The following is a 227,920-nucleotide window of genomic DNA, read 5'->3' as shown; positions in this document are numbered from 1 at the left end:
TTGTCGTCGTTCGGTGGTGCGAGGTAGGCGAGCTGCAGGCCGGCCCAGGACCATTCGGCGACGACGCGAAAGTCGAGCTTCTCCGTGTACCAGCGCTTGGCCTCGGCGTAGTCGGGGACGCGGACGGCGACGTGGTCGCCGCGGGCCGAGGCGAACGGGCTGGACGGGTTCTTCGCGGGTGCAGCCTGGTCGGTCATGGCTCTCCCTCCGGCGGCTCCAGTCGTCACGTTAGTGCGGGCGTGCGGACCGTTTCGTGGAAACCGGGTTTGCCGGCGTTGACAGATCCGGCAGGCAACCCGCGCAACCGCTGAATCGTCAGACCCACCGTTCAACATTGACCCCGACGACACATTCGACTCACGGGGGTGGTGGGAATGCCGACGTTAGGTGGTCGACTCCGCGAGCTGCGGCTGGCGCGGGGCTTCAGCCTCGCCGACCTGGCCGCGCTGGTGCCGTGCGACAAGAGCCATCTGTCCAGAGTGGAAAACGGCCTCCGGCGCGCGACGCCACGCCTGCTCGACCGGGTGGAGCAGGCACTCGGCGTGCCGGGCCAGTTGGCGTCAGCAGTTGCCGACGCCGTGGGTGAAGAGCCGTTGCACGTCGTCGGTGTAGCCGACGACGGCCTTCCGCACGGTCTGCCCGTCGTGCATGAAGAGATAGGCGCGATCGCCGCTGGTCACCATCAGCCCGTCGAACTGATAGCTGCCGGCCGGCGCGTTCATGGTCGTCGCCTGCGGATACGCCGCCTTGGTGGCCGCGACCGACGTGCCGACGCCGACGCCCTCGGGCGTGGTGAGCGGCGGGTTGACCCACATCAGCACGAGCTCACCATTGGCGAAGACGGGGCTCGCCTCGTGCACGCCGGTGAGCACCGGGCCGCAGGCGGCCTGAGGTCTGGCCACCGCACCCTGCTGGGCGAGCTCGGTGTCGCTCTGGCCGAGCCGCACGCCGCGGACGCCGTCGAAGTCGACCACGTCGGAGCGGGTCGCCGTCGTGGTCGCGCTGGCATAGGCGGGAGAACTGCCTCGCTGGGTCGAATAGCCGGCAAGGAGCGCGAAGAGCGCAAGCGCAACGACGACCAGAGGGATGAACCGTGGCTTCATGTGACCTCCCAAGCACACAACGTAGTCGTTATCCACAGGTTTATCCACAGCGTGTGGATAGAACGTGTGTACGAGCGGGTGTGCGCTGACCTGGCCTTATGCGCTGGGGTTTGTTCCAACGGTCAGTCGGGGCGCCTCGAAGTCGCGGTTGTCTACAACAAGCTGTGCACGGTCTCGCGGCCGCACCTCGTCGAGATAGCGGCTCTCACCGGCGATGTACTTCGTCCGATATCTCCGCTCGGCCTCGGCAGCCGACGACATCCACGTCTGGTCGCGGGCGATGCCCCGGCGCAGCACCTCGTCGAGCGGGATGTCGATGAAGATCCGCAGATCCCAGTGCGCGTCGAGCTCCGGGCGCTGCAGGAAACAGCCGTCCGCGATCAGGACGGCGTCGGCCGTCGCGGTGCGGTCCTGCCCGTCGACCGCCGTGAGCCCGGCGAAGTCCATCAGCTCGTGGCGATAGCTCCGGCTGCCGCCCGGGCCCAGCGGCGCCAGGAGCTTGTCGCGGATCGCGTCGTTGTCCCAGGAGTCCAGGTAGTAGCTCTCGGGGGAGTCCTGTGGAAAACGGGTCCGAAGCGCGACGGCCCGCTTGAAATGGTCGATGCTGACCCGGATCACCTCGCGCGTGGTCCGTTCGCGGAGCGTCGCCGCGAGCTCGTCCGACAGCGTCGTCTTGCCGGCGGCCGAGCAGCCGTCGATCGCGACCCGCACCGGGTGCGGGCGCTCGACCGCGAGCGCGGCGTCTGCCAGCGCCACCAGCACCTCTTGCCGTCGACTCACGCTCACAAAGTGATCTCCCCACGGGGTGCCCTAAATAGCAATCAGGGCCGGTCGCGAGACCAGCCCCGAGGTGCATCAACAGATGGTGAGAGTGAGCGGAGGATACGAGATTCGAACTCGTGAGGGTGTAAACCCAACACGCTTTCCAAGCGTGCGCCCTAGGCCTCTAGGCGAATCCTCCGTCGCACAGGATACAGGTCCGCTGCGGGCGATCCAGGCCACCCCGAGCCCGGCGACGGGTCGGCCCGGGTACGCTAGGGGCACCCCTCGTGCGGCGTACAACCTGTGAACCTCCCCAGGGCCGGAAGGCAGCAAGGATAAGCGGGCTCTGACGGGTGCACGAGGGGCCTTTCTGTCTCCGGCCTAGGTCCACTCCGACTGTGCGGCGTACCAGCCGAGTTGCATGCGGGTGCGCACGCCGGCGAGCTCCATCATTCGCTGGACGCGGCGCTGCACTGTCCGCATCGACATGCCGAGCTGCGAGGCGATGGCGCGGTCGGTCAGCCCGGTCAGCAGGAGAGCGAGCACCTGGCGGTCCAGAGGGAAGAGCCGGCCTTCTTCGGATTGCTCGTCCAGCCCGCCGTCGGGGCCGAGCGAGAGTGGCCACGCGCGGTCCCACACCGCGTCGAAGAGTGCCTGCAACGCGTCGAGCAGGCCGCTGCGATGCACCACGATCGCCGTGGGGAGATTGGTCTCGTCGGCCATGGGCAAAACGCCGATCGCCCGGTCCGCGATCACGAGCTTGATCGGCACGTGGTCGGCGACGCGTACCTCTTCTCCGGCCGCCAGCGCGGTCACCGCGTCGGCGGCGCCGCCGTCCTCTTCCAGCACCGCCCGCTCCACGACGACGCGATAGCGGACACCGCGGCGCAGGCCGTCGGTCTCGGCCGCGTTGTCGGCCCGGCTCACCGCGAGCGTGGTGGTGGTGACCAGCGCCTGCACCTCGTCGGTCGCCGTCGCCTGTAGTTGCTCGAACCGCTGGCTGATCACGTCGATCCCGCTGACCACCTCGACCAGGTCTCCGGCGGCGCGGTCGGCGGCCGTCGCGCGGTAGCGGGCGGCCAGGTTGGCGAGCTCGAGTTCCGCCCGCCGGAGCTGGTCGCGACGCGCGGTGACCAGCGGGCCAAGGGCGAAGGCTGGAGAGCTGGCGATATATCGGCCGCCGGAGCGGGCTGCCAGGCCCAGGCCGTGCAGGCTGGCCAGAGCGGCATCCGCCTCGGGCAGGCTCGTGTCGAGCGCCGCGGCGAGCTCTTCGGTGGTCGCGGCGGGGCGGGCGACCAATTCGCGGTAGGTCGCTTCTTCGATGGGTCGCAGGCCGAGTGCGGCGAGCGGTGAGCTGTCGGTCACGTGTTACTTCCCCCAGGTCAAGCGCTGGCGAGTATGCGCCATGACCTAAATACGACGCAACCGGAGCGTCCCGTCCATGTCGTGCGTGTGCCAGTGTGTGCGAAGTCGGCGCAGGCCCCTCACCCCCCAACTGCGCCGGCTACCTCGTGCGATGTTCCGGGCGTTGCCAACCCAGTTGGTGGCGCCCGGATCACCGTTATGGGGCGGGCGACCTGTCGGTACGGCGTGAGAGGCTAGACGCCGTTGGGAGGGACTGTGGCGCTCGCGCTCTACCGCAAGTACCGGCCGCGGACATTCGCCGAGGTGATCGGCCAGGAACATGTGACCGAGCCGTTGTCGCAGGCCTTGCGCAGCGGTCGGCTTCACCATGCCTACCTGTTCTCCGGCCCACGGGGCTGCGGCAAGACCTCCAGCGCGCGCATCCTCGCCCGCTCACTCAACTGCGAGCGCGGTCCCACGCCTGAGCCCTGTGGGGTTTGTGAGTCGTGCCGTGCGCTCGCGCCCGACGGCTCCGGCTCGATCGACGTGATCGAGATCGACGCGGCCAGCCACGGCGGCGTCGACGACGCCCGTGAGCTGCGCGAGCGCGCCTTCTTCGCCCCGGCCTCCAGCCGCTTCAAGATCTACGTGATCGACGAGGCGCACATGGTGTCGACGCAGGGCTTCAACGCGCTGCTCAAGTTGGTCGAAGAGCCGCCCGACTACGTCAAGTTCATCTTCGCGACGACCGAGCCCGACAAGGTCCTCGGCACGATCAAGTCGCGCACGCACCATTACCCCTTCCGGCTGATTCCGCCAGGAATTTTGCGGCCCTATCTCGAGCAGCTCGCCGAGGCCGAAAAGGTGAAGGTCGAGCCTCCGGTGTTCCCGCTGGTGGTCCGGGCCGGCGGCGGCAGTGCCCGCGACACCCTGTCGGTGCTCGACCAGCTCATCGCCGGTGCGGGTCCGGAGGGCGTCAGCTACGCGCGGGCGGTGGCCCTGCTCGGCGTGACCGACGCTGCGCTGATCGACGAGATGTGCGACGCGCTGGCCGCCAGCGACGGCGCGGCCGCCTACGCCACGATCGACCGGGTCGCCGAGGCCGGCCACGATCCGCGCCGGTTCGCGTCCGACCTGCTGGAGCGGCTGCGCGACCTGATCGTCATGCAGCAGGTCCCGGAGGCCGCGGCCAAGGGCCTGATCGACGGCCCGGTCGACCAGCTCGAACGGATGAACGCCCAGGCCCAACGGCTCGGCCCGGCGACACTGTCCCGGTGCGCCGACATCGTGCACAACGGCCTGATCGAAATGCGCGGCACCACCGCGCCCCGCCTGCTGCTCGAACTGATCACGGCGCGGATGCTGCTGCCGACCGCGGACCGGTCCGAGAGCAACCTGCTTCAGCGACTCGAGCGCATGGAGCACCGGCTGGCCATGGCGGGCGACCAGGGCTTCGCGTCCGAAGAGCCCCGCGACGACTATTCGGGTCCGGCTGCGCTCGCCGGCCGGGGCGCGACCCGGCAGCCGGGCGGTGCGGGCGATGCGGCACCGGCCACCCGGAACGGAGCTCCCGCGACCAACCGTGACGACGCTGGTCAGGCTTCCGCGGGCGGCGACCTGCCCGCGGGCGGAGGCGTCGCCGCGGCCCGCGCGGCCGCGAGCCGTGGAGCGGCCGCGGCTCGCGCTGCGGCAAGTGGCGCTGCGGCTGCCGCTCGCGCCGCGGTTGCCGATGCCGCGGACGCCGCGCGGTCGGGCGCGGGTGGTGCTGCTGCGGCTCGCGCCGCGACAGGCGGTGGCGCGGTTGCCGGCGGTGGCTCTGCTCGGGTCGCCGGCGGTGACGCGGATACGGCGTGGCCTGACGCTCATGGTGCTGCGGCGGGCGGTGCCCCTTTGCCGGCTGCGGGCGATGACGCCGTTGCCGGAGCTGACGCCGTTGCCGGCGGTGGCGCGGACGCGGCGCGGTCGGGCGCGGATGCTGCCCGTGCGGCGGTGAACCGCGTCGACGGTGAGCCGCGCCGCACCGAGATCGTGGCCGACGACGAGACGGTGCCCGGTGACGGCGACTCGCCGGCTCCCGATTCCCGGGTAGCGGGCAACCGCCCCGCACAGTCATCGGTCCAGGGGACCGACGGTGCCGCTGCCGATGCCTGGGCCGACGAACCCACGAGCAACGGCCACGACGAGCCCCCGCGCCGGGTGCCGCCGCAGGCGGTGATGGCCGACCCCGCTACGCCGGAGCCGGTGATTCCGGAGGTCGCCGCGCCCGGTGCGCTCGACGCGGCCGGTGTGCGCCGGGTCTGGGACGAGATCGTCACCATGGTTCGGATCGACAACAAGAGGATCGCGGCGCTGGCCAGCGAGGCGACCGTCCGCGACATCGACGGCGACACGCTGGTGCTGACCTTCCGCCACGCCTTCCACGCCCGCACGCTGGCCGAAAATCCCGAGCCGGTGTCGGACGCGATCTACGAGGTGCTCGGCAGTCGCTGGCAGATCCGCTGCGAGTTGGCTGGCGACGAGCGTGCCGGTGGCCAGGGCGCGGGTCCGGCGCCTGCCCGCCCGGCCGGCGGGCGCGACTCGACCGGCAGCTCTTCGGCAGCCGGTGGCCGTGCGCCTGGCCAGGAACGCGGAGCGCGCGAGCGTTCGTCGAGCGGTCGGAGCGAGAGCGGCGCCTCCGGCGACCGCTCATCCGACGAAGACCACCCGGCCGACCTAGCTACCAGGCCCACCCCTGTCGCGACAGTCCACCGTGATGGCGTCGACCGGGGACCTAACTCGGCCGAGCCCGGCCAAGACGACGGCGGACAGGACCGGATCGCGAGCGCTGCTCCGCAGGCCGCGAGCGATGGCGATGGCACGCGCGCGTCGATGAGCGCCGCAGCCCAAGCCGAACCGGCGTCCGTGGACTCCACCATGGCGACGCCGAACCGCGGCGAAGGCGGCGACCAGGCGAGCGCCGACCGACGTGACTCCGGCCGGCCAGCACCCGCGAGCCCGGCACCCGACCGCGACCGGGCAGGTGGGCAACCGAACGCCGACCGGCGTGGACAAGGGCGGCCGACAGCAGCCACCCCGCCACCGGCCGCGGACGAGGAAGAGGACTGGCCGGAAACCGCCCTACCAGGCGGCCTGCAGTCCGACGGCGACAGTGACTCCGCCGATTCCGACTGGCCCGAGGCGGCGGTTCCCGCCTTCAGCGCGGCTATCGCCCCACAGACCGCACCGGTCGCGGTAGCCACTCCGGTCGCCGTCGCGACCGCAGCCGCCCCGGCACAGGCCCGCCCCGCCCCAGCCGGCGGTGGCGGTATCGCCGCGGCCGCCGCCCGGGCAGCGGCCCGAGCAGCGGCGGGCCGAGGCAAGACGGCAACGGCACCCCCGACGCCGCAGACCAAGGCAGCGGAAGCCGACTGGGCGGGCGAACCACCCTTCGACCCGGACTACGACAACCCGGGCAAGGCGGCCTCAGCCAAGACCTCCCCAGGCAAGGCAAGTTTCGAGGGCTTCGACCCCGGAGACGAGCCGACCGACGAGGTGATCGACGAGAAGATCGCGCGGCAGAGCAGTGAGCAACAGGCATTTGCCCTTCTCCACGAGGCTCTGGGCGTCGAGCGGATCGGCGAGATCGATCTCAAGTAGGCGCGACTCGATGGGGAACGCACCTCGCCAGCGGCGGACCCGATCGCCCCACTAGTCTCTAAAGGGACCGACGGTCTCGACGAAGGAGTCTCCCGTGCGCCCCGGTGGACAGCCCAACCTGCAGCAGCTCATGAAGCAAGCGCAGAAGATGCAGCAGCAGATCGCCGACGCGCAGGCCGAACTCGCTGAGGCGGAGGTGACCGGCACCGCCGGCGGTGGCCTGGTCACGGCGACCCTGAGCGGCACCGGCGAGGTGCTGAGCGTCAAGATCGACCCCAAGGCGGTCGACGCGGACGATGTCGAGACGCTCGAGGACCTGGTGGTCGCGGCGCTGCGCAACGGCAGCGAGGCCGTGCGTGCTCTGACCGAGGAGAAGATGGGCCCGGTCAGCGGCGGCATGGGCGGCCTCGGCCTGCCCGGGTTTTAAGAGACCAAGGCTAAGGAAGCCGAGCAGTGTATGAAGGCGCGATCCAGGATCTGATCGACGAGTTGGGCCGCCTACCCGGTGTCGGGCCGAAGAGCGCCCAGCGGATCGCGTTCCACATTCTCTCGGCCGACCCGGCCGACGTCACCCGGCTGGCCACGGTGCTCAACCGGGTCAAGGACCAGGTGCGCTTCTGCACCACCTGTTTCAACGTGGCCGAGTCGGAGCAGTGCCGGATCTGTCGCGATCCGCGGCGCTCCAACGAATACCTGTGCGTCGTCGAAGAGCCGAAAGACGTCGTCGCGGTCGAGCGGACGGGTGAGTTCCGCGGCAGGTACCACGTGCTCGGCGGCGCGATCAACCCGCTCGAGGGCATCGGCCCGGACAACCTGCGGGTTCGTGAGCTGATGAGCCGGCTCGGGTCGGGGGAGGTCAAGGAGTTGATCCTGGCGACCGATCCGAATACCGAGGGTGAAGCAACGGCGACCTACATCGCCCTCCTGGTCAAGCCGATGGGCATTGCCGTAACGCGGCTGGCCAGCGGGCTTCCGGTCGGTGGCGACCTGGAGTACGCCGACGAGATCACATTGGGCCGCGCTTTCGAGGGCAGGCGTGCGGTCTGAGTCACTTCCCACCAGCGGGAAGCCGCAAATTACTGCAACTTAGACACATCGAATGCCCACGCATCGGGCATATCGGGGCAAGCTGTCCGGTTCGAGACCAGGGGTCAATATGACACTGGCCGAACCGTGTGCCAGCATGACCGTCACACCGAAGACGTTTTCACGTCCGGGCACAGCGTCATCCCCCGATTACCCGAGGTTCCGAGTTGGCAGGTCACATTGTCATTACGGGCAGGCCTGAAGTTGGTTACGCCCCTCCCCCGCCCTTGACGCTGAGCGACGACGCGAGAAATTGTTCGGTACGCAGCGGCACGACGTCGCTGTCGTTCGCGCGCCCGTTCGGCTCACCCCAGTCGGGCGGTCATCACGAACTCTCCACGTACGCGCCAACCGATCGGTTGTCGACGCGGCGGGGGCCGGTCCGTCCTGCGGGTCGCACGGTCACCTGCGCGCGGCGGCCGGGGAAAGGACCGGGCAGCTGATGGTCGTTGGCCCCGACGCGTCCATTTCCGATCAGGTCCCTGTCGGAGAGCCGCCGGCTGAAGCCGAGGGCTCCCAGAAGGCCATCGAAGGACGTTCCCTAGGCCAGATCGCCTGGCGCCGGCTCAAGCGGGACAAAGCCGCTATGGCCGGCGGCATCGTGATCATCCTTCTGATCCTCGTCGCCATCTTCGCGCCACTCATCGTGAACGCGTGGGGCTATGACCCCAACTCGTTCCACCAGGACGCGATGGACCCGGCGACCCAGGCGCCCCTGTCGAAGTTCCCGTGGGGAGCGTTCGACTCCAAGCACCTGATGGGTGTCGAGCCGCCCTTCGGCCGCGACATCTTCAGCCGGGTCCTCTACGGCGCCCGCATCTCGTTGCTGATCGCGTTCCTGGCGACCCTGCTCTCGGTGGTCATCGGCGCGACGCTCGGCCTCATCGCCGGTTACCTCGGCGGGTGGGTCGACTGGCTGATCAGTCGCGCGATGGACCTGTTCCTGGCGTTCCCGATCCTGGTGTTCGCGATCGCGCTGGCCGGTGTCATCCCGGACAAGGCGTTCGGGCTCTCCGGCGACACGCTGCGAATAGTGCTGCTGATCTTCATCATCGGCTTCTTCAACTGGGGCTACATGGCCCGCATCGTGCGGGGCCAGACGCTCTCGTTGCGTGAGCGTGAGTTCGTCGACGCGTCCCGCAGTCTCGGTGCGCGCAGCGGCTACATCCTGCGCAAGGAGCTGCTGCCGAACCTGGTGGCGCCGATCCTGATCTACGCGACGCTGCTCATCCCGACGAACATCCTGTTCGAGGCCGGCCTGTCCTACCTGGGCGTCGGCATCCGGCCGCCGACGGCGACCTGGGGCGGCATGCTCAGCGACGCCGTGCACTACTACACGATCCCGCACTACATGTTCTGGCCGGGCCTGGCGATCTTCATTACCGTGCTCGCCTTCAACCTCTTCGGCGACGGACTCCGCGACGCGCTTGACCCAAAGACGCGATGAGCTCAAAACGGTTCCACCCGAAGCCCCACCACCTCTCAAACAAAGGGGAGCACTGAATGAAGAGAAGGATGGTGACTGGCGTCGCCGTTGGCGTCGCAGCCGCCCTCGCTCTCGCCGCCTGTGGCGGCGGGGGCACTGATTCCAACACCGACAGCAGCACCGGCGGCACCGCCACTGCTGCGTTCGACGCCGCCAACGGCAAGGTGTTCAACCCTTCTGACAAGAAGGGCGGAACGCTGAAGATGGCGATCTCGTCGGACTGGGACTCGGTCGACCCCGGCGACACCTACTACGGCCTGTCCTGGAACCTCGCGCGGCTCTACACCCGTTCGCTGACCATGTTCAAGGTCGGCCCGGGCAAGACCAGCAGCGAGCTCACCGGTGACCTCGCCGAGGGCCTGGGCGTGCCCACCGACGGTGGGAAGACCTGGACGTACAAGCTGCGTCAGGGTCTGAAGTTCGAGGACGGCACCCCGATCACGTCGAAGGACGTGGAATACGGTGTGTCGCGCTCGCTGGAGAAGCCGACCCTGGTCAACGGGCCGACGTACTTCAACGACTTCCTCGACCTCAAGGGCTACAAGGGCCCTTACTCGAGCAAGGGTCAGGACAACCCGGCGATCGACACGCCGGACGACCAGACCATCGTCTTCCACCTGAACAAGCCGTTCGGTGGCTTCGACTACTTCGCCCAGATCCCGGCGACCGCCCCGGTTCCGGCCGGCAAGGACACCGGTGCGAAGTACAAGGAGCACGTGGTCTCCTCGGGCCCGTACAAGTTCGAGAGCTACTCGGCCGGTAAGGGCTTCACCCTGGTCCGCAACGACCAGTGGGACCAGTCGACCGACCCGAACCGCAAGGCTCTGCCGGACAAGTACGAGGTCCAGATCGGCCTGCAGGCTGACGACATCGACAACCAGATCATCGATGGTTCGCTCGACGTCGACATCGCCGGCACCGGTGTGCAGCCCGCGGCCCTCAGCCGCGTGCTCGGTGACCCGACCATCAAGGAGCGCGCGGACAACCCGCTCAGCGCGCGCCTGAACTACGTCTCGATCAACCCGAAGGTCCCGGCCCTCGAGAACATCGAGTGCCGCAAGGCCGTCGAGTACGCCGCGGACCGCACCACCTACCAGACGGCGTACGGCGGCCCCCAGTCCGGCGGCGAGATCGCCACTGGTCTGCTCCCGCCGCAGCTCCCGGGCTTCCAGAAGCTCGACGTGTGGTCGGCCGGCGCGGACAACAAGGGTGACGTCGACAAGGCCAAGGCCGCTCTTCAGGCCTGTGGCTCGCCGAACGGCTTCGAGACGAACATCGCCTACCGGGCCGAGCGTCCGAAGGAGAAGGCGACCGCCGAGGCGCTGCAGCAGTCCCTCGCCCGGGTCGGCATCAAGCTCACGCTGAAGCCGTTCCCGACCGGTGACTACTTCGCGCTGTACGCGGGCAAGCCGAGCTACCGCAACCAGAACAACCTTGGCCTGATGGTCAACAGCTGGGCGGCGGACTGGAACGACGGCTTCGGCTTCCTGTCGCAGATCGTCGACGGCCGGGTCATCCGGGAGACCGGTGGCTCGTCCAACCTGAGCGTCAACATCCCCGAGGTCAACAGCATGATTGACCAGGCGGTTACGGAGACCGACACCGCCAAGCGGGACGCTCTCTGGGGCGCCGTCGACAAGCGGGTCATGGAGGAGGCGGTGATCCTGCCGGGCGTTTGGGCCAAGCAGGTCACGGTGCGTAGCAAGAACACCACCAACGTCTTCGTGAACGACGCCTACGGCCAGTACGACTACCTGTCGATGGGCGTTCAGTAATCCGTCCCGCTACACCTCTTGGTTAGCAAGCACCCCAAGTGAGGTAGGTGAAGGCGAGCGGTGGTCGGCCCGACCCGGGCAACCGGGTCGGGCCGACCACCGGAGCCGAACCCCGTGATCGCGTACATCATCCGGCGCCTGTTCGGCGCCGTGCTGACGTTGCTCATCGTCAGCATGATCACCTTCGGCATCTTCTACCTGGTGCCGCGTTGGGCCGGCGGCACCGCCGAAGACCTGGCGTCCCGGTACGTGGGCCGGACCGCCAGCCCGGAAGCTGTCGCCGAGGCCGCCAAGGCGCTGGGCCTCACTGACAACTTCTTCAAGCAGTACTGGGACTGGCTGCATGCCATCTTCGCCGGCCGAGACTTCATCTTCGGCGGCTCCACGTACCACTGCCCGGCACCGTGCCTCGGCTACTCGTTCATCGGCCGCAACCCGGTGCTGCCGGACATCCTCGACCGGCTCCCGGTCACCGCGTCCCTCGCCTTCGGCGCGGCGATCATCTGGGTCATCCTCGGTGTCTCGACGGGTGTCCTGTCGGCGCTGAAGCGCGGCAGCATCTTCGACCGGGCCGCGATGGGCTTCGCCCTCGGCGGCGTGTCGCTCCCGATCTTCTGGACCGGCCTCGTCTCGCTGGTCATCTTCAGCTACGGACTGGGCTGGACCGCACGCGGCGGCTCGTACACGCCGATCGAACAAAATCCGCTGGACTGGGCGTACGACCTGTTGTTGCCCTGGATCACGCTGGCTCTGCTGTTCTCCGCGGCCTACGCCCGGCTCACCCGGGCCGGCATGCTCGAGACCATGGGTGAGGACTACATACGCACCGCGCGGGCCAAGGGCCTGCGCGAGCGGACGGTGGTCACCAAACACGGCCTGCGCGCGGCGCTCACTCCGATCGCCACGATCTTCGGCCTCGATGTCGGCCTGCTGCTGGGCGGCGCGGTGCTCACCGAGAGCACGTTCTCGCTGCCGGGCATCGGCAAGTACGCCATCGACGCCATTACGGCCAGCGACATGCCCAAGGTGATGGGTTTCGTCATCTTCTCCGCGGGCTTCGTCGTCATCGCAAACCTGATCGTGGACGTGGTGTACGCGGTCATCGACCCGAGGGTGAGGCTGGCCTGATGCCTGCTCCAGATGCCTTCCTCGATGTGCGGGACCTGCGCATCCACTTCCCGACCGACGACGGCCTGGTCAAGTCCGTCGACGGCCTGAACTTCTCGCTGCAGCGCGGCAAGACGCTGGGCATCGTCGGCGAGTCGGGCTCCGGCAAGTCGGTGACCAGCCTCGGCATCCTGGGCTTGCACAACAAGCGCAACGCCCGGGTGTCCGGCCAGATCCTGCTCGACGGCACCGACATCGTCGGCGCCGACCCGGAGCACGTGCGCAAGATGCGCGGCCGCCGGATGGCGATGATCTTCCAGGACCCGCTGTCCGCGATGCACCCGTACTACACGGTCGGCCATCAGATCGTTGAGGCCTACCGGGTGCACAACAACGTGTCGAAGTCGGTCGCCAAGAAGCACGCGATCGACCTGCTCGGCCGCGTCGGCATCCCGCAGCCGGACCGCCGGGTCGACGACTACCCGCACCAGTTCTCGGGCGGCATGCGGCAGCGCGCGATGATCGCGATGGCGCTGTCCTGCGACCCGGAGCTGCTGATCGCCGACGAGCCGACCACGGCCCTCGACGTGACCGTGCAGGCGCAGATCCTCGACCTGATGCGTGACCTGCAGCAGGAGTTCAACTCCGCGCTGATCATCATCACTCACGACCTGGGTGTGGTCGCCGAGCTCGCCGACGACGTGCTGGTCATGTACGGCGGCAAGTGCATCGAGTACGGCTCGGCCGTGACCATCTTCGAAGAGCCGGAGCACCCGTACACCTGGGGTCTGCTCGGCTCGATGCCGCGGCTCGACCGGGGCGTCACGAACCGGCTCATGCCGATCAAGGGCACCCCGCCCTCGCTGATCAACGTGCCGTCGGGCTGCGCGTTCCATCCGCGCTGCACCTACGAGCCGCAGACCGGCGGTCGGGGTACGACGGAGGTCCCGGAGCTGGTCGAGTCCGGCCGGGGCCACCTGGTGCGCTGCCACCTGCCGGTGGCGGAGCGCAAGCGGATCTGGCAGGAGCAGGTCCGCCCGAAGTTGGAGGCAGGATCATGACGGAGAGCATCGCCCGGGAAGGCGTCGCCGCGCAGACTCCCAGCGCCGCGCAGACTCCGAACAAAGAGGCGCTGCTCTCGGTGACCGGGCTGCAGAAGCACTTCCCGATCACCAAGGGCCTCTTGAAGCGTCAGGTCGCGGCGGTCAAGGCCGTCGACGGCATCGACTTCGAGGTCTACAAGGGCGAGACCCTGGGCCTGGTCGGCGAGTCCGGTTGTGGCAAGAGCACGACCGGCCGGCTGATCACCCGGCTGGCCGAGCCGACCGCCGGAAAGATCACCTTCGACGGCTCCGACATCACGCACCTGAAGACCGGCGCCATGCGGCCCTTCCGCCGCGACATGCAGATGATCTTCCAGGACCCGTTCTCGTCCTTGAACCCGCGGCACACGGTCGGCGCGATCGTCGGTGCGCCGTTCCACATCCAGGGCGTCAAGACCGAGCACGGCGTCAAGCGCGCGGTGCAGGACCTGCTCAAGCTGGTGGGCCTCAACCCGGAGCACTACAACCGCTACCCGCACGAGTTCTCCGGCGGTCAGCGGCAGCGCATCGGCATCGCCCGCACGCTCGCGCTCAAGCCGAAGCTGATTGTGGCGGACGAGCCGGTCTCCGCGCTCGACGTGTCGATCCAGGCCCAGGTCGTCAACCTGCTCGAAGACCTGCAGGAAGAGCTCGGCCTGACCTACGTGGTCATCGCGCACGACCTGTCCGTGGTGCGGCACATCTCGGACCGGGTCGCGGTCATGTACCTCGGCAAGATCGTCGAGGTCGCCGACCGCGAGTCGCTCTACGCCAACCCGCGCCACCCGTACACCGTGGCGCTGATGTCGGCGGTGCCGGTGCCCAACCCGCGCCGGCGCGAGTCCAACCAGCGCGAGCGCGTGCTGCTCACCGGCGACGTGCCGAGCCCGATCGACCCGCCGTCCGGCTGCCGGTTCCGCACCCGCTGCTGGAAGGCGCAGGAGATCTGCGCGACGACCGAGCCGCCGCTGGTCGTCCGCGAGGGTGACTCACCGGACCACGCCACCGCGTGCCACTTCCCCGTCGCTGACAACGAGGAAGTCGCCGGTCGCGGCCAGGCCGCTTAAAGGTCAAGAGCGGACGCGGTCCCGGGCTCGTCGGCGGCACGACCGTCGCTCCCGCCGGGGACCGCTCCGCTTCGCTGCGCTGCCAGGTACGCGGCGGGTTGCGGCAACAGCCTCAACCCGCCGGACGGTTGAGCAGGGCGAGGGCGATCGTGTGGACGGCGTCCAGGTCGGCCGGGTCTTTCAGACCGGCCTTGCCGCCCGTGACGGCGTACCACTCGTCGGCGTCCTTGTACTGGACCTTTAGCACGACGTTGCCGCCGGCGAACTCCGTGCGCAGGGTGAGGTCGCCGGTTACTACGCCGACCTCTTCGGTCATTACGCCGCCGGGGCCGGCGGTCAGGTCGGATTGCTTCGCTGTCGGTTCCGTCATGGGCAGGTCTCCAGCATGTCGGCTAGCGCGGCCTTTTCCGCGGTGGTCACCGTCAGCTTCCAGTAGTGCTTGACGGCGATCCAGTCTTGCGCGTATTCGCACCAGAAGTCGCGGTTGCTGGGCTTCCACTGCGACGGATCCTGGTCACCCTTTGCCCGATTGCTGTTGAGCGAAACCGCCAGCAGTTGAGGGCGGGTCAGGTCGTTGGCGAAATCGCCCCGCGCCTTGTCCTCCCACTCGTCGGCGCCTGAGCGCCAGGCGTTCGCCAGCGGCACCATATGGTCGATGTCGATGTCGGACGGGTCCGTCAGCGTGCGGTTGTCGTAGACGCTGTCCCAGCGCCCGCCGACCACATTGCATCCGCTCACCTCGACGCCCGTGCCGTCGCGACTCAGCACCGTGTCGCGGACGTCACAGTTCTTGCCGGCCTTTCGCCAGTGCGGGAACCGGTCACGGCTGTAGCCCTTCATCGAGGCCGCCCGCGCCACGGTCAACTGGTCGAGCAACCGGGTGGATTCGGTGGCCGCTGGACCGGTTTCGGTGGCTCGTGGACCGGCCGAACCGGGTTCAACCGGGACGCAACCGGCGGCAAAGGTGAGGACGACGGCGGCGGTCAGGACATTGAGGAGGATGCGGGGGGTACGCACGTGCTAATCGTGCGCCCCGACCGCCACCCAGGCCAGAACCCCCGGTTCCTTCGGCGAGTCAGTGGTGGTCCGTGACCGCGCGGGGCAGATTGGGCACATGACCGCGCCCTCACCCCTGGAACTGAAGTCGGCAGCCGGTCGGGGCGTGCTCTTCTCCACCATCCTCGCGTCCGGCATGGCGTTTCTCGACGGCACGATCGTCAACGTGGCCCTGCCGCACATCGGTGCCGACCTGCACTCGAGCATCGCGGGTCTGCAATGGACCATCAATGGCTACCTGCTCACCCTGGCCGCGTTCGTGCTGCTCGGCGGCTCGTTGGGAGACCGCCTCGGCCGCCGCAAGATCTACCTGATCGGCGTCGTCTGGTTCACCGTGGCGTCGGTGCTGTGCGCGCTGTCGCCGACCATCGGCATGCTGATCGGCGCCCGGTTCCTCCAGGGCGCCGGCGCGGCCCTGCTGACACCGGGCTCGCTGGCGATCATCCAGGCGTCGTTCCGCTCCGAGGACCGGGGCCGGGCGATCGGCTTGTGGTCGGGCTTCTCCGGCATCTCCACCGCGCTCGGCCCGTTCGTCGGCGGCTACCTGATCGACGCGCTCTCCTGGCGCTGGGCGTTCCTGATCAACGTGCCGCTCGGCATCCTGGCGATCCTCGCCTCGGCCAAATGGGTGCCGGAGAGCCGCGCGCCCAAGGAGAACACCAGGTTCGACGTGACCGGCGCCGTGCTGGCCGCGCTCGCTCTCGCCGGCATCACGTTCGCGCTGATCGAGGCGCCGGACGACGGGTGGGGCGCGCCCCTGGTGGTCGGTGCGATCGCCATCGGGGTCGTGAGCGCGGTGGCCTTCGTGCTGGTCGAGCGGCGGAAAGGCGACGCGGCCATGACCCCGCCGTCGCTGTTCCGCAGCCGGGTCTTCACGGTGCTCAACCTCTACACGGTGGCGGTCTACGGCGCGCTGAGCGGGGAGGGCTTCTTCCTCGCCGTCATGTTGCAGAACGTCGCCGGGTACGACGCGTTCCAGACCGGCGTGGCCACGCTGCCCGCGACGGTGCTGATGTTGCTGTTGTCGGCGCGTTCCGGAGAGCTCGCGACGCGGATCAGCCCGCGCTGGCAGCTCACCATCGGTCCGGTGGTCGCCGCGGTCGGGATAATCCTGCTGCGCCGGATCGGGCCGGACACCAACTACCTCACCGACGTGCTGCCCGGCGTGCTGCTCTTCGGCCTCGGCCTGGTCACCCTGGTGGCTCCGTTGACCACCGCCGTGCTCGGCGCGGTCAGCATGGAACATTCGGGGATCGCCAGCGGGGTCAACAACGCCGCCGCCCGGGCTGGGGCGCTGATCGCCATCGCCGCGTTGCCGTTGCTGGTCGGCCTGACCGGCGAGTCGTACCAGGTGCCGGCCGACCTGACCTCCTCGTTCCGCTCCGCGATGCTCTGGTGCGCCGGGCTGATGGTGGTCGGCGCCGCCCTGGCCCTGGTGTTCTGCGGTGGCGTGGTCGCGGCCATGTGGCACCGCGCGGTGACCGTCATGACGACCGCCAACCACTCGGTGCACCCGGTGCGCACCGACGAAACCCCCTAAGCCCGGAGCCCGGCACCCATGTTCGGGTGCCGGGCTCCGGTCTTTCCGGGATCGCCGGTTACTTGCGGGCGCGGTTGACCGCGCTGGTGATGGCTCGCATCGAGGCGTTGACGATGTTGGGGTCGAGGCCGACGCCCCACACGGTCTCGCCGTCGACGTCGCACTCCACATAGGCGGCGGCTCGCGCGTCTCCACCGGAGGACATGGCGTGCTCGGCATAGTCGAGTACGCGTACGCGGATGCCCATGCTCTGGATCGCGTTGACGTAGGCGTCGATCGGGCCGTTGCCGACCGCGGTCAACACCCGCTGCGCGTCGGAGTACTCGACGGTCGCCTCGACCTCGACCTTGTCGTCGACCGTGGCCGTCGCGTACCCGTGCAACGTGATGTCGCTGGTCCGCGCGGTCAGGTATTCCGCCGCGAAGATCTCCCACATCCGCTCGGGCTCGACCTCGCCGCCCTCGTTCTCGGTGTGCGCCTGGACCACGCCGGAGAACTCGATCTGCAGCCGACGCGGCAGGTCGAGGTTGTGCTCCTCCTTCATGATGTACGCGACGCCACCCTTGCCGGACTGCGAGTTGACCCGGATGACCGCCTCGTAGGTGCGGCCCACGTCACGCGGGTCGATCGGCAGGTAGGGCACGCCCCAGGTGAAGTCGTCGATCGGCACGCCGGCTTCCTTGGCGTCTTTGCCGAGGGCGTCCAGGCCCTTCTTGATCGCGTCCTGGTGCGAGCCGGAGAAGGCGGTGTAGACCAGGTCGCCGGCGTACGGGTGGCGCTCGTGCACCGGGAGCTGGTTGCAGTACTCGACGGTGCGCTTGATCTCGTCGATGCGGCCGAAGTCGATCTGCGGGTCGACGCCCTGCGAGAACACGTTCAGGCCGAGCGTGACCAGGTCGACGTTGCCGGTGCGCTCGCCGTTTCCGAACAGGCAACCCTCGACGCGGTCGGCGCCGGCCAGCACGCCGAGCTCGGCGGCGGCGACAGCGGTGCCGCGGTCGTTGTGCGGGTGCAGGCTCAGCACGACGCTGTCCCGGCGGGGCAGGTGGCGGTGCATCCACTCGATCGAGTCGGCGTAGACGTTGGGCGTGGCCATCTCGACGGTCGCCGGCAGGTTGATGATCAGCGGGCGGTCCGGCGTCGGGTCGATCACGTCGATGACGGCGGAGCAGACCTCGAGCGCGTACTCCAGCTCGGTGCCCGTGTAGGACTCCGGCGAGTACTCGTAGAAGATCTCGGTGTCCGGGGTGTGGATCTCCGCGTACTTCTGGCAGAGCCGCGCACCGCTCGTGGCGATGTCGGTGATGCCGTCCTTGTCGAGGCCGAACACCACCCGGCGTTGCAGGGTCGAGGTCGAGTTGTAGAAGTGCACGATCGCGCGCTTGGCACCGCGCAGCGACTCGAACGTGCGGTCGATCAGGTGCTCGCGACACTGGGTCAGCACCTGGATCGTCACGTCGTCGGGGATCATGTCGTCTTCGATGAGCTGCCGGACGAAGTCGAAGTCCGTCTGACTGGCCGACGGGAAGCCGACCTCGATCTCCTTGTAGCCCATCTCGACCAGCAGGTGGAACATTCGGCGCTTACGCTCGGGCGACATCGGGTCGATCAGCGCCTGGTTGCCGTCACGCAGGTCGACGGCGCACCAGCGGGGCGCGGTCTCGATGCGGCGGGTGGGCCAGGTGCGGTCGGGGAGATCCAGGCCGAACTGCTCGTGGTACGACGCGTACCGCTGGAACGGCATTTGGCTGGCGCGTTGGCGGGCGATGGGATTTTCGGACGTTACGTCAGACATCGCGAAAAAGCTCCTGAGGCTGGAGAAAGAGTCATGGGCGCCGTCGGGCGGCTAAAAGAACCTGTTCGGTGCAGCGAACGGACGGCGCGACTCAGCTCCGCGACGGGGTGCCGGCCTGGGGGGCCCCGTCGCGGCAAGGAAGCAGGAGCTGCCGATGCCACATGACAACGATCACCCTACGTGACCCTGCGGCGCTTTTGCCAAGGACCGTCCGGACTCTGAGACGAAGGTCTCGTTAAGTGCCTGGTTGCGCACTGCCGGTGACCGTCGGCGTGGGGCTCGGCGGTGCCTCCATGCCCAGCGGCTTGCCGTCGGTGACCGGGCCCGGCATGGCGACGCTCGCCGGTGCGGGGCCGGTCGGCCCGGCCAGCACCAGCTCGCCGTAGCCGAGCCGGGCCGCGGTCAGGGTGCCGTCGGCGTCGTAGCAGTAGAAACCGACGTCCAGGGCGGCGCTGACCGAGGCCGTGGTGGTCTCCACCGCGAAGCAGGTGCCCTTAGCGCCGGCCACGGGCGGCGCCGCCGACACCGACAGCGGGGCGCCCGGGTCGGTCAGCACGTGGCGGACGGTGACCAGCGCGCGCTGCACCTTGGGGTCGATCGAGTTGGGCACGTCGGCGTCCGGGCCGCCCACCTTCACGCAGTTGGGCGTCAGCGACTCGTCGGCCGAGGGCAACGCGCACTGGAACAGGCCGATCTCGTTGCGCACGATCGAGATGTCGACCGTGCCGCCGAGCGCCAGGTCCGGCACGTCGACCCGCCAGCTCCCGTCGGGCGAGATCGTCAGCGAGACGCTGCGCTCCCGGCCGTCGGCGCGGTAGGTGTAGATCGCGGTCAGGGTGCGGTCCTGCGCGGCGGCGGCGAGGGCGGCGAGTTGGTCCCGCGCCTCGGCTTTCGGCGGCTGGGTCCCGGTGGGTGCCGGGTCGGTGGGCTTCGGGGCCGGATCGCCGCCACAGCCCGTGAGCACGAGCACGGCGGCCAGCGCGCCGGCGAACCACCGGCGCGGGCTCACCCCGTACGCCCACACGGGGTTCATTGTGGTGGTCTTGGCATGTAGAGCCGTCCATGTGTGTCGGCGTGTCTTCGCCCGGGTGGAACTTCTGATCGTGAACGGTGCGTGACGGTCCGTCAGATGGTGGGATCGCGACTCCCCTCACACCCTGGCCGCCGGTACCCTGACGGGGGATAATCGCGCCGCCGGCGGCCAACCCGGCGGCGCTGGCACGTTTGCCCCGTGCGGCGCCACCCTGGTGCTGCGGGGCGCGGGCATGTGAGACGGGAGCATTCCGCGGTGGCGCTTGTAGTGCAGAAGTACGGCGGCTCGTCGGTCGCCGACGCGGAGCGGATCAAGCGGGTGGCCGAGCGCATCGTCGACGCGCGCAAGGCGGGCAACGACGTGGTCGTCGTGGTGTCCGCGATGGGCGACACGACCGACGAGCTGCTCGACCTGGCCCACCAGGTCAGCCCGCTGCCGGCCGGACGCGAGCTCGACATGCTGTTGACCGCCGGCGAGCGCATCTCGATGGCGCTGCTCGCGATGGCGATCCAGAACCTGGGCTACGAGGCGCGGTCCTACACCGGGTCGCAGGCCGGCGTGCTGACCACGTCGGTGCACGGCCGGGCGCGCATCATCGACGTCACGCCGGGTCGGTTGCGCGGCGCGCTCGACGAGGGCGCGATCGCGATCGTGGCCGGTTTCCAAGGTGTCTCGCAGGACACGAAGGACATCACGACGCTGGGCCGGGGCGGGTCCGACACGACCGCCGTCGCGCTGGCCGCCGCGCTGTCCGCCGACGTGTGCGAGATCTACACCGACGTTGACGGCGTCTTTACGGCCGACCCGCGTATCGTGCCTCGGGCGCGGCTCATCAAGCAGATCACGTACGAGGAGATGCTGGACCTGGCCGCCTGTGGCGCCAAGGTGCTGATGCTGCGCTGTGTCGAATACGCCAGGCGGTTCAAGGTGCCGATCCACGTCCGCTCGTCCTACGGCCAGAACACCGGCACTATCGTCACCGGATCGATGGAGGATCTTCCCGTGGAGCAGGCACTGATCACCGGCGTCGCCCATGACCGGAGCGAGGCCAAGATCACGATTGTCTCGGTCCCGGACGAACCCGGCGCGGCCGCCAAGATCTTCGAAACCGTGGCCGGTGCTGAGATCAACATCGACATGATCGTGCAGAACATCTCGACGGGCCAGGCCGGCGCGCACCAGAGCGGCCGCACCGACATCTCGTTCACGCTGCCGCGGGCCGACGGCCCGGTGGCGATGGGCGCCCTCAACCGGGTGCAGGCCGAGATCGGCTTCGAGACGCTGCTCTTCGACGACCACGTCGGCAAGGTGTCGCTGATCGGCGCCGGCATGCGCTCGCACCCGGGAGTCGCGGCCAAGTTCTTCGCCGCGCTCGCCGAGGCCGGCGTCAACATCGAAATGATCTCCACCTCGGAGATCCGGGTCTCGGTGGTCTGCCGCGACACCGATCTCGACGAAGCCGTCCGTGCTGTGCACGACGCGTTCGATCTGGGCGGCACCGAAGAGGCCGTCGTCTACGCGGGGACCGGAAGGTGAGCCCGGTGTCGCGCTCCGGCCTGCCATCCCTGGCGGTCGTCGGCGCGACCGGAGCCGTCGGCACGGTGATGTGCGAGCTGTTGTCGGCGCGCAAGAACGTCTGGGGCGAGATCCGCCTGCTGTCCTCGCCCCGGTCGGCCGGCAAGAAGGTCTACTGCCGAGGCGAAGAGCTGACCGTCCAGGAGCTTTCCGAGGACACGTTGGCCGGCGTCGATGTGGCGATGTTCGATGTGCCCGACGAGGTGTCGGCGGAGTGGGCGCCGCGGGCGGCCGCCCTGGGCGCCGTCGCGGTCGACAACTCGGCCGCGTTCCGGATGGACCGCGACGTGCCGCTGGTGGTCCCGGAGATCAACCCCGAACAGATCCGCAACCGGCCGAAGGGCATCATCGCCAACGCCAACTGCACGACCCTGACGATGATCGTGGCGATCGCTCCGCTGCACCGTGAATACGGCCTGCGCGAGCTCGTGCTGGCCTCCTACCAGGCGGTGTCCGGCGCCGGGCAGGTCGGCGTCGACACGCTGCACGACCAACTCACGAAGATCGCGGGGGACCGGGTGCTGGGCTCCCGCTCCGGCAACGTACGCCAGGCGATCGGCGACGACCTCGGCCCGTTCCCGGCACCGCTGGCGCTCAACGTGGTGCCGTGGGCGGGCTCGCTGAAGGACGCGGGTTGGTCGTCCGAGGAGCTGAAGCTCCGCAACGAGTCACGCAAGATCCTGGGTCTGCCCGACCTGAAGGTCTCGGCGACCTGCGTCCGCGTGCCGGTCGTGACCGGCCACTCGGTCGCGGTGCACGCGGTCTTCGGCAGCGAGGTGACGGCGGACGGCGCCCGCGAGGCGCTGCGCAACGCACCCAGCGTGATCCTGGTCGACGACCCGGCAGCGGGCGAGTTCCCGATGCCGATCGACGCGGTGGGCACCGACCCGGCGTGGGTCGGCCGCATCCGGCGCGCGATGGACGACCCGCGTGCGCTGGACCTGTTCGTCACCGGCGACAACCTGCGTAAGGGTGCGGCCCTGAACACGGCCCAGATCGCGGAACTGGTCGCGGCGGAGCTGACTGCGAAGTAGTCGTAGGCGCGGGGCCGCTGCTGGGCCGCGAGCCCAGGCGGTGCCGCGCGCTGGTTGATGCGGCGGCGGCCGCCGGCCGTTGCCAACTATGACGTTGGCTCCGGTCGTTGCGGCAACCGCCGGGTTGGCTCCGGTCGTTGCGGCAACCGCCGGGTTGGCTCCGGTCGTTGCGGCAACCGCCGGGTTGGCTCCGGTCGTTGCGGCAACCGCCGCGTGGCTTTGGGGGCGTTGCGGCAACCAGTTAGACGCCGAGTTGGCGGCGGACCTCGGCCGCTACCCGGCCGCCTTCCGCGCGCCCGGCCACGGCCGCCTGGGCGGCCTTCATGGCCGGACCCATCTGGCCCTTGCCGGTGAACGACCCTGACGAGAGCGCCTCGGACACCAACCCCGCGAGATCTTCGTCGGAGAGCTGCTTGGGCAGGTACCGGTCGATGACCTCGCCCTCGGCGGTTTCCTTCGCCGCCTGCTCCGTCCGCCCCGCGTCGGCGAACGCGGTCGCCGCCTCGCGGCGCTTCTTCGCCTCACGGGTGAGTACGGCCAGGACCTCGTCGTCGCTGAGCTCGCGCTTCTCCTTGCCGGCCACCTCGGCAGTGCCGATCGCGGCCAGCGCCATTCGCAGCGTCGACGTGGTCATCTCGTCGCGGGCCTTGAGCGCAGCTCGCATGTCGGTGGTCAGGACGTCCTTCAGCGTGCCCATGAGGCCACAAACTACCCTGGGTCCCATGCGAAAGCGCACGGTATACCGGCTGGCGGCCGGCACGGCGATGGCTGGGGCGGCGACGTTCGCCTACGCCGCGCTGGTGGAGCGGAACCTGTTCACCCTCCGGCGGTACGACGTGCCGGTGCTGGCCACCGACGCCGAGCCGCTGCGGATCCTGCATCTCTCGGACCTGCACATGATGCCGGAGCAGCGGCGCAAGCAGCATTGGGTGGCCGCGCTCGCCGGCACCGACCCCGACCTGGTGGTCGTCACGGGCGACAACATGGCCAACCCGGACGCCGTACCCGGTGTGATGCGTGCCCTTCAGCCCTTGCTCGACGTGCCGGGCGCGTTCGTCTTCGGGTCCAACGACTACCGCGGGCCGGTGTTCAAGAACCCGTTCAGCTACTTCGAGAAGGACCGGGAGTACGTCCAGGGCGTCGAGCTTCCGACCGAGGAGCTGCGGGACGTGCTGGTCGGCGCCGGCTGGGCCGATCTCAACAACGCGCGCACCACGATCAAGGCCGGCGGCCGCCTGATCGAGGCTGTCGGGGTCGACGACCCACACGTGGAGCGCGATGACTACGCCTCGGTGGCCGGGCCGGCCTCGCCCGCCGCCGACCTGCGGCTGGCCCTGACCCACACGCCCGAGCCGCGGGTGCTCGACGACATGGCCCGGGACGGGTTCGACCTGATGCTCGCCGGGCACACCCACGGCGGTCAGGTCTGCGTGCCGTTCGTCGGCGCGTTGGTGACCAACTGCGGCCTGCCCCGCTCGATGGCCAAGGGCCTGCACCACTGGCCCGACAGCAGCGCCTGGCTGCACGTCTCCGCCGGGCTCGGCACGCACCCGACCGCCCCGATTCGGTTCGCCTGCCGCCCCGAGGCGACGCTGCTCACGCTCATCCCTCGCTGAGGCGGCATACCGAATTTGACCCGGGTGGGCGGTGGGCTAGTATTGCCCGGCACGCCTCGGGGTGTGGCGCAGCTTGGTAGCGCGCTTCGTTCGGGACGAAGAGGTCGTCGGTTCGAATCCGGCCACCCCGACCAGGTGTGAGGGCACATTCGATTTTTCGAATGTGCCCTCTTTGCTGTCAGGAGCCGGCCAGCCGGGCGCCGTCACGGCCGTTGCGCTTGACCTCGTACAGCGCCGCGTCCGCCCGCCGCAAAGCCCGCTCCGGCGGCTCGTCTTCCTCGACCAACGCCACCCCGATGCTCACCGTGCGGCCGATCGCCCGGGCCGCCGCCGTCAGCCGGTCGGCGATCATCATCGCCTCGTTGGGGTGGCGCACCTCCAGGACCGCCACGAACTCGTCGCCGCCGAGGCGGAAGAGCTCGTCCGCGTGGCGCAGGGCGTCCTTCAGCGCGCCGGCCACGGCGACCAGGACCGCGTCGCCCTCCTGATGGCCGTACGTGTCGTTGATGACCTTGAACTGGTCGATGTCGATCGCCAGCAGGGCGGTGCGGCCCGGCACGGCACCGCGGATCCGCTCGCCGAACGGGCCCTGGTGCCGCAACCCGGTCAGCGGGTCGGAGCTCGCCAGTTCGCGGAGCTTGCTCAGGGTGCGCAAGCGGTCGAGGCAGGACCAGGCCTGCGCGGCCAGCAGCTCCATCAGGTTGACCATCGACGGGTCCGGCTCGAGGCTGCGCTCGTCGGCGATCAGCATGACGCCGCCAGAGTCGGGCGGGCCGACCGGCACCATGATCAGGGTTGCCACGCCGGCGTCGACCAGCGGGCGGTACGCGTGCGGTACGCAGTGGTCCGCCTCGCCGAGCGTGTACGAAGAGCCGTGCCTGTGCGCGAGGTTGACCAGGTCGAGCAGCGCCGACTCGGGGAGCGCCGTCATCACGTCGCGGAGCTTCGACTCGAACTCGTCCGGGAGCACGGTGGGCATGCCGACCCGCATCCGCTGGCCGTCGTCGACGACGAGCACGGCCGCGGACAGGCCCGACATGTCGCGGGCGGCGTCGTTGGCGGCCGCCATCAGCTCCCACTCGGTGGACGCGGAGGTAAGCGCGCCGGCGTGCCGCAGCAGCTTCTCGGTGCGCTTCTCGGGCGGCGGCCCGCCGAGGCGGGTGATCCGGTCGCCGAGGCAGGCGGCGACCTCGTCGACCAGCTTGCGGGCGACCTCGACGTCGGTGGGGTCCTGCCATTCGACGTTGAGCACGCCGATCGGGGCGCCGTCGGTGTCCAGCAGCGGCGCGCAGACTTCCAGCGCAGTGCCGGGCGCGCCGACCGGGATGTAGTCGGGGTCGTCCTGCACCGCGACGACGGTCTGCGTCTGGCCGGTGCGGAAGGCGCGGCCGGACACACCGCGCCCCGGTTGCACAGCGGTGAAAACCTGCCAGGCGCCGGCAGCGGCGACACACCGCAGATGACGGCGTACGGGTAGCAGGGCAGCCGCCATCGCCCCCGTGTGGGCGTGCAGGGCGTTGACTGACACCCGGCAAGCTTCTTCGGCGGACGAGGCCCGGGTCAGGCGCGCCGTCACGTCGCTGACGATGCGTTCGTGATCCAGTCGCACGGCAACTTTCCGGTGAGTGCTGTTCTCGGCGCTGCGGCGAAGAAGAAGAATCTTCGGCAGCCTACCGACTGTAGCTGGATCATTGCTGCCTGCCCGCAGCGGCTCCAGGACAAACCGGTCGATCCCGGATGGCCGGTGAGCGTTCTCACCACGTGGGCGCCCAGCGCCCATCTCGTGGATCATGCCGACACACCCGCCGGGTCACATGGCGTCCGGCCGCACGCGATGAGCAGCCACGACTCCGGTTCCCGGCCGCTTTCCGCGTCCGAAGACCGGCCACGACACCGATGCTGGGCTGCTTTCTGCACGCGACGGGCGGCCACGACGCCGGTACCTGGCCGCTTTCTGCACGCGATGAGCGGCCCCGGCGCGGGTGCTCGGCCGCTTTCTCATGCGATGAGCAGCCACGACTCCGGTACCCGGCCGCTTTCCGCACGCCAAGAGCGGCCACGGCGCCGGTACCTGGGCACTCTCCGCGCGCACCCGGGCCTGGCCGGCGCGCCACGCTGAGCCACGGGACAGGGCCACGGCAAAGGGCCCGCCGGACAATGCCGGCGGGCCCTTGAGTTTGCGGTGCGGCCTCTTGGGCCGCGTGGTGTCAGCCTCCTGGGCCGCGGCCGGGTGGTCGGCCAGGACCGCCGCCGCCCGGACCGCCGCCGCCGGGGCCACCGGCGCCCTTGCCGTTGCTGATCTGGATGATCACGACGCCGCCCTTGATCGTCTTGCCGTCCGGCGACGTGCCGGCCGCCTGGCCGGCGGCGCAGCGGGAGTCGATCGGGGTGTCGTTGACATCGACGATGAAGCCGGCCCCACGAATCTTCGCCCGGGCGGACTCGACCGAGGTGCACTCGACGTTGGGGATGCTGCGCTGATCACCAAAGATCATCTTGCTGTTGTTCGGCGCGGTGAAGTCCTTGCGGGTCGCCTTCATCGCCTTCATGCCGTCACGCAGCGTCTCGTAGACCGCCGGGTTGACGATGCCGTGCTCCATGTCGTGGTTGGTCTCGGCCCAGTCGGGATCGGCCAGGATGCCCGCCACGGAGAGCTGCTTGGTCATCGTGACCAGGGAGGCCGTCTTCTCGCTGTCGGTCGTGCCGGACTTGCCGGCCACCGGGAAGCCCACGTCGCCGCGCACGTTGGTCGCGGTGCCGCTCGTGCACTTGGACGTGTTCGAGTGGTCGCCGACCGGGCAACGCGCGGCATCGACGGCCGCGCGGGCGACCTGCGTGTCGATCACCTTCTTGCAGCGCGAGGCGGCGACATCGAGCTTGGCGCCGTCCGGGGCGATGATCTCCTGCACCGGGTTGGGCTCGCAGTATTTCCCGTCGGCGGCCAGCGTCGCGTACGAGTTGGCGAGGTCGAGCGGCGTGGTGGAGGAGACGCCGAGGGTGAAGGCGCCCCACTGGTCGGCGCCCTCCTTGTTGTTGGCGATCACCGCGTCGCTCTTGGAGCGGAACTTGATGCCCATCCGCTTGGCGGCGTCGACCACATTGGCCGCGCCGGCCTGCTCCTCCAGCGGGACGAAGAAGGTGTTGACCGACCTGCCGAAACCGGTCCACATGTTCTGCACGCCGGCCATGCTCTTGTTGGCGTTCTCCGGACAGTATTTGTTGGTGCCGGGGCAGGCGCTCGGGCCGTTGTATTCCACGATGTATTTCGACGTGTACTTCTCTTTTGCGTTGATCGTGTAGCTCAGCGGAAAGCCCTTTTCGAGCGCCGCGACCAACGTGAAGATCTTGAACGTCGAGCCTGCCTGGTAACCCGTGATGTCACCGCCGCCGCTGACCAGCGGGTTGGTGGTGTTGGGATAGGTGCCCCGGATCTTGCGCTTCTTCTTGGCCGGGTTCGTGGACATGCCGTTCTGCGGCTTGTCCGTCGGGTCCAGCTTGTAGTTGCGGTTGACCGCCAGCGCCCGCACGTAGCCGGTGCCCGGCTCGATCGCCGCGACCATCAGCGCGTTGGGGTGGTTCTTGGCGGTCTTGTAGTACTGCTCGACGTTTTTCTTGGCGGCGTCCTGCACGCCCGCGTCGAGCGACGTGACGATCTTGTAGCCGCCGCTCTTCAGCCGCCGCTCACGGTCGTACGTCGTCGCGCCGAACGCCTCCTGGTCCATCCACCAGCGGTAGAAGAAGTCGCAGAAGAAGCCCCAGCTGTTCTTGGTGGTGGCCACGCAACCGTTCGGCGCGCGCTTGCCCTTGACGGTCAGCTTGACCGCCTTGGCCTTATCGCGCTGGTCGGCGTTGATCGCGCCGATCTCGAGCATGTTGTCGATGACGTAGTTGCGGCGGGCCACCGCCTGGCCGTAGCCGTCGGAGGTCGTCGGGTCGTAGTCCGACGGCGCCTTGACCATGCCGGCGAGCATGGCGGCCTCGTCGACCGTGAGGTCCTTGGGCAGCTTGGCGAAGTAGACCTGGCTCGCGGCGTAGACCCCGTAGGCGCCGTTGCCGAACGGCGCGGTGTTGAGGTAACGCTCGAGGATCTCGTCCTTGCCCAGTTCCTTGTCGATCTGGATGGCGTAGCGCATCTCGCGGATCTTGCGCTGCGGCGTGTCCTCGGTCGCGGCGACCACGTCCTGCGGGTCGGTCGCGGAGTACGCGATGGCGAGCCGGACGTACTGCATGGTGAGCGTCGAAGCACCCTGCTGGGTCTCGCCCGCCTGGTTGTTGGCGACGAACGCGCGGCCGATGCCCTTGATGTCGACGCCGTTGTGCTTGTAGAAGTCGTGGTCCTCGGCGGCGATCATGGCCTGCTGCATCACCTTGGCGATGTCTTTGAGGTCGACGTCGCGCCGGTTCTCGTCGTACATCGTGGCCAGCGGCGTCTTGCCGTTGCTGGCATAGATGTAACTGATCTGCGGTGGGCGCTTGAGCGTCAGCTCGGTGGGCAGCTTGTCGAAGGTCTCGACACCCGCCTTGGCGGCCAGGCCCGACATGGCGACCGCGGGGAACGCGGCAGCGGCGACCACCACGCCTGCGAGCACGCCACAGATGATCAGCGATGCGGCGTTGGCGAAGATGTTGTGATCACGTCGCCGCATCCAGCTTTTTTTACGGGGCTTCCCAGCCTGCGCACTCGGCTCACTCACGCCGCCAGGGTACGGGAACGCACAACAATCTCGCGTCCCGCGTATGGGGCCTCAACGGCGCAGACCGTCGACAAGGTGAAATCCGACGCGCCAATGAGCACGTCCTTCGGAAGCCGGTGTCGTTGTTGTGTTATGCGCACGCTCCGGCAGCCGGTGCGCTCCGGCATCGAGGATTCTGCCGGACTGCTGTGGTTCGTGTTGGCATTTGACCGAATCCAACCAAGATTTTCCGCGTACGGGGCATCTTCACCCACTCCATATGGGGTAGGCGAAGAGTGTCCCGGTTGTGATGTATTTATCTGACAACGTTGCGTAATCAGACGACTACGGAGCATGATGGTTCGGCGAGGATCGCGCACCATCCGCCGTCTCCCGGGGGGAACGGAACGGTGGGTGACCGGGGGCAACACCTGCCGACTCGAGGTCGGACGTCCGACCGGTGTGGAGAGTTCGGCAGCGGACTGCAAGGGGGGACGTGGACTGATGGGCATGATTACAGACTGGCCGACTTTGGCGGCATGCCAGAACGGGGACCCGGACGCGCTTTTCGTACAGGGCGCCGAGCAGAACGTCGCGAAGCGGATCTGCCGAAGCTGCCCGGTGCGATATGAGTGCCTGGCCGACGCGCTGGACAACCGCATCGAGTTCGGTGTCTGGGGCGGCATGACCGAGCGCGAGCGCCGGGCGCTCCTGCGGCGTCATCCGCAGGTGGCGAGCTGGCGCAAGATGTTCGAGGCCGCGTTGCGCAACAAGGACAAGTCTCTGGTCACGGCTGGCTGATAGCCGAGCCGATCGTCCGCAGCCCGTCGATGTCGTGCACATCGGCGGGCTGTGCCGTCACGGCGACCGTGGGCACGTGCGGAAACTCCTGTGCGAAACCGGCGGTCACGGTCCGTTCGCGGTCGGCCAGCGCGGCCAGCGCGGCGTGGATCCGCAACGCGTCGGCCGTGGGCGCCTGCTCGCCCGCCTCGGTCAGCCCCGCCGCGGCGGCCAGGCTCGTCTCGGCGCCCAGTTGCGGCACCTGGGTCCGGTGCACGCGGTTGACCACCAGGCCGGCCAGCGGCATCCGCTCCTCGCCGAGCCGGCGGGCGAAGTAGGACGCCTCGCGGATCGCGTCCGGCTCGGGCGTCGCGACCACGAGGAACGCGGTCTCGGGAGCCTGAAGGATCTGGAAGGTCTGCTCGGCGCGCTGCCGGAAGCCGCCGAACATCGAGTCGAGTGCGGCGACAAAGCCTGACAAATCAGTCAAAAGCTGCGCCCCGAGCACCTTCTGTACGACTCGGGAGAACACCCCGAACGACGCCGTCACCAGGCCGAACACGCTGCGTCCGCCGGCGCGGGCCGGTGCCAGCAGCAGCCGCAGCATCTTGCCGTCGAGAAACCGGCCCAGCCGGGCCGGCGCGTCGAGGAAGTCCAGCGCGGAGCGCGACGGCGGGGTGTCGACCACGATCAGGTCCCACTCACCCTGCGCGTGCAGATGGGCCAGCTTCTCCATCGCCATGTATTCCTGCGTGCCGGAGAAGGTCGAGCTCATCGCCTGGTAGAAGGGGTTGGCGAAGATCTCCGCCGCCTTCGCCGGGTCGGTGTGCGTGAGCACCACCTCGTCGAAGGTGCGCTTCATGTCGAGCATCATCGCGTGCAGCGAGCCCGCGCTGCCCTCGCCGACGTCCTTGACGGGCCGAGGGGTGTTGTCGAGCTCGGTGAGGCCGAGCGACTGGGCCAGGCGGCGGGCGGGGTCGATGGTCAACACCACGGTGCGCCGGCCGTGCTCCTCGGCGGCCCGCAGAGCGAGCGCCGCGGCCGTCGTGGTCTTGCCGACCCCACCCGAACCGCAGCAGACCACGATGCGGACGCCCGGATCACTCAGGATCCGGTCGACGTCCAGCCGTGGCGGGTGTAGATCCGAAGACACATGACCGAGTTTATGGGGTCGGACCAGCAAGCAGAGCGGCGGCGAGAAGGTCGAGCCCCTCCCGGTCGACTCCGCCGCTCAACAAAGGCAGCTCCAGCACCGGCCGACCGAGCTCGGCGAGGTCGGTGCGGAGCGAGTCTTCCAGCTCCTGGCGGGTCAGGTAATTCTTCACCTCGGTGTACAGGCCGGTGACCGTGGCCCGGTCGGTCGGCAGCCCGGCAGCGCTCAAACCGCGCTTGAGCTCGGCCTGAGTGACCTTGCCGACGGAGGCCAGCGGGACCTGCGCCTCGTTGACGATCACGTGCCCGACCGGGATGCGCAGCCGGGTCAGCTCCTCGATCGCATCGACCGTCTCCTGCACCGGCATCTCTTCCAGGAGTGTGACCACATGCACAGCGGTCATCGGCGAGCGGAGCAGTGCCTGGACGCCGTCGCTCTGCGTCTTGATCGGCCCGACCTTGGCCAGCTTGGCCGTCTCCGCCGTGACGTTGAGGAACCGGCCGATCCGCCCGGTCGGCGGGGCGTCGAGCACGACCGCGTCGTACACCCGATGCCCGCCCGAGGTCCGGGTCGTGGCCTCCTTGACCTTGCCGGTGAGCAGCACGTCACGCACGCCCGGCGCGACGGTGGTGGCGAAGTCGATCGCGCCCAGCCGGCGCAGCGCCCGGCCGGCGGCACCCAGCCGGTAGAACATCTCGAGGTATTCGAGCAGGGCTTCCTCGGCGTCGATGGCCAGCACCCGCACCTCGCCCCCGCCGGCCGCGGCGGTGATCCGGCGCTCCTCGTAGGGCAGCGGCGGGGTGCCGAAAAGCTGCGCGACGCCCTGCCGCCCCTCGACCTCGACCAGCAGCGTCCGGCGCCCGCCGGCGGCCAGCGCCAGGGCGAGCGCGGCGGCCACCGTGGTCTTGCCGGTGCCACCCTTGCCGGTCACGACGTGCAGTCGCGCCGGCCACAGATCGGCACGTCGGCTGGTCGCGGCGGGTCTGGTCACGACCCAAGGGTAGATGTCAGCCGACGTCGCAGACCCACCAGCCGGTCTTGTGGACCAGCGTGAAGCGGAGTTGCTGCTCGGCACTGCGGTCGTCGGCGGTCAACACGGTCAACTTGGTCGAGACGATCGCCTTGTCGGCGTCCTGCTGTTCCACCTTCGGCGGGTCCCAGCGGTAGCGCGGGCTCGGGTACGTCCGGGCGTACCGCTGCACCTCGTCGATCTTGTCCTGGACGGCGCTCTGGTTCCGGGCCTCACCGCAGAGCAGCCCGGTGGTCGCAGCCGCGTTCTGGTCGACGTAGACGGCGTCGAGGAAGCCCTCCACCGCCGCCACCGGTTCGGCCGCGCCCTCGCCGGTCTCCGTGTCCCGGAGCAGCAGGAAGGCGGCCAGGCCTCCGCCACCGCCACAGAGCAGGACGACGGCCAGCACGATCGCCGCCACCAGCGGTCCGCGGCTCCGGCGCTTGGCGGGTGCCGGCGCCGGATGAGGGGGTACGGCGGCCCAACCCACGGTGGAATCCGCCTGGGCAGGGGCCGGAACCGGAGTGGCCCAGGGCGGCGCTTGCGTCGCCCATTCCTGTGTGCCGGGCGGCACGGTGGGCGGCGCAGGGGGCATCCACGGCGGCGGAGTCCACAGCGGGGGCTGCGGCGGCTCGGGCGCCGGCGGCGCGCTGATCGGCCGGGGTGCGACAAGCGGGGCTGGTGGGCCGGGCGGTAGCTCCTGGGTCCGGGCAGGCTCGGGCTCGGTCGTCGACGGCTCGCCGGGCGGCGGCGTTGGCGGGTCCTGGGGTGCCGCTGGCGGGGGAGCGGGGGCCGGGGCCGGGACGGGTGTGGGTGGCCCGGAATGCGGTCCGGAGGGAGGCGGCGGAGCGGGTGTCGCCTGCGGCGGCGGTGGCGGCGGGACGGGTGGGCGTCCGTCGCCTTCGTCGCCTGACGGGGCGGCGTCGGCTGGCCGGCTTTCGGCACCGTCGGGCGGCACGGTCATGGTCTCCCCACAAGCTCTCGTCCGGTTGCGGTCGAGCCGTCGCCGAGCAGGGTAGCCGACCTCGGCCCGCTCTGATCGCCACCGGTAACCTCGGCCGCATGCAGAAATGGGAGTACGCGACCGTGCCGCTGTTGGTCCACGCGACCAAGCAGATTCTGGACAACTGGGGTGACGACGGCTGGGAGCTGGTCTCCGTGATCCCGGGCCCCAACCCGGAGCAGTTGGTCGCCTATCTGAAGCGGCCGAAGGCATGACTCCGCACGAGCGGCTGGCCGAGCTCGGCCTCACGCTGCCCGAGGTTGTTCCGCCGGTCGCCGCGTACGTGCCGGCCGTACAGTCCGGCGCTTATGTCTACGTCTCCGGTCAGCTCCCGATCTCCGGTGGCGAGCTGCTCGCGACCGGCAAGGTCGGCGCCGAGGTCACCGCGGAGCAGGCCCGTGACCTGACCCGGCAGTGCGCCCTCAACGTGCTCGCGGCGATCGACTCCCTGGTCGGCCTCGAATACGTCGTCAAGGTGGTCAAGGTGGTCGGCTTCGTCGCCTCGGCACCCGGCTTCACCGGCCAGCCCACCGTCGTCAACGGCGCGTCGGAGCTGTTCGGCGAGGTCTTCGGTGAGGCCGGTCGGCACGCCCGCAGCGCGGTCGGTGTCGCCGAGCTTCCGCTGAACGCCCCGGTCGAGGTCGAAGCGATCGTCGAGATCGCAACCGCCTGATCTTGGACAGGAAGACATAAATCTTCTGTCACAGCTCAGTCGTACGATCGCACCCATGACGGCCCACGTGACCACTCCGGCGGCGGCCCTGGCGGAACGCCTGCCGGAGTGGACCACCCTCGTCCGGGCGCCCAACCCCGGTCCGATGACGCTCGACGGCACCAACACCTGGGTCCTGCGGGCCACGCCCGGCGCTCCCGCCGTGGTCGTCGATCCGGGCCCGCTCGACGAGGGGCACCTGCGGGCGGTCGCCGAGCACGGTCCGATCGGCACCGTGCTGGCCACCCACGGCCACCCCGACCACGTCGAGGGGCTCGAGAGGTTCGCCCAGCTCACCGGCGCGAAAGTGCTCCGCGACCTGGGCGAGCACGAGCTGGCCGGCGTTGCGATCACCGCGCTGCCCACCCCCGGCCACACGGCCGACTCGGTCTGTTTCGTGGCCGCGGCCGGCGGCGAGCGGGCGGTCTTCACCGGCGACACCATCCTCGGCCGGGGCACCACGGTGGTCGCCCATCCCGACGGAGACCTCGGCGCCTACCTGGCCAGCCTCGAGCTGCTGACGGCCTATCCCGGCCAGCTCGCCCTGCCCGGACACGGCCCGGCGCTGGCCGACTGCGCCGTCGCCGCACGGTTCTATCTGGCCCACCGACGGGCGCGGCTCGACCAGGTGCGGCAGGCCGTTGCAAATGGCGCCAAAACCGCCGACGAGGTCGTTTCCACCGTCTATGCCGACGTCGATCCCAGCCTCTGGCCGGCCGCCGCCTGGTCGGTCCGGGCCCAACTCGCATATCTCGGTGTGCCATCCGGGGAATCGCGACGGGGGTCACAGGGGTTGGATGGACCGTGACATGTCTTGTGTGCGGCACGGTCGCCGTCCCCGGCGCCCGCTTCTGCCACAACTGCGGCGCTGCCCTTCCTGCGGCGGCGGGGCTGCCCGCTGCCGAGCGCCGGGTGGTTACCGTCCTGTTCGGCGACCTGTCTGATTTCACCTCCTGGTCCGAAAATGTCGACCCGGAGCGGGTCGGCGCGGTGACCGACCGCGTGCTGGCGGCGCTCGCCGGCGCGGTGAAGACCTTCGGCGGCCACGTCGACAAGCTCACCGGCGACGGCATCATGGCGGTCTTCGGCGCACCGGTCGCGCACGAAGACGACGCCGAGCGCGCGGTCCGAGCGGCCCTGTCGATGCAGCGCGCGGTCCGCCGGGTGCTCGACGACGAGCGCGGCGGCGGCGCACCCCTCGGCCTGCGGGTCGGGCTCAACACCGGCGCCGTGGTCGCCGGCATCCAGGCCGCGATCGAATACACGGTCATCGGCGACACGGTCAACACCGCCGCCCGCCTCGCCGACGCCGCCGCGGTCGGCGCCGTCTACGCCGGTGCCAGCACCTTCGAGGCCACCCGCCGGGTCGCGTCCTGGCGGCAGTTGCGCCCGCTGCGGCTCAAGGGCAAGCGCGACCCGGTCCAGGCGGTCGAGCTGCTCGGCCTGCACGATGCCCCCGGCACCCGGTCCGGTCTCGGCGACGAGGCGCCGTTCGTCGGCCGCGAGGCCGAGCTCGGCCGGATAGCCGGCCGGCTATCCGAGGTCGTCGACCAGAGCCAGCCCACCGTCATGTTGATGACCGCCGAGGCCGGCATCGGCAAGACCCGGTTCGCCAGCGAGGCCGAGCGGTTGGCCGCCGGCTTCGACGTCGCCGCCGGCCGGTTCGCCACCCGCACCGGCGCCCGGGTGCTCTCGGTGCGCTGCGCCGCGTTCGGCGAGCGCCGCCGGCTGGCGCCCCTGGCCGATCTGGTCCGCGCCGCGATCGGCGCGCCCGCCGACAACGGCACTCCGCCGAGCCGAGCCGTGGTCGAGGAGCGGCTCCGGCGGCTGACCGCCCGGCTCGCCCGGTTGCCCGACACCGCGCCGGTCGCCTCCGAACTGCTGCTCGCCCTGATGGGCTACGGCGAGGTGCCGGCCACCGTCTCCCCGGTGCCCGGCGAGTGGACGGGCGACATCCCGGGCGCTGAGCCCGCCGCCGTGCCCGGCGCGGTCGCGGCGCTGCTGAGCGGCCTCGCCGCCGAGACACCGCTGCTGATCGTCGTCGACGACCTGCACGACGCCACCTCCGAGACGGTCGAGGCCCTCGGGGTCATGCTGTCCCGGCTGAGCGGTCCGGTGCTGGTGCTGCTGCTCGGCCGCCCCGAGCTCGTGCGCACCGCCGGCGCGCTGACCCGGCTGGCCGACGCCGAGGTGGTCAACCTCCCGCCGCTGCGCGGCGCCGACGCCTCCCGCCTGCTCTCGTCCTATCTGAGCGGCGGCAAGCTGCCGCAGCCCGACAACGACGGGCTGCTCGCCACCGCACAGGGCAACCCGTTCTACCTGGCCGAGCTGGTCACGCTGCTGATCGAGCGCGGTGCGCTGACCAAGGTCGGTGTCGACGGCGAGTCCGGCCAGAAGCGCTGGCGGCTGGCGCCCGGCTCGCTGACCAGCCGACTGCTCTCCCGCGACCTGGCCGCGGTGCTCGCCGCCCGCATCGACGCGTTGCCGGGCGACGCACGCGCCGTGCTGCGCGACGCCGCGGTGATCGGCGACCAGGTGCCGCGCGGCACCCTCGAGGCGTTGCGTGAGCACTACGCGGGCCGGGCCGGTCGCCCGGCCGCGGTGGTCGCCGTCGAGCTCGAACGTGCCGTCGACGAGCTGTTGCAGCGCCGCATGCTCCAGCGCACCCGGAGCGGCTACGCGTTCAGCACCCCGCTGATGCACGAGGCCGCCTACTCCGGCATCGGCAAGGCCGACCTCGCCGAGCGGCACGCGTTCCTGGCCGAGTGGGCGGCCCGCAAGACCCCGTCCGACGTGGTGGTCGGGCGGCGTCCGGTGTCGGTCGACGCTCCGGTCGGCGACCCGCGCAGTTGGTCCGACGGCGACCGCGACCTGTTCATCGCGCACCACTCCGAGCGCGCCGTCGTCCTGGCCGACAGTGTCGGGCTGCGACCCGACGCGGCCGCTCGCAGCGTCGTCCCGCTGGGCATCGCGGCGCTGAGCCGATCCGCCCGCCGGGCCGCCGCCGCCGGTGAGCCGACCACCGCCGTGGAATACGCCGAGCGGGAGGCCGTCCTCGCCGGTGATGCCCTGCCGACCGCCGACCGGCTGGTGCACGCGCGAGCGTTGCAGCAGACCGGCCGGGTCAACGACGCACTCGCGTACGCGGAGAAGATCGCCGCCAACTCGGCCGAGCCGAGCGCCCGCGCCGGCGCGCTGCTGCTCGCCGGCCGGGCCCACCGATCGCTCGGTGACTTCCCCCGGGCGCAGGTGATGTGGCGCGACGCGCTCCAGGTCGCCACCGATGCCAACCTGCCCGGCCCGCGCGCCGAGGCGATGCGCCGGCTCGGCATGGCCGACTTCCTCCAGGGCAAGCTGGCCCAGGCGAGCAGCCGGTTCGCGGCCGCCTACCAGGTCAACGTCGCCGCCGGAGACGAGCGCGGGCAGGCCTGGTCACTCCAGAACCTCGCCTGGGTCACCACCACCCGGGGCGACTTCGCCGGCGCCGACGCGGTGCTGGCCCGCGCCGCTCGGCTGTTCGCCCGGCTCGGCGACCCGGTCGGCCGAGCCTGGCTGCGCGGCACCACGGCCTATGCCCGGCTGCTCGCCGGTCGGCTGTCGGAGGCCCGCCGGCTCGCCCGGATCTTCCTGCCGTTCGGCGAGCGAGTCGGCGAGTCGTGGGCGGTCGGCACGCTGCGCGCGGTCGAGGCGTTCGCCGCCGCGGAGCTCGGCGACCTGGCCGAGGCCGACCGTGAGGCCCGCCGGGCCTATCGCGACTTCGCGGCCGCGTCGGACGACTGGGGCCGCGGCTTCGCCCTCGTCGTGCGCGGCGTGGTGGCTCGCGGGCTGGGGGAGCCACAGCACGCCGCGGACCTGCTCACCGACGCCCTCTCCTACGCGAATCGGCTCGGGCATCCGCTCTTGATGGGCATGGCCGGCACGTTGCGCGGCTTCGTCGCGCTGGACCGCGGCGACGTCGACGCGGCCGAGGCCGACGCACGCGCCGTGATCACGGCGGTCGAGCCCCACAACCCGCTGGCGCCGGCTCAGGTCGGCCCCCGGGTGCTGCTCTCGGCGGCCCGCCGCCTGGCCGGCGACACGACCACCGCGGTCGGCCTGCTGGCACCGATCGCCTCGGCCAGCGGTGCACCGTCACTGCTGTTCTCGCGGCAGCAGGCACTGGCCACCTACGCGTCGGCGCTGCTGGCCGCGGGGCGGTGCGAGCAGGCGCTCGACTGGGCACAGCGGGCCGCGGCGGTGCCGGCCGAGGATGTGCGCTCGCGGGTCATCGGGGCCGAGGTGCTGGCCCGGTCGCTGGCCGCGGCGGGCCGGGTCGCCGAGTCGCGGGCTGCCGCCGAGCGGGCCGTCGACCTGTCGTTCTCCACGGAGCAGACGAGCGAGCGGGCGCGGGCTAAGGCGTTGCAGGCCGAGCTCTCCGACTGACGGGGTCCGGCAAGCGTGGCATTCGGTCAGCGGCTGAGGGTCGGGGTTTTCAACGCGTCCGGGCCGCGGCCGGCCAGGCAGCGGTAGGTGCGGTCGCCGCTGGCCAACGCGGCCGCGTCCGGTGGCAGCACGTCCAGCGTCCAGCCCTGGGTGCTCATCAGCAGCGTCACCGAGGCGAAGGTGGACCGACCGCAGACCTCGCGAACCGCCGGTTCCGCACGCAACGACTTCCGGTCCACAGTGGTCACCGACGTCGGCACCTGGCCGACGGCGAACACCTCCCACGTGTGCGGGCCGCCGCACGGCACCCGCTCGACGTCGTCGGCGTAGCACTCCAGGTCGCCGGGGCACTTGCCGCCGGCGGGCAGCGGCACGACACAGCCGCGCAGCGCCTGGCCGTCCAGTCGCACGCTCGACGTGGGCGCGGGCTTGCTCGGGTCGACCGGGTCGTCGTCCGGCAGGCCGGCCGCGTACCAGGTGGTCAGGCCGCCGATCACCAGCAGGGCGACCATCCCGAGACCGCCGAGCCACCAGCGGCGCCGGCTGCGGCGAGGGTTGCCGCTGACCGTCGGGTGGTCGTCGCCGGAGTCGCCGGGCTGCGGCGACGCCGGCGGGGTGTAGGAACGAGAGGTGTAGACGGACGGGCCGCCGGAGACCGGTGCGCCGGAGGCCGGTGCGCCCGACACCGGCCGGGCCGGGCCGAAGCTGTCCATTGACAGGCCGGCCAGCAGGTCACGCAGCTCCTCAGCCGAAGGCCGGGCGGCCGGGTCGTTGGCCATGCCGCGGCGCAGCAGCTCGAGATAGCCCGGCGGCACGCCCGGCAGGTCGGGGATCTGCTCGGTGAACATCTCCATCAGCGTGAGCAGGCTCGGGTCCCGGTCGTCGCGCCAACGTGGCGGCTTCCCGCGCATGATCGCGTAGAGCGTCGCGCAGAGGGCGTAGACGTCGACCGCCGGCGACGGCTCGCTGTGCCGGAACATCTCGGGCGCGGCGTACGCGGGAGTCAGCACCTCTAGCGTCACCGACGAGTCGCGGACCTCGGCCAGCACCGCCAGGCCGAAGTCGGCCAGCGCCGGCTCGTTGAACCGCGAGTAGAGGATGTTGGCCGGCTTCACGTCGCGGTGGAGCACACCGAGTTGGTGCGCGTCGGCCAGCGCGTCCGCGATCTTGACGCCGACGTCGCGGGACTCGGCGGCGGACAGCGGCGAGCTCTTCATCCGTTCGAGGTACGAGCCGTCGCAGAGTTCCATGATCAGGTACGGGTGCCGGGACTCGGTGACGCCCGCGTCGAACAGATCCACGACGTGCGGGTGCGACGACATCCGGCCGGCGGCGCGCGCCTCGCGGAGGAAGCGGCGCTGGTCGCGTTCGGTGTCGAGAGTGCGGTTTTCGACCTTGACGGCCACCTCGCGCCCAACCGACGCCTGTGTCGCCCGGTAGACGGTGGCGTAACCACCTCGGGCGAACACCGACAAGTCGGTCAGGCCAGGCACCACCGGCAGCGGGAGTGCTCCAGGTGATGTGCCGTTCACGGGTTAGAAGGTACCGAAGTCCCCCGCTTTCGTTCGAACCACAATGCGACACCCGTAGCTATTGCTCCGAGTCCCTCCCACGCCGCTACGCCGAAAAAGCGCGCCGGAGCCGCGTCGGTGAGCACCAGGATGGTGAAAACCGTGAAGGTCACGAGCCGGAACCACACCGTGAAGAGGTAGAACGGCCGCCATTCCGTGGCGACGGCGACCAGGTAGTAGACGCCCATGTTGAACGACGCCATGGACGAGGCCGCCATGAACGTCTTCGTGTAGTCGCCCGACGGCCGCGAACCGAGCACCTCGAAACCGAGGCTCTTCAACAGGGTGTCCGGGCTGACCAGGCCGACCACGCCCATGATGATCGCGAGCACGCCGAAGACGGCCATGGTCCAGCCGGCCGGAGAGCGAGGAAGCCTCATATTTGAAGATCCAAGCATTTCTCCGCATGATGATCAACGATCGATCAGTACGACTTCTCCTGACCGAGTACGTGTTGCGAAACGAAGTTGAGGATCATCTCGCGGCTGACCGGCGCGATCCGGCCCGCGCGCACCGCGCCGAGCAGTGTGGCGACGCCGTACTCGGTGGTCATGCCGTTGCCGCCGTGCACCTGGATCGCTGTGTCGACGGCGAGTGCCGCAGCGTCCGCGGTCGCGTACTTGGCCATGTTGGCCGCCACTCCCGCCTCCAGGTCCCGGCCCGCGTCGTAGAGCGCGGCCGCCTTGTAGACCATCAACCGGGCGAGCTCGACCTGGATCGCCGCGTGCGCCAGCGGATGTGCCACACCCTGGTGCGTCCCGATCGGACGGCCCCAGACCTGCCGGGAGGCGGTGTAGCGGGACGCCCGGTCCAACGCGTACCGGCCGGTGCCGGCGCTCATCGCGGCGACCGTGATCCGCTCCGGGTTGAGACCCGAGAACAGCGCCGGTAGGCCCGCGTCGCCGGCACCGACCAGGGCGGAAGCTGGCAGCCGGACGTCGTCGAGGTAGAGCAGCCACTGCTTCTCCGGCGAGACGATCTCCATGTCCAGCTTGGACTTCGTCAGGCCCGCGGCGTCGGTGGGCACCAGGAACAGCGCCGGTACGAGCCGTCCGGTCGCCGCGTCCTCGGTGCGCGCCACGACCATCACGTAGTCGGCGTGGTCGACACCCGAGATGAAGCACTTGCGGCCGTTGAGCACCCACTCGTCGCCGTCGCGGCGGGCCACCGTGCCGAGCCGGTGGAAGTTGGAGCCGGCCTCGGGTTCGGTGATCGCGAACGCGATGAGCAGCGTGCCGTCCGCGAGCCTCGGCAGGAACTCGGTGCGCTGCGCCTCGGTGCCGTGCTTGGCCAGGATCGTGGCGATGATCGCCGGCGACACCACGAGCAGCAGCAGCGGCGAGCCGGTCGCCGACAGCTCCTCGCAGACGATGGTCAGGTCGGTGATGCCGCCGCCACCGCCGCCGTACTCCTCCGGGATGCTGACGCCGAGATAGCCGAGCTTGCCGGCCTCGGCCCACAGCTCGGTGGTGTGCTCGCCGGCCTTGGCCTTGCTGATGAAGTACTCGTGGCCGTAGCGGCGGCCGAGGGCCGACACGGCGTCGCGCAGGTCGCTCTGCTCTGGGGTCAGGTCGAAGTTCATGAGGGGTGGCCTCCGACTCTCTCTCGTTTACTCGGGACTGAGAACCGCCAGTACGGCACCGGTCTCCACCTGCGAGCCGGGGCCGACCGGCAACGCGGAGACGTAGCCGGCGGACGGGGCGTACACGGGGTGCTCGAGCTTCATGGCCTCGAGCGTCATCAGCAGCTCGCCGGGGCGGACCCGCTGGCCGGGCACCACCATGACCCGGCTGACGTGCCCGGGCAGCGGCGCGACCAGCGAGCCCTCGGCTAGCTGGGCCGACGGCAGCGGGAACCGGGGCAGCTCCTGGAGGGCGACCGAGCCCTCCGGACTGTCGACGTAGGACACCTCGCCGATGCGGCGCACGGTGAACATGAGCCGGATTCCGTTGACGTCGAGGGCGACCGCGTCCGCCTCGGCCGAGACGACCTGCGCCGGTGGGTGGTCGTCGGTGGCCGGCGGCTGGCCGAGCCCGCCGAGGTCCGGGTCGTCCGGGTCGACCGCGCGGACCCACCAGTTGACCAGGTCGCCCGCGCGGTCCAATCGGTAGCCGACCTCGACCGGGCCGGCCGGGCCGTCGTACACGGTGGTCTGCGACCTGGACGGGACGTTGCGCCACCCGGACGGGAGGGAGCCGAGCACCGACGCGTCGGCATGCCGGGCGGCGGCGCCGGCCAGGGCCGCGGCCAGGCAGGACACCCGCACCGCGTCGACCGAGGAGAGCAGCGGCGCGAACACCTCGGGGTGCTGCTGCAGGAACGCCGTGTCGATGTCACCGGCCCGGAAGGACGGGTGCCGCAGCGTACGCACGAGCAGGTCGCGGTTGGTCGTCACGCCGTGGATCTCGGCGCGGGCGAGGGCGCCGGAGAGCAGCCGGCCCGCGTCGGCCCGGGTCGGCGCCCACGCCATCAGCTTGGCCAGCATCGAGTCGTAGTGCACGCCGACGACGGAGCCGTCCCGCACACCGGAGTCGAGCCGCAGGCCCGGCGCCTGCAGGGGCTTGAACTCGCCGGCGACCTGCGGGATGTGGAACCGGTGCAGCGTGCCGGTGGACGGCAGCCAGTTCGCGGCCGGGTCCTCGGCGCACAGCCGCACCTCGATCGCGTGGCCGCGCATCGGCGGCGGCGCGTTGAGCGGCAGCGGGTTGCCCTCGGCCACCGCGAGCTGGAGCTGGACCAGGTCGAAGCCCGTGATCAGCTCGGTGACACCGTGCTCGACCTGGAGCCGGGTGTTCATCTCGAGGAAGTAGAAGCCACCGCCCACGGCGTCGACCAGGAACTCGACGGTGCCGGCGCCGACGTAGCCCACCGCCCGGGCGGCGGCGACCGCGGCCGCGCAGAGCTGTTCGCGCAGTTGCGGCGTGACCACCGGCGACGGCGACTCCTCGATGACCTTCTGGTAGCGCCGCTGGATCGAGCACTCCCGCTCGCCGAACGGCACCACGGTGCCCTGGGCGTCGGCGAAGATCTGCACCTCGATGTGCCGGGCACTCTCCACGTAGCGCTCCATGAACACGGTGCCGTCGCCGAACGCCAGCGCCGCCTCGCGCCGGGCCGAGGAGATCGCCTCGGGCAGCGACGCGCGGTCGTGCACGATCCGCATGCCGCGGCCGCCACCTCCGGCCGACGCCTTGACCAGCACCGGGAACTCGCTGACGCGGTCCGCGTCGAACCAGGTCGGCAGCATCGGGATGCCGGCGTCGGCCAGCAGCGTCTTCGCCTCGATCTTCGAGCCCATCGTGGCGATCACCTTGGCCGGCGGACCGACCCAGGTCAGCCCGTTGTCGGTGACCAGGGCGGCGAAGTCGGCGTTCTCCGAGAGAAAGCCGTACCCGGGATGGATCGCGTCGGCACCGGTCTTGCGCGCGGCGCCGATCATCAGGTCGCCGCGCAGGTAGGTCGCGGTCGGGGCGTTGCCGGGCAGGTGTACGGCGTAGTCCGCCTCGGCCACGTGTGGCGAGTCGGCGTCGGCGTCCGAGTAGACGGCTACCGTCTCGATGCCGACCAGTCGGCACGAGGCGAAGACCCGGCGGGCGATCTCACCCCGGTTGGCCACCAGCAGTCTGCGGATCATGCGCGAGCCCTCACATCCGGAAGACGCCGAAGCCTTCGGCGCCCTTGATCGGTGCATTGTGGATAGCCGAGAGGCACAGCCCGAGGACGGTGCGGGTGTCGCGGGGATCGATGATCCCGTCGTCGTAGAGCCGACCCGAGAGGAACAGCGCCGTCGACTGGCTCTCGATCTGCTGCTCCACCATCATTCGCATCGCCTGGTCGGAGTCTTCGTCGTAGTGCTGGCCCTTGGCCTCGGCCGCCTGCCGCGCCACGATCGACAGCACGCCGGCGAGCTGGGTCGGGCCCATCACCGCGGACTTCGCGTTCGGCCAGGTGAACAGGAACCGCGGGTCGTACGCCCGCCCGCACATGCCGTAGTTGCCGGCGCCGTACGAGGCGCCGAGGTTGATCGTGATGTGCGGGACGGTGGAGTTGGACACCGCGTTGATCATCAGAGCGCCGTGCTTGATGATGCCGCGCTGCTCGTATTCCGCGCCGACCATGTAGCCGGTGGTGTTCTGCAGGAAGAGCAGCGGTGTGTCGCTGGCGTTGGCGAGCTGGATGAACTGGGCCGCCTTCTGCGACTCCTCGGAGAACAGCACGCCACGGGCGTTGGCCAGCACGCCGACCGGGTAGCCGTGCAGCTCACCCCAGCCGGTCACCAGCGCGGCGCCGTAACCGGGCTTGAACTCGTCGAACTCGCTGCCGTCGAGCACGCGCAGCAGCACCTCGCGGGGGTCGAACGGGGTCCGCTGGTCGGCGCTGGCGATGGCCAGCAGGTCCTCGACGTCGTGCTTCGGCGGTTGCGGCAACGCGGTGCGCGGCCCTGGTCCCTGCTTGCGCCAGTTGAGCCGGCGGACCACCTGGCGGGCCAGGCGCAGCCCGTCGCGCTCGTCCTCGGCGAGATAGTCGGCCAGACCGGACGTCCCGGCGTGCATCGCGGCGCCGCCGAGCGACTCGTCGTCGGTGATCTCGCCGGTCGCCATCCGGACCAGCGGCGGACCGGCCAGGAAGACCTTCGCCTGGTGCCGCACCATGATCGTGTAGTCGGACATGCCGGGCACGTACGCGCCGCCGGCGGTGGCGTTGCCGAAGACCACCGAGATGGTCGGGATGCCGGCCGCGGAGAGCCGGGTCAGGTCGCGGAAGACGCCACCGCCCGGTATGAAGATCTCCGCCTGGGTCGGCAGGTCGGCACCGCCGGACTCGACCAGGTTGACCAGCGGCAAGCGGTTGGCCAGGGCGATCTGACCGGCCCGCTGGGTCTTCTTCAACGCGTACGGGTTGATCGCGCCGCCGCGGACGGTCGGGTCGTTGGCCACGATCACGCACTCGACGCCCTCGATCACGCCGATGCCGCTGACCACGCTGGCGCCGACCGGGAAGTCGGTGCCCCAGGCGGCGGTCGGGGACAGCTCCAGGAACGGGGCGTCCTGGTCGACCAGCAGCTCGATCCGCTCGCGTGGGAGCAGCTTGCCGCGGGCGTGATGGCGGTTCACGTACTTGTCGCCACCGCCGGAGCGGGCGTCGTCGAGCGCGTCCTCGAACTCGTGGAGGCGCTCCAACATCGCGGAGCGATTCTCCAGGTAGGACGGGTTGCGCGGGTCCACCGCGGTCTCCATGACAGTCACGCGCACCCCTCACCGGCGTCCTTGGCCATTGCCACCTCCGTAACGAGCGTCTCGGCGCAGTCGACACGGTGGTTGTCGTGCATCACGTCGCGGCACCGTCCTCGAGCAGTACCGTCGGCACCTCGGCGACCCGCGCGCGCAGCAGCTCACCCAGTGCCTTGCCCTGCGGGTCGAAGCGGGTCGAGGCGGCGACCCCCTCGCCCAGCAGACCCCGGATGACGAAGTTGACCGCCCGCAGGTTGGGCAGCTCGTGCCGCTCGACGGTCAACGGCGCCGTCTCCGGCAGCAACTCCTTGAGCCGGTCCGTGGTCAGAGCGCTGAGCAGCCAGTCGGCCGCCGCGTCGGTGCGGGCCCAGACCCCAAGGTTGGCGTCGCCGCCCTTGTCGCCGGAGCGGGCGCCGAGCAGCCGGCCGAGCGGGGCCCTCGTGGTCGGGCCGGGTTGACCGGGCGCGTTCGGGTGTTGCGGCACCGGTTGCCAGGTCGCGGTGCGGACCGGCGGACGGATGGTCACCCGTTGGCCGTCGGGCAACACGGCCGTGTGGTTGACACCGTCCTGGGACACCGTGTCGGCGGTGAACACGCCGAACGGGGTGGCGTCACCCGGCGGGGTGGTCAAGGTGCAACCCGGATAGGAGGCCAGCGCCAGCTCCACCGCGGCGGCCGAGAACGCCCGCCCGGCCCGCTTCGGGTCCTGGTCCTTCAGGTGTACGTGCAGCAGGGCGCTGGCCGCCTCGGTGTCGACGGCGTCGGGGTGGTCGGTGCGGGCCAGGGTGAACTCCAGGCCCTCCTTGCCGACCGCGTTCTCGAGCTGGCCGCGGACCAGCGCCGCCTTGGCCTCGATGTCGAGCCCACAGAGGACGAAGGTCATCGTGTTGCGGAAGCCGCCGAGGTTGGCCACCCCAACCTTGAGGGTGGGCGGCGGTGGCGCGCCCCGCACGCCGGTGATGGTGACCCGGTCCGGACCCTGCTGGCGCAGGTTGACCGTGTCCAGCCGGGTGACCACGTCCGGGCCGAGGTAGGCGGGCGAGTCGATCTCGTAGAGCAGCTGTGCGGTGACCGTCTCGACGGTGACCGCGCCGCCGGTGCCGGGATGCTTCGTGATCACCGAGCTGCCGTCCTCGGCGATCTCCGCGATCGGGAAGCCGGGGCGGTGTGCGCCGTCGGGCAGCTCCGTGAAGAAGCTGAAGTTGCCACCCGTCGCCTGCGCGCCGCACTCGATCACGTGGCCGGCCACGGTGGCACCGGCCAGCGCGTCGAAGTCGTCGCGTGCCCAGCCGTAGTGCGCCGCGGCGGGACCGATCACCAGGGCGGCGTCGGTGACCCGGCCGGTGACCACGATGTCGGCCCCGGCGTCCAGGCACGCGGCGATGCCGAAGGCGCCCAGGTAGGCGTTGGCGGTCAGCGCGTCCGGGCGGAGCAGAGCGTCGCCTTCGACGTACCCGATGCGGGGTTTGTGCCCTCGCTCTTCGGCCAGGTTCTTGATGGCCTGGGCCAGGCCGGCGGGATGGAGTCCGCCGGCGTTGGTGACCAGCTTGACGCCCTTGTCCAGGGCGGCGCCGAGGGTGCCGTCGAGCTGGCGCAGGAAGGTCTTGGCGTAGCCGAGGGCCGGGTCGCGGGCCCGGTCCCGGCCGAGGATCAGCATGGTCAGCTCGGCCAGGTAGTCGCCGGTCAGCACGTCGAGGTCGCCGCCGTCGAGCATCTCCCGCCAGGCGGTGAACCGGTCGCCGTAGAAGCCGGACGCGTTGCCGATGCGGATCATGCGACGGGCTCCCGCTTGGCCCCGGGCGGGCCGGCGAACGCCTGCGCCACGCCCAGCCACTCGGTCGCGACCGGGCCGGTGGCGATCAGGGCCAGGTCCTTGGGGTGGCGGCGCTGGGTGACCAGCAGGCAGAAGTCGAGGGCGGGGCCGGTCAAGCGGTCGGTTGCCGCTTCGGGGCCGAAGGCCCACATGGAGCCGTCGGGAGCGATGAGCTCCACCCGGACCGGTGCCGATGGCACGGCCTGACCATGGGCGAGGAACGAGTGGCCGAGCGTACGGAAGCCGAGGAAGGCGACGTGTCGCAGCCGCTGCGTGGGCTGGTGGACGACCCCGAGCGCGTCGGCGATGTCGAGGCCGTGTGCCCAGGTCTCCATCAGCCGGGCGGTGACCATCGACTGCGGAGCGAGCAGGTTGCCGAACCACGGGATCCGCTTGCCGGGCGGCGCGGCCCGCAGCGCCTCGACCAGCTCCCGATGGCCGGCGAGCCAGCGTTGCCGCAACTCGTCGGGCGGCGCCAGGAAGCCCTCGGCTCCCTTGTCGACGATCCGGTCGGGGTCGTCGGCGAGCGGCGCGAGCAGGGCGACGAACTGTGCGTCGTCGGTCGTGGCCAACAGCGCGGCGTGGTCGGTCCAGGCCAGGTGGGCGATCTGGTGCGCCACGGTCCAGCCCGCGCTCGGCGTCGGGCGGTCCCAGTCTTGGCGCGGCCGGTCCTTGACCAGCGCGTCGACCTCGGCGGTCTCGGCGTCGAGATCGGTGAGCAGGGCGGCGAGCTCGACCACTGGTCCTCCTTCAGTCGCGGATCACGGCGGCGAGGTGGCGCTTCCACTCGCGGAGCAGGGCGGCCCGGCGGGCGGTGTCGTCGGAGAGCAGGTTGGCCACGCCCAGGCCGCGCATCAGGTCGAGGGTGGCCTGCACGGACTCGCGGACGCCGGCGCGGCGCTCGTCGGCGCCGAGCAGCTCGACGGTGAGCCGGTGCAGCTCGCGGCCGACCCGGGCCTCGACCGGCACGAGCGCCGTGCGCAACTCCGGGTCGGTGCGGGCGGCGACCCAGACCTCCAGCGCGGCGGCGTAGAGCGGGCCGGTGAACACGGCGGCGAGCATGTCGATCACCCGGTCGACCCGTTGCGTGCCCGCCGGCAGGCTGGCCGCCTCGGCGCGGATCTCGGCGGCGCGGCGGTCGGCGAGGTGCTCGACGGCGGCCATCACCAGGGTGGCCTTGGTGGGGTAGTGGTGCAGTTGGGCGCCGCGGGAGACGCCGGCCCGCTCGGCGATCACGGTCGTCGTGGTGCCCGCCCAGCCCAGGTCGACCAGGCTGTCGACGGCCGCGTCGAGGAGGCGGGCCTGGGTCGCCCGGCTGCGCTCCTGTTGCGGGGTCCGCATTTCCTGAGCATGGCGGGGCCGAAACAAACAGTCAAGCCTGATTGTTTCTGGTTGCCGTTTGTCTTGCTCGTGGTGCTGCGTCTGTTATGCGTCGGGCGGGTTGATCTTGCCGGTCTCGTCGTCGAACTCGGCGCCGCTCCTCGGGAAGTCCTTTTCCGTCAGCTCGGTGATCATCGTCAGGCTGTCGTCGTCGGAGTCGGTGACGGGCTTGCCCGCGCCGTTCATCCGCGTCGAGACCACCTTGCCGTCGACCCACGAGCCGTCCGGGTTGAGCTCGACCTTGAGCACCGCGCCGAGGCCGAGCGGGCCGCTGTTGTTGAGCGTGCCGCCGCCACCGGCGAAGTTGCCCAGGCTGTAGGCGATCAGTCGACCCTTGTAGAACTCCATCGCGCGCAGCACGTGCGGGCCATGACCGACGATCAGGTCGGCGCCCGCGTCGATCATGGCGCGGGAGAACTTGACCGGGTCGCCGCGGTTCTCGCCGAGGAACATCTCGGTGCCGGGCTTCACGCGGGTCTGGCCGGAGCCCTCGGCGCCCATGTGCACCTGCACCACCACGATGTCGGCCGCCTTGGCCGCCTTCGCGATCAGCGCCTTGCCCTTGGCGATGTTGACGAGGCTGTTGTTCCACGGGTACGACGAGAAGCCGACGACCGCGACCTTGACGCCCTTCACCTCGGCGACCGTGATCTGGTCGACGGCGCCGGTGTGCTTGAGCCCCTGCGCCTCCAGCGCTTCCTGGGTGTTCTCGTAGCCGGCCGGCCCGAAGTCGTTGCCGTGGTTGTTGGCCTGGTTGAGCAGCTCGAAGCCCGCGTCCTTGAGGTGCTTGGCATAGCCCGGCGGCGCCCGGAACTGATGGCAGCCGGTCGACTCTGCCCCGCACTTCGAGCGCCCGGTGTCCTCGGTGAGCGGCTCTTCGAGGTTGCCCATCACCAGGTCGGCGACCAGGTCTTTCTTCACACCGTCGAAGAAGCCCTTGCCGCCGTTGGACGGCAGCCGGTTCGGTGCGTTGCCCATGACGATGTCGCCGGTCGCCGAGAGGGAGATCGACTTCTTTTCCTCGGGTGCGTCCCCTTCGGTGGTCGTGCCGCCGCCCGTCGCCGGCGGGCCGGTCGGCGCGAGCCAGACCGCGGCCGGGTTGCCACGGCCCTTGGCCACCGCGGCGACCGCCGCGAAACCAACACCGAGGAGCGCGGCCACGGCGACACCGGCCACGATGGCCGGGCGCAGGCTACGCCGATCGGGTGAGTCGGGGTGAGACACGCGGGCACCATATCGTTCCGGAGCCACCCGTGGGCACCTCCGTCAGTACGATGGGCTACCGCTCCGACCAGGGGATCTTGGGCCGACTGCCGCCCTCCCGGACGGCCCGGTGCGCGGCCCTGGCAAGGCGGGCACCCCAGAGCGAAAGCGGCCCACCGTACGGCTCCGCAGGCCCGTCCGGCGGGCACAGCACGGTGACCGCGTCGGTGGCGGTGCCCGTCGCCGACAGACCCAGTTCCCACAGCGCCTGGGCCTTGGCTTCTGTGATCGTCGCTACAGCGTTGACCAGGGCCGCGTCGCTCAGCCGTACCGGGACGAAGGCGACGATGTTGATCGTTCCCGGCTTGTGCTGCCGGGGCAGGTCGCGCTCGGCGGCGGCCATGATCGGTGCCCCGAGGCCCACGGTCGCCCAGACCTCAGCTTCCCCGTCGACCGCGGCAACCCGTTGCGTCACGTCGACGCCGGTCAACAACCCGACACCAGGCCCGTCGAGGTCGAGGTCGCCGGCCAGCGCGACCAGGTGCTGCTGCGGGTCTTCCCGGGCGTACGACATGGGAACCGTCGCGTTGAGGACCCACCCGCGCAGGCCGATTCCGCCGCCCAGCGGGGCCGAACTGACCGCTCGCATGGGGGTGGGTAAGCGCCAGAACAGCAGGGGGATGCTTTCGCCGTTCTCTAGCCGCGCGGTAAGAATGGGCTTGAACGGCACGCGACGACGATAAGGCAGGTGGCAACCGGGGTCGGTCCAGCGCATGGACTGATCACTATCCGGGGGTTGCCGGGCCGGTCGGGCGATGCGTACGCCTAGACTGACTGCGCGCGGTTTCCGCGCCATTCGTTGAACTGAGGTGCGCGATGGATGAGGTTCTGGCCCGTAGCGGCATCTTCCAGGGTGTAGACCCGGAGGCGGCCGAGGCGCTCGCCAAGGACATGGAGACCATCGAGGCCCGTAAGGGCGAGATTGTCTTCAACGAGGGCGAACCAGGCGACAGCCTTTACATCGTGCTCAGTGGCAAGATCAAGGTTGGGCGCCGGGCCGCCGATGGCCGGCAGAACCTGATCGCGGTGATGGGCCCGTCCGACATGGTGGGCGAGCTGTCGCTCTTCGACCCAGGCCCGCGCACGGCGACCGCCACGGCGGTCACCGACACCCGCCTGGCCCGCCTCCGCAAGCAGGCGCTGCGCCCGTGGCTCAACAACCGCCCGGAGATCGCCGAGCAACTCCTGCGCGTGCTGGCCCGCCGCCTGCGGCGTACCAACGACGCTCTGGCCGACCTGATCTTCACCGACGTCCCCGGGCGCGTGGCGAAGAACCTGCTCCAGATGGCCGGTCGGTTCGGCACCCGCGACGGCGGCGTCCTGCGGGTCACCCACGACCTGACGCAGGAAGAGATCGCCCAGTTGGTCGGCGCCTCGCGCGAGACGGTCAACAAGGCACTGGCGGACTTCGCCAGCCGAGGGTGGCTGCGGCTCGACGGCAAGTCGATCATCATCCTCGACCCTGAGCGGCTGGCCCGGCGCGCTCGCGTCTGACGGCGGTGGTCCGCCCGGTTTCCGGATCGGGCGGATGGCGGCGACGGGTTGTCGTACGCGCGGAATAGTCTTTTGCACGTGACTAGGACAGCCGCCTTCGACGCGGAGACCGAGCTCGGGCGCACGCGGCGGGCTCGCCGGATGGGGCGCATCCTGGCGGAGACGCATCCGGACGCGCACTGCGAGCTGGATTTCCGCAACCCGCTGGAGCTCGCGGTGGCGACGATCCTGTCGGCGCAGGCCACTGACAAGAAGGTCAACGAAGTCACGCCGAAGGTGTTCGCGCAATATCCGACGGCGGCCGACTACGCCGCTGCCGACCGGGCCGAGCTCGAGGTCACACTCAAGCCGACCGGCTTCTTCCGCAACAAGACCGACTCGGTGATGAAGCTCGGCCAGCAGCTCGTCGAGCGGTTCGACGGCCAGGTGCCGGCCAAGCTGACCGACCTGGTGAGCCTGCCGGGCATCGGGCGCAAGACGGCCAACGTGATCCTGGGCAACGCGTTCGACGTTCCGGGCATCACCGTCGACACGCATTTCCAGCGGCTGGTCGGCCGGTGGCGCTGGACCACCGAGACCGACCCGGTCAAGATCGAGTTCGCCATCGGCGCCATGTTCCCGAAGCGCGACTGGACGATGCTCTCCCACCGCGTGATCTTCCACGGCCGGCGGGTCTGCCACGCCCGCAAGCCGGCCTGCGGTGCATGCACCCTGGCCAAGCTCTGCCCGTCCTACGGCACCGGCCCGACCGATCCCGTCGAGGCGGCCAAGCTGCTCAAGGGCCCGCGGGCAGCGGAGCTGGCAGAGGCCGTCGGCATCGACCCGTCGGTCGTCCCGCAGCAGGCGTTCGCGGCGGACGTCCCGTGAAGCGCTACCTACCGCTCGTCGTCCTGCTGGTCCTCGGCCTGCTCGCGGGCATCGGCGTGCGCTCGTGTTCCAACCGCTCGTCGTCCTCGTCGGGCTCCGATGCCGCGCCGGTCGGCTCGGCGGCGCCACCCAAGCTGTCGTTCGCTGACTGCCAGTCGTTGACCGCACCACCGCGGGAGTCCACCGACGCTCGCTCGGGCGCGCCCACCTCGGTCAAACTCCCGACCGCGTCGCTGCCGTGCTTCGGCGGTGGCAACCTTCGGCTGGCCGACGTCCGCGGCCCGGCCGTGGTCAACCTGTGGGGTTCGTGGTGCGAGCCCTGCCGCGCCGAGCTACCGGCGGTCGACGCCGTCGCGAAACGCACGACGGGCCTGGTCCACTTCCTCGGCGTCGACACCCGCGACATCCGCTCCAACGGCGAAGACATGGTCAGCGAGTTCGGGCTGAGCTACCCGAGCGTCTACGACCAGGGCGAGCAGGTCCGCATCGCCCTCAAGCAGGCCGGCATCCCGGTCACCCTGTTCGTCGACAAGGCGGGCAAGGTGGTCCACCTCTACAACGGCACTGCGCTGGACGAAGCGGCTTTGACCGACCTGGTGCAGCAAAAGCTCGGGGTGGCGGTCCCGGTTGGCTGACGGAATCTGGGACAACGGAGGCGCGCCGACCGGCGGCCCAAGGCTGTTCCCAGACGCCCTACCCGACGGGGTAGGTGCCCGACGCCGGCCCTCGGCCGGCGAGCTGGCGCTGCCGGACTGGTTCGCGCCGCTGCTGACCCGCCTCCACCGATCCCGGGCGGAAGACTTCACCCGCCTGCCAACCCCGGACGAGGGCGGCCGCGACAGCGCCGTGCTGGTTCTCCTGGGCGAGGAACCCGACGGCGGCGGTCCCGACATCCTGGTGCTGCAACGAGCGGCAACGCTGCGCAACCACGCCGGCCAGCCCGCCTTCCCGGGCGGCGTAGCCGACCCCGGCGACGCCGACCCGGCGGCCACCGCTTTGCGCGAGGCCGACGAGGAGGTCGGCCTGGACCCGAGCAGCGTCACGCTCCTGGCCGAGCTGCCGACGCTGTGGATCCCGGCAAGCGACTTCCTGGTCACCCCGGTGCTGGCGTGGTGGCACCGCCCACACCCGGTAGCCCCACGCGACCCGGGCGAGGTGGCCCACGTCGCCCGGCTGCCGGTAGCCGAACTGACCGACCCGGCAAACCGCCTACGGCTGCGCCACCCGAGCGGCTGGATAGGTCCGGCCTTCGAGGTACGCGGAATGCTGGTGTGGGGCTTCACCGCGGGCGTGCTGTCGACGCTGCTGGACATGGCGGGCTGGACGCGCCCATGGCCGCAGGACCGAATCGCCGACCTGCCACCCACCACCCCACCCCCGGCCGCGACCGCGGACGCCGACGAGCAGCCCTAGCGCCGTCGTTCTGGTCACCTAGGCGGCGTTCGCTCGGGCTGGCCGCGTTCGCTCGGGCTGGCCGCGTTCGCTCGGGCTGGCCGCGTTCGCTCGGGCTGGCCGCGTTCGCTCGGGCTGGCCGCGTTCGCTCGGGCTGGCGGCGGTCCGATGGCCGGCCCAGCCGTCGAGCCGCATTTTGCGGATCGCCTACCCCACCCGCTCTGCCCTTCCCGCCGCCTTGCGGTCGGGCCATCGGATGATCCGGCCAAGCAGCCATGGGTCCGACTTATCCGTCTGATGGTTGAGTGTCCCTATTCGACGGTGTCGCAACCACTGACGGGGTCGCCGAGTCGCGCAGGGCGGGGGCATGGGTGGCCGGACGCCCGTACCCTGTCAGGGTGTCCGCCGTCGACCTTGTCCTGGTTCTGCTGATGGTTGTCTTCGCCATCAGCGGCTACCGGCAGGGTTTCGTGATCGGGGCCTTGTCCTTCTGCGGGTTCTTCGGCGGTGCCCTGATCGGGCTCCAGGTCGGGCCGCTGGTGGCCCAACGCTTTGCTGACGGCGCGATTCGCGTCGTCATTTCTTTGGTCGCCATTTTCGGGCTCGCCGTGCTTGGCCAGGCGCTCACCGGCTGGGTCGGCGCCCGCCTTCGGCATGCGATCACGAGCCATGTCGGCCGCCGGGTCGACGACGCCGGCGGCGCGGTGGTCTCGACGCTGGCCGTGCTGATCGTCGCCTGGTTGGTGGCCGTGCCGCTCGGGTCCTCGTCGGTGCCCTGGCTGGCGAGCTCCGTACGCAACAGCGCGCTGCTCGACGGTGTCGACAAGGTGTTGCCGGAGCAGGCGCAGGCCCTCTCCGAGTCGCTGCGAGACACCGTCGACACCCGGGGGTTCCCGGACGTGTTCGGTGGGCTGACCGCGACCCGCGCCCGCGAGGTCGCGGCGCCCGACCCGGCGCTCGCCAACTCCCAGGTCGTCATCAACTCGAAGCGATCCGTGGTCAAGGTGCTCGGGTCCGCTCAGAGTTGCGGTCGGCGCATCGAGGGCTCCGGCTTCGTGTACGCCCCGCAGCGCGTGATGACCAACGCCCACGTGGTGGCCGGCACCGACCGGGTGTCGATCGAGGTCAACGGCGATCGGGAGAGCGGCCGGGTGGTCGTCTACGACCCCAACCGGGACCTGGCCGTGATCTACGTGCCCGACCTCGAAGCCCCGGTGATGCCGTTCGCCCGAAACCTGGCTCGCGCCGAAGCCGACGCGATCGTGCTGGGCTACCCGCTGGACGGTCCCTACAACGCCCAGTCGGCCCGCATCCGCGACGTCGGCGACATCACCGGGCCGGACATCTACGAGTCGGGCGAGGTGACCCGAGAGATCTACACAATCCGAGCGCTGGTACGCAGCGGCAACTCGGGCGGCCCCCTGGTCACCCCGGACGGCACCGTGCTGGGCGTGATCTTCGCCGCCGCGGCGGACGACCGGAACACCGGGTTCGCGGTGACCGCCGACGAAGCCTCCAAGGTAGCCACGGCCGGCATCCAACGCACGAAGGCCACCGCCACCGGCGAGTGCGTCTAACCGCAACGGTCGCGGGCCGGTCGAGCGGGTTGTGGATCTCAGGCCGCCCGGGTGCCACCCGGAACTAGTGGACGCGCCGTCACCTTCCCGGATTGATCGGCGTCCAGAATCTCCAGCTGCTGGATGGTCCGCGGCAACCAACTCGCCCGGCGGCTAGATGGCCTGCGGCAACCAAGCCGCGCCGGCGGCTGGTGGAGTGGATCCAGGGATCGGGCGGGGTGTTCGGGCGCGTGCCCAACGAGCCGGCCGCCAACCGGGGGTGGTCTCAGGTGTGGCCGAGAGGCGGTTCCCGGCGTTGAGGCCTCTAGGGAGCTGTTGTGACGACCTGGCCGGGGGCTAAGCGCTCGGGGTCGGCACGCCGCGTTCGACGCGTGCCCAACGAGCCGGCCGCCAACCGGGGGTGGTCTCAGGCGTGGCTCAGAGGCGGTTCCCGGCCTTGAGGCCTCCAGGGAGCTGTTCTGTGACGATCTGGCCCGGCGGAGCTAAGCGGCCGGGGTTCTGCGCCGCCGCGCTGAATGCTCGGCGCGCGTGCCGAACGACCTGATCGCCAACCGGGGTGGTCTCAGACTCAGTTCCCGGCCCTAGAGCCGCGGCGGCGGGAGGGTTCAGCGGCCGTGTTTCGGCTCGCGGGTGCGGGAGCGTGCCCACCGATTCGAGCGCCCCGCCAACAGACCCATCGCCGGATGCCGGGAGAACAGGATGACGAAGACGACGCCGGCGGCCAGGACCAGCAGGGAGACCGCCGCGGCTATCCGCCAGCCGATCGGGCGGGCCGGGTCCGTCGGGGTCGCGGAGCGTTGGGCGGCGGAGCCCGACGCCCCCGATGCGCCCTCGGTCGTGCCGGTCTCGTGGGCGCCGCTGCCGGTGACCGCGTCGGTGCCCTGGCCTGGTGCCCGGCCGAAGCCGGCCACGCCCGGGGACTTGTCGTCGTCGAGGGGGTTGCGCACGACGCCCGGTAGTTGGGTGGTCAGGGCGGCCAGTGGGTCGACCCGGCCGAAGCCGTAGGTGTTGTCGCGGCCGGGGGCGCCTAGGTCGTCGGCCGTGTTGATCAGGCGGTTGACTACGTCGCCGGCCCGCATTGTGGGCCAGCGGGAGCGGACCAGGGCGGCGGAGGCCGACACCAGGGGTGCGGCGAAGCTGGTGCCGCGGACCCGCCAGAAGCCGCCGGTCTTGGCACCGACCAGGTCGGTGGCGGGGGCGGTCAGCACGGTCGCGTTGCCGGTGATCGAACCCGTCCAGAGGACGTCGGTTTCCTTCTCCAGACCGGCGACGGCGATCACGCCGGGCTCGCGGGCCGGGTACCAGACGTTGGTGGTCGCCTCCGGCAGCACGTTGCCGGTGCAGGCGACGACGACCACGTCGCGGGCGAAGGCGTAGTCGAGGGCCGCCGCGAGCGCCGGGCTGGTGCCGGAGCCGCCTAGCGACAGGTTGATCACCTTGGCGCCGCTGTCGACGGCCAGGCGGACCGCGCGGGCCACGATCATCGCGTCGCTGTAGCGGTTGTCGGCGTCGAGGACGCGGATCGGGAGGATCTTGGCGTTGGGGGCCAGGCCCATGACGCCGTCGTCGTCGTCCGAGCGGCCGGCGATCAGGCCGGCGACCGTGGTGCCGTGGCCGACCGGGTCGGTGTGCCCGTCGCCGCCGCCCTCTTTGACCAGGTCTTTGCCCGGCAGGACCTGGCCGGCGAGGTCTTCGTGGCTGGCGTCGACGCCCGAGTCGATCACCGCGACGATCACGCCGCTGCCGGTCGAGTAGCGCCAGGCGTTCTTGGCCCGCAGCTCACCGAGCTGCCACTGCTCGTCGCGGACCGAGTCGGCCGGGATCGGCAGCATCGGCGTGCGGGCAGCGGCCTGCCCGTGGCTGACCGGCCCGAACTGGCCAGATGGGATCGGCAGCGGTGCGGTCGTCAGCGCCAGGGTCGCGGCCATAGCGACCAGAGCCGCCCCACCTAGCCGTGGGACGGCGCTTCGGCGTTGGTGCGTCAGCCTCGTCACCTCACGGCCTTTTCACCCCGGGAAGTTCCTGTGCTGGGAGGTTACCCCGAGGTCCTACCTGTTCGGGACACACAATGTGCGACCAGTTCGCCATTGTCCGAGGTGCAGGCCTGTTGACCTCGGACGTGTGCGTAGCGTGATCCATCGATCGCTGCTCTTTCGGTGGGCTCGACCGGGTCAGGGTGCGGGCAGATGGGCGAGTTGGACGAGCCGGGTGCCGGTCTTGCGGGTGACCAGGCGGCCGCGGCCGGCGGGCAGCGGGCCGGGCCGGACCGAGCCGACCAACGGGCCCTCGTCGGCGTCGCCGGACATCACCAGGCCCGCCGTGGCGAGCTCGCGGAGCCGCTGGACGATCGGGTCGTAGAGCGCCCGGGCCGCGCCGCCGGTGCGTCGGGTCAGCACCAGGTGCAGCCCGATGTCGCGGGCCTGCGGCAGGAACTCCACCAGGGCGAGCAGCGGGTTGGCGGGCGCGGCCGCGACCAGGTCGTAGTCGTCGACCAGCACGAACAGCTCGGGGCCGGTCCACCAGCTCCGAGCGTGCAACTGCGCGGGCGTGACATCGGGCGGCGGCAGCCGGCGCCGCATGTAGCCGGCCACCGACTCGATCAGCTCCGAAGTGTCGCCTGCGGCGGTGCCGTACCCAATCAGATGGTCGGTCTCGACCGCTCCCAGCAGGCTGCGGCGATAGTCGACGACGATCAGGCGCGCCTGCGAAGGCGTGAAGCGGTGCGTGACAGTGGCGGCCAGAGCACGCAGGAACGACGTCTTGCCGCATTCCTGGTCGCCGAAAAGCACGAAGTGTGGGTCGGCCGCGAAGTCGACCGCCACCGGGCCCAGGTCGGCCTCGGCGATGCCGATCGGCAGGGTCAGGCCGGTGGTCGCCGTCTGGTCGAGATCGGCGTACGGGACCGCGGGCGGCAGCAGCCGGACCGGCGGGGCGGGCGGCCCGGCCCACGCGGCCGCCACGGCCTTGGCCAGCGGGACGTCGCCGGTCAGCGCCGGACTGAGGGTCAGCAGGTGGAGCCCCTCGCTGGTGATGCCGCGGCCGGGGGAGTCGGCGGGCACCCCGGCGGCGGCCTGGCGGGAGATGACCGAGTCGCTGGGGTCGCCGAGGCGTAGCTCCAGGCGGGCGGCGAACAGGTCGCGGGTGGCCGGGCGGAGGTCGAGCCAGCGGTTGGCCGAGGCCAGGACGTGGATGCCGTACGCCAGGCCGCGCCCGGCCAGGTCGGTGACCACCGGCTCGAGGTCGTCGAACTCGGAGCGCAGCGTCGACCAGCCGTCGACCACCAGGAAGACGTGCGGCTCGCCGCTCGAAGCACAGCCCTCACGTGACGCGAGCAGGGTGCCCAGCTCGCCGACCGTGCGGCGGACCGCGGCCGGGTCGAGCCGGCCGGCCACCCCGCCGACGTGCGGCAGGTCCCGCAGCGTGGCCAGGGTGCCCCCGCCGAAGTCGAGGCAGTAGAAGCGCGCCTCGGCCGGGGTGTGCGCCAGCGCCAGACCGCAGACCAGCGTGCGCAACGCGGTGGACTTGCCGCTGCGCGGCGCGCCGACGACCGCGACGTGCCCGGCCGCGCCGTCGAGGGCGAACCAGAGCAGGTCGCGGCGCTGGTCGAGCGGGCGGTCGACCACCGCGACCGGGACCTGGAGCGCGCCGTGCAGCTCGGGGTTGGCGAACGTCAGGCCGCGGCCCGGCACCACCACGGGCGGCCCGAGCACCTCGTCAAACGTCGCCGGCGAGGCCAGCGGAGGCAGCCACACCCGGTGGGCCGGCGGACCCTGCCCGGCGATCCGGTCGACCAGCGCGTCGAGCAGGCTGGGGCCGCCGGGCGCCGGCACGGCGGGGGATGACAAAAGCGGCGAGGTCGTGAAAGGGAGGACCAGCGGACCGGTGCTGGGTGCGGGGGCAGGCCGAACCGGACCCGACACGTAGGCGACCCGGAACCGGCGCAGCGGATCGGTCCCGGCCTTGAGATAGGCGTGGCCGGGCGCCCTGGGCAGCTCGTAGGCGTCCGGGACACCGAGCACGGCCCGCGACTCGAACGGCGAGAACGTGCGCAACCCGATCCGGTACGACAAATGGGTGTCCAGGCCACGCAGCCGGCCCTCTTCGAGGCGTTGGGAGGCCAGCAGCAGGTGCACGCCGAGCGACCGACCCAGCCGCCCGATCTGCACGAACAGGTCGATGAAGTCGGGCTTGGCGGACAGCAGCTCGGAGAACTCGTCGCAGACGACCAACAGTGACGGCAGTGGCGCCAGCGGTGCGCCGGCCGCCCGGGCCTGCTCGTAGTCGCGCCGGCTCGCGTAGTTGCCGGCCCGGCGCAGCAGCTCCTGCCGGCGGATCAGCTCGCCGTTGACCGCGTCGACCATCCGGTCGACCAGGTGCAACTCGTCGGCCAGGTTGGTGATCAGCGCGGCGGTGTGCGGCAGCCGGTCGAGGCTCGCGAACGTCGCGCCGCCCTTGAAGTCGACGAGGACGACGTTGAGGTCCTCGGACGAGTGCGTCGCCGCCAGCCCGAGCACCAACGTCCTGAGCAGCTCCGACTTGCCGGATCCCGTGGCGCCGATCAGCAGGCCGTGCGGCCCCATGCCGTCGAGTGCCGACTCCTTGAGGTCGAGCTCGACCGGGCTCCCGTCCCCGGCCGCCCCGATCGGCACCCGGAGCTGGTCGCGCGGCGGCCGCGGCGCCCACCCCTCGGCGACCGTCCACGCGTCGGGCTCGGCCACCCCGAGCAGGCCAACGTCCGCCGCCGGCAACGGGGAGCCGCCGGCCGGGCCGGCCAGCCGCAGCGGCGCGAGTCGTCGAGCCAACGCCGACGCGGAGGCCACGTCGAGCCCATCGGCGACACCCACCACGGCCACGCCGTCGGTCGTGGTCGTCTCCAGCGTGCCGTCGGGCCGACGGGTCAGCACCACGGTCGACGGGTCCACCAGCCGCGGCGGTGTGCCGTCGACCTCGACGACGGTCAGCCCGTCGGTGCCGGAGAACCGGGCCGGCCCGGCGCCGTCGACCACCACGACCAGGTGCGCGGAGATCCCGTCGAGCAGGCGCTCCAGCCCGGCCACCGTGTCGGCGACCAGCCGCACCGGGCCCAGCGCGTCCGACCGGGCGGGATGCCGGGCGTGCGGCAGCCACTTGACCCACTCCCAGTCAGCGCGGCGGCCGGGGCCGGCGGCGACCGCCACGACGAGGTCGTCGGGCGCGTGGAACGTCACCAACTGGGCCAGCAGAGCCCGGACCAGGGCCGGCGAGCCCCGCACGTGCACGCGGGCGAAGCCCCGCATCGACAGCGCCACGGGCAGGTCAGGCACCACGGAGTACGCGTCCAGGAAGCGCCGCAACGCGCCGGCGGTCATCGGCTCTAGGTCGTCGGGCGGCCGGCTCACCGGTGGGACGAGTGCGGTGGCCAGCGACTGGGGCCCGATGCCGACCCGGACCACGGCGAAGTCGCTGTCGGCCGGGCGCCGCTCCCACAACCGATGGCTGTCGACCGTGGACCACAGCCGCGAAGGGTCGGGATGCCGATAGAACAGGCCGGTGCGCTGCCGCGCGACGGTGGCCCGGGCCTGCCCGCGCAGCAACGACAGGTGGCGGAGGTAGTCGCGGCGGGCCGCGACGAGCTCGGCCTTGCGCGGGCCGCCGTAGCCCCACGACGTGGCCAGCATCGCCAGCGACGAGATGCCGAACATGCCGCCGACCACATAGGAGAACGCGCCGCCGCCCCGGCCCATCATCATCGCCATCGCGACGCCGCCGCCGAGCATGGGCAACAGCAGCATCAGTTGCTGCCAGCGCCCGCCGGTCGCCCGGGGCAGCTCCGGCGGGGCCTCGACCCGCAGCTCGCCGCCGGGGATCGAGGGCGCGGGCCGGCGCGGCGGCCGGCGCACGGACACCGTCGACATCGAGCCCTCCCGTCTCGCTGAGCTACGTGGGCGTCGCTCATGGTAGGGAATCGCGGCGGGTGTGGATGGCCGAAAAGGGGTCATGTGGATAACCCGCGAGACCGATAGCGTGCCCTCGTCCCGGCTCCCCCCGTGATGGAGGATGATCGATGCACACCGGACTCGCCCTGGTCACCGTCAACGCACCGCACCGCCGCGTCGACATCGCGCTACCGCAGGACGTACCCCTGGCCGATCTGCTGTCCGAGATCGTGCGGCACGCGGGTGCCGCGCTCGCCGACGACGGCGAGGCGCACGGCGGCTGGGTCCTGCGCCGCACGGACGGCACGGCGCTCGAGAGCGGTGCGAGCCTGGCGGCCCAGGGGGTACGCGACGGCGAGCTGCTGCACCTCGTCCCCGCCCACCAGGAGTGGCCGGAGCTCGAGTTCGACGATGTCGTCGAGGCGATCGCCGACGGAGCCCGCAGCCACGGCACGGCCTGGTCCGGCCAGCACACCGTGGTGGCGGCGCTGGCCGCGGCCGGGGTGGCGCTCGGAGCCGCGCTGGTCGTCCTGCTCCGCGCCGGCCCCGACTCGATCGCCGCGATGCTGACCACCCTCGGCGTGGCCGCCAGCCTCACGGTCGCGGGCATCCTCGCGGCCCGCGCATACGGCCACCGTCCCGCCGGCATCGCCCTGGGCGCCTACTCGCTGCCGTACGCCTTCGCCGCCGGTGCCCTGCTGCTGGCCGGCGGCGACGCCGTAGGCCCGGTGCCGGGCCTGACCTGGATCGGAGCGCCGGAGCTGCTGCTCGGCTCGGCGGCGCTGGCCCTGCACGGCGTGCTCGGCATCATCGGGGTGGGCGCCGGCCGCCGGATCTTCTCGGCCGCGGTGCTGACCGGCCTGCTCGGCGCCGCGACCGCCGGGATCGGCTTCGCGCTGACCGCGCGGGGCGCCGCCGCGATCCTGCTCGCCGTGCTGGTCTGCGGAGTCGGCTTGCTGCCCCTGCTGGCGATCCGGACGGCCCGGTTGCCGATTCCGCCGGTGACCGCCACGGACACCGACCAGGAGGGGGAGCGGGTCCGCACCGCCGTCACCCGCGCGGAGGAGATTCTCGGCGGACTGCTGATCGGCCACGCCGTGCTGGCGTCGGTCGCGGCCGTGCTCCTGGCCGCCACCGGTGGAGGTTGGGGTCGGACGCTCACGGCCGTCTGCGGCGTCGCGCTGCTGCTCCGGGCCAGGGTCTTCCGCACGGTCCGCCAGCGGGTGCCGCTGCTGGCGGCGGGCACCGTCGCGCTGGCCGCCGCGGCGCTCGCCGTCGCCGGCCGTCCCGACCAACTGACCACGGTCCTCGCCGGCGCACTCGGCCTGGCCGTCGCGGTGCTGTTGACCGCGGCCGGGGTGGGCTACGCCCGCCGCCCGGCGGGGCCCTACCTGGGCCGCACCGCGGACCTGCTGGACACCGGCCTGCTGGTCGCGGTCATCCCGGTGGCCTGCGCCGTGCTGGGCCTGTTCGCACAGGCCCAGACACTCGTCGACTAGTACGTGCCGGCGGCCTTGGCCTCTTCCGCGCGGCGGTAGGAGGCCAGGATCTCGGCCTCGGCCTCGGTGCGCCCGACCCAGGTCGCGCCCTCGACCGACTTGCCGGGCTCGAGGTCTTTGTAGACCTCGAAGAAGTGCTGGATCTCCAGGCGGTCGAACTCGCCCACGTGATGAATGTCCCGCAGGTGCTCCTGGCGGGGGTCCTCGAACGGCACGCAAAGGACCTTGTCGTCGCCGCCCTTTTCATCCGTCATGCGGAACATGCCAATGGCGCGGCAGCGGATCAGGCAGCCGGGAAAGGTCGGTTCGGTCACCAGCACCAGCGCGTCCAGCGGGTCGCCGTCCTCGCCGAGGGTCTCCTCGATGAAGCCGTAGTCCGCCGGATACTGCGTCGAGGTGAAGAGCGTGCGGTCGAGGCGGATGCGGCCGGTCTTATGGTCGACCTCATACTTGTTGCGATTCCCCTTGGGAATCTCAACGGTGACGTCGAAATCCATTTTCATGCTCTCCTTGCTGACCGCGTTGGCGCCCTGCATACGCACGGACGCCAGTAGTGTCGCCTAGGCCGGGCTTCGAACGGGAGGAGGGGCGGGTGGGGGAAGACTCACAACCGCGCCCCGCGCGCGGTCGGGCACAGGTGCCCGGAGCCACGCCACCGACGTCCGATTCCGTGCGAAAGTCGCCCCCGCCGACGGATGCCAACCTACACGGTTCCGGCCCCGGACAGCCCGCGCCGCCGCCCGGCCCGTTCCCGCCCGCGGGACCGACTCGCGCCCGCGCCGCCGTGCCCGCGGGCCCACCCGTCCCACCGGCCCCAACCCACCAACCACCGATCTCTCCGGGTCCGATCGGCCCACCGATCTCGCCCGGACCCAGCGGCCCGCCGATCCCGTTAGGACCGGTCGGCCGCCATCCGAACCAGCCGCCGCCCGTCGCGCCGCAGCCGCCGGCACCGGCACCGGCACCCCGCCGCCGCCCCCGGGCCGCGATGCTGGTCGCGTTGACCGGCGTGCTCGTCCTGGTCGTCTTCGCCGCCGGCCTGGTCGTGCTCCGCCCGGGCCCGGTCGCGGCCTGGCTCGGCGACGACGCCGGGTCCCGGCCCACGCCGGTCGTCGACCCGCCCGACGCGCCGCCCGGCCCCGTGCTCGGCTCACTCGACGGCACCGCGCCCGTGCCCAACGAGGCCGGCCTGACCACCGCCATCGGCAAGCTGGTCACCGACAACGACCTCGGCGGCCGCGCCAGCGTGGTGGTCCGCGACGTGGTCACCGGCAACGTGCTCTACGCCAACAAGGGCGACGTGCCGACCGTGCCGGCCTCGACGATGAAGCTGGTCACCGCGGCCGCCGTGCTGGCGACCCGCGGCCCGGCCCACCGGATCCCGACCCGGGTGGTCGCGGGACCCGACCCGGGTGAGGTGATCCTGGTCGGTGGCGGCGACCCGACGCTCGGCGTCAACAGCAAGACCTTCTACCCAGGCGCGGCCCGGCTCGACAAGCTGGCCGCCGCCACCAAGAAGGCGCTCGGCGGCACAGCCCCGACCAAGGTCTACTACGACAGCTCCCTCTTCTCCGGGCCGGTCTACGAGCCGGGCTGGGACTCCGACATCCCGACCGGCGGCTTCGGCGGGCCGTCCACCGCGCTCACCGTCGACGGCGCGCGGACGACACCCAAGCAGCTCGACAACGGATACTCCGAGCGGTTCAGCAAGCCCGACGAGGCCGCCGCGAAAGCGTTCGCCAAGGCCCTCGGCGTCGGAGGCAACCCCGCCCCGGCCCCCAAGGGCTCGGTGCCGCAGGGGCCGAGCGCGGCACCGACCAGCCCGGCCGGCAGCATCGACCCGGGCACGGAGTTGGCCCGGGTGGAGTCGCCGCCGATGGTCCGGCTCGTCGAGTACATGCTCGTCGACAGCGACAACGTGGTGGCCGAGGCGATGGCCCGCCAGGTGGCGCTGGCCAAGGGCAAGCCGGCCTCGTACGCCGGTGCCCGCGCGGCGATGACCGAGGTCGTCGGTGAGCTCGGGCTGCCGGCCGACGGGTTGGTCCTCGCGGACGGCAGCGGCCTGTCCCGCACCGACCGGTTGACCCCCGACCTGCAGACCGCACTGCTCGCGCTCGCCGCGTCCGGCAGGCGCCCCGAGTTGACCGAGATGTTCGCCGGTCTGCCGGTGGCGCAGTGGACTGGCACGCTCGACGAGCGCTTCGGCGAGGCGACCGACCGCAAGGCCGCCGCCGGCGTGGTCCGGGCCAAGACCGGCACGCTGACCGGCAACCACGCGATGGCCGGCGTCGTCACCACGGTCGATGGCCGGCTGCTCGCGTTCTCCATCCTCACCGACGGTGTGACGGCCAGCAGCGACACCACCCGCAGCGCCCTGGACCGGATCGCCGCGACCCTGGCCCGCTGCGGCTGCCGCTGACCGAACCCCGCTAGCTTCGGCTAGCGGATGCCGCGCCGGGGGTGTCCCGCACGGGTACCGTGGGGTGATGGCGCAGTTCGTGGACTGGGATCTGGCCGCCGCGACAGCGGGCGCGCTCGGTAAGTCGGGCCCGCGGGCCTCCTACGAGGAAGCCACCGAGGTGGTGGCCGACCTGCGCCGCCTGACCGAAGAGGCGGCTGGTCACGTCAGTGACTACACGGGCCTGCAGTCGCAGGTCGCACATCCACCGGTACGCGTCGTCGACCGCCGCGACTGGGCCGCCGTCAACGTCGCCGGGCTGCGCGAGGTGATCAGCCCGTTGATCACTCGGCTCTCCGGTGACAAGGAGCCTGGCGCGTTCACCGACGCGATCGGCTCCCGGCTGACCGGTGTCCAGGCCGGCAGCGTGCTGGCATACCTCTCCGGCAGGGTCCTTGGGCAGTATGAGGTGTTTTCTGCCGATCCAGGGCAATTGCTGCTCGTTGCCCCGAACATCGTCGAGGTCGAGCGCAAGCTCGGTGCCGACACCCGCGACTTCCGCCTCTGGGTCTGCCTGCACGAGGTCACCCACCGCACCCAGTTCACCTCGGTGCCCTGGATGCGCGCCTACTTCCTCAGCGAGGTGCAGTCCTTCGTCGACGCCTCGCAGGCCGGCAACGAGCACTTCACCGACCGGCTCCGGCGCGCCGTGGCCACCCTCTCCGACGCGATACGCGAGCCGGACAGCCGCGCCAGCGTCCTCGACCTGGTGCAGACGCCCGGCCAGCGCGCCGTCCTCGACCGGCTGACCGCCCTGATGACGCTGCTGGAGGGGCACGCCGAGTTCGTGATGGACGGCGTCGGCCCCGAGGTCATACCCACCGTCGAGCAGATCCGGGCCCGGTTCAACCGGCGCCGGGAGGCGGGCAACCCGCTGGAGAAGGCGATGCGCAAGCTGCTCGGCATCGACGTGAAGATGCGGCAGTACGCCGAGGGGCGCAAGTTCGTCCACGGTGTCGTGGAGCGGGTCGGCATGGCCGGCTTCAACAAGATCTTCAGCTCGCCGTTGACGCTGCCCCGCCTGGAGGAACTCGGCGACCCGGACGCCTGGGTGGCTCGGGTCCATGGCCCTGGCGGCGGCTCCGGGCCGCTGCTGTCGCAGGACTGACCAGCCACCGTGGTCGGTCCCGCGCCACCGGTCGCCGCGACTCGCGTCGCGGTCCGCCGCATGCTGCACGGGATACGCAAGGACGCGCTGGTGCTGGTCGCCTGCTCCGGCGGTGCCGACTCGCTGGCGCTGGCCGCCGCGACGGCGTTCGTGGCTCCCCGGATGGGCCTGCGCGCGGGATTGATCACCATAGACCACGGCCTCCAGGACGGCTCCGACCGCCGGGCGAGCGCGGTCGCCGCCTGGGGTGAGTCCGTCGACCTGAGCCCGTCCATAGTGGTGTCCGTCGACGTGTCCGGCCGGCCCGGCGGCCCCGAGGCGGCCGCGCGCGAGGCCCGCTACGACGCGCTGCTCGACACCGCCCGCGCCCACGACGCCAACTCGGTGCTGCTCGGCCACACCCGCGACGACCAGGCCGAGACGGTGCTGCTCGCGCTGGCCCGCGGCGCCGGCCCGCGAGGCATGGCGGCGATGCCGGACCGGCGCGACGTCGAGGGCGTGGCGCTGCTGCGGCCGCTGCTCGACATGTCCCGCGACGAGACCCGCAAGGCGTGCGCCGCGATGGGGCTCGAGCCGTGGGAGGACCCGCACAACCTCGACCCGTCGTACGCCCGGTCCCGGGTCCGCAGTTCTGCCCTGCCGGCGCTGGTCGACGCGCTCGGCCCCGGCGTGGTGTCCAACCTGGCTCGCACCGCGCGGCTGCTGGCCCAGGACGCCGAGGCGCTCGACGTGCTCGCCGCCGAGGAGCTGGAGCGGTCCCTGATCGACGAAGGACTGTCGGTCGCGATGCTCGAAGCGCTGCTGCCGGCGTTGCGCGCGCGGGCCCTGCATTCGTGGGCGCTGTCGCTGGGCTGCTCGCCGGCCGCGTTGTCGCACCGGCACGTCACCGCGCTCGAGGCGCTGGTCACCGGCTGGCACGGCCAGGGCGCCGTCCACCTGCCCGGCGGGATCCGGGCGGCCCGGATCGCCGGCGTGCTGCGAGTCGTCACGGACTGACTACTTGCGGAACGTCGACCGGTACGCGTGCGGCGTCGCGCCGACCCGCCGGCTGAAGTGGTGCCGCAACGTCGCCGCGTCGCCGAAGCCGCTCTTGCCCGCGACCGTCTCGACCGCGAGCTCTGTCTCCTCCAGCAGACGCCGGGCGAGCAGGACGCGCTGGCCGGTCACCCAGTCGTGCGGCGTCGTGCCGGTCTCCGCGCGGAACCGGCGGGCGAACGTGCGCGGTGCCATGTGGGCGCGGGCGGCCAGGTCGTCGACGGTGATCGGCCGGTCGAGGTTGGTGATCAGCCAGGTGAGCAGCGGTTCGAGGGTGGGTGCCTCGGGCGTACGCGCGATCGGGGCCTCGATGTACTGCGCCTGACCGCCGTCGCGGTGCGGCGGGACGACCATCCGGCGGGCCAGCTTCGTGGCGATCTCCGAGCCGTGCTGCTGGCGCACCAGGTGCAGGCAGGCGTCGATGCCGGCCGCCGTGCCGGCGCTGGTCAGCAGGTTCCCGTCGTGGACGTAGAGGTTGTTGCAGGCGACCTTGGCGCGCGGGAAGCGGTCCTGTAGCGCGTCGGCGTAGCGCCAGTGGGTGGTGCACTCGCGGTCGTCGAGCAGGCCGGCCTCGCCCAGGACGAACGCGCCCGAGCAGACGCTGAACAGTTGGGCGCCCCGGGCGTCGGCCCTGCGCAGCGCGGCCAGGACCGCCGGTGGCACGGACGCGCCGTCCTTGTGCGCCGGCACGGCGACCAGGTCGGCGTCTTCCAGCGGGCTCAGGTCGGCGGCCGGGAGCAGGGTGAAGCCGTTCTGGGCCTGCACCGGGCCACCGTCCGGCGAGCACACGTGGAACCGGTAGCCGGGGAAGCCGTCGGCCGTGCGATCGGTGCCGAAGACCTCACACAGCACGCCGAGCTCGAAGGCGGCGACGCCGTCCATGACCACCACTGCGACGTTGCGAAGCATGCTCACAGGCTAGCGGAAGGGTGGCAGAAATTCGAGGGACTATGGCATCTCTGCCACTGTCTGTATGTCCGGTGCCGGCGCAGACTTATCTATGTCAAGCCCGGTGCGCACCGGCGGTCCTCACCCAAAGAGCACTACCAAACAGAGGGATACCGCCATGGAACTCGTCCTTTTCGTCGCGTTTCTGCTCCTCCTCGCGGTTGCGTCCGCCGCCGGCCTCACCGCCGACACCCACGACTCGGCCGACTGGAAGCCATCACGCGGTGGTTTCCGAGACCCACAGACTTACTGATCTTGGTAGGTGGCCGCCCGGTAGCGCTGGGTGGCCACCTTTCTTCCTGGTGGGTCGGCCATCGGGGCGTAACCCGCGTGGGGCAGGCTAGGGGCATGACCGACGGCTCCGGCACCTGGTACGACGCCGACATCGATCACGTGATCATCACCGAAGAGGAGATCCGGGAGAAGACCGGAGCCCTCGCCAAGCAGGTGGCCAGCGACTACGCGAACGTCACGGACGGGCTGATGCTCGTCTGCGTACTCAAGGGCGCCGTGATGTTCGTGGCCGACTTCGCCCGGGAGCTAGGCCGCCACGGCCCGCCGGTGGAGCTCGAGTTCATGGCCGTCTCCTCGTACGGGCAGGGCACGACCTCGTCCGGGGTCGTCCGGATCCTCAAGGATCTCGACCGGGACATCGCCGGCCGCCACGTGATCGTGGTCGAGGACATCGTCGACTCCGGGCTGACGCTCTCCTGGCTGCTCAAATACCTGGAGTCCCGGGCTGCCGCGAGCGTCGAGGTGGTCGCCCTCTTCCGCAAGCCGGACGCGATCAAGGTGCACGTGCCGGTGAAGTACGTGGGGTTCGACATCCCGAGCGAGTTCGTGGTCGGATACGGGCTCGACTTCAACGAGCGCTACCGTGAGCTGCCCTACGTCGGCGTCCTCAAGCCTGAGGTATACGCCCGAGTTTGAGGATCTCCTCAACTTCGTACAGCGGACTTACAGCATCCCCGGCTACCGTATGGACTAGCGCGGGGCTCAGTGGTTTGCGCCTCGCGCTCGGGGTGTACCTTCGAATGACCGTGGCGCACCCGGCGGCGCGGGTCGTGGCCGTCCTGAACAGGACTTGTCCTGGGCAGGGGAGCCGCGGCGGGCCGACACCCCGGAGCACCAGTCCGGCACGGTCATAACGTCGATCAGGAGGATGCGGGCGGCTCGCCGCTCGACAACAGTATGGAACGTACGCGTTTCTTCCGCCGACCGGTGGTCTGGATCATCCTTGTGATCGCCGGCGCAATCGCGCTCAGCTCGCTGTTCACGGGTGGACCCAGCTTCCACCGCGTGGATACCAGCGTCGCGCTGCAGCAGCTCAACAGCGGACCCGCCAACAGCATCCAAGAGGTTACGTTCCAGGACAAGGAACAGACCCTCCAGATGACGCTCGCCCAACCGCAGAAGTTCGGCGACACCAATACCAACCGCATCGAGGCGCAGTTCCCGGCCGAGGTCGGCGACGAGATCTGGAACGACGTCCAGAACGCCAAGACCGCCGACCGGATCAGCGGTGACATCGACACCCAGGTCTCCGGCGACAACGTTCTGCTGAGCCTGCTCGTCAACCTGCTCCCGATCGTCCTGCTCGTCGTGCTGCTGCTGTTCTTCATGTCGCAGATGCAGGGCGGCGGCTCCCGCGTCCTCAACTTCGGCAAGTCCAAGGCGAAGATGATCACCAAGGACACGCCGAAGACGACGTTCGCGGACGTCGCGGGCGCCGACGAGGCGGTCGAAGAGCTTCGCGAGATCAAGGACTTCCTGCAGAACCCGGCGAAGTACCAGGCGCTCGGCGCCAAGATCCCGAAGGGCGTGCTGCTCTTCGGCCAGCCGGGCACCGGTAAGACGCTGCTCGCCCGAGCGGTCGCCGGTGAGGCCGGCGTGCCGTTCTACTCGATCTCCGGTTCGGACTTCGTCGAGATGTTCGTCGGTGTCGGCGCGAGCCGGGTCCGCGACCTTTTCGAGCAGGCCAAGGCCAACGCTCCGGCGATCGTGTTCGTCGACGAGATCGACGCCGTCGGCCGCCACCGCGGCGCCGGCATGGGCGGCGGTCACGACGAGCGCGAGCAGACGCTCAACCAGCTCCTCGTCGAGATGGACGGCTTCGACACCAAGGGCGGGGTCATCCTGATCGCGGCCACGAACCGGCCCGACATCCTCGACCCGGCGCTGCTGCGTCCCGGCCGCTTCGACCGGCAGATCGCCGTCGACACCCCCGACATGGACGGCCGCAAGGCGATCCTGCGGGTGCACGCCAAGGGCAAGCCGTTCGCGCCCGACGTCGACCTCGACGCGGTCGCCCGGCGTACCCCCGGCTTCAGCGGTGCCGACCTGGCCAACGTGATCAACGAGTCCGCGCTGCTGACCGCCCGCGTCGACGGCCGGGCGATCACCAACGACAACCTCGAAGAGTCGATCGACCGCGTGGTCGCCGGCCCGCAGCGCAAGACCCGCGTGATGAGCGACCACGAAAAGAAGATCACCGCTTATCACGAGGGCGGCCACGCGCTGGTCGCCTGGGCGCTGCCGCACTCGGCGCCGGTGCACAAGGTGACGATCCTGCCGCGCTCGCGTTCGCTGGGTCACACCCTGGTGCTGCCGACGGAAGACAAGTACACCCAGACCCGGGCCGAAATGATCGACACGCTGGCGTACGCGCTGGGCGGTCGGGCGGCCGAGGAACTGGTCTTCCACGAGCCGACCACCGGCGCGGGCGACGACATCAAGAAGGCCACGTCGCTGGCCCGGGCGATGGTCACCCAATACGGCATGTCGTCGAAGCTCGGCGCGGTCAAGTACGGCACCAGCGGCGACGAGCCGTTCCTGGGACGCACGATGGGCCACGAGCGCGACTACTCGGACGTGGTCGCGGCCGAGATCGACGGCGAGGTCCGCTCGCTGATCGAGCTCGCGCACGACGAGGCCTGGGAGATCCTGGTGGAATACCGGGACGTCCTCGACAGCCTCGTGCTGGAGCTGATCGAGAAGGAGACCATCTCGACCGCCGACATGGCGCGGATCGCCGCGCGAGTCGTCAAGCGGCCGCCGATGGCACCCTTCAACGGCTTCGGCAAGCGTCGCCCGTCGACCGAGCCGCCGGTCCTCACCCCGGCCGAGCGCGACGCGCTCAAGGTCCAGGCCGAGGCCGACGGAGCCGAGGCCCGAGTGGGCGGCAGCTCGCCCAACAACAACTCGGACGGCGCACACTGAGCAACATCGACTACGAGGCGGACGGCGAGGTAGAGCTCGATTACCTCGCCGCCCGGCTCGTGGACGGCAAGCTCGCGGGCCGCCCGGTTGAAGAGGCCGTCGACCTGGGCCGGATCGAGAAGGCCGTCCGCGAGATCCTGATCGCGATCGGCGAAGACCCGGACCGCGACGGCCTGACCAAGACCCCGCTGCGAGTCGCCCGCGCCTACGCGGAACTCTTCGCGGGCCTCCGGGTCGACCCGGCCCAGGTGCTCAACACGACCTTCGACGCGGCGCACCAGGAACTGGTGCTGGTCCGCGACATCGAGGTCATGAGCGTCTGCGAACACCACCTGCTCCCGTTCAAGGGCGTGGCGCACATCGGCTACATCCCGGGCCCGAGCGGCCGGATAACCGGCCTGTCCAAGCTGGCCCGCATCGTCGAGATCTACGCCCGCCGCCCGCAGGTCCAGGAGCGGCTCACGACCCAGATAGCCGACCTGCTGATGCAAAAGCTCGAGCCCCGCGGAGTGATCGCGGTGCTGGAATGCGAACACCTCTGCATGGCGATGCGCGGCATCCAGAAGGACGGCGCCAAGACGGTGACGTCCGCGGTCCGCGGCATCTTCCAGAGCGACGCCAAGAGCCGATCCGAAGCGATGGCCCTGATCATCGGGTGATTTCCCGGGTCCGTGGTGGGCACGACCGTTGCTCCCGCCGGGGACCGCTCGCTTCGCTTCGCTGCCAGGTCCGCAGGGGTTTTCTTCACCGGCGAGCTGTGGTGATCACAATGACCCGGCACCAAGGTCGGAGCGCACGCCGTCAGCTGGGCCCGGCCGTGTGAGCGTCTTGAGGCCGGGGTGGTGCCGGCGGACGTGGATTGCCCCCGTCCGTATCCGCCGGCGCCTCGATTACCTTGAGCTGGTCGTGCTGAGGGTTGGCGTGGGGGTGGGTTCGGTAGCCGTGCGCGCAGCCCGGCGTTCGGTCAGGGTCAGTGCGACCACGGCCACGCCCAGCAGGATCGAGCCGGCCGTTGCTGACACCGTGAGGCGTTCGTCGAGCCAGAGCACTGCGATGACGGCTGCGGCCAGGGGCTCGGCTAGGGCGAGCACCGAGGCGGTGGTCGCGCGCACTACTGCCAGCCCCGCGAAGAACAGGGCGTAGGCCAGGGCGGAGGGTGCCGCGCCCAGGTAGGCGAGCAGGGCCACCGTCTGGCCGGCGTCACCGGTGGTGGGCAGCAGGCCTTCGAACAGGGCCGCCGGGAACAGGCAGATCAGGCCGACCGTGAAGCCGCCCAGGGTCGTGGACAGCGGGTCGGCGGTCGGGCCGGACCTGCGGTTGAGCAGGGTGACGGCCGCATAGCCCGTGGCGGACACGGCGGCGCAGGCCAGGCCCAACGTCGGCGCCGAACCGCCGGTGGCACCTCCGCCGCCGACGAGCAGGAGCAGGCCGAGCAGCGCGAGCCCTACGGTCAGGGCGCCGCCCCGGCCCAGGCGTTCGTCGTCGCTCGTGAGGCGGGCGCCGACGGCGATCAGGATCGGGCCGGAGCCCAACGTCACCACGGTCGCGATGGCGAGGCCGGCGTATTGGACCGCGGCGAAGTACGCCGTCTGGAAGACGACCAGGCCCAACCCGGTGATCACCACGTGGCGCAGCGGTTGCCGGGTGGCCGGCCGGCGGCGGCGTGCCAGTAGTTGGACCGCGCCGAGTAGCAGAACGCCGAAGGCAAAGCGCCAGAACGAGACCGCGATCGGGCCCAGTCCGCTGGTGTTGTAGAGGATCGCCGCGCCGGCGCCGGCCGTGCCCCAGGCCACCGCCGCTACGAGGATGTAAAGGATTCCCCGCCCAACGGGCAGGGTTGTTTTCGAGTGCAACTCAGTTCTCCGTGTCATCGCCGCCCGGGCGCCACTGAAGGACCCGGGCTCAGGAAAGAAGCAAAGAGCCGGGTCAGCTAACGATGATCGTTAGCGAGTGGCGGGCGGCGAAAGCACGAAGCGAGTCACGCGGCGGACCTTATCGCAACGCAAGGGCCCAACGCAGTTGGATTGTGTCCCGCGGACCTGGCAGGGACGGGCCCCCAGGGCACGCACCAGTTTCGGGCGGGACCAACGATCGTCCCTCACCTGACCCGGGAAGCCCGGATCATTGGTTGTGTCCCGCGGACCTGGCAGGGACGGGCCCCCTTGGGCCCGGCCCGGTCCCCGGCGGGAGCAACGGTCGCGCCCTCGACGAACCCGGGACCGCATCTTGCTTTTGATTTAGACCATGCTGCGGAAGTTGTCGGCGGAGCTGAGCGCGTTCGAGGCGAGCGACTGCGCTTCGTCGAGCCGTGACCGAGCCTGCTCCAGGTTCGCGATCGCGTCCATGATGGACGGGTGCGCTGACCCGATCGCGGTGAAGCGGAGGCGGGTCAGGGCCTCGTCGAACGCGTCCGTCACGCCGCGCAGGGTCTGCAGGGCGCGTTGGGTCTGGTCGACCGAGGCGGCGACGTTGAGCTTGACCTCTTCGACGTTCGGCATGCGGACCGCCTAGGTGACGGCCAGGACGGCCTGGCCGATGAGGGTGATCAGGACGGGTGCGAAGCAGGTCACGGCGCCGATCGGGAGGGTGCGGTCGACCTTGCCGCCGGCCGGGGCGGGGAACGCGGCGCCGATCGTGACCCAGGCGAACCCGAGTGCGGCCAGCGGCAGTGCGAGCCCACAGCCGAGTGCGTAGATCGTCATCGGTGTGCCCTGGGCGGTGACCAGCAGCGCGATCTGGACCACCAGGACCGCAGCGGCGAACGGCCCGTATACGAGCATGTTGCGCACCCAACTGCGGACCGGCGTGCGGGGGCCGGTCACGCCGAGCGCGGCTCCGGGCACCCCGAGCAGGGCGGCGTCGGCGCGGTCGGCGGTCGATCGGGCCTGGTGCAACGCGGTCAACACACCCGCCGGATCGCCGCCGATGGTCCGGCCGGCCGCCTCGGCGTCCGCGCGGGTCGGGTGAAGATCGACATCGGGTACGCCGGCCTCGCGCAACCTCGCCTGTTGCGGCACCAGCCGGGCGCGGACCGCGGAGAGCTCCTCGCGCGCCGCCCGGGTCGCCTGGGCCTGCTCGCCGGCCGCGGTGGCCGCACCCCGGCGCACCGCGTCGAGCCGTTGGGCGGCGGCGCAGTAGTCCGACCAGGCCGTGCCCGGGTCGGTGTCGTCCGGCCGGTGCGAGTGGCCGTAGGACGGCTGTTGCGGCACCGGGTTCGGGTGCGCCGGCAACGGGGTGGGTGTCGGCTGGTCGGGCACGCTGTACGGGGTTCCGTTGGTCGGCTGGTCGGTGGTCATCGGTCGGCCTCGGAGCGCACGAACGGCACGATCACGGAGGTGCGGTCGGTGTGCCGGTCGTGCAGCAGCGCCCGGTTGTCTCGCGGCTGCCAGTCGACCGGGCGGTTGAGCAGCAGGCTCACGTCGGCACCGGGAACGTTGAGGAACACCAGGCCGGCGACGTCTTCGCGGGCGGCCGGGCCGACCTCGTCGGTGAACCGTCGCAGGCCGCGCCACCAGGAGAGCAGGTGCACGCCGCGGCCGGGGCCGGTGCGCAACACCAGGCGGAGCCGGTCGGGCGGCAGCGCGCCGCCGGCCATCGCGTCCATTCCGAACACCACCATGTAGCCGGGGCGGTCGATGGTCAGCGTGTCGGCGAGCTCGGCCGCGGTGACCATCTCGACCTCCTGCCGCTCGGCGAGGTCGCGGGCCAGGTCCGCGGCGACGTCGTCGCCCTCGGCGACCAGAGATGCGATCACGAATCGGGCGGTACGCGGCGGGTGGTGCGCGGCGACGCTGCGGGCTGCGGCGTCGAGCACCCCGGCGCCGGCCGCGCTCGGGCCGATCACCGCGAGATGCCGGCCGGGCGCGGTGTCGAGCGGGAAGGCCGCGGTGCTGAGCGACACGTCGATGTGGCGGCCGACCAGCGCGGCGGGACGGGTGATCCGGCCGGCGAGGGCCGCCCGGAAGGTGGGGTCGTCGTTGAGGTGCTGGTGCGCGTACCCGGCGAAGACCTTGGGCGGCGCGGCGTCGGCGGTGCGCCGTTCCCAGAGCGCGTGTCGCAGTTTGACCAGCGCGGACCGGTCGCCGTGCGGGTCCGGGAAACGGATCACCCGCTCGTGCCCGCGGGTCGCGCCGCGCGGACCGCCGAGGCCACCGGCCGTGTTGACGACCGCGGCGCCGAGCGGGAGGCCGGCGGCCGCGTCGTTGGTCGGCTCCAGCACGTCGCCGCCGCCCGGGAGGGCGACCCGCACCGGGAACTGGCCGAAGATCGAGTCGCGCTTGGCGTAGAGCGCTTCGACGCCGAGCACGGTCTGGCTGGCCAGGACCAGATGGATGCCGTACGAGCGACCCTTGCGGGCCAGTGACTCGAGCAGCGTGACCGCCTCGGTGGCCGCCCGGTCGGCGCCCGCCAGCAGTACCTGGAACTCGTCGATCACGCAGACGATCCGCGGCAGCGGCTGGCTCTCGCGCAGGTCGGTGAACCGGGTGACGCCGGCCCGCTTGTAGGCGACCGAGCGGCGACCCATCTCGGCGTCGAGGTCACGCAACACGGCAAGGCCGTACTCCCGGTCGGACTCGACCCCGACGGCGCGGGCGTGCGGCAGCCAGGTGCGGTCGCGCTCGGTCGGCACGAACTCGGCGAACGAGATGCCCTCTTTGAAGTCGAGCAGGTAGAGCGTCATCTCGTCGGGGCCGTAGCGGGTGGCCAACCCGTACAGCACGTTGATCAGGAACGCGGTCTTGCCCGCACCGGACCGACCGCCGATCATCCAGTGTGGAGTCAGATCGTTGAACTGGAGGTTTACGGGCCGGTCGCCGTCGTGGCCGACCACCGTGGCCAGGCCGGACGCGGACTCGTCGGTCCAGGTGTCGCTCTCCTGCTCGGGCAACAGGTCCCGCAGGTTGAGGCGCGAGCTGGCGGCGAACCGAGCACCGAGCTCGGCACAAACCCGCTCGAACAGGTGCGGCGGCGGGTCGTCATCGAGGAACACGGGAGCGTTGAGCCCGACGTGCGGCGACGTCGCGAAGTTGGCGCCGGGCGGGTCGCTGACCAGGGCATGGGGGTTGCGCAACGCGATCCGGGTGGCCAGCGGCATGGGCTGCTGGGTGGTCTCCAGGGTCAGCGGCGGCGGCGGCCAACCGGCGACGATCAGGTGCAGACCAGCGTCCGGCCCCGCCTGAGCCAACGCGGAGATGCGGGTCAGATCGGCGGTCTCGGTGAGTTCGGGCAAACTCGCGATGACCACGAGGAGGGTACGTTCGCGCCGGGTGTGCCGGACGGCGGTAGGGCGGGCGGGGCGCACCCACTGCTCGGCCTCGGCGAGCACGGCCCGCAGAGCGGTGCGATCGGTGGCCGGCGGAGGCATCAACCCGGCGTCGGCGAGCGCGGCGAAGGGTGCGAAAAGCATCCCGCCACCGGCGGCATCGACGGCGCGTACGAGCAAGGACCCGGGCGGCGCGGCGGCGAGCAACCGGAGCAGGGTGGCCCTGATCAGCCCGGCGACCCGGGGGTCGCGAGCATCGGCGTCGATCGTCAGGTGGCCGGTGCCGAGCAGCGGAACGATCGCGGGAAAGCGTGCGTCGTCGAGCGGCTGAGCGGTGCCGATCCGCACGAAGGAAGGCACCCGGGGACCACCGAGCGGAGTGTCTTCGAACCGCGCGTCGAGCTGCCCACCAAGCCAGCCGGGCGTGAGCACACCGGCCGCGGCCCGCAGCCGTTCGGCCAGGTCATGCTGTGCGCGCTCGTCAGCGACAGGCGCCCGAACACCAACAAGCGCCACCTCGGCGGCATCAACGACCGCAGCAGCTTGGCGGTGCAGCGCGGCGGCTTCTAAGGCTCGCGCCTGCGTCCTGGACACACCGCTCACCTCCCGGAGTGACGGTATAGCAGCGCGGCAGAATGTCCCACGCTCCCCTCCGCGTGCCGTACGGCTAACCTCGTCATGTGGCCGCCGCATCCTCCGCACGCACGACCCCGGGCGAGCGAAGCGTCCGCCCGCTGCGCCTCCTCCTGATGGTGATCGGGGGGGTGCTGACCCTGCTCTGCCTGGGCGGAGTAGGAGTAGGAATCAACCTCTACGACGAAGCCACCGCCATCGACCGCGGAGAGCCAGACGTGACGGTCGATAACTACCTGCGGGAGTTCCTCGTGCAACGTAACGACGTTCGTGCCGAGTCGCTCGAATGCAAGGAAGACCGTGGGCTGGAGCCCATCCGGGCCTTCAGGGCAGATGTGGACCATCGGGAAGAGGGCTTTGGAATCACGATCGATGTGTCGTGGGGTCCGCTCGCGGTAACCGAGGCTGGTTCCGATCGAACTGTGGCTACGCAACTCACTCGAACAATCGCGGGTGCCGAAAGGTCCACGCAAGATTGGCAGTTCAGGGTCGTGGACGAAGGCGACGGGTGGAAAGTCTGCGGTGCGCAACTGCTCGGCTAACTATTCGATCCAGAGCAGATGCACAGGGACCTCGACGGTCTTCGGTGCTTGTCCGCTCCACGCCCAGCGATACCATTCGAGCTCTGTCGCCAGCCGAACGCAGATGTCGCCATCTGCATTGGTGTGTACTTCGGTGACCGCACGAAGATCTCGGCGCTCGACCCCGTCGACCACCTGAACGACTCGTCGGCCAGAGAGAGCGTCCACATCGACTGCTGGCACCGCCACGCGGGTGGCCGGGAAGTCGAGCGAGACAAGCCGGGAGATCACGTCCCGATGGCCCCCGGCCTTCCCAGGAGCGCCCAACGTCTCGACCCAGACCCGGTCGATCGGTACCAGCGGGGCGAAGACCTCGATCTGTTCGGACTCGGCGCGGTACCACTCCTGCTCTGGGATCGCCGGGACGTAGGTGCGGCTGCCTTGCACGATCCGATCATCGGCACGTAGATCGCCACGCCAACCGGCGCCCGGAAACCCGACTACCAGACGTCGCCCGCGCAGATCCTCAACGCTCGCAGCCGGTGTGGGCACGATTGAGCGGGGTGGCCGGGGCGCCCAGTCGGGCTGGTCAGCGAACGGGTCTGGCATCGGCTCGCGGCTCATCAGTTATCTCCGCTCCGCGCGCCGAAGGTCCGGCAGTTATGCGCCGGTGCCTAGCGGCGCGCCCTTTTCCCGCATCCACTTCAAAGGCTCAGTCGCACCCGCTGAGCTGCGGTCGCCATTCAGGTGCACCTCGAAGTGTAGGTGGGGCCCCGACGAGTGGCCGCTCGTGCCGACGATGCCGAGCGGCTGGCCGGCGGCCACCGCTTGCCCTACTCGGACCTTGGGGCGGTAAAGCATGTGACAGTAGCGGGTCATGACCTCGTCGGCATGCATTATATCGACATACCAGCCGCAACCGGGCGTCGACGGCGAACCGTCGCGGTCGCAACGGAACGGCGGTGTTTGGTCGTTGTCGCACCGCGACACGATGACCGTGCCGGCGGCTGCGGCGAGGATGTCGTCGCCGCGGGAGGCGCCGAGGTCGACACCCTGATGGCTGGGGCGCGATGAGGTCCGGAACCCTGAGACGACGCCGGCCTTGACGGGGGTGGTCCAACCTGACGCTGCCACGTCGCCCATCGCGGCGCAGGTCAATGTCGAGTTGGCTCCGACCGCTCGCGCCGCACCGTCGGCCAGCATGTTCACGATCTCCGCAGCGTCAGGTTCATGCTTGGCGTAGGCGTCCGGGAACGCGCTGCGCTGCACTGCCTGGGCGGCGTCGGTCAGAGACATCTGCTCCCAGCCGCGGACCTTCACGAGCTTCTGGTAGAACTTCCGGCTGGCGTAGACCGGGTCCTGGACCTGCCTCGGCGTGCCCCAACCTTGGCTCGGACGTTGCTGGAAGAGCCCGAGCGAATCGTGATCATTGCGTGAGCCGAGGTTGCCCAGGTTGTTCAGCGACGATTCCTGCATCGCGGTCGCGATCGCGATGACCCAACCTTTTGGCGGCACCTTGAGGTCCGCGCCGACATTGATGATCGTCGCCGCGTTCCGCAGCTGGGGTTCGCTGTAGCCAGAGACCCGTGGGAGATCACCGTCGTCAGGCAGTGGGCCGGCGGCGCCGCAGCCGTAGGACGAAAGGGCCTGGTTGTTGTCGTTGCTCAGGCCGTCCAAGAAGAAGGCGGCGGTGCCGCCACCGCAGCAGAGCAATGCGAGTGTGGCGGTGACAGCGACCAGGGCAACCACCCGCTTCGGGCGGCGTCGCTGGATCGCCTCGTCCAGTTCGCCGGTCAGCGTCATGCGCGCTCCCAGTCAACGCCGTCCACCAGCCACCGTCCCTCTGCGACGACGACCCGGAGCAGCAGCGTTCCGGAGTCGACCGGATAGGAGACCTCTACCAAACCCGTACCCCGTGGCACCACCGTTGGTGGACCTGTCAGACGCTCCGCCGGTACGACGACCGGGTCCACTCCTTTGAGCTTGGCAGCGAGATCGGCAGTGACGTGCGGAACCAGCGCCGCGTACCAGTCCGCTACCTTCGCCGTGCGGTCCAGCCAGGAGGTCGCGAACGCTTTCGCGATTTCCGCAGGTTCCGGAGCGCCCGGACTCAGGCTGGGCCCGGGATCCACCACGGTGGAGGTGGCCGGTCGCGGTTCGACCACACCGTCGTCGGCCGCCCCCGGATCGGCGGTGGTCGCCGTGCTGGAAATGTCGACTGCGGGGAAAACCCCTGCGGACCGACCGTCAGGACCGGAAACGACTCGGGCGATGCCGACCACACCGAAGACCACGATCGCCAAGACCACGGCGACTCCGAGTCGTGACCGCAGCGCCGAGGAACCGAGGAGTTGGAACACCCGCCGCACGTCTCACCTCGCCTCGGATCGGACCCGTGGCGATGTCGGCGCGGGTGGGGCGTCCTTGGTGGATTCCGGCCGATAGATCGCGTAGCTGGCCGGCGCGGTTTGCGGAACGTCCGGCTCCACCCATCGCTCGGGTTGGCGGCGGCCCGGCCGCACGGCAGGACTTCGCGGCGGGGTCGCGGTTGGGGCGTCGGACCGCTCTTCCGGCCGATTCTGCTCTCCACCGCTGGGTGCGCCGTGGCTCGGATCCTCGTGCCGAGCTTCCGGTCGCATCGATGTTCCTTCGGCAAGGACCCCGCGACGCTTGCCAACGTGTGGTTCGGAGGTGCCACCAGGCTCGACGACGTCCAGTTTCGCGGCCTCACGCATGTCGCGGAAGAATCGCCGATGCCAGGAGCCGGCCGACGTGATCGCGGCAGTGCCATCCTTGCCGCCGAGTTGTGTGATTCGCCGGTATGGGCGGAGCAGTAGCCAGCCCACCACGCCGCAAAGCCACACGAGGACTACCTGGAGCCAGCCCGGTAGCGTCGGAGTATTCATGATCAAGTCGACGGCGAACAGGTAGATCGCGGCCCCGGTGCCGAAGATCGCGATGTTGAAGACCGCGGCGACTACCGCGTTCGCCAACCGCCGAATGCCGGCGCTAGCCGGACGCATCAGACCCACTGTGCCCAAGATCGGTGCAGCGATGACTGCCCAGCGGAAGATTAAGAAGCCGAGCAACACGAGGAGCGACGCGGTGAGGTCGAACAAGGCGAAGAGGAACGCCGCGAGCAGCGCGATGAAGCCAGCGCCGACCCGATCCATGTCGCGTTCGCCCTGGAGGTAGTCGTACGCCTCGGGGTCTTCGGTCTTAATCTGCTCGGCGACCTTCATCCACTGAGTCTTTTTTTCGGCGAGCATCTGGTCGCGAGTGCCAGGATTTTGACGGAGCTTTTCGGCTTCGTCCCAGCGGAACGATTTGGCGTCGTAAAGCGCCTGACCGTATTTTTTGGCAGTCACGCTGTCAGCAGACCCGAGAACACCTCGAAGCCAGTTGCGATAGAGCATGGTCTCGGTGACGGTGTCACTCGCCCGCACGGCCGGCGGCCGGTTGTCCTTGCAGGCGTTGGGATCGCCGAGGCGGCATTGGCCATCATCCGGGCGTGGACCGACGGCGTCGTGCACAACGCCGAGTGCGCTGACGAGCGTGTCATCGGCGATGTTCGCTGATTTCACCGGCCATGCAGCCAGCGCAGTCACAGCGACCATGACGAGGAGCGCCCAGCCAGTGGTGGTCATGGCGTTGCTCATGTCGGACTGACGCGACCGCCAAATGAGGTACAAACCAACGATCGCCAGTGTGATGCCCCCGAAGGCGGTGAACACCTTCGTATAAACCGCCTTCGTTGCCTGGTCTACCAGGGGGTCGGCCCAGCCCCACATCGTCGCCGGATTCCATGCGCGCTCGCGCACGGCGTTGGAAGCGCCTACGACCGCAGTCGCGATCATGAACTCGCCGTTAGCGACCGTCGTCAAGAAACGGTAGTCGGGATGCAGGACAGTTGAGGCGCAGCCGCCTTCAATGTCGTAGGTGGAATAGCTATAACCGGCGTAGCCGTAGTCGCTGTAGATGCCGACGACGCCCGAGCGTGCCGAACCTTCCGGTCGACTCGCGAACCAACCCGCCAGACCCGCGTCAGGGTTGCTTGGATTCGGGGCATTGAGGCAGGTCAGGCGGTCTGCGCTGACTTCCGGCAACTTGCTGACGCAGGCACGGAAGTTCGCCTCCCACTCGTCGACTGTGCAGACGTCAGCGGGTGCCTTAGTTGGCGGGGCGGCGGTTGCGCCCAAGGCCGGCCAGCTGATGGTGGCGACGGCCGCCACCAGCAGGGTGAGGACCAGAGAGACTACCCGTGCTCGCGCCCGAGCCATCTACTCCTCCAGGTCTGCAAGGGCCGGCGGGAGGAGGGACGGCGTCGACGCCGCCACCGCCGGGGTGGTGTCCAGGTGGTCCAGCAGGCCTTCGACGTACGAGACGTCGACTCGGATCTTTTGGACCCGGCCGTCTACGTCGCGCATGACGAACTCGCGGAAACCTAGCCGGGCCGATGATGCCGTGTCCACGTTGGACAGGCTGGCGAGGGTGGCCTCGTAGCCGTCGTTCACCGGGACCCGCAGCAGGCGTAGCGCTTCCGACGCGATTTCCTGGTCTTCCGCGATCCGGCCCACGAACACCGTCGACACGAGGTTCTGGACGTCCAGGCCCAGGATGTCGCGTGGGTTCTGCGACGCCACCAGGGCCGCCAGGTTCCACTTGCGGGAGTCTCGGGCCAGGCGCACCAGGAACGAGCGGCCCGAACGCCAGCCCTCCATGAAGTGCGCTTCGTCCAGGCCGACCATTTTCCGCGATGACATCGAGCCGCCGTAGCAGCGCCGGACCGCCAGGCGGTGGGCCGTGTGCAGCATGGGCAGCGCCAACGATTCCTCGGCTGACCAGTACTCGCGTTCGATCTTCAGGTCCGGTAGGCGCAGGCCGGCCATCGTGATGACCGTCAGGGCCGCGTCCGCGCCGAGCAGGTGCTCTGGGGGGCGGCCGAAGAACAGCAGCGCGAGTGGCATTTCGGCCGTGTCCAGCAGCAGGTTGGCCAGTTCCTTGCCATCGTCGTCGTCCATGCCGGCCAGGCAGGCGACGATGTCGTCCAGCGTCGAGGTCTCCTCGGCCGGGACCTGGCGCACCGCGTGCCGGAACAGCGTCGCCGTGGAAGCCTGGCGGGCCACCTGCGGCGGGACCAGCATCTGACAGATGTCCTGGACCAGCATCCGGCGCTCGGCTCGCGAGTTGGAGACCGCGATCTCGTACTCCCGGTCACCCGGCGCGCCCAGTGAGAACTCCGTGCGCAAGGGCGTGGGAATCAGCGAGTACGGCGCCAGCGTGCCGGCCTCCGAACCCGTCAGGTTGAGCACCCGGGAGAACGGCCGGAGTTCCGGCATCGCGCACAGCCGGGCCAGCGGGCCCGACGGGTCGAGCAGGGTGACCTGGACGCCGCGCCGGGCCGCCAGGTAGCCGAGTGCACCCAGCAGCGTCGACTTGCCACCGCCGGGCTCGGCTACGAAGACCGCCAGGCCGGAGCGCTCGCGTACCTCCATCGGGAAGTGCAGGTCCAGGAAGACCGGCCGGCGGCAGGTGCCCGCGGTGCGGCCGATCAGGTCGCCGCGGCGGTCGCCGACCGTGGACGCCGCCTGCGGCAGCGCGGCCGCCAGCAGCTTGACCGGCATCCGGCGGATGTAGCCCGTGTTGGCGATCGGCTCGCCGGGGATGAACTCGCGGGCCAGCCAGTCCTGGTTCTTCGGGTGCTGCAGCGAGATGCGCAGTTCCCGGGAGTAGAGCTGGATCAGCCGGCGAGCCCGCTCGAGGCACTCGTCGCGGGTGCGGCCGCCGACGGCGATGCGGTGCCAGCCGTGCGCGCGGGCCGACTCGACCGGCAGACCGGTGGTCATCTCGTCGCCGATCACCAGCGCGCGCTTGGCCAGCCGCTCGAGCTCGGGCGGGGCGTCGATGCCGTGCTCGGCGTAGTCGAGTTGCTGCGACCGGATCATCCGGAGCCGGTGCTCGAGGTTGCGGAACGAGTCGCCCGAGCCGAGCACGTCGATCCGCGACGACAGCTCCATCGGCCACGGCAGCCGCTCGTGGAAGTGCATCCACGGCTCGTGCCGCTCGGGGATCTCCAGTGGCTCCATCCGGCCGACGGCCAGCACGGCGACGTGCCGCTCCTCGCCGGTCATCCGGTTGACGAGCTTGACCGTCGACCCGTACGGCGTGCGATAGCGCTCGATCTGCTCGGTGAGCCCAAGCAGGTCACCGCGTTCCCACTGGCCGTTGGTCACCGGCGAGAGCGTGGTCGGGGGCGCCATGCACAGCGCGACCGAGCGGTAGAGCAGCCATTCAAGCTCGTGTGGCGTGACCCGCCGCCCGCGCATGCCGAACGCGCCGAGCACCTCGTCGAACTGCTCGACCGTGCGACTCAGCTTGCGGCGCTCGCCCTCGGCGACGCCGCGGCCGAAGGTGCGCAGCACCCGCTCGGACAGGCTGTTGCCGAGCGACCGGCGCGCGAACGTGACGCCCAGGTAGGTCTGGCCCTCGGCGTGGTTGACCGACAGCAGGTGCCGCTGCGCCGCGACCAGGTGGTCGGACCAGGACGTCGCGCCCGGCACGCTGGACAGCGGCGAGGGCGTGTGGGTGTCGACAGTGCGGGCCCACTCGTCGGCCGGGAACGGCCGGGTGGTGCGGCGCAGGTGCAGGCGGAAGCCGGCGAGACCCGCGTACTGCTCGGAGATCGCGGACAGCAACGCCTCGCGCTCGGCGTCGGGCCGGAACGCCCAGCGCACCTCCGGCAGCCAGTACCAGGCGGTCACCGTGTTGGGAGTGAAGGTCAGGTGCCCGGCGATCTCGGTGATTGCCAGGCCGATACTCGGGTCGCGGTCGCCGAACTTGATCTGCGGCGGCTTGACCGTGGTCGGCTTCTTTGCCGGCTCGCGACCCTTATCCCGGCGGCGCGGCGGCTGCGCCGGCTCGCGCACGATCGGCAACTGCGCGCCAGGCAGGTCGGGCGTGCGCTCCGAGCGCGGCGCGACCTCGGCGGCACGTTCCTGACCAGCGGGCATCGGGGGTACGCCGGAGGCGGGCCCCGTGGCCGGTCGCCGCGGCCGGGACGGGTGCTGCGGAGACGCCAGCCGGCTGGCCGTCGGCGGCTCGCTGCGGCGGCGTGGCTCGGGCCGAGGCTCGGGCAACATCTCGGAGCCAGGGTCGAGATAGGCGTCAGCATGCGGCGCGGGCTCGCCCCGCCGCCCGGCACGGTTGTCGACCCGGCCGGTCTCGCCCGGCGCCCGGTTGGCCCGGCTGACAATGCGCTGCCGGTCAACCGACGGCCCATTCGGCGCCAGCGACTCGACACCCCGCGAAGCCTCGATACCCCGAAGCGGCTCAGCTCCACGCCGGTCCGCTCCACGCGGGTCCGCTCCACGCGGGTCCGCTCCACGCGGGTCGGTTCCACGCGGGTCGGTTCCACGCGGGTCGGGATCGCGCTGGTCGGTTCCACGCTGGTCGCCACCGCGCTGGTCGGTTCCACGCGGGTCGCCACCGCGCTGGTCGGTTCCACGCGGGTCGGTTCCACGCCGATCGGTTCCACGCTGGTCGGCACCGCGCAGGTCGGTTCCACGCGAGTCGCCGCCGCGCGGGTCGGCACCACGCCGCGGTGGCTCGACGGCGTCGAGGTGGCCGGTCAGCGCGGGATCAGCGCCGTAAACAGGCTCGGCGCCGCGCGGCGGGGCGGTCGGCCCCGCGCCATTGCCATTGGTCAGCGCGTGCCGACCGCCAGCGGGTTCGCCGCCCTGCGGCGGCGGGGGACCCTGCGGCGGAGCAGCCTGCGGCGGCGCGGCACCACCGAAGAGGTCGAGGAACGGTGAGTCGATGTCGGCGTCGGGTCGGCGACCGGCTGGCACCGCGCGGCCGCGCTCCTCGGCCGGCCGGGAGCGGGCCGGCCCCGGCGCCTGGAAAACCGCCACCGAACCGTGACCAGGAGTGGTCACGAGTTCGTTGTCCGTCCGCTCCTCGTCAAGCTCAGCGGCATCAAGATCCGTCGCAGGGTAGTCAGTTGATCGCTGACGGTGACCGCTGGTTCCGGACTGCGTGTCGGCCGGACGGGACTCCGGCGGGACGGGTCGATTCATGCGAGGACCTCGCTCCGTTCCGCGAACGCTCCTCGGTTTCGAGGGGGTGACGGCCGGCTGATCTGCTGGACGGGCTCCGGATGCCGGGTCATACCAGCTCCTCGCGGATCCTGATCTTGGTCGCGACCAGACGGGGGTCGCGCTGCTCGACTGCGGGCTCGCGGGTGCGGCGCCAGTCGGTGAGCGCCGTGCGGATCACCACGCGTGCGGGACGGTCGGGGTCGACGTGGCGGAAGATGAACGAGGTCGTCACGATCGCGAGCGCGATCTCCCAGGCCGGGAAGAGCTCGACGCTGAACGTGAACAGGTAGTGGATGAAGATATAGAGCGGCACAAGCAGCATGAACAGCCCATATTGCGCATAGGGCAGATGGATCGGAAGCGTGTATCCCGGCGGGCCCAGGTAAACCAGGCGAGCCCGGTAGATGTCGTCATCGGTGCGCAGCCGCATCTCGTGCTCCGCGGCCTATTCGAAGATCAGCTTGATCAGGTAGTCACCGACGAAGAACAAAGTCGCCGCGCCCGCGATGAACGCGAGGCCGACGATGGCGATGGCCGAGCTGGTCAGGACCTTGGAGACCTCGCCCTTGCTCGCGCGGCCGATGAAGATCACGCCGAGCACCGCAAGCAGAATCGGCGCCACCTTGCTGGCGAAGAAGGTGACGATGCCTGATGTGTCGATGCCCTTCGGGTCTGCCTCACCCGCGATGACGTGGGCGAGCACGCCCGACGCGGCGTGCGCGGACGCACTCCACGCCTGCTGGACGAGCTCAGTGGCGATCATCGGAAAACCTCCCCGGTGCCGACGGCCGGCGGAGCCGCGGCACTGTGATTGTCAGGCCTTCGGGTGACGTTTTGTCGTACGTCTTGTCCGCCGGCCCGGATGTTGTGCGCTCACCGCTAACGGTGTCTCATCCTCGGGTGTTTTGTCCCGGTTTCGGCCTGTCTCCTCCGTCTTGGCGCCGGAATCATTAGCAATTGCAAAGCGTACGGCGGAGCCCTGCTTCGAACAAGCTACGAAGAATGCGCCTGGTGCGCCCCTCGTGGCCGGTGTGGCCGATGTGGCACACGAGTTCGAACGACAGGGCCGGAACGCTGTTCGGTACGGTCTACAGGTGACCGATCTGCTGCGGTCGCCCGACCCGGTCGTGATGGGCGTCCTCAACGTCACGCCCGACTCGTTCTCGGACGGCGGGCGATACTTCTCCTCCGACCCGGGCGGTGGTCTCGCGGCCGCGATCGCGCACGGCATCGCCATGCATCGCGACGGCGCGGACCTGGTCGACGTCGGTGGCGAGTCGACCCGGCCGGGCGCCGAGCGGGTCGACCCGGACACCGAGGCGGCCCGGGTCCTGCCGGTCATCCGCGCGCTGGCCGACCAGGGCGTGACCATGAGCATCGACACCACCCGGGCCAGCGTCGCCGCGGCCGCGCTGGAGGCCGGCGCCACGGTGGTCAACGACGTCTCCGGCGGCCTCGCCGACCCCGACATGGCCAAGGTCGTCGCCGGTGCCGGCTGCCCCTGGGTGCTGATGCACTGGCGTGGCCACTCCCGCCGGATGGCCGACCTGGCCAACTACGACGACGTGGTCAAAGAGGTACGCGACGAGCTGAGCCAGCGGGTCGACGAAGCGCTCGCGGCCGGGGTGGCCGCCGACCGGATCGTCATCGACCCCGGCCTGGGCTTCGCGAAGCGCGCCGAGCACAACTGGACCCTCACCAGGGGCCTGCCGGAGCTGATCGCCCTCGGCTACCCCGTGCTCTTCGGCGCCAGCCGCAAGTCCTACCTCGGCCGCCTGTTGGCCGAGCCGGACGGCACACCTCGCCCCACCGACCAGCGCACAGCGGCAACGGTCGCGACCAGCGTGCTCGCGGTCGCCGCCGGCGCCTGGGGCGTGCGGGTGCACGACGTGCGGGAGACCACCGACGCGATCGCCGTGTGGCAGGCCAGCGGGCGACCCCGCCTGGTGTACGAGGAGGACAGCGCATGACCGAGCCTTGGCGAGGACATCATCAGCAGAGCCCGCCCGGGCAGGGCGGGTCACCACGAAGTGGAGACCCGTCATGACCGAGCCTTGGCGAGGGCATCATCAGCAGAGCCCGCCCGGGCAGGGCGGGTCACCACGAAGTGGAGACCCGTCATGACCGACCGGATCACGCTCAAAGGGTTAAGGGCCCGGGGTTGGCACGGCGTGCTGGCGACCGAACGCGCCGAGGGTCAGGACTTCCTCGTCGACGTGGTGCTCGAGCTCGACCTGAGCGCCGCCGCCCGTGACGACGACCTGACCAAGACGGTCGACTACGGCGTGCTGGCCGGCCGGCTGGTCAAGGTGATCACCGGCGAGCCCGTCGACCTGATCGAGACGCTCGCCGACCGGCTGCTCGACGTCTGCCTCGACGACGAGCGGGTCAGCACCGCGACGGTCACCGTGCACAAGCCCCACGCACCGATTCCCCACGAGTTCGCCGACGTATCGGTCCGCCTGCGCCGGGGGAGGGCGGAGCGCTGACCCGGGCCGTGCTCTCGCTCGGCAGCAACCTCGGTGACCGGCTGGCCCACCTGCGGGCGGCGGTCGCCGCGCTGGAGCCCGTACTCGTAAAGGTCTCCGGTGTCTATGAGACCCCGCCGTGGGGCGATCCGGACCAGCCCAGCTATCTCAACGCGGCGGCCGTGGTCCAGGACGACGCGGCGACCGCGCGGGACTGGCTCCACCGGGCACAGGCGATCGAGACCGCCGAGGGCCGGGTACGCGACCCCGAGCGGCAGTTCGGCCCGCGGACGCTGGACGTCGACGTGATCGCCGTCTTCGATGCGGCGGGCCGCCCGGTGCGCAGCGCCGACCCGGAGCTCACCCTGCCGCACCCGAGGGCCCACCTGCGCGCGTTCGTCCTACGGCCGTGGGCCGACCTGGACCCGGCGGCCGAGCTGCCCGGACACGGGTCGCTGACCGCCCTGTTGCGGACCGAGCCGGCGGCGAGCGACGTCGCGGCGGTGCGTGCCCGACCGGATCTGCGGATACAGTCGGCGGGATGAGCCAGCAGTCTCCCGAACGCGGCCACGGGCCGCACCGGCCACGGATGGGTCCGACCCAGCCGGCCACGCTGGTGCTGGCCGCGCTGGTGGCCGCGGCACTGGCCTGGCTGCTGGTCAGCATGACCTATTCGAGCCTGCCCGACCTGCCCTGGTCGCCGACGGCCGTGCTGGCCGGTCTCGGCGTGCTGGAGGGCTACATCGCGCTCAACACGCGCGCCCGCGTGCAGCGCAAACCGGGCCACGAGCCGGTCGACCCGCTGTCCGTCGCTCGGTTCGCCGTGCTGGCCAAGGCGTCGTCGCTGGTCGGCTCGATCTTCGGCGGGTTCTTCGCCGGCCTGCTGATCTTTTTGATCTTCAAGCACACCGACGCGGCCCGCCACGACCTGCCGGCCGCGATCGGTGGCGTGGTCGGATCCATCATCCTGGTCATCGCCGCGCTGCTGCTCGAACGCGCCTGCCGCGTGCCCAAGCGCCGTGACGACGACGAGAACCACGACGACGACGCAAGATCTACCCGTCGGTAGCCGCATTCACAGGGGGTGACGTCCGGGCGGGAGCGCGGTTAGGGTGCGTGCGAATGGTAGGAAGGCGCACCTCATGGGCTACGACGACTCGATCTACCGGCGACGCGCGGGCGACACCGACCCGGGCCCGGCCGGCGACTACCGCGACGACTATCCGGCCGGCGACTATCCGCCCGGTGAGTTCGGCGTCGGTGAGCTGCGGGCCAACGACCCGAGCGACACCGGGCGGCAGGCCGTTTCCCCAGCGGTCCTCGACGACGTGTTCGACGACCCGGCGGACGGTGAGCCCGGCCGGGACCGGCTGGCCTTCCACATCATCTGGGAGTTCGTCCTCCTGCTCGGCGTCGGCGCGGTCGGCTACCTGCTCCTCCGTGAAGACTCCGGAGCGTTGCGGGGCAACGCCCTGGAGCAACTGCTTGTCGCCGGTGCCGCCCTCGGTCTGATCGCGATGGGCGCGGGGCTGACGCTGCGGGCCGGCGCCGTCAACCTGGCGCTGGGTCCGGTCGCGGTGGCCGCGGCCCTGCACTTCGCCGAGAACGGCGACCGCGGCATCGTGCCCACCATCGCGCAGGCCACGGTTGGGGCGCTGGTGCTGGGCGTGGCCGTCGCCGTCGTCGTGGTGGTCTTCCACGTGCCCGGCTGGGCGGCCAGCCTCGCCGCCGCCCTCGGCACGCTGGTGTTCATCCAGCGCCGGTCCGCGCCGGTCGACGTGCAGGGCGGTTTCGACCCCAGCGACCACGCCCTCTACCTGTTCGTCGGTGTCGCGATCGTGGCCGTGCTCGGCGGGCTGCTCGGCACCGTCAAGTCCGTCCGCCGCGCGATCGGCCGGTTCCGCCCGGTCGCCGACCCGGCCCGGCGCCGCGGCCCGGTGGCCGCCATGCTCACCGCCGGCGCCATCGCCTTGTCGATGCCGCTCGCGGCCGGTGCCGGCGTACTGATCGCGTCCTCCTCCGACGGCCCGGTCGCGCCGGCCAGCGGGCTCGAATGGACCGGGCTCGCGGTCGGCGCCGCTCTGCTCGGCGGCACCAGCGCGTACGGCCGCCGGGGTGGCATCTTCGGCACCGTGCTGGCGGTCGCGCTGCTGATCGTCGGCCAGCGCTATCTCGTCGAGCGCGGCTGGGAAGAGGTCACACCCGCGGCGCTGGGCGCCGGCGCGGTGGTGGCCGGTCTTATGGTGACCCGCCTGGTCGAGACCTTCGGGCGGCCCAAGTCGGCCGGCACCGACGAGACGCCGTGGCAGACCACGCAGCCGCGCGGCGCCACGCTCGGCGAGCGCACCGACTCCTGGTCGTCGCTGCCCGCGCAGCCGACCGAGAGCCGGGCCGACGCCTGGGACACCGAGCGGTGGAACAACGGCGAGCGCTGAGCGCGGGCTACGCTCGGATCATGACCGAATCGCCGGAGTTCGCCGCGCTCGACGCGCAGTCCACTGAGGAGCTGCGGGAGCGGGCGTTCCACGTGGCCCGCGAGCGCCTGGATGTGCGCTTCTTCTGGTCCGTACTGCGCCACCTTCCCGACGCCCAGCCCGCCGCGGGACTGGAGCCCGACCTCAGCGCGACCGGGGGGTACATCGACGAGGCCGTTGCCCTGTTCCGGGAGGCCGAGGGGCACGACTTCGGCGAGCAGGAGCCGCTGCTGCGGGCCAAGTTCATCGACTATCTGCTCAAGCACGACAAATAGCTGTAGATACCCCCGGTAGGTTTCGTCGATGGATCCCGTCGGGAAATACCGGCGGCATGGCTCTCACCAACCGGTACAAGTCAGCGGTTGGATCAGGCACGATCGCCGCCCTGATCCTGGTGCTGGTCTTCGGTAGTCCCTGGTATCGCGACTGGGTCAGCGACAACCACACCGACCAGACGGCCGGCGGCTGGTTCCTCCGGCTGCTCGGTTACCCGGCGTGGCGGTTCGACTCCAGCGACTCTCTCCAGGACGTGTTCGCCGACGACCTGCGCGCGATCCTCGTCGTGGTGCTCACGGCGCTGTTCCTCTATCTGCTGCCCGGCAGCCAGCTCGCCCGGGCCCGCGGCACGCTCAGCCAGTTCTTCGCCGGCTGGGGTGCGTACGTCTTCGCCGGCGCGTTCGCCGGCCTGATCACCGCGCTCTTCCGCAGCAACCCGACGCTGCTGGCCGCGTTCGGCGCCGCCGGCCTGGGTGCGACCTACGGCCTCTTCGTGGGCTGGATCGTCGGCCTGGCCACCCTCGGCGGCTACCGCGGCACCCGAAGCTGAACACGCGGACCCGGCAACCCTCCCCGCCGGGTCCGCACGCTCAGTCGGCTTCGGCCGGGTAGTCGATGCTCAGGATGCGGTGCCGGCTGATCAGGCCCACCGTCCGGTCGCCGTCCTTGACCTCGGCGTAGTCGGCGTTCGCGACCAACATCGCGGCGAGCGCGTCGTAGAGCGAGATGCCCAACTCGACGGCCGGGATGCGGCCCTCGATCGCCACGCCGCCGGCCGGGGTCAGCATGTCCTCGGTGACCGGAAGCACCGCCAGGCGCCGGATGCCGCGGTCCTTGCCGACGAACTCGCGGACGAACGGCGACGCCGGCTCGCCTAAAAGCTGCGCCGGGGTGCCGAACTGCTGAAGGTGGGCGCCCTGCGAGAGCACGACGATCCGGTCGCCCATCCGGACCGCCTCGTCGAGGTCGTGGGTGACCAGCACCACGGTCTTGCGGACCTCGGCCTGGAGCCGCAGGAACTCGCGCTGTAGGCCGGAGCGGGCGATCGGGTCGACCGCCGAGAAGGGCTCGTCCATCAGGAGTACGACCGGGTCGGCGGCCAGGGCACGGGCGAAGCCGACCCGCTGGCGCTGCCCGCCGGAGAGCTCGTGCGGATAGCGCCTGCCGTAACGCGCGGGGTCGAGGCCGACCAGGTCGAGCAGCTCGTCGGCGCGCTCGCGGGTGCGCTGCTTGGGCCAGCCGAGCAGGCGGGGCACCGTACCCACGTTGGTGTGGATCGTCTGGTGGGGAAAGAGACCGACGTTCTGGATGACGTAGCCGATCCGCCGGCGCAGGCGCACCGCGTCGGTGTTGGTGACGTCCTCGCCGTCGATCACGATCTGGCCCGAGGTCGGCTCGATCAACCGGTTGATCATGCGGAGCACGGTCGACTTGCCGCAGCCGGACGGCCCGATCAGCACCACGAGCTCGCCTGCGTTGATGGACAGGCTCAGCTTGTCGACGGCGACCGTGCCGTCGGGGTACTGCTTGCGCACCTCGTGCAGCTCGATCGGCGCCGCCTTGCGATCGGCCGGCGCGCTGTTACCGCCTTCCGGGGTAGCGTCCACTCATGTCCCTCCGCGACCTGGCGTATCAGGATGCCGCCAATCCCTGGTTCTCCTGGGACTACATCCGGACCAACTCCAGCACCATCCTTGACGCTCTTGGCGAGCATGTCACGTTGACAGCCGAAGCCGTGGCGGTCGCCATGGTCGTCGCAGTGCCGCTGGCCGTGGTCGCGTACTGGTTCCGCCCGTTGAGCGGGCCGATCCTGGCGCTGTCCGGTGTGCTCTACACCATTCCTTCCCTGGCGCTGCTGGCGTTCATCGCGCCGGCGGTCGGCCCGACCAAGTCGACGTCGGTGCTGATCGGCCTGGTCCTCTACGCCCTGCTGCTGATCGTCCGCAACACACTCGCGGGCCTCAACCAGGTGCCGAGCGAGGCGAAGGACGCGGCCACCGGCATGGGGTACGGGCGGTGGGGCCGGCTGCTCCGGGTGGACCTGCCGCTCGCGCTGCCGGGCATCCTCACCGGCCTCCGGCTGGCCACGGTGTCGACCGTGGCACTGGTCACCATCGGCGCGCTGATCGGCAAGGGCGGGCTGGGCAACCTGATCCTCGGCGGGTTCCAGAACAACTTCTTCAAGGCCCAGATCACCACCGGCACCATCCTGTGCGTGTTGCTCGCACTGCTGCTGGATCTGATCCTGATCGGTACCGGACGGGTGCTCACCCCGTGGACCAGGAGAGCCCGATGAACATCGTGCAGTCGGCGTGGGTCTACCTCAACGACCCGCTGAACTGGACCAACCCGGGCGGCATCCTGGACCGTCTCGGCGAGCACCTGACCATCTCGGCGGCAGCCGTGGCGATCGGCTGCGTGGTCGCCCTGCCGCTCGGTGTCTGGCTCGGCCACTCGGGACGCGGCGGTGGCCTGGTCGTGCTGGTCTCCGACCTGACGCTGGCGATTCCCACCATCGCGCTGCTGACCATCCTGCCGCTGACGATCCTCGGCTTCGGCAAGCCGCCGATCATCGTGGCGCTGGCCGTGTTCGCCCTACCGCCGTTGCTCTCCAACGCGTACACGGGGATCCGGCAGGTCGACCCCGAGACGCGGGACGCGGCCAAGGGGATGGGCCTGTCCGGCATGCAGTTGCTTCGCCGGGTCGAGTTGCCCCTTGCCATTCCCTACCTGGCGGCCGGGTTCCGCACCGCGGCCGTCCAGGTGGTCGCGACCACCGCGCTGGCGTCGTACGTCAACGGCGGCGGGCTCGGCCAGATCATCGCGTCGGGATTCGGGTTGGGCATCTCGGCGGCGGGCGGGCAGATTCTGGCCGGCGGCGTGCTGGTCGCCGCGCTCGCGCTGGCCGTCGAAGGGATCCTGGCTCTGGTCGAGCGGCTGATCACGCCCGCGCCGCTGCGGCCGCTGCGGCGCAAGACGGACCGGCAGACCATGGCGACCGGTGCCGCCTGACGGATTAGCGGCTTCTTATCGTTTATCGGCGCTAAAGTCCGTGTTTGATGTACCCGACGGTAGGGGCATTACTACGCGACAGTGACAATCCGATGACAACAACCACAGTTTCTTGTCGGTCCCCACTGACAACATGTTGGGTGAGAAATCGCGGACGGGAAGCATGTCCCTCCGTCCGTCGGACACGCGGCCGGCCCAGACGGGGTCGCGCCGGGACACGGAAGGCGGGCATTTATGCGCGCAGTTTCACGGCTCGCGGCGGGGGCGGCAGGCGTCCTCTTCGTGGCTGGACTTCTTGCGGGATGTGGTGACGCCGGTTCGTCCGGCGCCCAGGCACCCGCGGCCACCGGCGGGGGTGCGGGTTGCGCCCCGGTCGCCGGCCAGCAACTGGTCGTCCTTCAGGACGACAAGAACCTGCAGAACAGCGACAACGTGGTCGCCGCGATCAACACCAAGGCGGCGAGCTCGCAGGCCGTCGCGGCCACCAACAAGGTCGCGCAGTCGCTCGACACCCAGAAGCTGATCCAGCTCAACCGGGCGGTCGACGTCGACCGCAAGACGCCGGCGGTGGCGGCACAGGAGTTCGCGACCGCGAACAACCTGACCGCGGGCATTCCGACAGGTGCGAGCGGCAACATCATCGTCGGCGCGGCCAACTTCAGTGAGAACCAGACGCTCGGCGAGCTCTACAAGATCGCGCTGACCGCGGCGGGATACAACGTCACGGTCCAGACGATCGGCAACCGTGAGCTCTACGAGCCGGCGCTGGAGAAGGGCGACATCCAGGTCGTTCCGGAATACGCGGCCTCCGCGCTCGACTTCCTCAACAGCAAGGTCAACGGGGCCAACGCGCAGCCGTTGTCGTCCCCCGACATCAACCAGACGATGTCGCAGCTCCGCCCGCTCGGCGAGAAGGTGGGCATCACCTTCGGCGAGCCCTCGTCCGCGCAGGACCAGAACGCCTTCGCGGTGACCAAGGAGTTCTCCGACAAGTACGGCGTGACCACGCTGTCCCAGTTGGCGGAGAAGTGCTCCGGCGCCGCCACGATCCTGGGTGGGCCTCCGGAGTGCCCGCAGCGCCCGAAGTGCCAGCAGGGTCTAGTCGCTACCTACAAGTTCAACGCCGGCTCGTTCAGCTCGCTGGACGCCGGTGGCCCGCAGACGAAGAACGCGCTGAAGACCGGCGCGATCAGCGTCGGCCTGGTGTTGTCCTCCGACGGTGATCTGGCCGCCTGACCACACCGCAACGCGCCTCGGGGCCGGCCTTCCCACGCGGAAGGCCGGCCCCGAGCCGTTCTTACCCGCGGTGACCGGGCAATCGTCGTTGCGTGCCTCTGGCGCAGGCCATTCCGCTGGTCCGGATGTCTCGGTAGCATCACGACCCATGCCGGACAGCGACGAGAACGAGCAGCCACGGGGCCGCCCGCTGCTCAAGTTGTTGTTCTGGGCCGGTGTCGGACTCGCCCCGATCGCCATGCTCCTGCTGCTCCTCGCCGACGGCAACGGCCCGCTGCGGATCGCCGCCGTGCTGGCCGTGCTCGCGGTCGTCCTGATCGGACTGTCGATCGGCCTGCGGGGCGACGCCGACTCCATCCGGGTCGAGCTGGAGGACATGGTCGCCGACGAGATCGACGGGCTCCAGGGCGACGTGCGCCGGGACATCGAGACCGCGGCGCGGGCCACCCACCGACAGCTCGGCGAGCGGGTCCAGGCGCTGCAGCAGTCCGTCGACGCGATGCGCGCCCAGCTCGACGCCCAACGGGCCGGGCCGCGACCGCCCGCGGTCGGTGTGCCGGCACAGGCTCAGGCGCGTGACCCGGGCACCGCGCAGGGTGGCGGCACCTACGGCGGCGGTGCCGCTCGCGAGGGCGCGACCTACGGGCGTGCCGACGGCGCCACCTACGGTTCAGGACGCGCGAGCACGGGCGCCGCGTACGGCGGCGGGGGTGAGAGCGGCGGCTACGGGCGGGAGAGCGCCGACGACGAACGGGCCGCCAACCCGCAGCCGGCCATGGCTTCCCCGAGTCGGACCTACGGCGCTCCGGCCGAGGGCACCGCAGCCGGTGCGGCCCGGCCACCCCGGGCGCGGGTGCCCGGCGGCGTCGTCCGGCACACCGAGACCGTCCAGGTCACCACCCGGCACACGGTGGTCGACGGGCGCGGAGGCGGCGGCGGCACGTACGGCACCGGCGACGTCTACGGCGAGCGCTACCAGGACGAGAACCGTTACGGCGCCGACAGCCGATATGGCGAGGACAAGCGCTACGGCGACGACAGCCGACAGGGCGAAGGCGAGTACGGCAGCCGGCGAACTCAGGACGACGCCGCCGACTACGACGGCGGCGGCTACGGGCGCCGCCGGCGGGCCGACGAGGAGCCGGCGGCGTCCTGGGGCTCGTCCGGCGAAGAGTCGTTCACCGACCGTCGGTTGCGTGAGCTGCGCGCCGACCAGCCGGCGATCGAGCGCGGCGACGCGCCCGCGTACGACGACCAGTGGTCCTCTTCGCGCGGCGGCGACCGCTGGGCCGCGGTCCGGTCCGACGACCGCGGCCGGGAGCTGCGGATGGGCGAGCGGCGGGCGAGCGTCCGGGCCGACGAGTCCGGCACGGAATACCGGGTCGAGGACCGCTGGGCCGCGGTCCGCCGCGACGACGACCGTCCGGCCGACGGGCCGGGCGCCTGGTACGCCGACGCCTGGCAGGGCGAACAGAACCGGGGCGGTGCGGGCACCTACGGCCGTGGCCAGGACAGTGCCGTGAGCGGCGAGTGGAGCCGCGACCGGGGTGCCGACCGCGAGGCCGAGTGGGGTCGGGGCGGCTACGACGACGACCGTGGTGGTGACGACCGCTGGCGCTGACGCGCTACTTGTCGATGTCGCCGACCACGAAGAACATCGAGCCCAGGATCGCGATCAGGTCCGGCACGAGACAACCCGGCAGCAGCGTGCTCAGCGCCTGCACGTTGGCGTACGACGCGGTGCGCAGCTTCATGCGCCACGGCGTCTTCTCGCCACGGGAGACCAGGTAGTAGCCGTTGATTCCGAGCGGGTTCTCGGTCCACGCGTACGTGTGCCCCTCCGGCGCCTTGACCACCTTGGGCAACCGCACGTTGACCGGCCCGGTCAACTGGTCGACCCGGTCCAGGCACTGCTGTGCGAGGTCCAGCGACACGTACACCTGGTCGAGCAGCACCTCGAACCGCGAGTGGCAGTCACCGGCCGTGCGGGTCACCACCGGCACCGACAGCTCCCCGTACGCCAGATAGGGATCGTCGCGGCGCAGGTCGAAGTCGAGGCCGGAGGCGCGGCCGACCGGACCGGACGCGCCGTAGGCGGCCGCCTGCTCGGCCGTCAGCACCCCGACGCCGACCGTGCGGGCCAGGAAGATCTCGTTGCGCCGGATCAGGTTGTCGAGGTCGGGCAGCCGGCGCCGGACCTCGCCGATCGCCTCCCGGGCTCGCCGGGTCCAGCCGGCCGGCACCTCTTCCTTGAGGCCGCCGACCCGGTTGAACATGTAGTGCATCCGGCCGCCGGAGGCCTCCTCCATCACCGTCTGGAGCGTCTCGCGCTCGCGGAACGCGTAGAAGACGGGCGTGATCGCGCCGATCTCCAGCGGATAGGAGCCGAGGAACATCAGGTGGTTGAGCACCCGGTTGAGCTCGGCCAGCGCCATCCGCAACCACACCGCGCGCTCGGGCACCTCGATGCCCATCAGCCGCTCGACCGCGAGCGCCACGCCGAGCTCGTTGGAGAACGCCGAGAGCCAGTCGTGCCGGTTGGCCAGCACGATGATCTGCCGGTAGTCGCGCACCTCGAACAGCTTCTCCGCGCCCCGGTGCATGTAGCCGATGATCGGCTCGCAGGCGACCACCCGCTCGCCGTCGAGCACCAGCCGCAGCCGGAGAACGCCGTGCGTGGAGGGGTGCTGCGGGCCGATGTTGAGCACCATGTCGGCTGTGTCGAGCCCGGCACCGGTGCCGACAGTCACCTCACGGAGATCCGGCATACGCGCCATCGTCCCACGTCCAGTCGTCGATACCCACCGGCTGGAAGAGCCACCAGTGATCGCCGAGGCCAGCGGGCGCCGTCAGCTCCGCCACGGCCGACGCCGCCGCCAGCGCCCGCACGTAGCCGGCGGGGTCGGTGCTCGCCAGGCTGATCGGTGGTCGCCCGCCGTCGGCACCGAGGGCCCGCAACGCCTGCCGTTGGGTCATCAGCCGGTACGGGCGCCCGGCGACCCCGGAACCGGCCGCCGCGACGGCGTCGACGGCGACGTGCGCCGTCACGTCGCGGCTGCCGTCCGGCACCGGCGGCACCTGCCGCCCGTCGCGATACCCGGTGAGCGTGCCGTCGAACGGGCGCTGGTCGAGCAGGTGCCCGTAGTCGACGGCGACCGCCAACCCGCGCTCGACCGCGCCGACCGCCCCGGCCCACGCCTCGTCCCGGCCGCGCCCGACCTCGCGCCGCGTGCGGGAGGGCCACCAGCGGTCGAGCCACGCGGCGTCGGCCGGGTCGATCGGCGCACCGGGCCGCTCGTCACCCGTCGCCGGGTCGACCTCCACATAGTGGTCACCGTCGACCACGTCGAGCGGCACGTTGTCGAGCCACTCGGTGGCGATCAGCAGACCGGTGATCCGCTCCGGTGGCGCCTCCAGCCAGTCGAGCTCGTCGGGGAGGAACGCGGGCCGCGGCGCGACCTCCACGGCGACCGGGCGGAGCCGATCGCGCAGGTCGGTGGGCGCCACCGCGAGCACACCGGTGAGCAGCTCGCCTCGGCCCGCGCCGACATCGACGAGGTCCAGCCGGCCCGGCCGGCCGAGGGCCTCGTCGACCCGGTGCAGCAGCCGCAGCACGGCCGCCGCCAGGACCGGTGAGGCATTGGCGCTGGTGCGGAAGTGGCCGGCCGGCCCGGCACCGGAGACGAAGAATCCGTGCGGCCCGTAGAGAGCGCGCGACATCGCCGCAGACCAGCGCATCAAAGCAGCTTAGTAGGGGGTAAACCCGCCCGTGAAAGTCTTCACACATGCTGTGTCCGGTCTGTTTCCGGATCGCATACTTGATGTTGACCGGTACCTAACCTACGAGGACTGGATCAATATGAGCGCACTGGAGCGCCAGAGGGTCGGCATCATCGGCACCGGCCGAGTCGGAGCCGTGCTCGGCGCGGCCCTTCGCGCCAGAGGCCATGACGTGGTCGCCGCGTCCGCCGCCTCGGCCGCCGCCAAGGGCCGAATCGCCCGCCTCCTGCCCGGCACCCCGGTGTTGCCGGCCGACGAGGTAGCCGGCGCCGCCACCGACCTGTTGATCATCGCGGTCCCCGACGACGCCTTGGCGGACCTCGTCGCCGGCCTGGCCCGGACGGGCGCGCTGCGCACCGGCCAGGTCGTGCTGCACACCTCGGGCGCGCACGGGCTGGCCGTCCTCGGCCCGGCCGCGATCGCCGGCGCCCGACCGCTCGCCCTGCATCCGGCGATGACTTTCACCGGCACGGCCGCCGATCTCGACCGGCTGGCCGGCATCTCGTACGGGATCACCGCGCCGGCCGACCTCAAGGCATTCGCCGAGGACATCGTGCACGACCTCGGCGGCCACCCCGAGTGGGTGGCCGAGGACGACCGCGCGCTCTACCACGCCGCGCTCGCGCACGGTGCGAACCACCTGGTCACGCTCGTCAACGAGGCGATGGACCGGCTGACCGACGCCGGTGTCGTCTATCCCGAGAAGGTGATCGGTCCGCTGCTGCACGCCGCGCTCGACAACACCCTGCGGATGCGCGACGCGGCGCTGACCGGGCCGGTCTCGCGCGGCGACGCCGGCACCGTCGCCCGGCACGTCGCGGCGATCGAGGCGACCGCGCCGGACTCCGTACCCGCGTATGTCGCCATGGCCCGCCGCACCGCGGACCGGGCCATCGCGGCGGGGCAGTTGCGCCCGCACGACGCCGAAGCGCTGCTCGGCGTGCTGGCCAGCAACCGGCCGGAGCGGGTCGCATGAAGCTGGTGGAGACGAGGGCCGACCTGGCGGTCGCCCGCGCGGCCCTGCCCGGCTCGGTCGCGGTGGTGCTGACCATGGGCGCGCTGCACGCGGGGCACGAGGCGCTGCTGCGCGCCGCCCGGGCCAGCGCAGACTCGGTCGTCGCCACGATCTTCGTCAACCCGCTCCAGTTCGGACCCAACGAGGACTTCGACCGCTATCCGCGCACCATGGAAGCCGATCTGGAGATGTGCCGGCGGACCGGCGTCGACCTGGTCTTCGCGCCGCATCGGGACGAGGTCTACCCCGGCGGTGAACCGCTGGTGCGGGTGAACCCCGGCCCGCTCGGCGAACTGCTCGAAGGCGCCAGCCGGCCCGGCTTCTTCCACGGCGTGCTCACCGTGGTGCTCAAGCTCTTCAACCTGGTCCGACCGGATCTCGCGTTCTTCGGCGAGAAGGACTACCAGCAGCTCACGCTGATCCGCCGGATGGTGCTCGACGTCAACCTGCCGATCGACGTGCGCGGCGTGCCGACCGTGCGGGAGGCCGACGGCCTGGCGTTGTCGAGCCGCAACCGCTACCTGACCGAGTCGGAGCGGCTGGCGGCCCTGCGGCTCTCGGCCGCCCTGCGGGCCGGTGCGTCCGCCGCCGTGAGCGGCGCCGACGCCGACGGTGCGCTGGCCGCGGCACACCGGATCTTCGCCGACGGTACGACCGACGTGCTCCTCGACTATTTGGTGGTGCTCGACCCCGACCTCGGCCCGCCACCCGGCCACGGACCAGCGCGGATGCTGGTCGCCGCCCGCGTCGGCGCGACCCGCCTGATCGACAACGCACCGATCGATCTTGGTTGATTACTAACCTGGCGTGACCGTACGGTTGCGCTCCGCCGTCCAGGTGTGCTCTGGTTAGGACTGCACAGCGCCCGGGGTCCCTGGGGAGGACGCGATGCGTCGATGGACGGCAGCGGTCGTGGTGTTGGTTATGACGAGCGCCGCGTGCGGCACGGACGGCGGTGGGGGAGGCGGCTCAGCGGCCGCGCCGGCACCGCCGGTGGCGGCGAGCCCGTCACCGCCGCGCTGTCACGCGCAGGTGGCCGCGCGCACGGCCGATGCCCTCGAGGGCACTGTCGACTGTGCCGCGTCGCACCAGGCCGAGACCGTCCACTCCGGCACGTTCACCGGTGCCGACGCCGACGCGGCCGAGGCGCCGCCGGCCAGCACCGTCTTCGGTGAGTGCGACAAGCAGGCGGCCGCGACGATCGGCGCCGACTGGCGCGTGGCCCGGCTCCGGCTCGACGTGGTCCTGCCCGCGGCCGGGGCGTGGCAGGCGGGCCAACGCTGGTACCGCTGCGATCTGGTCGAGTTGACCGGCGTCGGTCCTGACGGGAAGGTCGCGGCCCGCTCCGGCAGCCTGGCCGGCGCGCTGATCGACGGCTCGCCGCTGCTGCTGCGGTGCGCGCTGGTCAAGCTCGACAAGCGCAAGAACGTCGAGACGGTCGCCGACAGCGCCTGCGACGTCAAGCACGAGGGCGAGTTCGCCGGGGTCTGGACCGCGCCGCGCAAGGTGCGCTACCCGGTCAAGGACCGCGACTACGTGCCGTTCTACGAGGGCTGCCTGAAGACCATCGCGGCGTACGTGAACATGCCGTTCGAGCCGGGATTCGCGGCGCGCACCGGATACATCCCGGTGATGGCCACCAAGGACGCCTGGACGCTGGGCGACCGTGGTGTCCGCTGCTTCATCTGGATCAGGTTCCGGCCGCTGACGGCATCGACGAAGGGCGTCGGCGAGAAGGGTTTCCCAGCCAACGTCGGCCTGCCGAGTTAGCCTGCGCACGTTTCCGTGCTCCGGGCGGACACCCGCTGATCCGACAGGGTTCACTGAACAGATGGACCCCCGTGTCGCGGAGTTGCCGGAACTGCCTCGACGCCTCGCCGGACCGGAGCCCGGCTGGGCCGAGTCGACCGATGTCGTGGTGGTCGGCTCGGGCATCGCCGGGCTGACCGCCGCGCTGCACCTGCGCGCGGCCGGCCGCCACGTCACAGTGGTCACCAAGGAGAACATCGACGACGGTTCGACCCGCTGGGCACAGGGCGGCATCGCCGCGGTGCTCGACCCGTTCGACACCCCCGAGGCGCATGCCGCCGACACCGAGATCGCCGGCGTCGGCCTGTGTGACCCGGCCGCGGTGCGGGTGCTGGTCGAAGAGGGTCCGACCCGCGTCCGTGAGCTGATGCGGCTGGGCGCCGAGTTCGACCGCAACCAGGACGGGTCGCTGATGCTCACCCGGGAGGGCGGCCACCACGCCAACCGGATCGTGCACGCCGGCGGCGACGCGACCGGCGCCGAGGTGCAGCGCGCGCTGCACGCGGCGGTCCGGCGCGACCCCTGGATCCGGGTGGTCGACCACGCGCTGGTGCTCGACCTGCTCACCGACGCCACCGGCCGGGCCTGCGGGATCACCCTGCACGTGCTGGGCGAGGGCACCGAGGACGGGGTCGGAGCGATCATGGCCCGCGCGGTCGTGTTGGCCACCGGCGGCATGGGCCAGGTCTTCGCGTCGACCACCAACCCCGTGGTGTCCACCGGAGACGGTGTCGCCCTGGCGATCCGGGCCGGCGCCGAGGTGACCGACGTCGAGTTCGTGCAGTTCCACCCGACCGCGCTCTACCTCGGTGGCGGTGACGACCGCCGGGCCCAGCAGCCGCTGGTCAGCGAAGCGCTGCGCGGCGAGGGCGCCCACCTGGTCGACGCCGACGGCAAGCGGTTCATGGTCGGGCAGCACGACCTGGCCGAGCTCGCCCCGCGCGACGTCGTCGCGAAGGGCATCCACCGGGTGATGCTGGCCAACGGCACCGACCACGTCTACCTCGACGCCCGGCACCTGGGCGGCGACTTCCTGGCCCGGCGTTTCCCGACGATCGTGGCGTCCTGCCTGGCCGCGGGCGTCGACCCGGCCACCGAGCCGATCCCGGTCGCACCGGCGGCGCACTACGCCAGCGGCGGCGTCCGCACGGACCTGCACGGTCGCACCTCGATTCCCGGGCTCTACGCCTGCGGCGAGGTGGCCTGCACCGGCGTGCACGGCGCCAACCGGCTGGCCAGCAACTCGTTGCTGGAGGGGCTGGTGTTCGCCCGGCGGATCGCCGACCACATCGCGGGCGACCTGCCCGAGCAGTCCGAGGCGGCGCCGGCGACCGGCGCGGCCTGGGTGCTCGACCCGGGAGTCCGGCCGGCACTGCAACGTGCGATGACCCGGGGCGCCGGGGTGTTGCGCTCGGCCGGCTCGCTGGCCGCCACCACCGGCACGATCGTCGGGCTGGGCGCCACCCGCGGCCGCGCGGCGACCGCGAGCTGGGAGGCGACCAACCTGGTGACCGTGGCCGCGGCGCTGGTCGCCGCCGCCACCGCTCGGGAGGAGACGCGCGGCTGCCACTGGCGCGAGGACTTCCCCGCGGCTCGCGAAGAGTGGCTCGGCCACCTGTTCCCCGCGCTGGACGGCGCCGGGATCCCGACCCTCGCCTGGGAGGCGTGATGTTGCCGCAGTGGATCACCGATGACCTGCGGGCCAAGGGGCTCGACCCGGCCGAGGTCGAGCGGGTGGTGCGCGGCGCCCTGGACGAAGACCTCGGCCCGGCGCACCGCGACGTGACCAGCGAGGCGACCATCCCGGCCGAGCAGGTCGACACGGCCGACGTGGTGGCCCGGGCCAACGGCGTGTTGGCGGGGCTGCCGGTCGCGGCCGCGGTGTTCGCGCTCGCCGGTGCGCGTACACCCGAGATCGTGCTGAAAGCCCGGGACGGCGACGCGGTCTCCGCCGGAGATCTGCTGGCCACCGTGACCGGCCCGACCCGCACCCTGCTCACCGCCGAGCGCACCGCGCTCAACCTGCTCAGCCGCCTCTCCGGGGTGGCGACGCACACCCGCCGGTGGGCGGACGCGCTGGCCGGCACCAAGGCGATGGTGCTGGACACCCGCAAGACCACACCGGGGCTACGGGCGTTGGAGAAGTACGCCGTGCGGGCCGGCGGTGGCACGAACAAGCGGATGGGCCTCTACGACGTCGCCATGATCAAGGACAACCACAAGCTGGCGGCGGGCAGCGTGGCCGAGGCGTACCGCCGGGTCCGGGAGGCCTTCCCGGACGTCCCGGTGCAGGTGGAGGTCACCACGGTCGAGGAGGCCATCGAGGCCGTCGACACCGGCGCCGATTTCCTGCTCTGCGACAACATGTCGACGGCCGTCCTCCGCGAGGTGGTCGCCGCGGTGGGTGACCGGGCGGAGCTCGAGGCCACCGGAGGGCTCACTTTGGAGGTCGCACCGGCGTACGCCGCCACCGGCGTCGACTACCTTTCCGTAGGGGCCTTGACGCATTCGTCACCTATCTTGGACATCGCACTCGATCTTCGCCCGCCGCACCTGAGCCGGAGCTGACCCCACATGCTGCTGTGCATCGACATCGGTAACACCAACACGGTGCTCGCCACGTTCGACGGCGACAAGTTGGTGCACAACTGGCGGATCAAGACCGACGCCCGTTCGACGGCCGACGAGCTCGGGCTGATGTTCCGCGGCCTGCTCGCGGGTGACGCGGTCGAGATCACCGGGGTGGCGGCATGCTCGACCGTGCCGGCCGCGCTGCGCTCGTTGCGCACCATGCTCGCCCGTTACTACGGCGACCTGCCCAACGTGATCGTCGAGCCGGGTGTGAAGACCGGGGTGCAGCTCGCCATCGACAACCCCAAGGAGGTCGGCTCCGACCGGGTGGTCAACACCTTGGCGGCGTACACCCTGTTCGGGGGTCCGTCGATCGTGGTCGACTTCGGCACCACCACCAACTTCGACGTGATCAGCGCCCGCGGTGAGTTCCTCGGCGGCGCGTTCGCGCCCGGCATCGAGATCTCTTTCGACGCGCTGGCCGCTCGGGCCGCACAGCTCCGCAAGGTCGAGCCGACCAAACCGCGCTCGGTGATCGGCAAGAACACCGTCGAATGCCTGCAGTCCGGCCTCTACTTCGGGTTCGCCGGCCAGGTCGACCACATCGTCGACCGGATGACCGAGGAGCTCGGCACGGTGAAAGCGGTGATCGCGACGGGCGGGCTGGCACCAGTGGTGCTCGGCGAATGCCGCACCATCACCCACCACGAGCCGATGATCACGCTGATCGGCCTGCGGATGGTCTACGAGCGCAACGTCGACGCCCGGTAGACGACCGTCTGGTAGGGCAGCGGGAAGGAATCCCGCCCGGCGAGGTCGGGATGCGTCTCGGCGAGGTCGGTCAGTTCCGCCTCGAAGCGTTTCCGAACGTCCGGCTCCGCGGTCAGGTAATAGGAGCGGGTAGTCATCATTTCCACCAGTTGGGCGCCGGTGAGCGACGTCTCGTGGGTGAATTCCCGGTGCTCGACCGCGGCGTACGCGGCCCCGAACGAGGTGGGTCGGTCGTGTTCCTGGTCACCCGCGGCAGTGGTGATCTCGTCGAGTGCCGCGACCCAGGGTTCCCGCCGGTCACGCAGGTTCCAGACGGCGGCGAAATAGCCACCGGGGCGCAGCACGCGGGCCGCTTCGGCGTGTGCCACATCCGGATCGAACCAGTGGTATGCCTGACCCGCGATCACGGCGTCGACACTTCTGTCCGGTAATGGAATGTCTTCGGCGCTGCCCGCCAACGCGGTTCGGCCGTGGGTCGCGGCGGCCAGTTGCGCGCGCATTTCCGGATCGGGTTCGACGGCAGTCACCTCGTAGCCGGCGGCGATCAGGCCGCGGGTGAGTATGCCGGTGCCGGCGCCGAGGTCTACCACCCGGCGTGGTGCCGGTCCGCCGACCGCCCATTCGAGCGCCGCACGCGGATACGGCGGGCGGAATCGGTCGTACTGCACGGCGACCGCGCCGAAGGACAGCGCCTTGCGCTTCTTGGCATCCATCGCGGCGCAGCGTACCGCAGCTATTCGTGACCGACGGCAATGTGTCGGCCACTGCTCCTCCAGCGACGTCAATGGGTGGGCACGATTCGGTGGGCACCCGTACGGGTGGTCGGTACCTCGCCGTCCGCCATCACGACGCGTGCCGGGGTGGTCCGATCCACGAGATTCCGATCAGAGCGTGACGCGCCTAACAACAACTCGCGATCGGCGGGTTCGCGGAGGCCGCGCGCGTGGATGGCGGCTCCGTTCACTGCGGCGGCGCGAATCAACCACGCTCTGTCGTGCAATCGGAAACGCAGTGCCCGGCCCGGGCTGACGAATTAACGAAAAAGCAAGACTCGGCCCTTGATTTTGCCGTCCTATTGACGGATCGCGCGCCGAACGGGCTATTGTGCTCTTGTTTGTGGGAGGGACCGCGCGAAAGGACAACGGCCCGTGGCCAAGCAGATCATTCACAAGCTGGTCGATGACATCGACGGTGGCGACGCCGATGAGACGGTGAAGTTCGCCCTCGACGGTGTTCAGTACGAGATCGACCTCTCGAAGAAGAACGCCGACAAATTGCGTAACGCAATCGCGCCCTACCTGGCGGCCGGCTCCAAGGTTGGCCGGGGCGGGGTTGTGGTTGGCGGGCGCGCGGCTCGTGGTCGTGGTGGTGCTGCCGCCGACCGTGAGCAGAACAAGGCCATTCGCGCCTGGGCAAAGAAGGAAGGCAAAGACATCTCCGACCGGGGCCGGATCCCGCAGGAGATCGTCGACGAGTACCACGCGAAGGCCGGTCGTTAGGCAGGAAACGCTCGCTGGGCGGGGGCTCCTCCCTGTCGGCCGCACCACGCGGTCGGCCGTCCCCGCCCCGGCCGGCGCTTTAGGCGTTTGTCCGGGTTTGTGGGCCTGATACCGGTCCTCTGTCACACCGAACGCTCTTGATCTTCATGAATCACAACCTCGTCGTGTTCGCTCTGCGCGTAGACGTTCCTACCCGGGAACACCCGATAAGCGTGCAGAGTTGGCAGATACGTCGCGGACAGGGGTCAGTCCGGCGCGCACGGCCGTAGCTGACCGCGCCCGCGGCGATAGAGTGAGGGTGCGCAGGCGTCTTCCCCAGGCGACTGTGCGTTGGTTCCGCCAAGTCGCTGGTCCGGCCAGACTCAGGCGCACGGCACGTGAGGAGCACGAGGGCATGTTCGAGCGGTTCACCGACCGAGCGCGACGGGTTGTCGTCCTGGCTCAAGAAGAAGCCCGGATGCTCAACCACAACTACATCGGCACTGAGCACATCCTGCTCGGCCTCATCCACGAGGGTGAGGGTGTCGCGGCGAAGGCGCTGGAGAGTCTCGGTATCTCCCTGGAAGGCGTCCGCCAGCAGGTCGAAGAGATCATCGGCCAGGGTCAGCAGGCGCCGAGCGGGCACATCCCGTTCACGCCGCGGGCCAAGAAGGTGCTCGAGCTTTCGCTGCGCGAAGCGTTGCAGCTCGGTCACAACTACATCGGCACGGAGCACATCCTGCTCGGGCTGATCCGTGAGGGTGAGGGCGTCGCCGCCCAGGTGCTGGTCAAGCTCGGCGCCGACCTCAACCGGGTCCGCCAGCAGGTCATCCAGCTCCTCTCCGGCTACCAGGGCAAGGAGCCGGCTGCTGCCGGCGCCACCCCGGGCGAGGCCGCGCCGTCGACGAGCCTCGTGCTCGACCAGTTCGGCCGCAACCTCACCCAGGCCGCCCGCGAGGGCAAGCTCGACCCGGTCATCGGGCGTGAGAAGGAGATCGAGCGGGTGATGCAGGTGCTCTCCCGCCGCACCAAGAACAACCCGGTCCTGATCGGTGAGCCCGGCGTCGGCAAGACGGCGGTCGTCGAGGGCCTGTCCCAGCGGATCATCAAGGGCGAGGTGCCCGAGACGCTCAAGGACAAGCAGCTCTACACGCTTGACCTGGGCGCGCTGGTCGCCGGTTCCCGCTACCGCGGTGACTTCGAGGAGCGCCTCAAGAAGGTGCTCAAGGAGATCCGCACCCGCGGCGACATCATCCTGTTCATCGACGAGATCCACACCCTGGTGGGTGCGGGTGCCGCCGAGGGCGCGATCGACGCCGCCTCGATCCTGAAGCCGATGCTGGCCCGGGGCGAGCTGCAGACGATCGGCGCGACGACGCTCGACGAATACCGCAAGCACCTCGAGAAGGACGCCGCGCTCGAGCGCCGGTTCCAGCCGATCCAGGTGGGTGAGCCTTCGCTGGCGCACACCATCGAGATCCTCAAGGGCCTGCGCGACCGCTACGAGGCGCACCACCGCGTGTCGATCACCGACGCCGCTCTGGTCGCCGCGGCGACGCTCGCCGACCGCTACATCTCCGACCGCTTCCTGCCTGACAAGGCGATCGACCTGATCGACGAGGCAGGCGCCCGGATGCGCATCCGCCGGATGACCGCGCCGCCAGACCTGCGTGACTTCGACGAGCGGATCGCCCAGGTCCGTCGCGACAAGGAGTCCGCGATCGACGCGCAAGACTTCGAGCGGGCCGCGCAGCTCCGCGACAAGGAGAAGCAGCTCCTCGGGCAGAAGGCCCAGCGGGAGAAGGAGTGGAAGGCCGGCGACCTCGACGTCGTCAGCGAGGTCGACGACGAGCAGATCGCCGAGGTCCTGGCCAACTGGACCGGCATCCCGGTCTACAAGCTGACCGAGGAAGAGACCGCTCGACTGCTGCGCATGGAGGACGAGCTGCACAAGCGGGTCGTCGGCCAGGAAGACTCGGTCAAGGCCGTGTCCAAGGCCATCCGGCGCACCCGGGCCGGCCTCAAGGACCCGAAGCGCCCGTCCGGCTCGTTCATCTTCGCCGGCCCGTCCGGTGTCGGTAAGACCGAGCTGTCCAAGGCGCTCGCCGAGTTCCTCTTCGGCAGCGAGGACGCGCTGATCCAGCTCGACATGTCGGAGTTCCACGACCGCTACACGGTGTCCCGCCTCGTCGGTGCGCCTCCCGGCTACGTGGGCTACGACGAGGGCGGCCAGCTCACCGAGAAGGTGCGCCGTCGGCCGTTCTCGGTGGTCCTCTTCGACGAGATCGAGAAGGCCCACCCGGACGTCTTCAACACGCTGCTCCAGATCTTGGAGGACGGTCGCCTGACCGACGGTCAGGGTCGCATCGTCGACTTCAAGAACACGGTGATCATCCTGACCACCAACCTGGGCACGCGTGACGTCGCCAAGGCGGTCTCGCTGGGCTTCCAGGCGTCGGAAGACTCCGAGTCGAACTACGAGCGGATGAAGCAGAAGGTCAACGACGAGCTCAAGCAGCACTTCCGGCCTGAGTTCCTCAACCGGATCGACGACACGATCGTCTTCCACCAGTTGACCGAGATCGAGATCCTTTCGATCGTCGACATCATGATCCAGCGCATCGAGACCCAGTTGCGCAACAAGGACATGGGCCTGGAGTTGACCGACAACGCCAAGAAGTACCTGGCGAAGAAGGGCTTCGACCCGGTGCTGGGTGCCCGGCCGCTGCGCCGCACCATCCAGCGCGACATCGAGGACAACCTGTCCGAGCGGATCCTCTTCAACGAGCTGAAGCCCGGTCAGATCGTCGTGGTCGACTGCGAGGGCGACCCGGAGAACGTCGAGAAGTCGAAGCTGGTGTTCAGCGGCGCTGAGAAGCCGGCCGAGGTGCCCGATGCGGTGCCGGCCGACCTCGGTGCGGCCGAAGCCACCGACTGACAAAGTGCGATAGCGAAAGGCCCGGCGCGAACGCGCCGGGCCTTTTCGTTCATCCGCCGCTGGGCAGGGCGAACAGATCGTCGGGGAGCGGATCCACCAGGCCGTCGTCGATCAGCCCCCGCAGGGCGCGGTCGCGCTGAGTCTCCTCCGGCCAGACGACGTCCAGCCGCGCCCGCGGCACCGGCCCGACGGCTTCCCGGAGCACGGCCAGCAGCAGTCCACGGACCTGGCGGTCCGTGCCGGCGTAGGTCTGCGGGCGGCGGCTGGGCCCGTCCAGCGCCGGGCGACCGGCGGCCCGCCAGGCGCAGCGCTCGACCATCGGGCAGATCGTGCAGCGCGGCGACCGGGCCACACAGACCACAGCGCCGAGCTCCATGAAGGCGGCGCTGGCCCGGGCCGCCACGGCCGGCTCGTCCGGCAGCAGGGCAGCGGTCGCGACGAGGTCGGCCGGGCGCGTCGCGTGCCCGCCGTCGGCCAGCCCGTCCACCGCCCGGGCGACGAACCGGCGGACGTTGGTGTCGACGACCGGCTGCCGCTGCCCGTACGCGAAGGCGGCCACCGCTCGTGCGGTGTAGGCACCGACACCGGGCAGCGCCAGCAGCAGGTCGAGGTCGTCGGGAACCACACCGGCGTGCCGCTGCGCGATCGCGGTCGCGCACTCGTGCAGCCGCAGCGCCCGGCGCGGGTAGCCCAGGCGGCCCCACATCCGGATCGCCTCACCTGGCTCGTCAGCGGCCAGCGCGGCGGGCGTAGGCCAGCGGGTCAGCCACGCCTCGTAGGCCGGCAGCACCCGAACGACCGGCGTCTGTTGGAGCATGACCTCACTGACCAGGATCGCCCAGGCACCGGCGTCCGGATGCCGCCACGGCAGGTCGCGCGCGTTGGCGTCGAACCAGCGAATCGCGGCGGCGGCGACGCTTTCCTCGGCCATGATGAGCGATCCTGCCACGCCGCGCGCCGACCTCCGTACGGGGTGGGAATCGGGCAGACTCTCTCGGGTGGAGGAGCTAGCGATCACCGTCCTCGGCCGTGACCGACCCGGCATCGTGGCCGACGTCGCCGGCGTGCTGGCCGGCCTCGGCGCCAACCTCACTGACTCGACGATGACCCGGCTGCGCGGGCACTTCGCGATGACCCTGGTCTGCACCGGCCCCGACGCCGCCGACGTGGAGGCGGCACTGAACCCGGTGGCGGTGCGCGGCCGGCTGCTGGCCACGGTGCGGGCGGTCGGGCCGGAGGAGAGCACGGAGCCGACGGGGGAGCCCTACGTGCTCAGCGTGCACGGCGCCGACCGGCTCGGCATCGTCGCCGAGGTGACGCGGGTGGTGGCCGACGCCGGCGGCAACATCACCGATCTGACCACCCGACTGGCCGGCCCGCTCTACGTGCTGGTCGCCGAGGTGGAGCTGCCACCGGGCACGGCCGAGTCGACCGAACGGCGGCTCACCGAGGTCGCGACCGGGCTCGGCGTCGACGTCGTGCTCCGCCGTGCCGAGTCCGATGTCCTGTGATGCCGGCGTGAGCCTCGTCGACTGGCTCACGGAGCTCGCCCAGCCCGGCCAGGTGCGACCGGTCGTCAGCGCGCCGGATCCGGTGCTCGCCCGCGACGGGGAGGTCGTGGATCCGACCGACCCGTCGGTGGTCCAGCTCGCCGCCGACCTGGTGGCCACCATGCGGGTCTCGCCGGGCTGCGTCGGTCTCGCGGCTCCGCAGGTGGGCGCGTCGGCGCGGGTGTTCGCGGTCGACGTGACCGGGCACCCGAAGGCCGTGACGGTGCACGGCACGTTCGTGCTGTGCAACGCGACGGTGGTCTCGGCGAGTCGCTGGCGCCCGGGCCGTGAGGGCTGCATGTCCGTGCCCGACCTGACCGGCGACGTGAAGCGGGCCAGCCGAGTGGTGGTCGAGGGAGTGTTGCCCGGCACCGGCGAGCCGATCCAGCTCACCACAGACGGTTTCGAGGCCCGTGCCCTGCAGCACGAGATCGACCACTGTGCGGGGTTGCTGTTCCTGGATCGGGTGGCCGGCGCGCACGCGCTGTATCAGCGGAAGGTCTATCTGTAAACGACCCCTGCGAGCCGCGAATGTCACGCGGCGCGTCGCCACTATTGGAACGGCACACACCGATACGGTGATCCCATCATGCGACTGACGGTTGGCCCCCTGCCTTCCGCCGTCTACTGGCGGCGTCGGGCAATCGTGCTTGGTGCGGCCGTCGTCGTCATATTCCTGATCGTGCAGTCCTGCTCCGGCGGAGACGCCAGCTCCGTCGGCAACGGCAAGAACGGCCAGAGCAGCGCGCCGGCCGCCGACCCCAAGCCGACCGTCACGATCCTGCGCCCGCACAGCGATCCGCCGGAACAGGCGAGCACCCCCCAGGACGAAGAGCCGCCGCCGACCAACCCGGCACCGCGTACGGGCGAGGCCGCACCGCCGCCCGACGACGGCTCGTGCACCGACGCGGAAATGCTGATCACGCCGGTGCCCGAGGTGACGACGGCCGCCCGTGGCTCGATGATCGCGATCCGCCTGCGGATCAAGAACACCGGCAAGCGCACCTGCAGCCGCGACGTCGGCGCCGACCAGCAGGAGCTCTACATCAAGAAGGGCGCCGCGAAGGTCTGGTCCTCGGACACCTGCGGCAACGTCAAGGGCAGCGACGTGCAGCCGTTCACCCCGAACTTCGAGCGCGAGTACCGGGTCGACTGGAACGGCAAAGACGTCAGCAAGTGCGCCGACAACCTGGCCGACGGCCCGGTCCCGGCGGCCGGCGACTACCAGGTCTTCGGACGCCTTACGACCAAGACCAGCAACCCGGTCAAGCTGACCCTGAGCTGAGGCCGGTCAGCGCCGCGCGTCAGACGTAGCGCTCCAGGATGGACGCCTCGGCGAGCCGGGACAGACCCTCACGGACACCCCGGGCGCGGGCGTCGCCCACCCCGTCGACCGCCTGTAGGTCCTCCACGGTGGCGCCGAGCAGGCGCTGGAGGCTGCCGAAGTGGTCGACCAGGCGATCGACCACCGTGCCGGGCAGGCGCGGGACCTTGGCCAGCAGGCGGAAGCCGCGCGGGCTGACCGCGGCGTCGAGCGCGTCGGAGGCGCCGGGGTAGCCGATCGCCTTGGCCACGGCCACCAGGTCGATGAGCTCGGCCGAGGAGAGCAGGTCGAGCTCGACCAGCCCCTCGTCGAGGGTGCGGGCCCGCCGGCCGGACGGCAGGTAGTCGCGGATGACCAGGGTGCGGTCGGCGTCGACGCCGGCCATCAGCTCGTCGAGCTGGAGGGCGAGCAGCCGGCCGTCGGTGCCGAGCTCGACCACGTAGCCGGAGATCTCGTCGGCGATGCGGCGGACCATTTCGAGCCGCTGCACGACCGCGACCGCGTCGCGGACCGTCACCAGGTCTTCGATCTCCAGGGCGGACAGCGTGCCGGAGACCTCGTCGAGGCGCATCTTGTAGCGCTCGAGGGTGGCCAGCGCCTGGTTGGCCCGGGACAGGATGGCGGCCGAGTCGTCGAGCACGTGCCGGTGGCCGGCGACGTAGAGGCCGATGATCCGCATCGACTGGCTGACCGAGATCACCGGGAAGCCGGTCTGCTTGGCGACCCGCTCGGCCGTGCGGTGGCGGGTGCCGGACTCTTCCGACGGGATCGACGGGTCGGGCATCAGGTGCACGGCCGCCCGGACGATGCGGGTGCCGTCGCTGGAGAGCACCACGGCGCCGTCCATCTTGCACAGCTCGCGCAGCCGGGTCGCGGAGAACTCGACGTCGAGCGAGAAGCCGCCGGTGCAGATCTCCTCGACCACGTTGTCGTGGCCGAGCACGATCAGCGCGCCGGTGCGGCCGCGCAGGATGCGCTCCAGACCGTCGCGCAGGGCGGTGCCCGGCGCCATCAGGGCGAGGTTGGCGCGCAACGGGTCAGCCGCGACGCTGCCGGCCGGCACCGGACCCGTCGGTGCGGACCCGACGGCCCGCTGCTGGGGTGCGCCGGCGACACCAGCGCGGCCCGGCAGGCTCGCGCCAGCGGTCTTGTTGGGATCGCGGTCGAACGGCACGGGCAACAGTCTACGGACCGTCATGAACTCGCTGCGGTCACGGTTGGGCGCCGGGGCGCCCAAGTCGGCCTTCGTGGGCCAAACCCGGCCGGCATTATGGTGTTAATCGGGCGAATTGCCGCGCGTTATTCGGCGGAGAACCGGGCCGCCCACTGCAGCGCCGTGGCCAGGTCGCCAACCTCCTCGACGCGCAACCCGGGCGCGGCGACCCCGGTCTTGGCCGGGCCGCAGTCGGGGGGCACGAGGGCGTAGCGGAAGCCCAGCCGGGCCGCCTCGGCCAGCCGGCGGGGGACCGCGCCGACCCGGCGCACCTCACCGGTCAGCCCGACCTCGCCGATCGCGGCCAGCCGGGGTGAGATGGCCAGGTTGAGCCCCCCGGACGCGACCGCCAGCGCCAGCGCCAGGTCGGCTGCGGGCTCGGTGACCCGGATGCCGCCGACGGTGGCCGCGAACACCTCGCGGTCGTGCAGGGTGAGCTGCTTGGTGCGGGTCTGTAGGACGGCCAGCACCATCGCCAGCCGGGCGCTGTCGATGCCGGAGACGGTGCGCCGGGGCGAGCCGGGCACGGCCGCACCGATCAGCGCCTGCACCTCGGTCACCAGCGCCCGCCGGCCCTCCATCGCCACGGTCACGCAGGTGCCCGGGACGGCTTCGGCGTAGCGGGTGAGGAACATGCCGGACGGGTCGGCCAGGCTCGTGATGCCCGACTCGTGCATCTCGAAGCAGCCCACCTCGTCGGCCGCGCCGAACCGGTTCTTCATGCCGCGCACCAGCCGCAGCGCGGAGTGCTTGTCGCCTTCGAAGTGCAGCACCACGTCGACCAGGTGCTCGAGCACCCGGGGACCGGCCACCTGGCCGTCCTTGGTCACGTGGCCGACCAGCACGGTGGCGATGCCGCGCTCCTTGGCCACGGAGACCAGGGCCGCCGTCACCGCGCGGACCTGGGTCACCCCGCCCGGGACACCCTCACCAGCGATCGAGATGGTCTGCACCGAGTCGAGCACCAGCAGGCCGGGCTTGACCGCGTCGAGATGGCCGAGCACGGCCGCCAGGTCGCTCTCGGCCGCGAGGTAGAGCCGCTCGTCGAGGGCGCCGATCCGCTCGGCCCGCAGCCGGACCTGGCTCACCGACTCTTCGCCGCTGATCACCAGCGAGGGCGTCTCGCCCGCCGCCGCCCAGCGCTGGGCCACGTCGAGCAGCAGGGTCGACTTGCCGACACCGGGCTCACCCGCGAGCAGCACGACCGCGCCGGGCACGAAACCGCCGCCCAGCACCCGGTCGAGCTCAGAGACGCCGCTCGGCCGGGCCTTGGCCGGCGCCGCGCTGATCGTGGCGATCGGCCGGGCCGGCTCGGACGGCATGCGGGTCGCGACCACCTTGCCGGCCACCGCGGGACCCGTGGTGGCCTCGACGACCGAGCCCCACTCACCGCACTCGGGGCAACGCCCGAGCCACTTGGGCGGCTGGTGACCGCAGGCGTCACAGACGTAGGCCGGCCGCGCGGCCGCTCGGGTACTCACCCGCGGAACTTATCGCGGTGGTACGACAGGTCAGCTCTCAAAGGGCGCGACGTCGGCCTCGTGGCCTTCGTCGGGAACCACCTTCGGGCCGCGCGGCAGCGGCGAGAGCGGCACCGCCAGCCCGGCGTTGGCGGTGAGCTGCTGGCCGTTGAAGTCGAACACCACGGGCACCGAGTTGCCGTCGTTGAGGTCCCCGGTCAGCCCGGTCAGCAGCAGGTAGCTGCCCTTCTGCTGGTTGAGCTGCACGAAGCCGGCCGGCGGGATGGTGATCTCGGCGGGGCCACCGACCTGGGCCGGGGCCGGCGGCGCGGCCGGAGCGGTCGGCGTCGGCGTGCCGGTGGCACCGGCGCTCGGCGTCGCGGTGGCGGCCGGCTGCACGACCGGGCTCGGCGTCGCACTGGGGTTGACCAGGCGCACGGACTCCGCGGCCGGGCTGCTCACCCGCACGGTCACCGGCGAGTTGGTGTTGTTGTAGAGCGCCAGCGCGAGCCGCGCGTCGGACCCGGTGGGGTAGCCCTCCACCTTGAAGTCGACGGTCATGTTGCGCACGCTGTAGGTGCCGCCGTTGGCCGCGTTGAGGTCGGCGTCGATGCCGTCGATCGCCGGCACCGTGTCGGCCGTCGACGAGGTCTGGCCCGAGCCACAACCCGTCAGCAACAGGCTCGCGGATGCTGCCACGGCCAGGCCGGCGAGCAGCACCGCGCGACGGCGGGTCCCGAACTTCGAGCGCGTCACGTCGCTCCTCCTCGCAATGCGTCTGGTCGCGGCCGGGCCGCTCCGGCAGGCCGCGCTCCAGGGTAGTGGGACGTGATCCGCCGTGGACGATCGACCCGCGAGCAGCGCGCCGCGCGCCCGACTGGTCACACCACGCGACCGCTCGCGACCAGCAGGATGACGTCGATCACGGCCACCGCCATCACGGCCCGGAACATCGCCACCGGGCGGCCACCGCGGACGGCCGCGGCGCGGCCCGCGTACCAGCCGAGGGGCAGCACCACCACCGCGACGAGGACGGCCGCGACGCCGGACCACGACGGCGGACCGGCCGGCCCGGCGACCAGCGCGACGGTGGCGGCGAACAACAGCACGGCGGCGGTGAGCCGGGAGCCGGCCGGGCCGATTCGTTGCGGCAGGCCGCGTACGCCGGTCCGGTCGTCGTCCTCGAGGTCGGGCAGCGCGTTAGCGAAGTGCGCGCCCGCGCCGAGCAGCGCGCCGGCCAGCACGAGCCAGACCGGTGGCGCGGGCGAGCCGGGCAGCGCGACCACCACGAAGGCCGGGAGCAGACCGAAGGACACCGCGTACGGGAGCACGGAGAACGGCGTCAGCTTCAGCGGCCAGTTGTAGAGCAGCGCCGAGACCAGGGCCGTGATCATCAACAGCGCGGCGGGGAAGCCGGTGGTCAGCGCGACCAGCACGCAGGCCACCGTGGCGATGAGCCCGCACCGGCCGACCAGCACGCGGTCGATCGCGCCGGTGGCGACCGGCTTGTCGGCCCGCCCGACCGCGCGGTCCCGGCCCGCGTCGAGCCAGTCGTTGACCCAGCCGATCGCGAGCTGGCTGGCGAAGATCGCCCCGGCCGTCTTGGCGATCCCGGCGGCGTCGTGGCCCACACCCCAGGCGAGCAACGCGGTGACGGTGGTGACCGCGACCGCGGGCTCCGGATGCGAGGCGCGCACGAGCGCCCGGAACGAGCTTGGCATGACCCGAAGTCTGCCGGTTCGTCAGTGGTCGTGCCAGGCATGACCTGCCTGTACCGTTTGGGAAATGCGGCTACCGCGGCCTCGGAACGACCCGCGCCAGTACCACGACCTCGCGGGCGAGTGGTGGCGGCTCGACGGTCCTTTCGCGATGCTGCACTGGCTCGCCGAGGCCCGGGCCCGGCTCGTGCCGCCGGCCGCCGAGCCCGGCGCCGTGCTGGTCGACGTCGGCTGCGGTGCCGGGTTGCTCGCGCCGCACTTGCGCGACCACGGCTACCACCACGTCGGCGTCGACCTCGTGCCCTCGGCCCTGGAGCAGGCGGCCAGCCACGGCGTCACGCCGCTGGTGGGTGACGCGGCGGCCATCCCGCTCGCGACCGCCAGCGCGCACGTCGTGGTCGCCGGCGAGCTGCTCGAACACGTGCCCGACCTGCCCGGCACCGTCGCGGAGTTGTGCCGGGTGCTGCGACCCGGTGGGCTGCTGCTGCTCGACACGCTCAACGACACCGCGGTCAGCCGGGTCCTCGCCGTGCACATCGCCGAGCGCATGCCGCGGGCGCCACGGGGCATCCACGATCCTGGTCTGTTCGTGGACCCTGTCCGGCTCACCGGGCTGTGCGCGGGGCACGGCGTGCGCCTGGAGGTGCGCGGCATCCGGCCGTCGCTGCCGGCGGTCGCCGGTTGGCTGGCCGGCCGTTCCCCGCGGCCCGGTCGGCGACGGATCGTTCCCGTCGCCAGCACTGCCGTGCTCTACCAGGGGCGCGGCATGAAAGACCCAATCGCATTGCCGGTAGCCGGAGGTGGCAAGTGGTGAACGCGCTTGAATCGGCGCGCAGGGTCGCGCCGCGGATGGCGGCCCGCGCGGGTGACTACGACCGGGCGGGTGGCTTTCCCGTCGACGACTTCGCCGATCTGCGGTCGGCGGGGCTCTTCGGGCTGATGGTGCCCACCGCGCTCGGCGGTGGAGGCGCCAGCTTCGCCGAGTACACGGCGGTGGCGTACGAGCTGGCCCGCGGCAACGGCGCGTCGGCGCTGGTGTTCAACATGCACGCGTCGGTGACCGGGGCACTGGGCGCGGTCACGGCGGAACTGGCCGACTCGCTGGGCCTGCCGGACAGCGCGCTGGCCGCCCGCGACCGGCTGCTGGCCGACGCGGCGGGCGGTGCCTGGTACGGCGTGGCCATGAGCGAGCGCGGTGCCGGCTCCCGGCTGTCGCAGCTCGCCACCACCTACGAGCAGGTCGAGGGTGGCTACCACCTCAAGGGCGCGAAGACGTTCTGCTCGGGTGCCGGGCACGCCGACGCCTACCTGGTCGCCGCCCGCAGCATCGGCGACCAGTCGGTGGTCTCGCAGTTCCTGGTGGCGGCCGACAGCCCAGGGCTCCAGGTGGAACAGACCTGGGACTCGTTGGGCATGCGCGCGACCTCGTCGCACGACCTGCACCTCGACGTGACCGTGCCGGCCGACCGGCTGCTCGGCGGCATGGAAGGGCTGGCGCTGGTGGTAGCCCAGCTCATGCCGCACTGGCTGATCGCGAGCTACGCGGCCGTCTACGTCGGCGTCGCGCAGGCGTCGATCGACGCCGCCGTCGAACACCTCAACGCACGCAAGCTGACCCACCTGCCGGCGGTGCGGGCCCGGGTCGGCCGCGCCGACGCCGCGGTCGCCGCCGCCCGGCTCGTGGTGGCCGAGGCCGCCCGCCGGGTCGACGAGGAACCTGGGGAGACGGAGACGAACCGTTGGGTGTGGCGCGCGAAGCTGCTCGCCGGCACGACCGCGGCCGAGGTGGCCGCGTCGATGCTGGAGGCGGCGGGCACGTCGGCGACCCGGCGCGGCCATCCACTCGAGCGGCTCTACCGCGACGCCAGGTGCGGCTCACTGCACCCGGCGACCTCCGACGTGTGCGCCGACTGGCTCGGCATCGCGGCGCTGGGCGGCGACCCGGACCACGACGGATCGGCTCCTCGGTGGTGACCATCGGCGGCATCGGGCTGGCGTTGCCGCCAGGTGCCAAGCAGACGGAGCTGTGGGACGGCTATTTCCGGGAGCACTTTCCGGCCTCCGCCCGTCCGCTGGCCGAACGGATCTTCGCGAACGCGGGCGTGGTCACCCGGCAGGCGTGCGTCAACCCGCTGATCGAAGACGTCTCCGACTGGCCGACCGCGAAGCGGATGGAGCGCTATCTGGTCGAGGCGCTGCCGCTGGGCAAGGAGGCGGTGAGTCGGGCGCTGATCGACGCGGACATGTCGATCGACGACATCGGGCTGTTCGCGGTCTGCTCGTGCACCGGCTACGTCACGCCTGGCCTCGACATCCTGCTCAGTCGTGACCTCGGCATGGCACCGGCGACGCAGCGGCTGTTCATCGGGCACATGGGCTGTTACGCGGCGCTGCCCGGGCTCGGTGCGGTCAGCGACTACGTGACCGCGCGGGGCCGGCCCGCGCTGCTGCTCTGTGCCGAGCTGACCGGCCTGCACATCCAGCCGTCGACGACCCGGTTCGACACCCAGCAGATCGTGGCGCACGCGCTGTTCTCGGACGCGGCGGCCGCCGTGGTGGTTCGGCCGGACGGTCCCGGTTATCAGCTGGCCGAGGTCGCCTCGGTCACCGACACCGCCACCGCCGACCACATGACCTGGGACGTCACCGACCTGGGCTTCCGGATGGGTCTGTCGCCGAAGGTGCCGCAGGTGCTCGCGCTGCACGTGCGGACCCTGGTCGACGACCTGCTGGCCCGGCACGGGCTGAGCCGCGGTGACGTGGACGGCTGGGCGGTGCACCCGGGCGGGCCGCGCATCCTCAACGTGGTCGAGCGGGAGCTCGAGCTCAGCGTCGAGCAGATGGCCGCGTCGCGGGAGACGCTGGCCGAGAACGGCAACTGCTCCTCGCCGACCGTGCTGCTGATCGTGGAACGACTGCGGAGGCGGGTCCGCCCGCCCGAGCGGATTGTCACGCTCGCGTTCGGGCCGGGCCTGACGCTCTACGCGTCGCTGCTGTTGAGAAACGCCGGCTGAGACGACGACACCGGCCGGCGCGAACGCGCGCCGGCCGGTGGCCTCAGTGGGACGGCCCCCGAGTGGAGCGCGCGTGGGACGTGCGCTCGGCCCGCCGAGCACGGGTGATCCGGGCGAAGAGCCGCTTGCGGTCGGCCTCCGCGATCAGCTCGCGCTGGTGGTCGTGGGCGAGGGTGAGCAGGAACTCCGGGTTCTGATACATCATGCGTCTCCTTGAACGGTCTGCCTTGATGTATCAATCTTCGGCCGCGACGGACCCATGGACATCGGGAGCGATTCCCTAACTTGCCGGCCCGCGGGTGCTTACAAGGGTCCTTACGCCGGCCTAGGCATACCTAGCTAGCGGCTCGGTAGAAGCGCGAGATCCGCGGCGTACGCGCTGCTGGGTGTGGCGCTGTCGACGATCGAGGTGATCTCGCCGGAGCGGGCCACCAGGGCGACCGGTGTGGCCGTGCCGGACGTCGAGGCTTCCAGGAGCGGGGCGAGCCCGCCGGCCGGGTCGCGCAGCCGGCGCACGGTGGCGTTCACGGGCCCGGGCAGCGTCGCGGTCGAGGCCGGCGGTGCGGACGCGGTCGGCGGGGGAGCGGACGCGGTCGGCGGTGACGCACTGTTCTTGCCGACGCTCACGGCGACGACTGCCACCCCGGCCGGTGCCATGCCCGCGATCGCGGTGGCGCACGGGCAGTCGTCGGCGAGGATCAGCACGGCCGGGAGCAGCGACCCCAGCGGCACGGTGTTGCCGGCTTCGTCGAGCAGGTCGACCGCGGGCACGGTGCGGGTCAGGCTGGTCGGGGCGGCCCGACCGGACGAGCTCGCGGAGGCCGGGTTCGGCAGGACGCGCCGTTCGTTGGGCCAGGCCGCCGCGAACAGGCTGATCACCGCGGCCAGCAGGGCGGCCGTCATGATCAGCAACGGGATCCGCAGCGACGCCGGCTCGGTCGCGGTGTGTGCGCCGTCGGGCGGGACGCTGCCGCGGAACCCGCCGCCGGCGAAGATCCGGGAGCCGGACCGCGACCCGCCGACGCGCTCCTCGCGCAGCTCCCGCCGGACCTGTGCGGCCTCCTCGGCGAGCTCGGCCGCGTCGTCAGGAATCTGTACGTCAGGAGGCAGCTCCGGAAGCTCGTCGAAAGGCCCGCCGTCACCGCCCATGCCGCCCCCTGAGCCTTTGATCGCGCCCGAAGTCGCGTCTATCTCCAGAGTGGCGTACGAGTCGAACGAACGCCACCGTTCAACCTGAGATGGGCGTGATTGGATCTTGATTTGCGGGCCTGTGTCCATCCGCACCCGGGCGCGCCACGACCCTTGCGGGTTACCCTTAGAGGTGGGAAGCATTCACGTCCGATATCGACGAGGCCCCTGCGGATTGGTAACCCGAAGGTTACTCAGCGTGTTGGAATCGGCCGGCGCGGAGCGTGTCAAGCCTAAGAAAGACCTGTCACAAGCCCTCTGAGCTGCACTAACGGTCAGGACCGGGATGGGACATCGGTGCTCCCGCGTGTTACCCTAGACACAGCGAAAGGGGTTTCGAACCTATGGTTTTCAGTGTCGGCGAGACCGTTGTTTACCCCCACCACGGGGCCGCACTCATCGAGGCAATCGAGACCCGGGTCGTCAAGGGCGAGGAAAAGCTTTACCTCGTTCTCAGGGTCGCTCAGGGTGACTTGACGGTGCGGGTGCCCGCCGAGAATGCCGAGATCGTTGGCGTGCGTGAGGTGGTCGGGGAAGAGGGCCTGGGCAAGGTCTTCGATGTGCTCCGTGCTCCGCACACCGAAGAGCCGACCAACTGGTCACGGCGTTACAAGGCAAACCTGGAGAAGCTGGCTTCGGGCAACCCGCTGAAGGTTGCTGAGGTCGTGCGTGACCTTTGGCGCCGCGAGCGGGAGCGGGGCCTTTCGGCGGGTGAGAAGCGCATGCTCGCCAAGGCGCGCGACATCCTGGTCGGCGAGGTCGCCCTTGCCGAGAAGAGCACCAAGGACGAGGCCGAGATGCTCCTCGACAAGGTGCTGACCGAAGCCTGACGTCCGCTCACAGATCAACTCCTCGCGAGGACCGCGACGTGACCGCGCAGCTCAACCCGCGCGGTGACGTCGCGGTCCTCGTTCCGGCTGCGGGCAGTGGCACCCGGCTGGGTCCCGGCGCACCCAAGGCGCTCCGCCTGCTCGGCGGTGAGCCGCTGCTGGTGCACGCGCTGCGCCGGATCTGCCAAGCGCCCTCCGTCGCCGTGATTGTGGTCGCCGCGCCACCCGACGAGGTGGCCGCCGTGCGGGCCATGCTCGCATCGGTCGCACCCGTCACGGTGGTCGCGGGCGGCGCACACCGCCAGGCGTCCGTCGCCGCCGCGCTGGCCGCCGTGCCCCCGGACGTCCCGATCGTGCTCGTCCACGACGCCGCGCGTGCCCTCGTGCCGCCCGACCTGGTCGAGTCCGTCGCCGGAGCGGTCCGGGCCGGCGCCGACGCCGTGATCCCGGTGCTGCCCGTGGTCGACACGATCAAGGAAGTCGGCCCGGACGACGCGGTGCGCGGCACCGTCGACCGGGCGCCGCTGCGCGCCGTGCAGACGCCGCAGGGCTTCCGCCGGCAGATCCTCGCCGCCGCGCACGCCGCCGCCGTCGACCCGCTGACCGACGACGCGGGCCTGGTCGAGAAGCAGGGGGTACGGGTGACCTGTGTGCCCGGCTCCGACCACGCCATGAAGATCACCCGCCCGTTCGACCTGCTGCTGGCGGAGCACCTGCTGGCCACCGAATAGGCTGCCCGCGTGGAGCTTCCTCGGGTGGGCATCGGCACCGACGTGCACGCCTTCGGCGCGGGCCGCGAGTGCTGGGTGGCGGGCCTCTTCTGGCCGGGCGTCGACGGCCTCGCCGGCCACTCCGACGGTGATGTCGCCGCGCACGCCGCCTGCGACGCGCTGTTCTCCGCGGCGGGCCTCGGCGACCTCGGCAGCAACTTCGGCGTCGACCGGCCGGAGTGGGCCGGCGCCTCCGGGGTGGCCCTGCTGGGCGAGGCCGCTCGGCTGGTGCGCGCGGCCGGCTTCGAGATCGGCAACATCTCGATCCAGGTCGTCGGCGTCCGACCCAAGATCGGTCCGCGCCGCGCGGAGGCGCAACAAGCGCTGGGTGCCGCGGTCGACGCACCCGTCACGGTCTCCGGCACGACGACCGACGGTCTCGGCCTGACCGGCCGCGGTGAGGGGCTGGCCGGCATCGCCGTGGCGCTGCTGCACGGCCGTTCCTGACGGCGATCGACGGGCCTCGGCCTGACCGGGCGCTCGGGGGCTGCCCGGCATCGCCGTGGCGTTGCTGCACGGCCGTTCCTGACGGCGATCGACGGGCCCGGCTCGGCTGAGGGGCCGGCCGCCGTGGCTCAGCTCTACAGCCGTTCCTGATCGTCGCAAGCTACGCTCGGCGCGTGTCGAGCATGGATGCCGATCCGACCGAAGGCCATCTGCGCCGGGCCGAGCTGCTCGCCGACCTGGGGCACTTCGACGAGGCCGTGGCGGAGCTCGACCCGAAGCTCGCCACCGACCCCGAGGACGGCGTCGCGCTGGCCCTGCTCGCCGCGATCCAGCTCGCCGCCGGGCGACCCGAGCCCGCCCTCGCGGCTGCGCAGCGGGCGTTCGCCGCCCACCCGGCCGCCGTCCCGCCGCAGGTGACCGAGGGCGAGGCGCTGATACAGCTACGCCGGTTCAAAGAGGCCGCGGCGGTGGCCGAACGAATCCTCGACGGGGGGCCGGACGACCCGTTCGCCCAGTTGCACGGTGCCGCGATCCTCGGCGAGGCGCGCAACGGGCAGCGCGCCCTCGACGCCGCGTGGCACGCGGTCGCGCTGGCACCGCAGGACGCCAAGGCTCACCTCGTGCTGTCGGGTATCGCCGGCCGCCTCGAGCTCAAGGAGATCGCCGAGCGGGCCCGCGACGAGGCCCTGCGGCTCGACCCGGCGCTCGCGTCCGCAGCCGGCCAGTTGGGCCGCTATGCCGTGCCCCCGCCGCAGGCTCGCGACCTGCGACCCACGCCGGCCACCGCGATCGGCTGGCTGGCGCTCTACGTCGGCGTCTTCACCGTGCCGGTCGCGATGCTGGCAGCGGTGCTGCACCAGGTGCACCCCGGCACGTCCCGGGTGGTCGCGGTGCTGCTCGGCCTGACGGGTCTGGGGTTGGTGGCGCTGTTCGCCACCCGCCTGCCGGGATCGCCGCGCGAGATGCTGCGTGGCGACCGTGCCTCGACCGTCGCCGGCTGCGCGACGGTCGCCGGCCCGCTGAGCGTCATCGTGTACGGCGCCGTCGGCTCACCCTGGGCGGTGGCCGCCGCCCTGGCCACGACCGCCGTGGCGGCGATCGCGGTCGTCTCCCGGATGCGCTTTTAGGCCCTGTTTCAGGACTGAAGCCGGTCCGCGGCGGGCCCAGTCCTGAAACAGGGCCTAGGCCTGCCGTCCGGACCAGGTCCAGGCGTAGCCCGTGTCTTCGCAGGTCAGGGCCGCGTCGCAGAGGTCCAGCGGGCGGAAGGTGTCGACCATGACCGCCAGCTCGTCGAAGTAGTCGATGCCGATCGACCGTTCGGCGGCACCGGGCTGTGGGCCGTGCGTGAAGCCCGACGGGTGCAGCGACATCGAGCCCTGCTCGATTCCGGAGCCGCGGCGGGCCTCGTAGTTGCCGCCGGTGTAGAACAGCAGCTCGTCCGAGTCGACGTTGTGGTGGTTGTAGGGCACCGGGATCGACAGCGGGTGGTAGTCGACCTTGCGCGGCACGAACGAGCAGATCACGAAGTTCGGGCCCTGGAAGGTCTGGTGCACCGGCGGTGGCTGGTGCACCCGGCCCGTGATCGGCTCGAAGTCGTGGATCGAGAACGCCCACGGGTAGAGGTGTCCGTCCCAGCCGACCACGTCGAACGGGTGGTTGGCGTAGACGTGCTTCGTCCAGCCGCGCCGGTGCTGCACCAGCACCTCGACGTCGGTGCCCTCTTCGAGCAGCGGAACGCCCGGACCGCGAATGTCGCGCTCGCAGTAGGGCGAGTGCTCGAGAAACTGGCCGCGCACCGACAGGTAGCGCTTGGGCGGCCCGATATGTCCGGTCGCCTCGATCGCCAGCAACCGCAGCGGCTCCTCGCCAACCGGCACGAGGCGGTGGATCACCGACGTCGGGATGATCACGTAGTCGCCGGCGACCGCGTCGAGGACCCCGAAGGTCGACTCGACCCGCAGCGCGCCGGCCTCGACGTAGAGGCACTCGTCGCCGACCGCGTTGCGGTAGAGCGGGGAGGGGCGCTCGGCGGTCACGTACGAGATCCGCACGTCGTCGTTGGCGAGCAGGTGCGCCCGGCCCAGCACCGGGTCGGCCCCGGCCGTGTCGAGCTTGTGGGTGCGCAGGTGCCGCGGCTTGAGCGGGCGGTTGGGCGTGCGGCTCCAGGCGGGCGGGTCGAACTCCTCGGCGGCCACGATCGCGGTCGGCATCGCACGGTGGTAGAGAAGCGACGAATCAGACGAGAAGCCCTCCTGCCCCATCAGCTCCTCGGCGTACAGGCCGCCGTCAGGCTGCCGGAACTGGGTGTGCCGCTTGCGGGGCACCTCGCCGACGCTGCGGTAGTAGGGCATGTCGACCTCCCGGCCGCGTCCGATAATCGGACGCCATTGTCCGTTTCTTGTAGCGTCCACTAAGTTCAGTAACCGTGTCAACCGATCGCCGGACACCCACCGACCAGCCGTTGATCGCCCCGCTGTTCCATCGGCTCATCGACGACGCGGCGGTGTTCCCGCCTGGTAACGCCGCGCTGCCCGACGCGGTCACGGCACACCGCGAACATCGGGCCGCCTGGTACGCGGAGCTGGTCGGCCCCCTGCTCGTGCCGGCCACGTCGGTCGACGCTCTGACCGGGTTGCTGGACCCGGCCGAGCGGCTAGACATCGGGATCATCGGCGACCTGCCGATCGACCGGCTCGGCGTGCCCGACGACCCGCGCGTGGTGGTACGCCAGATCGAGGCGGCCGTGGCCAAGCGGGGCGAGGACCCGCAGCCCGGCCTCGCCCGCGTGCTCGACCTGGCCGCCCGCCAACCCGAGATAGACGTGTACGCCGAGATCCCGCTGACCTTCGGCTTGCTGGCCGGACTGGACACCATCGCGACGGCCCGGGCGAGCGGAGCCCGGGTGGCGGCGAAGTTCCGCACCGGCGGGCTGGCCGCCGAGCTGTTCCCGACCCCGGTCGAGCTGGCCGCGGTGATCTGCGCCTGCCGCGAGCGGGAGCTGCCGTTCAAGCTGACGGCCGGGCTGCACCATGCGCTCCGGCACGCCGACCCGGAGACCGGCTTCACCCACCACGGCTTCCTCAACGTGCTGGCCGGCACCGCCCTCGCGCTCGACGGCGGCGAGGTGGCCGACGTGGCCGAGTTGCTCGCCGCGATCGACGCCGTGCCGTTGATCGAGCCCGTCCGCGCCCGCCGCCACCAGCCGAGGGGGCTGTGGGTCGGGTTCGGCTCGTGCAGCATGATCGAGCCCCTGACCGACCTGATCAGGCTCGGTCTGGTGAACGGGGGATACGAGGGATGACCTGGGTTCCGGGTGCGCAGGGCTCGCCCTACGGCGTGCACAACCTGCCGTACGGGGTGTTCCGACAGGGCGACCGCCCGGCGCGGATCGGGGTGCGGATCGGCGACCTGCTGCTCGACCTCGACGCCGCCGAGGCGGCCGGGCTGGTGCTCGCCGGAGGCGCGCTGCGCGCACCGACGCTCAACCCGTTCCTCGCCCTGGGCCGCCCGCAGTGGAGCGCCGTCCGGTCTCGGATCACGCACCTGCTCACCGACGCGGGCCACCGCGCCGCGGTCGAGCCGCTGCTGCTGCCGCTGGCCGAGGTCGAGCTGGTCATGCCGTTCGAGGTCGGCGACTACGTCGACTTCTACTCGTCCGAGCACCACGCCACCAACGTCGGCCGGATCTTCCGACCCGACGACGAACCGCTGTTGCCCAACTGGCGGCACCTGCCGATCGGCTACCACGGCCGGGCCGGCACGGTCGTCGTCTCCGACACCCCAGTGATCCGCCCCAGCGGCCAGCGGGCCACCCCAGACGGCCCGGTCTTCGGCCCGTCGACGCGGCTCGACATCGAGGCCGAGGTCGGCTTCGTGGTCGGTGTCCCGTCGGCGCCGGGCGCGCCCGTGCCCGTCGACCGGTTCGCCGACCACGTCTTCGGCATCGTGCTGGTCAACGACTGGTCCGCCCGCGATCTCCAGGCCTGGGAGTACCGCCCGCTCGGCCCGTTCCTGGCCAAGTCCTTCGCCACCTCGGTCTCGCCCTGGGTGGTGCCGCTCGACGCGCTGGCCGACGCCTGGGTGCCGGCACCGGAGCAGAACCCGCCGGTGCTCCCGTACCTGCGCGACGTCCCGCACCTCGGCCTCGACCTCCGGCTCGAGGTCGACTGGAACGGCACGGTGGTCAGCCGGCCACCGTTCGCCGGCATGTACTGGACCGCGGCGCAGCAGCTTGCCCACCTGACCGTCAACGGCGCCTCGGTGCGCACGGGCGACCTCTACGCGTCCGGGACGATCTCCGGGCCGGACCGCTCCGAGACCGGCTCGTTCCTCGAGCTGACCTGGGGTGGCGCCGAGCCGGTCGGGCTCGATGCCGGGGTGAAGCGCACCTTCCTCGAAGACGGCGACACCGTGACGATCAGCGCGACCGCGCCCGGACCGGACGGCATCACGGTCGGGCTCGGCGAGGTGCGGGGCACCATCGTCCCGGCCGGTGCACCACCCCGGTAGGGTGCCCACCGTGGTGGGAGCGGCCCGGCGCCGGGTGGTCGCGGTGCTCGCCGGCCTCGTGCTGGTCGCGGGCGCCGGCCTCGTCGTCTATCGGGTGTTCGCCCCCGGTGAGGTGCTGGCCGAGCCGACCACCGGCTATCCCGCGGCGCCCACCTCGCGCCCCCCGGCCGTGCTCGGCACGCTGCCGGGCGCGCCCCTGATCGTCGACGGCCGGCTGCGGGTGGTCGCCGACAAGCGCCAGGTCCGCGCCGACGGCCCGGTCGACTCGCGCTATCTCAACACGCCCTACTGGTCGTTCCGGCGCTGGCCGGCCGAGCTCGTCGGGGTGGTCTCCGCCGGCGGCACGGTGGTGACCCGCTGGTCCGACGGGGTGCTCGTCGGGCTGGACGCCCGCACCGGGCGCGACATCTGGCGGGCCACGGGCGAGAAACCCGTGTCAACGGTGTACGCCGGCCGGCGCACCGGAGCGCAGACCGTCTACGCGCCGGCGGGCCTGTTCGTCTCCGGTGACACGGTCGTGGTGGCCGGGCCGACCAGCACGCGGACGTACGCGGCGGCGACCGGCGTGGCCGGCTGGCAGACGCCGGCCGAGGCCTGTCCCGGAGGCGCCGACCCGACCGGCTTCACGACCGCCGACGGCCGGGTGGCGGTGCTGAGCCCGTGCGCCAAGGCAGTCCGGCTGTTCGACGCCGGCACCGGCGACGACGCGGGCACGATCGACGTGGCGACGACCAACGAGACGGTGCTCGAACCGCTGGGCTGCACCGCGCCGCGCACGGCCTGCGGGGGCGTGCGGGTGGGCGGCGGCGCCTGGCTCCTGTCCGGGGGTGTGACCCGCCCAGTGGGACCGGCGGCCAGCGACTCCACGGCGCCGGCCCGGCTCGCGTCGCCGGGCGCCTTCCTGGTCAACGGGCTCGCGGTCACCATCGAGGGCGCGGCGGTCACCGCGACCGCGGGCATGGACAGCACGCAGGTCTGGCGGCGCGACCTCGATGCGCCCGGTGCCACGATCCTGGCCGCGGCCGACCGGCGGGTCTACGTGCTCACCGCCGACCGTGACCTGGTCACCCTCGACGCCACCTCGGGCGCCGAGGTCTCCCGCTTCCGGTACACCTACTTCGCCGAGAAGACCGACTGGGCGCCCGGCTACTCGTACACGGCCGGCGGTTATCTGCTGACGGAACGCCTCGCGGACCTGACGGCCAAGGACGACGCCGACTACTACTTCGACGCCCAGCCGGTCATCCTCGCCGTGGTCTAGAGCGCGGAGACGGCCGCCGTCAGGAAGGCGTCGTTCTCCTCCGGGGTGCCGATCGTGACGCGTACGCCGTCGCCCTGGAACGGCCGGACGATCACGCCCTGCTTCTCGCAGGCGGCCGCGAACTCGGCGGAGCCGGCGCCCAGCGGCAGCCAGACGAAGTTGGCCTGCGAGTCCGGCACGTCCGGCACGAGCGCACGGATCGCGGTGGTGACCCGGTCGCGCTCGGCGATCACCAGGGCGCACCGGCGGGCGACCTCGTCGGCCTGCTGGAGCGCGGCGAGCGCGGCGGCCTGGGCCACGGCGCTGGTGGAGAACGGCGTGATGACCTTGCGCACGGCCGCGGCGACCACCGGTTGGGCGACCAGGTAGCCGACGCGCAGACCGGCCAGGCCCCAGGCCTTGGACAGGGTGCGCAGCACGGCCACGTTCGGGCGGTGGCCGTGCGCCTCAAGGCCGTCGGGCACGTCGGGGTCGGTCACGAACTCGCGGTACGCCTCGTCGAGCACCACCAGCACGTCGTCCGGCACGGAGTCGAGGAAGCGGGTGAGGTCGGCGCGGCTGATCGCTGTGCCAGTGGGGTTGTTGGGGCTACAGACGAAGATCAAGCGGGTCCGGTCGGTGATCGCCGCCGACATCGCCTTCAGGTCGTGGCCGTGCGCGCCGGTGTTGGGTACGCGCACGCTGGTGGCACCGGCGGTGGCCGCGATGATCGGGTAGGCCTCGAACGAGCGCCACGAGTAGACGACCTCGTCGCCGGGCAGGCAGGTGGCCCGCACGAGGTGCTCGGCCAGCGCGACCGAACCGCAGCCGGTGGCGACGCGCTCGGCGTCGACACCCAGCGAAGCCGCGAACGCCTCGCGCAGCTCGACGACGCCCATGTCCGGGTAGCGGTGCGAGTTGGCCGCGGCCTCCGCGATCGCCTCGACGACCCCGGGCAGCGGGCCGTACGGCACCTCGTTGCTGGCCAGCTTGATCGCCTGCGGCAGGCCGAGCTCGCGGGCCAGATCGGCGGGGCTGCGGCCGGGCACGTAGCTGGGCAGCGCGTCGAGGTCGGCCCGGGTGAGTCGGGGGGTCATGACGAGCCTCCAGGAGTCTGCGGCGGGCTGGCGCCGGCCGGCGGGCGGGGGTTGGCGACGACCACGACCGTGCGGGCGGCCTTGTCGTGCAGCGCCTGGTGCAGCGGGCGGTCGACGGTCAGCCAGAAGCAGTCGACGATCTGCCAGATGAAGCCGACGCAGCAGGTCCAGAACAGCATCGGCAGGCCGAGCAGGTTCCACCGGCGCAGCGAGCGGCCGAAGCCCAGCTTGGGAGCTCCGTCGACGCGGACGACACGCAGGCCGACCACGCGCTTGCCCAGGGTCTGGCCGGTGTTGGCGACGGCCGGCACCTCGTAGGCGAACCAGAGGGCGCAGGCGATGATCAGGATCACGAGCTGCAGCCGGCTGGCCTCGGCACTGGGCGCCATCTGCATCAGCGAGCCGAACGACTCGCCGTCCTGGGCGCGGGCGTTGAACTCCCGGTAGAACGGCGCGATCTCCTGGACGTACTGGTAGACGAACCAGCCGTTGACCACGACGTTGAGCAGCAGCACAGCGGCGACGTCGATCAACCGGGCGACCAGCCGCAGGCCGGGGGAGGCCAGCGGGACACCGATCGGCGCGACCGCCGGCTGCTGGAGGGTCTGCACCGGCGGGTACGCGGGACCGCCCGGCACGCCGTAGCCGGCGTGCCCGTAGGCCTGGCCCTGACCCGGGTGCCCGTTGGCGGGCGGCGGGGTGCCGTAGCCGGGGTAGGCGTTGTAGCCGGGGGTCTGTGCGGGCGCCGGCACACCGGGCGAGACGGGCGCCGCGTCCGCGGGCGGGGTCTGCGGCTCCGGCGGTGGCGGCAGCTCCGGTGGGCCGTCGGGTGGCGTCGCGTCGGCGGGAAGAGGCGCGCCGATCCAGCCTTCACCGTCCCAATAGCGCTGGGTCGTCGGTTCGGCTGGGTCTTTGTACCAACCCGGGGGCACTGAGCTCACTGCACGACCTTAGCTACCACTGTCTCGGCCGCCTTGTCGTGGAGGGTCTGCTGGAGCGGCTGATCCCACAGTTGCCAGAGACCATCGACGAAGCCGAAGAACGGGACGAACCCGCCGGCGACGAACTGCACCAGGTAGCGGCGGACCAGTGCCCCGCGGTCGAGTGGCCGGCCGCTGATCGGAAGCACCCGCAGCGACATCACCCGCTTGCCGACCGTCTGTCCGGATCGCAGTTGGTACTCCACGAAGTAGAGGTAGCTGAAGACGAACTGGAACACGAACAGCGCGCCGTAGCCCACCACCAGCGCCACGATCGTGCCGCCCGTCAGCTCGTTGCGCTCGCCGCCGTCGTTCAGCACCGTGGCGAACATCAAGATCATGACCGGGCAGGCGACCACGAAACTGGCCAGGGCGAGGATCAAGCTGTCGATCAGGTACGCGAGGAACCGGTCGCCGAAGCTCGCCAGCGGATGGCCGGTCGGGCCGATCCGTGGTTGCCACGGTGGCGGCGGTCCGGCGTACCCCGGCTGGATAGGTATGTGGCCCGGGCCGGCCGGCAGTTGGCCCGCCGGCCCGGGCTGGCGCGGGTCCCGCGCGCCGGGTGTTGCCTGGGGGTCGGGGTGCATCCCGACAGTGTTACAGGTTGCCGCGCGCGTCCTGTTCCCGCTCGATCGCCTCGAACAGCGCCTTGAAGTTGCCCTTGCCGAAGCCGAGCGAACCATGGCGCTCGATGAGCTCGAAGAACACCGTCGGGCGGTCCTGCACGGGCTTGGTGAAGATCTGCAGCAGGTAGCCGTCCTCGTCGCGGTCGACCAGGATCTTGCGCGCCTTGAGCTCCTCGATCGGCACGCGCACGGTGCCGATCCGCGCCCGCAGCTCCGGGTCGTCGTAGTAGGAGTCGGGCGTCTCCAGGAACTCCACCCCGGCCGCACGCATCGCGTCGACGCTGCTCAGGATGTCGTTGGTGGCGATCGCGATGTGCTGCGCGCCCGGACCGTCGTAGAACTCGAGGTACTCGTCGATCTGCGACTTCTTGCGGGCGACCGCGGGCTCGTTGAGCGGGAACTTCACCTTGCGGGTGCCGCTGGCGACGACCTTGGACATCAGCGCCGAGTAGTCGGTCGCGATGTCGTCACCGACGAACTCCGCCATGTTGGTGAAGCCCATGACCCGCTTGTAGAACTCGACCCAGTGGTCCATCTTGCCGAGCTCGACGTTGCCGACGACGTGGTCGACAGCCTGGAAGTAGCGCTTGGGCTGCACACCGGCCGCGATGGCGGCGGAGCGGTCGACGATCGGCTGGCGCGCCACGAAGCCCGGCAGGAACGGGCCGGTGTAGCCGGAGCGGTCGATCAGCGTGTGCCGGGTGTCGCCGTAGGTCTCGATCGCGGCATAGCGGACCGTGCCGTGCTCGTCGCTGACGTCGGTGGGCTTCGTGTGCGGGGTGGCGCCCTGCTTGACGGCGTACGCGAAGGCGGCGTCGACGTCGGGCACCTCCAGCGCGATGTCGACCACGCCGTCGGAGTGCCGGGCCACGTGCTGCGCGTCGGCCGCGTCCGGGCGCACCGCGCCACGGAACACGAAGCGGGCGGCGCCGCTGGTCAGCACGTACTCGGCGTAGTCCCGGAAGCCCTGTTCCGGGCCGCGGAAGGCGACGCAGGTCATGCCGAACGCGGTCGAGTAGTAGTGGGCGGCCTGCTTGGCGTTGCCGACCAGGAACAGGACGTGGTCGAGGCCCTTGACCGGGAACGGGTCGTCGGCGATGTCGTGCGCCACCGCCCCGATCAACCGGTCCGCGGTGGCCTGGTCGATGTCGTTTAGCGCCTGAGTCATCATCGACTCCCCTCGTGTGGCTGCCGTCTTCGCCGAGCGTCACCTGCCACGCAGCGGCTGGTCAACTGTCCTAGAATTGTCTAAGCAGGTTGTGCAATCCGTCCGGAGGATGGGCGAAATGACGTCGCAAATTGTCCAGCTCGACGGCCTGGACGCTGCCTTGATCAAACTGCTGGCGGCGGAGCCCCGGATCGGTGTGCTCGAATGCGCGCGGCGGCTGCGGGTGGCTCGCGGCACCGTGCAGGCGCGGCTCGACAAGCTCGTCGCCCGGGGCGTGATCCGCGGCTTCGGCCCGGAGATCGAGCCGGCCTCGATCGGCTACGGTGTGACCGCCTTCGTGACCTTGGAGATCAGTCAGCGGCAGGGGCACGACCCGGTCGCGGTGCACCTGTCGCGCATCCCCGAGGTGCTGGAGGCGCACACCATCACCGGCTCCGGCGACCTGATGTGCCGGGTCGTCGCCCGGTCCAACGCGGACCTGCAACGGGTGATCGACCGGATCGTCGCGCACGGAGCGGTGGCCCGCGCGTCGACGATCATCTCGTTGACGGAGCAGATCGCGTTCCGGGTGTTGCCGCTGGTGGCGGCCGCCGCCGACGGTGCCCCGGCAGCAGACGCGGATTAATCTCGCAAATCCGATCGACACGGGTTAATCGCCGTCCCCGATCTCCTGTCGGCGCGTGGCTACGGTGTGCCGGTGGCTAGGGGTAAGGGCCCCTGTGTGAAGTGCTGGGCCGCGTTCGTGGCGGTCCTCCTCGTCGTGGGCTACTTCACCGGCGTGCTGGATCCGCTGCTCGACAAGGTCGGGGCGATGGTCAGCACCTCCAGCTCGATGACGACCCCGGCCCCGGTGTGGCAGCAGCGCCTCGGCGGCACCCCGCGCAGCGGCACCATCGCGGGCGGAGCGGTGATCATCGAGCACCGCACGCTCGTCGAGTCGCGCGGCCTCGGCTCGGGCGCGCAGCTCTGGGAGCACAAGGCCGACTGGGCCGCGGTCGCCGGCGAGGGCAACAACGCCGTCGTGGTCACCGGCAAGCTGCTGGTCAAGGGGTACGAGGTCGTCGACCCGATGACGGGCTCGCTGCGCCGCAAGGACACCGAGGCGCGGGCGGTCTGGACCTACCGCAACGGCCTGCTCGACGTGCGCTGCCACGGCCCGGAGGACTGCACGCTGACCGCCTGGGACCCGCGCGGCAGCACGCCACTGTGGAGCGTCGAGATCCCCGGCATCGGGTTCGTGCTGTTCGCCGACAACCCCGACATCCTCGGCACCCAACCGATGACCGCCAGGCGGATCGACGACAACGCCGCCGGCCCGGACCTGATGCCGCCGATGCTCGGGCTGCCGATCGACAACCGCGTCTTCATCGTCGACACCGCCGCCGGCCAGGTGGTCCGCGAGCTCGAGCCGGAGCGCGACGAGCGGGTCGTGGTGGTCGGCGGCCGGGTGCTGCGGATCAAGGCCGTGTCGGCCGACGGCACCTGTTACTTCTCGGTGGTCGCGTCTGACGCGGCGACCGGTGGCGAGGTGTGGCGCAACGCGGGGATCAACCTGCGCACCGCGAAGGACGGCGGATGCGCGCAGCGGGACGACCCGGCCGGTGGCCGCAACGTCGTCGTCGGGGTCGCGGCCGACGCCCGGGAGCTGGTGATCGACGCGTACGACGGCCGGATCCTGTTCACCAGCGCACCCGGCGAGCACCTGCTGGGTGTCGACGACCGGTACGCGGTCGTGCGTACCGCCGACGGCGGTGTCGTGCGCACCGTGGAGCTAGGTGGCAAGGGCCGCTGGCAGCGACCGGCGGCGCCGCGCAGTAGCGTCGCGCTGACCCCGCCCGCGGTCGTGGTGGTCGACGAGAAGCCCGACCGGATCATCGCGGTCAACCCGGGCACCGGCGCGGAACTGGTCAATGTGCGCTCGGACGCCGACGTACTCGCCGTCGGCCCGGCCGGCATGATCATCGTGAGCGGTCGCGACCTGGCCTACCTGCTGTTCCAGGGCGGCGGCGGAGTGCCCGCCGTACCGCCCGCAGGCGGCAATTCGGGCAACCCGGGCAATGACGACGACAACTGCGGCGGCCCCAAACAAGAGGTCTGCAAGGGCAACTAAGCTAGCCGCTCATGAGCGACGCCGCGTTTCGTTACTCCCCGTTGCTGCCCACGGGCGACGACCTGACGGACTACCGGCTGGTGACGGACGAGGGTGTCGACGTCGTCAATGGCCCCGGCGGGCGGCAGTTCCTGACGGTCGACCCGGCGGTGCTCACCGCGCTGACTGCCGAGGCGATGCACGACATCGCCCACTATCTGCGCCCGGCGCACCTGACCCAGCTCCGTTCCATCATCGACGACCCGGCGGCATCCCCGAACGACCGCTTCGTCGCGCTCGACCTGCTGCGCAACGCCAACATCGCGGCCGGCGGCGTGCTGCCGATGTGCCAGGACACCGGCACGGCGATCGTGATGGGCAAGCGGGGCCGGCACGTCCTCACGGACGGCACCGACGAGGAAGCCATCGCCCGGGGCGTCTACCAGGCGTACACCCGGTTGAACCTGCGCTATTCGCAGCTCGCGCCGATAACCATGTGGGAAGAGCGCAACACCGGCACCAACCTCCCGGCGCAGATCGAGCTGTACGCCGAGGACCCGGGTGGGCACGCCGACGCGTACAAGTTCCTGTTCATGGCCAAGGGCGGCGGTTCGGCCAACAAGTCGTTCCTCTACCAGGAGACGAAGGCGCTGCTCAATCCGACTCGGATGATGCAGTTCCTGGAGGAGAAGCTGCGGCTGATCGGCACCTCCGCCTGCCCGCCGTACCACCTGGCCGTGGTCATCGGAGGCACCTCGGCGGAGCACGCGCTGAAGACGGCGAAGCTGGCGTCCGCGAAGTACCTGGACGGGTTGCCGCTTGAAGGCTCCCTGTCGGCACACGGTTTCCGCGACGTCGCGTTGGAGGCCGAGGTGCTGGAGCTGACGCGCGAGTTCGGCATCGGTGCCCAGTTCGGCGGCCGGTACTTCTGCCACGACGTCCGGGTCGTCCGCCTCCCCCGACACGGCGCCTCGTGCCCGGTCGCGATCGCCGTTTCCTGTTCCGCCGACCGCCAGGCCGTCGCGAAGATCACCCCGTCCGGCGTCTGGCTGGAGCGCCTGGAGACCGACCCGGCCCGCTTCCTGCCGGAGGTCACCGACGAAAACCTCGACGCGACCGAGGTCGTCAAGATCGACCTCAACCGGCCGATGTCCGAGATTCGCGCGGAGCTGTCGAAGTACCCGGTGAAGACCCGGCTGTCGCTGACCGGCCCGCTGGTGGTCGCCCGGGACATCGCGCACGCGAAGCTGCTCGAGCTCTTGGACGCGGGCAAGCCGCTGCCCGCTTATATGCGCGACCACGCTGTGTACTACGCCGGCCCGGCGAAGACGCCCGAAGGGTACGCGTCGGGTTCGTTCGGGCCGACCACGGCCGGGCGGATGGACTCGTACGTCGCGCGGCTACAGGAGGCCGGCGGCTCCCACGTGATGCTGGCGAAGGGCAACAGGTCGTCCCAGGTGACCCGCTCCTGCGCCGACAACGGCGGCTTCTACCTGGGCTCGATCGGCGGCCCCGCGGCGCGGCTGGCCCAGGACTGCATCAAGCACGTCGAGGTGCTGGAGTACGCGGAGCTCGGCATGGAAGCGATCTGGAAGATCGAGGTCGAGGACTTTCCGGCCTTCATCGTGGTGGACGACAAGGGCAACGACTTCTTCGCGGAAGTCACCAAGCCAACTTTGACGATCGGCAGGCGGTAGCAACCGCGGGTCACGCATTTCGTTAGGACGTGCCGTACATTCGCCGTACAGTGGGTTGGGTACACCGCACGACGGATGGAGTCTCGGATGAGTTCCAAGACTGAGCGCATCGAGGTGCGAGCCGACGAAGCCAGCAAGTCACGCATCTCCGAAGCGGCCGAGCTACTTGGCGAACCCGTGTCTGCTTTCATGGTGCGTTCGGCACGTGCGGAAGCGGACAGGGTTCTCGCCAGGGCACACCGCACCGTAATGCCCGCAGAGCAATTCGATCTGCTCATCTCGTCGCTTGACGAGGCAGACGAGGCCCCAGCGCTCACTGAAATCGCGAATCGGCCCAGGCGTTTCCGACGGGTGTGAAGTGTTTCTTTCGAGTCGATTGAAAGATCATCACAAGCTGCGCCAGTTCGAGTGCGGTGAACCGGCTCTCGACGAGTGGCTCGCCAAGCAGGCTCACCGTGCGCAGCTTGCTGGCACCTCGCGGACCTACGTTTGGACACGAGAGGACAGCGACGAGGTCGTCGCCTACTACTCGGTCGCACCGACGCAGGTTGAGCGAGCCGGGCTGACCGGCGGCCAAGCGGGCGGCTTCAGCGTCGTTCCCGCGTACCTCCTGACTCGATTTGCCCTTGATCGGTCCCTGCAAGGGCAGCAGCTCAGCGATGACCTCCTACTCGACGCGATGGAGCTCATCACCAAAGCGGCGACGGCCGCCGGTGGTCGATTGATCGTGGTGGACGCGATCAACAATCGGGTGGCCGAGTACTACCAGCGGCGCGGCTTCCAGCCGATCAAGGGTGACCCTTTGCGGTTGGTCATGAAGGTCGAGACCGCCAAGCGAGCGCTGAGCATGGGCATGCTGACCGTAAGCAATCAAGGTGCGCTGGCGGGTCTCGTGCTGTCGACACCGCGGGGCGAGGCAGTCCCGATCGTCGTCTCGGCCGACGAACTGCGGGCGATCGCCCACGAGCTCGAGAACCGGGCGGACGCGACAGATCCCGCAACGTTGATCTCGCTCCGCGAGGCAATCAAGACAGCGCTCGGCCGAGATCCGTTCGACGTGGACTGATCTCGGCCGCGCCAATGAGCGGTATGGATCACTCTGCGTGCTTCCGGTAGTGGGGGCAGGATGGAGTGGTGACCGAGGAGAACGGGTTCCGCGTCGAGCGGGACACCATGGGTGAGGTACGGGTGCCGGCCGAGGCGTTGTGGCGGGCGCAGACACAGCGGGCGGTCGAGAACTTTCCGGTGTCCGGGCGGGGGATCGAACCCGGCAACATCCGGGCGCTCGCGCAGATCAAGGGGGCCGCGGCCGCCGTCAACGGTGCGCTCGGCGTGATCGACGCAGACCTGGCGACGGCGATCCAGGTCGCCGCCGCGCACGTCGCCGGCGGTGGGTTCGACGACCAGTTCCCGATCGACGTCTTCCAGACGGGGTCCGGTACCTCGTCGAACATGAACGCCAACGAGGTGATCGCGACCCTCGCGGCCCGCGAGATCGGTCGCGACGTGCACCCCAACGACCACGTCAACGCGTCGCAGTCCAGCAACGACGTGTACCCGTCGTCGATCCATCTCGCCGCCACCGAGGCCGTGGTCAACGAGCTGATTCCGGCGCTCGCCCACCTCGGGGCGGCGCTGTCCGCGAAGGCCGACGAGTTCGCGACCGTGGTCAAGGCCGGGCGCACCCACCTGATGGACGCCACGCCGGTCACCCTGGGTCAGGAGTTCGGCGGGTACGCGGCCCAGGTCCGCAACGGCATCGCCCGGCTGGAGTCGTCCGTGCCGCGGCTCGCGGAACTGCCGCTGGGCGGCACCGCGGTCGGCACCGGCGTCAACACGCCGCCCGGTTTCGCGGCGGCGGTCATCGAGCGGCTGCGCGACGCGACGGGGCTGCCGCTGACCGAGGCACGCGACCACTTCGAGGCGCAGGGAGCCCGGGACGGCCTGGTCGAGGCGTCGGGACAGTTGCGGACGGTGGCGATCGGCCTGTACAAGATCGCGAACGACATCCGGTGGATGGGCTCGGGGCCGCGTGCCGGTCTGGGCGAGTTGCGGATCCCCGACCTGCAGCCCGGCTCGTCGATCATGCCGGGCAAGGTCAACCCGGTGGTCTGCGAGTCGGTACGCCAGGTGTCCGCGCAGGTCATCGGCAACGACGCGGTGATCGCGTTCGCGGGCTCACAGGGCGACTTCGAGCTCAACGTCATGCTCCCGGTGATGGCCCGCAACATCCTGGAGTCGGTGCGGCTGCTGGCCGCGGCGAGCCGGATGCTCGCGGACCGGTGCGTCGTCGGGCTGGCGGCGAACGAGGAGGTGGCCCGTGCGTACGCGGAGGGCTCGCCGTCGATCGTCACCCCGCTGAACCGGCACCTGGGCTACGACGAGGCGGCCGCCATCGCGAAGGAGGCGCTGGCCAGCGGCCGGTCCATTCGCGCGGTGGTCGTGGACCGCGGCCATGTAGCCAGCGGAAAGATCTCCGAGGCGGAGCTGGACGAACTCCTGGACGTCCTGCGCATGACCCGCCCGTAAGGGGTGGGTCAGGCGGCGGCGGAGCTGCGGCGGATCTGGAGCGGGGCCGGTTCGATGTGTTGCCAGTGCGGGCCGGTCTCGTTGGCCAGGAGTGCGCGGGTGGCCATCGCGGCCATGTGTTCGACGGGCTGGCGGACCGAGGTCATCGCGGGCGTTGCCACCGAGGCCAGGAAGCTGTCGTCGAAGCCGACCAGGGCGACATCTTCCGGGACGCGCCGGCCGCTCTCGTTCAAGGCTCGTAGGACGCCCATCGCGGTCAGGTCGCAGGCCGCGAAGATGCCGTCCAGGTCGGGGTGGGCGGCCAGCAGTTCCTGAGTGCCGGTGACGCCGGCCTCCAGGCAGAAGCCGCCCTCGGCGCCGATGGGCTCGTGGCCGGCTTCGACCGAGGCCAGGCGGAAGCCGCTGCGGCGGCCGATCGCGCAGGAGTTGTTGGGTTTGCCGTGTACCGCCACTACCTTGCGGCGGCCCGTGCGGTAGAGGTGTTCGACCGCGGCGACCGCGCCTACCGCGTTGTCCGCCTCGATCGAGGGGACGCCCGGGGCTGAGTGGCCCAGGGAGACCACCCGGTCGCAGCGCGCGGAGAAACGGGCCGCCAGTGGTGGCGGGACGTTGACCAGCAGGGCGCCCACACCGACCGTGCGGGCCACGTCGTCGAGTCTGGTCAGGGCCTCGGGCTCGTCGATCACGTGGGTACGCATCTGGGTGTCGGTGCCGGCCAGCACGGACAGGATGCCGGACACGACGCGGCTGTAGTACGGGTTGCTGCCCACCCGCGTCGCATCGTCGTCGATGACGATCAGGTCGATGACCTCGGTGCGGCCTTTGGCCAGGGCGCGGGCGGCCAGGTCTGGGTGGTAGCCCAGCTCCTCCACGGCGTGCCAGACGCGGTTGCGGGTCATGGTGGACACCCGGTGCGCGCCGGTGATCACGCGGGATGCGGTCGCGCGGGAAACTCCGGCCGCGCGGCCTACGTCTTCTAGTGTCGGCTTCTTTGCCTCCATCACCGCATGGTAGAAGAGAGAGCGCTCTCCACAACATCCTGTTTTCGCGTATTGCGCCATCCTCGGCCCGACAGGGCCGCTCGGAGATGGCGGACCACCTCTGGGAACTCGGTCTGCGGCGCCAGGCGGAGGACCAGCCAGCCATCGTCGATCATGACTGCTTCGCCTGCCCGGTCGGGAGTGCGGAACAGGGCCACCCGGAACTCCGGCCATGCCAGACACGGTGCGACCGTGAAGATCGGCGGACGGGCCACACCCATCGGCAGGCCGGCGAGGAACAGGCGGACCCGCAGCAGGGACTCGGCTCGGCTCGCGGCATGGCCGTCGGCCAGGCCCAGCGTGTGCCCGGCCCGCCGACCACCCGGACGCTCCGCGAGCCGGGCCGCCACCTCGCGTAGCGCGGCCGTCGTCACCAACCGCCGGAAGAGCAGCCCATCGGTGAGCGCCACGGCGTCAGCCAGCGGCAGCCAGACCGCGGCATCCCACGCGGTGCGCGCCGGAACCGTAGCCAGGACCAAGGAGGAACCGCCGGGCAGATCGACGTGGCACAGGTCAGTTGGGTCGAGTGGCACCCGGTGTAGCCGGGTGCCGACCTGGCGGCCCACCCGCCGATCGGCCCGCAGGATCAGGTGCACCAGGTCATCGGGGCCGGCGGCCGACAGCACCCCATGCGCGTGCGCCGCCGAAGGCCCAGCCAGCACGACCGACTCAGGCGGCAGCCGAGCGAGCGTCGCCCGGCAGAGCAGCGCGTGGTCAGCAGCCAGCCGCGAGTCGCAGTAGACGTCATGACGCAGCCGGGTCCAGCCGCGCCCACGAAGCTGGTGCACGGAAAGCAGCCCCGCCGCCACCGCCGCGCTGCCGCGGAACACCTGCCACTCCAGCAATGGAGGTCTCATGAAGACAGGGTCACGCTGACGCGGCACCGGTGGACAGACCTGTGGATAACTCACGGAGGGCCGCTGTACACAGCCTGTGGATAACTCACCCGGCCGCTGTGGAAAGCGCTAAAAGCACCGCCGCGGCGGCCGCCGACACCTGTGGACCGACCTCGTCGAGATCCAGCGCGCCGAGCGCGACCACCCCGACACTGGCGTCCAGTCCGTCGACTCCGAGCACCGGCGCCGCCACCCCGAACGCGCCAGCCTGGAGCTCGCCCACCGTCGTCACCGGATCGGGCGAACCCGAGCGCCCCGCGAGGATCGCCAGCCCGGCCGCACCGCGGGCCAGCGGATGCCGTGACCCGGCCCGGTACGCCACATGGAACGCCGTCCAGGTCGGCTCGACCACGGCGAGCGCGACTGCCTCCGTGCCCTCGGCGATCGTCAAATGGGCCGTCGCGCCGACCTCCTCGGCCAGCCGCCGCAGCGCCGGCAACGCCGCCTCGATCACCAGGGAGTGGGCTCGCCGGGCCAACTGCAGCACCCCGGCGCCCAGCCGCAGCCGACCGGCACCGTCTCGGCGGACCAGGCCGTGGGCCGTCAGCGAGCCGACCAGCCGGTAGACCACCGCTCGCCCGACGCCCAGCCGTTCGGCCGCCTCGGTGACCGTCAACCCCTCCGGGGTGTCGGCGACCAGGTAGAGCAGCCGCAGCCCGCGGTCGAGCGTCTGGGCGGTCTCGCCCGCGCGATAGACCGGCTGCGTCACACCGCGAGCATAGGCGCAAACGGATCAACGCTACCCTTGTCAGGTGACGCTGCGTTTGCATGACACTGCGACCCGATCGGTGCGGGAGTTCGTCCCGCGAGAGGCCGGCAAGGTCGCCATGTACCTCTGTGGCCTCACCGTGCAGTCCGAGCCACACATCGGCCACCTTCGGTCCGGCGTGAGCTACGACGTGCTGCGCCGCTGGTTCGAGCGCGACAGCTACCAGGTGACTTTTGTCCGCAATATCACGGACATCGATGACAAGGTCTTGCAGAAGTCGTTGGAGCAGGGCAAGCCCTTCTGGGCCATCGCGTACGCGAACGAGGTCGTCCTCGACGCCGCTTACCGTGCGCTCAACGTGCTGCCGCCGACCTACGGGCCGCGGGCCACCGGGCACATCACCGAGATGCACCAGTTGATCGGCACGCTCATCGACAACGGTCACGCGTACGCGGCCGACGACGACTCCGGCGACGTCTACTTCGACGTCAAGTCGTACGCGGACTATGGCGCCCTCTCGGGCCAGCGGGTCGACGAGATGACCAGCGCCGCCGACAGTGCCGACCGGGCCAAGCGCGACCCGCGCGACTTCGCGCTGTGGAAGGGCTACAAGCCGGAAGAGCCGATCGAGAGCCAGTGGTCGAGCCCGTGGGGGCCAGGCCGCCCGGGTTGGCACATCGAGTGCTCGGCCATGTGCCTGCGCTACCTCGGCCCGGAGTTCGACATCCACGGCGGCGGGCTCGACCTCACGTTCCCGCACCACGAGAACGAGATCGCCCAGTCCCGCTCGGCTGGCCTGCCGTTCGCCCGCTACTGGGTGCACAACGGCCTGCTCAACCTCGGCGAGTCGAAGATGGGCAAGTCGACGGGCAACGTGCTCGACCTCGACTACATCACCGCGCTCGGCGTACGGATGGTCGAGCTTCGGCATTACTTCGTGACCGTGCACTACCGCTCCCGGATCGACTACTCCGACGAGGCCCTGCGGGAGTCCGCCACGGCATACCGCCGGGTCGAGGGATTCGTGCAGCGCGCGGTCGAGTCCGTCGGCGCGATCCCGGCGGGTGAGCTGCCGGCGGAGTTCACCGAGGCGATGAACGACGACCTCAACACCTCCGGAGCGATCGCCGTCGCGCACGAGCACGTGCGGCTCGGCAACACCGCATTGGCCAAGGGCGACGACGACGGCGTACGTTCGGCGCTCGGCGCTGTGCGGGCCATGCTCGACGTGCTCGGCATAGACCCGCTCGACCCGGCGTGGTCGACGGCGTCGACCGGCGGCACGCCCGGCGAGGAACTCCGATCGATCATCGACTCGCTCGTCGCCTTGGCGCTCGAGCAGCGCGCGCAAGCGCGCACCAGGAAGGACTGGTCCGCCGCAGACGCGGTGCGGGACCAGTTGAACGCGGCCGGCGTCAACGTCGAGGACACTCCGCACGGCCCACGTTGGACAATCGGAACGAGGGACTGATGGCGGGCAACTCACAGCGACGTGGCCGACGGGTCACGCAGAAAAAGGGCGCCTCGATGGGCTCCGGCGGCAAGAACAAGGGGTCCCTGGAGGGTCGGGGACGCACCCTGCCCGCCGACGAGCGGCCGTGGCACAAGGGCTACTCGGGCACTGAGAAGCTGCCGAACCGCACCGCCTGGAAGCAGGCGAAGGAAAAGCGCGCCGCGGCGGCCGAAGGACGTGCCCCCAAGATCGGCCAGCCTGGCACCAAGGACACCACCTGGGGCAAGGGCACCAAGGGCAGCAAGGCCAGCAAGACCACCAAGTCCACCAAGCCCGGCCGCCAGCCGGCCCGTGGCGGCCCGCGGGTCGCGCCCGGGCGCCGCTCCAACACGCCCAAGGACGCGCCGGAGTTGTTGGTTGGCCGCAACCCGGTGCTGGAGGCGCTGCGCACGTTGGTTCCGGCGACCGCCCTCTACGTCGCGCAGGGCCTCGACCTCGACGACCGGATCACCGAGATCGTCCGCACCGCCGGCGACCGGGGCATCCCCCTGCTCGAGATCAGCCGTGCCGAGTTCGACCGGATGACCGGTGGCGTGCTGCACCAGGGCGTCGGCCTGCAGGTGCCGCCGTTCGCCTACGAGGCGTTCGACGACCTGGTCGCCGCCGCGCTGGAGCACCCGACGCCGCTGCTGGTGGCGCTCGACGGGATCACCGACCCGCGCAACCTGGGCGCCGTGATCCGCTCGGCGGCCGCCTTCGGCGCGCAGGGCGTCTTCGTGCCCGAGCGCCGGGCCGCCGGCATCACCGCGACCGCCTGGCGCACCAGCGCCGGCGCCGCGGCTCGGGTGCCGGTCAGCCAGGTGGTCAACCTGACCCGCGCGCTCAAGGCCTGCCAGCGCGAGGGCTTCGTGGTGATCGGCCTCGACGCTGACGGCGAGACCGACCTCTACAACCTCGAGGCCGCCGTCGGCCCGCTGATCGTCGTGGTCGGCTCCGAGGGACGAGGGTTGTCCCGCCTGGTCGGCGAGACCTGCGACATGCGCGTCGGCATCCCGATGGTGTCGACGGTCGAGTCGCTCAACGCGAGTGTCGCCGCCGCGGTCGCACTGGCCGAGGTCGCGCGCCGGAGGGCCGGCACCGCCTGACGCCGGCGGGCCGGCACGGCCTGACAGCCGCCGTTCACATCACGCCCTCGGCCGGTTCATCCGAGCTGACTAATTTCTCGGCTCATGACTCAACGTCGCAATGTTTGGGCGGGAGCGGCCATCGTCGCCGCTCTCGCCGTCGGTGTCGCCGGCCCCGCGTCGGCGCATGACGCCGACGAGTTCGGCCCGGCGACCCTGACCGGGTTCGCTTCGCTGCCGGCACTGACGTTCGTGCCGGCCAGCGAGCCGTCCGGCTCCCTGCTGGACACCGCGCCGGTCAACGGCGTTGCCGCGCCGTGGGACGACCAGCCGGTGCAGGGCTTCTCCGGCATCGTGCGCAACGGTGACGGCACCTACGAGGTGATGTCGGACAACGGCTTCGGCAACAAGGCCAACAGCGGCGACTTCGTCCTGCGGATCCACACCATCGCGCCGGTCTTCAACACCAACAAGGTCGACGTCCTCGGTGGCGTCAACCTGACCGACCCCCAGGGGTACGTGACCTGGCCGCTGACCCGCAAGGACCGGGTGCTGACCGGCTCGGACTTCGACGTCGAGTCGATCCAGCGGGGCGCGGACGGCACCTACTGGATCGGTGACGAGTTCGGCCCGTTCCTGCTCCACTTCGACCGCACCGGTGCGCTCATGCAGGCGCCGATCTCGCTGCCGGGCGTCTTCGCGCCGGAGAACCCGCTGCGCGGCACCACGCCGAACAACATCAACAGCAGCAAGGGCTTCGAGGGCATGGCCCAGTCGCCCGACGGCCGCAAGCTGTACCCGTTGCTGGAGGGCACCGTCGCCGGCGACACCCCCGGCACGCTGCGGCTCAACGAGTTCGACGTGCGGGCGGGCGAGTACACCGGCAAGCGCTACGTCTACAAGCTCGACGACCCGGGCAACGCGATCGGCGACGCCATCGCCATCGACGGCCACCGGTTCCTGATCATCGAGCGGGACAACGGCCAGGGTGCCACGGCCAAGATCAAGAAGATCTACGAGGCCAACATGAGCGACCGGAACAAGGACGGCGCCATGGACAAGACCCTGGTCGCCGACCTGATGAACATCAACAACCCGAAGAAGCTCGGCGGGTTCGGCAAGACCTTCACGTTCCCGTTCCAGACGATCGAAGACGTCGTCATCCTCGACGACCAGACGATCGCCGTGCTCAACGACAACAACTTCCCGGGCTCGGCCGGCCGCACCGCCGGTGTGCCCGACAACAACGAGTTCATCACGCTGAAGCTCACCCAGGGCCTCAACGTGGACAAGCGTTTCCTCGACTAAGGACGGCGGAAAAGAAAGGGGATGCCCGGCACGTACGATGCAGCCGGGCATCCCCTCGCCCGTTCGTGGAGGAGTCGGCAGATGCAAGGGCACGCGCTCGGGGTCGACCTGGGCACGTCGAACACGGTCGCCGTGCTGCGCTGGCCCGACGGGCGCACGCGTCCGTTGCTGTTCGACGGTCAACCGCTGCTTCCGTCCGGTGTGCTCCTCGACGAGGCCGGCCGGCTGCACGTCGGCCGCGACGCGCAACGGCTGGCCCAGGCCGACCCGGCGCGCTACGAGCCCAACCCGAAGCGGCACGTCGACGCACCCGCAGTGCTGCTCGGCGACCGCGAGGTCGCGACCGTCGACCTGCTGGCCGCGATCCTCGCCGCGGTCGCGCACGCCGCCGTCGAGGCGGTCGGCCACCTGCCGCCGGCCGTGCTGACCTATCCGGCGGTCTGGGGAGCCCACCGCCGGCAGGCGCTCACCGAGGCGCTGACCCGCGCCGGCTGGCCCGCCAGCACCGTGCTGGCGCCCGAGCCCGTCGCCGCCGCCCGCTACTTCGCCGAGGTGTTGCGCCGCCCGGTGCCGGTCGGGTCCGCCCTCGGCGTCTTCGACTTCGGTGGCGGCACTCTCGACATCGCGGTGATCCGCAACGACGGGCCAGATCCGACCGGCCGGGTCCGCTTCAGCGTGGTCGCCGCCGGCGGCGTCGCCGAGCTCGGCGGCCTCGACCTCGACGCCACCCTCGTCGAGCACCTCGGCCAGGTGATCGCCGCCAGCGACCCGGCCGCCTGGGCCCGGTTGCGCGAGCCGACGAACGCCGCGCAGTGGCGCGACCGGCAGCGCTTCTGGGACGACGTGCGCGGTGCCAAGGAGATGTTGTCCCGGGCCGCGGTCGCACCGGTCGCGGTGCCCGGCGTCGAGAAGGCCGTCCACCTCACCCGGGAAGAACTCGAACGCCTGGTCACCCCGCTGCTCCGCCGCGGTGTCATGGAGACCGCCTCGGTGATCGCGGCCGCACAACTGCGGCCCGACCAACTCGCCGGGCTGTTCCTGGTCGGCGGCTCGTCGCGGGTGCCGATGGTGGCCCGGCTCCTGCACGCCGACCTGGGCGTCGCACCGACCGTGCTGGAGCAGCCCGAGCTGCCGGTGGCCGAGGGCGCGCTCGCCGAACTGCCGGCGCCCCGCACCGCCCACGTCCCCGCGCAAGCGAACGTCCACGGGCAAGCGAACGTCTACGCGCAAGCGAACGTCCACGCGCCGGCGGGCGCCCAGGCACCTGCCAGCGTCCCGGTCGCGTCTGACAGGCCGCCGGTCATGGCCGGCGCGGACGAGGAAACCAGGCCGATCTCGGTCGCGCCGGCCTCGCCCGCCCCTGGCGCGCCGACCCCCGCCGGGCCCTGGAGCCCGCCGCCGACCCCGAAGGCGACGCGGCGCGTACCCCGGAAGCTCTTGATCTCCGTCTCGGCCGTCGCACTGGTCGCGGTGATCGTCGCCGTCTCGGTGATCATCACGCTGGTCAAGGGCGGCGGCTACGGCAAAGTGAAGTTCGCCGCGTTCAGCGACGTGGGCGAGGCGCTGCCGATGTCCGGTCCGTCCTACTACTCGTGGACGCACGCGGTGGGCGACCGCGCCTACTACGCGTACCAGAACGAACAGAAGAAGTTGACCGTGGTCGCCGCCGACGCCGCCACCGGCAAGCAGTTGTGGAGCGTGGACGCACCCGACGCGGCCGACTCCTGGCAGGGGATCCGGGCGGTGCCGGGCGCGATCCTGGCCTACGCCGACGCGATCGCCAGCGACAAACCGCACAAGCTCTACGTGCTGAGCCCGGAGGACGGGCAGCGGATGTGGGACATCGACCTGTTCGACGACGACGAGACGTTCGTGGTCGCCGACCGGCTGGTGGTCGTCGACCGGAAGAACGCGAAGCTCGTCGGCTACAGCCTGCGCGACGGTTCCCAGAAGTGGGACCTGGCGACGCCGAAGGATCAGTACGACAGTTACACCACGGCCGTGTACGGCGTGCAGACCCCGAAGGACCTGGCCGGTCCGGCGGACTTCTCCGGGGTGGCGCTCGACCCCGACCGGGAGGACGACGCCCGGCTCGTGCAGATCGGCGCCGACCGCTCGGTGCGGGTCATCGACGGGGTCACCGGCGAGATCCGCGCGCAGCAGACCGCGGTGGCCGAACCGCGCGATCTGGTCACCGCGTACGACGGTCAGTTGTTCATCACCAGCACCAGTGACACCACCGAAGTGGTCGCACTCGACCTGGACGCCCTCGACAAGCCGCGGCTGGTCTATCGGGCTGACGACCCGGAGCGTCGGGCGACCGCGATCAGTCCCTGCGCCGAGAACCGGATCTGCGTGTTGGAGCGGAAGAACTTCGACGCGAAGAGCACCGAGCTCGCTGCGGTCCCACTGGGCGGCGACGGCGAGACCTGGAAGAAACCGGCGGCCGGCGTCGACGCGATCCTGCCGGTCGGCTCGCACGTGGTGCTCCAGAGCGAGGCCGACAGCGTCCCGCGCGTGCTCGGCTACGACGCGGCCGGCAAGCAGGTGCTCGACACTGCCGGCACGGCCGCCCGGGTCAACGGGTCGAGCGTGCTGGTCTTCGGGCGGCCACCGGCCGCCGGGGTCGACGACTACAACGTCGTCGGGTGGGTGCTCGGCGAGCCCCAGCCGGTGCAGCTAGGTGCCCTCGGCGGCGTGCGCTCGTCGAGCTGCACCTGGACGACATCGGTGGTCGCCTGCGTCGGTGAGGCCGACCTGCGCCTGCGCCGCTTCGCCGGATAGACGCGAAACGGCGGGCCGGTCGCCCGGCCCGCCGTTTGACTTGCGAGTGATCAGATGCGCGTGCCGGCGGTCGCGTGGAACGCGTGGTGCCGGTCGGCGCGCGGCTTGACGAACACGGTGTCGCCCATGTTGGGCATGTGCCGGCGATCGGTGCGGATGGTGAACCGCTCCGAGACCCCGTCCATCGCGGCGTGGCCGTAGATGTTGGCGTCGGAACCGAGGTCCTCGACCAGCTCGACGACGACCGGCAGGCCGCCGTCGGTCGGGCCGACCAGGTCGCAGTCTTCCGGCCGGAAGCCCACGGTCACCTTGTCGCCGCCGCCGTTGGCCCGGGCCTTCTCGACCTCTTCGCGGGTCAGCGGGATGACCATGTCGACGAACTTGGCGCCACCGTCGGTGAGCGGCACGGTCTTGATGTTCATCGCCGGCGAGCCCATGAAGCCCGCGACGAAGACGTTGGACGGCTTGTCGTAGAGCGCCCGCGGGGTGTCGACCTGCTGGAGCACGCCGTCGAGCATGACCGCGACCCGGTGGCCCATCGTCATGGCCTCGACCTGGTCGTGGGTCACGTAGACGGTGGTGATGCCGAGCTTGGCCTGCAGCGAGGCGATCTGGGTGCGGGTCTGCACGCGGAGCTTGGCGTCGAGGTTCGACAGCGGCTCGTCCATGAGGAAGACCTGCGGCTCACGCACGATCGCGCGGCCCATCGCGACACGCTGGCGCTGACCACCGGAGAGCGCCTTCGGCTTGCGGCCGAGGTATTCCTCGAGCTGGAGCAGGCCGGCGGCCTCCTTGACCCGGCGGTCGATCTCCGCCTTGGAGGTCTTGCGCAGCTTGAGCGCGAACGCCATGTTCTCGTACACCGTCATGTGCGGGTAGAGGGCGTAGTTCTGGAAGACCATCGCGATGTCGCGGGCCTTCGGCGGCAGGTGCGTGACGTCGCGGCTGTCGATGTGAATCGAGCCCTCGTCGACGTCTTCGAGGCCCGCGAGCATGCGCAGGCTGGTCGACTTGCCGCAGCCGGAGGGGCCGACGAGGACGAGGAACTCGCCGTCGCCGATCTCCAGGTCGAGGTGGTCGACCGCAGGCCGTTCAGTGCCCGGGTAAACCCGGGTGGCCTGCGTGTAGGTGACCGTAGCCATGGGGGGACACCGCTTCCTTTCACCGGCAGGAACGTGCCGGACGATCCGAGTGAAAAGAGCTGCCGGCACGTCACCGTGCCGACACCAGTGCTCGTCACCGTAAACGTTTCTCGCATTTGTGCCAAGGGCAGGCCGGGACTCCTGCCCCATTTGCCCTGGCACGCGCCCGCTGCGTCACGGCTCGCTATGCTGTGCTCTACCTGCCCCTGTAGCTCAGTTGGCCAGAGCACTCGCCTTGTAAGCGAGATGTCGCCGGTTCGATCCCGGCCGGGGGCTCAGACAGCCGAACCGAAGCGCGCGACGTGGTGCCAGACCCGCTTCAGGGTTTGTGGGTCGTGTTTGCCAGCGTTGACTGCCGCGCCGATGATGCGGGCGTCCAGGCGGTCGTCCTGGGCGATGTCCAGACCCGCCTCGATGATCTCCGGGCCGCGGTAGTCCGGGTGCAGCACGAAATCGGACACCGGCAGCGAGAAGCCGTGATGCCATTCCACCGGGCAGGCCAGCGCCGACGCGAGTTGCTCGATCGCCGTGTCGCGGTAGCACGGGTCGAGCACCACGGCCTCGACGTCGTCGGCGAGCCGGATCACCCCGTGTACGTGGGCCTCGATGTAGTCGTCGAGGTAGTCCTGCTCGTCGGCCTCGGCCAGGGCGACCAGCGACATCTTGGCCGCGACGCCGAAGTCGGCCGGCTCGAGGAAGCTGTCGGGATAGCAGAAGGTCGTGCGCGGCAGGGTCGCCGCCCGCAGCCGCAGGTGGGCCGAGCCGAACCGGGGCGAGCCGCCGGCTTGGCGGCCGCGGTGGTTGAGCGAGCCGTACTTAGGTCGCGATTGCGCGAGAGCCGTGTCGTACGCGCCGCCGAAGATCCGGCTTTCCCAGCGCCAGCGGTCGCCACCGGGGAAGGCGGTCAGGCCGCCGTTGCTGGTGCCGGTCTCGAACTGGGACCGGTAGACGCCGTCGCGCGCCATCGCCGCGAGGATCGGCTCGCCGGCGAACATCCGGTCGGGGTGGAAGTGCATCGTGACCCGCAGCGCCGGGTCGACCGGCTCGCCGACCGAACGGGTCGCCACATGCGCGACCGCCTGCTCCCAACTCATCCGCGCCGCGCCGTGATGTTGAGCCGCACGTAGTCGACGGTGTCGCCGGGCGTCCGCTCCCAGACCGCAGCCACGAACTCGGCACGCGCCACCGACGGCACCCGTTGCACCCACGGTCCGAGGGGCACCGTCTCCAGGTACGCCAGCATCTCGTCGGAGGCGACCGGGAAGGGCTGGAGCCAGCACTCGATGTCGACGAAACCGGACGCCGTGAGCCGACGCCGCGTCGATGAAGGGTCCGCGAACAGGAAGGGCGGTGCGAAGTCGGCGAAATGCGACCGCCATGCCGGCAGCGCCGCGACCTGGTCCGCCGCCGCGCGCAGCGCCGCGATGTTGCCCGCACCGCCGCACTGGGCGACCAGCCGCCCGCCTGGGCGCAGCACCGCGGCGAGCCGGTCGAACAGCCGGTCGTGGTCGAGCACCCAGTGGAAGGTGGCGGTGGAGAAGATCGCGTCCACGGGCTCCGGCAACGCCAGGTCGAGCAGGTCGACGCGCAGCACCTCGGGCAGCGTCTCCCGGGCGATGGCCACCATCTCCGGGTCGGCGTCGACCGCGATCAGCCGCCCGCGCGGCAGCCGGGCCAGCAGCTTCGCGCTGATCCGTCCCGTGCCGCAGCCGGCGTCCAGCACGGTTTCCGAGCCGTCGAGGGGCAGCCGGTCGAGCACTTCGGCCGCCATCGCGTCCATGGCCACGGACACCCGGTGATACGCGGCGGCGTCCCAGCTTCGGGCGGTCATCGGCGTGCCGGCGGCGCGAAAACCATGATCGCATTATGCGCCGCCGGCGCCGAGAAGCGTCAGCGGAAGTCGGCGTCCTCGCTGTCGACCGGCCGCTCGGAGGACGACCGCGACCACTGCCGGTGCGAACGCTGGGTGTTGCCGCCGTCGTCGGCCGTCGGCGACGGTGCCGGCTGCGTCCGGGCCGGCGCGGGCGCCTGCGCGGGTGCGGCCGGCTGCTGTGCGCCGCCGCCCCCGGCCGGTGCCCCACCACCGAACGAGCCGAGCGAGTTGAGCAGTTGGAGGTCGCTGATCGGGGAGTTCTTCGTGTCGACGCCCGACAGCGGCAGGTTGCCGACCATCGGCAGGCCGACCACGGAGTCGTCGGCCTCGGTGACCCCGCCGAGGAAGCCGGGCGGCATCTCGGCCTCCATCGCCTCGCCGATCAGCGGCGGCACCAGGCCTTGGCCGAACCCGTCGAGGCCACCGAGGTCGCCGCCGCGCAGGTCGGCGACGCCGAAGTCGTTGGGCTCCGGCGCGGCGTGCTTGCCGACCGCACCGAGCGGGTCGCTGGCGAGCTCGCCCAGCGGCCCGCCGCCCAGTGCGCCGCCACCGAGGTCGGGCAGCCCGCCGCCCCGCCCGATCGAGTCCAGCCCGGCGCCGCCGAGCGCGCCCGGGCCGAAGCCGCTGAGCTGGTCCGCGTCTACCGTGCTGCCCAGGGTCCGCATCTGGGAGTCGCTCCCGATCGTGTTGAGGTTGTCGTCGCTGAGCGTCCGGCCGGTCTGGTCAGTGCTGTCGCCGAGCGCACCCGTGAGCTGGTCCTCGTCGAGCACGCCGCCGGCGGACCCGCCGACACCGAGTGGGTCGCTGCCGAGCGCGCCGAGCGGGGATTCGCCGAGCGGACTGCCGCCGACCACCGGCAGCGCCGAGCCGGTCTGTGCCTGGCCGTTGACCAGTTGGTCAGCGCCGAGGTCGCCGGCGCCGAGCGAGCCGGTCGGGTTGTTCGCCAGCGGTCCGACCGAGTTCACCGTGTCGCCGACGGTGTTGACGCCGAGCTTCTTGCCGCCGAACCCGAGCAGGGTGAGGCTGTCGGCCGAAATAGGCGCGGGCGCCGGGCCGGCTTCCAAGGCCGCCGGGTCGACACCCGCCGCCGGGTCGGACGGGACCGCACCGAGGAAGCCGAGGTGCTGTCCGGGCGCCACGTCAGCGGGCGCGGCACTCTGGACGTCGCCCATAGGGGTGAAGAAGCCGTCGAGCGAACCGCGTAGGTCGTTCGCCGGAGAGTTGATCGCGTCGGCCTGTGCAGCTCCGCCTGCCAGGAGCAGGGCGCCACCGGCGGCGACGCCGACTGTACCCACCGCGCGATAGATCCACTTGGTCATGTCAGTCCATTCCGTAGCGCATTAGCGGCATTTACCGCCTAACTCACCAAACGGACCAACGACGCAAGCTCGGATTCCGTTGCTCTCCACGCGCGGTCAGCACCTACGATCCCGTTCATGGTCGTTCCCTGGCGCAATCGGGCGCGTCGCGCGGTCGAGACCCGGATGCTGCGCCAGCCGACGGTGAACCGGCTGCTGACCAACGGCGACGCCCGGCCGCACTACATCGTCTGCGGGCACGACGCCCTCGCGTACCACCTGGTCAACGCTCTGGGGCCGGCGACGGTGCGCGTTACCGTCGTCGTGCCGTCCAAGCGACACCCCACCGCACCGGACATCACGAAGATCCGTGGCATCCGGGTGATCCGGGCGGACCGGGTCGACGAGGCGACCCTGCGCGCGGCCGGTCTGGAGACCGCCGCCGGGCTCGCACTCATGCAGCAGGACGACGTCGGCAACATCCACGCCGCGTTGACGGCGCACGAGGTCGCGACGCGGGTCCGGATCGTGCTGCGGATGTTCAACACCGGTCTCGGGTACGGCGTGAAGCGGCTGCTCGGCGACTGTGAGGTGCTCTCGGACGCGGCGATGGCCGCACCCACGTTCGTCGCCGCGGCGCTGGGCGAGGTGGCACCGACCAACTTCCACCACTACGGCCGCACGCTGGTGGTGGCCCACCGCGCCGAGGTGCGCCCCGAGCACGTCGTGTGCGGCATCGCGGACACCAGCGACCCGGCCCACCTGGTCGTGTTGCCCGAGCCGGACCAGGCCGACCTGGTGCTGGCCGAGGCCACCGGTGCGCAGCCGGCCACCGAGGTCGCGGCCAACCGGATCGCCCGGTCCCGCCGGCTGCGCCGACCGCTGTACGGCACCGGCAAGGCACTACGGTCCTTCTTCAGCCGGAAGATCGGCATCATCACGGCGGCCGTACTCGCGATCGCGCTGACCTTCGGCTTTCTGCTGTACCGGGCCGACGGTGCCGCGCATCTCGACCCCTGGCAGGCCGTCTACACGACCCTGCTGACCGCGCTCAACGGCGCCGAGGTCGAGATCGACAAGGGCATCGCGGTCCAGCTCATGCAGATCGTGCTCACCGTGGCCGGGCTCGCGCTGGTCCCGTTGATCACCGCCGCCGTGGTCGACGCGATGGTCAACGCCCGGCTCGCGCTCAGTGCCGGCCGGCTCGCGGTGCCGCGCGAGGGGCACGTCGTCGTGGTCGGGCTCGGCAACGTCGGCACCCGGGTGATCCGCCAACTGCACAACCTCGGCGTCGAGGTGGTGGCGATCGACAAGGTGCCCAACGCCCGCGGTGCCGTGGTCGCCAAGCAGCTCGGCATCCCGGTCATCATCGGCGACGCCGCGCTGGAGGAGACCCTGGTCGAGGCCTCGGTCAGCTCCTGCCGCGCGTTGGTCGTGGTGTCCACCGACGACGTGACCAACCTCCAGGCCGCGCTCAACGGGCGGGCGCTGCAGCCGGACCTGCGGGTCGTGCTGCGGCTCTTCGACGGCGACCTGGCACAGCGGATCCGCTCGACGTTCGGCATCTTCCGCTCGCACAGCGTGTCGTACCTGGCCGCTCCCGAGTTCGCCGCCGTGCTGCGCAAGCGGCAGGTAGTGGCGACCGTCCCGGTGGGCCGGCACGCGCTGCTGGTCACGATCGTGGTCGTCGCCAAGGGCTCGGCACTGGACGGCCAGCCGGTGCGGGGTGCCGACCAGACCCGTGGCGTACGCGTGATGGCCCTGCTCAAAGCCGGTCAGCGGCCGCGCTGGTCGCCGGCGCCGGACACCGTGCTCGGCCCCGGCGACGAGCTGACCGTGATCGCCCGGCGGGCCGGACTGAGCTGGCTGATCAAGCAGGCCGGTCCGTCGCCGATCTTGCCGACCCAGCAGGTCCCCGAGGACCCGACCATGGGCGACGGCAGCCCCGCGGGCACGTCAGACTGACTCGACAGCCACGGCCGGCACGTCGACGCCGAGCACCGCCTGCTCGTCGGGCCGGTGCACCAGCACGTCCTTCAGGTACGACTGCACGGCGGCGGCCAGCCCGACGTCGCGGCCGGACTCCTCGGAGCGGAACCAGCGGTGCTCGAGCACCTGGGTGAAGAGCTCGGCCGGCTCCAGCTTGCGGCGCAGCCCGGCCGGCACGGCCCGCACGACCGGCTCGAACACCTCGATCAACCAGCGGTGCGCGGCCTGCTGCTCGTCGGTCAGGTCGGTGTCGACGCGATACGCGTCGAGGTCGTTGAGCAGCGCCCGGGCCTGGTTCTCCTCGGCGTCGAGGCCGGTCAGCCGCAGCAGCCGGCGGGTGTGGTGGCCGGCGTCGACCACCTTCGGGCGCACGTACGCCCGGCCGCCCTCGCCCACCGACATCGACACCTCGGCGATGTCGAAGCCGAGCTCGTTGAGCTTGCGGATCCGCTTCTCGATCTCGTGCCGCGAGTCGCGGGCGACCTCCTGCTCGAAGGTCACCTCGTGCCAGAGCCGCTCGTAGCGGGCGATCACCTCGTCGGCCACCCACTCCGGGTCGATCGCCTCGTCGAGCAGCTCGGCGGCCTGCAGGTCGAGCGCCTCGCCGAAGATGTTCAGCCGGGCGATCTCGACGTCCTCGTTGCGCTGGCCGTTGCTCAGCGACGGGCGCAGCGCGCCGGTCTCGGCGTCGACCAGGTACGCGGCGAAGGCGCCGGCGTCGCGGCGGAACAGCGTGTTGGACAGCGAGCAGTCACCCCAGAAGAAACCGGTCAGGTGCATCCGGACGAGGAGGGCGGCGAGCGCGTCCAGCAGCCGGGTCATCGTCTCCGGGCGCAGGGTGTGCGAGAACACCGCGCGGTACGGCAGCGAGAACTGGAGATGCCGGGTGACCAGCACGGGGTCGAGCGGCTCGCCGGCGTCGTCGGTGCGGTCGGCGACGATCGCCACCGCCTCCACGGCCGGGAAGTCGATCCGCTCCAGCGCGCGCAGCAGGTCGTACTCGCGCTCGGCGATCCGCTCGCCGGTCTCTTTCACGGCATAGACGAAGCCGTCCAGCCGGACGAAGCGCACCACGTGCCGGGAGATGCCCTGCGGCAGCGCGACGAGGTGCTCGGCCGGCCACTCTTCGAGCGGTGTCGACCAGGGTAGGTCGAGCAACGCCGGGTCGATGAGGGCCGAAGTGATGCGCACGGGTGCAAGTCTGCCCGCTCACCTCGCCGCCACGCAGGTGTCCGTGGCTCGTTACACAGTGGCGAGATGATCTGATTGTCTGCTCTGGGGCTTTTCTCCTGGCCGGCAGTCCATGTAGGAGCCGAGGGGAGACAGGTATGCGGCGGACTCTGGCGCTGGTCGCGGGTGCGTGCACGGCGGTGGTCCTGGCGGGCGCGACGGCGTACGCGATGACCACTGACCCGATCGAGGCACAGCCGGCGGGAAGCGCGGGGCTCGGCCGCGCCGAGGCTCCCCTGGAGGCGGACGCACCCGCGGCGCGGGCCGAGGCGCCCGCCGCCGGACCGGCCGCCGCTCCCCGGAAAGAGGGCATCGGCCCCGTGATCGACGCCGTGGGCCGCCAGCAGGTCGGCGCGCTGGAGTCGGTCGACAGCCTGCTCGACTACCGCACCGAGGGCGCGACCCAGACCTTCTCCTACCCGGGCGCCGAGTACGTGAAGGTGCACTTCAACGAGCTCACGATGCTGCCGGGTGACTACGTCACGGTCGCCGACCCCGCCCGCACCGAGGTGCACCGGATCGACAGCGACCCTCTTGACGTGGTCGGCGGCCTGCTCGGCAGCCGCCCCGAGGCGGCCGGCGAGGGCGTCGGCCGGTGGGCGATGTCGGTGACGGGCGACACGGCCGTGGTCACGCTGCACCGCGCCGTCCCGGACCCGCTGGGCGTGCAGGAGGCCGCCGGCCTCGGCGTCCGGGTCGACAAGGTGGCCCGCGGCTTCACGGACACCGAGCAGGAGCGGGCCGACGAAGCTGACCGCGCGCTGACCGAGAACGGCCGCGAGGAGAGCGTCTGCGGCAGCAACGAGGCGCGCGACGCGGTCTGCTACAAGTCGGCCGACCCGACCGCCTACAAGAAGTCGAAGGCGGTCGCCCGACTGCTGATCAACGGCACCGAGCTGTGCACCGGCTGGCGGCTCGGCTCGACCAACCGGATGCTCACCAACAACCACTGCATGGTGACCTCGCGCGACGCGTACGACACCGAGGTCTGGTTCGACTACCAGTGCACGAAGTGTGGCGGGCACGCCGTGTTCAAGGCCACCAAGGTGTGGGGCGACAAGGTGCTGAGCACCAACCGGGACCTCGACTACACGCTGTTCACGGTCGAGAACTTCGCCCAGGTGCAGAAGTTCGGCTACCTGACCATCGAGCCGACCCGGCCGAGCCGCGGCAGCGAGGTCTACATCCCGCAGCACCCGGGCGGCGACCCGGGCATGATCGCGATGGGCAGCGACAAGGACAACGGCGGCATCTGCGCGGTCAACGACCCGGCGTACGACGGCTACACCACGGACAGCGACGTCTCGTACTACTGCGACACCGCGGGCGGTTCGTCGGGTTCGCCGGTGATCTCCCGCAAGACCGACCGGGTGATCGCCCTGCACCACTTCGGCGGCTGCCCGAACAGCGGTGTCCGGATCGACCTCATCTACAACCGGATCAAGAAGCTGCTCTGAGCGGACGGTAGGCGGGCCGGCCGGTCTGGTGCCGCACGGATACCGTGGTCACGTGCGAAACGCGATCACCGAGCGGGCGGCCGCGCTCCGGCTCCGGCCGGTGCGGCCCGCCCGCTGGTGGTTCGACGCCCTCCTGATCGGCCTGTTCGCGCTGCTCACGGGTGTGCTGGCGGCCGGCGGCCTGCTCGGCCTCGACACCGCGACGCACGACTGGGTCGTCAGCCACCAGACGCAGGCGACGTTCTGGCTGGCCCGGGTCTTCAACTTCCTCGGCCAGGGCACCCCGCTCACCCTGATCAGCCTGGTCATCGCCCTGTTCCTGGCGGTGCGCCGGCGCAACATCTGGCCGGTCCTGCCGGTCGTGGCGGCCTTCCTGATCACCGGCGTCGTGATCATGCCCCTGAAGATCTGGACCGAGCGGGCGGCGCCGGGATACGAAGGTCCCAACGCCGTTGACCTGTTCAACAACGCCCTGCCGGCGGGCACGTACGACATCAGCTACCCGTCGGGACACCTGGTCAACACCGTCGTCTGGTACGGCGTGATCGCCCTGCTCCTGGCACCCTGGCTGAACCGCACCGCCCGGCTGTGGCTGCGCATCGCGCCACCGGCGATCGTCTTCGTGACGACCATCTACCTGGACTACCACTGGCTGACGGACTCGGTCGCCGGCGTGCTGCTGGGCGTGTTCATCGCCCGCCTGATCGACCGCGTGCCATGGCAGCTACCCGACCGCCAGCCCTAGCCCTCGCCCGCCGGCTGGGCCTACGCGACGCGGTCGTGGTCGGCCTCGGCTCGATGCTGGGCGCCGGGGTCTTCGTGGTCTTCGCGCCGGCCGCCGCCGCGGCCGGCGGAGTCGGGCTCCTGGTCGCGCTGGGCGTGGCGGGCTTCGTCGCCTTCTGCAACGCCACGAGCTCGGCCCGGCTGGCCGCGCGCTATCCGGAGTCGGGTGGCGCCTACGTCTACGGCCGGGAACGGTTGGGCGCGTTCCCCGGTTTCCTGGCGGGCTGGGCGTTCGTCTGCGGCAAGACGGCGAGCTGCGCGGCGATGGCCCTGGCGATCGGCGCGTACGCCTGGCCGGCGCATCCCCGCGTGGTCGCGGTGCTGGCGGTGGTCGCGGTGACCGCCCTGAACCTGCGCGGCATCGCCAAGACGGCCCGGGTGACGCTCGTCCTCGTGTCGGTGACGCTGCTGGTCCTGGCCACGGTGGCAGTGACCGGGGTGGCGAGCACGCCGTCGCTGTCGCTCGGCCCGGCGCCGTCCGCCCGGGGCGTACTGGCCGCCGCGGGGCTGCTGTTCTTCGCCTTCGCCGGCTACGCCCGGATCGCGACGCTGGGTGAGGAGGTCCGCGACCCGGCGCGCACCATCCCGCGGGCGATCCCACTGGCCCTGGGCATCGTGCTGGTGATCTATTTCGCGCTGGCCGTGATCGCGCTGGCGGTCCTGGGCCCGACCCGCCTGGCTGAGTCGACGGCGCCGCTGGCGTCGGTGGCCTCGGTGGCGGGCTCGCCGGGCCTGGCCTCAGCGGTCCGAGCGGGTGCGGTGGTGGCGGTCCTCGGTGTGCTGGTCGCGCTGCTGGCCGGGGTGGGCCGCACGGCGCTGGCGATGGGCCGCCGCCGCGACCTCCCCGCCGCGCTCGCCTCGGTGCACCCGTCGACGCAGGTGCCACACGTTGCGGAGCTAGTGGTCGCTTCGGTGGTCATCGTCCTGGTCCTGCTGGGCGGCCTGACGGCCGCGATCGCGGCGTCGAGCTGCCTGGTCCTGGTCTATTACGCGATCGCCAACGCGTCGGCCCTGACCCTGCGCGATCGCCTCTTCCCACGGCTGCTGGCCGCGCTGGGCCTGGCCGGCTGCCTGGTCCTGGCCGCGACGGTCCCGACCCGAGGCCTGCTGGCCGGCGCCGCGATCCTGGTCGTCGGAGCCCTCGGCTACGCGGTCCGTCGGAGCCGTCGCTCGACGTAACGGTGTCGCGAAAAGGACAGTTAGGACGATGTACTCGCTCAACACGACCGAGTAGACCTTTTTGAATGAGCGGCGGCCGTAAGCGCACCGGCGACAAGGAGCAGTTCGGCAGGAGTGATCAAGCTCGCGGCCGGGGCAAGCGCTCCCGTGGGGTCGTGGACGTGTTCGTCTCCTACGCCGGGCCGGATCGGCCGTGGGCGGAGTGGGCGGCATGGCAGTTGCAGGACGCCGGCTACTCGGTCGAACTGGATGTGTGGCATTGGCAGACGGGCGACAACGTGGCGCTCCGGATGAATGATGCCCTCGAACGTGCCGGGCGGATCCTCATGTTGTGGTCGCCCGCCTACTTCGACCCGAACCGCTTCACCTCCGACGAGTGGACCGCCCTGATGGCGGAGCGTCCCGAGGAACGTCCACATCTTGTGCCGTTGAGGATCAGCGAGGTGACGCCGCCGAGGCTGCTCGCGCCGTTGGCCTATCGAGACGTCTACGGGCTGGACGAGGAGCAGGCCCGCAGGAGCTTGCTGGAGGCCGTCGGCGGCAAGCGCGATGCGCGGGGTCAGCCTGAGTTCCCCGGCACCGCCAAGCAGACGCCGCTGCGCGAATCGCCGCCACGACTGCCCGGGGTCCAGCCACCGGTGTGGAACGTGCCTCAGCGCAGCCCACTGTTCACGGGCCGGGACGGCCTGTTGGCCACGGTGCGCGAAAAGTTCGTCGGCGGACGCGGCTCGGTAGTTCAAGCGATGCATGGAATGGGTGGAGTAGGCAAGACCACGTTGGCGATTGAGTACGCGCACCGTTTCGCGGGCTCCTACGACATGGTGTGGTGGATCGACGCCGAGCAGGCCACGCTGATCGGGGACATGTTCATCGCCCTCGGCATCGAGGCCGGGTGGGTCTCGGTCGACGCACCTACGGCCGATGCGAGCGCGCTTGTGCTGCAGCGGCTGCGCCGCGCGACCGGCTGGCTGCTCATCTTCGACAACGCCCCGCGCCGAGAGGGCCTTCATCGGTGGCTGCCGCAAGGAACCGGGCACGTGTTGATCACTTCGCGCGATCCGGGCTGGAACCAGCTCGCCGATCCACTGCCGCTGCCGGAGTTCGCGCGGCTCGAGTCGCTCGCGTTGCTGCGCCGCAGCTTGCCGAACATCGCTCACGACCGCGCCGACGAACTCGCTCACCGAGTAGGTGACCTGCCACTGGCGGTAGCGCAGGCAGCCCAGGTGCTCGGCGAGACCGGCATGCTCGTCGCCGACTATCTCGCGATGCTCGACAAGCAAACGTCGTTGATTCTGGCGGAGGGAGCACCCGACAACTATCCAGCCCCGCTGGCCGCAGTCGTCCAAACCACAGTGCAGCGACTGGCAAGCGAGGACGAGGCCGCTGTCCAGCTTTTGCGCCTGTGCGCGCAACTCGGTCCGGAGCCGATCCCGACCGACCTGTTCACCGCGGCACCCGCGGCGCTCGGGAAGCCGCTTGCCGAGCTGGTGACCATGCCCATGGCCTTCGGCCATACGATGCGGCGGATCGGCGCGTACGGCCTCGCCCGCCTCGACGAGGGCACGCTTCAACTGCACCGGCTCACCCAGGCCATCCTCCGGGACAGCGCAGGCGAGGTCGACCAGCCCGCACTGCGCCTCCAGGCCGAGACAGTCCTGGCCGCTTCACCCATGGACGATGGCCGCGACCCGGCGCGCTGGCCGAGGTGGGCTCAACTCATACCCCACCTGACGGCACTGGACCCGTCGACGAGCACTCATCACGAGCTTCGGCAGCTCACCTGCGATGCCAGCTCGTATCTGATCGCGCACGGAGACGTCGAGGCAGCGCACGCATTCTGCGCCCACCTGTACAGCGAGTGGCAACAGCGCCTTGGCCCTGATGATTCGCAAACGCTGTTCGTCGGCACGAACCTGGCGATCGCTTACACGTCGATGGGACGTTACGCGGATGCGTACCGCCTCAACGAAGAGATATATGACCGCCGGCGCCGCGCATTCGGCGACGATCATGTCGATACCCTGATCTCGGCCAGCGACCTCGCCGTCTGCCTTGACTATCTAGGCCGCTATGACGAGGCACTGCGTCTTGACCGAGACGTCTACGAACGACGTCGGCGCCTCCTGGGCGACGATCACCGCGACACCCTCAACTCGCTGAGCAACCTGGCTGCGGTCCTCAGTGACCTGGGCAGCCACGACGAAGCTCTACCCCTGAGTCAGGATGCCCTCGAGCGGTGCCAGCGCGTCTTCGGCGCCGACCATTACCAGACGCTCACCGCGGCCACCAACCTCGCGGGTGCACTCAACCGCGTCGACCGTCACGATGACGCCGTGCGCATAGGCAGAGACGGGTATGAACGCTGTCAACGCGTACTCGGGGACAATCACAGCGACACGCTCAGCGCCGCCAACAACCTCGCGGTCGCCCTCTACCACTTGGGTCAGCGTGATGAGGCCCTGCGTCTGAGCCGGGACGCCTACGAACGGTGCCAGCGCGCGCTCGGCGACGACCATCCCTACACACTTCTGGCAGCCAGCAACCTCGCGGCGATGCTCCACGACCTGGGCCGCCGCGACGAGGCTTTCCGCCTGAGCGGAGACTCACACGAACGCCGCCGCCGCGTGCTCGGCGACGACCACCCGCTCACGCTCAAGTCGGCGCAGAATCATGTGGCCGCCCTCGGCAGTCTGGGCCGCTACGGCGACGCGGTGCGCCTGGGTCGCCAGACTTATGATCGTCGCCGCCAGGTACTCGGTGACCACCACCCTGACACTCTTGCGACCGCGCGGGAGCTGGTCAAACTGCTCCGGATCACCGGAAAGCCAGGACAGGCGCGACAGCTGGCACGGTCGGTCCGGGAGCATGAAGCAGCGCCGCAGGCCTAGGTTCCATCGCGTTCGGCGCCGGTGCGGATGGCGCGTAGGACCGGCCAGACCGTGACCAGCCCGGCGGCCCAGACGAGCAGGCTCGCCCCGCCGGTCAGCCAGCTCGCCGCGTTCTGGTCGCGCAGACTGAAGACCACCGTCGCCAGCAGCAGGGCACCGGCGATGGCGCTGCAGAACATGAAGGTCAACAAACGCCGCCTTGCGGTCACCTAGGCATCATCGCGGACCGGTGCCACCCGGGGTGGGCAAACGGCCTTCAGCTGACCCAGGAGCCCGCGCGCATGACCCGCACCACGCGTAGGTCCGTGTCCAGGATGGCCAGGTCCGCACGCCAGCCCGGTTGGAGGGCGCCGACCGTGTCGCCGAGGCCGATCGCGCGGGCCGGGGTGGTCGCGGCCATCCGGCAGGCGTCGACGATCGGGATGCCGGCGCCGACCGCCTGGCGCACCGCGGCGTCCATGGTCAGGGTGCTGCCCGCGATCGCGCCGTCGCTGGCCAGACGGGCCACCCGGTCGCTGACCGTGACCTCCTGGCCGCCGAGCTCGTACGCGCCGTCGGGCATGCCGGCGGCCGCCATCGCGTCGGTGACCAGGGCGGCCCGGTCGGCTCCGGTCACCGAGGCCGCGAACGACAGGGTGCCGTCGTGCAGGTGCACGCCGTCGGCGACCAGCTCGCAGACCACGCTCGGCGCGCCCAGCAGGGCGAAGACCGGGCCGGGCTCGCGGTGGTGCGGCGGGCGCATCCCGTTGAACACGTGCGTGCCGACGCTGGCGCCGGCCTCGACCGCGGCCAGCGTCTCCGTGTAGGACGCGTCGGTGTGCCCGACGGCCGCGACCACGCCGTGCGAGACCAGCATCCGGATCGCCTCGACCGCGCCCGGCAGCTCAGGTGCGACAGTGACCATCCGGACCGCGCCGCGGCCCAGCGTGATCAGCTCAGCCAGCTCGGAGACCGAGGGATCGCGCAGGTACGAGGGGTTCTGCGCGCCGCAGCGGACCGCCGACAGGTATGGGCCCTCGAAGTGGATGCCGGCCAGCACCCCGGCGTCGACCAGTGGCGCGAACGCCGCCGTGGCCGAGCGCATCAGCGGGAACGGTGAGCTGACCAGGCTGGCGAACAGGGTCGTGGTGCCGTGCCGCAGGTGGAACGCGGCCGCGCGCAGGGCGGCGTCCGGGTCGCCCGTGGTGAACGTGTCGCCACCGCCGCCGTGGTTGTGGATGTCGACGAAGCCGGGCACGATCCACTGTGGATCATCGACGTCGCCCGGAGTGACCGCGCCGATCGATCTGCCGGTCACCTCCACGGAGCCCGTCACGACGCCGCTCGGCGTCACCACCCGTCCGTCGATCCTCACGCCGCCTCCAGTGCGTCCCCGCCGAGCAGGCCGGCGCCGAGGCAACCCGCCGCGTCGCCGAGTGCCGCTCGCACCAGCGCCGGTTCGCGCTGGAACGTCAACCGTGCCCGCAGGCCCGCGCCCAACGGGTCGAGCAACTGCGCGCCCGCCTCGGCCAGGCCGCCACCGATGACGATGACCGCCGGGTCGAACAGGGTCTGGGCGATCGTCAGACCGTCGGCCAGCGCGGCGACCACCTCGTCCCAGGCGCGGACCGCGAGCGGGTCGCCGCCGGCGGCCGCGGCCGCCACCTCGGCTGCCGACAGTGGCGCTCCGGCCAGCTCGGTGTAGCGGCGGGCCAGCGCGGACGCCGAGGACTCCGCCTCCATGCAGCCGCGCGCGCCGCAACCGCACGGTGCGCCACCGGGCCGCACGATGACGTGCCCGACCTCGCCGGCCGCGCCGTGTGCTCCGGCGAACGCCCGGCCGTCGACCACGTGCGCGGCGGCGATGCCGGTGCCGATCGCCACGAACAGCACGTGGCGCTCGCCGGTGCCGGCGCCCAGCCGGGCTTCGGCGACCCCGCCCGCCCGCACGTCGTGGCCCAGCGCCGTGGGCAGGCCGAGGCGGTCGGCCACCAGGTCTCGCAGCGGTAGGTCTCGGAAGCCCACGTTGGCCGCCCAGACCGCGACGCCGCGCTCCTCGTCGACCACGCCGGGCACCGCGAGGCCGGCGGCCACCGGGGTGAGCCCGTTGGCCCGCGCGGTGTCGGCCAGTCCGGCGGCCACGTCGAGGATCGTCTCGGCGACCGCGGCGCCACCGGCGGCGGCGTTGGTCGGGTGCCGTTCGGCGTGCCGCAGCAATCCCGCACTGGTGACCAGGCCGCACTTCATCACCGTGCCGCCCACGTCGAGCGCCACGACCACCTCGTCGGGGCCGGTCATGGCTGGTCCAGCACGACGGCGCGGGTCAGGTTGCGCGGCGCGTCGGGGTCGAGTCCGCGGTGCTGCGCCAGCGCCACCGCGAACCGCTGCGCCAGGATCAGTTGGGCCATCGGGTCAAGCGTGGCACCACCGTCGTCACCCACAAAACGCGCCCCGGTCGCGGTGACCTCGTCGACCAGGCCCGGCGGGGGCGGGCCGAACGACCAGACCGCGCGGCCGGGCGCCGCGATCGTGATCGGGCCGTGCCGATAGTCCATCGCCGGGTACGCCTCGGTCCAGAAGGCCGCCGCCTCCCGGCTCTTGAGGGCCGCCTCCTGGGCGAGCCCGACCGTCCAGCCCTGACCGACGAAGGTCACCTGCTCGACGGTGGCCGGGTCGAGGGGGAGCGGCGCGTGCAGCGCCTGGCGCGCGTGCTCGGCCAGCGCGGCGACGTCTTCACCGAGGCCGGCCCGGAGCAGGGCCAGGGCGGTGGTGGCGAACCGGGTCTGCACGACCGACCGCTCGTCGGCGAACGGCAGCGTGATCGCTGTGCGGGCCGCGGCGGCGGCGGGGCCGGCCGGGTCGCCGACGATGGCTAGGGACGGACCGGACAGACCGGCCAACAGGTCGACAGCCTCCGTGGTGGTGCCCGACCGGGTGATCGCCACGACCAGGTCGTAGTCGCGGCCGCGTGGGAACTCCGACGCCTGGAACGCGTCGGTCTCGCCCTGGCCGAGGCTTTCGCGCCGGGCGGCGTACGCCATCGCCATGAACCAGCTCGTGCCACAACCGACGACGGCGACCCGCTGGCCGCGGCGCGGCAGTGGCCCGAGGTCGAGCGACGCCGCGCGGACCCAGGCGGCCGGCTGGGTGGCGATCTCCGCCTCGACATGCGTCACAGAGCACCCCCACGGAGCTTGCGCGAATCAGTTCGATACTCGCTGTTTCCGCGCGTTATTGTGCAGGAGAACGTATCGTGCGGCAAGCGTGCGCGGATCGCGCACGAGTGCGCATCCAAGACGTTGCTTGCCGGCCGTTTCGCGCACTAGTGTGCACGCAATTACAGGGTCCGTGCCAGGGGGTCGATGTGGACCGGTACGCGCGTTGGAACGCCCTGCTCGAGCTGCTGACCGAGAGCGGCCGGGTGAGCGTGGAAGACGCCGCGCAGCGCCTCAACGTCTCGCAGGCGACCATCCGGCGCGACTTCGACCAGCTCGGCCAGCAGCAGATGATCACCCGTACGCGGGGTGGGGCCGTGGCGAACGGGGTCTCCTACGATTTGCCGCTGCGCTACAAGACGGCCAAGCACTCCGCGGAGAAGCAGCGCATCGGCGCGGCCGCGGCGGCCCTGGTCGAGCCCGGCATGGTGGTCGGGCTCAACGGCGGCACCACGACCACCGAGGTCGCCCGCGCGCTGGCGGTGCGCCCCGACCTCAACTCGAGCGCCGACGGTGCCCAGCTCACCGTGGTCACCAACGCGCTCAACATCGCCAACGAGCTGCTCGTCCGGTCGCGGATGAAGATCGTGGTGGCCGGCGGCGTGGTCCGGCCCCAGTCGTTCGAGCTCGTCGGCCCGTTGGGCAGCGCGCTGTTGCGTGAGGTGACCCTCGACGTGGCGCTGCTCGGCGTCAACGCCATCGACGTGACCCTGGGTGCGGCGGCGCACCACGAGGGCGAGGCGTCGATGAACGCGTTGATGGTCGCCCGGGCGCGGCGCGTCGTGATCATCGCTGACTCGTCCAAGTTGGGCGGTCACGCGTTCGCCCGGATCTGCCCTATCGACCGGGTCGACACCCTGATCACCGACTCCGGAGCGACACCGGAAGCGATCGAGCAGTTCCGGGCCGTAGGCGTGCGGGTGATCAACGCATAGCGGTCTATCCGAATATCTACATACCCAGTACTGTGTGCGCGATCCGACCGCGGGAGACGGGGAGCGCACGTGCCGGCCGTACTGGAGATATCGGGTCTGGAGAAGACCTACCGCAGCAGACGCCGGGGGGCCCGCAAGGCGCTCGACGGTTTCGACATGGTCGTCGAGTCGGGCGAGGTGCACGGCTTTCTGGGCCCTAACGGCTCCGGCAAGACCACCACGCTGCGTACGCTGCTCGGCCTGATCGCACCCAACGGCGGCCGGATGACGCTGCTCGGCCAGGAGGTGCCGGCGGCCCTGCCGCAGGTCGCCGGACGAGTCGGCGCGATCGTGGAGAGCCCGCAGTTCTTCCCCAACTTCTCGGCGCACGACACGCTGTCGCTGCTGGCCGAGGCCGGCGGCGTGCAGAAGCAGCGTGTGACCGAGGTGCTCGAGCTCGTCGGCCTGCGCGATCGGGCCACGGAGCGGGTGCGCACCTACTCGCTGGGCATGAAGCAGCGCCTGGCCGTTGCCTCCGCGCTGCTCAAGAAGCCCGACCTGCTGATACTTGACGAGCCCGCGAACGGTCTCGACCCCGGTGGCATCCGGGAGATGCGCACGCTGATGCGCGGGCTGGCCGAGGCCGGCATGACGGTGCTGCTGTCCAGCCACATCCTCGGCGAGGTGCAGCTCATCTGTGACTCCGTCACGATCATCTCGCGCGGTCGCCGGGTGGCCTACGGTGCGGTCGCCGAGGTGCTCGCGCAGCACGCCGGCGGCGGTGTCACGGTCCGGCTGGAGTCCGCCGAAGACCTGTCGGTCGCGGCCGAGATCCTGATCGCGGCCGGCGCCCGGGTCACCCCGGACCACGACCGCCTGGTGGTCAGCAACGTCGAGAAGCCGGCGTGGGTGACCCGCACGCTCGCCGAACGGGGCTACTACGTGAGCGAGTTGGCACCGGTGAAGGTCGACCTGGAGAGCGTCTTCCTGGAGTTGACGCAGACGGCGCCGGTCGCGGGCCAGGCCCGCCAAGTCGACGACTCCGCGGTCGCGCCGGCGCAGGGCGGGTGGGGCGTGTGAGCCTGCCCAAGGCCGAGGTGCGCCGGCTGTTCAAGCGCCGGGTCACCCGCATCTTCCTCGCCATCACGCTGGTCGGGCTCGCCATCTTCCCGATCGCGTTCACCATCAGCAGCCACGCCAACAGTCCGGAGTCGCGTGCCACGGCGCAGGCGCAGGCCGACCAGGCGTACCAGCAGGCTCAGCTGGAGTTCGAGCGGACGACCGCGGAGTGCGAGGCCGCCAAGGCCCGGGGTGAGACCGGCCTCGACGACCGCTACGGACCCAACTGCGGCGCCGACTGGGGTCCGCGGCCGGAGTACTACCCGGCCGAGCAGTTCATGCCGTACGAGTTCAACTTCCAGGACGAGTTCGCGCCGTCGCTCGCCGTGCTCTCGGCGATCCTGGCCCTGGCCGCGTTCGTCATCGGCGCGTCCTTCGTCGGTGCCGAATGGAGCACCGGCGGCATGATGAACCTGCTGCTCTGGCGGCCTCGGCGGGTGCCCGTGCTGTTCACCAAGCTCGGCGTGCTGGTCGGTTCGATGCTCGGCCTGACCGCGGTGCTCGGCGCCCTGTGGACAGCGGCGTTCTGGTCCATCGGCCGCTACGACGGCAACCTCGGCAAGCTCACCGCGGGGGTGTGGCAGTCGCTCGGCCTGACCGGCCTGCGCGGCGTGACGATGGTGCTGCTGGCCGCGACCGTCGGGTTCTGCCTGGCCTCGATCGGTCGGCACACGGCGATGGCCCTCGGCGTCGGCATCGGCGCGGTCGTGGTCAGCGAGATCGGCCTGCGGATCGCGTTCGAGTTGCTCCAGGTGCGGTTCAGCGACCGGTACGTCCTGTCGACGTACCTCGTGGCCTGGTTCGACAAGAGCATGACCATCACCGACTGGCGGGCCTGCCAGTACGCGCAAGGTTCGTGCGAACCACCGGAGTACGTCGTCACCTGGCAGCACGCGTCGGTGTTGCTCGGTGCCGTGCTGGTGCTGTCGGTCTTCGGCGCGGTGTGGTCGATGCGGCGGCGCGACGTCGCCTGACGGGACGTTTTGATCACAGTGAATGAGCGGTGCACGGCGGCCTGGCCGCGGTTAGTCTGGTTGGCATCCCGTGGTCCCTGGTGATGCAGGGTCGACGTCGAGGAGCGCCATGATGCCTGCCGTTGACCAGGCCGACACCAACGACGAGGATGCACCGCCTCCGTCTCCTGTGGACAGTGGCCTGACGGAGCGCGAGGAGCAGATCCTGGCGTTCGAGCGCAAGTGGTGGAAGCACGCCGGTGCTAAGGAGCAGGCCATTCGCGACGCGTTCGACCTGTCGGCGACCCGCTACTACCAGTTGCTCAACGGGCTGCTCGACAACCCGGCGGCGCTGGCGGCCGAACCGGTCGTGGTGGCCCGGCTGCGCCGCCTGCGTTCGACCAGGGCGCGCTCGCGCCGCCGCTAACGACGCTGCGCGTAGGCCTCCAGCCGGGCCACCTGGACCGGGTCCAGGGACGGGCGGACCCGCTGGCGGGCGGCGGCGACGTGCTTCGCGGTGACCGACGTCGCCTCCAGTGACTCGCGGATCGCGACCAGGGCCGCCTCGCGGACCAGCGCGGCGCAGTCGGCGGCCGAGAAGCCGTCCAACTCGCGGCCCAGCGTGACCAGGTCGACCTCGGGGTCCAGCGGGACGCCCTTGGCCGCCGCCTTCAGGATCTCGGCTCGGGCGGCGGCGTCCGGTGGCGGCACGAAGACCAGCCGCTCGAGCCGGCCCGGCCGCAGCAGGGCCGGGTCGATCAGGTCCGGCCGGTTGGTCGCTCCGATCACCACCACGTCGCGGAGCGTCTCTATCCCGTCGAGCTCGGTGAGCAGCGACGCGACCACCCGGTCCGTGGTGCCGCCGTCGGTCGACTGACCACGCACCGGCGCCAGCGCGTCGACCTCGTCGAGGAAGATGAGCGTCGGCGCCGCCTCGCGAGCCCGGCGGAACAGCTCACGGACCGCGCGCTCGCTCTCGCCGACCCATTTGTTCAGCAGTTCGGCGCCCTTCACCGACAGCACGTTGGCCTTGCCGCTGCCGGCCAGCGCGGTGACCAGGAACGTCTTGCCGCAGCCGGGCGGACCGTAGAGCAGCACGCCGCGTGGCGGGCGCACCCCGAGCCGCGCGAACGTGTCCGGGTACGTCAGCGGCCACAGCACCGACTCGGTCAGCACCTGCTTGACCTCGACCAGGTCGCCGACGTCGTCCAGGGTGAGCCCGGAAAGCTCCAGTGTGGACGACGCCATCGAGGTCGGCCGGACCACCTCCAGCGCGGACGCGAAGTCGGCCGCCGTGATCAGCGGAGCCGCCGCGGTGCGTTGCCGCAGCGCCGCGCGGACGCCGGCCTCGCGGACCAGTGCGGCCAGGTCGGCGGCGACGAACCCGGGTGTACGCGCGGCGATGTCGTCGAGCTGCACGTCGCCGGCCAGCGGGGTGGACCGGGTGAGCACGGCGAGCTGCTCGCGGCGCATCGCCTGGTCGGGCAGCGGCACCGAGATCTCCAACGAGAGCAGGTCCGGTGCGCGCAGCGCCGGGTCGATCTGCTCCGGCCGGCTGCTCGTGCAGACCACCGCCGCACCGGCGCCGACCAGCGAGCCGAGCACCTGCCGGAAGACGGTGGTCAGCGGGCCAGGGGTGTCTCGCGGCGCGAGCGCGTCGACGTCGGTGATCAGCACGACGGTCGGCGGGTCGGTCGTGCGCTCGGCGGCCACCGCGCGCAGCCGGGCCGCGGCCGAGTCGGGGGTGAGCGCCGCTATCTCCGGTGCCCAGACGGTCAGCAACCGGGCGCCGACCGCGGCCGCGACGGCCCGCACCAGGTCGGACTTGCCGGAGCCGGCGGCGCCGGTGACCAGCACGCCGAGCGACACCGAGGTGGCCAGGCGGCTCAGCACGTCGCGGTGGTGGAAGCCGAGGTCGAGCAGTTCCGTGAGCTGATGCGCCTGGTTGCGCAGGCCGGGCAGGTCGTCGACGCTGGGCGCGTTCTCGTCGACCACGGAACCCTCGACCACGTCGCCGTCGATGACGGAGGGGTCGTCCTCGGTCCCGGTTCCCGCGCTGGCGCCGGAGTTGCCTGGTCCGGAGGGCCGGGTGCCTCCTCCGCCATCAGCCGTCCCGACGCCGGCTCCGCCGTTTCTGCCGGCCCCGCCCCTGACGCCGACTCCGCCCCTGACACCGGCTCCGCCCCCGACGCCGGCCCCGCCCGCGCCGACCGGGCCGGCCGCTGTCCGTCCCCGTGAGGCCTGGGTGATCTGTCCGTTCTCCCAGCCGACCACGGTGTCCATCGTGACCAGCGCGGCCTCGGTGGGAGCCACGTCCACGACGGTGAGCAGCGTGCTGGTCCAGGCGTAACCGACGCGGTTCGCGAGGCTCTGCCGGGCCGCCGCGACCAGCGACCGCGCCGCCTCGTCGGGCACCACGTCCTGGGGGAGCAGCGACACGTCGTCGCCGGTCGAGATGACCTTGCCGAGCAGGGCGAGTCGGAGCATCTCCGGTGACACCACGGCGACCACGCCCGGTGCGCCGCGCAGCGTGGCCCGGCGGGCCGCGACCACCGGTGTCGGTGCGACGGTGACCTGGGCGCCGTCGCGTACGCCCAGGTTGCCCAGCATCAGGTCGTCGGCGTGCAGCAGGCCGCGGCTGTCGGACGCCTCACCGGGCGCGACGATGCCGGCGGTCGTGCGCCGGCCGGTCAGCCGCACGGGGTCACCGGGGCGCAGGCCGAGCGCGCTGAGCACTTCGGGGTGCAGCCGGACGATCCCGCGGCGGGCGTCGAGCGCCGCCGGTCGCAGGCTCACGGTCAGGACAAGGTCACGGTCGGCCACCCCGCCGACACTAACCCGGATCCGGCCCGAGCAACGTGTGGTCCTGCCGGATCAGCTCGGCGAGCTGCGCGGCGGCGTCCTTGACCGGGCCCGGTGAGATCGCCACCGTGTCGTTGACCCAGCCCACCATGAACGCCGTGCTGTCGCCGGCCGACTCGACGGACACCGTCACGGTGGTGTCCGGATGGTGCTCGACCACCCGCCGTACCGCCTGGGCGAGCTCGACCGCGACGGACGTCCGCTTTCGGGTGTCCGCCTCCGCCTTGAGCCGTTCCAGTTCCTCCCGCCGTGCCATGCGATCGAGCGCCTCGCCGAACGCATCCCTCATCCGGACCGACCTCCGTCCACGTGCCCTGCCCCGCCGAACGTGCGCTTACGACCCGCCGCGTTCGCGCAGCGCCCGATCCAACGCCCGGTCGAGGAGCACGAGCAGGGCGTCGCGGACCGACAGGCGTTGCCGGGCGTCGAAGCGAACCACCGGCACGTGGTCGCCGACTGCCAGCGCCCACCGCACGGCGTTGAGGTCGTGGGTGAGCTGCCCGTCGAACGCGTTCACGGCCACCACGAACGGCAAATCAGCCCGTTCGAAGTAGTCGATGGCGAAATGACACTCGTCTAAGCGGGCGCTGTCAACCACTACCAGGGCACCAAGTGCACCGCGGGTCAGGTCGTCCCACATGAATCCGAAGCGGGACTGGCCGGGCGTACCGAACAGATAGAGCTTGAGGCTCCCGTCGATGGTCACGCTGCCGAAGTCCATCGCCACCGTGGTGGTCGTCTTCGTAGAGTCCGGGTGCAGGTCGTCGACGCCGATCGAGGCGGTGGTCATCTCCGCCTCGGTGGTCAGCGGGGCGATCTCGGAGATCGCGCCGACCGTGGTGGTCTTGCCGACGCCGAAGCCGCCGGCAATGACGATCTTGACCGGAATGGGCGCGCGGCGGCGCTTCACCGGCGGGCCGACCACGCGCGCGTCGACGGTCGGCGGGGCGGTACCAATGTGGTGCCAGCCCACGTTGGGCGCGTAGGCCGACTGCTGCTCCCGGTGGCGCCCACCGTGCTCCGGCTCATGGCCACCGACCGGTGGGCGGTCGGTGGTCAACGGCCACTCAGGAGATCGCACGTAGTCCACGGATCACCCGCCGAATCGTCTCGGGGTCGCGAGGATCAGCGACCTCAAAGGTGTGTACGTCCAGATGGCCGGTCGCCCGAAGGTCTCCGACCAGCACCCGGGTCACCCCGAGGTGCATGCGCAGCGTGGCCGAGATCTCGGCCACCGACATCGGTGCGGCGCAGAGCGCCACGATCGCGTGCAGTTCGCGGGCGCTGCTCGGCAGGTGGGTCCGTGGCGGTCCGTCGTGGATGGTCACCTGCGTCTCCATGCCGATCGCCGGGTCGACGCCGACGACCCGGCCGGAGGTCAGCACGAACGGGCGGAGCGCGCCTGACGGGTCGCCGTCGGGAGGTGCACCGCTGATGTCTCCGCCGGGGAACCCCGCCTGGAGGTACGGGCGTACGCCCGCACCCGACTCGGGGTCTTTCGCGGCGGTCATGACTGCACAGAGTTCTTCAGCTCGGCGATCAGGCGGGGGGTCAGGGCGCCGCCGGCCCGGCTCGCGAACAGGGTCATCTCGTAGGCCAGGGTGCCCAGGTTCGCCGACCGGTCGGCGATCACCCCGAGCACCGAGCCGCTGCTGATCGAGGTGATCAGCAGGTAGCCGTCGGCCATGTCGACGATGACCCGGTTGAGGCCACCGAGGGCGTACCAGCTTGCCGCGCCGCCGGCCAGGCTGGTCATGCCGGAGACGATCGCCGCCAGCCGCTCGGCGTTGGCCCGGTCCTTGATCGCTGACATCGCCATCAACAGGCCGTCGCTGGACACGGCGATGGCTTCCAGGACACCCGCGGTGCCCGAGGTGAACGAGTCGAGCAGCCAGTTGAAGGTCTGCGCCTCCTGGCTGAGCTGGCCGTTGGACACGTCCGCATCCGGTCGTTCGATGCTGTCGTGGATGTACGGGCTCGTCATCGTGATTCCTCTTCGTCGCCAAGGCCGGCACTGATCTGACGCATCGCGCGTGCCACACCGGATTCGAACTGCTGGACCAGGTCACGGGCCGCCACCGGGTCCGGCGGTTGGTCGGACGCCGGGCGCTCGTTCGGCGGCGCCTGGTCGTCGAGCGTGGCGCCTGGTTGGCGCCGGTTGAGCGGTTGGCCCGATGAGGCCGCCCCGCCGTTGGTGCCGGTCGACTCGGCAGCCGCGGTGCCGTTGACAGCGACCTTGGCCGAACCGTTCACGGGTACGGGTCGCGCACCCGGCACGGCACCGCCGCGGACCTGTCGTTCGGCGTACCGCACCCCGGCCTCGAACTCCTCGACCAGGGCGCGGGCGGCGGCCGGGTCGGCCGGCGACGGCGGTGCGGAGGTCGGCGCCGGCTCGGGGTCGCCGCTGGGCAGCCGCGCACCGGGCACCCGTCGGCGCAGGACGGCCTGGGTCTCCTCGTCGGACAGCTCCGGCGAAGGCTTGCCCTTGGCCGCCCTGGCCGGTTTGGCCGGCGGGGCCGCCTTGGCGGGCTTGCTCACCTGGGCTCGGCCGGGAGCGGGCCGCTCCGGTGCGGCAGCGGGCGGGCGCTCGGCCCCGGCGGGCTTGGCGGGCGACGCCGGGCGCTGGTTCGCCGGCGGCTTCTGGTCCTGCTCGGCCTCGCCCGCGATGCGCGGTTGGGGCACGAACGCGTTCCAGGGCTGCCCGTTGGCGAGCATCCGGCTGGCCCGGTTGAGCGCACCCTCGTCGAAGCCGGGGACGTTGCCGGTCGGTGCGCCGTGCCGGCGGGTCAGCGGCGTCGCGCGCGGGCCGGCATCGGCCTCGGCGTCGCTCGGGTCCTCGTCCTCGGTCGCCCTGGCCGGCCCCGGGGTCTGGGTCGGCGGCTCGGTCCGACCCGGCACCCGCTGGCGGATCGGCCACTCAGGCGCGGCCGCCGCCGGGGGCGGCACCGCAGCCTCGTCGGACGTCTCCGCCGGCTCGGGCGCCGGCGGTGCCGAGGCTTGGTGAGGATCCGCGGCACCGGCCGGTGCGGGTGCCGGCCCGGTGGCCGGTGCCGCGGACGATCCACCGCTCCCGACGCCGGCGCGGCGCTCGGGCCGGAACGGGTCGTAGACCGGCGCGGAAGAGCCGTCGCCACCGACCACCGGCGGCGCGAGCCGAGGTTCGTCGGATGTGGCGGGCAGCTCGGGTCTGGCCTGCTCGGGGTTGCCGACGCGCGCCCGGGCGACCGCCGACACCGGCGGCAGCTCGGCCTTGGTGACCAGGTCGCGCTCGTGCACCTCGAGCTCGGCGGTGACGCCGCCGCCCGGGGTCGGGGTCAGCGTGACCCGCATGCCGTGCCGGCGGGCCAGCCGGCCGACGACGAAGAGCCCGAGCACCTCGGTCGGCACCAGGTCGAGCCGTTCGCGCCGGGCCAGCCGGGCGTTCTCCTCGGCCATCCGTTCCGGCGACATGCCCAGGCCGTGGTCGACCACGAGCAGCCGGATGCCGGGGTCGCTGACGACGCCGGTGACGGTGACCCGGGTGTGCGGCGGCGAGAAGGTGGTGGCGTTCTCCATGAGCTCGGCCAGCACCAGCACCAGGTCGCCGATGATCGACGGCGCGATGCTGATCTCGGTCGGCACCTTGATGTCGACCCGCAGGTAGTCCTCGATCTCGCCGAGCGCGAGCCGGATGACGTCGGTGAGCGGCAGCGGCGCGACGTGGCTGTCGGCGCCGGACGACCCGGAGAGCACCACGAGGCTGCTGGCGCTGCGCCGCAGGCGGCTGGAGATGTGGTCGAGCCGGTAGAGGTGCTGCAGCCGGCCCGGGTCGGCCTCCTGCCGCTCCAGCCGGTCGATCAGCGCGAGTTGGCGGCCGACCAGGTTCTGCGTGCGGCGTCCGACGTGGCCGAACATCTGCGCGACGTTGCGCCGGCCGGCCACCTGGCGCTCGACGAGCCGGGCGGCGGTCGCCTGGACGCGCTCGAACGCCCGGGCCAGATCGCCGACCTCGTCCCGGGCGCGCACGTCGACGGCTTCCAGCCGGACGGGCACCGACGAGTCCAACTCGCCGTCGGCCACCTTGGTCAGCTCGGCCTCGGCGACCTTGGCGACGTCGTCGGCCGACTCGGTGAGGCGGGTCAGGGGTCGGGCAACGGCGCGCGCCACGGCGACGCTCAGCAGCACGACGCACAGCAGCAGGAGCACGCAGGCGAGGGCGACGCCGTACGCCTCGGTCAGCGCACGCCGTTGCCGCTCGCCGACCTCCACCTTGACGTCGGCGATGATCCGCTTTTCGACGAAGCCGCCCAGCGTCATCAGCGACTCGGCCAACGGGAAGAGCTGTGGCAGGGAGATGTTGTCCAGCGCGCCGAGCGGGTCGGCGGCGAACCGGCCGAGGAAGTCGCCGGTCGAGCTGCGCGCGTCGACGCCCTGCTGCACCAGGTCGTACACGCCGTTCTGCTCGGGTGTCGCGTAGGAGCGGAAGCGATCGCTGTCCTTGAGCAGGACCGCCATCGTCGCCGTGGTCAGGTCCTTGGGCGCCTTGTCGCCGAGCGCGGCGAGCAGCACGATCTGCACGGCGACGAGGCTGATCCCCTCGTCCGAGCGGAGCACCGAGTCCAGCGCCATGACCTGCTGGCCGGCCGGCGTGGTGGTGTCGGCGTTCTCGCTGAGGCCGAGCGAGTTGATCAGCCGGTCGACCGCCTCGCCGAAGGACTTCAAGACCGCCTGCGGGAGGCCCTTGCCGGCCAGCACCGTGGCCCGCACCGCGGCCAGCGAGGGAAGCGTGTCGAGCGCGACCTGGATGTCGACCGGCAGGTCGCTGGTCGCACGGAGATCGGCGATGGTGTCGGTGACTTGCGCGCTCTGCAACACGAGCCGGTTGCGGTCGACGACCTGGAAGGAGTAGCCGATCGAGAGCAGCCGCTCCTGCTGCAACTGCTGCACCAGCGAGCCCACCTGGCCGGCCACGTCGACGGTCCGGGCGGTCTGGTCGGCCCGCTCGGCGACGGCGACTCGGCCGCCGACCACCGGCACGGCGAGCGCGACGATGCCGAGCAGCGGGGCGATGAGCAGCAGCGCGAGCTTCCCGCGAATGCGTAACCTACCGAGCAGCACCGGATCGCTCCCACTGTGTGGCGTTCTCCTTCGGCGCGCCCCCGTAGGGCGCACCGGTGATCGGCGCGACCGTCGGCCACGACGTGGCCCCATCGGTCGCCAGTGCACCGGGACCGCCCTCGGGGAACGGCCCGGTCGGCCTGACCCGGCGGGGCCGCCCACCGAGGAAGTAGGCGAGGAAGAGGCCGATCGCGATCAGCGCCGCGGCGCCCGCGGCGCCGACCGCCCGCAGCCGGACCTGGTCGATCTCGTCGCCGCGGGCGTTGAGCAGCCGGTCGACCTCGTTGAGGATCGTGTTGTACAACTCGCCGGCGGCCGCCTGGAGCTCACCTCGAGCGACGCCGAGGATCGACTGGTCGTTGCTGGGCGTCGGCGTCCCGCTCGCGGCCGTGGTGGCCGCGGCGAGGATCGCGGCCATAGTGTCCGCCGAGCGCTGATAGCGGTCGAGGCGGCTGAGCAGGTTGCTGCCGAGGGTGCGGCTTTCCGTGCTGTCGACGGCGGACCGCAGGTCGTTGACCAGGCGGGTGGATGCCTGCTGGAGGGTGGCTCCGTCCGCGGCGAGCTGCGAGATCAGCTTGAGCTGGCGCTGGGCCTGCTGCTGCGGGGTCTGCCCGGCCACCGGCGTGCTGCTGGCGGCCTTGGCGAGCGCCGCGACATCCGTCAGCCGACCGGCCGAGATGACCGCCACCGGCAGCTCGCCGGCGGCACTGTTCTGCAGGTGGAACGCGTCGCCGTCGGGGTCGTGCACCAGGCCGGACTCGTCGCGGACCTTGGCGTAGAGAGCCAGGACCAGGTCGCCGAGCTCGCGATAGTCCGCCAGGGCCTGCGCCCGGTCGGCGGTGGCGGGCGTGTCGCGGAGGGTCTCCATGCGACTGCGGATCTCGGTCCACCGCTGGGTCGTGCGCAGGATCCCGCCGAGTTTCGCGTCGGTGGCGTCGGCCTGCTGCACCGCGACGACGATGGCGTCACGCGGCGCCGGCCGGCCGGACACGGCCGCGGACTGCGCGTCGGCAACCGCGAACGCGACCTGCTGAAGGCTGCGTAGGTAGGCGACGCCGTCGAGCTCGCGCTCGGTCGCCTTCGCCCGGTCGCCCTCGGTGCGCCAGGTCTGTGCGAACAGCAGCGCGGTCGGCACCAGCAGCGCTACGACCAATATGGACAGCAGCACGGACAGCGCTCCCGTACGGGCCCGGGAACGCGGTGCGGAACGTGTCATCGGCAACCCCTCCACGAAGTGGTGGCACGGGCGAAAACATCTGCCCCGGCCGTCCCGTCCACCGGACGGAGAAACTAGTGGAGGGGCACCCATGCCGGCCCAAACCGAACAGCCATTTCTCCTTCATCCGTCGGTTTCTATGGCCGTGCGTGATGGATCAAGATGCGAATCCTCACCCTGTGTAACTTGCTGTCGGTTCATTGCCCGCTCGGTGTGATACGTCGTATTTCGCGGGATACGCATGCGTCCCACCGACCGGCGGCCATTGACACTCAGAGAACGCTCAGGGCGTACGCCGTACCTTTGGCGGCATGTCGCCACCCCTGTCCCGTGTCCGCCGTCGGCTCCTCGCCGCGGCCGCGGCCGTGCTCGTCCTCGCCGGCGGTGTGACCTGGGCAGCCTGGCCGGACGACCCCGACTACCGCACACAGGACGCCCGGATCAGCGTCCGGTCCGGCCCCGGTGGCGACGAGCCGGTCGACCTGGACACCCGGCTGTTCCTGCCGGACGGCGCGTCGGCCACGGACAAGGTGCCCGCGGTGCTGCTCGCGCACGGTTTCGGCGGCACCAAGGAGAGCACCTACGCCGACGCGGAGGACCTGGCCGGCATCGGCTACGCGGTGTTGACCTGGACCGCCCGGGGCTTCGGCCGCAGCGGCGGGCAGATCCACCTGGACGACCCGGACTACGAGGTACGCGACGCGCAGCGCCTGGTCGACTGGCTCGCCGCCCGGCCGGAGATCCAAACCGACGCGCCCGGCGACCCCAAGGTCGGCGTGGTCGGCAGTTCGTACGGCGGCGGACTGGCCCTGCTGCTCTCCGCGCAGGACCCCCGGATCGACGCCGCCGTGCCGATGGCCACCTGGAACGACCTGGCCGGCGCCTTCCTGCCGGAGTCGACCGGGCGCGGTCCGGTCGAGGGCGTCTTCAAGAAGACCTGGGCCGGACTGTTCTTCGGCAACGGCGCGGGCAGCGGCCTCGGCGCGCTGGGCGAACTGCCGTCCGACACCGCGACCGCGGGGGCAGCGGCCGGCGTCGACCCGTCCTGCGGCCGCTTCGCCGCCGACGTCTGCGCCACGTACCAGCGGATCGCCACCACCGGCCGGGCCGACCAGGCCGCCGTCGACCTGCTGCGGCGCTCCAGCCCGGCCGCCGTGCTCGACCGGATCAAGGCACCCACCCTGCTGGTGCAGGGCACGGCCGACACGCTGTTCCCGCTCTCGGAGGCCGACGCCAACGCCCGGGGCATCGCCGCGAACGGCACGCCGGTGCGGGTCGCCTGGTTCACCGGCGGGCACGACGGCGGCGACGGCCCGCAGTCCGACCGCGACCGGGTCAAGTTCCTGATGGCGCAGTGGCTCGACCACTACGTCAAGGGCACCGGCGACACCCCGTCCACCAGCTTCACCTGGTCGCGGATCACCGGCTTCAACGCGCTCGACCGAGGCGTGGTGACCAGCGGTTACTCCGACCCGGCGTACCCGGGGCTCGCCGGCACCTCGACCTCGACGGTGACCGTCTCCGGGCCGGTGCAGCCGGTGGCCAACCCGCCCTCCGGCAACCCGGCGGCGATCTCGTCGCTGCCCGGTGCCGGCGGTGGGCTGTCCTCGTTCGTCAACGGAATCGTCACCGACCTTCCCGGCCAGCACGCGCGGTTCACCTCGGAGCCGCTCGACCGGCCCCTCGACATCGTCGGAGCGCCGACTGTGCGGATCCGGGCCGCGTCGCCGACCGGCGAGGCGGTGCTGTTCGTCAAGCTCTACGACGTCGACCCGAAGGGCGTGGCGACGCTGTCCAGCGGGCTGATCGCGCCCGTCCGGCTGACCGGGCTGCCGGCCGACATCGGGCAGGCCCAGCCGGTCCAGGTGACCCTGCCGGCCGTCGTGCACCGGGTCGAGGCCGGGCACACGCTGCGGATCGCGGTGGCAACCGCGGACCAGGCGTTCGCCACGCCGAACCAGCCTGCCGTCTACACGGTGGCGGTGCCCGACGACGCGACCGCGGTCACCCTGCCGACCGTGACCGGCGAGCCGATCGCCAGCCCGCAGGTGATCTGGCGGTACGTGCTGGTCGGCCTGCTCGTCGCGATCGCCATCGGGCTCGTGGTGGTCGTCCTGGTGGTGCGCCGCCGGCGCAGCCGGCACGACACCTCCGTGCATCCCGAGTACGCCGACGTGCCGCTGCGGGTCGACGGGCTGCGCAAGGAGTACGGCGACTTCGTGGCGGTCGACCGGGTCGACTTCGAGGTGAAGCGCGGCCAGGTGGTCGGCCTGCTCGGCCCCAACGGCGCCGGCAAGACGACCACGCTGCGGGTGCTGATGGGTCTGACCAACCCGACCGCCGGCCAGATCCACGTGTTCGGGCACCAGCTCGTGCCGGGCTCGCCGGTGCTGTCCCGGATCGGCGCACTGGTCGAGGGCCCCGGCTTCCTGCCGCACCTGAGCGGCCTGGCCAACCTCAAGGCGTACTGGGCCGCGACCGGCCGGCCGGAGGCCGAGGCCGAGCTCGACCGGGCGCTGGAGATCGCCGGGCTCGGCGCGTCCGTGCACCGCCGGGTGAAGAACTACAGCCACGGTATGCGGCAGCGGCTGGCCATCGCCCAGGCCATGCTGGGCCTGCCCGAGCTGCTGGTGCTCGACGAGCCGACGGACGGGCTCGACCCGCCGCAGATCGCCGAGATGCGCCGGGTGCTCAAGCGCTACGCCACCGACGGGCGGGCGGTGCTGGTCTCCAGTCACCTGCTGGCCGAGGTCGAGCAGACCTGCACGCACGTGGTCGTGGTCAACAAGGGCGCGATCGTCGCCTCGGGTCTGGTCGACGACATCGTCGGTGAGTCGCCGACGGTGCAGATCGAGGTCTCCGACGCGACCGCGGCGGCCGGCGTGCTCAGTCAGCTCGCCGGCGTCCGCTCGGTCTCGGTCGAGGGCGACTCGCGGCAGTTGGTGGTCGACACCAACGGCACGGCGCGCAGCGAGGTGGTCGCCGAGCTCGTGCGGGCGGGCATCGGGGTGGAGCGGGTGGTGCCCCGGCGCCGCCTCGAGGACGCGTTTCTCGCCCTGGTGGGGGAGAGCTCTAGTGGAAGCGGAGACCGATGACCGACCTTCAAGCGGGCGCGGCTGCGGGTTATCGGGCCGCTCGGACGCTGCCCATCCGGGCGGAGTGGCGGCGGCAGTGGTCGCGTGCGCGTACCCGCTGGGCCCTTGGTCTGATGGTCGCGTTGCCGTTGATCATCTTGATCGCCTTCCAGTTCGACAACGGCGGCGATGACGACAACGGCGGCGGCGAGTTCGGCAGTCTGATCGACCTGGCCACCTCGGGCGGGCTCAACTTCACCCTGTTCTGCCTGTACGTGTCGGCGACCTTCCTGCTGGTCGTCGCGGTCGCGCTGTTCTGCGGTGACACGGTGGCCAGCGAGGCGCAGTGGGGCAGCCTGCGCTACCTGCTGGCGGTGCCGGTGCCGCGGGCCCGGCTGGTGGCGGTCAAGCTGGTCGTCGCGCTCGGCTACTCGGGGCTGGCGCTGCTGACCCTCGCGGGCACGGCACTGGCCATCGGCACCGCACGGTACGGCTGGAAGCCGCTGAGCAGCACCGTGGCCAACGAAATCGCCGCCGGCCCTGGCTTGGTACGCCTGCTCGGCATCCTCGGCTACCTGGCCGTGGTGCTGCTCGTGGTGGCCGGGCTGGCGTTCCTGCTGTCGGTGTCGACCGACGCGCCGCTGGGTGCGGTGGGCGGCGCGGTGCTGCTGTGGATCCTGTCGAGCATCCTCGACCAGATCAGCGCGCTGGGCGCCGTGCGCAACCTGTTGCCGACCCACTACAGCACGGCGTGGCTCGGGCTGCTGTCCACACCGACGCAGTTCGACGACATCGTCAAGGGCGTCATATCGGCCGTGGTCTACGCGACGCTGTTCTGGTCGCTGGCCTTCTGGCGCTTCACCCGCAAGGACGTGACCAGCTAGTCGCCTGAGGTCTGGTTCACACACTGAGAAGAGACAGGACTCTTTTCTGGTCCAGGCCTTACGCTGGACACCACAACTGAATACCTCATCCAGAGGGGCTGAGGGATACGGCCCGAAGACGCCCCGGCAACCACCGCCGCCGACTCATCGCTGAGTCGCGGTGCGCAGGTGCCAATTCCGTCCCCGTCGCACGGTGCGGCGTGGGGAAGATGAGAGGACCCTCCCTCATGACGTCGACCATCGACGAAACCGCCTCCTCCGTTGCCGACTCGCCGGCCCGCGCCCTCGTCTGTCGCGGCTGTGGAGCGCAGTTCCCGCTCGCCGCGCAGCACGCCTGTTACGAGTGTTTCGGGCCGCTGGAAGTGGCCTACGACCCGGCCGCGCTGGCCCGGGTGACCCGCGCGCAGATCACCGCCGGCCCGCCGAACATCTGGCGCTACGCGCCGCTGCTGCCCGTCGGGCAGGACCCGTCGAGCCGCGTCACCCTCGATCCTGGTCTCACCCCGTTGATCTCCGCTCCCGCGCTGGGTGCCGAGCTCGGCTTCACCGCGCCGCTCTGGGTCAAGGACGACAGCGCCAACCCGACCCACTCGTTCAAGGACCGGGTCGTCTCGGTCGCGCTGACCGCGGCCCGCGGGCTCGGCTTCACCCGCTTCGCCTGCGCCTCGACCGGCAACCTGGCCAACTCGGTCGCCGCGCACGCGGCCCGGGCCGGCGTGCCGTCGATCGTCTTCGTCCCGGGCGACCTGGAGCAAGGCAAGATCATCACGACCGCGGTGTACGGCGGAGACCTCGTCGCCATCGACGGCTCGTACGACGACGTCAACCGGCTCTGCAGCGAGCTGGTGGAGACCGACGAGTTCGAGGACACCGCGTTCGTCAACGTCAACGTGCGGCCGTTCTACGCCGAGGGCTCCAAGACGCTGGGCTACGAGGTCGCCGAGCAGCTCGGCTGGCGGATCCCGGCGCAGGTGGTCATCCCGATGGCCAGCGGCGAGCTGCTCACGAAGATCGACAAGGCGTTCACCGAGCTCGTCGAGATCGGGCTGGTCGAGGCGCCGGCCGGCGGCTGGCGGGTCTTCGGCGCGCAGTCGGCGGGCTGCAACCCGATCGCGACCGCGCTGCACAACGACACCGACGAGATCGTCCCGGTGCGGCCGACCGGCATCGCCAAGTCACTCAACATCGGCGACCCGGCGGCGGGGCTCTACGCGCTGGAGGCGGTCAAGCGCACCGGCGGCTGGATGGACTACGCCACCGACGAGGAGATTCGCGACGCGATCCAGTTGCTCGCGCGTACCACCGGAGTGTTCGCGGAGACCGCCGGTGGGGTGACCACCGCCGTGTTGCGGAAGCTGGTCGCGTCGGGACGGTTGGATCCCTCCCTGGAAACCGTCGTCTTCAACACCGGCGAGGGGCTCAAGACGATCGACGCCGTGGCCGAGCAGGTAGGGCCCACCTATCGCGTCAAGCCGTCGCTTCGGGCAGCTCGGGAAGCCGGCTTGCTGGGCTGAGAAGGCCCGTTATCCAGGATGGACTCATACGTTCGGGTGATGCAACATGTGCACCCCGTAGCGGTGATTTTGCCGTCCGTCGAGAAAACATGTCTACAGGGACTTGACGACCATGATGGGTATCTCGCAGGATGCTCCGTGCGGGAGGGCGAGCCGCCGTAGACTTTTGAAGTTCTAGCGACCCAGCGCCGGAGGCGTTGTGCAGCCGCCCTTCCGACCAAACGTTCCTCGAAGGCCCCGTCCGCTGGACGGGGCCTTCGTCGTCGGTGGCTTCCGCGATAGTTACGTGCTTGAATGCGTTGGGAGCTCCGGGCCGTCACGTACGTCCTCACCGTGACGGGAGACAACCATGCACCGCAAGGCCATCCTGGCCGCTCTGCTCGCTGCTCTTCTCGGCGCCGCGTTCTTCTTCGCCGCGCCGGCCAGCTCGGTCGCCCTCGCACCTGTGCGGGTCATGCCGCTCGGCGACTCGATCACCGGGTCGCCCGGCTGCTGGCGATCAGTGCTCTGGAACAGGCTCCAGAGCTCCGGCTACACCAACGTCGACTTCGTCGGCACGCTCGGGCCGCAAGGGTGCGGCCAGGCGCACGACGGCGACAACGAAGGACACGGTGGCTTCCTGGCCACCAACGTCGCCAATCAGAACCAGCTCGTCGGTTGGCTCGCCGCCACCCGGCCGGACGTCGTGCTCATGCACTTCGGCACCAACGACGTGTGGAGCAACATTCCACCGGCGACGATCCTGGCCGCGTACGGCAAGCTCGTCGACCAGATGCGCGCCAGCAACCCGGCGATGCGAGTGCTGGTCGCGAAGATCATTCCGATGGCGCCCAGCAGTTGCGCCGACTGCGGGGCGCGGGTCGTCGCGCTCAACAACGCCGTCCCCGCGTGGGCTGCCAGCAAGACGACCGCGGCCAGCCCGGTCGTCGTGGTAGACCAGTGGACCGGGTTCAACACCTCGTCCGACACGTACGACGGGGTCCATCCCAACGCGTCCGGCGACCAGAAGATGTCGGACCGGTGGTATCCGGCGTTGGCCTCTGTTCTGGACGGCGGTCTGCCTTCGCCCTCGCCTACCGCTTCGCCTACTGCTTCTCCCACGGTTTCGCCGACGCCGCCGGCCAATGGTGGTGCCTGCGTGGCTACCTATCAGGTCGTGGGTCAGTGGACGGGTGGGTTCCAAGGTGAGGTGACTGTGCGAAATGCCGGGTCTGCGGCGTTTGCCGCGTGGACCGCGCGGTGGACGTTCTCCGGGCAACAGCTCACCCAGGTCTGGAACGCGGCCACGACCCAGTCGGGGTCCGCGGTCACCGCGCGCAACGTCGCCTGGAACGGATCGCTGGCTCCGGGTACGACGGCCACGTTCGGTTTCCTCGGTAGCTGGACAGGTGCCAACCCGGTGCCGGCGGTGAGCTGCACAGGGACGTAAATCGCTCGCGTGCCCGTCCAGGGTTGGGCACCCTGGCGGGCATGAGCATCGAGGTCACTCCGGTCGGGCCCGACGACGGTCAGCACGCGTACGAGATCCAGGCGCAAAGCCATGCCTTCGACGTGCCCGACTTCCCGCCGCTGTGCCCTCGTTCGTTCTTCGGGTCGCTGACCGACCCGTGGCCTGGCGCGCACAAGGTGCACGCTTTGGCGCGGCTCGACGGGGTTCCGGCGGGGTTCCTCGAGCTGCGGCTGCCGTACCTCGAGAACACCGGCACCGCCGACCTCAGCCTCGACGTGCTGCCGTCGATGCGGCGTCGCGGTGTCGGCAGCGCGCTGCTGGCTCATGCCATGGAAGCGTCCCGGGCCGACGGGCGTAAGCACCTGATCGGCGAGTCGGTGTGGGCCCTGCCGGGCGGTGCGGACCGACCTGTCGATGGTGGCGTCTTCGCCCGCGCCACCGGCGCCGCGCTGGCCCTGACCGACATCCGGCGGCGGCTCGACGCCACGTCGATCGACGAAGCGGCGCTGGATTCGCTGGTCTCCGCCGCCTGGCCCTCGGCGGCCGGCTACAGCCTGGTGAAGTGGGCCGGCGCCACGCCGGAGGAGTTCGCCGCCGACCAGGCCTACCTGGAGGGCCGGCTGATGTCCGACGCGCCGACCGGCGACCTGGCGGTCGAGGGGATGAAGATGGACACCGCGCGGCTCCGGGAGGTCGAGACGGCCCGCGAGCGACGGGGCCGCCGGGCCTACACGACCGCGGCGCGGCACGACGCCAGCGGCCGCCTGGTCGCGATCACGGCGATCGAGTTCAACGACACGCCCGACTGGCACGCCTTCCAGCAGATCACCCTGGTCGACCCGGACCATCGCGGGCACCGGCTGGGCGTGCTGGTGAAGGTCGAAAACCTACGCGCGGTGCTGGCCGCCGAGCCCGCCCTGCGCGCGATCGACACCTGGAACGCGGCGGTCAACGCACACATGGTCGCGATCAACGAGGCCATCGGCTTCCGCCCGGTCGACGAGTGGCACAGCTGGCAAATCGCCTTGTGACGGTTCTGCCTGCGCCGGGGCGCCGTTGAAGAGGCAAAATGGCTGGCATGACGGAGACCCCGCACACCTGGTTCGCCAACCACGCCGCGACCCTCGAGCGTGCCACCGAAGCGATCAAGGACCGTGGTTACTGGTCGGCCTACCCCGAGTCGCCCAGCCCGCGCGTCTACGGCGAGACCGCCGCCGCCGAGGGCGAGGCCGCGTTCCGTGGCTATCTCGACGCGAAGTTCCCGCTCGACCAGCCCGGGATCACCGACTGGGTGGCCACCGAGCGCAGCCCGTTCGGGGTGCCGCTGCTCGTGTCGTACCCGCACGTCGACCCGGCCACGCTGATCTCCTCCGCGACCGCGGCCCTGCCCGCGTGGCGCGACGCCGGCCCGCAGACCCGCGCGGGCGTCTGCATGGAGATCCTCTCCCGGCTGCACGCGCACATCTTCGAGCTGGCCAACGCGGTCCAGTTCACCAGCGGCCAGGCCTTCGTGATGGCGTTCCAGGCCGGCGGCGCCCACGCCCTCGACCGGGCACTGGAGGCGCTGGCCTACGCGTACGCGGAGATGACCCGCCACCCCGCCACCGCAGGCTGGGAGAAGCCGGCGGGCAAGGGCGACCCACTGCGGATGACCAAGACCTTCCACGTCGTCCCCCGCGGCGTGGCGCTGGTGATCGGCTGCAACACGTTCCCGACCTGGAACTCGTACCCGGGGCTGTTCGCCAGCCTGGTCACCGGCAACCCGGTAGTGGTCAAGCCACACCCGGGCGCCGTGCTGCCGCTGGCGATCACCGTCCGCTACGCCCGGGCTGTGTTGGAAGAGGCCGGCTTCGACCCCAACCTGGTGCAGCTCGCCGCTGAGGCGCCCGGCGAGGGCCTGGCCAAGACGCTGGCCCTCGACCCGGCCGTCCGCATCATCGACTTCACCGGCTCGACGGAGTTCGGCGACTGGCTGGAGACCAACGCGCGGCAAGCGGCGGTCTACACCGAGAAAGCCGGCGTCAACACGATCGTCGTCGACTCGACCGACGACTTCGCCGGCATGTGCCGCAACATCGGCTTCTCGCTCACCCTCTACAGCGGCCAGATGTGCACGACACCGCAGAACATCCTGGTGCCGGCGGCCGGCATCGAAACCGACCAGGGCCACAAGACCTTCGACGAGGTAGCCGCCGGCATCGCCGCCACGGTCGCGAAGCTGACGGGCGACCCGGCCCGCGCTGTCGAGCTGACCGGAGCCATCGTCAACGACGGAGTGCTGGCCCGGCTGTCCGAGGTCGTTGGGGTCGGCGACGCGGTCCTACCGTCGTCGGAGGTCACCCACCCGTCCTTCGCCGAGGCCACGGTCCGCACACCCACGGTGGTGAAACTGACGGCGGCCGACGCGGCGGTCTACGGGCGTGAGTGGTTCGGCCCGATCTCGTTCGTCATCGCCACCGACTCGACGGCCGCGAGCATCGACATCTTCCGGTCGACGGTCCTGGAAAAGGGCGCCCTGACCGCGGCGGCCTACTCGACATCGGAGCCGATCCTGGCAGCGGTGGAGACCGCGTCCCTGGACGCGGGAGTCCACCTCTCCTGCAACCTGACCGGCGGCGTCTTCGTCAACCAGTCGGCCGCCTTCTCGGACTTCCACGCGACCGGAGCCAACCCAGCGGCGAACGCGGCCTTGACCGACGGTGCGTACGTGAGCAACCGCTTCCGCGTGGTCCAGTCCCGCCGCCACACGACGGCCTGATCCCCCGAGCCCTTATCCGACCCTGACCAGGCACGGCCCGACCTAGTCGAGCCGAGCCTGGCAGGCCGGATCCGGCTACCTCGGCCTGGTCCGGCCCTGCCCGGCCTTGGTCCGGCCTGGCCGACCTGGCCTGGCTGACCTGGCCGGGCTGACCTGGCCTGGCCTCATCTGGCCCCGCCTCGTCGGGGCTGGGCTCCGCCCGGGTCGGAACCATCCGGGCTGGCCGTGCCCGGCCCTGGCCCACTCGGCCCAACCCGGCCTGGGCCAAGCGGGCCCGGCCGCGTCCGTTCGGTTCCCACCCGGCCTGGCTCCGCCCGGGCCGGAACCATCCGGCCTGGCCGTGCCCGGCCCAGGCCAACCCGTCCCCACCCGGCCTGGCCCGCCCGGCCTGGCCCGCCCGGCCTGGCCCGCCCGGCCTGGCCCGCCCGGCCTGGCCCGCCCGGCCTGGCCCGCCCGGCCTGGCCCGCCCGGCCTGGCCCGCCCGGCCTGGCCCGCCCGGCCTGGCCCGCCCGGCCTGGCCCCACCGGCCTGGCCCGGCCTGGCCCGCCCGGCCTGGCCCCGCCGGCCTGGCCCCGCCGGCCTGGCACGGCCTGGCCCCGCCCGGCTGGTCCGCCCATCTGGCCCCTGGCCAAGCCGACCCCATCTGGCTCGGGCCAACCGACCCTGGGCCCCCACCTGGTCCGTCCCCATCCGGCCTGCCCCATCCAGCCCGGTCTGACTCAAACCGGACCGGCCCGCCCGGCCCAGTCCCGGAGGCACGCGGCCTTCTGTTGCCTTTCGCTTCGCCTCAGGCCACCCCAGCGGGAGATCTAGGAAACATATTGTTGTTATAACGACAACCATTACCTAGATCGCGGCGTGGGCCGCCCGTGCAACGCGACCCCGCTGCGGCGTGGTTGGCGTCCGGCAGCATGGCCGCCGGGCGTGGCTGCCTACGGCCGACGCATGGCCGCCGGGCGTGGTTTCCCACCGTCGGGTGGCGGTCAGGCGTCGGGTCGTAGGCGGGTGATGGTTTGTGGCGTGAGCCATTCGCCAAGGGTTTCGAGGGCTGACAGCACCGTGGCCAGGTCGGTGGGGGTGTGTTCGCCCAGAGCGCCCGCTACTGCGTCGTCGACCGTGGCGGCTGCCACCGTGCGGCGGCGGGGGGTCAGGTTCGGGTTGCGGCCCAGCAACTGGCGGCGGCGGTCTCGCGGGTCTGGCTCCGAGATCACTGAGCCGACGGAGCGCAGTCGGGCGACCGAGCCGGAGACGGCGCTCTGGGGGAGGCCTGTGCGGCGGGCTACCTCGCCGACCGTGGTGCCGGGGTTCTGGTAGATGTCGGTCATCACGATGACCACCGTGCGCTCGCCGCCCGGCGGGGTGCCGTCCTCGGGAGTGGGCAGTGCCTGCTCGCCGATCTTCATGAGCGTCCGGCCCAGCAGGATGATCTCGACGGGGGTCATGTTCTTAGATTACATCACTCTTGATACATCAAAAATGATGCTTTAGTGTCGGCGCCATGAACGACTACGTTGCTGTCGACGGTGCTCGCCTCTGGTTCCAGGTGGCAGGCTCCGGGCCGGTCCTGCTCATCTCCCAGAGCGGCGAGGGAGATGCCGACCGCACAGTCGACCTCGTCGGCCACCTGACCGATCGGTTCACCGTCGTCACGTACGACCGCCGCGGTCTCTCCAGGAGCACCGCCGACGACCGCAAGGTCTCCATTCGCCAGCACGCCGACGATGCCGCGGCCGTCCTTCGGCAGGTGACCGACCAACCCGCCGACATGCTGGGCCTGAGTCTCGGTGCGGTCATCGGTCTGCACCTGCTGCACTCGTACCCCGGATCGGTCCGCCGCCTGATCGCCCACGAGCCGATCGCCCTGCCGTTCCTCGCGCCCGTCGACGCCGACGTCGCGCGGGCGAAGCTGGCCGGCGTGCGGCGCGTGCATCAGGCCGAGGGCTGGCGGGCCGCCGCCGTCGAGGTGGCCACCGTGCTCGGCATCGACCCCCGCAACCAGCCCACCGAGCCGGGCATCACGACATTCCCGTTCACGGACCAGCGCGCCGCCAACTTCGAGTACTTCCTCGCCAACGACCTCGACGCGGCGCTCGCCGACACCCTGCTACTCGCCGACGTGCCACGCGACGGGCGGATCATCCCGGCGGTCGGCGCGACCAGTCCTGAGGACGGCTTCGACTACCTGGCCGCGCTGGCGCTGGCGAGTCATCTCGGCGTGGCGGCGCTGCGCTTCCCGGGCGGGCACAACGGCAACCTGACCCACCCGCGCGCGTTCGCTGAGCAGGTCCGTGCCGTCCTTACCTAGGCGCGGCGGCGCATCTGGAGCTCGGTCATCGCGGCCGTGGTCGGGTGTTGGAGCCGCACCCCCGTGTCGACGAAGCCCACGCGTTCGTAGGCCCGGACCGCGCGGTCGTTGCCCACGACCACCTCGAGCATCAGGTCCGGCCGACCCGCGGCGCGCGACCAGGCGGCTACCGCCTCGGTGAGGGCGCTGGTCAAGCCCTTCCCGCGCCACGCGGGTGTCACGTACACCGCGAAGATCACCGTCACTCCGGGCTCTTCCGGTACGACCGTGCCGCCCGCGTGGGCGACCGCGCGGCCGTCCGCGACCGCGATGAACTGGGCTACCCGGTCGCCGGCCGAGGTCTCCGCGATGCGGGCCTTGTACTCGGCGTGCGAGCGCGCCGCCGCCTGCGCCAGCGTCTCCAGGAAGGCCAGCGGCGAGTCGGCGAGCATCTCCAGCCGGAGTGCGCGCGTCCGGGCGGCGTCCGCAGGACGTACCCGGCGGACCTCGACCGCCGGGGGCAGCGCAGGAGCGGGCACGGGCGCGGTGCGGGCGGTCATGCCGCCACGTAGACCCAGGCCTGGGCGCCCGACGTCAGCGGGCACAGCGCCCGGCGGTAGTCGGATACCTCGTAGCCGTCCGCCGCGACCAGTTCCTCGTCGGTGAGCTCGAAGACCATGCCTTCCACGCGGTCGGTGGGGTTGGCGCTCGGGGCGACCACCGGGTGGTGGGCGGTGCCGCTCAGGGCGATCACGGCCGGCTCGGTGATCTCCAGGAGGCCCATCGTGTAGCCGGGCAGGGCGTCCGCGTGGCCACCCAGCTCGCGGCCGAAGTTGGCGCGTTGGACCGCCGGGTCGCGGAGCGTGCCGTACGAGAAGAGCAGGGGCATGGCTCTGATCATGCCCGGCCCGCCGGGGTCACGCGGAGGGTGTCGCCAACGGGGTCGTCGGCGCCAGGAGTTGGGCACCGACCGCCGTGCACTGGGCGGCGCCGTACTCGAATCCGAGGGCGCCGTTATAGCGCAGCAGCACGCCGATCGCCCATTGGTCGGTCACCGCGAGGCAGGCCATGTGCCAAAGGCCGTCGTCGTCGCGGAAGAGCCAGCCGTTCTTGATCGCTACGGTGCCGGCGGCCGGTTGCGGCAATGCGTTGCGGACGCCGAAATCGCCGGTTCCGCGTACGGAGCGCATCTCCGAAAGCAACCAATGCGTCCAACGCTGGCCCGCGGCGCGGCCGTCGGCGATGCAGTCCGCAAGGCGCACGGTGTCGCGGGCCGAGATCACGGTGTTGCTCCAGTTGTACGCGTGCGGCGCGCTGTCCGTCAGGCCGCACATGTTGATCATTCGAAAGATCGAGTCTTGGCCGCCGACTAGGTCGTACATGGCGATCGCTGCTTCGTTGTCGCTGTCTCGGATCATGATGGTCAGCTGGTGTAGCCGAAAATCTGAAGGCTCCTCGCCTTTATCTTCCGAAAGTCTCAGGAAATCGGCTGCCAACCATGCCTTCACCATCGACATGGTGTCGCTCGGTTCGGCCATGTTCGATGAGCCGGTGATCCGCCCGCCCTGCCGGTCGAGCAGTGCCCATGAGAGGAAGCCGTCGACGTAAGCGGTGACCGCTCCCACCCGCATCTCGGGTGTCCGCCCGCGGGCCGCCGCGGGACCCGGTCGCTTCGCCGAAGCTGCCGTGACCTGCTCCTTCGGCACCACGTGGCGGATCGCGAAGACAGTCCCGGCGACGATCAGCAGGACGACGGCGACGGCTGGGAGCGTGTTCCGTGCACGGGACCGATGTCGCCCGGGCTGTGCGCCGTGTCTGCCTCGAAACACGTTCGGTTAACGAGCGAGGCGCCGGTAAGGGCGCTCAGGGTGTCCATTTTGGGGTAGTGCACCGTCGTCACTCCTCGTGTACCTTACGATTTCGGCCGCAATGTTCGAGGGCTCACCAACAGCCTTGAATGGGCGGTCTTGGACCGGCAGGCGCATCAAAGGTTAGGAAGTGCACCGTGGCACAGGGCACAGTCAAGTGGTTCAACAGTGAAAAGGGCTACGGTTTCATCGCGGTCGATGGAGGGCAGGACGTCTTCGTCCACTTCTCCGCGATCCAGATGGACGGCTACAAGTCGCTAGACGACGGCCAGCGCGTCGAGTTCGAGGTCGCGCAGGGGCAGAAGGGCCCGCAGGCGGAGCAGGTCCGCCTAATTTGAAGCGAAGTCCAGCCGGGCGACGCACCCGGGTTCGTGACGAGCTAGCGCCGATCCCATGAACGGGGTCGGCGCTTCTTTGGCTTTGCGGTCGGCCGAATTGCTGCATGATGCATTGGATCTTGCCATCTATTCGCGACTTTGCCCATTGCGGACAGGGGCACCTTTCAACAATTGACAGGTCACTAAACGCCCGGGTACGCCCTGCCCGTCAACGGTGATCATCAAGCTCCGGCGGGAGGCCTGGCGCGGTGCCCCGGGCGGCCGACTTCGCTTGCACTCGCCTGGTCCGAGTGCTAAACAGGTCATTGGCACTCACCAACCGTGAGTGCCAATGGTCGGGGCGGTGGGGCCACCGTCGAGCCCTAAGGAGACGGGTTCGGCAAGGGGCCAGTCGTCGCGGGCTTTCCGGCCCGGCCGGCGGACGTCACTGTCGCCAGGTAGTGACGTCCGAAGGTGCGTAAAGCAGGCGGTTCTCCGTGGCCGACCAGGCCGTGGCAACCGCGAGTGTCCAGGAGGACAACGCCGTATGGCCAAGATCATTGCGTTCGACGAGGAGGCGCGCCGCGGCCTCGAGCGGGGAATGAACATCCTCGCCGACGCCGTCAAGGTGACGCTGGGCCCCAAGGGCCGCAACGTCGTGCTCGAGAAGAAGTGGGGCGCGCCCACCATCACCAACGATGGTGTGAGCATCGCCAAGGAGATCGAGCTCGAGGACCCGTACGAGAAGATCGGGGCCGAGCTGGTCAAGGAGGTCGCCAAGAAGACCGACGACGTTGCCGGTGACGGCACGACGACGGCGACCGTCCTGGCCCAGGCTCTGGTTCGCGAGGGCCTCCGCAACGTCGCCGCCGGCGCCAACCCGATGGCCCTGAAGCGGGGCATCGAGGCCGCCGTCGCGCGCGTCGCGGAGGAGCTGGCCAAGATCGCCAAGGACGTCGAGACGAAGGAGCAGATCGCCTCCACCGCCTCGATCTCCGCCGGTGACACCAGCGTCGGCGAGATCATCGCCGAGGCGATGGACAAGGTCGGCAAGGAAGGTGTCATCACCGTCGAGGAGAGCAACACCTTCGGCCTCGAGCTTGAGCTCACCGAGGGCATGCGCTTCGACAAGGGCTACATCGCGCCCTACTTCTGGACCGACCCGGAGCGTATGGAGGCCGTCCTCGACGACCCGTACATCCTGATCGTCAACAGCAAGATCGCGTCGGTCAAGGACCTGCTCCCGATCCTCGAGAAGGTCATGCAGGGCGGCAAGCCGCTGCTGGTCATCGCCGAGGACGTCGAGGGCGAGGCCCTGGCCACCCTGATCGTCAACAAGGTCCGTGGCACCTTCAAGTCCGTCGCCGTCAAGGCTCCGGGCTTCGGTGACCGCCGCAAGGCCATGCTGACCGACATCGCGATCCTCACCGGCGGCCAGGTCGTCAGCGAGGAGTTGGGCCTCAAGCTCGAGGCCGTCGGCGTCGACATGCTGGGCCACGCTCGCAAGATCGTCGTGACCAAGGACGAGACCACCATCGTCGACGGTGGTGGCGACCAGGACCAGATCCAGGGTCGGGTCAACCAGATCCGCGCTGAGATCGACAAGAGCGACTCCGACTACGACCGCGAGAAGCTGCAGGAGCGCCTGGCCAAGCTGGCCGGCGGTGTTGCGGTCATCAAGGTCGGCGCGGCCACCGAGGTCGAGCTCAAGGAGCGCAAGCACCGCATCGAAGACGCGGTCCGCAACGCGAAGGCCGCTGTCGAAGAGGGCATCGTCCCCGGTGGTGGCGTCGCGCTGGTTCAGGCCGGCAAGACCGCCTTCGACAAGCTCGACCTGGTTGGCGACGAGGCGACCGGCGCGACGATCGTGAAGATCGCGCTCGACGCCCCGCTGCGCCAGATCGCCGTCAACGCCGGCCTCGAGGGTGGCGTCGTCGTGGAGAAGGTCCGCAACCTGGAGACCAACCACGGCCTCAACGCCGCGACCGGTGACTACGTCGACCTGATCAAGGCCGGCATCATCGACCCGGCCAAGGTCACCCGTTCGGCGCTGCAGAACGCGGCGTCGATCGCGGCCCTGTTCCTCACCACCGAGGCTGTGGTGGCGGACAAGCCGGAGAAGGACAAGGCCCCGGCTGCGCCGGGCGGCGGGGACATGGACTTCTAAGTCCCGCTTAGCAACAACCCAAAGGGCGGTCCGCGCGAGCGGGCCGCCCTTTCGGCTGTCCGCAGGCTTTGCTCTGCACCCATATACGCACCGCAGCTCAGCGGGGGTGTTGCGGATGTGGGTGCAGAGCAAAGCCTGCGCTAGCGGCGCTGGTTGCGGCGTTTGTCCGCGCGGCTCGTCGTGTTGCGGGGTGGCCCTGGAGCGGGAAGGTCGCTGGGCAGCAACAGATCGTCTTCGACGGCCGGTGGCGGGTCGCCGGCCGGAGGAAGGTCACCAGAGGGTTCCGATGCCGTCGGCTCGTCCTCGAGGCTCATTCCGGCACGGTAGGAGCTAACAAGCCGCTCCGCTGGGTTTCGCGACACAATGCACCGCGCGGGCTACAGCTGCCGTCGGTAGAGGAAGAAGACCCGCTCGATGCGCGCGCCTGAGTTGGTCGAGTAGAACGGCACCGGGCCGACCCAGCCGATCTGGGCGGACGACAGCCCTGCCGCGTGCTGCTCACGCAGGCACCGCCGCAGCAGCACACCTCCGACACCCAGCCCGCGCGCGGCGGCAGCCGTGCCCATCGGCCCGAAGTACGACGGCCGGGACGAACCCCAGCAGGCGAACCCGAGCACGGCGCCGTCCCGCACCGCGTAGTGGATCCCCGCCGACGCCGCCACCTCGGCGCCCCAGCCGGGACCGAACTCCGCGGCGGCGAACTCCGCCAGCCCCGGCACGTCGGCCGGCACCGCGCGGCGCACCGCCACTCCGGCCTCCGCCAGTCGGGCCTCCGCCGAGGCCGTCGGCGCCAGCGCGGGCGAACCCGGCGTCAGGTCCGCCGTCATGTTCCACGCGATGTCGGACCGCGAATACCCGGACGCCTCCGCCAGGCACACCGCCGCCGTGTAGCGCACGTCGATCCCCGGCCACGCGTACACGGGTGCGTTGCCGACCAGCGCGATCGAGGAAGCGCCGAACCCGCGAAGCGCCTCCTCGGCCCGGCCCAGCAGCGCCCGCCCGATGCCGTGCCGCCGATGATCCGGATGCACCGCGATCAGGTCGACGTGCCCGACCGTCGCGTCGTTGTAACCGGTCGAGCCCAGCACCGCGCCGACGACGGCGGAGCCCAGCAGGGCGACCCAGCCGGTGATCTGGCGTTCGCCGGCGCCGGGTGTGCGCAGCCGGTCGACGATCTGGTCCGCCTCGAGAGAGTCGGACGGCAGGTCCAGCGCCACCCGGCAGAGCGCGGCGACGTCGGCTACGCGTTCGGGGGTCAGCTCGGCGAGCTCGTACGCATGATCCACGAGCGGGAGGCTACCTGGCCGCGCGCACGGCCGCTGCCGCGTCGACCAGGCCGCCGGCCTGGGAGGGGCACGACCGCTCGCCAGGAGCCGGCGACCCGGCGGTACCGAGCAACAGTGAACGGGTCCGCGCGACGTCGCCGATCAGAGCGGGGTTGGCCGACCACAGCAGCGCGACCACGCCGGCGACGTGCGGCGCGGCCATCGAGGTGCCGGTCAGCGCGCCGTATCGGCCACCGGGCAGCGCGGACACCACGTCGACGCCGGGCGCGACCACGTCCGGCTTGTCGACGCCGCCGGGTGCCGGCCCGCGGCTGGACGACGGGGCCAGCGTGCCCGCGGAGTCGACCCCGCCCACCGTCAGCACCGAGGGGTAGGTGGCGGGTGGGTCGGCCACCGAACCGCAGAAAGGCCCGGTGTTGCCGGCCGCCACGACCACGAACACGCCGGCGGCGGACAACGCGGCGAGCGCCGGCTCCAACGATCGCCGGTCGCAGCCCTCGACCGATGGACAACCCCAGGAGTTGGTCAGCACCTGCGGCGCCCGCCCGGGCCGTCCGGCGGTGAACGGGTCGCCGCCGGCCGGGAACGGCGCCAGCATGAACTGGAGGCAGTCCAGGTAGTGGGCCGGGTTGCCCATGTTGCGGGCCAGGTTGACGCAGCCGACCCACTGCGCGCCCGGCGCCACCCCGATGCCGTCGCGCCCGACCGCGCTGCCGAGCGTGTGCGTGCCGTGCACGCCGGTGTCGGTCGGCACGGAGGTGTTGGACCAAGGGTCGAACCACGAGTCGTCGCCGCCCCGGAAGCCGGGCGCCAGCGCCGGATGCGTGCCGTCGACCCCCGAGTCGGAGCTTCCGATCACGATGCCCTGCCCGGTCGCACCCGTGGCCCAGGCGGCCGGCGCACCGATCTGGGTGAGGTTCCACTGCGGCCCGGTCGGCGCGGGCACGCCGGCAGTGCTCAGGGCCAGCGCCCGCGCGGGCAGCGGGCGCAGCCGCTGGTCGAGCAACACCCGGTCGACGTCGGAGCGACGGGACAACAGCGCCCGCAACCCCGGACCGCCGCCGTGCACCTCGATCCCGTTGACCAGGTAGTACGGCGTATAGGACAAACGCCACCGGGAGAGGTCGCCGCGCAGGTCGGCCTGGGTGCGGTCGGCGTGCGCGACCAGCCGGCGGTAGACCTCGGTCGTGCGAGCGGTCAGTGCGGCCTGACCGGTGCCGCCCGGCAATCCGGACAGGTCGGCCTGGCTGGAGAGCACGACGAACAGCCGCTCACCGGCGAAACCGGGTTGCCCTGGCCCGAAATAGACCGCGGCGCCGCCCAGCACAAGCAGACCCGCCAGCCCGGCAGCGACCCCGCGCCTAAGACGAAGACGCGGCAGTCCAAAACCCAGCGCCAGCAGCACCCCGGCGAAGAGCGCGCAAACGGCGGCGACAAAGGCCCAGAACGGCACGTCGCGCCCGAGCAGCAGCACCGAGACCTCTTCGGGATCGGTGAACGCCAGCGGACCGACCACACCGAACCCGACCAGCCAGGCAACGGCAGAACCGCCCGAGGGCCGCAGCGCCGCGAGCGCCATCCCGACCATCGGCAGGCCGAGCAGCACCAGCAGGTGTGGGCCGCTCTGCCCGACTCCGGCGCCGAGCAGCGCCAGCGCGACGCCCGCCCGAGGTCCGCCGACCCAGATCGTCCGGGCCCGACTCCAACCGGCCATCGGTGCCCAGAACGCCGGACCGAGCACCGCTGCCGCGAGCCACCCCACACATGCCGCGGCGACCACGGCGAGCACGGTCTCCAGCACCCCGCCGAGCGCGCCCAGCCACAACCAGGGGAGCAGCAACAGGACCCCGCCGGCCGCGGCGAGTGGCGGTGGCCACAGGCGGGCGGGCCGGCCGACCACCAGCGCACCGACCGCGGCCAGCGCAGCCAGGACGGCCAGGTAGAGCTCGTGCTGGGCCAGCGGAACGGCGCGCGCCGAGGTCAGCACGGCAAGCACCACGGCGGCGGTGAACCAGGCCCGGCCGGTGGCCCGAAGCGCCGGACCGGTCGCCAGCACGCCCGTGAGCAGGGCCGGCACGCAGATCACCAGGAAACCCAGCAGGCCGACAGCGGGCCACCGCCAGCCCGGGAGCGACACGGCGGTCAGGAGCGCGAACTGGTCGGCCAGGTAGCCCAGGCTCTGGCTGACCACGGTGCCCAGGACGACCCAACAGCCGGCCATGATCGCCGCGACCACACCGAGCCAGCGCGGCGGCGCGGGCCGTTGCGCGACCGCCGGAAAGACCATGGGCGCCAGCATAGGGTCGGCCGGGGTTACCGTGGAGCCGTGCGTGACCCCGCGATATCCCGTTTCGCCGCCAGCCACCTCTCCGCGACCCGGCGAGCCGACGACCTGCGCCGACTGCGCAGCGAGCGGTTCGACGTGCTGGTCGTCGGCGGTGGCGTGACCGGCGCCGGCGCCGCTCTGGACGCCGCGTCCCGTGGCCTCAAGGTCGCCCTCATCGAGGCTCGCGACTACGCCGCCGGCACCTCGAGCCGGTCGAGCAAGCTCATCCACGGCGGCCTGCGCTACCTGGAGCAGCTCGAGTTCCACCTGGTGCACGAGGCGCTCACCGAGCGTGGCCTGCTCGCCACCCGGCTCGCGCCGCACCTGGTGCGCCCGGTGCCGATCCTGGTGCCGCTCCAGGCGGGTGGCCTGCCCGGGCGGGCCTTCCGGCGGGGCTACTACGGCATGGGCGTCGCGGCGTACGACGTGTTCGCGGGCGTCTTCGGGCACGGCCGGGGCATGCCGCTGCACAAGCACCTGACCCGCGAGGGCGCCCGGCGGCTGTTCCCGAGCCTCCGGGGAGACGTGACCACCGGCGCCATCCGCTACTTCGACGGCCAGGTCGACGACGCCCGGCTGGTCGTCACGCTCGCCCGCACCGCCGCCAGCATGGGCGCCTCGATGGTGACCAGTGCCCGCGCGGTCGGCTTCCTGCGCCAGGCCCGCGAGGTGGTCGGCGTCCGGGTCCGGGACATGGAGGCGCGACCCGGAGACCCCGACGCCGAGTTCGAGGTACGCGCCCGCACGGTGATCGCCGCCACGGGCGTGTGGAGCGACGACATGTCGCGGATGCTCGGCGACGTCGGCGTCCGCCCCGGTTTCCGGGTGAGGGCGTCCAAGGGCGTGCACCTGGTGGTCCCGCGCAGCGCGATCACCGGCGAGGCGGGCCTGATCCTGCGCACGCCGACCTCGGTGCTCTTCGTGATCCCGTGGGGCGGTCACTGGATCATCGGCACGACCGACACCGACTGGGAGCTCGACCGGTCCCACCCGGCCGCGTCGGCCCGCGACATCCAGTACATCCTCGACCAGGTCAACCCCTGGTTGGCCCGGCCGCTGTCGACCGAGGACATCGAGGGCGTGTACGCCGGCCTGCGCCCGCTGCTGTCCGGCGAGGCCGACGCCACCTCGAAGCTGTCCCGCGAACACGCGGTGATCGAGCCGATGCTGGGCCTGCTGCTGGTCGCCGGCGGCAAGTACACGACGTACCGGGTGATGGCCGCCGACGTGGTGGACCGCGCGGTCCGGCGCCTCGGCGGCGGTCAACGGTCGACCACCGCCGAACTGCCACTGCTCGGCGCCGACGGCTTCGCGGCCACCTGGCGTGACCGGGCCGACCTGGCCCGGCGCCGGGGCGTGCCGGCCGGCGTGATCGAGCACCTGCTGGAGCGCTACGGCACGTTGACCGGCGAGCTGCTCGCGCTGGTCGAGGCCGACCCGACGCTGGCGGCGCCATTGGCCGGCGCCCCGGAATACCTGGCGGCCGAGGTGGCCTACGCGGCGTACGCGGAAGGCGCACTGCACCTCGACGACGTGCTCACCCGGCGCACTCGGATCTCGTTCGAGACCACGCACCGCGGCAGCGAGTCGGCGCGGCACGCGGCCGAGGTGATGGGCGGGGTGCTCGGCTGGGACCAGGCGGTTCGTGCTCGCGAGGTCGAGCACTACCTCGCCCGGGTCGAGGCCGAGCGCGAGTCCCAGCGGATGCCCGACGACGCCACCGCCGACGCGGCCCGGATGGGCGCGGCCGACGTCCGCGGCCTGGCCGCCGACCGGGGCCTGGAGATACCGACCAGCGCAGCGCTCTAGACCACCTTGCCCGGGTTCAGCAGCCCGGTCGGGTCGAGGGCGGCCTTGATGGCCCGGTGCACGGCGATGCCGACCGGGCCGATCTCCTGCGCCAGCCAGTCCTTCTTCAGCAGGCCGACGCCGTGCTCGCCGGTGCAGGTGCCGCCCAGGCCGAGGCCGAGCCGCATGATCTCGTCGAAGGCTCCCCGGCCGCGGGCGACCGAGTCCGGGTCGAGCCGGTCGACGACGATGTTGGGGTGCAGGTTGCCGTCGCCGGCGTGACCGACGACGCCGATCGGCAGCGCGTACTCGGCGGCGATCTTCTCGATGCCGTCGAGCATCGCGGCCAGCGCGGTCCGGGGCACGGCGATGTCGTCGACGATGATCCCGCCGCTGCCCTCCGGGTACGTGTCGGCGGCGAACTTCTCCATCGCCGGGTGTGCCAGCCGGCGGGCCCGCAGGAGCTCGGCCGCCTCGACCTCGTCCGTCGCGGCGAACACCTCCAGCGCGCCGGCCGCCGCGCAGACCGCCTCGAGCTCGGCCAGGTCCTGGGCCGCCCGGCTCCCGGTGTCGACGGCGGCCAGCAGCAGCGCCCGGGCGTCGGTGCGCAGGCCCATCGGCCGCAGCGCCTCGATCGCCTTCAGGTGGGTCTGGTCAAGCAGCTCCAGCAGGCTCGGCGCGAAGCCGCCGGAGGAGATGGCGGCGACGGCGGCACCGGCCGCGGCGGTGGTCGGGAAGAGCGCGATCAACGTCAGGGAGGTGTCGGCCGCCGGGCGCAGCCCCACCACGACCTCCGTGATCACTCCGAGGGTGCCCTCCGAGCCGACGAACAGCTTGGTCAGGTCATAACCGGCGACACCCTTGGCGGTACGCCGGCCCGTGCGCAGGACCTCGCCGGAGGCCAGCACGACCTCGAGGCCCAGCACGTACTCGGCGGTGACGCCGTATTTCACGCAACACATGCCGCCCGCGTTGGTGGCCACGTTGCCGCCGATCGTCGACGACTCCCAGGAGCCCGGGTCCGGCGGGTAGCGCAGGCCCTCGGCGGCGACGGCGGCGGCCAGCGCGGCGTTGACGACACCGGGCTGCACCACGGCGTACCGGTTGACCGGGTCGATCTCGACGATCCGGTCCATCGCCACCGTGGAGAGCACGACCGCGCCGTCGATCGCGTTGGCGGCTCCGGCCAGGCCGGTGCGGGCGCCCTGCGGCACGACCGGCACACCGGCCTCGGCGGCCACCTTGACCACCGCGACCACCTCGGCGGTGCTCCGGGGCCGGACCACCACGGCCGGCATCCCGTACGGCACCAGATCGGCCTCGTCGCGCTGGTGCACCCGGAGCAGATCGGGGTCGGTCAGCACAGCGCCGTCGGGCAGCACCGCACTCAACCGCGTCACGAGGTCAGCCATACCCGCGACGTTAGCCTTCTCTCGTGGTCTATCTCGATCCGCCCGCGTGGCCCCACCGTGGGCGACTCTGGTCACACCTGGTCAGCGACGTCTCGTACGCCGAACTGCACGTCTTCGCCGAGATGCTCGGCTCGCCGCCGCGGGCGTTCGACCGCGACCACTACGACCTGCCGGCCAACCGGTTCGCGATGGCGGTCTGGCTGGGCGCGACGGTGGTGCCGAGCCGGGAGATCGCGCGGGTGCTGCGGGACGCCGGCCTGCGGCGCCCCAAGCACCTCAATGGTCCAGGGCGCCCAGCTCACGGATGAGGTTGGCGCGGGCCGGCTCGGTCCAGCGCTCCGCCAGGTCAGGGTCGCGGTAGAGCGCGGGTAGCTCCAGCAGCCGGCGCAGGATCGCCGCCCGGCCGGCGCGGAACTCGGCGTCGGGCACGAACTCGTACTCGCTCCGGACGGCCGCGGCGTACGCGTCGTAGGCCGCCGGGTGGCTGGCCAGCACGGCCAGGTCCGCGTCGCAGAGCAGCGCGCCGTCGGCGTCACCGACCTGCACCGCGTGGCCGGCGGTGAGCAGCACGAGTCGGCGTACCGCGTCGATCGCGGGGGTGGGCACGCCCAGGCTGACCAGCGAGACCACCGCTAGCTCGGCGGAGGCCCGCTCGTTGCCGTCACCGGGCGTGTGCGGGTCGTATACGGCGTCGTGGAACCACGCGGCCAGGCGCACCAGGTCGGGCTGCTCGGCCCGGTCGGCCTCCTCGTCCACGATGGAGAGCACGGTCGCCAGGTGCTCCAGCGTGTGATAGTGCCGGTGCGGCTCGGCCCAGCGGGCCAACAGCGCGGAGCCCTCGGCGTCGACGGCATGGTCGTCGGCGGTCGCGCCGGCGCCCCGGGCGGCGGACCGCCAGGCACTCGCAAGATCCCTCACCCGACCATTCTCGCTCGTGATCGACGGCCGCGTGGGCAGCGTCGCTACGCTGTCTCCATGACGGCGCCCATGATCACGCCCGTGGCCGGGCCCGTGAAGCGCGGTGGCCGCGGCTGGCGGGTCGGCGTGCTGTTCGGCGTGATCGGCTTCATCGCCCTCTGCGCCATCGCCATGTCGATCGTGCTGGGCTGGAACATCGGCGTCCAGGCCACCGTGATCGGGCTGGCCGCGGCGATCCTGCCCGTGCCCGTGCTGGTGGCCTGCTTCCTCTGGCTCGACCGCTACGAGCCCGAGCCGGCCCTGCTGCTCGCCGTCGCGTTCGCCTGGGGCGCGTTCGTCGCGACCCTGGCCTCCTACGGCGTCAACACCGGAGCGGTGCACCTGTTCGCCGCGCTCGACCTGCCCGACAGCCTGGTCGCCGTGCTGGTGGCGCCGTTCATCGAAGAGACGATGAAGGCCCTCGGCCCGCTGCTGATCCTGGTGCTGTTCCGGCGGGAGTTCTCCGGCATCACTGACGGCATCGTCTACTGCGGGCTGTCCGCGGTCGGCTTCGCGATGGTGGAGAACATCCTCTACCTCGGCGGCCACGGCTACGCCGCGGGCGCGGAGCAGTACGGCCCGGCGTCCGGCGCGCAGTTGCTGATCCTGACCTTCATCGTCCGGATCTTCCTGAGCGGCTTCGCCCACCCGCTGTTCACCGCGATGACCGGCATCGGGCTGGGCATCGCGGCGCGCTCCGCCGACCGCTGGGTGCGCATCTGCGCCCCGCTGGCCGGCCTGTTGGTCGCGATGATGCTGCACGGCACCTGGAACCTGGTGCCGACGCTGGCCCAGGCCACCGGCGAGGGCCTGATCCTGCTGTACGGCTACATCGCGGTGATGGTGCCGGTGTTCTTCGCCGTGGTCGGCCTGACCATCTGGCTGCGCGGCTGGGAGGGTCGGCTCACCGAGCGGGCGCTGCCCGGCTACGTGCGGGCCGGCTGGCTCAGCCCACCCGAGGTGGCCGCACTCGGCTCGCTGGCCCGCCGGCACTCGGCCCGGCAGTGGGCCCGCCGGGTGGCCGGCCCACCCGGGCTCAAGGCGATGCGCGAGTTCCAGTTCGCCGCGACCCGGCTCGCGCTGCTGCGCGACGGGCTGGACCGCGGCCTCGACAGCCGCCCCGCCGACCTGGCCCGCGCCGCCGAGGACGAGCAGCGGCTGCTGGCCGAGATCTCGGCGCACCGCCAGGCGTTCGTCGGTCGTGACCCGCAGGTGCCGCCGGCCATCTGGGACGGCGCCGGCTACCAGGTGATGTTCCCGGACGGGGTCCAGCGACCGCTGCCCGCGCCGGAGGACCCGGTGGTGCCGATCCCGGTGGTGCTGGCGCCGCCGGTGCCGTATTACGGGCCGCCTTACTGGGGTCCGACCTACAGGTAAAGCCCGGTGGAGCCGTCCTCCACCCGCTGTGCGGCCACGGCGTGCACGTCGCGCTCGCGGAGCAGCACGTATTCGCGGCCCTGCAACTCGACCTCGGAGCGGTCCTCGGGGTCGAAGAGCACCCGGTCGCCGATCACGATCGAGCGCACGTGCGGGCCGACGCCCACCGCCGTCGCCCATGCCAGCCGCCGGCCCATGGACGCGGTGGCCGGAATCACGATGCCGGCAGTCGAACGGCGCTCGCCCTCGGCACCGTCAAGCTTGACGAGCACGCGGTCGTGGAGCATCCGGATGGGCAGCTTCTCGGTGTCAGAGTCGGCCATCACGCGGGGAACGGTACCGCGCGGCCGGACCGCACCGACCCGCAGGGCAAATCACGGTGCGATGGGCCAAAGGCGGGCTCGCGTTCCCGCTACGGTGGGAGGGCGATTCACGAGTCAGGGGGAGTCTTGGGTCGTTTTCAGCAGGTCAGGGCGAGCGTGGCGCGCGCTTACCAGGTCGGCCGCGAGTCGGTGCGGGCCGCCCGGACCCGGGAGCTGACCAGCGGCGGCGGTGAGCACTTCCAGCCGGTCGCGCCCGAGGCCGAGCCACCACCGGCGCCCGTGACGGTGCCGCATCCCTCGACGACCAGCCGCGACGACGCCGACGTGCCCTACAGCCTGCGCATCTCGGCGGCCTGGTCCTGGCGGCTGCTGTTGCTGGCGATCGCGGTCTACGGCGTGGTCCGGGTGATCGGGATCCTGCGCTTCGTGGTCATCCCGCTGGCGATCGCGCTGCTGCTGACCGCGTTCCTCTCACCGGCCGTCGGCTGGCTGCTGCGGGCCCGGCTGCACCGCACCCTCGCCGTGGTCGTGGTGATGATCTGCGGCCTGGCGGCGGTGGCCGGCACGCTGACGCTGGTGGTCAACGAGTTCGTCTCCGGAGCGCCGCAGTTGGGCAATGACGCCGCCAAGGGCGTCCGGCAGATCCAGAACTGGCTCCAGACCGGCCCGCTGCACCTGAGCGACGCGCAGATCACCCGATACATCGACGAGGCCCAGTCGTGGATCACCGACAACTCGTCGCGGTTCACCAGCGGCGCACTCGCGACGGCGGCGACGGTGGCCGAGATCGTGACCGGCGCGCTGCTGGTGCTCTTCTCGACGTTCTTCTTCCTCCGCGACGGCCGCAAGATCTGGCGCTTCATCGTGCGACTGTTCCCGCTCGGCGCCCGCTGGCGAATCGACGACGCCGGCCAGGCGTCGTGGTCAGCGCTGGGCAACTACGTGCGGGCGACGGTGCTGGTGGCGTTCATCGACGCGGTGGGCATCGGCGTCGCCCTGGTGATCTGCCGGATCCCGTTCTCGTTCGCCCTGGCCGCCCTGGTCTTCCTGGGCGCCTTCATCCCGATCGTCGGCGCCACCCTCTCCGGCGCGGTAGCGGTGCTGGTAGCCCTGGTAGCCCAGGGCCCAATCGTCGCCCTGATCATCCTGGGCGCGGTGATCGGCGTGCAGCAACTCGAAGGCCACGTGCTGCAACCACTGATCATGGGCCGCGCGGTGGCCCTCCACCCACTGGCGGTGATCGTCAGCATCGCCTCCGGCGTGGTCCTCGCGGGGATCGTGGGCGCGCTGATCGCGGTGCCACTGATCGCCGTCCTCAACGCAGCCGTCCGCCGCCTCAACAAACGCCGGCCGCCAAGCATCCCACCAGGCATGGAAGTCGTCAGCACAAAGGGATGAAAGTGGCTCCGGTCCGCCGTGGCGTTGCCAGGTCCGCGATCAGCACTCTAGGAGCCGACGCAGCGAGGCCTCGTCTCCGCTGACGATGGCCTCGCCGGTGGCGAGCGCGTCGGCCAGCGATGAAGTGCCACTCAGCAGAGCGTTGAGCGTCGCCGGATCTGTGCGCAGCGAGGCCTCAGCGCGCATCGGTTCGCCTGGGCTCACAGTGACCGCCCCGGCTCGGGAGGCGATTGTCCAGACCCGGTCATCGAGCTCGAAACGATAGGTGCCCGGCGCGACCGCGCGCCGGGACTCGCGCAGGAACAACAGCACCGAGGTCGCGCTGAGCTGCGCCGGGGCCGCAGGCATCGGAAAGCGCAGGCCCCAGGCGCCGAGGGCCAGCACGATCGGCTCGAGTTCGCGCCCGACCTCGGCCAGTTCGTAGACCACCGAGGCCGTCGGCGGCGGAAGGCGGCGCTGGCGCACCACGTCGCGGCTCGCCAGCTCGCGCAGCCGGTCAGTGAGCATGTTCGAGCTGGCGCCGGGCAGGGCCCGGCGAAGGTCGGAGAAGCGTTGCGGCCCCAGCAGCAGCTCCCGGACGACCAACAGCGCCCACCGCTCGCCGACGACGTCCAGCGCACGGGCGATGCCGCAGGCGTCCCCATAGGTGCGACTCGTAGGCATACGCCCTCCCAAGACGCATTTAAACACCACTTGGTTGTTCTTTACAACTAGACTAGGTTACGGTCTCCACATGGGACAGCCAGTGGTGCACTTCGAGATCATCGGGGCCGATGCGGAGCGGTTGCGTGGCTTCTACGGTGGTCTGTTCGGCTGGGGGTTCGACACCACCGGGCCGATCGCGGAATCCGTGTCCAGGCCGGGCGAATACGGATTCACCCAACCCGATACGGGCATCCCCGGCGGCGTCGGTGGCGGCGCCGGTCACCAGCCGCATGTGGTCTTCTACGTCGGCGTCCCCGACGTCGAGGCGGCGCTGCGCGAAGCCGAACGCCTCGGCGGAAGCCGCACGATGGGTCCCGAGCGGGCGCCAGGACGCGACCTCGTGGTCGCCCACCTCACCGACCCCGAGGGCAACCTGATCGGCCTGGCCGGGCCCGCGTAGCCGGCCTAAGCGGAGGCCGCCAACCGCTTCAACGCCCCGACGGCGACGTCCTGTTTTGTGGTGTACCAGAACGGGGGCAGGGAGTTGCGGAGGAAGGCGCCGTAGCCGCGGGCTGTTTCCAGGCGGGAGTCGAGGACCGCGACCACGCCCTTGTCGCCGTGTGAGCGGATCAGCCGGCCCGCGCCCTGGGCCAGCCGGATCGCGGCGATCGGCACGCTGACCGCGGCGAAGCCCGAGCCGCCGCTGGCGTCGACCGCCGCCGCGCGGGCCGCGGCCAGTGGCTCGTCGGGGCGGGGGAACGGAAGCCGGTCGATGACCACGAGCTGGCAGGCGTCGCCCGGGACGTCGACGCCCTGCCAGAGGGACATCACGCCGAACAGGCAGCTTGCCTTGTCCTCACGGAATCGGCGGACCAGCAGCGGCAGCGACTCGTCGCCCTGGAGCAGCACCGGCAGGTCGGTGCGGGCGCGGACGAGCTCGGCCGCCTGCTGCGCGGCGCGGCGCGAGGAGAACAGCCCGAGCGTGCGGCCGCCGAGCGACTCGACCAGGGTGATCAGCTCTTCGCCGGCCTGTGCGGGCAGGCCGGAGGCGGCCGGCCGGGGCAGGTGGGCGGCGACGTAGAGGATGCCCTGCTTGGCGTATTCGAACGGCGAACCGACGTCGAGCGAGCGCCACCCGGGCCCGCCGATCTCGGCGACCTCGCCGGCCGTGGTCGACAGGTTGGGCGAGCGGGCCGCGGTCTTCGTGGCGGCGGCCGCGGCGGCCGGCGTGCGGGGCGCGGGCACCTGGCCGGGCAGGCCGAGCGCGCGGGCCACCGTGTCGAAGCGGCCGCCGAGGGCCAGCGTCGCCGAGGTGGCCACCACGGTGCGCTCGTCGTAGAGGTGGGTGGCCAGCGTGCCGGCCACCGAAAGCGGCGCCACCACCAGCGCTCGCCGCACCGAACCCGGGCGGTCGGGCTTCTCCACCCAGGCCACGTCGTGGTCGGCCTCTTCGAGCAACCGCTGCGCGGTCTTGGAGATGTCGCCGATCACCGCCTTGGCCTGCTGTTTGCGCACCGGGTCGGGATCGTCGGCCTTGATGTCGCCGATCTTCTCGAGGGCCCGCCGGGTGGCCGCGTCGAGCAGCGTGCAGGCCTCGCGCAGCGGGTCGGGCAGCCCGTCGACGATGCGCCCGGCGGGTGCTTCGGCGAGCCCGACGGCCAGCGCGTCGCCGGCCTCGAGCAGCGTCTCGGCCAGCTCCGGCTGGATCAGCGGCCGGGACCGGCGGGCGGCCCGGTCGACCAGCTCGGGGGTCAGCTCTTCCTGGGACGCCGACGAGACCCGGTCGGCCAGCTCGTGTGCCTCGTCGATGACCAGCAGCTTGTGCGGCGGCACGATGTGTCGCCCGGCGAGCATGTCGACGGCCAGCAGGCTGTGGTTGGTGATGACGACGTCGGCCTCGCGGGCCCGCGCCCGGGACGCCTCGGCGAAGCACTCGGTGCCGTAGGGGCAGCGCTGCGCGCCCACGCACTCGCGGGCCGGCATCGAGACCTGCTTCCACGCCTGGTCGTCGACGCCGGGGTCGAGCTCGTCGCGGTCACCGGTCGAGGTCTCCATCGCCCACTCCTGCAGGCGGAGGATCTGCTTGCCCAGCTTGCCGGCCTCGCCGAGCCACTTCACCGGGGCCGCGGCCGGCGGGGAGGCGGGCGCGTCGAACAGCGTGTCCTCGGGCTCCTCCTCGGCCGAGTTCTCCAGCCGGGCCAGGCAGAGGTAGTGGTGCCGTCCTTTGAGGACAGCGAAGGTGGGTCGCCGGCCGAGCACCGGCTCGACCGCGTCGGCGAGCCGGGGCAGGTCGTGGTCGACCAGTTGGGACTGGAGCGCCAGCGTCGCGGTCGAGATGACGACGGGGCCGTCGACAGTGAGCGCCGGCGCCAGATAGCCGAGCGACTTGCCGGTGCCCGTGCCGGCCTGCACGAGCAGGTGCTCACGGGCGGCCAGGCTCTCCGCGATCGCGTTCGTCATCTGCTGTTGGCCCGCGCGGGCCGCGCCGCCGGGAACCGATCCGACCGCGGCGGCGAGGAGCGCCTCGGCGGACGGACGGGTGCGCGCTGACGAGGTCACCGTGCGACGGTACCCGTACCCCCCGACGATCCTCGCCCGCGCCACGTGCCGTTAACCCGCCGACGCGAGAGTGGTTACCCACGAATCGGTTAGGGTATTTGCGTGTCGAGCGACAACGTCCGGGTGGTCTACCGCAAATATGACGGATCCGCCCACAGGGACTACCCCGCTCGTCGCCTAGCCGAAGACGACCTGGGCGTCTGGCTTGGCGTGACTCGTGGCACCCAGTCCGTCTACCACGGCCGGCCGTCCGTCGAGAAGATCCCCTTTGTGGTGCTCGTGCCGCATGACGCCTGGTGGAGCGGCATGTTCAACCCGCCGCCGCGCACCAGCGAGGTCTACTGCGACATCACCACGCCGGCCCGCTGGCGGGGCGACACCGTCCACCTGATCGACCTCGACCTCGACGTGGTCCGCCGCCGGGCGACCGGCACGATCGAGCTGCGTGACGAGGACGAGTTCGCCGACCACCGGGCCCGCTTCGGCTATCCCGAGGACCTGGTCGCCAACGCCGAAGCCGCGGCCAAGCTGCTCTTCCAGGCCCTCGGCGACGGCACCGAGCCGTTCGCGACGGCGTACCGCAAATGGTTGGCCCTGGTCGTCTGAGAGCTAGGAAAGCACGCGCGCGATCTTCTCCGGGTTGAGCTGGTTGTACGCGGCCGTCACGCGCCCGCCGTCGATCGCGAACGAGAGCACCGAGCGGAACGGTCGCCCGTCCTTGTAGGTCGCGTCGGCCAGCACACCGATGCCGCCGTCGACCTCGACCAGCTCGAAGCGCAGGTCGGGCGCCTCTTTCGGCAGGAGCTTGAGCAGCCCGAGCACGAAGGTGGCCACCCGCTCGGCACCGACGATCGGCTGGCGAGCCGCCGGGAAGTGGCCGCCGGAGTCGCCGACGAAGACCACGTCCGGTGCCAGCACGGCCATCAGCGCGTCGATGTCGCCGGTCTCGGTCGCGTCGAGGAATGCCTGGACCACCCGCCGCTGCTCGGTGCGGGAGGCGGTGTTGCGCGGCGCGCCGTCGGTGACCGCACGGCGGGCGCGCGACGCGAGCTGGCGCGCGGCCGGCACCGTGCTGCCCATCGCGGTGGCGATCTCGTCGAACGGCACGCCGAACGCGTCGTGCAGCACGAACGCCACCCGCTGCTCGGGGGTGAGTCGCTCCAGCACGACCATCAGGGCGGTGCCGAGCTCCTCGCCGAGCACCGCGCGGTCGGCCGGGTCAGGGGCGAAGTCGCTCGGGCCGAGCCGGGTCACCAAGGGCTCCGGCAACCACTGACCGGGGTACGCCTCGCGGCGCACGCGGGCCGAGCGCAGCACGTCCAGGCAGATCCGGGCGGTGGTCGTGGTCAGCCAGCCCCGCAGCTCGCGGATCTCGGCCCGGGCGGCCGGATCGGTCAGGGCGCCTGAGTAGCGCAGCCAGGTCTCCTGGACGGCGTCTTCCGCCTCGGCCCGGCTGCCCAACATGCGGTAGGCGACCGAGGTCAGATGGTCACGCTCGGCTTCGAACTCGCTCGCAAGGTCTTGCATGCCGGCCTCCCCTTGTGGGCATTCTGCCAGCGTCGGCATCGCCGCCGACCGCCGCCTACGCACGTGGAGTGACCGATATGCCCGATATGCGGAGGTTGTTGCGTGTGCGATCTGAGAGTCCGGACGTTCCGATCGACCTCGACGCGATCGACCCTCGGTCGACCCCGGGCCTGCCGGGTCACAAGGTCACCGGCAAGGACCCGAAGCTGTGGGCCCGGGCCGAGGTCGAGCGGATCGGCGGAGAGCTCGCCACCCAGCAGGAGATGCTCTTCGCGCAGGCCGCCGTCGATCCAGGTCAGGGCCGGTCGGTGCTGCTCGTGCTCCAGGCGATGGACTGCGGAGGCAAGGACGGCGCGGTCAAGCGGGTCGCCGGCGCGATGAACCCCCTGGGACTGCACATCAAGGCGTTCGGCCCGCCGACGTCGCAGGAACGCCGGGGCGGCTTCCTGTGGCGGATCCGCAAGGCCCTGCCGCCGGTCGGCTACGTCGGGGTGTTCAACCGGTCGCACTACGAGGACGTGCTGGTGGTGCGGGTCAACGGGCTCGCGCCGGAGTCGGTCTGGCGGCCGCGCTACGAGAAGATCAACGAATTCGAGCGCGAGGTCGTCGAGGGCGGCACCGCGGTGGTCAAGGTGATGCTGCACATCTCGCGCGACGAACAGCGGAAGCGGTTGATGCAGCGGCTGGTCGACCCGGCCAAGCACTGGAAGTTCAACCCGGACGACCTCGACTCGCGGGCGCGCTGGGACGACTACCACGCCGCGTACGCCGAGGCCCTCGCCCGCTGCGACTCCGACAGCGCTCCCTGGTACGTGCTGCCGGCCGACCGCAAGTGGTACCGCGACTGGGCACTGTCCCACCTGCTCCGTCAGACGTTCGCCGATCTGAAGCTCAGCTACCCCCAGCCGGACTACGACTTGGCAGCGCAGCGGCGTCGGTTGGAAGCGGACGGTTGATTCAGGTGAACAGCAGATGAACCGGAGATTGCGGTCGGGTAGATCCAGGTAGCCCGCCGAAGATCTGGTTCCGAGACTTCTTAGCATTCGTTGAACGCGTTCCCCGGCGGCGCGTCCGGACACCCCCTTCGACGCTACGAGGTCCGTGCCGTGAAGTTCACTTTCCGTCCAAACGACGGTGCTTTCTACGAGCTCTTCACCAGAGCGGCGGACAACCACGTCCGCGGCACCGAGCTTCTCCAGGAACTGGCGCTGCCCGGCGTCGACGTCCAGTCGGTCAGTGAGCGACTCACCGAGGTCGAGCACGACAGCGACCAGCTCACGCACGAGCTCTACCAGAAGATCAACTCGACGTTCGTCACCCCGTTCGACCGCGAGGACATCTACCGACTGGGCTCTTTGCTCGACGACGTGATGGACCACCTCGAAGCGGTCGGCAGCCTGCTCTACCTCTACGGGCTGACCAAGCTGCCGGCGCTGCCGCGCGAGATGCACGAGCTGGTCGAGGTGCTGGACCAGCAGGCCAAGCTGACCGCCGAGGCGATGCCGCGGCTCAAGTCGATGAAGGACCTCGAGGACTACTGGATCGAGTGCAACCGGCTGGAGAACGAGGGCGACCGGGCGTACCGGATGCTGCTGGTCCGGCTCTTCTCCGGTGAGTACGACGCGCTGACCGTCCTCAAGATGAAGGAGGTCGCCGACGAGCTCGAGGCGGCCTGCGACTCCTTCGAGCACGTGGCCAACACGGTCCAGACGATCGCCGTCAAGGAATCCTGAACCGTTGGACGCTCCGCTTATCGCCGTTCTCGCGGTGATCCTCGTCGCGCTCGCCTTCGACTACACGAACGGCTTCCACGACGCGGCCAACGCCATCGCCACCAGCGTCTCCACCCGGGCCCTGACCCCCGGCGTGGCACTGCTGATGGCCGCCATCGGCAACTTCATCGGTGCCCACTTCGGCGAGAAAGTCGCCAAAACCGTCGGTAGCGGGCTGGTCGACCTGCCCACCGGCTCCGGCAGCCTCGGCGTGGTCTTCGCCGGCGTCGCCGGTGCGATCGTCTGGAACCTGATCACCTGGTACTTCGGCCTGCCCTCGTCGTCGTCCCACGCGCTGATCGGCGGCCTGGTCGGCGCCACCCTCGCCGCGTCCGGCACGGTGCTCTGGGCCAAGGTCCTGGACAGCGTCGTGCTCCCGATGGTGCTCTCGCCGCTGGTCGGCTTCGCACTCGGCTATCTCGTGATGCGGCTGATCCGGTTCTTCTTCCGAAACGGGCAGCCGAGCAAGCTCAACCGCGGCTTCCGCTGGGCGCAGACAGTGTCGGCTGCGGCGATGTCGGTCGGGCACGGCATGCAGGACGCCGCCAAGACGATCGGCATCATCGTGCTCGCGCTGTACGTCGGCGGCCACCAGAGCGACGCGGGAACGATCCCGGAATGGGCGTTCTGGACGTCGGCGTCGGTCCTGGCACTCGGCACGTACGCGGGCGGTTGGCGCATCATCCGCACCCTGGGCCGCCGCATCATCCACCTGGGCCCACCCGAGGGCTTCGCGGCCGAAACGGTGGCCAGCAGCGTGCTCTACTTCAACGCCCTGGTCCTGGGCGCCCCGATCTCGACCACCCACACGATCACCTCGGCGATCATGGGCGTCGGCGCGACCAAGAAGCTCTCCGCGGTCCGCTGGGGCGTGGCCGGCAACATCGTCGGAGCCTGGATCCTGACGTTCCCGGCCGCCGGCGCCATGGCCGCCCTCGCCTACTACGCGGTAAGGCCGATGTTCTAGAAGATCTAATTCATGACTCGGGTCCGCGGTGGTGCGGACCGTTCCTCCCGCGAGGGACCGCTCCGCTGCGCTCCGCTCGCCAGGTCCGCGGTGGGCGGGGCGGGCGGGTCGGGCGGGGGCGAGTCGGCGGGCTGTCGCCTAGCGCGAGTCCTTGCGGGACTGGGCGCGTTTGGTGGCGGCACGCGTGGTGGCGTGGCGTTTGAGGCGGTCGGGCGTGCGCTGGCTGCGGTCGGCGACCTGGTCGCCGCGCGGGTTGCGGCGGCCTCCTGAGGACGGCGGGACCGGCGGTGGTGTGAAGGTTGCCGCCCGGGCCTCGGCGATGCGTTCCGCCTTGAGCTCGCGGGCCGCCGCCCGTGCGGCAGTCGCCAGCCGGCGGCTGACCCGGGCCAGGGCCTCTTCGAAGACCTCGGCCTTGTCGCGGTCGCGGCCGCCCCTCGGGCGGGCCTTGCCGCGCGCGCCGGTTTCCCGCACGCGGCTCGCCGACTGGCGGCGGTAGAGCTTCACGTACTTGTCGCGGGCCCGGCGCACCCGGGTGTGCAGCGCGACCAACTCGTCCTCGTCCAGCGGGGCGAGCTGGTCGGCCGCCGTCTCCCGCACCAGGCCCTGCTCGATCTCGGTCAACGACCCGACAAGTGCCTGCATGCCCGCCCCCCGAAGCGAAGATTTCTCCCATCTTCGCCGCGGAAAGGCGCCCGTCGTGGAGCTTTCGGCCAACGCGCGACAGCCTGGCGGCATCCCGCCGACCAATCGCTCGTGTGCCCGCCCTGTTAGTAAGGGGCCCTTCCTATGCGGAAAGCGTTAACAAGGGGCCCTTGCTTAGTACGTGACGCCGATCTGGGCGCGGACCTCGTCGAGCAGGCCCATCACCTCGAGCGTCGTGGCGTGGGGGATCAGGGGGCTCTCGATCAGGCCCGCCTCCAGGCAGCGCTGCACCTCGATCGCCTCGAACTGGTAGCCGGCGCCGTCCTGTGCGCGGGTCACCGTCTCCGGGTCCGCGCCCGGGCGGTGCAGCGTGTAGCTGGTCGCGTGGAAGAACGACGGCAGGTCGATCCGCCCGCGGGTGCCCGTGATCGTCGTCGCGATGGTGGTCGTGCCGAGCAGGCCGCAGGTCAGCGTGGCCACCGCGCCCGAGTCGTAGCCGAACACCATGGCGGTGTTCTCGTCGGTGCCTTCCGGCCCGATCTTGGCCCACGACCGGATGTGGTCCGGGGCACCGAGCACCAGGTGCGCCATCGTGACCGGGTAGACGCCCAGGTCGAGCAGCGCGCCGCCGCCCAGTTCGCGGGCGCGCAGCCGGTGCGACGACGGGAACGGGCCGTAGACGCCGAAGTCGGCCGACAGCGTGGTGACCTCGCCGATCGCGCCGTCGGCGATCAGGTCCAGCACCGCGCGTACGGTCGGGTTGACCCGGGTCCACATGGCTTCCATGAAGAAGACGTCGGCCGCCCGTGCCGTGTCGACGAGCTCCGCGGCGCTGGCCCGGTCGAGGGTGACCGGCTTCTCGCAGAGCACCGGCTTGCCGGCCCGCAGGCACAGCATGGCCGCCTCGAAGTGTGCCGAGTGCGGGGTGGCGACGTAGATCGCGTCGACCTCGGGGTCGGCCGCCAGCTCGGCCCACGACCCGTGCGCCCGGGGTGCGTCGAAGCGAGCCGCGAACGACTTCGCTGACTCGATCGACCGCGAGCCGACCGCGACCAGCTCGGCGCCGGGCGCGTAGCGCAGGTCGCCGGCGAACTTGGCGGCGATCGCGCCGGTCGCGAGGATTCCCCATCTCGTCATGGCCCGCACGCTAGTCCACCTCGCTGCCGCTAGGCTCGGCCGGTGGTCGAGGAGTTCGCAGTGCCACCCCAGATCGCCGACCACGCGCGGCGGTTCGTGGCCGAGGGCAAGACACCGGCGGTGCCGCGGCTGGCGGCGACCGTCCTGCTGCTGCGGCCGGCGCAGCACACCGGGTTCGAGGTCTACCTGATCCGCCGGGTCGCCGCGATGGCGTTCGGCGGGATGTACGCGTTCCCCGGCGGCGGCGTCGACCCCACCGACTCCCAGGCCGACCTCGGCATCGACCCGACCTCACTGGCCGGCCGGCTCAAGACCGACCCGGAGCGGGCCCAGGCGATCGTCTGCGCGGCCGCCCGCGAGGTCTTCGAGGAGGCCGGCGTCCTGCTCGCCGGCCCGACCGGCGACACCGTGGTCGGCGACGTCAGCGGCGACGACTGGGAGGCCGCCCGGCACGCGCTGGTCGGCCGCGACCTCGGCTTCGCCGACTTCCTCAAGACGCGCGACCTCACGCTGCGGGCCGACCTGCTGGCGCCGTGGAGCCGCTGGATCACACCGGAGTTCGAGCCGCGCCGGTTCGACGCCTACTTCTTCGTCGCCGCGCTGCCCGGCGGCCAGGTCACCCGGGACGTCTCGGGCGAGGCCGACCACACCATGTGGATCAGCCCGGCCGAGGCGGTGGCGCAGGCGCGGCGCGGGGAGGTCGCCATGCTGCCGCCGACGGTCATGACGCTCCAGCAGGTCGCCGACTGCCCCGACATCCCGTCGGTGTTCGCCGCCGCCGCCCGCCGCGAGCCCGCCGCCGCGATGATGCCGACGATCGACCTCACCGCGGACGGCGGCCCGCGCTTCAGCTACGGCTGAACGCCTCCAGATCGCGCCGGACGGCCGAAGCGGTGTGGGTGTCGGCCTTGACGAGCTCGGCGGGCGGCCCGGTGAACAGCACCTCGCCGCCCTTGGTGCCGCCCTCCGGCCCGAGGTCGACGATCCAGTCGGCGTTCTTGATGACGTCGAGGTTGTGCTCGATCACGACCACCGAGTTGCCCTGGTTGACCAGGCGATCCACGATCTCCAACAGGTGCTGGATGTCCGACATGTGTAGGCCGGTGGTCGGCTCGTCCATCACGTACACCGTGCCGGTCTTGTGCAGCTCCGTGGCGAGCTTGATGCGTTGGCACTCGCCACCCGACAGCGTGCTCAGCGGCTGGCCGAGCCGCAGATAGTCGAGCCCCACGTCGTTGACCGCCGACAGGATCGTGCGCAGCTTCCTCTCGGTGAAGAACTCCGCCGCCTCGGCCGCCGTCAGCTCCAGCACGTCGGCGATCGACTTGCCGCGCAGGTGGTACTCGAGCACCTCCTCGGAGAACCGCCGGCCCCGGCAGATCTCGCACGGTGACTTGAAGCCGTCCATGAACCCGAGGTCCGTGTAGATCACCCCGAGGCCCTGGCAGTTGGCGCACGCGCCCTTGGAGTTGAAGCTGAACAGCCCCGCGTTGACGCCGTTGGCCTTGGCGAACAGCCGCCGGATGTCGTCCATCAACCCGGTGTAGGTGGCCGGGTTGGAGCGGATCGAGGCGCCGACCGCCGACTGGTCGATGTTGATCGCGTCCGGGAACTGGCCGAGGAAGACCTCGTTGACCAGCGTGCTCTTGCCGGACCCGGCGACCCCGGTGACCACCGTGAGCACGCCGGTCGGGATGTCGACCGTGACGTTGCGCAGGTTGTTGAGCGTCGCGCCGCGGATGGTCAGCGCGCCGGTCGGGGTGCGGGCCTGCGTCTTGAGCGGCAGTGCGTGCCGGATGAACCGGCCGGTCAGGGTCGGCGCCGACGCCAAGTCGTCGAAGCTGCCGGCGAAGACCACCTCGCCGCCGTGCGCGCCGGCCTTGGGACCCATGTCGATGACGTGGTCGGCGACCGCGATCACGTCGCGGTCGTGCTCGACGACCAGCACCGTGTTGCCCTTGTCGCGCAGCTTGACCAGCAGCTCGTTGAGCCGCTGCACGTCGTGCGCGTGCAGGCCGATGCTCGGCTCGTCGAAGACGTACATCATGTCGGTCAGGCTGCTGCTCAGGTGCCGGACCATTTTGATCCGTTGCGACTCACCGCCGGACAGGCTGGTCGTCTCACGGTCGAGCCGGATGTAGCCGAGCCCGATGGTCACGAGATTGCGGATCCGGTCGGTAAGGCTCTCGACGATCGGCCGGCCGGCGCCTTCCACCGTGGTGGCCAGCTCGAGCAGGGTGGCCAGCAGCTCGGTCGCCTCCATCGCCAGCAGGTCGGTGATGTGGTAGCCACCGACCTCGACCGACAGCGCGGCCGGCGAGAGTCGGCCACCCTTGCAGAGCGGGCAGGTGCCGGCCGTGACGAAGCGGAGGAGGCTCTCGCGGTTGCGGTCGGACATCGCGCCGATGTCCTTCTTGATGTAGAGCCGGGTGAACTTGTCGACCAGGCCTTCGTACGTCGTGTTTATCTTGCCGCCCTGCCATTCGACCGGGACCTTGCCGGTGCCGTGCAGGAACACCTCCCATTCCTGGTCGGTGTAGTCGCTCAGGGCCTTGTCGCCGTCGAACCAGCCGGACATCAGGTACGTGCTCAGGTACCAACCGCCGACCGCGAAGTCGGAATGCAGGATCGCGCCCTCGTTGAGCGACTTCGACCGGTCGAGCAGCTTGTCGAGGTCGAGCGTGGTGACCCGGCCGAGCCCTTCGCACTCGGGGCACATGCCCTGCGGGTCGTTGAAGGAGAACGCGTTCGAGTAGCCGACGTGCGGGGCGCCGACCCGGGAGAAGAGCAGGCGGACCAGCGGGTTGATGTCGGTGATGGTTCCGACCGTCGAGCGCGAGCTGCCGCCGAGCCGCTTCTGGTCGACCACGATCGCGGCGGACAGGTTGGCGATCGAGTCGACGTCGGGGTGGCCGTAGCTCGGCAGGAAGTTGCGGGCGAAGGCGGTGAAGGTCTCGTTGAGCTGCCGCTGCGCCTCGGCGGCGACGGTGTCGAACACCAGTGACGACTTGCCTGAGCCGGAGACACCGGTGAACACGGTGATCCGGCCCTTCGGGATCCGGACGGTGACGTCCTTGAGGTTGTTTTCGCGGGCTCCGACGATCTCGATGTGGTCAGTCAGCACCCGTACACTGTACGGAACGCGTCAACAGAGTTCTGTCACGTAGACGCGGGCGTCCCGCTCGGACGTGGAAAGGACCACGACCGCTTCGCTCGCACCACGCTTGTACGCGTAGACCTCGGCGGTGTCGACGACCGCGACGCCGTGGTCGTGCTCCCGCGCGGCGGCCGGGCCGGCCGTCACCTGATGGCCGACGGCCGACGCCGTCGTGGCGGGCCGGCCGGAGGGGCAGCGGGCGAAGGCGACGGACGAGTCCTCGACCGACGCGGCGCCGAGCACGGACAGGACCTCGCCCGGCTTGGCGTGCTGCGGATATTCGGGGAGCAGGGAGACAGCCTCGACTGCGTCGCTCGGCCGGCAGCCGGTCGTCACGGTCACCTGCACCTCGCCGGGTGCGATCACCTTGCCCCGCAGGGCGACGAACCCACCGGCATCGGCCCGAAGTGCCTTGCCGTCGGTGCTGACCTTGGCCTCGTAAGCGGCCGGGTAGCCGGCGCCGAGCCGACCGAGCAGGCCGGCGGCGTCCTTGGTGAAGAATCGGACCACACCGGTCGCGGTCGCACCGTCGCGGAACGGTGTGATGCGGCAGCCCTCGTCCACCGTGATCGGCATGATCACCGGGACGGCGTCAGGCCCGGCCTGGCCGACGCTGATGCCCATCGCCGAGTCGACGACCCGGATCGCCGCGGCCAGGTCGCGCTGCTCGCGCACGGTCGGCGCGTCGGTGCGGTGGGACACCACCGCGAGGACACCGAGCACCAGAGCCCAGGCGGCCAGGCCACCACCGACCAGCCAGAGTCGTCGGCGCGATGCGGTCACCGGGCCATGGTGACACGACGGCGCCCCGGCCGATGGCCGGGGCGCCGTCGTCGAAGCGATGGAACGTCAGCCGACCTGGACACCGGTCTCGGTCACGCCGCGCACGGCGGTGACCGTCGTGTCGCCGTTGCCGTGCCGGGACAGGGCACGCAGCGTCCACGTGCCCGGTGCGGCGAAGAACCGGAACTGGCCGGCCGGCGAGGTGACCACCTCGGCGGCGAACTCGCCGGTCGCGTCGAGCAGCCGGACGTACGCGCCGCCGACGGCGGAACCGTCGGCCGCCGTCACAATGCCGGTGATCACGGTTTCCTTCTCGAGGTCGACGCTGGCCGGCAACGGCGCCGACTGGTCGGGTGCCGCGCAACTCGCGTCGACGGGAACGGTCGTCATCGTGGTCACGCCTTCCCCGGCTCATCGCCGAGCGCGACGGGCACGCCGACGAGGGAGCCGTACTCGGTCCAGGAACCGTCGTAGTTCTTCACGTTGGAGTGCCCGAGCAGCTCCTTGAGCACGAACCAGGTGTGCGAGGAGCGCTCGCCGATCCGGCAGTAGGCGATGGTGTCCTTGCCGTCTTCGAGGCCGGCGGCCGCGTAGATGTCGCGGAGCTCGTCGTCGGTCTTGAACGTGCCGTCCTCGTTGGCGGCCTTGGACCACGGCACGGACACGGCGGTCGGGATGTGGCCGCCGCGCTGCGCCTGCTCCTGCGGGAGGTGCGCCGGGGCGAGGAGGCGACCCGCGTACTCGTCGGGGGAGCGGACGTCGACCAGGTTCTGCGTGCCGATCGCCTTGACCACCTCGTCGCGGAAGGCGCGGATGGCGGTGTCCGGCTCCTGCGCCGAGTACGTGGTCTGCTCGCGGTTCGGCAGGTCCTTGACCAGTGGCCGGGCGTCGAGCTCCCACTTCTTGCGGCCACCGTCGAGCAGCTTGACGTCGCCGTGGCCGTAGAGCTTGAAGTACCAGTACGCGTACGCCGCGAACCAGTTGTTGTTGCCGCCGTAGAGGACCACGGTGTCGTCGTTGCCGATGCCCCGCGCGGAGAGCAGGGCCTCGAACTGCTCCTTGTTGACGAAGTCCCGGCGGACCGGGTCCTGGAGGTCGGTCTTCCAGTCCAGCTTGATGGCACCGGGGAGGTGGCCACCGTCGTAGGCGTTGGTGTCCTCGTCGACCTCGACGAAGACCACGCCGGACGCGCCGAGGTTCTTCTCGGCCCAGTCGGCCGAAACGAGTGCGGTGTCGCGACTCATCAGTTCACTCCTGTGTTGGACGGAGGTGGTGGTGAGTCAACGCGCGGGGGAAGCTCGCCGCTCCACGCGCGTGACCCAGGACTTAGGGATCACGGGTACGAGCGACGGCGGCACTGCCGGGCGGGAAGGTGAAGGAGCAGACCTCAGTGCGCCGCCGTCAGATGACGGGGCGACACAGGCAGGTGGCCACGCGGCACAGGTCGACCGCGCGCCGTTTGGTGAGGAACGTCCCCATGGGTGTGAAGGCTACCAGCAGTGCACTGCGAGGTCACCGGGCTGACCACCATCCGGGAGTGACGACCGGGTGACTCGGGTCACCCGTTCAGCGGCACGTCCTTGGCCGTAGCGGTCACGGCCAGCCCTTCCGTGGTGGCGTCGACCTTCTTGAGCTCCATGTTGAACGGCAGCGCCGGCACATCCACGCTGATCGAGATCCGCTGGATGAAGTTGGCGACCACCTGCTGCGCGAGCGGCACCGCCGGCAGCCCGTCCGCGGTCGCGTCCTTGAGCTTGATCTTGATCTGCCGACCCTCGACCGCGAGCTCCGCCGCGCCGTTGACGGTGAACCGCTGGCCGAGCACCTCGATCGGGGCGCTGGCGACCAGCTTGCCCTCGCGCTCGGAAAGCTTGAGCCCGGGCTGGTCGATCAGGGCCGTGACGCTCTCGTACGTGATGGTCCCGGTGCCGTCGACGGTCTTGGCGATCACGTCGCCCTGGCCGCTGCGCAGAGTGTCCAGCGAGGCGGCGACGTCGCGCGCCACCACGTCGAGCCGCGGCAGGTTGACCGCGTTGCCGTCGACGTCGCCCTTCACGTCGCGCATGACGATCGAGATTTCCTTGTAGTTGCCGGCCAGCACCTGGGTCAGGAACGGGAAGCCGCCGACCGACACCTCCGGCGGCGCCGACTGCACCTTCTGCGCGGCCACCTCCTGGCTGACCTGGTCGGCGATCTTCTTCTCGGCGAAGTTGGCGGCCACCCGGTCACCCGCGAACAGGATCCCGGCGATCACGATCAGCATCACGAGCAACGTGATCAGCACGCGCCGCCCGCGGCGGCGGCGTGGGCGGGTTTCCTCCGCGTAGTAGGTGGTCGTCACCGTTCCTCCTCGTTGTTGGTTTCCTCCTTACCCACGCGGGTCAAGTCAGGAACGCCGGGTCAAGTCAGGAACAGCACCGTCATGGCGTACGCCGCGGGCGCCGCGAGGGCGAAGCCGCCCAGCGGGCCCTGCATGTGGCGCGCCACCCACAGCGTCGGCCGGTCGCCGGCCATCTGCCGGCCGGCCTCGGAGTAGTCGGCCGCCAGGTCGGCGAGCACGGCGAAGACCGCGGCCACCAGGCCGACGACGGCGGCACTGCTCGGGCTGAAGGTGAACAGGTACGACCCGATGACGGCGCTGAGCAGGGTGCCGGCCATCGCACCGAAGATCACGCCGCTGGCGCCGCGGGGCACCTGGGGCGCCAGCCTCGGGTTCGGGTAGACCGCGTCGGCGATCCGGGCGACCATCAGCGCGACCGCGCTCGCCGTGACGCACAACAGGATCACCTGGGTGCCGAGCGGGATCCGGCTCAGCATGACCAGCGAGGCGAACGCGACCATGCCGAGGACCAGCACGAGGGTGGATCGCAGCGACTCGCTGATCCGCCGCCGGTCGTCGGAGCGGATCGCCTGGCTGACCACCGCGACCGCTACCCCGGCCAGCCCGATCAGGCCGAGCGTGCCCAGCCCGGGCTCCGCCGCGCGCACCGCGTGCAGGTCGCTCCAGCCGGCCACCACCAGGCAGACGCCGCCGACCGCGAGCAACGCCGGCGGTCGGGTGGCCATCAACCAGGCGAGCACGAAGAGCACCTGGACGCCGGCCAGCATGAGCGCGAACGGCACTCGCGCGCCTGGGCTCGACGACTGGGCGCCGAAGATCAGCCCGATGCCGACCAACCCGGAGAAGACCGCGATCGCCACGGACAGCGCGGGCCGAACCGGCGTGATCTCTATCTCTTCGAGATCATCGTCGTCGGGGGCGCCGGCGTCGGCCGAAGTCGCCGGGGAAGTCGAGGGGAACACGGTCCGATCGTGCCAGACCCGGTCCAAGCACGCGCACGTCGCGGGTCGGATCGGCCGAATCGGCTGGATGAACGGACGGACACCGGGCGGTTACAGCCGTCTCATCGGTTAAGCTCGGTTCGACTCGTTGAGGGCGTTTACGCAGGCGTAACACGACTGAGCGAGGCTGGCACCACCCCGTCAGCGAAGCCGGGTCCCCGCCGCGGCCGCAGCGCCGCGATAAGACGGAGGTGACTGACGCGTGGAGATCCTGCTATTGGTGACCGCCCGCGCCGGTGAGCCGGCCAGCGTGCTGTCCGCGCTCGACCTGCTCCCGCACTCGGTCCGCACCGCGCCGCGCGACGTGCGCACGCTGGTCAATGGCCCCAGCCCCGACGCCGTTCTGGTCGACGCACGCTCGGAGCTGTCCGAGGCCAGGGCGACCTGCCGGATGCTGCACGCGACCGGGCTGGGCGTCCCGTTGATCGCGGTGGTCACCGAGGCCGGGCTGATCGCGCTCAACGCCGACTGGGGTGTCGACGACGTGATCCTGGCCAGCGCCGGCCCCGCCGAGGTCGAGGCCCGGCTGCGGCTGGCCGTCGGCCGGATGACCAACGCCGTCAACGCCGCCAACGGGCTGATCCGGGCCGGCGAGCTGACGATCGATCCCGACACGTACGCGGCCAAGCTCAAGGGCCGCCCGCTCGACCTGACCTACAAGGAGTTCGAGCTGCTCAAGTTCCTCGCCCAGCACCCCGGCCGGGTGTTCACCCGCGACCAGTTGCTGCGCGAGGTCTGGGGCTACGACTACTTCGGTGGCACCCGCACGGTCGACGTCCACGTGCGGCGGCTGCGGGCCAAGCTCGGCTCCGAATACGAGTCGATGATCGGCACCGTCCGCCAGGTCGGCTACAAGTTCGTCACGCCGCCTTCGCGTTCCCTACCCGACAACGAGCTGTTGTCGGTGTGATTCTCCGAGACTCACCGAGGCCGCCCCGTAACTTCGGGGCGGCCTTTCTCGTTTGTCCTGGTTTGGGCACGTAAAACACGAAAAATCCATACGCTGACTTTGTGAAGATCGGACCCACCACTCGGACCATCGCGATCGTCACGGTCATCGTCTCGGCGATCATGGGCAGCTCGCACCTCATCGGGAACTCTTCCCAGCAGGAGCACGAGCAGGGCAGGGCGGCGGCCGGCGGCTACGACAGCGACGCCGCCCGGGGCAAACGCCACCGCGGCGCGGTCGACGACGGGCTCGGCCTGTCGGCGTCGCCGTCGGGCCGCGCGCGGGCGAAGCAGAGTGCGGCCAGCAAGCCGCCGCCGAAGCCCGACACGCCGGCGCCGCCGTCCGCCGCCGCACCGGGTGGTCCCGGACCGGCCCACCAGGGCGTACCGGCACTGCCGCCGCTCCCCGCCGTGTTCAACCAGCGGGTCGTGGTCGGCCCGGGGAAGCCCCCGCTGATGCCCGACAAGGCCGGGCCCTTCGGCAGCCGGATGACCACCGGCACGCTCCAGGTGGCGCTGACCTTCGACGACGGGCCCGATCCGAAGTACACCCCCGAGGTGCTCGCGCTGCTCGACGAGTACCAGGTCAAGGCCACGTTCTGTGTCGTCGGGGAGATGGCCGCGCAGTTCCCCGAGCTGGTGCGGGAGATCGTCGACGAGGGCCACACGCTCTGCAACCACACGTGGAACCACGACGTGGCACTCGGCACGAAGTCCAAGGCGGTGATCCGCGCCGACATGCAGCGCACCAACGACGCGATCCACCGGGCGGTGCCGGACGCCAAGATCTCGTACTTCCGGCACCCGGGCGGTGCCTGGACCCAGGCGGCCGTCGACGTGGCCAAGGAGCTGGGCATGTCGTCGCTGCACTGGGCGGTCGACCCGCAGGACTGGACGAAGCCTGGTGCGCCGGCCATCGAGAAGGTCGTCAACACCGACACGGCGCTCGGCTCGATCGTGCTGATGCACGACGCCGGTGGCGAGCGGGAGGGCACCGTCACCGCGCTCAAGACGATCCTGCCCGACCTGGAGAAGCGGTTCGCCTTGGCCGCGCTGCCGCCGGGCATCGACGAACCGAAGCGGCACGGCATCGAACTGCCCGTCCACGCCGGACAGAAGTGACCGCTAACGTGATCACGTGAAGGTGATTCAGCTCGACCGTCTCGACTCGGCGCAGGTCGCCGCGGTGCTCGACCTGGCCTCGCAGGCCGGCGACACCGATGGCGCCTACCCGTTCTCCGAGCACGTGGTGCTGCACATCCGGCACGGCGGCGAGCAGGCGGCCGTACACCTGCTGGTCCGGGATCCGGACGGGTCGCTGGCGGGCTACGCGCACGTCGACACCACCGACGAGGTCGAAGGTGCCGCGGCCGAGCTGGTCGTGCACCCGCTGCGCCGCCGGCACGGCCTCGGGCGGGACCTGGTCAACGCGGCCATCGACGCCGCGGGCGCGGCCGGGTCCCGGTCGCTGCGGCTCTGGGCGCACGGTGACCACCCGTCGGCCGGAGCGCTGGCCGTCGAGCTCGGCTTCACCCGCGCCCGCGTGTTGTTCCAGATGCGGCGCTCGCTGTTCGCGCCGCTGCCCGAGCGGGAGCTGCCCCCGGGTGTCACCCTGCGCGCCTTCGAGCCGGGCCGCGACGAGCAGGACTGGGTGCGGGTCAACGCCCGCGCCTTCGCCCACCACCCCGACCAGGGCCGGTGGACCATCGACGACCTGCGGATCCGGATGGCGGAGCCGTGGTTCGACCCGGCCGGCTTCCTGCTCGCGGTCGACGCGGACACCGGGGCGCTGCTCGGCTTCCACTGGACCAAGGTGCACGGGCAGGGCGCTCACCAGCACGACCCGATCGGCGAGGTGTACGTCGTCGGGGTGGACCCGGACGCGCAGGGTCGCAAGCTGGGCGGCGCGCTCACCGTCGCCGGGCTGCGCCACCTGCGCGGAGCCGGCCTGGACCAGGCGATGCTCTACGTCGACGAGTCCAACACGGCCGCGTTCCGGCTCTACACCGGGCTCGGCTTCGCCGTGTGGTCGACGGACGTGAGCTACCGCCGCTCACAGTGAGCGGCCGTACTCGGCCACTGCGCCGATCAGGCTGACGAAGGCCGCGAGGCACAGCCAGGTGCGCACGTGGTTCCAGCGCACCCACTTCGCCTCGAACGCCACCCGCACCGCGTGCGGGTCCGTCATCTTCTCCGGGTCGCCGTCGGCCACCAGCGCGTTGTTGAGCGGCACGTTGACCCCGAACGTGATGCCGAGCTGGATCGCGTAGAGGACGGCGGCGGCGACGATCCACCACACCGTCCGTTCGCCGGTGTTCAGGCCGAGTGCGACGAGGGTGAAGACCATCGCGCCGCCGAACGAGAACGCGAACAGGCCGTTCAGGATCTTGATGTTGATCTCGCGCATGGCGATGACGAAGGTACGGTCGTCGGTGCTCGCGAGGCCGCGCATCACCGCCACGCTGAACGCGTAGAAGAGGCCGGCGGCCAGCCCGGTGGCCAGCACCGCCAGCGCGAGAAAACCGCCACGGACGGTCAGCACGTCAGTCATGCCCATGAGTTTGTTCGGTCCGCGGACATTGAGCCATCGCTGAAACGCTCGCGCGCATACGCGCCCGTCTGCGATCGGTTAACGGGATCGACATCCATGGCTCAGCAGGTGGCCATCCGCGCGGCCGGAGCTGTTCACCCCGCGTTCACTCGGGCCCGGGGAGTCGGCTACCTACCCCTCCTAACTTCGCTGGTAGCACCGGGGGCACCACGCTTCCCGGCTAACCGAGAAACCTCGTTTCGAAGGGATATCCCTCAGGTGAAGCTCCAGCGGCACGGCACCATCGCCTGCCTGGCACTGACGGCGGCGCTCGCGCTCAGCGCGTGCGGTTCGGACAACGAGGCGCCCAGCACGCCTGGTGCGTCCGGCGGCGCTTCCTCCGCGGCGGCCGACTGCGCTACGGGCACGCTCAACGCGTTTGGCTCGTCCGCGCAGAAGAACGCCGTTGACGAGTGGCGCAAGGCCTACCAGCAGCTCTGCACCGGCACCACCATCAACTACGAGCCCAACGGCTCGGGTGCCGGCATCCAGTCGTTCATCTCCAAGACGGCTGACTTCGCGGGTTCGGACTCGGCGCTCAAGGAAGAAGAGCAGCCGCAGGCCGACGCCCGGTGTGGCTCCGGCCCGGCGATCCACCTGCCCATGGTGATCGGCCCGGTCGCGGTGGCCTACAACCTGCCCGGCGTCGACGGCCTGCAGCTCAAGCCCGACACCCTGGCCAAGATCTTCAACGGCAGCATCAAGAAGTGGGACGACCCGGCGATCAAGGCCGACAACGCGAGCGCGACGCTCCCGTCGACCAACATCCAGACCGTGCACCGGTCGGACGAGTCGGGCACGACCGACAACTTCACCAAGTACCTGAGCACCGTCTCCCCGGCCAACTGGACCTTCGGCAACGCCAAGGCGTGGAAGGCTCCGGGCGGCACCGGCTCCAAGGGCTCGGACGGCGTCGCGACGTCGGTCAAGGGCGCCGAGGGCACGATCGGCTACATGGAGTGGTCGTACGCGGAGAACGGCGGCCTGTCCAAGGCCAAGATCGCGAACGGCGCTGGTGAGTTCACCGAGCTGACCGCCGAGGCGGCCGGCAAGACCATCGCGGGCGCCGAGGTCACCGGCACCGGCGACGACCTCAAGATGAAGATCGACTACGCCACCAAGGCCCCGGGTGCCTACCCGATCGTCCTGGTGACCTACGAGATCGTCTGCAGCAAGGGCACCCCGGCCGACAAGCTCGCGCTGGTCAAGGGCTTCCTGAACTTCGCCGCCAGCGCCGAGGGCCAGGGCTCGCTGACCGAGCTCGGCTACGCGCCGCTGCCGACCGAGGTGCAGACCAAGGTCCAGGCCTCGATCAAGAACCTCGCCTGAGCTAAGTCCTAGGAACCGAACGAAGACGAAACGAGCGAGCAGATGGCCGACAGGCACTCCCGCTCGGCCGACGTCAGCACCGGGGGGCCGGGTGTGACTTCCAGTCACGCCCGGCCCGCCGGCGCAACCGCGTCGACCGGCGTTCTCGACGGGCAACCGGGTGGCAACGCCCCGGTGCCGCCAGACTTCCGTACGAACGGTGGCGGGCTGGGCGGCGGCGGGGCACTGCCGCGCCGCAAGGGGTTCGGCGCCGAGTCCATGTTCCGCGGGCTCACCCTGGCCGCCGGCACGATGGTCCTGGTCATCATCGTGGCGATCACGGTCTTCCTGATCGCGAAGGCCGTGCCCGCGCTGCGCGCGGACGACGCCAACTTCCTCACTGAGACCGACTGGTTCGCCAACGAGAGTCCGCCGCGGTTCGGCATCGCGGCGCTCGCCTACGGCACGGTCATCAGCGCGGTGATCGCGCTGGCCGTGGCGGTTCCGATCGCCCTGGGCATCGCGCTCTACCTGTCGCACTACGCGCACCAGCGGATCGCCACCGCGCTGGGCTTCATGATCGACTTGCTGGCGGCCGTACCCAGTGTGGTCTTCGGTCTCTGGGGTCTGATCGTCTTCGTCGAGCCGGTCCGGGACTTCTCGGTCTGGCTCAACAAATACTTCAGTTGGATCCCGCTCTTCGGCGGTGACGGCCCGTTCGGCCGCTCGCTGATGCTCGGTGGTCTGGTGCTCGCCATCATGGTGCTGCCGATCATCACCTCGCTCTCCCGCGAGGTGTTCATGCAGACGCCGACCGCCAACGAAGAGGCGGCGCTGGCCCTGGGCTCGACCAAGTGGGAGATGATCCGCACCGCGGTCCTGCCCTACGGCCGGCCCGGCGTGATCGCCTCCGTGATGCTCGGTCTGGGTCGCGCGCTGGGCGAGACCATCGCGCTCGCGATGACGCTCGGCTTCATCAACGAGATCAGCCCGAACATCATCAAGAACGGCGGCAACACGATCGCCGCCAACATCGCCAACGGCTTCGGCGAGGCCGGTGAGCTCGGCCGCGGCGCCCTCATCGCGTCGGGTCTCGTGCTCTTCACGATCACCCTCATCGTCAACATGATTGCCCGGGCGATCATCTACCGGCGTCGCGAGTTCACGGAGTCCGCCGCATGAGCGAGCAAAGCGAGCGCAAGCAGCTCAGTCACCTGTGGTCAGACCGCGCCGGCCGAAGGGCGGCACGGGCATGACCACGACTGCGCTTCCCGCTCCGGGGCAGGCTCCCAAGCTGCACACCAAGAAGCTGCCGACGGTCGCCTTCTTCGGCGTCGCCGTCGTCGCGCTCGGGCTGGGTGCCGCCCTCTCCTACGGCACCGGCATCGGGGGCTGGGTACTCGCCCTCGTCCTCGGGCTGGTCCTCTACCTGGTCGGCGTCTTCATCGCGGTCAACGCGGTCGAGGGCCGGCGCTCGGCGCGCAACCGCACCTGGAGCGCGCTGATCCACTCGGCGTTCGTGCTCGCGGTGCTGCCGCTCATCTCGGTCGTGTGGACGCTGGTCTCCAAGGGCGCCGACCGACTCGATGGCGACTTCTTCGGCTCGTCGATGAACAACATCGGCGCCCGCGACCCGAACGGCGGCGCGTACCACGCGATCATCGGCACGCTGGAGCAGGTCGGCATCGCTGCCCTGATCACGATCCCGCTGGGTGTCCTCGGCGCGATCTACATCGTGGAATACGGCCGCGGCCGGTTCACCTTCCTGATCCGGTTCTTCGTCGACGTCATGACGGGCATCCCGTCGATCGTCGCCGGCCTGTTCGTGCTGGCGTTCTGGGTGCTCATCGTCTCGCCGTGGTTCAACGACGGTGCTCCGGCGTTCTCGGGCTTCGCGGCCGCACTGGCACTGAGCGTGCTGATGTTGCCGACGATCGTCCGGTCGACGGAGGAGATGCTGCGCCTGGTGCCGGCACCGCTGCGCGAAGGTTCCTACGCCCTGGGCGTGCCGAAGTGGAAGACGATCCTGAAGATCGTCATCCCGACGGCTCTGCCCGGCATCGTCACCGGCATCATGCTGTCGATCGCCCGCGCCGCCGGCGAGACCGCTCCGGTGCTGCTGGTCGCGGGCGGCAGCGCCGCGATCAACTTCAACCCGTTCGACGCGCAGCAGGGCTCACTGTCGCTGTTCGTCTTCCAGCAGGCCGGCGACGCCTCGCGCTTCGCACCGGCGCGTGCCTGGACCGCCGCGCTCACCCTGGTGGCGCTGGTCCTCATCCTCACCATCGCGGCGAAGCTCCTCGCCCGCCGCAACCGCATTCCCCGCTAGCAACCCGAAGGACAGACAAATGGCCAAGCGTGTCGAGGCGACCGGGGTCACCGCCTACTACGGTTCGTTCAAGGCGATCGACAACATCAACCTGCGTGTGGAGCCGAAGACGGT

At 71.0% G+C, this 227,920-nt stretch carries 203 protein-coding genes, 3 tRNA genes, 1 other RNA gene, 3 pseudogenes and 1 riboswitch (1 of these 211 cut by a window edge); of the genes and pseudogenes, 112 read left to right on the top strand and 98 right to left on the bottom strand.

Annotation, left to right across the window (positions count from 1 at the left end; all coding sequences use genetic code 11):
• Positions 1-197: the start of a VOC family protein gene (locus BLV39_RS40500; protein ID WP_090804499.1), read on the bottom strand. The gene continues 268 nt to the left of window position 1, outside the view; 197 of the gene's 465 nt are visible here — the first part of the coding sequence; it begins with the start codon at positions 195-197; its stop codon lies off the left edge, out of view.
• Between the two features lie 177 nt (positions 198-374).
• Between BLV39_RS40500 and BLV39_RS44665 the strand changes: the two are divergent.
• Positions 375-548 (top strand): annotated as a pseudogene (locus BLV39_RS44665) (helix-turn-helix domain-containing protein); the annotation flags it as partial.
• A 12-nt stretch (positions 549-560) separates the two neighbouring features.
• Here BLV39_RS44665 and BLV39_RS44660 read toward each other — a convergent pair.
• The 3 genes from BLV39_RS44660 to BLV39_RS40490 form a co-directional block, all read right to left on the bottom strand.
• Positions 561-1,103 (bottom strand): hypothetical protein, encoded by a 543-nt coding sequence (locus BLV39_RS44660; RefSeq protein WP_239083666.1) that lies wholly within the window; start codon positions 1,101-1,103, stop codon positions 561-563.
• Positions 1,104-1,199: 96 nt separating this feature from the next.
• Positions 1,200-1,883, bottom strand: coding sequence for a nucleoside/nucleotide kinase family protein (locus tag BLV39_RS44655; RefSeq protein WP_239083665.1), 684 nt, complete (start codon positions 1,881-1,883; stop codon positions 1,200-1,202).
• A gap of 96 nt (positions 1,884-1,979) precedes the next feature.
• Positions 1,980-2,064: transfer RNA gene (locus BLV39_RS40490), tRNA-Ser, on the bottom strand.
• A gap of 80 nt (positions 2,065-2,144) precedes the next feature.
• Between BLV39_RS40490 and ffs the strand changes: the two genes are divergently transcribed.
• An RNA gene (gene ffs, locus BLV39_RS40485) (signal recognition particle sRNA small type) lies at positions 2,145-2,235 on the top strand.
• Positions 2,236-2,246: 11 nt separating this feature from the next.
• Here the strand turns inward: ffs and BLV39_RS40480 are convergent.
• On the bottom strand, positions 2,247-3,230 hold the full coding sequence (locus BLV39_RS40480) for a helix-turn-helix domain-containing protein (RefSeq protein ID WP_090804497.1): 984 nt from the start codon (positions 3,228-3,230) through the stop codon (positions 2,247-2,249).
• A 255-nt stretch (positions 3,231-3,485) separates the two neighbouring features.
• Here BLV39_RS40480 and BLV39_RS43465 point away from each other — a divergent pair, with 255 nt between their 5' ends.
• From BLV39_RS43465 to BLV39_RS40440, 8 genes are all read left to right on the top strand, one after another.
• A complete protein-coding gene (locus BLV39_RS43465; RefSeq protein ID WP_176985341.1) occupies positions 3,486-6,845 on the top strand; it encodes a DNA polymerase III subunit gamma and tau in 3,360 nt (1,119 codons plus the stop codon).
• A 118-nt stretch (positions 6,846-6,963) separates the two neighbouring features.
• Positions 6,964-7,272 (top strand): YbaB/EbfC family nucleoid-associated protein, encoded by a 309-nt coding sequence (locus BLV39_RS40470; protein ID WP_218137120.1) that lies wholly within the window; start codon positions 6,964-6,966, stop codon positions 7,270-7,272.
• A 26-nt stretch (positions 7,273-7,298) separates the two neighbouring features.
• On the top strand, positions 7,299-7,892 hold the full coding sequence (gene recR / locus BLV39_RS40465; protein WP_090804493.1) for a recombination mediator RecR: 594 nt from the start codon (positions 7,299-7,301) through the stop codon (positions 7,890-7,892).
• 481 nt (positions 7,893-8,373) lie between these two features.
• Positions 8,374-9,378 (top strand): ABC transporter permease, encoded by a 1,005-nt coding sequence (locus tag BLV39_RS40460; RefSeq protein ID WP_090804491.1) that lies wholly within the window; start codon positions 8,374-8,376, stop codon positions 9,376-9,378.
• Between the two features lie 68 nt (positions 9,379-9,446).
• Positions 9,447-11,192 carry an ABC transporter substrate-binding protein gene (locus BLV39_RS40455; protein WP_244895862.1) on the top strand — a complete coding sequence of 582 codons (1,746 nt, stop codon included), beginning with the start codon at positions 9,447-9,449 and terminating at the stop codon, positions 11,190-11,192.
• A gap of 114 nt (positions 11,193-11,306) precedes the next feature.
• Positions 11,307-12,320, top strand: a complete 1,014-nt coding sequence (locus BLV39_RS40450) for an ABC transporter permease (RefSeq protein ID WP_090804708.1) — start codon at positions 11,307-11,309, stop codon at positions 12,318-12,320.
• On the top strand, positions 12,320-13,360 hold the full coding sequence (locus tag BLV39_RS40445; RefSeq protein WP_090804487.1) for an ABC transporter ATP-binding protein: 1,041 nt from the start codon (positions 12,320-12,322) through the stop codon (positions 13,358-13,360). The genes BLV39_RS40450 and BLV39_RS40445 overlap by 1 nt, the downstream gene beginning before the upstream one ends.
• A complete protein-coding gene (locus BLV39_RS40440; RefSeq protein WP_090804485.1) occupies positions 13,357-14,448 on the top strand; it encodes an ABC transporter ATP-binding protein in 1,092 nt (363 codons plus the stop codon). The genes BLV39_RS40445 and BLV39_RS40440 overlap by 4 nt, the downstream gene beginning before the upstream one ends.
• A gap of 112 nt (positions 14,449-14,560) precedes the next feature.
• Here BLV39_RS40440 and BLV39_RS45290 read toward each other — a convergent pair.
• A pseudogene (locus BLV39_RS45290) lies at positions 14,561-14,785 on the bottom strand (hypothetical protein); the annotation flags it as partial.
• Positions 14,786-14,814: 29 nt separating this feature from the next.
• Entirely contained in the window at positions 14,815-15,465 is a 651-nt protein-coding gene (locus BLV39_RS40430) for an HNH endonuclease family protein (RefSeq protein ID WP_239083663.1), read from the bottom strand.
• Positions 15,466-15,562: 97 nt separating this feature from the next.
• Here BLV39_RS40430 and BLV39_RS40425 point away from each other — a divergent pair, with 97 nt between their 5' ends.
• A complete protein-coding gene (locus BLV39_RS40425) occupies positions 15,563-17,044 on the top strand; it encodes an MFS transporter (RefSeq protein ID WP_090804480.1) in 1,482 nt (493 codons plus the stop codon).
• Between the two features lie 58 nt (positions 17,045-17,102).
• Here BLV39_RS40425 and leuA read toward each other — a convergent pair whose 3' ends face one another.
• Together leuA and BLV39_RS40415 are read right to left on the bottom strand one after the other, a co-directional pair.
• Positions 17,103-18,839, bottom strand: a complete 1,737-nt coding sequence (gene leuA / locus BLV39_RS40420; protein ID WP_090804478.1) for a 2-isopropylmalate synthase — start codon at positions 18,837-18,839, stop codon at positions 17,103-17,105.
• A 235-nt stretch (positions 18,840-19,074) separates the two neighbouring features.
• The gene (locus BLV39_RS40415) at positions 19,075-19,872 is read right to left on the bottom strand and encodes a hypothetical protein (protein WP_244895860.1); all 798 of its coding nucleotides are present in this window, start codon (positions 19,870-19,872) and stop codon (positions 19,075-19,077) included.
• 255 nt (positions 19,873-20,127) lie between these two features.
• Between BLV39_RS40415 and BLV39_RS40410 the strand changes: the two genes are divergently transcribed.
• Together BLV39_RS40410 and BLV39_RS40405 are read left to right on the top strand one after the other, a co-directional pair.
• A complete protein-coding gene (locus BLV39_RS40410) occupies positions 20,128-21,408 on the top strand; it encodes an aspartate kinase (protein ID WP_090804476.1) in 1,281 nt (426 codons plus the stop codon).
• A 5-nt stretch (positions 21,409-21,413) separates the two neighbouring features.
• Complete coding sequence (locus BLV39_RS40405; RefSeq protein WP_275414261.1) at positions 21,414-22,481, top strand: aspartate-semialdehyde dehydrogenase; 1,068 nt, start codon at positions 21,414-21,416, stop codon at positions 22,479-22,481.
• A 241-nt stretch (positions 22,482-22,722) separates the two neighbouring features.
• Here BLV39_RS40405 and BLV39_RS40400 read toward each other — a convergent pair whose 3' ends face one another.
• Positions 22,723-23,178, bottom strand: coding sequence for a GatB/YqeY domain-containing protein (locus BLV39_RS40400; protein ID WP_090804474.1), 456 nt, complete (start codon positions 23,176-23,178; stop codon positions 22,723-22,725).
• 25 nt (positions 23,179-23,203) lie between these two features.
• On the opposite strand from BLV39_RS40400, the gene BLV39_RS40395 reads away from it, so the two are divergent.
• Complete coding sequence (locus tag BLV39_RS40395) at positions 23,204-24,097, top strand: metallophosphoesterase (protein WP_090804472.1); 894 nt, start codon at positions 23,204-23,206, stop codon at positions 24,095-24,097.
• Between the two features lie 57 nt (positions 24,098-24,154).
• A tRNA-Pro gene (locus BLV39_RS40390) sits at positions 24,155-24,231 on the top strand.
• 44 nt (positions 24,232-24,275) lie between these two features.
• On the opposite strand, the gene BLV39_RS40385 is transcribed toward BLV39_RS40390, so the two are convergent.
• Together BLV39_RS40385 and BLV39_RS40380 are read right to left on the bottom strand one after the other, a co-directional pair.
• Complete coding sequence (locus BLV39_RS40385) at positions 24,276-25,700, bottom strand: sensor domain-containing diguanylate cyclase (protein ID WP_090804704.1); 1,425 nt, start codon at positions 25,698-25,700, stop codon at positions 24,276-24,278.
• Between the two features lie 604 nt (positions 25,701-26,304).
• Complete coding sequence (locus BLV39_RS40380) at positions 26,305-28,743, bottom strand: penicillin-binding protein (protein ID WP_090804470.1); 2,439 nt, start codon at positions 28,741-28,743, stop codon at positions 26,305-26,307.
• Between the two features lie 531 nt (positions 28,744-29,274).
• Here BLV39_RS40380 and BLV39_RS40375 point away from each other — a divergent pair.
• On the top strand, positions 29,275-29,571 hold the full coding sequence (locus BLV39_RS40375) for a WhiB family transcriptional regulator (protein ID WP_089254707.1): 297 nt from the start codon (positions 29,275-29,277) through the stop codon (positions 29,569-29,571).
• Here the strand turns inward: BLV39_RS40375 and bagB are convergent.
• From bagB to BLV39_RS40360, 3 genes are read right to left on the bottom strand one after another with little or no spacing between them, the layout of a single operon-like run.
• Positions 29,558-30,703, bottom strand: a complete 1,146-nt coding sequence (gene bagB / locus BLV39_RS40370) for an ArsA family ATPase (protein ID WP_090804468.1) — start codon at positions 30,701-30,703, stop codon at positions 29,558-29,560. The two genes, BLV39_RS40375 and bagB, sit on opposite strands and share 14 nt — an antisense overlap.
• Before the next feature lie 10 nt (positions 30,704-30,713).
• Complete coding sequence (gene bagA / locus BLV39_RS40365; protein ID WP_090804466.1) at positions 30,714-31,694, bottom strand: ATPase BagA; 981 nt, start codon at positions 31,692-31,694, stop codon at positions 30,714-30,716.
• Positions 31,695-31,710: 16 nt separating this feature from the next.
• Complete coding sequence (locus tag BLV39_RS40360; RefSeq protein WP_090804464.1) at positions 31,711-32,133, bottom strand: Rv0361 family membrane protein; 423 nt, start codon at positions 32,131-32,133, stop codon at positions 31,711-31,713.
• Positions 32,134-32,774: 641 nt separating this feature from the next.
• On the opposite strand from BLV39_RS40360, the gene sp36 reads away from it, so the two are divergent.
• From sp36 to BLV39_RS40335, 4 genes are read left to right on the top strand one after another with little or no spacing between them, the layout of a single operon-like run.
• Entirely contained in the window at positions 32,775-32,930 is a 156-nt protein-coding gene (gene sp36, locus BLV39_RS40350) for a Sp36 family protein (protein ID WP_090804462.1), read from the top strand.
• A complete protein-coding gene (locus BLV39_RS40345) occupies positions 32,927-33,388 on the top strand; it encodes a RidA family protein (RefSeq protein WP_090804460.1) in 462 nt (153 codons plus the stop codon). Before sp36 ends, BLV39_RS40345 begins: the two co-directional genes overlap by 4 nt.
• A 55-nt stretch (positions 33,389-33,443) precedes the next feature.
• Positions 33,444-34,235: an MBL fold metallo-hydrolase gene (locus BLV39_RS40340; protein ID WP_090804458.1), complete on the top strand. Its 792-nt coding sequence runs from the start codon at positions 33,444-33,446 to the stop codon at positions 34,233-34,235.
• On the top strand, positions 34,232-37,849 hold the full coding sequence (locus BLV39_RS40335; RefSeq protein ID WP_090804456.1) for an adenylate/guanylate cyclase domain-containing protein: 3,618 nt from the start codon (positions 34,232-34,234) through the stop codon (positions 37,847-37,849). Before BLV39_RS40340 ends, BLV39_RS40335 begins: the two co-directional genes overlap by 4 nt.
• A gap of 26 nt (positions 37,850-37,875) precedes the next feature.
• On the opposite strand, the gene BLV39_RS40330 is transcribed toward BLV39_RS40335, so the two are convergent.
• From BLV39_RS40330 to BLV39_RS40285, 10 genes are all read right to left on the bottom strand, one after another.
• The gene (locus tag BLV39_RS40330) at positions 37,876-39,381 is read right to left on the bottom strand and encodes a serine/threonine-protein kinase (RefSeq protein ID WP_090804454.1); all 1,506 of its coding nucleotides are present in this window, start codon (positions 39,379-39,381) and stop codon (positions 37,876-37,878) included.
• Positions 39,378-39,800 (bottom strand): hypothetical protein, encoded by a 423-nt coding sequence (locus BLV39_RS40325; RefSeq protein WP_090804453.1) that lies wholly within the window; start codon positions 39,798-39,800, stop codon positions 39,378-39,380. Before BLV39_RS40325 ends, BLV39_RS40330 begins: the two co-directional genes overlap by 4 nt.
• A 44-nt stretch (positions 39,801-39,844) precedes the next feature.
• Positions 39,845-41,002 (bottom strand): acyl-CoA dehydrogenase family protein, encoded by a 1,158-nt coding sequence (locus BLV39_RS40320; RefSeq protein ID WP_090804450.1) that lies wholly within the window; start codon positions 41,000-41,002, stop codon positions 39,845-39,847.
• 27 nt (positions 41,003-41,029) lie between these two features.
• Positions 41,030-43,054 (bottom strand): ATP-binding protein, encoded by a 2,025-nt coding sequence (locus BLV39_RS40315; protein ID WP_090804448.1) that lies wholly within the window; start codon positions 43,052-43,054, stop codon positions 41,030-41,032.
• Positions 43,055-43,064: 10 nt separating this feature from the next.
• Positions 43,065-44,657 (bottom strand): acyl-CoA carboxylase subunit beta, encoded by a 1,593-nt coding sequence (locus BLV39_RS40310; RefSeq protein WP_373315307.1) that lies wholly within the window; start codon positions 44,655-44,657, stop codon positions 43,065-43,067.
• A 91-nt stretch (positions 44,658-44,748) separates the two neighbouring features.
• Positions 44,749-46,425: an acyclic terpene utilization AtuA family protein gene (locus BLV39_RS40305; protein WP_090804446.1), complete on the bottom strand. Its 1,677-nt coding sequence runs from the start codon at positions 46,423-46,425 to the stop codon at positions 44,749-44,751.
• On the bottom strand, positions 46,422-47,204 hold the full coding sequence (locus BLV39_RS40300) for a TIGR03084 family metal-binding protein (protein WP_090804444.1): 783 nt from the start codon (positions 47,202-47,204) through the stop codon (positions 46,422-46,424). The genes BLV39_RS40305 and BLV39_RS40300 overlap by 4 nt, the downstream gene beginning before the upstream one ends.
• Before the next feature lie 10 nt (positions 47,205-47,214).
• Positions 47,215-47,805 (bottom strand): TetR/AcrR family transcriptional regulator, encoded by a 591-nt coding sequence (locus tag BLV39_RS40295; protein ID WP_090804441.1) that lies wholly within the window; start codon positions 47,803-47,805, stop codon positions 47,215-47,217.
• An 84-nt stretch (positions 47,806-47,889) separates the two neighbouring features.
• Entirely contained in the window at positions 47,890-49,068 is a 1,179-nt protein-coding gene (locus tag BLV39_RS40290; protein WP_090804440.1) for a CapA family protein, read from the bottom strand.
• A 55-nt stretch (positions 49,069-49,123) separates the two neighbouring features.
• Complete coding sequence (locus tag BLV39_RS40285) at positions 49,124-49,777, bottom strand: adenosylcobinamide amidohydrolase (RefSeq protein ID WP_090804439.1); 654 nt, start codon at positions 49,775-49,777, stop codon at positions 49,124-49,126.
• Positions 49,778-49,923: 146 nt separating this feature from the next.
• On the opposite strand from BLV39_RS40285, the gene BLV39_RS40280 reads away from it, so the two are divergent.
• From BLV39_RS40280 to BLV39_RS40260, 5 genes are all read left to right on the top strand, one after another.
• Entirely contained in the window at positions 49,924-50,601 is a 678-nt protein-coding gene (locus tag BLV39_RS40280; protein ID WP_089254691.1) for a Crp/Fnr family transcriptional regulator, read from the top strand.
• 141 nt (positions 50,602-50,742) lie between these two features.
• Entirely contained in the window at positions 50,743-51,468 is a 726-nt protein-coding gene (gene nth, locus BLV39_RS40275; protein ID WP_090804437.1) for an endonuclease III, read from the top strand.
• The gene (locus tag BLV39_RS40270; protein ID WP_090804435.1) at positions 51,465-52,103 is read left to right on the top strand and encodes a TlpA family protein disulfide reductase; all 639 of its coding nucleotides are present in this window, start codon (positions 51,465-51,467) and stop codon (positions 52,101-52,103) included. Before nth ends, BLV39_RS40270 begins: the two co-directional genes overlap by 4 nt.
• Positions 52,104-52,206: 103 nt before the next feature.
• Positions 52,207-52,881 (top strand): NUDIX hydrolase, encoded by a 675-nt coding sequence (locus BLV39_RS40265; protein ID WP_090804700.1) that lies wholly within the window; start codon positions 52,207-52,209, stop codon positions 52,879-52,881.
• Between the two features lie 377 nt (positions 52,882-53,258).
• Complete coding sequence (locus BLV39_RS40260) at positions 53,259-54,437, top strand: MarP family serine protease (protein ID WP_090804433.1); 1,179 nt, start codon at positions 53,259-53,261, stop codon at positions 54,435-54,437.
• Positions 54,438-55,042: 605 nt separating this feature from the next.
• Here BLV39_RS40260 and mycP read toward each other — a convergent pair.
• Both mycP and eccCa read right to left on the bottom strand, forming a co-directional pair.
• Positions 55,043-56,365: a type VII secretion-associated serine protease mycosin gene (mycP, locus tag BLV39_RS40255; protein WP_090804431.1), complete on the bottom strand. Its 1,323-nt coding sequence runs from the start codon at positions 56,363-56,365 to the stop codon at positions 55,043-55,045.
• 243 nt (positions 56,366-56,608) lie between these two features.
• The gene (eccCa, locus tag BLV39_RS40250; protein WP_090804429.1) at positions 56,609-60,331 is read right to left on the bottom strand and encodes a type VII secretion protein EccCa; all 3,723 of its coding nucleotides are present in this window, start codon (positions 60,329-60,331) and stop codon (positions 56,609-56,611) included.
• 149 nt (positions 60,332-60,480) lie between these two features.
• On the opposite strand from eccCa, the gene eccD reads away from it, so the two are divergent.
• Positions 60,481-61,851, top strand: a complete 1,371-nt coding sequence (gene eccD / locus BLV39_RS40245; protein ID WP_090804427.1) for a type VII secretion integral membrane protein EccD — start codon at positions 60,481-60,483, stop codon at positions 61,849-61,851.
• Here eccD and BLV39_RS40240 read toward each other — a convergent pair.
• Positions 61,848-62,348 carry an inorganic diphosphatase gene (locus BLV39_RS40240; RefSeq protein WP_090804698.1) on the bottom strand — a complete coding sequence of 167 codons (501 nt, stop codon included), beginning with the start codon at positions 62,346-62,348 and terminating at the stop codon, positions 61,848-61,850. The genes eccD and BLV39_RS40240 overlap by 4 nt on opposite strands.
• Before the next feature lie 491 nt (positions 62,349-62,839).
• Between BLV39_RS40240 and dacB the strand changes: the two genes are divergently transcribed.
• The 3 genes from dacB to tilS all read left to right on the top strand — a co-directional run bounded on the left by dacB (position 62,840) and on the right by tilS (position 66,413).
• Positions 62,840-64,270 (top strand): D-alanyl-D-alanine carboxypeptidase/D-alanyl-D-alanine endopeptidase, encoded by a 1,431-nt coding sequence (gene dacB / locus BLV39_RS40235; RefSeq protein ID WP_090804425.1) that lies wholly within the window; start codon positions 62,840-62,842, stop codon positions 64,268-64,270.
• A 67-nt stretch (positions 64,271-64,337) separates the two neighbouring features.
• On the top strand, positions 64,338-65,417 hold the full coding sequence (locus BLV39_RS40230) for a zinc-dependent metalloprotease (RefSeq protein WP_090804423.1): 1,080 nt from the start codon (positions 64,338-64,340) through the stop codon (positions 65,415-65,417).
• A gap of 9 nt (positions 65,418-65,426) precedes the next feature.
• Positions 65,427-66,413, top strand: a complete 987-nt coding sequence (gene tilS / locus BLV39_RS40225; protein WP_090804421.1) for a tRNA lysidine(34) synthetase TilS — start codon at positions 65,427-65,429, stop codon at positions 66,411-66,413.
• Here tilS and BLV39_RS40220 read toward each other — a convergent pair whose 3' ends face one another.
• Positions 66,414-67,361: a GlxA family transcriptional regulator gene (locus BLV39_RS40220; protein ID WP_090804419.1), complete on the bottom strand. Its 948-nt coding sequence runs from the start codon at positions 67,359-67,361 to the stop codon at positions 66,414-66,416.
• 157 nt (positions 67,362-67,518) lie between these two features.
• On the opposite strand from BLV39_RS40220, the gene BLV39_RS44945 reads away from it, so the two are divergent.
• The 4 genes from BLV39_RS44945 (at position 67,519) to folE (ending at position 71,278) form a co-directional block, all read left to right on the top strand.
• Positions 67,519-67,653 (top strand): hypothetical protein, encoded by a 135-nt coding sequence (locus tag BLV39_RS44945; RefSeq protein ID WP_275414260.1) that lies wholly within the window; start codon positions 67,519-67,521, stop codon positions 67,651-67,653.
• Between the two features lie 95 nt (positions 67,654-67,748).
• The gene (gene hpt, locus BLV39_RS40215; RefSeq protein ID WP_090804417.1) at positions 67,749-68,330 is read left to right on the top strand and encodes a hypoxanthine phosphoribosyltransferase; all 582 of its coding nucleotides are present in this window, start codon (positions 67,749-67,751) and stop codon (positions 68,328-68,330) included.
• A 261-nt stretch (positions 68,331-68,591) separates the two neighbouring features.
• Positions 68,592-70,619, top strand: a complete 2,028-nt coding sequence (gene ftsH / locus BLV39_RS40210; RefSeq protein ID WP_090804414.1) for an ATP-dependent zinc metalloprotease FtsH — start codon at positions 68,592-68,594, stop codon at positions 70,617-70,619.
• Positions 70,616-71,278, top strand: a complete 663-nt coding sequence (folE, locus tag BLV39_RS40205) for a GTP cyclohydrolase I FolE (RefSeq protein ID WP_090804409.1) — start codon at positions 70,616-70,618, stop codon at positions 71,276-71,278. Before ftsH ends, folE begins: the two co-directional genes overlap by 4 nt.
• Positions 71,279-71,509: 231 nt before the next feature.
• On the opposite strand, the gene BLV39_RS40200 is transcribed toward folE, so the two are convergent.
• The 4 genes from BLV39_RS40200 to BLV39_RS40185 all read right to left on the bottom strand — a co-directional run bounded on the left by BLV39_RS40200 (position 71,510) and on the right by BLV39_RS40185 (position 76,485).
• Entirely contained in the window at positions 71,510-72,472 is a 963-nt protein-coding gene (locus tag BLV39_RS40200) for a DMT family transporter (RefSeq protein WP_239083659.1), read from the bottom strand.
• A 384-nt stretch (positions 72,473-72,856) separates the two neighbouring features.
• A complete protein-coding gene (locus BLV39_RS40195) occupies positions 72,857-73,117 on the bottom strand; it encodes a hypothetical protein (protein WP_090804403.1) in 261 nt (86 codons plus the stop codon).
• A gap of 9 nt (positions 73,118-73,126) precedes the next feature.
• On the bottom strand, positions 73,127-73,915 hold the full coding sequence (locus tag BLV39_RS40190) for a hypothetical protein (protein WP_239083658.1): 789 nt from the start codon (positions 73,913-73,915) through the stop codon (positions 73,127-73,129).
• On the bottom strand, positions 73,912-76,485 hold the full coding sequence (locus tag BLV39_RS40185) for an FtsK/SpoIIIE domain-containing protein (protein ID WP_373315305.1): 2,574 nt from the start codon (positions 76,483-76,485) through the stop codon (positions 73,912-73,914). The genes BLV39_RS40190 and BLV39_RS40185 overlap by 4 nt, the downstream gene beginning before the upstream one ends.
• A 77-nt stretch (positions 76,486-76,562) precedes the next feature.
• Between BLV39_RS40185 and BLV39_RS40180 the strand changes: the two genes are divergently transcribed.
• Positions 76,563-77,057 (top strand): hypothetical protein, encoded by a 495-nt coding sequence (locus BLV39_RS40180; RefSeq protein WP_143050119.1) that lies wholly within the window; start codon positions 76,563-76,565, stop codon positions 77,055-77,057.
• Here BLV39_RS40180 and BLV39_RS40175 read toward each other — a convergent pair whose 3' ends face one another.
• The 5 genes and pseudogenes from BLV39_RS40175 to BLV39_RS40155 form a co-directional block, all read right to left on the bottom strand.
• Entirely contained in the window at positions 77,058-77,660 is a 603-nt protein-coding gene (locus BLV39_RS40175) for a hypothetical protein (RefSeq protein ID WP_090804398.1), read from the bottom strand.
• A 36-nt stretch (positions 77,661-77,696) separates the two neighbouring features.
• Entirely contained in the window at positions 77,697-78,839 is a 1,143-nt protein-coding gene (locus tag BLV39_RS40170; protein WP_239083656.1) for a M23 family metallopeptidase, read from the bottom strand.
• Positions 78,836-79,345 carry a hypothetical protein gene (locus BLV39_RS40165; RefSeq protein ID WP_239083655.1) on the bottom strand — a complete coding sequence of 170 codons (510 nt, stop codon included), beginning with the start codon at positions 79,343-79,345 and terminating at the stop codon, positions 78,836-78,838. The genes BLV39_RS40170 and BLV39_RS40165 overlap by 4 nt, the downstream gene beginning before the upstream one ends.
• Positions 79,346-79,408: 63 nt before the next feature.
• On the bottom strand, positions 79,409-81,316 hold the full coding sequence (locus BLV39_RS40160) for a hypothetical protein (protein WP_090804394.1): 1,908 nt from the start codon (positions 81,314-81,316) through the stop codon (positions 79,409-79,411).
• Positions 81,317-83,902 (bottom strand): annotated as a pseudogene (locus BLV39_RS40155) (ATP-binding protein); the annotation flags it as partial.
• 303 nt (positions 83,903-84,205) lie between these two features.
• On the opposite strand from BLV39_RS40155, the gene BLV39_RS45285 reads away from it, so the two are divergent.
• Positions 84,206-84,847 carry a hypothetical protein gene (locus BLV39_RS45285; protein WP_176985340.1) on the top strand — a complete coding sequence of 214 codons (642 nt, stop codon included), beginning with the start codon at positions 84,206-84,208 and terminating at the stop codon, positions 84,845-84,847.
• Positions 84,848-85,199: 352 nt separating this feature from the next.
• Here BLV39_RS45285 and BLV39_RS40145 read toward each other — a convergent pair whose 3' ends face one another.
• Together BLV39_RS40145 and BLV39_RS40140 are read right to left on the bottom strand one after the other, a co-directional pair.
• On the bottom strand, positions 85,200-85,562 hold the full coding sequence (locus BLV39_RS40145) for a hypothetical protein (RefSeq protein WP_090804390.1): 363 nt from the start codon (positions 85,560-85,562) through the stop codon (positions 85,200-85,202).
• 15 nt (positions 85,563-85,577) lie between these two features.
• Complete coding sequence (locus BLV39_RS40140; RefSeq protein WP_090804388.1) at positions 85,578-85,895, bottom strand: hypothetical protein; 318 nt, start codon at positions 85,893-85,895, stop codon at positions 85,578-85,580.
• 331 nt (positions 85,896-86,226) lie between these two features.
• Between BLV39_RS40140 and folP the strand changes: the two genes are divergently transcribed.
• The 7 genes from folP (at position 86,227) to BLV39_RS40105 (ending at position 90,900) form a co-directional block, all read left to right on the top strand.
• Complete coding sequence (gene folP, locus BLV39_RS40135; protein ID WP_176985339.1) at positions 86,227-87,102, top strand: dihydropteroate synthase; 876 nt, start codon at positions 86,227-86,229, stop codon at positions 87,100-87,102.
• Positions 87,103-87,252: 150 nt separating this feature from the next.
• The gene (gene folB / locus BLV39_RS40130; protein WP_090804386.1) at positions 87,253-87,621 is read left to right on the top strand and encodes a dihydroneopterin aldolase; all 369 of its coding nucleotides are present in this window, start codon (positions 87,253-87,255) and stop codon (positions 87,619-87,621) included.
• Complete coding sequence (gene folK, locus BLV39_RS40125; RefSeq protein WP_090804384.1) at positions 87,618-88,145, top strand: 2-amino-4-hydroxy-6-hydroxymethyldihydropteridine diphosphokinase; 528 nt, start codon at positions 87,618-87,620, stop codon at positions 88,143-88,145. The genes folB and folK overlap by 4 nt, the downstream gene beginning before the upstream one ends.
• Complete coding sequence (locus BLV39_RS40120; protein ID WP_239083654.1) at positions 88,142-88,669, top strand: DUF3180 domain-containing protein; 528 nt, start codon at positions 88,142-88,144, stop codon at positions 88,667-88,669. Before folK ends, BLV39_RS40120 begins: the two co-directional genes overlap by 4 nt.
• A gap of 73 nt (positions 88,670-88,742) precedes the next feature.
• The gene (locus tag BLV39_RS40115) at positions 88,743-90,035 is read left to right on the top strand and encodes an ABC transporter permease (protein WP_239083653.1); all 1,293 of its coding nucleotides are present in this window, start codon (positions 88,743-88,745) and stop codon (positions 90,033-90,035) included.
• Between the two features lie 20 nt (positions 90,036-90,055).
• Complete coding sequence (locus BLV39_RS40110) at positions 90,056-90,349, top strand: hypothetical protein (RefSeq protein ID WP_089255779.1); 294 nt, start codon at positions 90,056-90,058, stop codon at positions 90,347-90,349.
• 56 nt (positions 90,350-90,405) lie between these two features.
• Positions 90,406-90,900 (top strand): hypothetical protein, encoded by a 495-nt coding sequence (locus BLV39_RS40105; RefSeq protein ID WP_090804380.1) that lies wholly within the window; start codon positions 90,406-90,408, stop codon positions 90,898-90,900.
• Positions 90,901-90,940: 40 nt separating this feature from the next.
• On the opposite strand, the gene BLV39_RS40100 is transcribed toward BLV39_RS40105, so the two are convergent.
• Positions 90,941-91,957, bottom strand: coding sequence for an ABC transporter ATP-binding protein (locus tag BLV39_RS40100; RefSeq protein ID WP_090804378.1), 1,017 nt, complete (start codon positions 91,955-91,957; stop codon positions 90,941-90,943).
• A gap of 2 nt (positions 91,958-91,959) precedes the next feature.
• Between BLV39_RS40100 and BLV39_RS40095 the strand changes: the two genes are divergently transcribed.
• The 4 genes from BLV39_RS40095 to BLV39_RS40080 all read left to right on the top strand — a co-directional run bounded on the left by BLV39_RS40095 (position 91,960) and on the right by BLV39_RS40080 (position 96,219).
• A complete protein-coding gene (locus BLV39_RS40095; protein WP_090804376.1) occupies positions 91,960-92,646 on the top strand; it encodes an ABC transporter permease in 687 nt (228 codons plus the stop codon).
• On the top strand, positions 92,643-93,362 hold the full coding sequence (locus tag BLV39_RS40090; RefSeq protein ID WP_090804688.1) for an ABC transporter permease: 720 nt from the start codon (positions 92,643-92,645) through the stop codon (positions 93,360-93,362). Before BLV39_RS40095 ends, BLV39_RS40090 begins: the two co-directional genes overlap by 4 nt.
• A gap of 282 nt (positions 93,363-93,644) precedes the next feature.
• Positions 93,645-94,598, top strand: coding sequence for a glycine betaine ABC transporter substrate-binding protein (locus tag BLV39_RS40085; protein WP_239083652.1), 954 nt, complete (start codon positions 93,645-93,647; stop codon positions 94,596-94,598).
• 148 nt (positions 94,599-94,746) lie between these two features.
• The gene (locus BLV39_RS40080; RefSeq protein WP_090804371.1) at positions 94,747-96,219 is read left to right on the top strand and encodes a hypothetical protein; all 1,473 of its coding nucleotides are present in this window, start codon (positions 94,747-94,749) and stop codon (positions 96,217-96,219) included.
• Between the two features lie 4 nt (positions 96,220-96,223).
• Here the strand turns inward: BLV39_RS40080 and BLV39_RS40075 are convergent, their stop codons facing one another.
• Entirely contained in the window at positions 96,224-97,375 is a 1,152-nt protein-coding gene (locus BLV39_RS40075; RefSeq protein WP_090804369.1) for an NADH-quinone oxidoreductase subunit D, read from the bottom strand.
• Positions 97,350-98,336, bottom strand: a complete 987-nt coding sequence (locus BLV39_RS40070) for an SAM-dependent methyltransferase (protein ID WP_090804367.1) — start codon at positions 98,334-98,336, stop codon at positions 97,350-97,352. The genes BLV39_RS40075 and BLV39_RS40070 overlap by 26 nt, the downstream gene beginning before the upstream one ends.
• 121 nt (positions 98,337-98,457) lie before the next feature.
• Between BLV39_RS40070 and BLV39_RS40065 the strand changes: the two genes are divergently transcribed.
• From BLV39_RS40065 to BLV39_RS40040, 6 genes are all read left to right on the top strand, one after another.
• A complete protein-coding gene (locus BLV39_RS40065) occupies positions 98,458-99,354 on the top strand; it encodes a Rossmann-like and DUF2520 domain-containing protein (RefSeq protein WP_090804365.1) in 897 nt (298 codons plus the stop codon).
• Positions 99,351-100,187: a pantoate--beta-alanine ligase gene (gene panC / locus BLV39_RS40060; RefSeq protein ID WP_090804363.1), complete on the top strand. Its 837-nt coding sequence runs from the start codon at positions 99,351-99,353 to the stop codon at positions 100,185-100,187. The genes BLV39_RS40065 and panC overlap by 4 nt, the downstream gene beginning before the upstream one ends.
• A 130-nt stretch (positions 100,188-100,317) precedes the next feature.
• Positions 100,318-101,163 carry a septum formation family protein gene (locus BLV39_RS40055; protein WP_176985337.1) on the top strand — a complete coding sequence of 282 codons (846 nt, stop codon included), beginning with the start codon at positions 100,318-100,320 and terminating at the stop codon, positions 101,161-101,163.
• Positions 101,164-101,224: 61 nt separating this feature from the next.
• Complete coding sequence (locus tag BLV39_RS40050; RefSeq protein WP_090804359.1) at positions 101,225-102,871, top strand: L-aspartate oxidase; 1,647 nt, start codon at positions 101,225-101,227, stop codon at positions 102,869-102,871.
• Positions 102,871-103,770 (top strand): carboxylating nicotinate-nucleotide diphosphorylase, encoded by a 900-nt coding sequence (gene nadC, locus BLV39_RS40045; protein WP_090804357.1) that lies wholly within the window; start codon positions 102,871-102,873, stop codon positions 103,768-103,770. Before BLV39_RS40050 ends, nadC begins: the two co-directional genes overlap by 1 nt.
• 6 nt (positions 103,771-103,776) lie before the next feature.
• Positions 103,777-104,544, top strand: coding sequence for a type III pantothenate kinase (locus tag BLV39_RS40040; protein WP_090804355.1), 768 nt, complete (start codon positions 103,777-103,779; stop codon positions 104,542-104,544).
• Here the strand turns inward: BLV39_RS40040 and BLV39_RS40035 are convergent.
• Positions 104,517-105,257: a class I SAM-dependent methyltransferase gene (locus BLV39_RS40035; protein ID WP_090804353.1), complete on the bottom strand. Its 741-nt coding sequence runs from the start codon at positions 105,255-105,257 to the stop codon at positions 104,517-104,519. The genes BLV39_RS40040 and BLV39_RS40035 overlap by 28 nt on opposite strands.
• 435 nt (positions 105,258-105,692) lie before the next feature.
• Between BLV39_RS40035 and BLV39_RS40030 the strand changes: the two genes are divergently transcribed.
• Together BLV39_RS40030 and BLV39_RS40025 are read left to right on the top strand one after the other, a co-directional pair.
• On the top strand, positions 105,693-106,043 hold the full coding sequence (locus BLV39_RS40030) for a histone-like nucleoid-structuring protein Lsr2 (protein ID WP_089255811.1): 351 nt from the start codon (positions 105,693-105,695) through the stop codon (positions 106,041-106,043).
• A gap of 394 nt (positions 106,044-106,437) precedes the next feature.
• Positions 106,438-108,960 carry an ATP-dependent Clp protease ATP-binding subunit gene (locus BLV39_RS40025; RefSeq protein WP_090804351.1) on the top strand — a complete coding sequence of 841 codons (2,523 nt, stop codon included), beginning with the start codon at positions 106,438-106,440 and terminating at the stop codon, positions 108,958-108,960.
• Between the two features lie 49 nt (positions 108,961-109,009).
• Here BLV39_RS40025 and BLV39_RS40020 read toward each other — a convergent pair whose 3' ends face one another.
• The gene (locus BLV39_RS40020) at positions 109,010-109,891 is read right to left on the bottom strand and encodes an HhH-GPD family protein (protein ID WP_090804349.1); all 882 of its coding nucleotides are present in this window, start codon (positions 109,889-109,891) and stop codon (positions 109,010-109,012) included.
• Between the two features lie 67 nt (positions 109,892-109,958).
• On the opposite strand from BLV39_RS40020, the gene BLV39_RS40015 reads away from it, so the two are divergent.
• From BLV39_RS40015 to BLV39_RS40005, 3 genes are all read left to right on the top strand, one after another.
• Positions 109,959-110,471 carry a glycine cleavage system transcriptional repressor gene (locus tag BLV39_RS40015; protein ID WP_090804347.1) on the top strand — a complete coding sequence of 171 codons (513 nt, stop codon included), beginning with the start codon at positions 109,959-109,961 and terminating at the stop codon, positions 110,469-110,471.
• A gap of 7 nt (positions 110,472-110,478) precedes the next feature.
• Entirely contained in the window at positions 110,479-111,021 is a 543-nt protein-coding gene (locus BLV39_RS40010) for a peptide deformylase (protein WP_373315304.1), read from the top strand.
• A 78-nt stretch (positions 111,022-111,099) separates the two neighbouring features.
• Positions 111,100-111,795 carry a hypothetical protein gene (locus BLV39_RS40005; protein WP_090804343.1) on the top strand — a complete coding sequence of 232 codons (696 nt, stop codon included), beginning with the start codon at positions 111,100-111,102 and terminating at the stop codon, positions 111,793-111,795.
• A gap of 19 nt (positions 111,796-111,814) precedes the next feature.
• Here the strand turns inward: BLV39_RS40005 and disA are convergent, their stop codons facing one another.
• The 4 genes from disA to BLV39_RS39985 all read right to left on the bottom strand — a co-directional run bounded on the left by disA (position 111,815) and on the right by BLV39_RS39985 (position 116,228).
• Entirely contained in the window at positions 111,815-113,008 is a 1,194-nt protein-coding gene (gene disA, locus BLV39_RS40000) for a DNA integrity scanning diadenylate cyclase DisA (RefSeq protein WP_090804686.1), read from the bottom strand.
• Between the two features lie 125 nt (positions 113,009-113,133).
• Positions 113,134-114,528 carry a DNA repair protein RadA gene (gene radA, locus BLV39_RS39995; protein ID WP_090804341.1) on the bottom strand — a complete coding sequence of 465 codons (1,395 nt, stop codon included), beginning with the start codon at positions 114,526-114,528 and terminating at the stop codon, positions 113,134-113,136.
• A 30-nt stretch (positions 114,529-114,558) separates the two neighbouring features.
• On the bottom strand, positions 114,559-115,263 hold the full coding sequence (locus BLV39_RS39990) for a hypothetical protein (RefSeq protein WP_090804339.1): 705 nt from the start codon (positions 115,261-115,263) through the stop codon (positions 114,559-114,561).
• Positions 115,264-115,388: 125 nt separating this feature from the next.
• Positions 115,389-116,228 carry a UbiA family prenyltransferase gene (locus BLV39_RS39985; RefSeq protein ID WP_090804337.1) on the bottom strand — a complete coding sequence of 280 codons (840 nt, stop codon included), beginning with the start codon at positions 116,226-116,228 and terminating at the stop codon, positions 115,389-115,391.
• 64 nt (positions 116,229-116,292) lie between these two features.
• Between BLV39_RS39985 and BLV39_RS39980 the strand changes: the two genes are divergently transcribed.
• Genes BLV39_RS39980 through BLV39_RS39970 form a run of 3 tightly spaced genes read left to right on the top strand, consistent with a single transcriptional unit; the run spans position 116,293 to position 119,239 of the window.
• Positions 116,293-117,039 carry a methyltransferase domain-containing protein gene (locus BLV39_RS39980; protein ID WP_090804335.1) on the top strand — a complete coding sequence of 249 codons (747 nt, stop codon included), beginning with the start codon at positions 116,293-116,295 and terminating at the stop codon, positions 117,037-117,039.
• Positions 117,036-118,199, top strand: coding sequence for an acyl-CoA dehydrogenase family protein (locus tag BLV39_RS39975; protein WP_373315301.1), 1,164 nt, complete (start codon positions 117,036-117,038; stop codon positions 118,197-118,199). Before BLV39_RS39980 ends, BLV39_RS39975 begins: the two co-directional genes overlap by 4 nt.
• Complete coding sequence (locus BLV39_RS39970) at positions 118,181-119,239, top strand: type III polyketide synthase (protein WP_090804684.1); 1,059 nt, start codon at positions 118,181-118,183, stop codon at positions 119,237-119,239. Before BLV39_RS39975 ends, BLV39_RS39970 begins: the two co-directional genes overlap by 19 nt.
• Before the next feature lie 43 nt (positions 119,240-119,282).
• Here the strand turns inward: BLV39_RS39970 and BLV39_RS43455 are convergent, their stop codons facing one another.
• Positions 119,283-119,444: a hypothetical protein gene (locus tag BLV39_RS43455; protein ID WP_176985336.1), complete on the bottom strand. Its 162-nt coding sequence runs from the start codon at positions 119,442-119,444 to the stop codon at positions 119,283-119,285.
• A gap of 134 nt (positions 119,445-119,578) precedes the next feature.
• Positions 119,579-120,388 carry a hypothetical protein gene (locus tag BLV39_RS39965; RefSeq protein ID WP_090804331.1) on the bottom strand — a complete coding sequence of 270 codons (810 nt, stop codon included), beginning with the start codon at positions 120,386-120,388 and terminating at the stop codon, positions 119,579-119,581.
• Between the two features lie 383 nt (positions 120,389-120,771).
• On the opposite strand from BLV39_RS39965, the gene BLV39_RS39960 reads away from it, so the two are divergent.
• The 4 genes from BLV39_RS39960 to BLV39_RS39945 all read left to right on the top strand — a co-directional run bounded on the left by BLV39_RS39960 (position 120,772) and on the right by BLV39_RS39945 (position 123,601).
• Complete coding sequence (locus BLV39_RS39960) at positions 120,772-121,257, top strand: CarD family transcriptional regulator (protein WP_089253673.1); 486 nt, start codon at positions 120,772-120,774, stop codon at positions 121,255-121,257.
• Between the two features lie 38 nt (positions 121,258-121,295).
• Positions 121,296-121,988: a 2-C-methyl-D-erythritol 4-phosphate cytidylyltransferase gene (gene ispD, locus BLV39_RS39955; protein ID WP_090804329.1), complete on the top strand. Its 693-nt coding sequence runs from the start codon at positions 121,296-121,298 to the stop codon at positions 121,986-121,988.
• 9 nt (positions 121,989-121,997) lie between these two features.
• Positions 121,998-122,474 carry a 2-C-methyl-D-erythritol 2,4-cyclodiphosphate synthase gene (gene ispF, locus BLV39_RS39950; RefSeq protein ID WP_090804327.1) on the top strand — a complete coding sequence of 159 codons (477 nt, stop codon included), beginning with the start codon at positions 121,998-122,000 and terminating at the stop codon, positions 122,472-122,474.
• A gap of 173 nt (positions 122,475-122,647) precedes the next feature.
• Entirely contained in the window at positions 122,648-123,601 is a 954-nt protein-coding gene (locus BLV39_RS39945) for a tetratricopeptide repeat protein (RefSeq protein WP_143050117.1), read from the top strand.
• Between the two features lie 54 nt (positions 123,602-123,655).
• Here the strand turns inward: BLV39_RS39945 and BLV39_RS39940 are convergent, their stop codons facing one another.
• On the bottom strand, positions 123,656-124,825 hold the full coding sequence (locus BLV39_RS39940) for a homogentisate 1,2-dioxygenase (protein WP_090804322.1): 1,170 nt from the start codon (positions 124,823-124,825) through the stop codon (positions 123,656-123,658).
• Positions 124,826-124,938: 113 nt separating this feature from the next.
• Between BLV39_RS39940 and BLV39_RS39935 the strand changes: the two genes are divergently transcribed.
• The 3 genes from BLV39_RS39935 to BLV39_RS39925 are packed head-to-tail and all read left to right on the top strand — an operon-like array spanning position 124,939 to position 128,244.
• Positions 124,939-125,775, top strand: a complete 837-nt coding sequence (locus tag BLV39_RS39935) for a hypothetical protein (RefSeq protein ID WP_090804682.1) — start codon at positions 124,939-124,941, stop codon at positions 125,773-125,775.
• Positions 125,772-126,983 (top strand): fumarylacetoacetase, encoded by a 1,212-nt coding sequence (fahA, locus tag BLV39_RS39930; RefSeq protein WP_090804320.1) that lies wholly within the window; start codon positions 125,772-125,774, stop codon positions 126,981-126,983. Before BLV39_RS39935 ends, fahA begins: the two co-directional genes overlap by 4 nt.
• A 10-nt stretch (positions 126,984-126,993) precedes the next feature.
• Positions 126,994-128,244 carry an outer membrane protein assembly factor BamB family protein gene (locus BLV39_RS39925; protein ID WP_176985335.1) on the top strand — a complete coding sequence of 417 codons (1,251 nt, stop codon included), beginning with the start codon at positions 126,994-126,996 and terminating at the stop codon, positions 128,242-128,244.
• Here the strand turns inward: BLV39_RS39925 and hisC are convergent.
• From hisC to hppD, 4 genes are read right to left on the bottom strand one after another with little or no spacing between them, the layout of a single operon-like run.
• Complete coding sequence (gene hisC / locus BLV39_RS39920; RefSeq protein WP_090804316.1) at positions 128,241-129,320, bottom strand: histidinol-phosphate transaminase; 1,080 nt, start codon at positions 129,318-129,320, stop codon at positions 128,241-128,243. The genes BLV39_RS39925 and hisC overlap by 4 nt on opposite strands.
• Positions 129,317-130,261 carry an RDD family protein gene (locus tag BLV39_RS39915; protein WP_239083651.1) on the bottom strand — a complete coding sequence of 315 codons (945 nt, stop codon included), beginning with the start codon at positions 130,259-130,261 and terminating at the stop codon, positions 129,317-129,319. Before BLV39_RS39915 ends, hisC begins: the two co-directional genes overlap by 4 nt.
• The gene (locus tag BLV39_RS39910; RefSeq protein ID WP_176985334.1) at positions 130,258-130,887 is read right to left on the bottom strand and encodes an RDD family protein; all 630 of its coding nucleotides are present in this window, start codon (positions 130,885-130,887) and stop codon (positions 130,258-130,260) included. Before BLV39_RS39910 ends, BLV39_RS39915 begins: the two co-directional genes overlap by 4 nt.
• A 10-nt stretch (positions 130,888-130,897) precedes the next feature.
• A complete protein-coding gene (gene hppD, locus BLV39_RS39905) occupies positions 130,898-132,094 on the bottom strand; it encodes a 4-hydroxyphenylpyruvate dioxygenase (protein WP_090804310.1) in 1,197 nt (398 codons plus the stop codon).
• Positions 132,095-132,212: 118 nt separating this feature from the next.
• Here hppD and BLV39_RS39900 point away from each other — a divergent pair, with 118 nt between their 5' ends.
• The 6 genes from BLV39_RS39900 to BLV39_RS39875 all read left to right on the top strand — a co-directional run bounded on the left by BLV39_RS39900 (position 132,213) and on the right by BLV39_RS39875 (position 138,409).
• Positions 132,213-132,719 (top strand): Lrp/AsnC family transcriptional regulator, encoded by a 507-nt coding sequence (locus BLV39_RS39900; RefSeq protein ID WP_090804308.1) that lies wholly within the window; start codon positions 132,213-132,215, stop codon positions 132,717-132,719.
• A 72-nt stretch (positions 132,720-132,791) separates the two neighbouring features.
• The gene (locus BLV39_RS39895; RefSeq protein ID WP_239083650.1) at positions 132,792-134,204 is read left to right on the top strand and encodes an outer membrane protein assembly factor BamB family protein; all 1,413 of its coding nucleotides are present in this window, start codon (positions 132,792-132,794) and stop codon (positions 134,202-134,204) included.
• An 11-nt stretch (positions 134,205-134,215) separates the two neighbouring features.
• Positions 134,216-135,880, top strand: a complete 1,665-nt coding sequence (locus BLV39_RS39890) for a fumarate hydratase (protein WP_090804304.1) — start codon at positions 134,216-134,218, stop codon at positions 135,878-135,880.
• Positions 135,881-135,967: 87 nt separating this feature from the next.
• Positions 135,968-136,237, top strand: a complete 270-nt coding sequence (locus tag BLV39_RS39885) for a type II toxin-antitoxin system TacA family antitoxin (protein WP_090804302.1) — start codon at positions 135,968-135,970, stop codon at positions 136,235-136,237.
• A gap of 1 nt (position 136,238) precedes the next feature.
• Positions 136,239-136,946, top strand: a complete 708-nt coding sequence (locus BLV39_RS39880; RefSeq protein ID WP_143050116.1) for a hypothetical protein — start codon at positions 136,239-136,241, stop codon at positions 136,944-136,946.
• A 65-nt stretch (positions 136,947-137,011) separates the two neighbouring features.
• Positions 137,012-138,409 (top strand): class II fumarate hydratase, encoded by a 1,398-nt coding sequence (locus BLV39_RS39875; protein ID WP_090804298.1) that lies wholly within the window; start codon positions 137,012-137,014, stop codon positions 138,407-138,409.
• A gap of 8 nt (positions 138,410-138,417) precedes the next feature.
• On the opposite strand, the gene BLV39_RS39870 is transcribed toward BLV39_RS39875, so the two are convergent.
• The 3 genes from BLV39_RS39870 to BLV39_RS39860 all read right to left on the bottom strand — a co-directional run bounded on the left by BLV39_RS39870 (position 138,418) and on the right by BLV39_RS39860 (position 141,054).
• Positions 138,418-139,410, bottom strand: a complete 993-nt coding sequence (locus tag BLV39_RS39870; RefSeq protein WP_090804296.1) for a LacI family DNA-binding transcriptional regulator — start codon at positions 139,408-139,410, stop codon at positions 138,418-138,420.
• Positions 139,410-140,306, bottom strand: a complete 897-nt coding sequence (locus BLV39_RS39865; protein ID WP_090804294.1) for a hypothetical protein — start codon at positions 140,304-140,306, stop codon at positions 139,410-139,412. The genes BLV39_RS39870 and BLV39_RS39865 overlap by 1 nt, the downstream gene beginning before the upstream one ends.
• Positions 140,307-140,391: 85 nt before the next feature.
• Positions 140,392-141,054: an IclR family transcriptional regulator gene (locus tag BLV39_RS39860; RefSeq protein WP_090804291.1), complete on the bottom strand. Its 663-nt coding sequence runs from the start codon at positions 141,052-141,054 to the stop codon at positions 140,392-140,394.
• A 43-nt stretch (positions 141,055-141,097) separates the two neighbouring features.
• Here BLV39_RS39860 and cysS point away from each other — a divergent pair, with 43 nt between their 5' ends.
• From cysS to BLV39_RS39840, 4 genes are all read left to right on the top strand, one after another.
• The gene (gene cysS / locus BLV39_RS39855) at positions 141,098-142,525 is read left to right on the top strand and encodes a cysteine--tRNA ligase (RefSeq protein ID WP_090804290.1); all 1,428 of its coding nucleotides are present in this window, start codon (positions 141,098-141,100) and stop codon (positions 142,523-142,525) included.
• On the top strand, positions 142,525-143,652 hold the full coding sequence (gene rlmB / locus BLV39_RS39850) for a 23S rRNA (guanosine(2251)-2'-O)-methyltransferase RlmB (protein ID WP_090804288.1): 1,128 nt from the start codon (positions 142,525-142,527) through the stop codon (positions 143,650-143,652). Before cysS ends, rlmB begins: the two co-directional genes overlap by 1 nt.
• An 84-nt stretch (positions 143,653-143,736) precedes the next feature.
• Positions 143,737-144,939 (top strand): esterase-like activity of phytase family protein, encoded by a 1,203-nt coding sequence (locus tag BLV39_RS39845; RefSeq protein ID WP_090804286.1) that lies wholly within the window; start codon positions 143,737-143,739, stop codon positions 144,937-144,939.
• A gap of 81 nt (positions 144,940-145,020) precedes the next feature.
• Positions 145,021-147,723 carry an Hsp70 family protein gene (locus BLV39_RS39840; protein ID WP_176985333.1) on the top strand — a complete coding sequence of 901 codons (2,703 nt, stop codon included), beginning with the start codon at positions 145,021-145,023 and terminating at the stop codon, positions 147,721-147,723.
• Between the two features lie 50 nt (positions 147,724-147,773).
• Here BLV39_RS39840 and BLV39_RS39835 read toward each other — a convergent pair whose 3' ends face one another.
• Positions 147,774-148,865 carry an ABC transporter ATP-binding protein gene (locus tag BLV39_RS39835; protein WP_090804281.1) on the bottom strand — a complete coding sequence of 364 codons (1,092 nt, stop codon included), beginning with the start codon at positions 148,863-148,865 and terminating at the stop codon, positions 147,774-147,776.
• A 202-nt stretch (positions 148,866-149,067) separates the two neighbouring features.
• Here BLV39_RS39835 and BLV39_RS39830 point away from each other — a divergent pair.
• Positions 149,068-149,141: transfer RNA gene (locus BLV39_RS39830), tRNA-Thr, on the top strand.
• On the opposite strand, the gene BLV39_RS39825 is transcribed toward BLV39_RS39830, so the two are convergent.
• Genes BLV39_RS39825 through BLV39_RS39815 form a run of 3 tightly spaced genes read right to left on the bottom strand, consistent with a single transcriptional unit; the run spans position 149,141 to position 152,057 of the window.
• Positions 149,141-149,959: a DUF3626 domain-containing protein gene (locus BLV39_RS39825; protein ID WP_090804279.1), complete on the bottom strand. Its 819-nt coding sequence runs from the start codon at positions 149,957-149,959 to the stop codon at positions 149,141-149,143. The two genes, BLV39_RS39830 and BLV39_RS39825, sit on opposite strands and share 1 nt — an antisense overlap.
• Complete coding sequence (locus BLV39_RS39820; protein ID WP_090804276.1) at positions 149,956-150,696, bottom strand: class I SAM-dependent methyltransferase; 741 nt, start codon at positions 150,694-150,696, stop codon at positions 149,956-149,958. The genes BLV39_RS39825 and BLV39_RS39820 overlap by 4 nt, the downstream gene beginning before the upstream one ends.
• Before the next feature lie 59 nt (positions 150,697-150,755).
• Complete coding sequence (locus tag BLV39_RS39815) at positions 150,756-152,057, bottom strand: hypothetical protein (RefSeq protein ID WP_090804274.1); 1,302 nt, start codon at positions 152,055-152,057, stop codon at positions 150,756-150,758.
• Positions 152,058-152,174: 117 nt separating this feature from the next.
• On the opposite strand from BLV39_RS39815, the gene BLV39_RS39810 reads away from it, so the two are divergent.
• Positions 152,175-154,001, top strand: a complete 1,827-nt coding sequence (locus tag BLV39_RS39810) for an NAD-binding protein (RefSeq protein ID WP_090804272.1) — start codon at positions 152,175-152,177, stop codon at positions 153,999-154,001.
• On the opposite strand, the gene BLV39_RS39805 is transcribed toward BLV39_RS39810, so the two are convergent.
• A complete protein-coding gene (locus BLV39_RS39805) occupies positions 153,993-155,216 on the bottom strand; it encodes a DUF4032 domain-containing protein (protein WP_090804270.1) in 1,224 nt (407 codons plus the stop codon). The genes BLV39_RS39810 and BLV39_RS39805 overlap by 9 nt on opposite strands.
• A gap of 137 nt (positions 155,217-155,353) precedes the next feature.
• Here BLV39_RS39805 and BLV39_RS39800 point away from each other — a divergent pair, with 137 nt between their 5' ends.
• From BLV39_RS39800 to fxsT, 4 genes are all read left to right on the top strand, one after another.
• The gene (locus BLV39_RS39800) at positions 155,354-156,712 is read left to right on the top strand and encodes a trypsin-like serine peptidase (RefSeq protein ID WP_090804267.1); all 1,359 of its coding nucleotides are present in this window, start codon (positions 155,354-155,356) and stop codon (positions 156,710-156,712) included.
• Between the two features lie 52 nt (positions 156,713-156,764).
• Positions 156,765-157,457, top strand: a complete 693-nt coding sequence (locus BLV39_RS39795) for a phosphatase PAP2 family protein (protein WP_090804265.1) — start codon at positions 156,765-156,767, stop codon at positions 157,455-157,457.
• The gene (locus BLV39_RS39790; RefSeq protein ID WP_090804263.1) at positions 157,430-158,674 is read left to right on the top strand and encodes an APC family permease; all 1,245 of its coding nucleotides are present in this window, start codon (positions 157,430-157,432) and stop codon (positions 158,672-158,674) included. The genes BLV39_RS39795 and BLV39_RS39790 overlap by 28 nt, the downstream gene beginning before the upstream one ends.
• Before the next feature lie 155 nt (positions 158,675-158,829).
• Positions 158,830-161,562, top strand: coding sequence for an FxSxx-COOH system tetratricopeptide repeat protein (fxsT, locus tag BLV39_RS39785; protein ID WP_176985332.1), 2,733 nt, complete (start codon positions 158,830-158,832; stop codon positions 161,560-161,562).
• On the opposite strand, the gene BLV39_RS39780 is transcribed toward fxsT, so the two are convergent.
• Genes BLV39_RS39780 through BLV39_RS39765 form a run of 4 tightly spaced genes read right to left on the bottom strand, consistent with a single transcriptional unit; the run spans position 161,559 to position 164,717 of the window.
• On the bottom strand, positions 161,559-161,771 hold the full coding sequence (locus tag BLV39_RS39780) for a hypothetical protein (protein WP_143050115.1): 213 nt from the start codon (positions 161,769-161,771) through the stop codon (positions 161,559-161,561). The two genes, fxsT and BLV39_RS39780, sit on opposite strands and share 4 nt — an antisense overlap.
• Positions 161,772-161,818: 47 nt before the next feature.
• Positions 161,819-162,916: an N-acetylglucosamine-6-phosphate deacetylase gene (nagA, locus tag BLV39_RS39775; RefSeq protein ID WP_239083649.1), complete on the bottom strand. Its 1,098-nt coding sequence runs from the start codon at positions 162,914-162,916 to the stop codon at positions 161,819-161,821.
• Positions 162,913-163,839 carry an ROK family protein gene (locus BLV39_RS39770; protein ID WP_090804257.1) on the bottom strand — a complete coding sequence of 309 codons (927 nt, stop codon included), beginning with the start codon at positions 163,837-163,839 and terminating at the stop codon, positions 162,913-162,915. The genes nagA and BLV39_RS39770 overlap by 4 nt, the downstream gene beginning before the upstream one ends.
• Positions 163,836-164,717: an SIS domain-containing protein gene (locus BLV39_RS39765; RefSeq protein ID WP_090804256.1), complete on the bottom strand. Its 882-nt coding sequence runs from the start codon at positions 164,715-164,717 to the stop codon at positions 163,836-163,838. The genes BLV39_RS39770 and BLV39_RS39765 overlap by 4 nt, the downstream gene beginning before the upstream one ends.
• Before the next feature lie 188 nt (positions 164,718-164,905).
• Between BLV39_RS39765 and BLV39_RS39760 the strand changes: the two genes are divergently transcribed.
• The 4 genes from BLV39_RS39760 to BLV39_RS39745 all read left to right on the top strand — a co-directional run bounded on the left by BLV39_RS39760 (position 164,906) and on the right by BLV39_RS39745 (position 168,169).
• Positions 164,906-165,691 (top strand): DeoR/GlpR family DNA-binding transcription regulator, encoded by a 786-nt coding sequence (locus tag BLV39_RS39760; RefSeq protein WP_090804254.1) that lies wholly within the window; start codon positions 164,906-164,908, stop codon positions 165,689-165,691.
• 69 nt (positions 165,692-165,760) lie between these two features.
• Positions 165,761-166,750, top strand: a complete 990-nt coding sequence (locus tag BLV39_RS39755; protein ID WP_090804252.1) for an ATP-binding cassette domain-containing protein — start codon at positions 165,761-165,763, stop codon at positions 166,748-166,750.
• On the top strand, positions 166,747-167,763 hold the full coding sequence (locus tag BLV39_RS39750; RefSeq protein ID WP_090804678.1) for an ABC transporter permease subunit: 1,017 nt from the start codon (positions 166,747-166,749) through the stop codon (positions 167,761-167,763). Before BLV39_RS39755 ends, BLV39_RS39750 begins: the two co-directional genes overlap by 4 nt.
• A gap of 70 nt (positions 167,764-167,833) precedes the next feature.
• A complete protein-coding gene (locus tag BLV39_RS39745; RefSeq protein WP_373315298.1) occupies positions 167,834-168,169 on the top strand; it encodes a DUF3263 domain-containing protein in 336 nt (111 codons plus the stop codon).
• Here BLV39_RS39745 and BLV39_RS39740 read toward each other — a convergent pair.
• The 7 genes from BLV39_RS39740 to BLV39_RS39710 form a co-directional block, all read right to left on the bottom strand.
• A complete protein-coding gene (locus BLV39_RS39740) occupies positions 168,166-170,565 on the bottom strand; it encodes an AAA family ATPase (RefSeq protein ID WP_090804248.1) in 2,400 nt (799 codons plus the stop codon). The two genes, BLV39_RS39745 and BLV39_RS39740, sit on opposite strands and share 4 nt — an antisense overlap.
• Positions 170,566-170,575: 10 nt before the next feature.
• Positions 170,576-170,893, bottom strand: coding sequence for a hypothetical protein (locus BLV39_RS39735; RefSeq protein ID WP_090804245.1), 318 nt, complete (start codon positions 170,891-170,893; stop codon positions 170,576-170,578).
• Between the two features lie 45 nt (positions 170,894-170,938).
• A complete protein-coding gene (locus tag BLV39_RS39730; protein WP_204082777.1) occupies positions 170,939-171,529 on the bottom strand; it encodes a GTP-binding protein in 591 nt (196 codons plus the stop codon).
• A 142-nt stretch (positions 171,530-171,671) separates the two neighbouring features.
• Entirely contained in the window at positions 171,672-172,115 is a 444-nt protein-coding gene (locus BLV39_RS39725) for a DUF742 domain-containing protein (RefSeq protein WP_090804244.1), read from the bottom strand.
• Positions 172,112-172,588 (bottom strand): roadblock/LC7 domain-containing protein, encoded by a 477-nt coding sequence (locus BLV39_RS39720; RefSeq protein ID WP_090804242.1) that lies wholly within the window; start codon positions 172,586-172,588, stop codon positions 172,112-172,114. The genes BLV39_RS39725 and BLV39_RS39720 overlap by 4 nt, the downstream gene beginning before the upstream one ends.
• Positions 172,585-175,701, bottom strand: coding sequence for a sensor histidine kinase (locus BLV39_RS39715; RefSeq protein WP_239083648.1), 3,117 nt, complete (start codon positions 175,699-175,701; stop codon positions 172,585-172,587). The genes BLV39_RS39720 and BLV39_RS39715 overlap by 4 nt, the downstream gene beginning before the upstream one ends.
• Complete coding sequence (locus tag BLV39_RS39710; RefSeq protein ID WP_143050113.1) at positions 175,688-176,917, bottom strand: hypothetical protein; 1,230 nt, start codon at positions 176,915-176,917, stop codon at positions 175,688-175,690. Before BLV39_RS39710 ends, BLV39_RS39715 begins: the two co-directional genes overlap by 14 nt.
• 311 nt (positions 176,918-177,228) lie before the next feature.
• Here BLV39_RS39710 and BLV39_RS39705 point away from each other — a divergent pair, with 311 nt between their 5' ends.
• From BLV39_RS39705 to paaN, 6 genes are all read left to right on the top strand, one after another.
• Positions 177,229-180,012, top strand: coding sequence for an alpha/beta fold hydrolase (locus tag BLV39_RS39705; protein WP_090804238.1), 2,784 nt, complete (start codon positions 177,229-177,231; stop codon positions 180,010-180,012).
• Positions 180,009-180,875 (top strand): ABC transporter permease, encoded by an 867-nt coding sequence (locus BLV39_RS39700; protein ID WP_090804236.1) that lies wholly within the window; start codon positions 180,009-180,011, stop codon positions 180,873-180,875. The genes BLV39_RS39705 and BLV39_RS39700 overlap by 4 nt, the downstream gene beginning before the upstream one ends.
• 82 nt (positions 180,876-180,957) lie before the next feature.
• Positions 180,958-181,091, top strand: a riboswitch (SAM riboswitch).
• A gap of 11 nt (positions 181,092-181,102) precedes the next feature.
• On the top strand, positions 181,103-182,389 hold the full coding sequence (thrC, locus tag BLV39_RS39695) for a threonine synthase (protein WP_090804234.1): 1,287 nt from the start codon (positions 181,103-181,105) through the stop codon (positions 182,387-182,389).
• Between the two features lie 349 nt (positions 182,390-182,738).
• A complete protein-coding gene (locus tag BLV39_RS39690; protein ID WP_090804232.1) occupies positions 182,739-183,818 on the top strand; it encodes a cellulose binding domain-containing protein in 1,080 nt (359 codons plus the stop codon).
• Between the two features lie 41 nt (positions 183,819-183,859).
• Complete coding sequence (locus tag BLV39_RS39685) at positions 183,860-184,870, top strand: GNAT family N-acetyltransferase (RefSeq protein WP_090804674.1); 1,011 nt, start codon at positions 183,860-183,862, stop codon at positions 184,868-184,870.
• A gap of 47 nt (positions 184,871-184,917) precedes the next feature.
• Positions 184,918-186,597: a phenylacetic acid degradation protein PaaN gene (paaN, locus tag BLV39_RS39680; RefSeq protein WP_090804231.1), complete on the top strand. Its 1,680-nt coding sequence runs from the start codon at positions 184,918-184,920 to the stop codon at positions 186,595-186,597.
• A 983-nt stretch (positions 186,598-187,580) separates the two neighbouring features.
• On the opposite strand, the gene BLV39_RS39675 is transcribed toward paaN, so the two are convergent.
• Complete coding sequence (locus tag BLV39_RS39675) at positions 187,581-188,039, bottom strand: MarR family transcriptional regulator (RefSeq protein ID WP_204082776.1); 459 nt, start codon at positions 188,037-188,039, stop codon at positions 187,581-187,583.
• A 56-nt stretch (positions 188,040-188,095) separates the two neighbouring features.
• Here BLV39_RS39675 and BLV39_RS39670 point away from each other — a divergent pair, with 56 nt between their 5' ends.
• Positions 188,096-188,902, top strand: a complete 807-nt coding sequence (locus tag BLV39_RS39670) for an alpha/beta fold hydrolase (RefSeq protein ID WP_090804228.1) — start codon at positions 188,096-188,098, stop codon at positions 188,900-188,902.
• Here BLV39_RS39670 and BLV39_RS39665 read toward each other — a convergent pair.
• Genes BLV39_RS39665 through BLV39_RS39655 form a run of 3 tightly spaced genes read right to left on the bottom strand, consistent with a single transcriptional unit; the run spans position 188,899 to position 190,512 of the window.
• The gene (locus BLV39_RS39665) at positions 188,899-189,441 is read right to left on the bottom strand and encodes a GNAT family N-acetyltransferase (RefSeq protein ID WP_090804227.1); all 543 of its coding nucleotides are present in this window, start codon (positions 189,439-189,441) and stop codon (positions 188,899-188,901) included. The genes BLV39_RS39670 and BLV39_RS39665 overlap by 4 nt on opposite strands.
• Positions 189,438-189,770 carry a gamma-glutamylcyclotransferase family protein gene (locus BLV39_RS39660; protein WP_204082775.1) on the bottom strand — a complete coding sequence of 111 codons (333 nt, stop codon included), beginning with the start codon at positions 189,768-189,770 and terminating at the stop codon, positions 189,438-189,440. The genes BLV39_RS39665 and BLV39_RS39660 overlap by 4 nt, the downstream gene beginning before the upstream one ends.
• Before the next feature lie 28 nt (positions 189,771-189,798).
• Positions 189,799-190,512 carry a serine hydrolase gene (locus tag BLV39_RS39655; protein ID WP_143050112.1) on the bottom strand — a complete coding sequence of 238 codons (714 nt, stop codon included), beginning with the start codon at positions 190,510-190,512 and terminating at the stop codon, positions 189,799-189,801.
• A 374-nt stretch (positions 190,513-190,886) separates the two neighbouring features.
• Between BLV39_RS39655 and BLV39_RS39650 the strand changes: the two genes are divergently transcribed.
• Both BLV39_RS39650 and groL read left to right on the top strand, forming a co-directional pair.
• Positions 190,887-191,087, top strand: a complete 201-nt coding sequence (locus BLV39_RS39650; protein WP_089253617.1) for a cold-shock protein — start codon at positions 190,887-190,889, stop codon at positions 191,085-191,087.
• Positions 191,088-191,613: 526 nt separating this feature from the next.
• Entirely contained in the window at positions 191,614-193,233 is a 1,620-nt protein-coding gene (gene groL / locus BLV39_RS39645) for a chaperonin GroEL (RefSeq protein WP_090804221.1), read from the top strand.
• Between the two features lie 140 nt (positions 193,234-193,373).
• Here groL and BLV39_RS43450 read toward each other — a convergent pair whose 3' ends face one another.
• From BLV39_RS43450 to BLV39_RS39635, 3 genes are all read right to left on the bottom strand, one after another.
• Positions 193,374-193,547, bottom strand: a complete 174-nt coding sequence (locus BLV39_RS43450) for a hypothetical protein (protein WP_176985331.1) — start codon at positions 193,545-193,547, stop codon at positions 193,374-193,376.
• A gap of 63 nt (positions 193,548-193,610) precedes the next feature.
• Positions 193,611-194,519: a GNAT family N-acetyltransferase gene (locus BLV39_RS39640; RefSeq protein WP_090804219.1), complete on the bottom strand. Its 909-nt coding sequence runs from the start codon at positions 194,517-194,519 to the stop codon at positions 193,611-193,613.
• Positions 194,520-194,529: 10 nt separating this feature from the next.
• Positions 194,530-196,806, bottom strand: a complete 2,277-nt coding sequence (locus BLV39_RS39635) for a S8 family serine peptidase (RefSeq protein WP_090804670.1) — start codon at positions 196,804-196,806, stop codon at positions 194,530-194,532.
• A gap of 54 nt (positions 196,807-196,860) precedes the next feature.
• Here BLV39_RS39635 and BLV39_RS39630 point away from each other — a divergent pair, with 54 nt between their 5' ends.
• Positions 196,861-198,654 carry a glycerol-3-phosphate dehydrogenase/oxidase gene (locus BLV39_RS39630; protein WP_176985349.1) on the top strand — a complete coding sequence of 598 codons (1,794 nt, stop codon included), beginning with the start codon at positions 196,861-196,863 and terminating at the stop codon, positions 198,652-198,654.
• Here BLV39_RS39630 and BLV39_RS39625 read toward each other — a convergent pair.
• Positions 198,651-200,045: an FAD-binding oxidoreductase gene (locus BLV39_RS39625; protein WP_090804215.1), complete on the bottom strand. Its 1,395-nt coding sequence runs from the start codon at positions 200,043-200,045 to the stop codon at positions 198,651-198,653. The two genes, BLV39_RS39630 and BLV39_RS39625, sit on opposite strands and share 4 nt — an antisense overlap.
• A 23-nt stretch (positions 200,046-200,068) precedes the next feature.
• Here BLV39_RS39625 and BLV39_RS39620 point away from each other — a divergent pair, with 23 nt between their 5' ends.
• The gene (locus BLV39_RS39620) at positions 200,069-200,353 is read left to right on the top strand and encodes a DUF4031 domain-containing protein (RefSeq protein ID WP_090804213.1); all 285 of its coding nucleotides are present in this window, start codon (positions 200,069-200,071) and stop codon (positions 200,351-200,353) included.
• On the opposite strand, the gene BLV39_RS39615 is transcribed toward BLV39_RS39620, so the two are convergent.
• A complete protein-coding gene (locus tag BLV39_RS39615) occupies positions 200,322-200,963 on the bottom strand; it encodes an HD domain-containing protein (protein WP_090804211.1) in 642 nt (213 codons plus the stop codon). The genes BLV39_RS39620 and BLV39_RS39615 overlap by 32 nt on opposite strands.
• Positions 200,964-201,020: 57 nt before the next feature.
• Between BLV39_RS39615 and BLV39_RS39610 the strand changes: the two genes are divergently transcribed.
• A complete protein-coding gene (locus tag BLV39_RS39610; RefSeq protein ID WP_090804209.1) occupies positions 201,021-202,379 on the top strand; it encodes a PrsW family intramembrane metalloprotease in 1,359 nt (452 codons plus the stop codon).
• Here BLV39_RS39610 and BLV39_RS39605 read toward each other — a convergent pair.
• Positions 202,370-202,702 (bottom strand): GroES family chaperonin, encoded by a 333-nt coding sequence (locus BLV39_RS39605; RefSeq protein WP_090804207.1) that lies wholly within the window; start codon positions 202,700-202,702, stop codon positions 202,370-202,372. The genes BLV39_RS39610 and BLV39_RS39605 overlap by 10 nt on opposite strands.
• 126 nt (positions 202,703-202,828) lie before the next feature.
• Here BLV39_RS39605 and BLV39_RS39600 point away from each other — a divergent pair, with 126 nt between their 5' ends.
• The gene (locus tag BLV39_RS39600; protein WP_090804205.1) at positions 202,829-204,100 is read left to right on the top strand and encodes an AI-2E family transporter; all 1,272 of its coding nucleotides are present in this window, start codon (positions 202,829-202,831) and stop codon (positions 204,098-204,100) included.
• A 39-nt stretch (positions 204,101-204,139) separates the two neighbouring features.
• On the opposite strand, the gene BLV39_RS39595 is transcribed toward BLV39_RS39600, so the two are convergent.
• Positions 204,140-204,763 (bottom strand): winged helix-turn-helix transcriptional regulator, encoded by a 624-nt coding sequence (locus tag BLV39_RS39595; protein ID WP_090804203.1) that lies wholly within the window; start codon positions 204,761-204,763, stop codon positions 204,140-204,142.
• A 70-nt stretch (positions 204,764-204,833) separates the two neighbouring features.
• Between BLV39_RS39595 and BLV39_RS39590 the strand changes: the two genes are divergently transcribed.
• Complete coding sequence (locus tag BLV39_RS39590; RefSeq protein ID WP_090804201.1) at positions 204,834-205,205, top strand: VOC family protein; 372 nt, start codon at positions 204,834-204,836, stop codon at positions 205,203-205,205.
• A gap of 5 nt (positions 205,206-205,210) precedes the next feature.
• Here the strand turns inward: BLV39_RS39590 and BLV39_RS39585 are convergent, their stop codons facing one another.
• Positions 205,211-207,205: an ATP-dependent DNA helicase gene (locus BLV39_RS39585; RefSeq protein ID WP_090804668.1), complete on the bottom strand. Its 1,995-nt coding sequence runs from the start codon at positions 207,203-207,205 to the stop codon at positions 205,211-205,213.
• 201 nt (positions 207,206-207,406) lie between these two features.
• On the opposite strand from BLV39_RS39585, the gene BLV39_RS39580 reads away from it, so the two are divergent.
• Positions 207,407-207,910: a DUF402 domain-containing protein gene (locus tag BLV39_RS39580; protein WP_090804199.1), complete on the top strand. Its 504-nt coding sequence runs from the start codon at positions 207,407-207,409 to the stop codon at positions 207,908-207,910.
• Positions 207,911-207,913: 3 nt separating this feature from the next.
• On the opposite strand, the gene sigJ is transcribed toward BLV39_RS39580, so the two are convergent.
• A complete protein-coding gene (gene sigJ, locus BLV39_RS39575; protein ID WP_090804197.1) occupies positions 207,914-208,831 on the bottom strand; it encodes an RNA polymerase sigma factor SigJ in 918 nt (305 codons plus the stop codon).
• Between the two features lie 77 nt (positions 208,832-208,908).
• On the opposite strand from sigJ, the gene BLV39_RS39570 reads away from it, so the two are divergent.
• The 3 genes from BLV39_RS39570 (at position 208,909) to BLV39_RS39560 (ending at position 211,570) form a co-directional block, all read left to right on the top strand.
• On the top strand, positions 208,909-209,787 hold the full coding sequence (locus tag BLV39_RS39570; RefSeq protein ID WP_373315295.1) for a PPK2 family polyphosphate kinase: 879 nt from the start codon (positions 208,909-208,911) through the stop codon (positions 209,785-209,787).
• Positions 209,788-209,937: 150 nt separating this feature from the next.
• Entirely contained in the window at positions 209,938-210,564 is a 627-nt protein-coding gene (locus BLV39_RS39565; RefSeq protein WP_090804665.1) for a DUF47 domain-containing protein, read from the top strand.
• A 4-nt stretch (positions 210,565-210,568) separates the two neighbouring features.
• Complete coding sequence (locus BLV39_RS39560; RefSeq protein WP_090804193.1) at positions 210,569-211,570, top strand: inorganic phosphate transporter; 1,002 nt, start codon at positions 210,569-210,571, stop codon at positions 211,568-211,570.
• Between the two features lie 138 nt (positions 211,571-211,708).
• Here the strand turns inward: BLV39_RS39560 and BLV39_RS39555 are convergent, their stop codons facing one another.
• Both BLV39_RS39555 and BLV39_RS39550 read right to left on the bottom strand, forming a co-directional pair.
• The gene (locus BLV39_RS39555; RefSeq protein WP_090804191.1) at positions 211,709-212,212 is read right to left on the bottom strand and encodes a hypothetical protein; all 504 of its coding nucleotides are present in this window, start codon (positions 212,210-212,212) and stop codon (positions 211,709-211,711) included.
• A gap of 174 nt (positions 212,213-212,386) precedes the next feature.
• Positions 212,387-213,349, bottom strand: a complete 963-nt coding sequence (locus BLV39_RS39550) for a Gfo/Idh/MocA family protein (RefSeq protein WP_090804189.1) — start codon at positions 213,347-213,349, stop codon at positions 212,387-212,389.
• A gap of 42 nt (positions 213,350-213,391) precedes the next feature.
• Here BLV39_RS39550 and BLV39_RS39545 point away from each other — a divergent pair, with 42 nt between their 5' ends.
• Positions 213,392-214,210: an NUDIX hydrolase gene (locus BLV39_RS39545; RefSeq protein ID WP_090804187.1), complete on the top strand. Its 819-nt coding sequence runs from the start codon at positions 213,392-213,394 to the stop codon at positions 214,208-214,210.
• Here the strand turns inward: BLV39_RS39545 and BLV39_RS39540 are convergent.
• From BLV39_RS39540 to BLV39_RS39515, 7 genes are all read right to left on the bottom strand, one after another.
• Positions 214,197-216,470 carry an ATP-binding cassette domain-containing protein gene (locus BLV39_RS39540; RefSeq protein WP_218137119.1) on the bottom strand — a complete coding sequence of 758 codons (2,274 nt, stop codon included), beginning with the start codon at positions 216,468-216,470 and terminating at the stop codon, positions 214,197-214,199. The genes BLV39_RS39545 and BLV39_RS39540 overlap by 14 nt on opposite strands.
• 24 nt (positions 216,471-216,494) lie before the next feature.
• The gene (locus tag BLV39_RS39535) at positions 216,495-217,289 is read right to left on the bottom strand and encodes a hypothetical protein (RefSeq protein WP_090804183.1); all 795 of its coding nucleotides are present in this window, start codon (positions 217,287-217,289) and stop codon (positions 216,495-216,497) included.
• A gap of 66 nt (positions 217,290-217,355) precedes the next feature.
• On the bottom strand, positions 217,356-217,688 hold the full coding sequence (locus BLV39_RS39530; RefSeq protein WP_373315294.1) for a DUF1416 domain-containing protein: 333 nt from the start codon (positions 217,686-217,688) through the stop codon (positions 217,356-217,358).
• Positions 217,685-218,533: a sulfurtransferase gene (locus BLV39_RS39525; protein WP_090804181.1), complete on the bottom strand. Its 849-nt coding sequence runs from the start codon at positions 218,531-218,533 to the stop codon at positions 217,685-217,687. The genes BLV39_RS39530 and BLV39_RS39525 overlap by 4 nt, the downstream gene beginning before the upstream one ends.
• 157 nt (positions 218,534-218,690) lie before the next feature.
• Entirely contained in the window at positions 218,691-218,768 is a 78-nt protein-coding gene (locus BLV39_RS45030) for an Ms5788A family Cys-rich leader peptide (protein WP_331716730.1), read from the bottom strand.
• Between the two features lie 79 nt (positions 218,769-218,847).
• A complete protein-coding gene (locus BLV39_RS39520) occupies positions 218,848-219,630 on the bottom strand; it encodes an LmeA family phospholipid-binding protein (RefSeq protein WP_373315293.1) in 783 nt (260 codons plus the stop codon).
• 59 nt (positions 219,631-219,689) lie between these two features.
• Positions 219,690-220,592: a hypothetical protein gene (locus BLV39_RS39515; RefSeq protein WP_090804659.1), complete on the bottom strand. Its 903-nt coding sequence runs from the start codon at positions 220,590-220,592 to the stop codon at positions 219,690-219,692.
• Positions 220,593-220,833: 241 nt separating this feature from the next.
• Here BLV39_RS39515 and BLV39_RS39510 point away from each other — a divergent pair, with 241 nt between their 5' ends.
• From BLV39_RS39510 to mshD, 3 genes are all read left to right on the top strand, one after another.
• Positions 220,834-221,541 carry a winged helix-turn-helix transcriptional regulator gene (locus BLV39_RS39510; protein ID WP_090804179.1) on the top strand — a complete coding sequence of 236 codons (708 nt, stop codon included), beginning with the start codon at positions 220,834-220,836 and terminating at the stop codon, positions 221,539-221,541.
• 161 nt (positions 221,542-221,702) lie between these two features.
• The gene (locus BLV39_RS44645; protein ID WP_090804656.1) at positions 221,703-222,701 is read left to right on the top strand and encodes a polysaccharide deacetylase family protein; all 999 of its coding nucleotides are present in this window, start codon (positions 221,703-221,705) and stop codon (positions 222,699-222,701) included.
• A 16-nt stretch (positions 222,702-222,717) separates the two neighbouring features.
• Positions 222,718-223,641 carry a mycothiol synthase gene (mshD, locus tag BLV39_RS39500; RefSeq protein ID WP_090804176.1) on the top strand — a complete coding sequence of 308 codons (924 nt, stop codon included), beginning with the start codon at positions 222,718-222,720 and terminating at the stop codon, positions 223,639-223,641.
• On the opposite strand, the gene BLV39_RS39495 is transcribed toward mshD, so the two are convergent.
• Positions 223,633-224,130: an anthrone oxygenase family protein gene (locus tag BLV39_RS39495; protein ID WP_090804654.1), complete on the bottom strand. Its 498-nt coding sequence runs from the start codon at positions 224,128-224,130 to the stop codon at positions 223,633-223,635. The genes mshD and BLV39_RS39495 overlap by 9 nt on opposite strands.
• Before the next feature lie 258 nt (positions 224,131-224,388).
• Between BLV39_RS39495 and pstS the strand changes: the two genes are divergently transcribed.
• The 3 genes from pstS (at position 224,389) to pstA (ending at position 227,806) form a co-directional block, all read left to right on the top strand.
• Positions 224,389-225,498: a phosphate ABC transporter substrate-binding protein PstS gene (pstS, locus tag BLV39_RS39490; protein WP_090804174.1), complete on the top strand. Its 1,110-nt coding sequence runs from the start codon at positions 224,389-224,391 to the stop codon at positions 225,496-225,498.
• A gap of 42 nt (positions 225,499-225,540) precedes the next feature.
• Complete coding sequence (gene pstC / locus BLV39_RS39485; RefSeq protein WP_090804171.1) at positions 225,541-226,659, top strand: phosphate ABC transporter permease subunit PstC; 1,119 nt, start codon at positions 225,541-225,543, stop codon at positions 226,657-226,659.
• A 70-nt stretch (positions 226,660-226,729) separates the two neighbouring features.
• Entirely contained in the window at positions 226,730-227,806 is a 1,077-nt protein-coding gene (pstA, locus tag BLV39_RS39480; RefSeq protein WP_090804169.1) for a phosphate ABC transporter permease PstA, read from the top strand.
• Positions 227,807-227,920 lie beyond the last annotated feature (114 nt).

Origin of the sequence: Asanoa ishikariensis (assembly GCF_900107455.1) — a bacterium.
In the GTDB taxonomy this organism is placed as follows: Bacteria; Actinomycetota; Actinomycetes; order Mycobacteriales; family Micromonosporaceae; genus Asanoa; species Asanoa ishikariensis.
The sequence above is the reverse complement of the archived record's forward strand: the minus strand, read 5'-3'. Positions and strand labels throughout refer to the sequence as shown.

What these genes read in the sequence shown, in the direction of transcription:
- BLV39_RS39625 (WP_090804215.1), bottom strand. Translation starts at nt 200,045, where the DNA reads ATGGCTGACCTCGTGACGCGGTTGAGTGCGGTGCTGCCCGACGGCGCT.
- ftsH (WP_090804414.1), top strand. Translation starts at nt 68,592, where the DNA reads ATGGAACGTACGCGTTTCTTCCGCCGACCGGTGGTCTGGATCATCCTT.
- BLV39_RS39845 (WP_090804286.1), top strand. Translation starts at nt 143,737, where the DNA reads ATGACTCAACGTCGCAATGTTTGGGCGGGAGCGGCCATCGTCGCCGCT.
- BLV39_RS44945 (WP_275414260.1), top strand. Translation starts at nt 67,519, where the DNA reads ATGGAACTCGTCCTTTTCGTCGCGTTTCTGCTCCTCCTCGCGGTTGCG.
- BLV39_RS40320 (WP_090804450.1), bottom strand. Translation starts at nt 41,002, where the DNA reads ATGAACTTCGACCTGACCCCAGAGCAGAGCGACCTGCGCGACGCCGTG.
- BLV39_RS39800 (WP_090804267.1), top strand. Translation starts at nt 155,354, where the DNA reads ATGCGGCGGACTCTGGCGCTGGTCGCGGGTGCGTGCACGGCGGTGGTC.
- pstC (WP_090804171.1), top strand. Translation starts at nt 225,541, where the DNA reads ATGGCCGACAGGCACTCCCGCTCGGCCGACGTCAGCACCGGGGGGCCG.
- groL (WP_090804221.1), top strand. Translation starts at nt 191,614, where the DNA reads ATGGCCAAGATCATTGCGTTCGACGAGGAGGCGCGCCGCGGCCTCGAG.
- BLV39_RS39690 (WP_090804232.1), top strand. Translation starts at nt 182,739, where the DNA reads ATGCACCGCAAGGCCATCCTGGCCGCTCTGCTCGCTGCTCTTCTCGGC.
- BLV39_RS44645 (WP_090804656.1), top strand. Translation starts at nt 221,703, where the DNA reads ATGGGCAGCTCGCACCTCATCGGGAACTCTTCCCAGCAGGAGCACGAG.
- BLV39_RS40305 (WP_090804446.1), bottom strand. Translation starts at nt 46,425, where the DNA reads ATGATCCGCATCGGCAACGCGTCCGGCTTCTACGGCGACCGGTTCACC.
- BLV39_RS40035 (WP_090804353.1), bottom strand. Translation starts at nt 105,257, where the DNA reads ATGGATGCCAAGAAGCGCAAGGCGCTGTCCTTCGGCGCGGTCGCCGTG.
- BLV39_RS40280 (WP_089254691.1), top strand. Translation starts at nt 49,924, where the DNA reads ATGGATGAGGTTCTGGCCCGTAGCGGCATCTTCCAGGGTGTAGACCCG.
- BLV39_RS40020 (WP_090804349.1), bottom strand. Translation starts at nt 109,891, where the DNA reads ATGGCCGAGGAAAGCGTCGCCGCCGCCGCGATTCGCTGGTTCGACGCC.
- BLV39_RS40055 (WP_176985337.1), top strand. Translation starts at nt 100,318, where the DNA reads ATGACGAGCGCCGCGTGCGGCACGGACGGCGGTGGGGGAGGCGGCTCA.
- eccCa (WP_090804429.1), bottom strand. Translation starts at nt 60,331, where the DNA reads ATGTCGACGGTGTCCGTGCGCCGGCCGCCGCGCCGGCCCGCGCCCTCG.
- BLV39_RS40400 (WP_090804474.1), bottom strand. Translation starts at nt 23,178, where the DNA reads ATGGGCACGCTGAAGGACGTCCTGACCACCGACATGCGAGCTGCGCTC.
- BLV39_RS39670 (WP_090804228.1), top strand. Translation starts at nt 188,096, where the DNA reads ATGAACGACTACGTTGCTGTCGACGGTGCTCGCCTCTGGTTCCAGGTG.
- BLV39_RS40005 (WP_090804343.1), top strand. Translation starts at nt 111,100, where the DNA reads ATGCGACTGACGGTTGGCCCCCTGCCTTCCGCCGTCTACTGGCGGCGT.
- BLV39_RS40195 (WP_090804403.1), bottom strand. Translation starts at nt 73,117, where the DNA reads ATGCCGAACGTCGAAGAGGTCAAGCTCAACGTCGCCGCCTCGGTCGAC.
- BLV39_RS39585 (WP_090804668.1), bottom strand. Translation starts at nt 207,205, where the DNA reads ATGACGAACGCGATCGCGGAGAGCCTGGCCGCCCGTGAGCACCTGCTC.
- BLV39_RS39770 (WP_090804257.1), bottom strand. Translation starts at nt 163,839, where the DNA reads ATGACCGGCCCCGACGAGGTGGTCGTGGCGCTCGACGTGGGCGGCACG.
- BLV39_RS40425 (WP_090804480.1), top strand. Translation starts at nt 15,563, where the DNA reads ATGACCGCGCCCTCACCCCTGGAACTGAAGTCGGCAGCCGGTCGGGGC.
- BLV39_RS40395 (WP_090804472.1), top strand. Translation starts at nt 23,204, where the DNA reads ATGCGAAAGCGCACGGTATACCGGCTGGCGGCCGGCACGGCGATGGCT.
- BLV39_RS39660 (WP_204082775.1), bottom strand. Translation starts at nt 189,770, where the DNA reads ATGCCCCTGCTCTTCTCGTACGGCACGCTCCGCGACCCGGCGGTCCAA.
- BLV39_RS40160 (WP_090804394.1), bottom strand. Translation starts at nt 81,316, where the DNA reads ATGGCTCGGGCGCGAGCACGGGTAGTCTCTCTGGTCCTCACCCTGCTG.
- BLV39_RS39985 (WP_090804337.1), bottom strand. Translation starts at nt 116,228, where the DNA reads ATGCCAAGCTCGTTCCGGGCGCTCGTGCGCGCCTCGCATCCGGAGCCC.
- mycP (WP_090804431.1), bottom strand. Translation starts at nt 56,365, where the DNA reads ATGGCCGCGACCCTGGCGCTGACGACCGCACCGCTGCCGATCCCATCT.
- BLV39_RS39555 (WP_090804191.1), bottom strand. Translation starts at nt 212,212, where the DNA reads ATGCAGGCACTTGTCGGGTCGTTGACCGAGATCGAGCAGGGCCTGGTG.
- BLV39_RS39570 (WP_373315295.1), top strand. Translation starts at nt 208,909, where the DNA reads ATGCCCGATATGCGGAGGTTGTTGCGTGTGCGATCTGAGAGTCCGGAC.
- BLV39_RS39605 (WP_090804207.1), bottom strand. Translation starts at nt 202,702, where the DNA reads ATGGCCGACTCTGACACCGAGAAGCTGCCCATCCGGATGCTCCACGAC.
- BLV39_RS39590 (WP_090804201.1), top strand. Translation starts at nt 204,834, where the DNA reads ATGGGACAGCCAGTGGTGCACTTCGAGATCATCGGGGCCGATGCGGAG.
- BLV39_RS39820 (WP_090804276.1), bottom strand. Translation starts at nt 150,696, where the DNA reads ATGACCGCCCGAAGCTGGGACGCCGCCGCGTATCACCGGGTGTCCGTG.
- BLV39_RS39940 (WP_090804322.1), bottom strand. Translation starts at nt 124,825, where the DNA reads ATGCCCTACTACCGCAGCGTCGGCGAGGTGCCCCGCAAGCGGCACACC.
- BLV39_RS39960 (WP_089253673.1), top strand. Translation starts at nt 120,772, where the DNA reads ATGGTTTTCAGTGTCGGCGAGACCGTTGTTTACCCCCACCACGGGGCC.
- BLV39_RS40115 (WP_239083653.1), top strand. Translation starts at nt 88,743, where the DNA reads ATGGGCTACGACGACTCGATCTACCGGCGACGCGCGGGCGACACCGAC.
- BLV39_RS40090 (WP_090804688.1), top strand. Translation starts at nt 92,643, where the DNA reads ATGAACATCGTGCAGTCGGCGTGGGTCTACCTCAACGACCCGCTGAAC.
- BLV39_RS39890 (WP_090804304.1), top strand. Translation starts at nt 134,216, where the DNA reads ATGAGCGACGCCGCGTTTCGTTACTCCCCGTTGCTGCCCACGGGCGAC.
- BLV39_RS40065 (WP_090804365.1), top strand. Translation starts at nt 98,458, where the DNA reads ATGAGCGCACTGGAGCGCCAGAGGGTCGGCATCATCGGCACCGGCCGA.
- BLV39_RS40325 (WP_090804453.1), bottom strand. Translation starts at nt 39,800, where the DNA reads ATGAGGCTTCCTCGCTCTCCGGCCGGCTGGACCATGGCCGTCTTCGGC.
- BLV39_RS39495 (WP_090804654.1), bottom strand. Translation starts at nt 224,130, where the DNA reads ATGACTGACGTGCTGACCGTCCGTGGCGGTTTTCTCGCGCTGGCGGTG.
- BLV39_RS39635 (WP_090804670.1), bottom strand. Translation starts at nt 196,806, where the DNA reads ATGGTCTTTCCGGCGGTCGCGCAACGGCCCGCGCCGCCGCGCTGGCTC.
- BLV39_RS40375 (WP_089254707.1), top strand. Translation starts at nt 29,275, where the DNA reads ATGGGCATGATTACAGACTGGCCGACTTTGGCGGCATGCCAGAACGGG.
- nth (WP_090804437.1), top strand. Translation starts at nt 50,743, where the DNA reads ATGGGGCGCATCCTGGCGGAGACGCATCCGGACGCGCACTGCGAGCTG.
- BLV39_RS39815 (WP_090804274.1), bottom strand. Translation starts at nt 152,057, where the DNA reads ATGACCAAGTGGATCTATCGCGCGGTGGGTACAGTCGGCGTCGCCGCC.
- BLV39_RS39610 (WP_090804209.1), top strand. Translation starts at nt 201,021, where the DNA reads ATGACGGCGCCCATGATCACGCCCGTGGCCGGGCCCGTGAAGCGCGGT.
- BLV39_RS40220 (WP_090804419.1), bottom strand. Translation starts at nt 67,361, where the DNA reads ATGCTTCGCAACGTCGCAGTGGTGGTCATGGACGGCGTCGCCGCCTTC.
- BLV39_RS39705 (WP_090804238.1), top strand. Translation starts at nt 177,229, where the DNA reads ATGTCGCCACCCCTGTCCCGTGTCCGCCGTCGGCTCCTCGCCGCGGCC.
- BLV39_RS39910 (WP_176985334.1), bottom strand. Translation starts at nt 130,887, where the DNA reads ATGCACCCCGACCCCCAGGCAACACCCGGCGCGCGGGACCCGCGCCAG.
- BLV39_RS43450 (WP_176985331.1), bottom strand. Translation starts at nt 193,547, where the DNA reads ATGAGCCTCGAGGACGAGCCGACGGCATCGGAACCCTCTGGTGACCTT.
- BLV39_RS40095 (WP_090804376.1), top strand. Translation starts at nt 91,960, where the DNA reads ATGTCCCTCCGCGACCTGGCGTATCAGGATGCCGCCAATCCCTGGTTC.
- BLV39_RS40230 (WP_090804423.1), top strand. Translation starts at nt 64,338, where the DNA reads ATGGCGCAGTTCGTGGACTGGGATCTGGCCGCCGCGACAGCGGGCGCG.
- BLV39_RS40460 (WP_090804491.1), top strand. Translation starts at nt 8,374, where the DNA reads ATGGTCGTTGGCCCCGACGCGTCCATTTCCGATCAGGTCCCTGTCGGA.
- BLV39_RS39835 (WP_090804281.1), bottom strand. Translation starts at nt 148,865, where the DNA reads ATGGCTACGGTCACCTACACGCAGGCCACCCGGGTTTACCCGGGCACT.
- BLV39_RS40145 (WP_090804390.1), bottom strand. Translation starts at nt 85,562, where the DNA reads ATGCGGCTGCGCACCGATGACGACATCTACCGGGCTCGCCTGGTTTAC.
- BLV39_RS40025 (WP_090804351.1), top strand. Translation starts at nt 106,438, where the DNA reads ATGTTCGAGCGGTTCACCGACCGAGCGCGACGGGTTGTCGTCCTGGCT.
- BLV39_RS39665 (WP_090804227.1), bottom strand. Translation starts at nt 189,441, where the DNA reads ATGACCGCCCGCACCGCGCCCGTGCCCGCTCCTGCGCTGCCCCCGGCG.
- fahA (WP_090804320.1), top strand. Translation starts at nt 125,772, where the DNA reads ATGACCTGGGTTCCGGGTGCGCAGGGCTCGCCCTACGGCGTGCACAAC.
- BLV39_RS39840 (WP_176985333.1), top strand. Translation starts at nt 145,021, where the DNA reads ATGCAAGGGCACGCGCTCGGGGTCGACCTGGGCACGTCGAACACGGTC.
- BLV39_RS40040 (WP_090804355.1), top strand. Translation starts at nt 103,777, where the DNA reads ATGCTGCTGTGCATCGACATCGGTAACACCAACACGGTGCTCGCCACG.
- BLV39_RS40310 (WP_373315307.1), bottom strand. Translation starts at nt 44,657, where the DNA reads ATGGAGACCGCGGTGGACCCGCGCAACCCGTCCTACCTGGAGAATCGC.
- BLV39_RS39710 (WP_143050113.1), bottom strand. Translation starts at nt 176,917, where the DNA reads ATGACACGTTCCGCACCGCGTTCCCGGGCCCGTACGGGAGCGCTGTCC.
- BLV39_RS40380 (WP_090804470.1), bottom strand. Translation starts at nt 28,743, where the DNA reads ATGCGGCGACGTGATCACAACATCTTCGCCAACGCCGCATCGCTGATC.
- BLV39_RS40120 (WP_239083654.1), top strand. Translation starts at nt 88,142, where the DNA reads ATGAGCCAGCAGTCTCCCGAACGCGGCCACGGGCCGCACCGGCCACGG.
- BLV39_RS40140 (WP_090804388.1), bottom strand. Translation starts at nt 85,895, where the DNA reads ATGATCGCCACTGAGCTCGTCCAGCAGGCGTGGAGTGCGTCCGCGCAC.
- BLV39_RS39725 (WP_090804244.1), bottom strand. Translation starts at nt 172,115, where the DNA reads ATGACCGCCGCGAAAGACCCCGAGTCGGGTGCGGGCGTACGCCCGTAC.
- hpt (WP_090804417.1), top strand. Translation starts at nt 67,749, where the DNA reads ATGACCGACGGCTCCGGCACCTGGTACGACGCCGACATCGATCACGTG.
- BLV39_RS39790 (WP_090804263.1), top strand. Translation starts at nt 157,430, where the DNA reads ATGGCAGCTACCCGACCGCCAGCCCTAGCCCTCGCCCGCCGGCTGGGC.
- BLV39_RS39735 (WP_090804245.1), bottom strand. Translation starts at nt 170,893, where the DNA reads ATGAGGGATGCGTTCGGCGAGGCGCTCGATCGCATGGCACGGCGGGAG.
- BLV39_RS40315 (WP_090804448.1), bottom strand. Translation starts at nt 43,054, where the DNA reads ATGATCCGCAGACTGCTGGTGGCCAACCGGGGTGAGATCGCCCGCCGG.
- BLV39_RS39965 (WP_090804331.1), bottom strand. Translation starts at nt 120,388, where the DNA reads ATGGGCGGTGACGGCGGGCCTTTCGACGAGCTTCCGGAGCTGCCTCCT.
- BLV39_RS40415 (WP_244895860.1), bottom strand. Translation starts at nt 19,872, where the DNA reads ATGAACCCCGTGTGGGCGTACGGGGTGAGCCCGCGCCGGTGGTTCGCC.
- pstA (WP_090804169.1), top strand. Translation starts at nt 226,730, where the DNA reads ATGACCACGACTGCGCTTCCCGCTCCGGGGCAGGCTCCCAAGCTGCAC.
- BLV39_RS40170 (WP_239083656.1), bottom strand. Translation starts at nt 78,839, where the DNA reads ATGACGCTGACCGGCGAACTGGACGAGGCGATCCAGCGACGCCGCCCG.
- thrC (WP_090804234.1), top strand. Translation starts at nt 181,103, where the DNA reads ATGACGTCGACCATCGACGAAACCGCCTCCTCCGTTGCCGACTCGCCG.
- rlmB (WP_090804288.1), top strand. Translation starts at nt 142,525, where the DNA reads ATGGCGGGCAACTCACAGCGACGTGGCCGACGGGTCACGCAGAAAAAG.
- leuA (WP_090804478.1), bottom strand. Translation starts at nt 18,839, where the DNA reads ATGTCTGACGTAACGTCCGAAAATCCCATCGCCCGCCAACGCGCCAGC.
- BLV39_RS44660 (WP_239083666.1), bottom strand. Translation starts at nt 1,103, where the DNA reads ATGAAGCCACGGTTCATCCCTCTGGTCGTCGTTGCGCTTGCGCTCTTC.
- sp36 (WP_090804462.1), top strand. Translation starts at nt 32,775, where the DNA reads ATGCAGAAATGGGAGTACGCGACCGTGCCGCTGTTGGTCCACGCGACC.
- BLV39_RS40110 (WP_089255779.1), top strand. Translation starts at nt 90,056, where the DNA reads ATGACCGAATCGCCGGAGTTCGCCGCGCTCGACGCGCAGTCCACTGAG.
- BLV39_RS45285 (WP_176985340.1), top strand. Translation starts at nt 84,206, where the DNA reads ATGCGGCGCGGGCTCGCCCCGCCGCCCGGCACGGTTGTCGACCCGGCC.
- BLV39_RS45030 (WP_331716730.1), bottom strand. Translation starts at nt 218,768, where the DNA reads ATGGGGACGTTCCTCACCAAACGGCGCGCGGTCGACCTGTGCCGCGTG.
- BLV39_RS39655 (WP_143050112.1), bottom strand. Translation starts at nt 190,512, where the DNA reads ATGCGGGTGGGAGCGGTCACCGCTTACGTCGACGGCTTCCTCTCATGG.
- dacB (WP_090804425.1), top strand. Translation starts at nt 62,840, where the DNA reads ATGCTGGTCGCGTTGACCGGCGTGCTCGTCCTGGTCGTCTTCGCCGCC.
- hppD (WP_090804310.1), bottom strand. Translation starts at nt 132,094, where the DNA reads ATGACTCAGGCGCTAAACGACATCGACCAGGCCACCGCGGACCGGTTG.
- BLV39_RS39550 (WP_090804189.1), bottom strand. Translation starts at nt 213,349, where the DNA reads ATGACGAGATGGGGAATCCTCGCGACCGGCGCGATCGCCGCCAAGTTC.
- BLV39_RS40295 (WP_090804441.1), bottom strand. Translation starts at nt 47,805, where the DNA reads ATGCGGACCCCGCAACAGGAGCGCAGCCGGGCGACCCAGGCCCGCCTC.
- BLV39_RS39810 (WP_090804272.1), top strand. Translation starts at nt 152,175, where the DNA reads ATGGTCGTTCCCTGGCGCAATCGGGCGCGTCGCGCGGTCGAGACCCGG.
- BLV39_RS40075 (WP_090804369.1), bottom strand. Translation starts at nt 97,375, where the DNA reads ATGGCGCGTATGCCGGATCTCCGTGAGGTGACTGTCGGCACCGGTGCC.
- paaN (WP_090804231.1), top strand. Translation starts at nt 184,918, where the DNA reads ATGACGGAGACCCCGCACACCTGGTTCGCCAACCACGCCGCGACCCTC.
- BLV39_RS39900 (WP_090804308.1), top strand. Translation starts at nt 132,213, where the DNA reads ATGACGTCGCAAATTGTCCAGCTCGACGGCCTGGACGCTGCCTTGATC.
- panC (WP_090804363.1), top strand. Translation starts at nt 99,351, where the DNA reads ATGAAGCTGGTGGAGACGAGGGCCGACCTGGCGGTCGCCCGCGCGGCC.
- sigJ (WP_090804197.1), bottom strand. Translation starts at nt 208,831, where the DNA reads ATGCAAGACCTTGCGAGCGAGTTCGAAGCCGAGCGTGACCATCTGACC.
- BLV39_RS39865 (WP_090804294.1), bottom strand. Translation starts at nt 140,306, where the DNA reads ATGAGACCTCCATTGCTGGAGTGGCAGGTGTTCCGCGGCAGCGCGGCG.
- BLV39_RS39870 (WP_090804296.1), bottom strand. Translation starts at nt 139,410, where the DNA reads ATGGAGGCAAAGAAGCCGACACTAGAAGACGTAGGCCGCGCGGCCGGA.
- BLV39_RS39720 (WP_090804242.1), bottom strand. Translation starts at nt 172,588, where the DNA reads ATGACGAGCCCGTACATCCACGACAGCATCGAACGACCGGATGCGGAC.
- BLV39_RS43455 (WP_176985336.1), bottom strand. Translation starts at nt 119,444, where the DNA reads ATGATGTATCAGAACCCGGAGTTCCTGCTCACCCTCGCCCACGACCAC.
- BLV39_RS39700 (WP_090804236.1), top strand. Translation starts at nt 180,009, where the DNA reads ATGACCGACCTTCAAGCGGGCGCGGCTGCGGGTTATCGGGCCGCTCGG.
- BLV39_RS39825 (WP_090804279.1), bottom strand. Translation starts at nt 149,959, where the DNA reads ATGAGTTGGGAGCAGGCGGTCGCGCATGTGGCGACCCGTTCGGTCGGC.
- BLV39_RS39980 (WP_090804335.1), top strand. Translation starts at nt 116,293, where the DNA reads ATGCGGCTACCGCGGCCTCGGAACGACCCGCGCCAGTACCACGACCTC.
- folB (WP_090804386.1), top strand. Translation starts at nt 87,253, where the DNA reads ATGACCGACCGGATCACGCTCAAAGGGTTAAGGGCCCGGGGTTGGCAC.
- BLV39_RS40175 (WP_090804398.1), bottom strand. Translation starts at nt 77,660, where the DNA reads ATGAGCCGCGAGCCGATGCCAGACCCGTTCGCTGACCAGCCCGACTGG.
- BLV39_RS39595 (WP_090804203.1), bottom strand. Translation starts at nt 204,763, where the DNA reads ATGCCTACGAGTCGCACCTATGGGGACGCCTGCGGCATCGCCCGTGCG.
- BLV39_RS40455 (WP_244895862.1), top strand. Translation starts at nt 9,447, where the DNA reads ATGGTGACTGGCGTCGCCGTTGGCGTCGCAGCCGCCCTCGCTCTCGCC.
- BLV39_RS40240 (WP_090804698.1), bottom strand. Translation starts at nt 62,348, where the DNA reads ATGGATTTCGACGTCACCGTTGAGATTCCCAAGGGGAATCGCAACAAG.
- BLV39_RS40050 (WP_090804359.1), top strand. Translation starts at nt 101,225, where the DNA reads ATGGACCCCCGTGTCGCGGAGTTGCCGGAACTGCCTCGACGCCTCGCC.
- BLV39_RS40345 (WP_090804460.1), top strand. Translation starts at nt 32,927, where the DNA reads ATGACTCCGCACGAGCGGCTGGCCGAGCTCGGCCTCACGCTGCCCGAG.
- BLV39_RS39685 (WP_090804674.1), top strand. Translation starts at nt 183,860, where the DNA reads ATGAGCATCGAGGTCACTCCGGTCGGGCCCGACGACGGTCAGCACGCG.
- BLV39_RS39675 (WP_204082776.1), bottom strand. Translation starts at nt 188,039, where the DNA reads ATGACCCCCGTCGAGATCATCCTGCTGGGCCGGACGCTCATGAAGATC.
- BLV39_RS40070 (WP_090804367.1), bottom strand. Translation starts at nt 98,336, where the DNA reads ATGCGCTGGTCTGCGGCGATGTCGCGCGCTCTCTACGGGCCGCACGGA.
- BLV39_RS40190 (WP_239083658.1), bottom strand. Translation starts at nt 73,915, where the DNA reads ATGACCACCGACCAGCCGACCAACGGAACCCCGTACAGCGTGCCCGAC.
- eccD (WP_090804427.1), top strand. Translation starts at nt 60,481, where the DNA reads ATGCACACCGGACTCGCCCTGGTCACCGTCAACGCACCGCACCGCCGC.
- BLV39_RS40105 (WP_090804380.1), top strand. Translation starts at nt 90,406, where the DNA reads ATGGCTCTCACCAACCGGTACAAGTCAGCGGTTGGATCAGGCACGATC.
- BLV39_RS40340 (WP_090804458.1), top strand. Translation starts at nt 33,444, where the DNA reads ATGACGGCCCACGTGACCACTCCGGCGGCGGCCCTGGCGGAACGCCTG.
- BLV39_RS40080 (WP_090804371.1), top strand. Translation starts at nt 94,747, where the DNA reads ATGCCGGACAGCGACGAGAACGAGCAGCCACGGGGCCGCCCGCTGCTC.
- BLV39_RS39885 (WP_090804302.1), top strand. Translation starts at nt 135,968, where the DNA reads ATGAGTTCCAAGACTGAGCGCATCGAGGTGCGAGCCGACGAAGCCAGC.
- hisC (WP_090804316.1), bottom strand. Translation starts at nt 129,320, where the DNA reads ATGACCCCCCGACTCACCCGGGCCGACCTCGACGCGCTGCCCAGCTAC.
- BLV39_RS40445 (WP_090804487.1), top strand. Translation starts at nt 12,320, where the DNA reads ATGCCTGCTCCAGATGCCTTCCTCGATGTGCGGGACCTGCGCATCCAC.
- BLV39_RS39525 (WP_090804181.1), bottom strand. Translation starts at nt 218,533, where the DNA reads ATGAGTCGCGACACCGCACTCGTTTCGGCCGACTGGGCCGAGAAGAAC.
- nadC (WP_090804357.1), top strand. Translation starts at nt 102,871, where the DNA reads ATGTTGCCGCAGTGGATCACCGATGACCTGCGGGCCAAGGGGCTCGAC.
- BLV39_RS40440 (WP_090804485.1), top strand. Translation starts at nt 13,357, where the DNA reads ATGACGGAGAGCATCGCCCGGGAAGGCGTCGCCGCGCAGACTCCCAGC.